The 225,608-nt window shown below is 69.2% G+C and carries 230 protein-coding genes, 3 tRNA genes and 3 pseudogenes (1 of these 236 running past the window's edge); 147 read left to right on the top strand and 89 right to left on the bottom strand.

All coding sequences use genetic code 11. From position 1 onward, the window contains the following. The 30 genes from rplW to truA form a co-directional block, all read left to right on the top strand. Positions 1-106: the 3' end of a 50S ribosomal protein L23 gene (gene rplW / locus ABZV40_RS02795; RefSeq protein ID WP_030473465.1), read on the top strand. It extends 194 nt beyond the left edge of the window; only the last 106 of its 300 coding nucleotides appear in the window; its start codon lies off the left edge, out of view; its stop codon occupies positions 104-106. A 19-nt stretch (positions 107-125) separates the two neighbouring features. Next, on the top strand, positions 126-959 hold the full coding sequence (gene rplB / locus ABZV40_RS02790; RefSeq protein ID WP_109628772.1) for a 50S ribosomal protein L2: 834 nt from the start codon (positions 126-128) through the stop codon (positions 957-959). A gap of 18 nt (positions 960-977) precedes the next feature. Continuing rightward, a complete protein-coding gene (gene rpsS / locus ABZV40_RS02785; RefSeq protein ID WP_015105260.1) occupies positions 978-1,259 on the top strand; it encodes a 30S ribosomal protein S19 in 282 nt (93 codons plus the stop codon). 34 nt (positions 1,260-1,293) lie between these two features. After that, positions 1,294-1,692 (top strand): 50S ribosomal protein L22, encoded by a 399-nt coding sequence (rplV, locus tag ABZV40_RS02780; protein WP_355434706.1) that lies wholly within the window; start codon positions 1,294-1,296, stop codon positions 1,690-1,692. Beyond that, complete coding sequence (rpsC, locus tag ABZV40_RS02775) at positions 1,692-2,522, top strand: 30S ribosomal protein S3 (RefSeq protein WP_355434702.1); 831 nt, start codon at positions 1,692-1,694, stop codon at positions 2,520-2,522. Before rplV ends, rpsC begins: the two co-directional genes overlap by 1 nt. 3 nt (positions 2,523-2,525) lie before the next feature. Next, on the top strand, positions 2,526-2,945 hold the full coding sequence (gene rplP, locus ABZV40_RS02770) for a 50S ribosomal protein L16 (protein WP_030473461.1): 420 nt from the start codon (positions 2,526-2,528) through the stop codon (positions 2,943-2,945). Further along, positions 2,945-3,187, top strand: a complete 243-nt coding sequence (gene rpmC / locus ABZV40_RS02765) for a 50S ribosomal protein L29 (protein ID WP_030473460.1) — start codon at positions 2,945-2,947, stop codon at positions 3,185-3,187. The genes rplP and rpmC overlap by 1 nt, the downstream gene beginning before the upstream one ends. After that, positions 3,184-3,465, top strand: coding sequence for a 30S ribosomal protein S17 (gene rpsQ, locus ABZV40_RS02760; RefSeq protein WP_189259760.1), 282 nt, complete (start codon positions 3,184-3,186; stop codon positions 3,463-3,465). Before rpmC ends, rpsQ begins: the two co-directional genes overlap by 4 nt. A 70-nt stretch (positions 3,466-3,535) precedes the next feature. Then, on the top strand, positions 3,536-3,904 hold the full coding sequence (gene rplN, locus ABZV40_RS02755; protein ID WP_089949053.1) for a 50S ribosomal protein L14: 369 nt from the start codon (positions 3,536-3,538) through the stop codon (positions 3,902-3,904). 2 nt (positions 3,905-3,906) lie between these two features. Next, positions 3,907-4,221 (top strand): 50S ribosomal protein L24, encoded by a 315-nt coding sequence (rplX, locus tag ABZV40_RS02750; RefSeq protein ID WP_030473457.1) that lies wholly within the window; start codon positions 3,907-3,909, stop codon positions 4,219-4,221. A 2-nt stretch (positions 4,222-4,223) separates the two neighbouring features. Continuing rightward, positions 4,224-4,787, top strand: a complete 564-nt coding sequence (rplE, locus tag ABZV40_RS02745; RefSeq protein WP_355434697.1) for a 50S ribosomal protein L5 — start codon at positions 4,224-4,226, stop codon at positions 4,785-4,787. 4 nt (positions 4,788-4,791) lie between these two features. Further along, on the top strand, positions 4,792-4,977 hold the full coding sequence (locus ABZV40_RS02740; RefSeq protein ID WP_030473455.1) for a type Z 30S ribosomal protein S14: 186 nt from the start codon (positions 4,792-4,794) through the stop codon (positions 4,975-4,977). Between the two features lie 121 nt (positions 4,978-5,098). Then, on the top strand, positions 5,099-5,497 hold the full coding sequence (gene rpsH, locus ABZV40_RS02735) for a 30S ribosomal protein S8 (RefSeq protein WP_204763286.1): 399 nt from the start codon (positions 5,099-5,101) through the stop codon (positions 5,495-5,497). A gap of 12 nt (positions 5,498-5,509) precedes the next feature. Then, positions 5,510-6,049 carry a 50S ribosomal protein L6 gene (gene rplF / locus ABZV40_RS02730; protein WP_355434693.1) on the top strand — a complete coding sequence of 180 codons (540 nt, stop codon included), beginning with the start codon at positions 5,510-5,512 and terminating at the stop codon, positions 6,047-6,049. A 1-nt stretch (position 6,050) separates the two neighbouring features. After that, the gene (gene rplR / locus ABZV40_RS02725) at positions 6,051-6,452 is read left to right on the top strand and encodes a 50S ribosomal protein L18 (protein ID WP_355434690.1); all 402 of its coding nucleotides are present in this window, start codon (positions 6,051-6,053) and stop codon (positions 6,450-6,452) included. A gap of 34 nt (positions 6,453-6,486) precedes the next feature. Beyond that, the gene (gene rpsE / locus ABZV40_RS02720; protein WP_030473451.1) at positions 6,487-7,095 is read left to right on the top strand and encodes a 30S ribosomal protein S5; all 609 of its coding nucleotides are present in this window, start codon (positions 6,487-6,489) and stop codon (positions 7,093-7,095) included. A gap of 2 nt (positions 7,096-7,097) precedes the next feature. After that, positions 7,098-7,280: a 50S ribosomal protein L30 gene (rpmD, locus tag ABZV40_RS02715; RefSeq protein WP_109628759.1), complete on the top strand. Its 183-nt coding sequence runs from the start codon at positions 7,098-7,100 to the stop codon at positions 7,278-7,280. Continuing rightward, complete coding sequence (rplO, locus tag ABZV40_RS02710) at positions 7,277-7,717, top strand: 50S ribosomal protein L15 (protein WP_355434687.1); 441 nt, start codon at positions 7,277-7,279, stop codon at positions 7,715-7,717. The genes rpmD and rplO overlap by 4 nt, the downstream gene beginning before the upstream one ends. Before the next feature lie 406 nt (positions 7,718-8,123). Further along, the gene (secY, locus tag ABZV40_RS02705; protein ID WP_355434684.1) at positions 8,124-9,434 is read left to right on the top strand and encodes a preprotein translocase subunit SecY; all 1,311 of its coding nucleotides are present in this window, start codon (positions 8,124-8,126) and stop codon (positions 9,432-9,434) included. Continuing rightward, on the top strand, positions 9,435-9,995 hold the full coding sequence (locus ABZV40_RS02700; protein WP_355434682.1) for an adenylate kinase: 561 nt from the start codon (positions 9,435-9,437) through the stop codon (positions 9,993-9,995). 59 nt (positions 9,996-10,054) lie between these two features. Continuing rightward, positions 10,055-10,831, top strand: coding sequence for a type I methionyl aminopeptidase (gene map / locus ABZV40_RS02695; RefSeq protein ID WP_355434679.1), 777 nt, complete (start codon positions 10,055-10,057; stop codon positions 10,829-10,831). A gap of 109 nt (positions 10,832-10,940) precedes the next feature. Further along, on the top strand, positions 10,941-11,615 hold the full coding sequence (locus ABZV40_RS02690; RefSeq protein ID WP_355434676.1) for a hypothetical protein: 675 nt from the start codon (positions 10,941-10,943) through the stop codon (positions 11,613-11,615). Between the two features lie 122 nt (positions 11,616-11,737). Then, the gene (gene infA / locus ABZV40_RS02685) at positions 11,738-11,959 is read left to right on the top strand and encodes a translation initiation factor IF-1 (RefSeq protein WP_005166804.1); all 222 of its coding nucleotides are present in this window, start codon (positions 11,738-11,740) and stop codon (positions 11,957-11,959) included. A 25-nt stretch (positions 11,960-11,984) separates the two neighbouring features. Continuing rightward, complete coding sequence (gene rpmJ / locus ABZV40_RS02680; RefSeq protein ID WP_010148647.1) at positions 11,985-12,098, top strand: 50S ribosomal protein L36; 114 nt, start codon at positions 11,985-11,987, stop codon at positions 12,096-12,098. A gap of 219 nt (positions 12,099-12,317) precedes the next feature. Beyond that, on the top strand, positions 12,318-12,698 hold the full coding sequence (rpsM, locus tag ABZV40_RS02675) for a 30S ribosomal protein S13 (RefSeq protein WP_086669041.1): 381 nt from the start codon (positions 12,318-12,320) through the stop codon (positions 12,696-12,698). Between the two features lie 37 nt (positions 12,699-12,735). Then, entirely contained in the window at positions 12,736-13,143 is a 408-nt protein-coding gene (gene rpsK / locus ABZV40_RS02670; protein WP_030472036.1) for a 30S ribosomal protein S11, read from the top strand. 23 nt (positions 13,144-13,166) lie between these two features. After that, on the top strand, positions 13,167-13,772 hold the full coding sequence (rpsD, locus tag ABZV40_RS02665) for a 30S ribosomal protein S4 (RefSeq protein ID WP_355434671.1): 606 nt from the start codon (positions 13,167-13,169) through the stop codon (positions 13,770-13,772). A gap of 164 nt (positions 13,773-13,936) precedes the next feature. Further along, positions 13,937-14,995: a DNA-directed RNA polymerase subunit alpha gene (locus ABZV40_RS02660; RefSeq protein WP_030472034.1), complete on the top strand. Its 1,059-nt coding sequence runs from the start codon at positions 13,937-13,939 to the stop codon at positions 14,993-14,995. Between the two features lie 48 nt (positions 14,996-15,043). Beyond that, positions 15,044-15,616: a 50S ribosomal protein L17 gene (gene rplQ / locus ABZV40_RS02655; RefSeq protein WP_355434668.1), complete on the top strand. Its 573-nt coding sequence runs from the start codon at positions 15,044-15,046 to the stop codon at positions 15,614-15,616. Positions 15,617-15,675: 59 nt separating this feature from the next. Next, entirely contained in the window at positions 15,676-16,467 is a 792-nt protein-coding gene (truA, locus tag ABZV40_RS02650) for a tRNA pseudouridine(38-40) synthase TruA (protein ID WP_355434665.1), read from the top strand. Positions 16,468-16,549: 82 nt separating this feature from the next. Here truA and ABZV40_RS02645 read toward each other — a convergent pair whose 3' ends face one another. The 3 genes from ABZV40_RS02645 to eccE form a co-directional block, all read right to left on the bottom strand. Continuing rightward, positions 16,550-18,112: a S8 family serine peptidase gene (locus tag ABZV40_RS02645; RefSeq protein ID WP_355434662.1), complete on the bottom strand. Its 1,563-nt coding sequence runs from the start codon at positions 18,110-18,112 to the stop codon at positions 16,550-16,552. A 220-nt stretch (positions 18,113-18,332) separates the two neighbouring features. After that, complete coding sequence (locus ABZV40_RS02640) at positions 18,333-19,058, bottom strand: hypothetical protein (RefSeq protein WP_355434659.1); 726 nt, start codon at positions 19,056-19,058, stop codon at positions 18,333-18,335. Next, positions 19,055-20,416, bottom strand: coding sequence for a type VII secretion protein EccE (eccE, locus tag ABZV40_RS02635; protein WP_355434656.1), 1,362 nt, complete (start codon positions 20,414-20,416; stop codon positions 19,055-19,057). The genes ABZV40_RS02640 and eccE overlap by 4 nt, the downstream gene beginning before the upstream one ends. Positions 20,417-20,533: 117 nt before the next feature. On the opposite strand from eccE, the gene eccB reads away from it, so the two are divergent. The 3 genes from eccB to ABZV40_RS02620 all read left to right on the top strand — a co-directional run bounded on the left by eccB (position 20,534) and on the right by ABZV40_RS02620 (position 23,608). Beyond that, on the top strand, positions 20,534-22,147 hold the full coding sequence (gene eccB / locus ABZV40_RS02630) for a type VII secretion protein EccB (protein WP_355434653.1): 1,614 nt from the start codon (positions 20,534-20,536) through the stop codon (positions 22,145-22,147). A gap of 71 nt (positions 22,148-22,218) precedes the next feature. Next, complete coding sequence (locus ABZV40_RS02625; protein ID WP_355434650.1) at positions 22,219-22,536, top strand: hypothetical protein; 318 nt, start codon at positions 22,219-22,221, stop codon at positions 22,534-22,536. Positions 22,537-22,543: 7 nt separating this feature from the next. Next, the gene (locus tag ABZV40_RS02620; protein WP_355434647.1) at positions 22,544-23,608 is read left to right on the top strand and encodes a hypothetical protein; all 1,065 of its coding nucleotides are present in this window, start codon (positions 22,544-22,546) and stop codon (positions 23,606-23,608) included. A 74-nt stretch (positions 23,609-23,682) separates the two neighbouring features. Here the strand turns inward: ABZV40_RS02620 and mycP are convergent, their stop codons facing one another. After that, a complete protein-coding gene (gene mycP / locus ABZV40_RS02615; RefSeq protein ID WP_355434645.1) occupies positions 23,683-25,095 on the bottom strand; it encodes a type VII secretion-associated serine protease mycosin in 1,413 nt (470 codons plus the stop codon). Beyond that, the gene (gene eccD / locus ABZV40_RS02610) at positions 25,092-26,495 is read right to left on the bottom strand and encodes a type VII secretion integral membrane protein EccD (RefSeq protein WP_355434642.1); all 1,404 of its coding nucleotides are present in this window, start codon (positions 26,493-26,495) and stop codon (positions 25,092-25,094) included. Before eccD ends, mycP begins: the two co-directional genes overlap by 4 nt. 230 nt (positions 26,496-26,725) lie before the next feature. Here eccD and eccCa point away from each other — a divergent pair, with 230 nt between their 5' ends. From eccCa to ABZV40_RS02515, 19 genes and pseudogenes are all read left to right on the top strand, one after another. After that, on the top strand, positions 26,726-30,739 hold the full coding sequence (gene eccCa, locus ABZV40_RS02605) for a type VII secretion protein EccCa (RefSeq protein ID WP_355434639.1): 4,014 nt from the start codon (positions 26,726-26,728) through the stop codon (positions 30,737-30,739). Between the two features lie 336 nt (positions 30,740-31,075). Further along, positions 31,076-33,778, top strand: a complete 2,703-nt coding sequence (locus ABZV40_RS02600; protein WP_355434636.1) for a BTAD domain-containing putative transcriptional regulator — start codon at positions 31,076-31,078, stop codon at positions 33,776-33,778. Between the two features lie 224 nt (positions 33,779-34,002). Further along, entirely contained in the window at positions 34,003-36,669 is a 2,667-nt protein-coding gene (locus ABZV40_RS02595) for a BTAD domain-containing putative transcriptional regulator (RefSeq protein ID WP_355434634.1), read from the top strand. After that, entirely contained in the window at positions 36,666-39,359 is a 2,694-nt protein-coding gene (locus ABZV40_RS02590) for a BTAD domain-containing putative transcriptional regulator (protein ID WP_355434631.1), read from the top strand. The genes ABZV40_RS02595 and ABZV40_RS02590 overlap by 4 nt, the downstream gene beginning before the upstream one ends. After that, positions 39,356-42,010: a BTAD domain-containing putative transcriptional regulator gene (locus ABZV40_RS02585; protein WP_355434628.1), complete on the top strand. Its 2,655-nt coding sequence runs from the start codon at positions 39,356-39,358 to the stop codon at positions 42,008-42,010. The genes ABZV40_RS02590 and ABZV40_RS02585 overlap by 4 nt, the downstream gene beginning before the upstream one ends. Continuing rightward, positions 42,007-42,600: a BTAD domain-containing putative transcriptional regulator gene (locus tag ABZV40_RS02580; RefSeq protein ID WP_355434624.1), complete on the top strand. Its 594-nt coding sequence runs from the start codon at positions 42,007-42,009 to the stop codon at positions 42,598-42,600. Before ABZV40_RS02585 ends, ABZV40_RS02580 begins: the two co-directional genes overlap by 4 nt. 11 nt (positions 42,601-42,611) lie before the next feature. Then, positions 42,612-42,782 (top strand): annotated as a pseudogene (locus ABZV40_RS02575) (hypothetical protein); the annotation flags it as partial. Between the two features lie 311 nt (positions 42,783-43,093). Next, on the top strand, positions 43,094-43,234 hold the full coding sequence (locus ABZV40_RS02570) for a tetratricopeptide repeat protein (protein ID WP_355434978.1): 141 nt from the start codon (positions 43,094-43,096) through the stop codon (positions 43,232-43,234). A gap of 73 nt (positions 43,235-43,307) precedes the next feature. Beyond that, complete coding sequence (locus tag ABZV40_RS02565; protein WP_355434621.1) at positions 43,308-45,116, top strand: type VII secretion-associated protein; 1,809 nt, start codon at positions 43,308-43,310, stop codon at positions 45,114-45,116. A 20-nt stretch (positions 45,117-45,136) separates the two neighbouring features. Beyond that, positions 45,137-45,505 carry a hypothetical protein gene (locus tag ABZV40_RS02560; protein ID WP_355434619.1) on the top strand — a complete coding sequence of 123 codons (369 nt, stop codon included), beginning with the start codon at positions 45,137-45,139 and terminating at the stop codon, positions 45,503-45,505. 147 nt (positions 45,506-45,652) lie between these two features. Beyond that, complete coding sequence (locus ABZV40_RS02555) at positions 45,653-45,961, top strand: WXG100 family type VII secretion target (RefSeq protein ID WP_355434616.1); 309 nt, start codon at positions 45,653-45,655, stop codon at positions 45,959-45,961. A 63-nt stretch (positions 45,962-46,024) separates the two neighbouring features. Beyond that, positions 46,025-46,315 (top strand): WXG100 family type VII secretion target, encoded by a 291-nt coding sequence (locus ABZV40_RS02550; RefSeq protein WP_355434613.1) that lies wholly within the window; start codon positions 46,025-46,027, stop codon positions 46,313-46,315. Between the two features lie 257 nt (positions 46,316-46,572). Further along, on the top strand, positions 46,573-47,016 hold the full coding sequence (rplM, locus tag ABZV40_RS02545; protein WP_030472013.1) for a 50S ribosomal protein L13: 444 nt from the start codon (positions 46,573-46,575) through the stop codon (positions 47,014-47,016). 26 nt (positions 47,017-47,042) lie between these two features. After that, positions 47,043-47,576 carry a 30S ribosomal protein S9 gene (gene rpsI, locus ABZV40_RS02540; protein WP_355434610.1) on the top strand — a complete coding sequence of 178 codons (534 nt, stop codon included), beginning with the start codon at positions 47,043-47,045 and terminating at the stop codon, positions 47,574-47,576. 190 nt (positions 47,577-47,766) lie between these two features. Continuing rightward, positions 47,767-49,101: a phosphoglucosamine mutase gene (gene glmM, locus ABZV40_RS02535; RefSeq protein WP_355434607.1), complete on the top strand. Its 1,335-nt coding sequence runs from the start codon at positions 47,767-47,769 to the stop codon at positions 49,099-49,101. A gap of 16 nt (positions 49,102-49,117) precedes the next feature. Next, entirely contained in the window at positions 49,118-49,354 is a 237-nt protein-coding gene (locus ABZV40_RS02530) for a hypothetical protein (protein ID WP_355434605.1), read from the top strand. 182 nt (positions 49,355-49,536) lie between these two features. Continuing rightward, complete coding sequence (locus ABZV40_RS02525; protein WP_355434602.1) at positions 49,537-49,830, top strand: hypothetical protein; 294 nt, start codon at positions 49,537-49,539, stop codon at positions 49,828-49,830. Between the two features lie 6 nt (positions 49,831-49,836). Further along, a complete protein-coding gene (locus ABZV40_RS02520) occupies positions 49,837-52,506 on the top strand; it encodes a hypothetical protein (RefSeq protein ID WP_355434599.1) in 2,670 nt (889 codons plus the stop codon). Positions 52,507-52,508: 2 nt separating this feature from the next. Beyond that, on the top strand, positions 52,509-52,946 hold the full coding sequence (locus ABZV40_RS02515) for a hypothetical protein (RefSeq protein WP_355434596.1): 438 nt from the start codon (positions 52,509-52,511) through the stop codon (positions 52,944-52,946). Positions 52,947-52,996: 50 nt separating this feature from the next. On the opposite strand, the gene ABZV40_RS02510 is transcribed toward ABZV40_RS02515, so the two are convergent. Continuing rightward, positions 52,997-53,830 carry a dienelactone hydrolase family protein gene (locus tag ABZV40_RS02510; protein WP_355434594.1) on the bottom strand — a complete coding sequence of 278 codons (834 nt, stop codon included), beginning with the start codon at positions 53,828-53,830 and terminating at the stop codon, positions 52,997-52,999. A 134-nt stretch (positions 53,831-53,964) separates the two neighbouring features. On the opposite strand from ABZV40_RS02510, the gene glmS reads away from it, so the two are divergent. The 6 genes from glmS to ABZV40_RS02480 all read left to right on the top strand — a co-directional run bounded on the left by glmS (position 53,965) and on the right by ABZV40_RS02480 (position 60,407). After that, positions 53,965-55,824: a glutamine--fructose-6-phosphate transaminase (isomerizing) gene (glmS, locus tag ABZV40_RS02505; protein ID WP_355434591.1), complete on the top strand. Its 1,860-nt coding sequence runs from the start codon at positions 53,965-53,967 to the stop codon at positions 55,822-55,824. Then, positions 55,825-57,207, top strand: coding sequence for an NAD(P)H-hydrate dehydratase (locus ABZV40_RS02500; protein ID WP_355434589.1), 1,383 nt, complete (start codon positions 55,825-55,827; stop codon positions 57,205-57,207). Positions 57,208-57,358: 151 nt separating this feature from the next. Further along, positions 57,359-58,444: an alanine racemase gene (alr, locus tag ABZV40_RS02495; protein WP_355434586.1), complete on the top strand. Its 1,086-nt coding sequence runs from the start codon at positions 57,359-57,361 to the stop codon at positions 58,442-58,444. Then, positions 58,441-59,538, top strand: coding sequence for an alpha/beta hydrolase (locus ABZV40_RS02490; protein WP_355434583.1), 1,098 nt, complete (start codon positions 58,441-58,443; stop codon positions 59,536-59,538). The genes alr and ABZV40_RS02490 overlap by 4 nt, the downstream gene beginning before the upstream one ends. Further along, on the top strand, positions 59,535-59,996 hold the full coding sequence (gene tsaE / locus ABZV40_RS02485; protein ID WP_355434580.1) for a tRNA (adenosine(37)-N6)-threonylcarbamoyltransferase complex ATPase subunit type 1 TsaE: 462 nt from the start codon (positions 59,535-59,537) through the stop codon (positions 59,994-59,996). The genes ABZV40_RS02490 and tsaE overlap by 4 nt, the downstream gene beginning before the upstream one ends. A gap of 63 nt (positions 59,997-60,059) precedes the next feature. Further along, complete coding sequence (locus tag ABZV40_RS02480; RefSeq protein WP_355434577.1) at positions 60,060-60,407, top strand: hypothetical protein; 348 nt, start codon at positions 60,060-60,062, stop codon at positions 60,405-60,407. Positions 60,408-60,468: 61 nt separating this feature from the next. On the opposite strand, the gene ABZV40_RS02475 is transcribed toward ABZV40_RS02480, so the two are convergent. Further along, positions 60,469-61,818 carry an acyl-CoA synthetase gene (locus tag ABZV40_RS02475; protein WP_355434574.1) on the bottom strand — a complete coding sequence of 450 codons (1,350 nt, stop codon included), beginning with the start codon at positions 61,816-61,818 and terminating at the stop codon, positions 60,469-60,471. 75 nt (positions 61,819-61,893) lie between these two features. Here ABZV40_RS02475 and tsaB point away from each other — a divergent pair, with 75 nt between their 5' ends. The 3 genes from tsaB to tsaD are packed head-to-tail and all read left to right on the top strand — an operon-like array spanning position 61,894 to position 64,077. Next, entirely contained in the window at positions 61,894-62,574 is a 681-nt protein-coding gene (tsaB, locus tag ABZV40_RS02470; RefSeq protein WP_355434571.1) for a tRNA (adenosine(37)-N6)-threonylcarbamoyltransferase complex dimerization subunit type 1 TsaB, read from the top strand. Continuing rightward, complete coding sequence (gene rimI, locus ABZV40_RS02465; protein ID WP_355434568.1) at positions 62,571-63,029, top strand: ribosomal protein S18-alanine N-acetyltransferase; 459 nt, start codon at positions 62,571-62,573, stop codon at positions 63,027-63,029. The genes tsaB and rimI overlap by 4 nt, the downstream gene beginning before the upstream one ends. Continuing rightward, complete coding sequence (gene tsaD / locus ABZV40_RS02460; RefSeq protein ID WP_355434565.1) at positions 63,022-64,077, top strand: tRNA (adenosine(37)-N6)-threonylcarbamoyltransferase complex transferase subunit TsaD; 1,056 nt, start codon at positions 63,022-63,024, stop codon at positions 64,075-64,077. Before rimI ends, tsaD begins: the two co-directional genes overlap by 8 nt. 142 nt (positions 64,078-64,219) lie before the next feature. On the opposite strand, the gene ABZV40_RS02455 is transcribed toward tsaD, so the two are convergent. After that, positions 64,220-65,725, bottom strand: coding sequence for an alkaline phosphatase D family protein (locus ABZV40_RS02455; RefSeq protein WP_355434562.1), 1,506 nt, complete (start codon positions 65,723-65,725; stop codon positions 64,220-64,222). A 173-nt stretch (positions 65,726-65,898) separates the two neighbouring features. Between ABZV40_RS02455 and groES the strand changes: the two genes are divergently transcribed. Next, positions 65,899-66,192 carry a co-chaperone GroES gene (gene groES, locus ABZV40_RS02450; protein ID WP_030471993.1) on the top strand — a complete coding sequence of 98 codons (294 nt, stop codon included), beginning with the start codon at positions 65,899-65,901 and terminating at the stop codon, positions 66,190-66,192. Positions 66,193-66,275: 83 nt separating this feature from the next. Beyond that, positions 66,276-67,898, top strand: a complete 1,623-nt coding sequence (gene groL / locus ABZV40_RS02445; RefSeq protein WP_355434559.1) for a chaperonin GroEL — start codon at positions 66,276-66,278, stop codon at positions 67,896-67,898. Between the two features lie 68 nt (positions 67,899-67,966). Here the strand turns inward: groL and ABZV40_RS02440 are convergent, their stop codons facing one another. After that, the gene (locus ABZV40_RS02440) at positions 67,967-68,263 is read right to left on the bottom strand and encodes a WhiB family transcriptional regulator (protein WP_089915132.1); all 297 of its coding nucleotides are present in this window, start codon (positions 68,261-68,263) and stop codon (positions 67,967-67,969) included. Between the two features lie 168 nt (positions 68,264-68,431). On the opposite strand from ABZV40_RS02440, the gene ABZV40_RS02435 reads away from it, so the two are divergent. From ABZV40_RS02435 to ABZV40_RS02415, 5 genes are all read left to right on the top strand, one after another. Next, a complete protein-coding gene (locus ABZV40_RS02435; protein ID WP_355434557.1) occupies positions 68,432-69,385 on the top strand; it encodes a MerR family transcriptional regulator in 954 nt (317 codons plus the stop codon). 12 nt (positions 69,386-69,397) lie between these two features. Then, on the top strand, positions 69,398-70,291 hold the full coding sequence (locus ABZV40_RS02430; protein ID WP_355434554.1) for a hypothetical protein: 894 nt from the start codon (positions 69,398-69,400) through the stop codon (positions 70,289-70,291). 80 nt (positions 70,292-70,371) lie between these two features. Beyond that, on the top strand, positions 70,372-70,968 hold the full coding sequence (locus ABZV40_RS02425) for a response regulator transcription factor (protein ID WP_030471988.1): 597 nt from the start codon (positions 70,372-70,374) through the stop codon (positions 70,966-70,968). A gap of 305 nt (positions 70,969-71,273) precedes the next feature. Further along, entirely contained in the window at positions 71,274-71,846 is a 573-nt protein-coding gene (locus ABZV40_RS02420) for a sigma-70 family RNA polymerase sigma factor (protein WP_089915126.1), read from the top strand. Then, positions 71,847-72,746 carry an anti-sigma-D factor RsdA gene (locus ABZV40_RS02415; RefSeq protein WP_355434551.1) on the top strand — a complete coding sequence of 300 codons (900 nt, stop codon included), beginning with the start codon at positions 71,847-71,849 and terminating at the stop codon, positions 72,744-72,746. 116 nt (positions 72,747-72,862) lie between these two features. On the opposite strand, the gene ABZV40_RS02410 is transcribed toward ABZV40_RS02415, so the two are convergent. Further along, positions 72,863-73,246 carry a DUF5319 domain-containing protein gene (locus tag ABZV40_RS02410; protein ID WP_355434549.1) on the bottom strand — a complete coding sequence of 128 codons (384 nt, stop codon included), beginning with the start codon at positions 73,244-73,246 and terminating at the stop codon, positions 72,863-72,865. 127 nt (positions 73,247-73,373) lie between these two features. Here ABZV40_RS02410 and guaB point away from each other — a divergent pair, with 127 nt between their 5' ends. The 7 genes from guaB (at position 73,374) to ABZV40_RS02375 (ending at position 80,646) form a co-directional block, all read left to right on the top strand. Further along, on the top strand, positions 73,374-74,885 hold the full coding sequence (gene guaB / locus ABZV40_RS02405; RefSeq protein ID WP_355434546.1) for an IMP dehydrogenase: 1,512 nt from the start codon (positions 73,374-73,376) through the stop codon (positions 74,883-74,885). Positions 74,886-74,924: 39 nt separating this feature from the next. Then, positions 74,925-76,058, top strand: coding sequence for a GuaB3 family IMP dehydrogenase-related protein (locus tag ABZV40_RS02400; protein WP_355434543.1), 1,134 nt, complete (start codon positions 74,925-74,927; stop codon positions 76,056-76,058). A gap of 59 nt (positions 76,059-76,117) precedes the next feature. Next, on the top strand, positions 76,118-76,465 hold the full coding sequence (locus tag ABZV40_RS02395) for a hypothetical protein (RefSeq protein ID WP_355434540.1): 348 nt from the start codon (positions 76,118-76,120) through the stop codon (positions 76,463-76,465). A 39-nt stretch (positions 76,466-76,504) separates the two neighbouring features. Further along, positions 76,505-76,681 carry a hypothetical protein gene (locus tag ABZV40_RS02390; RefSeq protein WP_355434537.1) on the top strand — a complete coding sequence of 59 codons (177 nt, stop codon included), beginning with the start codon at positions 76,505-76,507 and terminating at the stop codon, positions 76,679-76,681. A 66-nt stretch (positions 76,682-76,747) separates the two neighbouring features. Further along, complete coding sequence (locus tag ABZV40_RS02385; RefSeq protein WP_355434535.1) at positions 76,748-78,424, top strand: GMC family oxidoreductase; 1,677 nt, start codon at positions 76,748-76,750, stop codon at positions 78,422-78,424. Between the two features lie 12 nt (positions 78,425-78,436). After that, positions 78,437-79,396 carry an MBL fold metallo-hydrolase gene (locus tag ABZV40_RS02380; RefSeq protein ID WP_355434532.1) on the top strand — a complete coding sequence of 320 codons (960 nt, stop codon included), beginning with the start codon at positions 78,437-78,439 and terminating at the stop codon, positions 79,394-79,396. Beyond that, the gene (locus tag ABZV40_RS02375) at positions 79,393-80,646 is read left to right on the top strand and encodes an FAD-dependent monooxygenase (protein ID WP_355434529.1); all 1,254 of its coding nucleotides are present in this window, start codon (positions 79,393-79,395) and stop codon (positions 80,644-80,646) included. Before ABZV40_RS02380 ends, ABZV40_RS02375 begins: the two co-directional genes overlap by 4 nt. 62 nt (positions 80,647-80,708) lie before the next feature. On the opposite strand, the gene ABZV40_RS02370 is transcribed toward ABZV40_RS02375, so the two are convergent. The 3 genes and pseudogenes from ABZV40_RS02370 to ABZV40_RS02360 form a co-directional block, all read right to left on the bottom strand. Continuing rightward, the gene (locus ABZV40_RS02370; RefSeq protein WP_355434526.1) at positions 80,709-82,154 is read right to left on the bottom strand and encodes an aldehyde dehydrogenase family protein; all 1,446 of its coding nucleotides are present in this window, start codon (positions 82,152-82,154) and stop codon (positions 80,709-80,711) included. A gap of 10 nt (positions 82,155-82,164) precedes the next feature. Continuing rightward, positions 82,165-82,506 carry a phosphotransferase gene (locus ABZV40_RS02365; RefSeq protein WP_355434523.1) on the bottom strand — a complete coding sequence of 114 codons (342 nt, stop codon included), beginning with the start codon at positions 82,504-82,506 and terminating at the stop codon, positions 82,165-82,167. 40 nt (positions 82,507-82,546) lie between these two features. Then, positions 82,547-82,840, bottom strand: a pseudogene (locus tag ABZV40_RS02360) (phosphotransferase); the annotation flags it as partial. A 10-nt stretch (positions 82,841-82,850) separates the two neighbouring features. On the opposite strand from ABZV40_RS02360, the gene guaA reads away from it, so the two are divergent. Beyond that, entirely contained in the window at positions 82,851-84,410 is a 1,560-nt protein-coding gene (guaA, locus tag ABZV40_RS02355; RefSeq protein ID WP_355434520.1) for a glutamine-hydrolyzing GMP synthase, read from the top strand. A gap of 58 nt (positions 84,411-84,468) precedes the next feature. Here the strand turns inward: guaA and ABZV40_RS02350 are convergent, their stop codons facing one another. Both ABZV40_RS02350 and ABZV40_RS02345 read right to left on the bottom strand, forming a co-directional pair. Further along, positions 84,469-84,663 carry a hypothetical protein gene (locus tag ABZV40_RS02350; protein ID WP_355434517.1) on the bottom strand — a complete coding sequence of 65 codons (195 nt, stop codon included), beginning with the start codon at positions 84,661-84,663 and terminating at the stop codon, positions 84,469-84,471. After that, positions 84,656-85,825 (bottom strand): PspC domain-containing protein, encoded by a 1,170-nt coding sequence (locus ABZV40_RS02345; RefSeq protein WP_355434514.1) that lies wholly within the window; start codon positions 85,823-85,825, stop codon positions 84,656-84,658. The genes ABZV40_RS02350 and ABZV40_RS02345 overlap by 8 nt, the downstream gene beginning before the upstream one ends. 108 nt (positions 85,826-85,933) lie before the next feature. Here ABZV40_RS02345 and ABZV40_RS02340 point away from each other — a divergent pair, with 108 nt between their 5' ends. The 3 genes from ABZV40_RS02340 to ABZV40_RS02330 are packed head-to-tail and all read left to right on the top strand — an operon-like array spanning position 85,934 to position 88,370. Further along, positions 85,934-87,127 (top strand): PspC domain-containing protein, encoded by a 1,194-nt coding sequence (locus tag ABZV40_RS02340; protein ID WP_355434512.1) that lies wholly within the window; start codon positions 85,934-85,936, stop codon positions 87,125-87,127. Continuing rightward, positions 87,124-87,774: a response regulator transcription factor gene (locus ABZV40_RS02335; protein WP_355434510.1), complete on the top strand. Its 651-nt coding sequence runs from the start codon at positions 87,124-87,126 to the stop codon at positions 87,772-87,774. The genes ABZV40_RS02340 and ABZV40_RS02335 overlap by 4 nt, the downstream gene beginning before the upstream one ends. A 5-nt stretch (positions 87,775-87,779) precedes the next feature. Further along, positions 87,780-88,370, top strand: coding sequence for a hypothetical protein (locus ABZV40_RS02330; RefSeq protein ID WP_355434507.1), 591 nt, complete (start codon positions 87,780-87,782; stop codon positions 88,368-88,370). On the opposite strand, the gene ABZV40_RS02325 is transcribed toward ABZV40_RS02330, so the two are convergent. The 3 genes from ABZV40_RS02325 to ABZV40_RS02315 form a co-directional block, all read right to left on the bottom strand. Further along, positions 88,354-89,652, bottom strand: a complete 1,299-nt coding sequence (locus tag ABZV40_RS02325; RefSeq protein WP_355434504.1) for a serine/threonine-protein kinase — start codon at positions 89,650-89,652, stop codon at positions 88,354-88,356. The two genes, ABZV40_RS02330 and ABZV40_RS02325, sit on opposite strands and share 17 nt — an antisense overlap. Positions 89,653-89,826: 174 nt before the next feature. After that, positions 89,827-90,246 (bottom strand): SsgA family sporulation/cell division regulator, encoded by a 420-nt coding sequence (locus tag ABZV40_RS02320; protein ID WP_355434502.1) that lies wholly within the window; start codon positions 90,244-90,246, stop codon positions 89,827-89,829. A 121-nt stretch (positions 90,247-90,367) separates the two neighbouring features. Then, a complete protein-coding gene (locus ABZV40_RS02315) occupies positions 90,368-91,294 on the bottom strand; it encodes an EamA family transporter (RefSeq protein WP_355434500.1) in 927 nt (308 codons plus the stop codon). A gap of 81 nt (positions 91,295-91,375) precedes the next feature. Here ABZV40_RS02315 and ABZV40_RS02310 point away from each other — a divergent pair, with 81 nt between their 5' ends. Next, the gene (locus ABZV40_RS02310) at positions 91,376-92,278 is read left to right on the top strand and encodes a LysR family transcriptional regulator (protein ID WP_355434497.1); all 903 of its coding nucleotides are present in this window, start codon (positions 91,376-91,378) and stop codon (positions 92,276-92,278) included. A gap of 1 nt (position 92,279) precedes the next feature. Here the strand turns inward: ABZV40_RS02310 and ABZV40_RS02305 are convergent, their stop codons facing one another. The 6 genes from ABZV40_RS02305 to ABZV40_RS02280 all read right to left on the bottom strand — a co-directional run bounded on the left by ABZV40_RS02305 (position 92,280) and on the right by ABZV40_RS02280 (position 98,815). Then, positions 92,280-93,893, bottom strand: coding sequence for a protein kinase (locus tag ABZV40_RS02305; RefSeq protein WP_355434494.1), 1,614 nt, complete (start codon positions 93,891-93,893; stop codon positions 92,280-92,282). Between the two features lie 118 nt (positions 93,894-94,011). Beyond that, the gene (locus tag ABZV40_RS02300) at positions 94,012-95,334 is read right to left on the bottom strand and encodes a serine/threonine-protein kinase (RefSeq protein WP_355434491.1); all 1,323 of its coding nucleotides are present in this window, start codon (positions 95,332-95,334) and stop codon (positions 94,012-94,014) included. A gap of 149 nt (positions 95,335-95,483) precedes the next feature. Continuing rightward, a complete protein-coding gene (locus ABZV40_RS02295) occupies positions 95,484-96,371 on the bottom strand; it encodes a hypothetical protein (RefSeq protein WP_355434487.1) in 888 nt (295 codons plus the stop codon). Between the two features lie 166 nt (positions 96,372-96,537). Continuing rightward, positions 96,538-97,353: a hypothetical protein gene (locus ABZV40_RS02290; RefSeq protein ID WP_355434484.1), complete on the bottom strand. Its 816-nt coding sequence runs from the start codon at positions 97,351-97,353 to the stop codon at positions 96,538-96,540. A 180-nt stretch (positions 97,354-97,533) separates the two neighbouring features. Continuing rightward, positions 97,534-98,385, bottom strand: a complete 852-nt coding sequence (locus tag ABZV40_RS02285) for a hypothetical protein (protein ID WP_355434481.1) — start codon at positions 98,383-98,385, stop codon at positions 97,534-97,536. A gap of 103 nt (positions 98,386-98,488) precedes the next feature. Next, positions 98,489-98,815 carry a hypothetical protein gene (locus ABZV40_RS02280; protein WP_355434478.1) on the bottom strand — a complete coding sequence of 109 codons (327 nt, stop codon included), beginning with the start codon at positions 98,813-98,815 and terminating at the stop codon, positions 98,489-98,491. Between the two features lie 70 nt (positions 98,816-98,885). On the opposite strand from ABZV40_RS02280, the gene ABZV40_RS02275 reads away from it, so the two are divergent. Next, entirely contained in the window at positions 98,886-99,938 is a 1,053-nt protein-coding gene (locus tag ABZV40_RS02275) for a histone deacetylase (RefSeq protein WP_355434973.1), read from the top strand. A 20-nt stretch (positions 99,939-99,958) separates the two neighbouring features. On the opposite strand, the pseudogene ABZV40_RS02270 reads toward ABZV40_RS02275, so the two are convergent. Beyond that, positions 99,959-100,231: pseudogene (locus ABZV40_RS02270) on the bottom strand (chorismate mutase); the annotation flags it as partial. Positions 100,232-100,445: 214 nt separating this feature from the next. On the opposite strand from ABZV40_RS02270, the gene ABZV40_RS02265 reads away from it, so the two are divergent. From ABZV40_RS02265 to ABZV40_RS02255, 3 genes are all read left to right on the top strand, one after another. Then, positions 100,446-100,937: a hypothetical protein gene (locus ABZV40_RS02265; RefSeq protein WP_355434475.1), complete on the top strand. Its 492-nt coding sequence runs from the start codon at positions 100,446-100,448 to the stop codon at positions 100,935-100,937. A 73-nt stretch (positions 100,938-101,010) separates the two neighbouring features. Next, positions 101,011-103,323, top strand: a complete 2,313-nt coding sequence (gene pcrA / locus ABZV40_RS02260; RefSeq protein WP_355434472.1) for a DNA helicase PcrA — start codon at positions 101,011-101,013, stop codon at positions 103,321-103,323. 649 nt (positions 103,324-103,972) lie between these two features. After that, complete coding sequence (locus ABZV40_RS02255) at positions 103,973-104,227, top strand: hypothetical protein (protein ID WP_355434469.1); 255 nt, start codon at positions 103,973-103,975, stop codon at positions 104,225-104,227. Positions 104,228-104,376: 149 nt separating this feature from the next. On the opposite strand, the gene ABZV40_RS02250 is transcribed toward ABZV40_RS02255, so the two are convergent. Continuing rightward, complete coding sequence (locus ABZV40_RS02250; protein WP_355434466.1) at positions 104,377-105,165, bottom strand: M23 family metallopeptidase; 789 nt, start codon at positions 105,163-105,165, stop codon at positions 104,377-104,379. Positions 105,166-105,373: 208 nt separating this feature from the next. Further along, a complete protein-coding gene (locus ABZV40_RS02245) occupies positions 105,374-106,354 on the bottom strand; it encodes an alpha/beta fold hydrolase (RefSeq protein WP_355434464.1) in 981 nt (326 codons plus the stop codon). 135 nt (positions 106,355-106,489) lie between these two features. Between ABZV40_RS02245 and ABZV40_RS02240 the strand changes: the two genes are divergently transcribed. The 7 genes from ABZV40_RS02240 (at position 106,490) to purH (ending at position 115,210) form a co-directional block, all read left to right on the top strand. Then, positions 106,490-108,169 carry a hypothetical protein gene (locus ABZV40_RS02240; protein ID WP_355434461.1) on the top strand — a complete coding sequence of 560 codons (1,680 nt, stop codon included), beginning with the start codon at positions 106,490-106,492 and terminating at the stop codon, positions 108,167-108,169. A 196-nt stretch (positions 108,170-108,365) separates the two neighbouring features. Then, entirely contained in the window at positions 108,366-109,532 is a 1,167-nt protein-coding gene (gene sucC, locus ABZV40_RS02235; protein WP_355434458.1) for an ADP-forming succinate--CoA ligase subunit beta, read from the top strand. A gap of 5 nt (positions 109,533-109,537) precedes the next feature. Then, positions 109,538-110,425 (top strand): succinate--CoA ligase subunit alpha, encoded by an 888-nt coding sequence (gene sucD, locus ABZV40_RS02230; protein WP_355434455.1) that lies wholly within the window; start codon positions 109,538-109,540, stop codon positions 110,423-110,425. Between the two features lie 199 nt (positions 110,426-110,624). Next, positions 110,625-111,344: a DUF5336 domain-containing protein gene (locus ABZV40_RS02225; RefSeq protein WP_355434452.1), complete on the top strand. Its 720-nt coding sequence runs from the start codon at positions 110,625-110,627 to the stop codon at positions 111,342-111,344. A 125-nt stretch (positions 111,345-111,469) separates the two neighbouring features. Beyond that, the gene (locus ABZV40_RS02220; RefSeq protein WP_355434450.1) at positions 111,470-112,969 is read left to right on the top strand and encodes a DUF6350 family protein; all 1,500 of its coding nucleotides are present in this window, start codon (positions 111,470-111,472) and stop codon (positions 112,967-112,969) included. 55 nt (positions 112,970-113,024) lie between these two features. Continuing rightward, a complete protein-coding gene (gene purN, locus ABZV40_RS02215; protein WP_355434970.1) occupies positions 113,025-113,642 on the top strand; it encodes a phosphoribosylglycinamide formyltransferase in 618 nt (205 codons plus the stop codon). Continuing rightward, a complete protein-coding gene (gene purH, locus ABZV40_RS02210) occupies positions 113,639-115,210 on the top strand; it encodes a bifunctional phosphoribosylaminoimidazolecarboxamide formyltransferase/IMP cyclohydrolase (RefSeq protein WP_355434447.1) in 1,572 nt (523 codons plus the stop codon). The genes purN and purH overlap by 4 nt, the downstream gene beginning before the upstream one ends. 62 nt (positions 115,211-115,272) lie before the next feature. Here the strand turns inward: purH and ABZV40_RS02205 are convergent, their stop codons facing one another. Beyond that, a complete protein-coding gene (locus tag ABZV40_RS02205) occupies positions 115,273-116,001 on the bottom strand; it encodes a hypothetical protein (protein WP_355434444.1) in 729 nt (242 codons plus the stop codon). Between the two features lie 224 nt (positions 116,002-116,225). On the opposite strand from ABZV40_RS02205, the gene ABZV40_RS02200 reads away from it, so the two are divergent. From ABZV40_RS02200 to ABZV40_RS02190, 3 genes are all read left to right on the top strand, one after another. Then, on the top strand, positions 116,226-116,969 hold the full coding sequence (locus ABZV40_RS02200; protein ID WP_355434442.1) for a hypothetical protein: 744 nt from the start codon (positions 116,226-116,228) through the stop codon (positions 116,967-116,969). After that, positions 116,966-118,468: a DNA polymerase Y family protein gene (locus ABZV40_RS02195; protein ID WP_355434440.1), complete on the top strand. Its 1,503-nt coding sequence runs from the start codon at positions 116,966-116,968 to the stop codon at positions 118,466-118,468. Before ABZV40_RS02200 ends, ABZV40_RS02195 begins: the two co-directional genes overlap by 4 nt. A gap of 63 nt (positions 118,469-118,531) precedes the next feature. Further along, positions 118,532-121,819 carry an error-prone DNA polymerase gene (locus ABZV40_RS02190; RefSeq protein ID WP_355434437.1) on the top strand — a complete coding sequence of 1,096 codons (3,288 nt, stop codon included), beginning with the start codon at positions 118,532-118,534 and terminating at the stop codon, positions 121,817-121,819. Positions 121,820-121,821: 2 nt separating this feature from the next. On the opposite strand, the gene ABZV40_RS02185 is transcribed toward ABZV40_RS02190, so the two are convergent. Beyond that, positions 121,822-122,511, bottom strand: coding sequence for a hypothetical protein (locus tag ABZV40_RS02185; RefSeq protein ID WP_355434434.1), 690 nt, complete (start codon positions 122,509-122,511; stop codon positions 121,822-121,824). 221 nt (positions 122,512-122,732) lie between these two features. Here ABZV40_RS02185 and ABZV40_RS02180 point away from each other — a divergent pair, with 221 nt between their 5' ends. From ABZV40_RS02180 to ABZV40_RS02165, 4 genes are all read left to right on the top strand, one after another. Then, the gene (locus ABZV40_RS02180) at positions 122,733-123,614 is read left to right on the top strand and encodes a Scr1 family TA system antitoxin-like transcriptional regulator (RefSeq protein WP_355434431.1); all 882 of its coding nucleotides are present in this window, start codon (positions 122,733-122,735) and stop codon (positions 123,612-123,614) included. A gap of 17 nt (positions 123,615-123,631) precedes the next feature. Next, complete coding sequence (locus ABZV40_RS02175; RefSeq protein ID WP_355434967.1) at positions 123,632-123,823, top strand: DUF397 domain-containing protein; 192 nt, start codon at positions 123,632-123,634, stop codon at positions 123,821-123,823. A gap of 179 nt (positions 123,824-124,002) precedes the next feature. Next, entirely contained in the window at positions 124,003-124,194 is a 192-nt protein-coding gene (locus ABZV40_RS02170; RefSeq protein ID WP_355434428.1) for a hypothetical protein, read from the top strand. A 5-nt stretch (positions 124,195-124,199) separates the two neighbouring features. Further along, positions 124,200-126,014 carry an HEXXH motif-containing putative peptide modification protein gene (locus tag ABZV40_RS02165; protein WP_355434425.1) on the top strand — a complete coding sequence of 605 codons (1,815 nt, stop codon included), beginning with the start codon at positions 124,200-124,202 and terminating at the stop codon, positions 126,012-126,014. 9 nt (positions 126,015-126,023) lie between these two features. On the opposite strand, the gene fxsT is transcribed toward ABZV40_RS02165, so the two are convergent. The 5 genes from fxsT to ABZV40_RS02140 all read right to left on the bottom strand — a co-directional run bounded on the left by fxsT (position 126,024) and on the right by ABZV40_RS02140 (position 134,379). Next, the gene (fxsT, locus tag ABZV40_RS02160) at positions 126,024-130,448 is read right to left on the bottom strand and encodes an FxSxx-COOH system tetratricopeptide repeat protein (RefSeq protein WP_355434422.1); all 4,425 of its coding nucleotides are present in this window, start codon (positions 130,446-130,448) and stop codon (positions 126,024-126,026) included. Between the two features lie 2 nt (positions 130,449-130,450). Then, a complete protein-coding gene (locus tag ABZV40_RS02155) occupies positions 130,451-131,440 on the bottom strand; it encodes a MoxR family ATPase (protein WP_355434964.1) in 990 nt (329 codons plus the stop codon). Between the two features lie 80 nt (positions 131,441-131,520). After that, complete coding sequence (locus ABZV40_RS02150; protein ID WP_355434419.1) at positions 131,521-133,269, bottom strand: hypothetical protein; 1,749 nt, start codon at positions 133,267-133,269, stop codon at positions 131,521-131,523. A gap of 493 nt (positions 133,270-133,762) precedes the next feature. Further along, entirely contained in the window at positions 133,763-134,089 is a 327-nt protein-coding gene (locus ABZV40_RS02145; RefSeq protein WP_355434416.1) for a DUF3024 domain-containing protein, read from the bottom strand. 218 nt (positions 134,090-134,307) lie between these two features. Beyond that, a tRNA-Arg gene (locus tag ABZV40_RS02140) sits at positions 134,308-134,379 on the bottom strand. Between the two features lie 234 nt (positions 134,380-134,613). Between ABZV40_RS02140 and ABZV40_RS02135 the strand changes: the two genes are divergently transcribed. Next, positions 134,614-134,739, top strand: coding sequence for a hypothetical protein (locus ABZV40_RS02135; RefSeq protein WP_355434413.1), 126 nt, complete (start codon positions 134,614-134,616; stop codon positions 134,737-134,739). Positions 134,740-135,039: 300 nt separating this feature from the next. Here the strand turns inward: ABZV40_RS02135 and ABZV40_RS02130 are convergent, their stop codons facing one another. The 13 genes from ABZV40_RS02130 to ABZV40_RS02070 all read right to left on the bottom strand — a co-directional run bounded on the left by ABZV40_RS02130 (position 135,040) and on the right by ABZV40_RS02070 (position 148,464). After that, positions 135,040-135,990: a hypothetical protein gene (locus tag ABZV40_RS02130; protein WP_355434410.1), complete on the bottom strand. Its 951-nt coding sequence runs from the start codon at positions 135,988-135,990 to the stop codon at positions 135,040-135,042. A gap of 170 nt (positions 135,991-136,160) precedes the next feature. Continuing rightward, positions 136,161-136,850, bottom strand: coding sequence for a Crp/Fnr family transcriptional regulator (locus ABZV40_RS02125; RefSeq protein WP_355434407.1), 690 nt, complete (start codon positions 136,848-136,850; stop codon positions 136,161-136,163). 9 nt (positions 136,851-136,859) lie between these two features. Beyond that, positions 136,860-137,909 (bottom strand): hypothetical protein, encoded by a 1,050-nt coding sequence (locus ABZV40_RS02120; RefSeq protein WP_355434404.1) that lies wholly within the window; start codon positions 137,907-137,909, stop codon positions 136,860-136,862. After that, a complete protein-coding gene (locus tag ABZV40_RS02115; RefSeq protein WP_355434402.1) occupies positions 137,906-140,107 on the bottom strand; it encodes a hypothetical protein in 2,202 nt (733 codons plus the stop codon). The genes ABZV40_RS02120 and ABZV40_RS02115 overlap by 4 nt, the downstream gene beginning before the upstream one ends. Beyond that, complete coding sequence (locus ABZV40_RS02110) at positions 140,104-140,823, bottom strand: hypothetical protein (protein ID WP_355434399.1); 720 nt, start codon at positions 140,821-140,823, stop codon at positions 140,104-140,106. Before ABZV40_RS02110 ends, ABZV40_RS02115 begins: the two co-directional genes overlap by 4 nt. Before the next feature lie 11 nt (positions 140,824-140,834). After that, entirely contained in the window at positions 140,835-141,542 is a 708-nt protein-coding gene (locus ABZV40_RS02105; protein ID WP_355434396.1) for a protein DA1, read from the bottom strand. Next, positions 141,542-142,474 (bottom strand): hypothetical protein, encoded by a 933-nt coding sequence (locus tag ABZV40_RS02100; RefSeq protein WP_355434394.1) that lies wholly within the window; start codon positions 142,472-142,474, stop codon positions 141,542-141,544. Before ABZV40_RS02100 ends, ABZV40_RS02105 begins: the two co-directional genes overlap by 1 nt. Continuing rightward, positions 142,471-143,406: a protein phosphatase 2C domain-containing protein gene (locus ABZV40_RS02095; RefSeq protein ID WP_355434390.1), complete on the bottom strand. Its 936-nt coding sequence runs from the start codon at positions 143,404-143,406 to the stop codon at positions 142,471-142,473. The genes ABZV40_RS02100 and ABZV40_RS02095 overlap by 4 nt, the downstream gene beginning before the upstream one ends. Before the next feature lie 26 nt (positions 143,407-143,432). Continuing rightward, complete coding sequence (locus tag ABZV40_RS02090) at positions 143,433-144,146, bottom strand: VWA domain-containing protein (RefSeq protein WP_355434386.1); 714 nt, start codon at positions 144,144-144,146, stop codon at positions 143,433-143,435. A 14-nt stretch (positions 144,147-144,160) separates the two neighbouring features. Beyond that, positions 144,161-145,549, bottom strand: a complete 1,389-nt coding sequence (locus ABZV40_RS02085) for a DUF4407 domain-containing protein (RefSeq protein WP_355434383.1) — start codon at positions 145,547-145,549, stop codon at positions 144,161-144,163. Next, positions 145,546-146,937: a hypothetical protein gene (locus ABZV40_RS02080; protein WP_355434380.1), complete on the bottom strand. Its 1,392-nt coding sequence runs from the start codon at positions 146,935-146,937 to the stop codon at positions 145,546-145,548. The genes ABZV40_RS02085 and ABZV40_RS02080 overlap by 4 nt, the downstream gene beginning before the upstream one ends. Before the next feature lie 664 nt (positions 146,938-147,601). Continuing rightward, positions 147,602-147,673: transfer RNA gene (locus tag ABZV40_RS02075), tRNA-Arg, on the bottom strand. Positions 147,674-147,900: 227 nt separating this feature from the next. After that, positions 147,901-148,464, bottom strand: coding sequence for a dihydrofolate reductase family protein (locus ABZV40_RS02070; RefSeq protein ID WP_355434377.1), 564 nt, complete (start codon positions 148,462-148,464; stop codon positions 147,901-147,903). Positions 148,465-148,539: 75 nt separating this feature from the next. On the opposite strand from ABZV40_RS02070, the gene ABZV40_RS02065 reads away from it, so the two are divergent. Then, on the top strand, positions 148,540-149,124 hold the full coding sequence (locus tag ABZV40_RS02065) for a TetR family transcriptional regulator (RefSeq protein WP_355434374.1): 585 nt from the start codon (positions 148,540-148,542) through the stop codon (positions 149,122-149,124). On the opposite strand, the gene ABZV40_RS02060 is transcribed toward ABZV40_RS02065, so the two are convergent. From ABZV40_RS02060 to ABZV40_RS02050, 3 genes are read right to left on the bottom strand one after another with little or no spacing between them, the layout of a single operon-like run. Next, the gene (locus ABZV40_RS02060) at positions 149,099-149,392 is read right to left on the bottom strand and encodes a DUF3017 domain-containing protein (RefSeq protein WP_355434961.1); all 294 of its coding nucleotides are present in this window, start codon (positions 149,390-149,392) and stop codon (positions 149,099-149,101) included. The genes ABZV40_RS02065 and ABZV40_RS02060 overlap by 26 nt on opposite strands. 13 nt (positions 149,393-149,405) lie before the next feature. Next, positions 149,406-150,254: a bifunctional methylenetetrahydrofolate dehydrogenase/methenyltetrahydrofolate cyclohydrolase gene (locus ABZV40_RS02055; protein ID WP_355434372.1), complete on the bottom strand. Its 849-nt coding sequence runs from the start codon at positions 150,252-150,254 to the stop codon at positions 149,406-149,408. After that, the gene (locus tag ABZV40_RS02050) at positions 150,251-151,171 is read right to left on the bottom strand and encodes a DMT family transporter (RefSeq protein ID WP_355434369.1); all 921 of its coding nucleotides are present in this window, start codon (positions 151,169-151,171) and stop codon (positions 150,251-150,253) included. Before ABZV40_RS02050 ends, ABZV40_RS02055 begins: the two co-directional genes overlap by 4 nt. A 141-nt stretch (positions 151,172-151,312) precedes the next feature. Here ABZV40_RS02050 and ABZV40_RS02045 point away from each other — a divergent pair, with 141 nt between their 5' ends. Both ABZV40_RS02045 and ABZV40_RS02040 read left to right on the top strand, forming a co-directional pair. Next, the gene (locus ABZV40_RS02045; protein ID WP_355434367.1) at positions 151,313-153,925 is read left to right on the top strand and encodes a TNT domain-containing protein; all 2,613 of its coding nucleotides are present in this window, start codon (positions 151,313-151,315) and stop codon (positions 153,923-153,925) included. Continuing rightward, positions 153,925-154,230: a hypothetical protein gene (locus tag ABZV40_RS02040; RefSeq protein WP_355434365.1), complete on the top strand. Its 306-nt coding sequence runs from the start codon at positions 153,925-153,927 to the stop codon at positions 154,228-154,230. The genes ABZV40_RS02045 and ABZV40_RS02040 overlap by 1 nt, the downstream gene beginning before the upstream one ends. Here ABZV40_RS02040 and ABZV40_RS02035 read toward each other — a convergent pair. After that, positions 154,216-154,815 carry a pentapeptide repeat-containing protein gene (locus tag ABZV40_RS02035; RefSeq protein ID WP_355434362.1) on the bottom strand — a complete coding sequence of 200 codons (600 nt, stop codon included), beginning with the start codon at positions 154,813-154,815 and terminating at the stop codon, positions 154,216-154,218. The genes ABZV40_RS02040 and ABZV40_RS02035 overlap by 15 nt on opposite strands. A 92-nt stretch (positions 154,816-154,907) precedes the next feature. Between ABZV40_RS02035 and ABZV40_RS02030 the strand changes: the two genes are divergently transcribed. Together ABZV40_RS02030 and ABZV40_RS02025 are read left to right on the top strand one after the other, a co-directional pair. Continuing rightward, complete coding sequence (locus tag ABZV40_RS02030) at positions 154,908-155,888, top strand: malate dehydrogenase (protein WP_355434360.1); 981 nt, start codon at positions 154,908-154,910, stop codon at positions 155,886-155,888. Positions 155,889-155,908: 20 nt separating this feature from the next. Continuing rightward, positions 155,909-156,721, top strand: a complete 813-nt coding sequence (locus ABZV40_RS02025; protein ID WP_355434357.1) for an inositol monophosphatase family protein — start codon at positions 155,909-155,911, stop codon at positions 156,719-156,721. Here ABZV40_RS02025 and ABZV40_RS02020 read toward each other — a convergent pair. The 9 genes from ABZV40_RS02020 to ABZV40_RS01980 form a co-directional block, all read right to left on the bottom strand. Continuing rightward, complete coding sequence (locus ABZV40_RS02020) at positions 156,718-156,909, bottom strand: DUF1918 domain-containing protein (RefSeq protein WP_030470815.1); 192 nt, start codon at positions 156,907-156,909, stop codon at positions 156,718-156,720. The two genes, ABZV40_RS02025 and ABZV40_RS02020, sit on opposite strands and share 4 nt — an antisense overlap. Before the next feature lie 96 nt (positions 156,910-157,005). Further along, complete coding sequence (locus ABZV40_RS02015) at positions 157,006-157,353, bottom strand: hypothetical protein (protein ID WP_355434354.1); 348 nt, start codon at positions 157,351-157,353, stop codon at positions 157,006-157,008. Between the two features lie 45 nt (positions 157,354-157,398). Further along, positions 157,399-158,370: an ATP-binding cassette domain-containing protein gene (locus tag ABZV40_RS02010; protein ID WP_355434352.1), complete on the bottom strand. Its 972-nt coding sequence runs from the start codon at positions 158,368-158,370 to the stop codon at positions 157,399-157,401. Next, positions 158,367-159,164, bottom strand: a complete 798-nt coding sequence (locus ABZV40_RS02005; RefSeq protein ID WP_355434350.1) for an ABC-2 family transporter protein — start codon at positions 159,162-159,164, stop codon at positions 158,367-158,369. Before ABZV40_RS02005 ends, ABZV40_RS02010 begins: the two co-directional genes overlap by 4 nt. After that, positions 159,157-159,867, bottom strand: coding sequence for an ABC-2 family transporter protein (locus tag ABZV40_RS02000; RefSeq protein WP_355434348.1), 711 nt, complete (start codon positions 159,865-159,867; stop codon positions 159,157-159,159). The genes ABZV40_RS02005 and ABZV40_RS02000 overlap by 8 nt, the downstream gene beginning before the upstream one ends. A gap of 110 nt (positions 159,868-159,977) precedes the next feature. Further along, positions 159,978-160,481, bottom strand: coding sequence for a hypothetical protein (locus ABZV40_RS01995; RefSeq protein ID WP_355434345.1), 504 nt, complete (start codon positions 160,479-160,481; stop codon positions 159,978-159,980). Between the two features lie 33 nt (positions 160,482-160,514). Then, a complete protein-coding gene (locus ABZV40_RS01990; RefSeq protein WP_355434342.1) occupies positions 160,515-161,888 on the bottom strand; it encodes a serine/threonine-protein kinase in 1,374 nt (457 codons plus the stop codon). Positions 161,889-161,924: 36 nt separating this feature from the next. After that, on the bottom strand, positions 161,925-162,848 hold the full coding sequence (locus tag ABZV40_RS01985) for a hypothetical protein (protein ID WP_355434340.1): 924 nt from the start codon (positions 162,846-162,848) through the stop codon (positions 161,925-161,927). A 90-nt stretch (positions 162,849-162,938) separates the two neighbouring features. Then, positions 162,939-163,508 carry an HhH-GPD-type base excision DNA repair protein gene (locus tag ABZV40_RS01980; RefSeq protein ID WP_355434337.1) on the bottom strand — a complete coding sequence of 190 codons (570 nt, stop codon included), beginning with the start codon at positions 163,506-163,508 and terminating at the stop codon, positions 162,939-162,941. Here ABZV40_RS01980 and ABZV40_RS01975 point away from each other — a divergent pair. Next, positions 163,507-164,130: a rhomboid family intramembrane serine protease gene (locus tag ABZV40_RS01975; protein WP_355434334.1), complete on the top strand. Its 624-nt coding sequence runs from the start codon at positions 163,507-163,509 to the stop codon at positions 164,128-164,130. The genes ABZV40_RS01980 and ABZV40_RS01975 overlap by 2 nt on opposite strands. Here the strand turns inward: ABZV40_RS01975 and ABZV40_RS01970 are convergent. Then, entirely contained in the window at positions 164,111-165,226 is a 1,116-nt protein-coding gene (locus ABZV40_RS01970) for a DnaJ domain-containing protein (protein ID WP_355434331.1), read from the bottom strand. The two genes, ABZV40_RS01975 and ABZV40_RS01970, sit on opposite strands and share 20 nt — an antisense overlap. A gap of 106 nt (positions 165,227-165,332) precedes the next feature. On the opposite strand from ABZV40_RS01970, the gene ABZV40_RS01965 reads away from it, so the two are divergent. Further along, positions 165,333-165,407 (top strand) — tRNA-OTHER (locus ABZV40_RS01965). A gap of 144 nt (positions 165,408-165,551) precedes the next feature. Beyond that, positions 165,552-166,787, top strand: coding sequence for a glycoside hydrolase family 18 protein (locus ABZV40_RS01960; RefSeq protein WP_355434328.1), 1,236 nt, complete (start codon positions 165,552-165,554; stop codon positions 166,785-166,787). Between the two features lie 50 nt (positions 166,788-166,837). Here the strand turns inward: ABZV40_RS01960 and ABZV40_RS01955 are convergent, their stop codons facing one another. Beyond that, positions 166,838-167,305 (bottom strand): DUF2690 domain-containing protein, encoded by a 468-nt coding sequence (locus ABZV40_RS01955; protein ID WP_355434325.1) that lies wholly within the window; start codon positions 167,303-167,305, stop codon positions 166,838-166,840. A gap of 134 nt (positions 167,306-167,439) precedes the next feature. Between ABZV40_RS01955 and ABZV40_RS01950 the strand changes: the two genes are divergently transcribed. Next, complete coding sequence (locus ABZV40_RS01950; protein ID WP_355434322.1) at positions 167,440-167,844, top strand: MmcQ/YjbR family DNA-binding protein; 405 nt, start codon at positions 167,440-167,442, stop codon at positions 167,842-167,844. Continuing rightward, positions 167,831-168,091, top strand: coding sequence for a Prokaryotic metallothionein (locus tag ABZV40_RS01945; RefSeq protein WP_355434319.1), 261 nt, complete (start codon positions 167,831-167,833; stop codon positions 168,089-168,091). Before ABZV40_RS01950 ends, ABZV40_RS01945 begins: the two co-directional genes overlap by 14 nt. Here ABZV40_RS01945 and ABZV40_RS01940 read toward each other — a convergent pair. Then, positions 168,088-168,702 (bottom strand): helix-turn-helix domain-containing protein, encoded by a 615-nt coding sequence (locus ABZV40_RS01940; protein WP_355434316.1) that lies wholly within the window; start codon positions 168,700-168,702, stop codon positions 168,088-168,090. The genes ABZV40_RS01945 and ABZV40_RS01940 overlap by 4 nt on opposite strands. Before the next feature lie 60 nt (positions 168,703-168,762). Here ABZV40_RS01940 and ABZV40_RS01935 point away from each other — a divergent pair, with 60 nt between their 5' ends. Together ABZV40_RS01935 and ABZV40_RS01930 are read left to right on the top strand one after the other, a co-directional pair. After that, positions 168,763-169,098, top strand: a complete 336-nt coding sequence (locus ABZV40_RS01935) for a hypothetical protein (RefSeq protein ID WP_355434313.1) — start codon at positions 168,763-168,765, stop codon at positions 169,096-169,098. Positions 169,099-169,135: 37 nt separating this feature from the next. Further along, on the top strand, positions 169,136-170,479 hold the full coding sequence (locus tag ABZV40_RS01930) for a protein kinase (protein ID WP_355434310.1): 1,344 nt from the start codon (positions 169,136-169,138) through the stop codon (positions 170,477-170,479). Positions 170,480-170,481: 2 nt separating this feature from the next. Here ABZV40_RS01930 and ABZV40_RS01925 read toward each other — a convergent pair whose 3' ends face one another. Then, a complete protein-coding gene (locus ABZV40_RS01925; RefSeq protein WP_355434307.1) occupies positions 170,482-171,519 on the bottom strand; it encodes a medium chain dehydrogenase/reductase family protein in 1,038 nt (345 codons plus the stop codon). 108 nt (positions 171,520-171,627) lie between these two features. On the opposite strand from ABZV40_RS01925, the gene ABZV40_RS01920 reads away from it, so the two are divergent. Next, complete coding sequence (locus ABZV40_RS01920) at positions 171,628-172,254, top strand: TetR/AcrR family transcriptional regulator (protein ID WP_355434304.1); 627 nt, start codon at positions 171,628-171,630, stop codon at positions 172,252-172,254. A 16-nt stretch (positions 172,255-172,270) separates the two neighbouring features. Here the strand turns inward: ABZV40_RS01920 and ABZV40_RS01915 are convergent, their stop codons facing one another. From ABZV40_RS01915 to ABZV40_RS01905, 3 genes are all read right to left on the bottom strand, one after another. After that, a complete protein-coding gene (locus ABZV40_RS01915; RefSeq protein ID WP_355434301.1) occupies positions 172,271-172,753 on the bottom strand; it encodes a hypothetical protein in 483 nt (160 codons plus the stop codon). Continuing rightward, entirely contained in the window at positions 172,750-174,216 is a 1,467-nt protein-coding gene (locus ABZV40_RS01910; RefSeq protein WP_355434959.1) for a PHP domain-containing protein, read from the bottom strand. Before ABZV40_RS01910 ends, ABZV40_RS01915 begins: the two co-directional genes overlap by 4 nt. A gap of 135 nt (positions 174,217-174,351) precedes the next feature. Further along, the gene (locus tag ABZV40_RS01905) at positions 174,352-175,158 is read right to left on the bottom strand and encodes a metal-dependent hydrolase (protein ID WP_355434298.1); all 807 of its coding nucleotides are present in this window, start codon (positions 175,156-175,158) and stop codon (positions 174,352-174,354) included. Between the two features lie 292 nt (positions 175,159-175,450). Between ABZV40_RS01905 and ABZV40_RS01900 the strand changes: the two genes are divergently transcribed. From ABZV40_RS01900 to ABZV40_RS01890, 3 genes are all read left to right on the top strand, one after another. Beyond that, positions 175,451-176,674: an NADP-dependent isocitrate dehydrogenase gene (locus tag ABZV40_RS01900; protein WP_355434295.1), complete on the top strand. Its 1,224-nt coding sequence runs from the start codon at positions 175,451-175,453 to the stop codon at positions 176,672-176,674. A gap of 234 nt (positions 176,675-176,908) precedes the next feature. Continuing rightward, positions 176,909-177,190, top strand: coding sequence for an SH3 domain-containing protein (locus ABZV40_RS01895; RefSeq protein WP_355434292.1), 282 nt, complete (start codon positions 176,909-176,911; stop codon positions 177,188-177,190). A 152-nt stretch (positions 177,191-177,342) separates the two neighbouring features. Continuing rightward, positions 177,343-179,973 carry an AAA family ATPase gene (locus ABZV40_RS01890; RefSeq protein ID WP_355434289.1) on the top strand — a complete coding sequence of 877 codons (2,631 nt, stop codon included), beginning with the start codon at positions 177,343-177,345 and terminating at the stop codon, positions 179,971-179,973. 28 nt (positions 179,974-180,001) lie between these two features. On the opposite strand, the gene ABZV40_RS01885 is transcribed toward ABZV40_RS01890, so the two are convergent. Then, positions 180,002-180,316, bottom strand: coding sequence for a hypothetical protein (locus tag ABZV40_RS01885; RefSeq protein ID WP_355434286.1), 315 nt, complete (start codon positions 180,314-180,316; stop codon positions 180,002-180,004). 165 nt (positions 180,317-180,481) lie between these two features. Between ABZV40_RS01885 and ABZV40_RS01880 the strand changes: the two genes are divergently transcribed. From ABZV40_RS01880 to yhjD, 15 genes are all read left to right on the top strand, one after another. Then, positions 180,482-180,700 carry a hypothetical protein gene (locus tag ABZV40_RS01880; protein ID WP_355434283.1) on the top strand — a complete coding sequence of 73 codons (219 nt, stop codon included), beginning with the start codon at positions 180,482-180,484 and terminating at the stop codon, positions 180,698-180,700. A gap of 11 nt (positions 180,701-180,711) precedes the next feature. Beyond that, positions 180,712-181,506, top strand: a complete 795-nt coding sequence (locus ABZV40_RS01875; protein ID WP_355434280.1) for an exodeoxyribonuclease III — start codon at positions 180,712-180,714, stop codon at positions 181,504-181,506. A 49-nt stretch (positions 181,507-181,555) separates the two neighbouring features. Further along, the gene (locus ABZV40_RS01870; protein ID WP_355434277.1) at positions 181,556-181,801 is read left to right on the top strand and encodes a hypothetical protein; all 246 of its coding nucleotides are present in this window, start codon (positions 181,556-181,558) and stop codon (positions 181,799-181,801) included. Between the two features lie 120 nt (positions 181,802-181,921). Further along, entirely contained in the window at positions 181,922-183,580 is a 1,659-nt protein-coding gene (locus ABZV40_RS01865; RefSeq protein WP_355434275.1) for a TIGR03767 family metallophosphoesterase, read from the top strand. 103 nt (positions 183,581-183,683) lie between these two features. Further along, positions 183,684-183,950 carry a gas vesicle protein GvpO gene (gvpO, locus tag ABZV40_RS01860; RefSeq protein ID WP_355434272.1) on the top strand — a complete coding sequence of 89 codons (267 nt, stop codon included), beginning with the start codon at positions 183,684-183,686 and terminating at the stop codon, positions 183,948-183,950. 15 nt (positions 183,951-183,965) lie between these two features. Then, entirely contained in the window at positions 183,966-184,247 is a 282-nt protein-coding gene (locus ABZV40_RS01855; RefSeq protein WP_355434269.1) for a gas vesicle protein, read from the top strand. Further along, positions 184,237-184,983 carry a GvpL/GvpF family gas vesicle protein gene (locus ABZV40_RS01850; RefSeq protein WP_355434266.1) on the top strand — a complete coding sequence of 249 codons (747 nt, stop codon included), beginning with the start codon at positions 184,237-184,239 and terminating at the stop codon, positions 184,981-184,983. The genes ABZV40_RS01855 and ABZV40_RS01850 overlap by 11 nt, the downstream gene beginning before the upstream one ends. Further along, the gene (gene gvpJ, locus ABZV40_RS01845; protein WP_355434263.1) at positions 184,980-185,132 is read left to right on the top strand and encodes a gas vesicle protein GvpJ; all 153 of its coding nucleotides are present in this window, start codon (positions 184,980-184,982) and stop codon (positions 185,130-185,132) included. The genes ABZV40_RS01850 and gvpJ (ABZV40_RS01845) overlap by 4 nt, the downstream gene beginning before the upstream one ends. Next, complete coding sequence (locus tag ABZV40_RS01840; protein WP_355434260.1) at positions 185,129-185,362, top strand: gas vesicle protein K; 234 nt, start codon at positions 185,129-185,131, stop codon at positions 185,360-185,362. Before gvpJ (ABZV40_RS01845) ends, ABZV40_RS01840 begins: the two co-directional genes overlap by 4 nt. Then, the gene (gene gvpJ / locus ABZV40_RS01835) at positions 185,359-185,730 is read left to right on the top strand and encodes a gas vesicle protein GvpJ (protein WP_355434257.1); all 372 of its coding nucleotides are present in this window, start codon (positions 185,359-185,361) and stop codon (positions 185,728-185,730) included. Before ABZV40_RS01840 ends, gvpJ (ABZV40_RS01835) begins: the two co-directional genes overlap by 4 nt. Further along, on the top strand, positions 185,727-186,266 hold the full coding sequence (locus tag ABZV40_RS01830) for a GvpL/GvpF family gas vesicle protein (RefSeq protein ID WP_355434254.1): 540 nt from the start codon (positions 185,727-185,729) through the stop codon (positions 186,264-186,266). Before gvpJ (ABZV40_RS01835) ends, ABZV40_RS01830 begins: the two co-directional genes overlap by 4 nt. A gap of 72 nt (positions 186,267-186,338) precedes the next feature. After that, the gene (locus ABZV40_RS01825; protein ID WP_355434251.1) at positions 186,339-188,861 is read left to right on the top strand and encodes a bifunctional FO biosynthesis protein CofGH; all 2,523 of its coding nucleotides are present in this window, start codon (positions 186,339-186,341) and stop codon (positions 188,859-188,861) included. A gap of 122 nt (positions 188,862-188,983) precedes the next feature. Further along, a complete protein-coding gene (locus ABZV40_RS01820; protein WP_355434248.1) occupies positions 188,984-189,175 on the top strand; it encodes a hypothetical protein in 192 nt (63 codons plus the stop codon). Positions 189,176-189,201: 26 nt separating this feature from the next. Continuing rightward, entirely contained in the window at positions 189,202-190,218 is a 1,017-nt protein-coding gene (gene trpS / locus ABZV40_RS01815) for a tryptophan--tRNA ligase (protein WP_355434245.1), read from the top strand. A 24-nt stretch (positions 190,219-190,242) separates the two neighbouring features. Next, positions 190,243-191,226, top strand: coding sequence for an inner membrane protein YhjD (yhjD, locus tag ABZV40_RS01810; RefSeq protein WP_355434242.1), 984 nt, complete (start codon positions 190,243-190,245; stop codon positions 191,224-191,226). Here yhjD and ABZV40_RS01805 read toward each other — a convergent pair. Further along, positions 191,210-192,160 carry an Lrp/AsnC family transcriptional regulator gene (locus ABZV40_RS01805; RefSeq protein ID WP_355434239.1) on the bottom strand — a complete coding sequence of 317 codons (951 nt, stop codon included), beginning with the start codon at positions 192,158-192,160 and terminating at the stop codon, positions 191,210-191,212. The genes yhjD and ABZV40_RS01805 overlap by 17 nt on opposite strands. 92 nt (positions 192,161-192,252) lie before the next feature. Between ABZV40_RS01805 and ABZV40_RS01800 the strand changes: the two genes are divergently transcribed. Next, the gene (locus ABZV40_RS01800; protein ID WP_355434236.1) at positions 192,253-193,425 is read left to right on the top strand and encodes an MFS transporter; all 1,173 of its coding nucleotides are present in this window, start codon (positions 192,253-192,255) and stop codon (positions 193,423-193,425) included. On the opposite strand, the gene ABZV40_RS01795 is transcribed toward ABZV40_RS01800, so the two are convergent. Together ABZV40_RS01795 and ABZV40_RS01790 are read right to left on the bottom strand one after the other, a co-directional pair. Then, the gene (locus ABZV40_RS01795; RefSeq protein ID WP_355434233.1) at positions 193,373-194,599 is read right to left on the bottom strand and encodes an FAD-binding oxidoreductase; all 1,227 of its coding nucleotides are present in this window, start codon (positions 194,597-194,599) and stop codon (positions 193,373-193,375) included. The genes ABZV40_RS01800 and ABZV40_RS01795 overlap by 53 nt on opposite strands. Positions 194,600-194,672: 73 nt before the next feature. Continuing rightward, complete coding sequence (locus tag ABZV40_RS01790) at positions 194,673-195,932, bottom strand: D-alanyl-D-alanine carboxypeptidase family protein (RefSeq protein ID WP_355434231.1); 1,260 nt, start codon at positions 195,930-195,932, stop codon at positions 194,673-194,675. A gap of 61 nt (positions 195,933-195,993) precedes the next feature. On the opposite strand from ABZV40_RS01790, the gene ABZV40_RS01785 reads away from it, so the two are divergent. Together ABZV40_RS01785 and ABZV40_RS01780 are read left to right on the top strand one after the other, a co-directional pair. Next, positions 195,994-196,221 carry a hypothetical protein gene (locus tag ABZV40_RS01785; RefSeq protein WP_355434228.1) on the top strand — a complete coding sequence of 76 codons (228 nt, stop codon included), beginning with the start codon at positions 195,994-195,996 and terminating at the stop codon, positions 196,219-196,221. A gap of 10 nt (positions 196,222-196,231) precedes the next feature. Then, complete coding sequence (locus ABZV40_RS01780) at positions 196,232-196,582, top strand: hypothetical protein (protein WP_355434225.1); 351 nt, start codon at positions 196,232-196,234, stop codon at positions 196,580-196,582. Positions 196,583-196,677: 95 nt separating this feature from the next. Here ABZV40_RS01780 and ABZV40_RS01775 read toward each other — a convergent pair whose 3' ends face one another. Beyond that, the gene (locus tag ABZV40_RS01775; protein WP_355434222.1) at positions 196,678-197,079 is read right to left on the bottom strand and encodes a hypothetical protein; all 402 of its coding nucleotides are present in this window, start codon (positions 197,077-197,079) and stop codon (positions 196,678-196,680) included. Here ABZV40_RS01775 and ABZV40_RS01770 point away from each other — a divergent pair. Together ABZV40_RS01770 and ABZV40_RS01765 are read left to right on the top strand one after the other, a co-directional pair. Continuing rightward, complete coding sequence (locus ABZV40_RS01770) at positions 197,057-197,218, top strand: LPXTG cell wall anchor domain-containing protein (protein ID WP_355434219.1); 162 nt, start codon at positions 197,057-197,059, stop codon at positions 197,216-197,218. The two genes, ABZV40_RS01775 and ABZV40_RS01770, sit on opposite strands and share 23 nt — an antisense overlap. Before the next feature lie 39 nt (positions 197,219-197,257). Then, positions 197,258-198,316, top strand: a complete 1,059-nt coding sequence (locus tag ABZV40_RS01765; protein WP_355434217.1) for a hypothetical protein — start codon at positions 197,258-197,260, stop codon at positions 198,314-198,316. Here the strand turns inward: ABZV40_RS01765 and ABZV40_RS01760 are convergent. The 4 genes from ABZV40_RS01760 to sdhC are packed head-to-tail and all read right to left on the bottom strand — an operon-like array spanning position 198,303 to position 201,694. Further along, positions 198,303-199,085, bottom strand: a complete 783-nt coding sequence (locus tag ABZV40_RS01760) for a succinate dehydrogenase iron-sulfur subunit (RefSeq protein WP_355434215.1) — start codon at positions 199,083-199,085, stop codon at positions 198,303-198,305. The genes ABZV40_RS01765 and ABZV40_RS01760 overlap by 14 nt on opposite strands. After that, on the bottom strand, positions 199,085-200,839 hold the full coding sequence (gene sdhA / locus ABZV40_RS01755; protein WP_355434212.1) for a succinate dehydrogenase flavoprotein subunit: 1,755 nt from the start codon (positions 200,837-200,839) through the stop codon (positions 199,085-199,087). The genes ABZV40_RS01760 and sdhA overlap by 1 nt, the downstream gene beginning before the upstream one ends. A 22-nt stretch (positions 200,840-200,861) precedes the next feature. Continuing rightward, positions 200,862-201,275, bottom strand: coding sequence for a succinate dehydrogenase hydrophobic membrane anchor subunit (locus tag ABZV40_RS01750; protein ID WP_355434957.1), 414 nt, complete (start codon positions 201,273-201,275; stop codon positions 200,862-200,864). Further along, on the bottom strand, positions 201,272-201,694 hold the full coding sequence (sdhC, locus tag ABZV40_RS01745) for a succinate dehydrogenase, cytochrome b556 subunit (protein ID WP_355434209.1): 423 nt from the start codon (positions 201,692-201,694) through the stop codon (positions 201,272-201,274). The genes ABZV40_RS01750 and sdhC overlap by 4 nt, the downstream gene beginning before the upstream one ends. A 721-nt stretch (positions 201,695-202,415) precedes the next feature. Here sdhC and ABZV40_RS01740 point away from each other — a divergent pair. The 6 genes from ABZV40_RS01740 to ABZV40_RS01715 all read left to right on the top strand — a co-directional run bounded on the left by ABZV40_RS01740 (position 202,416) and on the right by ABZV40_RS01715 (position 209,179). Next, positions 202,416-203,549 carry a BMP family ABC transporter substrate-binding protein gene (locus tag ABZV40_RS01740; RefSeq protein WP_355434954.1) on the top strand — a complete coding sequence of 378 codons (1,134 nt, stop codon included), beginning with the start codon at positions 202,416-202,418 and terminating at the stop codon, positions 203,547-203,549. Between the two features lie 79 nt (positions 203,550-203,628). Beyond that, a complete protein-coding gene (locus tag ABZV40_RS01735) occupies positions 203,629-205,209 on the top strand; it encodes an ABC transporter ATP-binding protein (RefSeq protein ID WP_355434206.1) in 1,581 nt (526 codons plus the stop codon). After that, positions 205,209-206,282 carry an ABC transporter permease gene (locus ABZV40_RS01730; protein ID WP_355434203.1) on the top strand — a complete coding sequence of 358 codons (1,074 nt, stop codon included), beginning with the start codon at positions 205,209-205,211 and terminating at the stop codon, positions 206,280-206,282. The genes ABZV40_RS01735 and ABZV40_RS01730 overlap by 1 nt, the downstream gene beginning before the upstream one ends. Before the next feature lie 8 nt (positions 206,283-206,290). Beyond that, the gene (locus tag ABZV40_RS01725) at positions 206,291-207,532 is read left to right on the top strand and encodes an ABC transporter permease (protein ID WP_355434951.1); all 1,242 of its coding nucleotides are present in this window, start codon (positions 206,291-206,293) and stop codon (positions 207,530-207,532) included. Next, positions 207,525-207,908, top strand: coding sequence for a cytidine deaminase (locus ABZV40_RS01720; protein WP_355434200.1), 384 nt, complete (start codon positions 207,525-207,527; stop codon positions 207,906-207,908). Before ABZV40_RS01725 ends, ABZV40_RS01720 begins: the two co-directional genes overlap by 8 nt. Beyond that, positions 207,905-209,179: a thymidine phosphorylase gene (locus ABZV40_RS01715; RefSeq protein WP_355434197.1), complete on the top strand. Its 1,275-nt coding sequence runs from the start codon at positions 207,905-207,907 to the stop codon at positions 209,177-209,179. The genes ABZV40_RS01720 and ABZV40_RS01715 overlap by 4 nt, the downstream gene beginning before the upstream one ends. On the opposite strand, the gene ABZV40_RS01710 is transcribed toward ABZV40_RS01715, so the two are convergent. Together ABZV40_RS01710 and ABZV40_RS01705 are read right to left on the bottom strand one after the other, a co-directional pair. Continuing rightward, positions 209,116-209,667: a DUF2716 domain-containing protein gene (locus tag ABZV40_RS01710; protein ID WP_355434194.1), complete on the bottom strand. Its 552-nt coding sequence runs from the start codon at positions 209,665-209,667 to the stop codon at positions 209,116-209,118. The genes ABZV40_RS01715 and ABZV40_RS01710 overlap by 64 nt on opposite strands. A gap of 75 nt (positions 209,668-209,742) precedes the next feature. Then, positions 209,743-211,152 (bottom strand): hypothetical protein, encoded by a 1,410-nt coding sequence (locus tag ABZV40_RS01705; protein WP_355434191.1) that lies wholly within the window; start codon positions 211,150-211,152, stop codon positions 209,743-209,745. Between the two features lie 359 nt (positions 211,153-211,511). On the opposite strand from ABZV40_RS01705, the gene ABZV40_RS01700 reads away from it, so the two are divergent. Beyond that, positions 211,512-212,600, top strand: coding sequence for an adenosine deaminase (locus tag ABZV40_RS01700; protein ID WP_355434189.1), 1,089 nt, complete (start codon positions 211,512-211,514; stop codon positions 212,598-212,600). Here ABZV40_RS01700 and ABZV40_RS01695 read toward each other — a convergent pair. From ABZV40_RS01695 to ABZV40_RS01675, 5 genes are all read right to left on the bottom strand, one after another. Then, entirely contained in the window at positions 212,569-213,564 is a 996-nt protein-coding gene (locus ABZV40_RS01695; protein WP_355434185.1) for a dTDP-glucose 4,6-dehydratase, read from the bottom strand. The two genes, ABZV40_RS01700 and ABZV40_RS01695, sit on opposite strands and share 32 nt — an antisense overlap. Before the next feature lie 2 nt (positions 213,565-213,566). Then, entirely contained in the window at positions 213,567-214,310 is a 744-nt protein-coding gene (locus tag ABZV40_RS01690; RefSeq protein WP_355434182.1) for a GntR family transcriptional regulator, read from the bottom strand. 120 nt (positions 214,311-214,430) lie between these two features. Continuing rightward, positions 214,431-215,660, bottom strand: a complete 1,230-nt coding sequence (locus tag ABZV40_RS01685) for a primosomal protein (protein WP_355434178.1) — start codon at positions 215,658-215,660, stop codon at positions 214,431-214,433. A gap of 54 nt (positions 215,661-215,714) precedes the next feature. Next, the gene (locus ABZV40_RS01680) at positions 215,715-216,152 is read right to left on the bottom strand and encodes a YbaB/EbfC family nucleoid-associated protein (RefSeq protein WP_355434176.1); all 438 of its coding nucleotides are present in this window, start codon (positions 216,150-216,152) and stop codon (positions 215,715-215,717) included. Then, entirely contained in the window at positions 216,149-216,502 is a 354-nt protein-coding gene (locus ABZV40_RS01675) for a hypothetical protein (RefSeq protein WP_355434173.1), read from the bottom strand. Before ABZV40_RS01675 ends, ABZV40_RS01680 begins: the two co-directional genes overlap by 4 nt. A gap of 31 nt (positions 216,503-216,533) precedes the next feature. Between ABZV40_RS01675 and ABZV40_RS01670 the strand changes: the two genes are divergently transcribed. Then, positions 216,534-216,860, top strand: coding sequence for a YnfA family protein (locus ABZV40_RS01670; protein WP_355434170.1), 327 nt, complete (start codon positions 216,534-216,536; stop codon positions 216,858-216,860). Here ABZV40_RS01670 and ABZV40_RS01665 read toward each other — a convergent pair. Next, positions 216,841-217,398 carry a TetR/AcrR family transcriptional regulator gene (locus ABZV40_RS01665; RefSeq protein WP_355434167.1) on the bottom strand — a complete coding sequence of 186 codons (558 nt, stop codon included), beginning with the start codon at positions 217,396-217,398 and terminating at the stop codon, positions 216,841-216,843. The two genes, ABZV40_RS01670 and ABZV40_RS01665, sit on opposite strands and share 20 nt — an antisense overlap. Positions 217,399-217,478: 80 nt before the next feature. Between ABZV40_RS01665 and ABZV40_RS01660 the strand changes: the two genes are divergently transcribed. Beyond that, positions 217,479-217,916: a tautomerase family protein gene (locus ABZV40_RS01660; RefSeq protein ID WP_355434165.1), complete on the top strand. Its 438-nt coding sequence runs from the start codon at positions 217,479-217,481 to the stop codon at positions 217,914-217,916. Here ABZV40_RS01660 and ABZV40_RS01655 read toward each other — a convergent pair. Then, entirely contained in the window at positions 217,898-219,061 is a 1,164-nt protein-coding gene (locus tag ABZV40_RS01655; protein WP_355434163.1) for a C40 family peptidase, read from the bottom strand. The genes ABZV40_RS01660 and ABZV40_RS01655 overlap by 19 nt on opposite strands. Then, complete coding sequence (locus ABZV40_RS01650) at positions 219,058-219,384, bottom strand: hypothetical protein (protein WP_355434161.1); 327 nt, start codon at positions 219,382-219,384, stop codon at positions 219,058-219,060. Before ABZV40_RS01650 ends, ABZV40_RS01655 begins: the two co-directional genes overlap by 4 nt. Positions 219,385-219,479: 95 nt before the next feature. On the opposite strand from ABZV40_RS01650, the gene ABZV40_RS01645 reads away from it, so the two are divergent. Next, entirely contained in the window at positions 219,480-220,010 is a 531-nt protein-coding gene (locus ABZV40_RS01645) for an SMI1/KNR4 family protein (protein WP_355434158.1), read from the top strand. Here the strand turns inward: ABZV40_RS01645 and ABZV40_RS01640 are convergent. The 3 genes from ABZV40_RS01640 to ABZV40_RS01630 form a co-directional block, all read right to left on the bottom strand. Next, positions 220,007-220,597, bottom strand: a complete 591-nt coding sequence (locus tag ABZV40_RS01640) for a MarC family protein (protein ID WP_355434156.1) — start codon at positions 220,595-220,597, stop codon at positions 220,007-220,009. The two genes, ABZV40_RS01645 and ABZV40_RS01640, sit on opposite strands and share 4 nt — an antisense overlap. A 96-nt stretch (positions 220,598-220,693) precedes the next feature. Then, entirely contained in the window at positions 220,694-222,880 is a 2,187-nt protein-coding gene (locus ABZV40_RS01635) for an FtsX-like permease family protein (RefSeq protein WP_355434153.1), read from the bottom strand. Beyond that, positions 222,877-223,563, bottom strand: a complete 687-nt coding sequence (locus ABZV40_RS01630) for an ABC transporter ATP-binding protein (protein ID WP_355434150.1) — start codon at positions 223,561-223,563, stop codon at positions 222,877-222,879. Before ABZV40_RS01630 ends, ABZV40_RS01635 begins: the two co-directional genes overlap by 4 nt. A gap of 109 nt (positions 223,564-223,672) precedes the next feature. Here ABZV40_RS01630 and ABZV40_RS01625 point away from each other — a divergent pair, with 109 nt between their 5' ends. Together ABZV40_RS01625 and ABZV40_RS01620 are read left to right on the top strand one after the other, a co-directional pair. Further along, positions 223,673-224,803: a histidine kinase gene (locus ABZV40_RS01625; protein WP_355434147.1), complete on the top strand. Its 1,131-nt coding sequence runs from the start codon at positions 223,673-223,675 to the stop codon at positions 224,801-224,803. Next, on the top strand, positions 224,800-225,426 hold the full coding sequence (locus ABZV40_RS01620) for a response regulator transcription factor (RefSeq protein WP_355434145.1): 627 nt from the start codon (positions 224,800-224,802) through the stop codon (positions 225,424-225,426). The genes ABZV40_RS01625 and ABZV40_RS01620 overlap by 4 nt, the downstream gene beginning before the upstream one ends. Positions 225,427-225,608 lie beyond the last annotated feature (182 nt).

Below are 225,608 nucleotides of genomic sequence, written 5' to 3'. Positions count from 1 at the left end.
GCGCACCCGCACCGGGTTCGGCAAGCGCAAGGACACGAAGCGCGCGATCGTGACTCTGTCCTCGGACAGCAAGCCGATCGAGATCTTCGGCGGCCCTGCCGCCTGATGACGAGGACTGCGTAGAGATGGGCATTCGCAAGTACAAGCCGACGACCCCCGGTCGTCGCGGTGCGAGCGTCTCCGACTTCGCCGAGATCACTCGGTCGACGCCGGAGAAGTCGCTGATCCGCCCGCTGCACGGCCGTGGTGGCCGCAACGCGTCGGGCAAGATCACCACGCGGCACAAGGGTGGCGGTCACAAGCGGGCGTACCGCTTGATCGACTTCCGTCGCAACGACAAGGACGGCGTGCCGGCCAAGGTCGCTCACATCGAGTACGACCCCAACCGCACCGCGCGCATCGCGCTTCTGCACTACGCGGACGGCGAGAAGCGCTACATCGTCGCACCGGAGAAGCTGAAGCAGGGCGACACGGTTGAGAACGGCCCCAAGGCCGACATCAAGCCGGGCAACAACCTGCCGCTGCGCAACATCCCGGTCGGCACCGTGATCCACGCGATCGAGCTCCGCCCCGGTGGCGGCGCCAAGATCGCCCGCTCGGCGGGCGCCTCGGTGCAGCTCGTGGCGAAGGACGGCCCGTACGCCCAGCTGCGGATGCCTTCGGGCGAAATCCGCAACGTGGACGTCCGCTGCCGCGCCACGATCGGCGAGGTCGGCAACTCCGAGCACCAGAACATCAACTGGGGCAAGGCCGGCCGCATGCGGTGGAAGGGCAAGAAGCCCACCGTGCGTGGTGTCGCCATGAACCCCGTTGACCACCCGCACGGTGGTGGTGAGGGCAAGACCTCCGGTGGTCGCCACCCGGTCAACCCGGCTGGTAAGCCCGAGGGTCGTACCCGCCGCCGCAAGCCAAGCGACAAGCTCATCGTCCGGCGTCGTCGCACCGGTAAGAAGCGCTGAGCAGGGAGGGAGTGAAGGATGCCTCGCAGCCTTAAGAAGGGCCCCTTCGTGGACGACCACCTGCTCAAGAAGGTGGACGTTCTCAACGAGTCGGGCAAGAAGACCGTCATCAAGACGTGGTCCCGCCGGTCCACGATCATCCCGGACATGCTGGGCCACACCATCGCGGTGCACGACGGCCGTAAGCACGTCCCGGTGTTCGTGACCGAGGCCATGGTCGGGCACAAGCTGGGCGAGTTCGCCCCGACCCGCACCTTCAAGGGCCACATCAAGGACGACCGGAAGTCTCGTCGCCGCTAGGCGTCGAACTGAGAAGAGCAAGGGAAAAGCAGCGATGAACGCCCGTAAGGACGCTGAGGCGCAGGAGTTTCCGCGCGCCGTGGCTCGGGCTCGCTACGTCCGCGACACCCCCATGAAGGTCCGTCGCGTCGTCGAGCTCATCAAGGGTCGTAACGCCAGCGAGGCCCTGGCCGTGCTCCAGTTCGCGCCCCAGGCCGCCTCTGAGCCGGTCGCGAAGGTGCTCGCCAGCGCCATGGCCAACGCCGAGAACAACCTGTCCCTGGACCCCGCCACCCTGTGGGTGTCGGCGGCCTACGTGGACGAGGGTCCGACCCTCAAGCGTTTCCGCCCGCGTGCCCAGGGCCGCGCGTACCGGATCCGCAAGCGGACGAGCCACATCACGATCGAGGTGGAGTCTCGTCCGAAGAAGACCAGCGCGAAGGGAACCCGGTAGTGGGCCAGAAGATCAACCCGCACGGCTTCCGGCTGGGGATCACCACCGACTGGAAGTCCCGCTGGTACGCCGACAAGCAGTACGCCGAGTACGTGGCCGAGGACGTCAAGATCCGTCGGCTGCTCTCGCGCGGCATGGAGCGTGCCGGTATCTCCAAGGTGGAGATCGAGCGCACCCGTGACCGGGTTCGCGTCGACATCCACACCGCCCGGCCGGGCATCGTCATCGGCCGTCGCGGTGCCGAGGCGGACCGCATCCGCGGTGAGCTGGAGAAGCTCACCAAGAAGCAGGTCCAGCTGAACATCCTCGAGGTCAAGAGCCCCGAGTCGGACGCGCAGCTCGTGGCACAGGGTGTCGCCGAGCAGCTGTCCAACCGCGTTGCCTTCCGCCGCGCGATGCGCAAGGCCATTCAGTCGGCCATGCGTTCGCCGCAGGTCAAGGGCATCCGCGTGCAGTGCGGCGGTCGCCTGGGCGGCGCCGAGATGTCCCGCTCGGAGCACTACCGCGACGGCCGCGTGCCGCTGCACACGCTCCGCGCCGACATCGACTACGGCTTCTTCGAGGCCCGCACCACCTTCGGCCGCATCGGCGTCAAGGTGTGGATCTACAAGGGTGACGTGGTCGGTGGCATCTCCGCCAAGCGCGAGCGCGACGCGGCCCCCTCGCAGGCCGACCGCGCCCCGCGCCGCGACCGCGGCGAGCGTCCGAACCGGGCCCGTCGCTCGGGTGCCAGCGGCACCACCGCGACGAGCACCGAGGCCGGTCGTGCCGCAGCTGACGCCAACGCGTCCGCCGAGGCCCCGGCTGCTGCAGAGAAGACGGAGAGCTGAGTCATGCTCATCCCGCGCAGGGTCAAGCACCGCAAGCAGCACCACCCCAAGCGGTCGGGTGCTGCCAAGGGCGGCACGAAGGTCACCTTCGGTGAGTACGGCATCCAGGCTCTGGAGCCGGCCTACGTGACGAACCGGCAGATCGAGTCCGCTCGTATCGCCATCACTCGCCACATCCGCCGTGGCGGCAAGGTCTGGATCAACATCTTCCCGGACCGTCCGCTCACGAAGAAGCCGGCCGAGACCCGCATGGGTTCCGGTAAGGGTTCGCCGGAGTGGTGGGTGGCCAACGTCAAGCCGGGTCGCGTCCTCTTCGAGATGGCCTTCCCGAACGAGCAGGTTGCTCGCGAGGCGCTCCGCCGCGCGATCCACAAGCTCCCGATGAAGTGCCGCATCGTTACGCGTGAGGGTGGTGAGTTCTGATGGCAGCGGGTACCACCGCTTCCGAGCTGCGTGAGCTCACCGAGGAAGAGCTCGTGCTGCGTCTGAAGGAGTCGAAGGAAGAGCTCTTCAACCTTCGCTTCCAGATGGCCACGGGCCAGCTCGACAACAACCGGCGGCTGCGCACGGTCCGGCACGACATCGCCCGGATCTACACCGTGATGCGGGAGCGGGAGCTCGGCCTCTCCGCTTCGCCGGAATCCACTGGTGAGGGTGCGGCATGACCGACAGCAACGAAGTTCAGACCGAGAAGCGCAACGACCGCAAGGTCCGCGAGGGCCTCGTCGTGTCCGACAAGATGGACAAGACGATCGTGGTTGCGCTGGAAGACCGCAAGAAGCACCCGCGTTACTCCAAGGTCATGCGCTCCACCACCAAGGTGAAGGCGCACGACGAGGAGAACACGGCGGGCGTGGGCGACCGCGTCCTGCTGATGGAGACCCGTCCGCTGTCGGCCACCAAGCGCTGGCGGCTGGTCGAGGTCCTCGAGAAGGCCAAGTAAGTCCTTTCTAGACAGACCGAGCCCGTCGGGTCGGAAATCCGGCGGGCCAGGAATGGTCAGGAGCAAGTAAGTGATTCAGCAGGAGTCGCGGCTTCGTGTCGCCGACAACACTGGTGCGAAGGAGATCCTTTGCATCCGTGTTCTCGGTGGCTCCGGCCGCCGCTACGCGGGCATCGGCGACATCATCGTCGCGACCGTCAAGGACGCGATCCCCGGTGCCGGCGTGAAGAAGGGTGACGTCGTCAAGGCGGTCGTCGTCCGCACGGTGAAGGAGCGTCGTCGTCCCGACGGTTCCTACATCCGCTTCGACGAGAACGCCGCTGTGCTCATCAAGAACGACAACGAGCCGCGCGGCACCCGCATCTTCGGCCCGGTCGGCCGTGAGCTGCGCGACAAGAAGTTCATGAAGATCATCTCGCTGGCTCCGGAGGTGCTCTGACCATGAAGGTGAAGAAGGGCGACACGGTCGTCGTCATCGCCGGCAAGGACAAGGGCGCGAAGGGCAAGGTCATCCAGGCCTACCCGGAGACCGGCAAGGTCCTGGTCGAGGGCGTCAACCGGATCAAGAAGCACACCCGGATCACGCAGACCCAGCGCGGCGCGCAGTCCGGTGGCATCGTGACCCAGGAAGCCCCGATCAACGTCTCCAACGTGATGGTGGTCGACTCGGACGGCAAGCCGACCCGGGTTGGTTACCGTACGAACGACGAGGGCAAGCGGGTCCGCATTTCCCGTCGTAACGGGAAGGACATCTGAGCATGACTACCGCAGAGAAGATCGTGCCGCGGCTCAAGACGCGCTACCGCGCCGAGATCACCGGCGAGCTGCAGAAGCAGTTCAACTACGCCAACGTGATGCAGATCCCCGGCGTCGTGAAGGTCGTCGTCAACATGGGTGTCGGCGACGCCGCCCGTGACGGCAAGCTGATCGAGGGTGCCGTCAAGGACCTCTCGATCATCACCGGTCAGCGTCCCGAGGTTCGTCGGGCCCGCAAGTCCATCGCGCAGTTCAAGCTGCGCGAGGGCATGCCGATCGGCGCGCGCGTCACGCTGCGCGGCGACCGCATGTGGGAGTTCCTGGACCGCCTGCTGACGATCGCGCTGCCCCGTATCCGCGACTTCCGCGGCCTCTCGGGCAAGCAGTTCGACGGCAACGGCAACTACACGTTCGGTCTGAACGAGCAGTCGATGTTCCACGAGATCGACCCCGACTCGATCGACCGTCCCCGCGGCATGGACATCACCGTCGTCACCACCGCCACGAACGACGAGGAGGGCCGGGCGCTGCTGAAGCACCTGGGCTTCCCGTTCAAGGAGAACTGAGTCGATGGCCAAGAAGGCGTTGATCAACAAGGCCGCGAAGAAGCCGAAGTTCAAGGTCCGGGGCTACACCCGGTGCCAGCGTTGCGGCCGCCCCCACGCGGTGTTCCGCAAGTTCGGCCTCTGCCGGATCTGCCTGCGCGAGATGGCTCACCGCGGTGAGCTGCCTGGCGTGAGCAAGTCCAGCTGGTAAGTCCAGTTTCATTTACTTCGCTGTAGGCCCGCACACGACCGTCCTGTCCCTCCCCCCCCGGGGAGGGCAGGTCTGGACCCTGAGCCGGTGAACCGCAGCGAGAAAGGTTGACCAGGTCACCATGACGATGACCGACCCGATCGCAGACATGCTCACTCGTCTGCGCAACGCGAACTCGGCTTACCACGACAAGGTCGTGATGCCGCACTCGAAGTTGAAGGCCAACATCGCCGAGATCCTCAAGCGCGAGGGCTACATCGCCTCGTACCGCGACGAGGAGGGCGAGGTCGCGAAGAACCTCGTCGTCGAGCTGAAGTACGGCCCGAACCGGGAGCGCAGCATCGCGGGCCTCCGCCGCGTGTCGAAGCCGGGCCTGCGCGTGTACGCGAAGTCCACCAGCCTGCCCCGAGTTCTGGGTGGCCTCGGTGTGGCGATCATTTCGACCTCTGGTGGTCTCATGACCGACCGCCAGGCCAACAAGGCAGGCGTGGGCGGAGAAGTCCTCGCCTACGTTTGGTAAGGGGGAGTAGACATGTCGCGCATCGGTAAGCAGCCGATCATTGTCCCCTCCGGGGTCGACGTGAACATCGCCGGCCAGGACGTCAGCGTGAAGGGCCCCAAGGGCACCCTGACCCTGACGCTCGCTGAGCCGATCAGCCTGGAGAAGGCCGAGGACGGCACTCTCGAGGTCAAGCGCCCGAACGACGAGCGCCGCGTCCGCGCGCTCCACGGCCTGTCGCGCACGCTGGTGCACAACATGGTCGTCGGTGTGACCCAGGGTTACGAAAAGAAGATGGAGATCCACGGCGTCGGTTACCGCGTCGCGCTCAAGGGCTCTGAGCTCGAGTTCGCGCTCGGTTACTCGCACCCGGTGAAGGTCGAGGCCCCCGCGGGCATCACCTTCGCGGTGGAGACCCCGACCCGCTTCTCCGTCTCCGGTATCGACAAGCAGCTCGTCGGTGAGGTCGCCGCCAACATCCGCAAGCTGCGCAAGCCCGACCCGTACAAGGGCAAGGGCGTGCGGTACTCGGGCGAGAAGATCCGCCGCAAGGTCGGAAAGACGGGTAAGTGACATGAGCGAGTCGACTGTTACGAAGCGCAAGCCGGTGGGCAAGGACATCTCCACCAGGCGTCGTGTTGCCAAGGCCCGTCGCCACTTCCGCCTCCGCAAGAAGGTCAGCGGCACCGCCGAGCGTCCGCGCCTGGTCGTGCACCGGTCGTCGAAGCACATCACCGTGCAGATCATCGACGACCTGAAGGGCCACACGCTGGCGTCCGCTTCCTCCATGGAGGCCGACGTGCGTGCGCTGGAAGGCGACAAGAAGGCCCGTGCGGCCAAGGTCGGCCAGCTGGCCGCGGCCCGTGCCAAGGACGCCGGCATCACGGCGGTCGTGTTCGACCGCGGTGGCAACGCGTACCACGGCCGGATCGCTGCTCTGGCGGATGCCGCCCGCGAGGCGGGGCTGGAGTTCTGACAATGATGATCACTGGAATTGAGAGGGACGCCTGATGCCAGGACGTACGCGTCGCGAAGGCGGCGGGGGCGAGCGCGGAGAGCGCCGCGACCGTCGTGACGGCGGCCGCGGCGGCGCGGCCCAGGAGAAGACCCCCCACCTCGAGCGCGTGGTTGCGATCAACCGCGTCTCCAAGGTGGTCAAGGGTGGTCGTCGCTTCAGCTTCACCGCGCTTGTGGTTGTCGGTGACGGCGACGGCATGGTCGGCGTCGGCTACGGCAAGGCCAAGGAAGTTCCCGCGGCCATCGCCAAGGGTGTCGAGGAGGCGAAGAAGAACTTCTTCCGCGTGCCTCGCATCGCCGGCACCATCCCCCACCCGGTCCAGGGTGAGAAGGCCGCTGGTGTGGTTCTGCTGCGTCCGGCCTCGGCCGGTACCGGTGTCATCGCGGGTGGCGCTGTCCGCGCCGTCCTCGAGTGCGCCGGCGTGCACGACGTGCTGTCGAAGTCGCTCGGCTCCGACAACGCGATCAACATCGTGCACGCGACCGTGGCGGCCCTCAAGGGCCTGCAGCGTCCCGAAGAGGTCGCGGCCCGTCGTGGCCTGCCCCTCGAGGACGTCGCTCCCGCCGGCATGATCCGCGCTCGCGCGGGCCAGGGGGTCTGACCATGGCTCTCAAGATCACCCAGGTGAAGAGCACCATCGGCACGAAGCACAACCACCGCGAGTCGATGCGCACCCTCGGGCTGCGCAAGATCCGTCAGTCGGTCGTGCGTGAGGACACCCCCCAGGTCCGCGGCTTGATCCACGCCGTGCGCCACCTGGTGGTTGTTGAGGAGGTCCAGTCGTGACCATCAAGATTCACGACCTGCGTCCGGCCCCTGGTGCCAAGACCGCCAAGACCCGCGTCGGTCGTGGTGAGGGCTCCAAGGGCAAGACCGCCGGCCGCGGTACGAAGGGCACGGGCGCTCGCAAGAACGTCTCGCCGCGCTTCGAAGGTGGCCAGATGCCGCTGCACATGCGGCTGCCGAAGCTCAAGGGCTTCCGCAACCCGTTCCGCACCGAGTACCAGGTTGTCAACGTCGGTGACATCGCGGCCTCCTTCCCCGAGGGTGGCTCCGTGGACGTCGCCGCGCTGATCCTGGCCGGCCTGGTCCGCAAGGGGCAGCCGGTCAAGGTCCTGGGCGACGGTGAGGTTTCGGTCAAGCTGGACGTCGTGGCGAACAAGTTCTCGAAGTCCGCTGTGGACAAGCTGGCTGCTGCCGGTGGCACCACCACCGTGCTGTAGTTCTGCGTTGTGTTGAAGGGCCCTGGGGCGTTGCCTCGGGGCCCTTCGGCGTTGTTCGGGTGTGCCCTCACCGCGGCCCCGGCCGGCGTGCTCCTGGCCGGTTCTGCGGGTAGCTGAACTTTTGCGGGAACACCCAGGCGGGTGCAAACGTTCGCGTGCGGCGAAATCGCTGCTTGTAGCATGGATTCGCCCAGTTCGCTGACCCGTACGGCCTAGTCGGGTGGCGAGAGATCAACCGGTTTGAACCTGTGATTGGCCACTGGGTACGGGCTGGTCGCGGGGGGCTGTTAGTGTTGCGGGCTGAACCCGGATGTCCTCCGGGTTGCTTGGTCGTGGCTGCCTGCTGCGGCCTGCCAACTACCGCATGTGCCGGTCCCTGGGGGTCGGCAACGCTCAGGAGGTTCGCGTGCTCGGCGCATTCCGCTCGGCTCTCGCGACGCCGGATCTACGCAAGAAGATCCTCTTCACGCTCGGGATCATCATTGTGTACCGGCTTGGTGCGACCATGCCCGCGCCGGGCGTGTCCTTCAAGAACGTCAAGGCGTGTGCCGACCAGCTTGAGGGCCAGAACATCTACTCGCTGATCAACCTGTTCAGCGGTGGTGCGCTGCTGCACCTGTCCGTGTTCGCGCTGGGCATCATGCCCTACATCACCGCGAGCATCATCATTCAGCTGCTCACCGTGGTGATTCCGCGGTTCGAGCAGTTGAAGAAGGAAGGGCAGGCCGGGCAGGGCAAGCTGACGCAGTACACGCGGTACCTGACCATCGGGCTCGCGATCCTGCAGTCGACCGGTCTGGTGGCGCTGGCGGTGCGCGGGCAGCTGTTCGGCGAGTGCGACCAGGACGTCATTCCTGGCAAGAACAGCATCTTCACCCTCATCGTGCTGGTCATCACCATGACCGCCGGTACCTCGGTCATCATGTGGCTGGGCGAGCTGATCACCGAGAAGGGCATCGGCAACGGCATGTCGTTGCTGATCTTCACCGGTATCGCCGCCCGCATCCCGACCGAGGGCAAGAACATCCTCGACAAGAACGGTGTCGTCTTCGCGCTCGTTCTCGTCGCGGCACTCGTCATCATCGCGAGCGTCATCTACGTCGAGCAGGCCCAGCGCCGCATCCCGGTGCAGTACGCCAAGCGCATGATCGGCCGCCGCATGTACGGCGGTACGTCGACGTACCTTCCTCTCAAGGTGAACCAGGCCGGCGTCATCCCGGTCATCTTCGCCTCGTCGCTGCTCTACCTGCCGGACCTGATCGTCCGCCTCACCCAGGGGGCGTCCTCCAGCCCGAACTGGTTCTCGACGTTCGTCCAGACGTACCTGGTCAAGCAGTCGAGCTGGGTGCACATCAGCGTCTACTTCCTGCTGATCGTCTTCTTCACGTACTTCTACGTCGGCATCACGTTCAACCCGGACGAGCGTGCGGACGAGATGAAGAAGTTCGGTGGCTTCATCCCCGGCATCCGTCCTGGTCGTCCGACCGCCGAGTACCTCAAGTTCGTGTTGGGCCGCATCACGCTGCCCGGCTCGCTCTACCTCGGCATCGTGGCGATCCTGCCGAACCTGTTCCTGGACCTCACTGGTGACAACCAGAACCAGAACTTCCCGTTCGGCGGCACCGCGGTTCTGATCATGGTCGGTGTCGGTCTCGACACCGTGAAGCAGATCGAGAGCCAGCTCATGCAGCGCAATTACGAAGGGTTCCTCCGCTAGATGCGACTCGTTCTCGTTGGCCCGCCCGGTGCGGGCAAGGGCACCCAGGCTGAGGTTCTGAGCCGCAAGCTCGGCGTGCCGCACATCTCGACGGGCGACCTCTTCCGGTCACACATCAGCAACCAGACCGAGCTCGGGCTCGAGGTGCAGAGCATCCTCGACGAGGGCGCACTGGTGCCGGACTCCATCACGAACGAGATGGTGCGCAAGCGCCTGGCCGAGTCGGATGCGGACCACGGGTTCCTGCTCGACGGGTTCCCGCGCAACGTGGCGCAGGCCGACAAGCTCGGCGAGTTCCTGGCCGTCGGCGGCCACGAGCTCGACGCGGTGCTCGAGTTCCGGGTCGACGAGGACGTCGTGGTGGAGCGGCTGCTCGCGCGTGGGCGCACGGACGACAAGGAAGACGTCATCCGGCACCGGCAGCAGGTGTACCGCAACGAGACCGCGCCGCTGCTCGACTACTACGCGGAGAAGGTCATCTCCATCGACGCGGTCGGGGAGATCGACGAGATCAGCGAGCGGGCTCTCGCGGCGCTGAACTCGCTGCGCGACGAGAAGTGACAGGTGGATTGCTTGACCGGCTCCGCTCTGCTGTTTCGAGTTTCTCCGGCAGTGAACGCATGATCGAGATCAAGACCCGCGGCCAGCTGGAGGCGATGCGCGCCTCCGGCCTGGTCGTGGCGCGCGCCCTCAAGAACGTGGTCGACGCGGTGAAGCCCGGGATTTCCACGTGGGAGCTCGACGAGATCGCCGAGCAGACCATCCGCGACGCGGGCGCCATTCCGTCGTTCAAGGGTTACCACGGGTTCCCGGCGAGCATCTGCGCGTCGGTGAACGACCAGATCGTCCACGGCATCCCCAGCCGCACGCAGGTGCTGGCCGAGGGTGACCTGATCTCGATCGACTGCGGTGCGATCCTCGACGGCTGGCACGGCGACTCGGCCGTCACGGTCGGCTGCGGTGAGCTCTCGCCGGCCGACCACAAGCTGTCCGAGGCCACCAGGCTCTCGATGCTCGCGGGCATCGAGGCGGCGGTGCCCGGTGGACGGCTCACGGACATCTCGTTCGCCATCGAGTCCTCGGCCATCGAGTCGGGGGAGCGCGACGGCATCGAGTACGGGATCGTCGCGGACTACGGCGGCCACGGCATCGGCACCAAGATGCACATGGACCCGTTCCTGCCGAACTACGGCAAGCCCGGCAAGGGGCCGAAGCTCAAGGTCGGCATGGCCATCGCGATCGAGCCGATGCTCACGCTCGGCACGGACGACTCCCAGGAGCTGGAGGACGGCTGGACCGTCATCACGCTCGACGGCACCCGTGCGGCGCACTGGGAGCACAGCGTCGCGATCACCGAGGACGGCCCGTGGGTGCTCACCGCACCTGAAGAGCAGTAGTCCTCGAAGCTTGGACTTAGCCCCGTTCGCCGTGAGGTGAGCGGGGCTATTTCGCTTGTCAAGCCGGATATGGTCGGGGTGACGAGCGAGTCCAATGCTTGGGGGCATTGTGGGGGTAACCCGTTTCGTCCTGTTCGCCCTTCTGATTTCCGCTTCAGGCTGCGCTGCTGCCAAGCCGGCCACCGACTACACCTACCAGGACGTCCCGCCGGAGAAGATCGCCGACCGGATCTTCCTGGCCGACACCATCGCCGAGGTCGAGCACTGCGAGCCGCCGTTCGGCGACGTGCGGGTTCTTCGACCGAACTTCGTCAGTCCGCCGACACCGGTCGACGGCGGCTGTGGAGGGCAGGCCCGAGCGGCTGCCGGGCAGGAGTACATCGAGGCCGTGAGCCGCATCACGGCGTTGCACGACACCGTCGTCCACGAGTGGGACGTGGCGCTGAAATCCGGGCCTGAGGCCGCGTACACGCGGTCGGTCTCGGTGATGTTGCTGCACTGCCTCGACCGTGCGGGGTTCACCCAGCGCGGGCCCGGCGATCCGAGCCTGGAGAGCTACGGCGTCGGATCCGGCGACCTCGCGCTCGACAACGCGGCTCAGAGGTGCTCCGACGAGACCGGCTACGGCAGCTCCGTCGCAGCTCAGCGGGTGCGCACGCTCAAGTCCGTGCTCGGCAGGCACGAGTCGGAGATCAACGAGATCGGCAAGCTCAGGCTCGTGCTGGCGAGGTACGCCCGGCCGGGTGACGGTCCCGACAGGGCCCGATTTGGGTTGCCGGAGTGAACTGCGTACACTGGTCAGGTGGCGCATCCGTCGCGCCGGTTCAGTCATGCCCTCCGAGGTGAGATCGAGCCGGGCTGGAACGCGTCCGAAGGTTATTACCACCGTCACGAAACGCGGAGGACATGGGCAAGAAGGACGGGGCCATTGAGGTCGAGGGCCGCGTAGTCGAACCGCTTCCCAACGCGATGTTCCGCGTCGAGTTGGAGAACGGTCACAAGGTGCTCGCACACATCAGCGGCAAGATGCGACAGCACTACATCCGCATCCTCCCTGAGGACCGGGTTGTCGTGGAGCTCTCGCCCTACGACCTGTCCCGCGGGCGCATCGTCTACCGCTACAAGTGACCTCCAATAGCAGGAGATCTCAGGCGTGAAGGTCCAGCCGAGCGTCAAGAAGATCTGCGACAAGTGCAAGGTGATCCGCCGTCACGGCCGGGTCATGGTGATCTGCGAGAACCTGCGCCACAAGCAGCGCCAGGGCTGAGCAGTCCCACCACGCGCTCGTCGAGATCTTCGATGACGCAGTAACGAGAAACTCCTCGCACCTGCCGCACGCAGGGCTTCAAGCGTGCGGACACCCCCGGATTCCAGGCCGGGGCCGGGACACCGGCTGTGAGAGCAGCCGGAAAACGACACAGCGAGTCAGTCACCGGAACTGGGCGAGGAGCAGACCTGGAAGTAATCGACAGGAGTTAACCGCCACATGGCACGACTCGCTGGCGTCGACCTCCCCCGCGAGAAGCGGATGGAGATCGCGCTCACCTACATCTTCGGCATCGGTCGTACGCGCTCCAAGGAGCTGCTCGCCGCCACCCAGATCTCCCCCGACCTCCGGGTCAAGGATCTGACGGACGACGACCTCGCCAAGCTGCGGGACCACATCGAGACGAACTACAAGGTCGAGGGTGACCTTCGCCGTGAGGTCGCGGCCGACATCCGTCGCAAGATGGAGATCGGTTGCTACGAGGGTCTTCGGCACCGTCGCGGCCTGCCCGTTCGCGGTCAGCGCACGAAGACGAACGCCCGCACCCGCAAGGGTCCGAAGAAGACCGTGGCCGGCAAGAAGAAGGCCGGCAAGAAGTAAGACCTCGCGTCTACTGCCCTCAACTTAGGAGCTCGTTTTGCCACCGAAGTCCCGTCAGGGCGCCGGGGTCAAGAAGATCCGGCGCAAGGAAAAGAAGAACGTCTCGCACGGCCAGGCGCACATCAAGAGCACGTTCAACAACACCATCGTGTCGATCACCGACCCGATGGGCAACGTGATCAGCTGGGCGTCCGCCGGCCACGTGGGTTTCAAGGGCTCGCGCAAGTCCACGCCGTTCGCGGCGCAGATGGCCGCCGAGAACGCCGCCCGCAAGGCCGCCGAGCACGGCATGCGCAAGGTGGACGTGTTCGTCAAGGGTCCCGGCTCCGGCCGTGAGACCGCGATCCGTTCGCTGCAGGCCGCCGGTCTCGAGGTCGGCACCATCCAGGACGTGACCCCGCAGCCCCACAACGGCTGCCGCCCGCCCAAGCGGCGCCGGGTCTGAGGCACGGGGAGGAGTAAGCACAAATGGCTCGTTACACGGGACCTGCGACGCGTATCTCGCGCCGCCTGAAGGTCGACCTCGTTGGTGGGGACCAGGCGTTCGAGCGCCGTCCGTACCCGCCCGGCCAGCACGGCCGCGGCCGGGTCAAGGAGTCCGAGTACCTGCTGCAGCTCCAGGAGAAGCAGAAGGCTCGCTACACCTACGGCGTGCTCGAGAAGCAGTTCGTCCGCTACTACAAGGAAGCGGTTCGTCGCCCGGGCAAGACCGGTGAGAACCTGCTCCAGATCCTCGAGGCCCGCCTCGACAACGTGGTGTACCGCGCGGGCCTCGCCCGCACGCGTCGCCAGGCTCGCCAGCTGGTCAGCCACGGGCACTTCCTGGTCAACGGCCAGAAGGTGAACATCCCGAGCTACCAGGTGTCGAAGTTCGACATCATCGACGTGAAGCCGAAGTCCATGCCGACGCTGCCCTTCGAGGCCGCTCGCGCGTCCTTCGGTGACCGCCCGATCCCGGCTTGGCTGCAGGTCGTTCCGTCGAACCTGCGCATCCTCGTGCACCAGCTGCCCGAGCGCGCGCAGATCGACACGCCTGTCACCGAGCAGCTCATCGTCGAGCTCTACTCGAAGTGATCCTCTCCGAGCGGCCGTCTAGCAGTGTTTGATCATTTGGTGGGCGGTCGCTCGGGTCGGGTCCCGCATCGGCGCGAAGGGTGTGCCGAGTGCGTTTGCCGGTCTCCGCACCGGCGTCGTGACGGCGTCAAATAGCGGGCGTCGTTGTAGAAAGGTTGAACCCAGTGCTGATTTCCCAGCGCCCCTCGCTCGGCGAGGAAGCGGTCTCCGAGACCCGTTCCCGGTTCGTCATCGAACCGCTGGAGCCGGGCTTCGGTTACACGCTCGGCAACTCGATCCGCCGCACGCTGCTCTCGTCGATCCCCGGTGCTGCTGTCACGAGCATCCGCATCGACGGCGTGCTGCACGAGTTCACCACGGTTCCCGGGGTGAAGGAGGACGTCACCGACGTCATCCTGAACCTGAAGGAGCTCGTCGTCTCGTCCGAGGAGGACGAGCCGGTGACCATGTACCTGCGCAAGCAGGGCCCCGGTGTGGTGACCGCGGGCGACATCGTGCCTCCGGCCGGTGTCACCGTGCACAACCCCGACCTGCACATCGCGACCCTGAACGGCAAGGGCAAGCTGGAGATCGAGCTCGTCGTCGAGCGCGGTCGCGGCTACGTCCCCGCGGTTCAGAACAAGCAGGCCGGTGCCGAGATCGGCCGCATCCCGGTCGACTCGATCTACTCGCCGGTTCTCAAGGTGACGTACAAGGTCGAGGCGACTCGTGTCGAGCAGCGCACGGACTTCGACAAGCTGATCCTCGACGTGGAGACCAAGCCCTCGATCACTCCGAGGGACGCGGTTGCCTCCGCGGGTAAGACCCTGGTTGAGCTGTTCGGCCTCGCTCGCGAGCTGAACATCGACGCCGAGGGCATCGAGATCGGCCCGTCGCCGGCCGAGGCCGACACCATCGCCGCGTTCGCGATGCCTATCGAGGACCTGGACCTCACGGTCCGTTCCTACAACTGCTTGAAGCGGGAAGGCATCCACACCGTCGGCGAGCTCGTGTCGCGCAGCGAGGCGGACCTGCTGGACATCCGCAACTTCGGTGCGAAGTCGATCGACGAGGTCAAGATGAAGCTCGTCGGCCTCGGCCTCGCCCTGAAGGACTCGCCTCCTGGGTTCGACCCGTCCGCCGCCGCGTCGGACTACCACCCCGGTGACACGGGCTGGGGTGCCGGTGCCGGCCTGGACCCGCACGACGACGGCCAGGACTACGCGGAGACCGAGCAGCTCTGACGCTCTGATTCAGAGCTAGAGGATCTCTTTCAGTTACAGGAGTAAGCGATGCCCACCCCTACCAAGGGCCCCCGGCTCGGTGGGTCTCCGGCGCACGAGCGGCTGCTGCTCGCCAACCTGGCGACGGCGCTGTTCCAGCACGGCCGGATCAAGACCACTGAGGCGAAGGCGAAGCGGCTGCGTCCGTACGCCGAGAAGCTGATCAGCAAGGCCAAGGTCGGCGACCTGCACAACCGTCGCGAGATCATGAAGGTGATCCGCGACAAGGACGTCGTGCACAAGCTGATCGCCGAGATCGGTCCGTTCTTCAACGACCGTTCCGGTGGCTACACCCGCATCACCAAGACGCTGGCGCGCAAGGGCGACAACGCCCCCATGGCCATCATCGAGCTGGTGCAGCAGAAGCTCGTCTCCACCGAGGCCGAGGCTGCGCGCAAGACCAAGTTCGCCAAGGACGAGAAGCCGGCCGTGGCCGAGGTCGTCGACCAGGACGCCGAGGCGCCCGAGTCCGCGACCGCCGACGCCGCCGACGAGCCCGCTGAGGGCGCTGTCGAGGTCGACGGCGAGCCGTCGGCCGAGGACGTCGCGGCGGAAGAGGCTGCTGAGAAGGACAAGTCCTGAGCAGTACGTCTGCTGACGAGCCCGTCGTTCCCGCTTCTGGGGACGGCGGGCTCGTTCGTGTGCGGTTCGACCTGGGGTACGACGGGACCGAGTTCTCCGGGTGGGCCCGTCAGCCTTCGCGTCGCACGGTGTGCGGGGTGCTTGAGGACACCCTGTCGATGGTGCTGCGCGAGGACGTCGTGCTGACCGTGGCCGGGCGCACCGATGCCGGGGTGCACGCTTCCGGGCAGGTCGCTCACGCCGATCTGCCGTCCACTGTGGACGTTGACGGGCTGCCCAAGCGGCTGGCCCGGGCGTTGCCGACGGACGTGCGGGTGTTCTCGGCTCGGGTGGTGCCGGCTGCCTTCGACGCGCGGTTCTCGGCGTTGCGGCGGCACTACGAGTACCGGGTATCGGATGCTGTGTTCGGGGCGCATCCGTTGCGGCGGCTGGACACCCTGGCCTGGCCTCGGCCGCTGGACGTTTCGGCCATGAATGCCGCGGCCGAGTTGTTGTTGGGGGAGCACGACTTCTGTGCGTTCTGCAAGCGGCGGGACGGGGCTACGACCATTCGCGAGCTGCAGCGGCTTGAGCTGGTCCGGTCTGCTGCTGACGGTGTGATCACCGCGTTCGTGTCTGCTGATGCGTTCTGCCACTCCATGGTTCGGTCGCTCATCGGGGCGCTGCTGGCCGTCGGGGAAGGGCGTAAGGGCGTCGAGTGGCCCTCGTCGTTGTTGACGCTCTCTGGCCGGGCCAGCGGGGTCACCGTGGCTCCTGCCCACGGGCTGTGCTTGGTTCGAGTCGATTTTCCTGGGGATTCCGAGTTGGCGGCTCGCGCTGAGGCCACTCGGAAGGTTCGAACCCTCTCCTGACTTCGCCTTCGCCCTCCCGGAAAGGGAGGAGCCCCCGGCGGGGGGACCGGGGGCTCCGAGGGGTGGGATGGTTGTCCGTGGGCTAGATGTCCAGGGTCCACGAGTCCAGGTAGCCGGTGTCCTGGCGGTAGTAGTCGTGGATGCGGAGTTTCCAGGTGCCGTTTGCGTCCTCGGTGGAGACGTTCACGTTGTAGGTGGCGTTGATGTCGTCTGCGCTGTCGCTGCCGTTGGGGACCTTCAGCATTTTGACGGCGCCTGAGGGGGTGATCAGGGCCAGTTCCAGGTCGCCTCGGTAGGTGTGCTTGATGGCCACCTTCACGGTGCCTGTGGCGCTTGCTTTGCCGTTGCAGTCGGCGATCGTGACGGACGAGGTCACGGTGTCGGCGTCTGGGATGGCGGTGCGGGTGTTGTTCGTGACGGCCGGGCACTGGCCCGGTGGGTTGCCAGGGGCGGTGCCGGTGATGTGCAGGAGCTTGTTCGGGGAGCCGGTGCCCGGGTTGGTGACCACGTCGGAGGTGGCGTTGTTGACGAGGGCGTCGCGGACCTCTTGCGGGGTTGCCGTCGGGGACGAGCCGAGGTAGACCGCTGCCGCGCCCACCACGTGGGGCGTGGCCATTGAGGTGCCGCTGATGGTGTTGGTGGCGTTGTCGTCGGTCAGCCAGGCGCTGGTGATGTCGCGGCCGGGGGCGAAGATGTCCAGGCAGGTGCCGATGTTCGAGTAGGACGAGCGGGCGTCGGTGCGGTCGGTCGAGCCGACGGTGATGGCTTCCGGGGTGCGGGCCGGGGAGGTGTTGCAGGCGTTCCCGCCGCTGTCGTTGCCCGCGGCCAGGCCGTAGGTCACGCCTGCCGCGATGGAACGCTTCACGGCCGCGTCCACGGTGTCGTTGGCGCCGCCGCCCAGGGACATGTTGGCCACCGCGGGCTTGTTGGCCGGGTTGGTGGTGACCTGGTCGGTCACCCAGTCGATGCCGGCGATGACGCCTGCGAAGGTGCCGGAGCCGCTGCAGTTCAGGACTCGGACGCCCACCAGTTTCACGTCCTTGGCGACGCCGTACTTCGTGCCGCCGACGGTGCCGGAGACGTGCGTGCCGTGGCCGTTGCAGTCGGTGGCGTCGTCGTCGTTGTCCACGGTGTCGCGGCCGGAGACGGCACGGCCGCCGAAGTCGCTGTGGGAGAAGCGGATGCCCGTGTCGATGATGTAGGCGGTGACGCCTGCGCCTCGGTTCGGGTAGGTGTAGCTGTTGTCCAGCGGGAGAGCGCTCTGGTCGATGCGGTCCAGGCCCCACGACGGGGTCGGGGACTGCGTGTCGGTGAGGTGGACTTCGCCGTCCTGCTCGACGTAGGCGACGGACGGGTCTGCTGCCAGGCGCTTGGCCTGGGTTTCGGACATCTGCGCGGAGAAGCCGTGCAGCGCGGACTTGTAGGTGTGCGTCACCTTTGCGCTGTACTTGGCGCTGAGGTTCTCCACACTGCTCGCGCTGATGTCCTTCAGCACGACGATGTAGTTGTCCTTGATCGCGTTCGACGCACCGAGGTTACGAATCTCCCCCTCGGGCGCAGCGGTGGCGGAGACGGACGACAGGACGAGCGCGGTGCTCGCCACCAGTCCGATCCCTGCCGCTCGTCTGACCCACGATTCACCCATAGCAGCGTGCTCCCTCGTCGAAGGATCGTGCAGGTGAGAGTTTTCTTAGTGGCGTAGACGGATTTCGCACAAGAAGGTCCACGAAAGTACCTTCGTATGGCGAATCAACAGATTTGCGGGTCCTGTGAATTAGTTGGTTCCGCTGAGCTATGGACAACGCAATTGCGCCCCGAACGGTTCACCGTTCGGGGCGCAAGTTTCGTCTATTTCGCCGAGCGTCTCAATCGCCGCGACGGACTGCGCCGAGGATCTGCTGTTCGGCCGGGGTGGTGTACAGGCGCAGGTGTGCCCACATGTCCTGGCCCATCGCGATCACCTGGTCGTCCTTCAGCTGGGTCAGCTGCTGGAACATCTGCGGGCGCAGGCGCCACATCTGGCCCGCCAGCTGGGCCTGGCCCATCGGGAGGCGTTGCAGCAGCACGAGATCCGCGTTGTTCGCCGTGGACGAGGCCTGCGGGTGCAGGTACGGCAGCACGTACATCGTGGTCTGCCACGGTGCGCGCGGCGGGAACAGCTCCTGCGGGACGTGGCCGCCGTCGTGGATCACGAGCAACGGCATGTCCTCGGTCGGGCGCGGCAGGTCCGCCGGTGAGAGGCGGCGCAGCTGCACCAGCTGAGACGGGCGGCCGTCCGGGCCCTGGCCCGCTGCGCGCACGACCGGCTGCCAGGCCTGGGGGCGGCCCGTGGCGATGATGATCCACGCGCCGGTGGCCATGGCCCTCAACGCGATCTGGCGGGCCAGGTACAGGCCGCCGACGACCACCATGCGGGTCGGGGTGGGGCGCAGCACGGACACGGTGAGCGGTTCGCCCTTGGTGCCCTGGCCGAGCATCATGCCGCCGCGGTCGCCGCTCGGGCTGACCAGGTCGAGCATGTTCGGCGACACCAGGAACTCCGGTGCCACCGAGCCGCGGCCACGCGAGTCGAGCAGACGGGACGAGCTCATGCCACACCTCCCAGCGGCAGCGTCGCGGCCAGGCCGGCGAGCTGCATGCCCCGCAACGGGGTCAGCGTGATGTCGAGTTTGTCGCCGAGCTTCGACAACTGGTCCTCCGCGCGGTCGAGCTCGCTCGGCGTGCGGGCGCTCACCCGGACCAGGCCGCGCAGCGAGACCTGACCGTCCTCACGGGACGGTGAGATCGACATCGCCAGGGTGGAGGACAGCGCGCGCACGCCCGTGAGCGCGTTCAGGTTGCCCTTCAAGCCCTTCGACGGCCAGCCGGTGATCGCGTAGCTCGCGTGACCGACGCCACCCGCGGTGACGCCCGACCACTTTTCGCGCAGCGACACGGGGTTCGTGTTGCCGACGGCGGCGGTGAGCTCGGCGGACGAGATCGCCGCGCGCAGCAGTTCGTCCGAGTCGAGCGGGCGGATCGTGACGCCCGCGGACTCCAAGGCGTTGCGGACGCGGGACAACGCCCCGATCAACGCGCGGTGCGCGCCGACGACGCCGCCGCCGCGCTCCCGGATCGCCTCGCCGCAGCGGCGCGGGTCGAGCCGCACCGTGATCCACGTGGTGCGCCGGGCGGCCGCGGGCAGCGGGCCGAGCACCTCCATGTACGAGCTGATCGCGGGCGAGTTCGGCGGGAGCGCCGCGCTGCCGGGGTAGCAGTGCCAGATCACGGTGATCGCGTCGAGGACGACACCGCGGTCCTCCAGGCACGGCGCCAGCGCACCCAGCGGCAGCGACGGTGCGGTGCCGACGGCGGAGATCAGCGGCGGGGTCGGGTCGACCAGCAGCACGGCCGTCCACACGCCGTCGTGCCACGACAGCGCGAGCGGGCGGCGTTCGTGGTCGACGCCCTTCGCGATCACCAGGTCCGGGATCGCGAGGCGCAGCAGCGCGACGCGCGGGTCCTCCGGGCCGAGCACCTGCATCTCGTCGTCACCGGGCTTGGACTCCTGCGGCTCGACGCGCTTCGCGGTGCGGCTGTGCGAGCGGAAGTTGTAGCGGAGCCGGACACCGATCCACTGGGTCAGCCAACGACCACGCGATCGGGTGAACGCGAGGATCAGTGCGATGAGAAGCACACCGCCGGCGATCGACACCGCCACGACGTTGAGGGCGCCGCCGGAGGTCTTCACGCCCATGAGGGTGAGAACGAGGAGCGCGATGGCGAGACCGATCTCGATCGTGACTACGTTCGAGACGGGCAGAGAGCCGAGGCTGACTCCGGCACCTCTGCGCCGGACACGCCCGACGGGACGCGGAGGCACAGGTGCCTGCTGGCCAGGAACACCAGGTCCCTGCGGCCGTGCCATCCCTGGGTTCGGCCGGGGCGGATGTGGAGTGGTCACGGACATCCGTTGTGGTCTCTTTCCCCTCGATGGTCGGTGGGCTTGGCGAACCGGCCCACGGAGCAACCTGCGTCCGGCTATCCTGCCGAACCGTACCGCGACTGGGAGAGCAGCGAGCCGAGAATGGCATCAACACCCACCACCAAGTCACACGTCGAGGCCTACCAATTCGTCCTGCGGCGGATGCAGTCCGCACTGGTCCGCAGAGACGCGGTGATGCTGCATGACCCCATGCGCAGCCACTCTCGCGCGACAGCGGTCGGTGTGGTCCTGGGCGTCGCCGGTCTGCTCGGCTTCCTCGTGTACGGGGTGTTCAGCCCGGCGCCGCGGCTGGACGACAGCACGCAGATCGCCATCAGCAAGGAGACCGGTCAGGTCTACGTGGTCGACGCCTCGCCGAGGCGCCTGATCCCGATGACGAACCTGGCCTCGGCCCGGCTGCTGTGGTACTCCCGCAACAACCCCGACCAGCAGTCCGGTGGCGGTGACGCGCCGGGTGGCACCGCGAACAGCGGGCAGAACCAGGTCGCGGGCGGTGAGCCGAAGCTCGTGAGCGAGGCGACGCTGGCGGGGCTGCCGCGCGGCAGGCTCACCGGTCTGCCGGACGCGCCGGACGTGCTGCCCAAGGCGGACCTCCGCATCGACGCGCAGTGGTCGGTCTGCGACACCCTCCAGCTGGACAAGTTCCGCGAGAACCAGGCGGCGGACAACCAGATCAAGACGACCGTGATCGCGGGCGTCAGCGGCGGCAACCCGGAACTGGGCGACGAGGCCGTGCTGGTGCAGCAGCGCACGGGCGCGAAGAAGGCGTACCTGATCTACCGCAAGCCCCAGCAGCTCAAGGACATCTCGTCGTCGACGGTCCGCGCCGAGGTGGACCTGAAGAACGACAAGGTGCTGAACGCGCTGAAGATCAAGAACAAGCAGCCGCGGGCCATCAGCACGGCGCTGCTGAACGCGATCCCCGAGGTCGCTCCGCTGATCGCGCCGGTGATCTCCAACCAGGGCAAGCCGGCGACCTACGTCACCGAGACGAAGGTCAACATCGGTGACGTCGTCCGGGTCGAGCGGCAGGCCGGCGACGAGTTCATGGTGGCGCTGGAAGACGGTTTCCAGACCGTCGACGAGACCGTCGGCGACCTGCTGCGCTGGTCGTACGCGAACAACAAGCAGGCGATCGAGCTCTCGCCGAACGCGATCACCGACCACAAGGACCCGAAGAACCCGCTCAAGCTCGAGTCCTACCCGGCCAAGATCCCGACCACGCTCGAGGCGAACGCCAACAACACCGTCGTGTGCCTGGGCTGGAAGGCCGAGAACTACACCGCGGACAACAAGGCCGAGCACATCTCGGTGACGATCGGCTCCAAGCTGCCCGGTCCGAAGGAGATGTCCGGCGTCGAGCTGAACACGCCGGGTTCGGCCGGCGAGATCATCGACGAGTTCATGATGCTGCCCGGCAAGCAGGCGGTCGTGCGGGCCAGCCAGAGCGTCGGCGACTACGGCACGGGACCGGTGCAGATCGTCACCGGCCGCGGCGTCCGCTACGGCGTCCCGGACGCCGGCACCGCGGCGGCGCTGGGGCTGGAGGGGACCTTCCCGCCGGCGCCGAACCAGATCCTGAGCCTGCTGCCGATGGGCCCGCAGCTCAACAAGAACGAGGCGAACCGCAGCTACGACGCGATCACCCCGGCCCAGAAGGGCCAGATCAAGGATCCGCAGGCGACCCAGAAGTAGCGGAACCGTTCCGGGTGCCTCATCGTCGGATTCACGGCAAATGCACTCGGAAGTGTCTTAGGGGGACAGTCGTGGCCGGTCGCATCTCCGTCGATCCGGAGTGGTTGGAGCAGTACGCCGACCGGATCGACGGCACGACGGACGATCTGCGGCGGGTGCGGGACGCCATGAAGGTGTCCCCGCTGCGCCCCCAGTCGTTCGGCGAGATCGGCAGAACACTGGGAACCGCCCAGGGCTACGCGCGTGCGGCCGAGCTGCTCAACTCGCAGCTCGCCCGCGCCTGCGACACGCTCGACGCGGCCGCCAAGGGCCTGCACGCCGTCGCCGCGCAGCACGGCCATCACGACCAGGAAGCCCTGCAGCTCGTCAAGAACGCCGATCGGCGGTAGGGGAGCCGTGGTGGCCAAGGACGGCAGGCAGATCGCGGCCGAGGTCGGTCCCGAGCTCGACTACCTCTCGCGGGTCAGCCGCAAGCTCGGTGTCGTGGACCTCGTGCACGACTTCTTCGACCCGCTCGTGGGCGACTGGAACGACCTGCGCGAGGAAGCCGAACGCTGGCGCAAGGCCGCGAAGGTGACCGAGGCGGTCACCAAGCACGTCGCGGCACCGCTCGGCGGCCTGGACGCGCGGTGGGAGGGCAAGGACGCCGACGCGTTCATGGACCACATGCGCAAGGTCGGGCTCGCGGGCGGCGACATGTCCGACGCGATGAGCGCCATGGCGGACGCGCTGGAGGAGACCGCCGACGCGGTGCACGGCATCGTGCAGGACATGGCGCACGTCCTCGCCGACGCCGCCGACTCGGTGTCCGGCACGGCGGCGCTGCCCGTGGAGGGCGACCAGCGCGCGATCAGGCACATCGAGGACCTCAAGGACCCGGTCCGCGAGCTGCACGACTCGGCACGGCAGGTGCTGGAGGCGTTTCTCAAGCTGTGCGACGGGGTTTCCGGCGACGGCGGCCACTTCGGCGCAGTGCGGATGGAACACCGGTACCCCGACAAGGACTGGACCTGCACCGCTCCGGCCAAGCCGGAGCCGAAGCCCGCACCCGAACCGCCCAAGGCGTCCGACACGGCCACCGCGAGCAAGGGCGGGGTTCCGTCGACGGGTGGTGGCGGCGGTGGTGCGGGTGGCGTCGGCTCAGTCGGTGCCCCTGCCGCGTCCGCCGCGCAGCCGCAGCAGATGCAGTTCGGCGGCGCCACGGGCGTTTCTGAGCAAGCTCCGCCCCCGGAGAGGGGTGCGGGGGCGGCCCCGGCCGCCGCGGCCGCTGCTGGACGTCCTGGGGGCGCGCCCGGCGGCATGGCGGGTGGCATGCCGATGATGGGCGGCATGATGGGCGGGCAGGGCGGCCAGCAGGGCGGCGACAAGGAGCACAAGCCGCGGCAACGGCTCACCGGCTCGATCGACGACCTGCTCGGCAAACCGAAGAAGGCGGCCCCGCAGACGATCGGCGAGGACTAGCTGCGAACGATGAAGGGCTCCTTCATCCACGTGAGGTGGAAGAAGGAGCCCTTCATCGTTCACGGCTTTGCGGGCTACGCCGGGCGGCCGCGCCTGCGGTTCAGCGAGTTGCGCACGAACAACGTCAGCATCAGCAGCGCGCCACCGATGCCGATGCCCGACAGCGCCACGATGATCGGCGGCCAGTCGGTGCCGGGCGGCGGCGTGACGGTCGTGTTCATCTCCTTCGGCTGCGGCTTCTGGAAACCCTTGGCCTCAGCGGGAAGCACCGCGGTCAGCGCGGCCACCGGGTTGATCATGCCGTAGCCGACCTTGTTGTCCCGTCCGGACACGTTGCCGGGGTGCAGTGCGGTGGCCTTCAGGCGGTCCATCACCTGGCGCGCGCTGAGATCGGGGAACCGCTGGCGCACCAGCGCGGTGATGCCCGCCACGTACGGCGAGGCGAAGCTGGTGCCCTTGATGTCGCTCGCAGCCTGCGCGGTGACGTTCGAGTTCGTCAGGCCGGTGCCCTTGGGGTCGACGGAGATGATCTCCTCACCCGGCGCGGCGATGCTGACCCACGGGCCCCAGACGCTGAACGAGGAGACCGCGCCGGAGCGGGCGATCGACGCCACCGACAGCACGTCGTTGGCGAACCACGCCGGCGACGAGATCACGTTGACGTTGCTCGGGTCCAGGTTGTCGTTCTGCTTCGGGCAGCCCGCGCCCTCGGAGTTGAGGTTGCCCGCCGCCGTGACGATCACCACGTCCTGGACGTCGACCGCCCACCTGATCGCGGCCTGCAGCTTCCGGTCGTCGTCGCTGAAGAGCTTGGGGGTGCCGCAGTTCGTCAGCGAGATGTTGATGACCTTGGCGCCCTTGCTCGCCGCGCGGACGATGGCCTGGGCCAGGGTGCCCACCTTGCCGGCGGAGGAGCGTTGCTCGCCCTGGCCCTTGAACTCGTACCGGTCACTGGTCTGGCGGATCGCCAGGATCTCCGCTTCCGGTGCGGCGCCGACGAAGTCGCCCTCGGTCTTGGCCGCCGCGGCGACGCCCGCGACCTCGGTGCCGTGGCCGTCGCAGTCGTCCGTGCCGTTCTTGCCACCGGACTGGTCGACGTACTCGCCGGTGGGGGTCACGCGGTTGCCGAAGCGCGGGTTGCGCGGGTCGACACCGGTGTCGATGATCGCGATCTTGACGCCCTTGCCGGTGGCGAAGCTGTGCGCCTGCTGCAGGTTCAGCGTGACCTGGCCCCACGGCATGTGCTTGATCAGCTCGTTCTTGGTGTCGGACTCCACGCACGCCTTGGAGGTGCGCGTGTAGGCGACGTCCGGCTTGCCGTCGTCCTTGGGCGGATCGGTGTTCGGCGGCAGGTCCGGTGGAACCGAGTTGGGCTTCACCGCGGCCGGTGTGGACGACGGCTGAGCGGAGGCGTGCGGCAGCGCTCCGGTCAGCAGCAGCAGTCCGGCGGTCGCTGCCGCCGTGGTGCGCCTGATGCCGGTCCTCACAGCGTGATCAGCCCCCGGAACACCGAGTACAGGTCCATGACGGCCAGCGCCAGCGGGACGACCGCGGCGATGAGGACCGCCTCGATGATGTCGACGGTGCGGCGCAACGGCGGCGAGAACCGCTGGCCGGGGAAGACCACGCCGAGCACCAGCGCGCCCGCGCCGAGGACCAGCAGCGTGCCGAACACGAAGACGATGCGGTTGAACTCGTCGGAGCTGATCAGCCAGCCGAGCAGGATGCCGGCGCTGGCGAGCATGCCGGTGGACAGCAGTGCCACGGCCTGCGCGCCGTTCGCGTACGCCCGGCCGCGCATCATCAGCACGATCGCGACGACGACACCGTAGATCGGGCCCCAGACCGTGTTGGCGGACGCGGCGACGATCGCGGCCAGCGCGGCCACGACGCCCGTTCCGATGATCATGCCGGTCAGGTACTCGTGCGCGACCGCGGTGCGCCGCTCGATCACGGCGAACTCCGGGAAACCGGTGTCCTCCTTGAGGTCCTCGGCGTTCGTCGGCACGACGGGCGGCGGGATCTTGGCCAGCTGCAGCGTGAGCCTGGGCAGCATCGACAGCGCGGCGAGCGCCACCGCGCCGGTCGCGGCGGCCACACCGGCGAGCGGGTGGTCGACGAACGTCGCGACGAGGAACGCCAGCGCCACGATCGTGCCGCTGGTCGCCGCGGCGATGAACACCGTGATGCCCTGCCCGATCAGCAGGATGCCGCCCCACGCGAAGATCATCATGAGGGCCGACGCGAGCAGCATCTTCGGGTTGAACCCGACGCCGGGCACCGCGTGGAAGCCCGCGACGAACGCCATCGGCAGCGAACCGCACGCGGCGATCAGCACACCCGTCGACGCCGCCCGGTACGCCCGCGCGATGGTCGCGCCGGTGGCCAGCGCGGCGATGGCCGCGACCCCCGCGGTGATGGCGGCGGCGAGCCCGCTGCCCTTGTCGCCGACCGTGATCGGGCCGGACAGGAACAGCGCCACCGCGGCGGCGATCAGCGCGAGCGCGCCGGCCAGGTGACCGAACTTCTGCGCCGTCTCCTTGGTCCACGGCCGGAACGAGTCCGGGTCGGACTCCGCGATCGCGTCGACGACGTCGTCGTACAGCGGCGGCGGCGGGTTCTCGTTGCGGCGCCGCAACTGCAGCAGTTCACCGTCGACGACGCCGAGCGACGCCAGCGTGCGCGCCGGGTCGAGCGGGTTGTCGCCGAGCTTGGCGAGGCACCAGCCGCCGTGCCGGACACCGCCGTCCGGAGTGGCCTCTCTCGCCATGTCCAGCAGCATCGGCAGGAGATCGGCCACCGCCACGTCGGCAGGCAGCGCGACGTCGATACGCGTTCGAGGTGCCACCACCGTGACACGGCTGAACACCGTCGTACCGGTCGCCACCAGGGCCCCCTAAGTCAGATCAGCACTTACAACTCTGGCCCGACCTTATTGGTCCACTCGGACGGTCGCCGGGCGGCCCTAGTATGGCCGTACCGGCACCCTCTGCACGTGTTGTTCGCAGAACACGTTCGACTGGGTTTTTTCCAGACCCACCTTCGTGGCGCGCGCAGATGCGCAATAGTGTCGGTTGCTACTGGTGGCGTAACGAGAGTCGAAGAGGTGCCTGTCAGTTGAGCACGCTGCAGTTCAAGCGAACGGCACGCCTTGCTGCTCCCCGGCCTCCCGGCGGCGAGGTCCACCTCGAGCCGCCACCCGAGGTCCCCCGGATCATCCCCGGCAACATCATGATGAAGGCGATGCCCGTCGTCATGATCCTGGCGTCCGTGGGCATGATGGCAATGATGTTCATGTACTCCAACAAGCAGCCGGCGGCCATGATCATGCCCGGCATGATGATGATCTCGACCATCGGCATGATGGCGGGAGGCATGGGCTCCGGGAAGGGCCAGAAGAAAGCCGAGATGAACGAGGACCGCAAGGACTACCTGCGGTACCTCGGCCAGATGCGCGACCGCGCCCGCGAGGCCGCCGACGAGCAGCGCGCCGAACGCGAGTGGGTGCACCCGGACCCGCAGATGCTGTGGTCGCTCGCCACCACCCGGCGCATGTGGGAACGCCGCCAGAACGACCCCGACTTCTGCCACCTGCGCGCGGGACGGGGCTCGCAGCGCCTCGCCACCCGCCTGGTGCCCCCGCAGACCGGTCCGGTCGAGGAGCTCGAGCCGATCGCGACGCTGGCCCTGCGCCGGTTCGTGCGCGCCCACTCGCTCGTGCCCGACCTGCCGATCTCCATCGCGCTGCGCGGTTTCGCCGCGGTCGGCCTGCTCGGCGACATCGACGACCGCCGCGACCTCGCCCGCGCCCTCATCGCCCAGCTCGTCACGTTCCACGCCCCCGACGACCTGCTGATCGCGATCGTCAGCGCGGGCCGCACGAAGCAGCTGTGGGAGTGGGTGAAGTGGCTGCCGCACGTGCAGCACCCCACCGACATCGACGGCATCGGCCAGCGCCGCATGATGGCGAACTCGCTCGCCGAGATCGAGGCGATGCTGGACGAGAACCTGCGCGACCGGCAGCGGTTCACCCGCAACGCCCCGCCGCCGCCCGACCAGCCGCACATCGTGATCGTCATCGACGACGGCGACATCAGCCGCGAAGAGATGATCATCCTGGAGGAGGGCCTGGTCGGCGTCACGCTGCTCGACCTCTCCGAGTGCCTCGGCAACCTGACCGCCCGCCGCGGCCTGCGCCTGGTCGTCGAGAACAACCAGCTCGGCGCCCGTTCCGCGAGCGGTGTCGAGTGGTTCGGCACGCCGGACCGACTGTCCATCGTGGAGTCCGAGGCGCTGGCCCGCAGGCTTTCGCCGTACCGCATGGGCGCTGCCGGTGACGTCGGTGGCGACGGCGGCGAAGACCCGTTGGCGATGAACAACAACCCGCCGCTGCTCGAGTTCATGGGCATCCCCGGCGACCCGATGACGTTCGACGTGCAGCAGGCGTGGCGGCCGCGGCCCAAGCGCGACCGCTACCGCATCCCGTTCGGCATCGGCGAGCACGGCCAGCAGGTCGAGCTCGACATCAAGGAAGCCGCAGAGGACGGCATGGGCCCGCACGGCCTGTGCATCGGCGCGACCGGTTCCGGCAAGTCGGAGTTCCTCCGCACCCTGGTGCTGGGTCTGCTGGCCTCGCACTCGTCGACGGCGCTCAACATGATCCTCGTCGACTTCAAGGGTGGTGCGACGTTCCTCGGTCTGGACAAGGCGCCGCACGTCGCCGCGACGATCACCAACCTGGCCGGCGACCTCACCCTGGTCGACCGCATGAAGGACGCCATCGCCGGTGAGGTGTCGCGGCGCCAGGAGGTGCTGGCGAAGGGCAACTACAAGAACGTCTGGGACTACGAGAAGGCGCGGGAGAACGGCGCCCAGCTCGACCCGTTGCCCGCGCTGTTCATCTGCATCGACGAGTTCTCCGAGATGCTGACGGCGAAGCCGGACTTCATCGACATCTTCCTCCAGATCGGTCGTGTCGGCCGGTCGCTGCAGATGCACATGCTGCTGGCGTCGCAGCGACTCGAGGAAGGCAAGCTGCGCGGTCTGGACACGTTCCTCTCGTACCGGATCGGTCTGAAGACGTTCAACGCGGCCGAGTCGCGTGCGGCGATCGGCGTGCCGGACGCCTACGAGCTGCCGCCGATCCCCGGCTCGGGCTACCTGAGCGTGCAGGGCATGCCGCTGACCAGGTTCAAGGCGCTCTACGTCTCGGGCACCTACCGGCCGTCGGGCATGCAGTCCGCCGGTGAGTCGGTGGCGGTCCGCAGCGACAAGCGCCCGCGGTTCTTCGTGCCGGACTTCATCGAGATCCCGAAGGAGCCGGAGCGGCCGATCGAGCCGGTCAAGACCGAGGCCGCGCCCAAGGAGGACGCGAACGAGCCGACCCAGCTCGAGCTCATCGTCGACCGCCTCGTCGGCCAGGGTCCACCCGCGCACGAGGTGTGGCTGCCGCCGCTCAACGAGCCGCCGACGATGGACACGATGCTGCCGCCGCTCGACGTGACGCCCGACCGCGGTCTGACGTCGCCCGGCTTCCCCGGCAACAGCACGCTGCAGATCCCGGTCGGCATCGTCGACAAGCCGTTCGAGCAGCGCCGCGACCTGCTGTGGGCGGACTTCTCCGGTGCCGCCGGTCACGGCGCGGTCGTCGGTGGTCCCCAGTCGGGCAAGTCGACGCTGCTCAGGACGATCATCGCGTCGATGGCGCTGACGCACACGCCGCAGGAGGCGCAGTTCTACTGCATCGACCTCGGTGGTGGCACGCTCGCCTCGATGGAGGACCTGCCGCACGTCGGTGGCTTCGCCGGCCGTCTCGACGTCGACAAGGTCCGCCGCATGGTGGCCGAGCTGCAGACCCTGATCACCGAGCGCGAACTGCGCTGGCGCGACCAGCGCATCGACTCGATGTCCGAGTTCCGCAACCGCAGGCGCCGCGGCGAGATCAAGGACGACAACTTCGGGGACGCGTTCCTGATCGTGGACGGCTGGATGAACTTCCGCCAGGAGTTCGAGATGGTCGAGCCGCAGGTCCAGGCGCTGGCGGCGCAGGGTCTGTCCTACGGTGTGCACGTGATCATCGCCGCCAACCGGTGGGCGGAGATCCGGCCCGCGATGAAGGACCTCCTGGGCACGCGGTTCGAGCTGCGGCTCGGTGACCCGAGCGAGTCCGAGATCGACCGCAAGGTCGCGGTCAACGTGCCGCCCGGTCGTCCCGGTCGCGGTCTCACCGGCGACAAGCTGCACTTCCTCACCGGTCTGCCGCGCATCGACACGTTGCAGGACCCGACCACGGTCTCGGCGGGTGTGCAGGACCTCAGCAACAAGCTCAACCAGGCCTGGCAGGGCCCGCGCGCCCCGCAGGTCCGGATGCTGCCCGACGTGCTGGACTACGCGCAGTTCATGGCCCAGGTCCAGCAGCACAACCCGAACCGCGGGCACCTGGTCCCGGTCGGCGTCAACGAGGACGAGCTCGCGCCGGTCTACATGGACTTCGACGCGGACCCGCACTTCTTCGCGCTGGCCGACGGCGAGGCGGGCAAGACGAACATCCTGCGCACGATCGTCCGCGGCATCATGACGAGCTACACCTCCACGGAGGCGTTGATCCTGCTCGCGGACTTCCGCCGCACGATGCTCGGGTTCATCGACACCGACCACCTGCTGAGCTACGCGGTGTCGAGCACCCAGCTCACGCAGAACATCCAGGAGGTCCGCGGCTCGCTCACCAAGCGCATGCCCGGCCCGGACGTCACGCAGGAGCAGCTCAAGAACCGGTCGTGGTGGACGGGTCCCGAGGTGTTCATCGTCGTCGACGACTACGACCTGGTGGCGCCGCAGGGCGGTGCGAACCCCCTGCAGCCGCTGGCCGAGTTCATCCCGCAGGCCAAGGACGTCGGTCTGCACATCGTCCTGGTCCGCCGCATGGGTGGTGCGTCCCGCGCGATGTACGACCCGGTGATGGGCAAGCTGAAGGAGATCTCGGCGCCGATCTTCGTGGGTTCCGGTTCGAAGGAGGAGGGCAACATCGTCGGCAACCTCAAGCCGTCGCCGCAGCCTCCTGGCCGGGGCACGATGGTGACCCGCAAGCACGGTCAGCAGCGCATGCAGTTCGCCTGGATCCAGCCCGACTAGACGAGTTTCCGAGGTAACGCGGGGGCCTTTCGTTTCCTTCTGGGGAACGCGGGGTCCCCGCGTGCGTTTCCGCGCAGAGAAAAAGGGCCCGCAGCCGAAGCCGCGGGCCCACCGAACAGCAGGGGACTGTCCGGTTCCCCCATGACCGGATCTCCGTCCGAACCGCCCACTGGGGAGGGTGGTCCGGCCGGAGGGCCGACGATCGTGACACCCCCCAAACTTCGTTGTCGCTCTCGTCGTCCGGCTGATCACCACTCTGCCCGGTCGCGCTCACACTTCGGTCACACCCACCGCCCATACACTCGACGCTCGGTCAGCGCTGGGGAGAGGTACGGCGTGGGAGTCGAGTACCGCGTGCTGGGGCCGTTGGAGGTGCTGCTCGACGGCGCCCCGGTCGCCGTGCCCGCCGGTCGGTGCCGTGTGCTGCTCGCCACGCTCCTGTTGCGCGCCAACGAGTTCGTGCCGACCGCCGAGATCGTCGAACGGCTCTGGGACGGCGCGCCGCCCAGTCTGGACCGGGCCGGCAAGACGTTGCACATGATCGTCACCCGGCTGCGGCAGGCGCTCGGACCGGCCAACTGCGTGCGCACCGGAACCGGTGGATACGCGGCTTTCGTCGATCCCGTGCAACTGGACCTGCTGAGGTTCCGCGCGCACTTGAACGCCGGCGAGCACGCGGCGGCCACGGCGTTGTGGCGGGGGCCGGTGCTCGCGAACGTGTCGTCGGAGTCGTTGCACCGCGACGCCGTGCCCGCGTTGGTGGAGGAACGGCTGACCGCGCTGGAGCACCGGTTCGACGCCGACCTGGCGCGGGGCGTCGCCGCGGAACTGGTGCCGGAGCTGCGGGTGCTCACGACGCAGCACCCGTTGCGCGAGGTGTTCTGGGCGCAGCTGATGCTCGCGTTGCACCGCAGCGGTCAGCAGGCGGACGCGCTCGCGGCGTACCACGAGGTCGCGGCCGTGCTGGACGACCAGCTGGGGGTCACGCCGGGACCGCGGTTGCGGGACGCGCAGCAGCAGGTGCTGGCCGGTGACGTGCCGGGGACGCCGGTGCGGCACCACGTGCCCAGGCAGCTGCCGACCGCGTTGCCGCACTTCGTCGGCAGGGAGTCCGAACTGGACGGACTCGACGCCGTGCTCAGGTCGGGTCACCTGGTCGTGGTGATCAACGGCAGCGGCGGCATCGGCAAGACCTCGCTCGCGGTGCAGTGGTCGCACCGGATCGCCGACCGGTTCCCCGACGGCCAGCTCTACGCCGACCTGCGCGGGTTCGACCAGACGGGAGCGCCGGTGAACCCGAACAGCGCGGCCCGCGACTTCCTGCTGGCGCTCGGCGTGCCGGCGGACGAGATCCCGCTCGGCACCGAGGCCATGCTGGACAGCTACCGCGAGCTGCTCTCGCGGCGGCGGGTGCTGGTGCTGCTCGACAACGTGCGTGACGTGGCCCAGGTGCGTCCGCTGCTGCCCGGCGGGTCGCGCAGCCTGGCCGTGATCACGAGCCGCAACCGTTTGCGCAGCCTGGTCGCGGAGGGCGGGCACGCGTTCGGCCTGGACGTCCTGGACTCGGACGAGTCGATGGTGCTGTTCGGCGGGCGTGTCGGCGCGGACCGGGTCGCCGCCGAACCGGACGCGGCCACGCGGCTGGTCGAGCTGTGCGCGGGGCTGCCGTTGGCGCTGGCGGTGGTGGCCGCGCGCGCGACGCTCGACCAGCACCCGTTGGACATGCTCGTGGAGGAGCTCGAACACGCGGCGTTGGACGCGTTGGACACCGACGACCCGTTGACCAGCGTGCGCGCGGTGTTCTCGTGGACGTTCGGCTGCCTGAGCCCGGCGGCGGCGCGGCTGTTCGTGCTGCTCGGCCTGCACCCCGGCCCGGACGTGACGGTGCCGGCCGCGACGAGCCTGATGGCCGAACCGGCGGCCGAGGCACTCGACGAGCTCGCCAGGAACAGCCTGATCAACTCGCAGAACGACCGCTATCGGCTGCACGACCTGATGCGGTCCTACGCGGCGGAGGAGGCGGCTCAGCGGCTGTCGGCGGCCGAACGGTCCGAGGCCCGGCAGCGGATCTTCGACCACCTCCTGCACTCGGCACTGGCCGCGGTCGCCAAGTCGGACCCGTTGCGCCAGCCCATCACCACCCCACCCCCGGCACCGGGCACCGTCGTGCTGACGTTCGAGACGACCACCGACGCCGACCACTGGTTCGCCGCGGAACGCGCGGTGTTCGGCCCGGCCGTGGCCGCGGCGGGCGAGGCGGGCCTCGACGGCCACGTGTGGCGCACGGTGTGGGCGATCCGCCACTTCCTGCTCGCGACGGGCCGGTGGCGCGAGGGCGAACGCCTGCAGCGCCTCGCCATCGCCGCCGCCCTCCGCGCCGGCGACCTGGAAGGACAGTGCCGCTCCCGGCGCGGCCTGGTGTCGTTCCTGGTGCCGGAGCAGGAGTTCGAGGAGGCAGAACACCAGCTCAGGACGGCCGTCGCGCTGGACTCGCAGCTGGGCGACCTGATCGGCCTCTCCAACGACCTGCGCGGCGTCGCCTACCTGCTGGGCCGCCAGGGCCGCTACGCCGACGCCCTCGAACCGCTGTCGCGTGCCCTGGAGGTCGCCTCCACGAGCAACGACCGGATCGAGATCGCCAGCGTCGCCGCGTCCCTCGGCTTCGTGCACCACGAGCTCGGCGACCACGAGGAGGCGGTGATCTGGGCGGTCCGAGCACGCGACCTGTTCCTCGAGCTCGTGCCCGACGAGCTCGACACCGCGGTGGCCTCGAACCGCGACACCCTCGGCAGCATCTACCGCGCACTCGGCCGCTACGCCGACGCCGAGGCGAACTACCTCAGGTCCGTGGAACTGCAGGGCGCGCTGTCGTACCGGCACTACCAGGCCGACACCCTGGTCCGGCTGGCCGACATGAAGCGCGAACTGGGCGAGCTGGACGCGGCCCGCGCCCACTACCTCACCGCACTCGACCTGTACGACGACCTCGGTTTCGCGAAGGCGGACGACGTGCGCGAGGTCCTGGCCCGCATGGGCTGAGGAGGCCGGTCCCGCCACAGTGAAGAGGGAGGTGACTGCGGCGGACCGGCCAGTCACCAGGGTGGCCGACCGGGCTCACACTTCGGTCACGTGGCGCTCCCCGAAACTGATGAGCGGTGCTGGTGGCCCCCCAGGTCTTGCGCCACCAGCACCGCTGAGGAGAACTCTGCCGCAGCCTGCTCACACTTCGCTCACACAGCGATCACACCGCGTCTACACTGCTGGTGACCTGGGGGGACGTTGTGCGAGCCGAGTACCGCGTGCTGGGGCCGTTGGAGGTGTTGCTCGACGGCGAGCCCGTCACGGTCCCGGCTGGACGGTCCCAGGTGCTGCTCGCGGCGTTGCTCCTGCGGGCCAACCGCTTCGTGCCGGTCGACGAGCTGATCGACCTCGTCTGGAACGGTACGCCGCCACGGCTCGACCGTGCCAAGGCCACCTTGCAGATGGTGGTGCGGCGGTTGCGGGTCGCGCTGGGCGAGGCGGACTGCGTGCGCTCGGCTCCCGGTGGCTACCTGGCGGTCGTCGAACCCGATCAGCTCGACCTGCTGCGGTGCCGGGCGCTGGCGCATTCCGGTGACTTCGGGGCGGCGGCCGCGTTGTGGCGCGGGCCGGTGCTTGTGGACGTTGCCTCGGACGCCTTGCACCGGACGGAGGTGGAGCGGCTCGCCGACGAACGGCTGGTGGTGCTGGAGCGGCGGATCGAGGCCGATCTCGAACGCGGGCTGGCCGGCGAGCTGGTGGCCGAGCTGCGGTCGCTGGTGGCCGATCATCCGTTGCGGGAACCGTTCTGGCGGCAGCTGATGCTCGCGTTGTACCGGTCGGGGCGGCAGGCCGAGGCGTTGGACGCCTACCAGGACGTGCGGGCCGAGCTGGTCGAACAGCTGGGGGTCGAGCCCGGCGAAGCGTTGCGGGACCTGCACGGACGGATCCTGCGGGCCGACGTGCCGAAGTGCGCGAAGGTGCCGCGGCAGCTGCCGGGCGGGGTGCAGACGTTCGTGGGCCGCGACGAGGAGCTCGGCCTGCTCGGCGGCACGAGCGGTGTGACCGTCGTGCACGGCGTCGGCGGTGTCGGCAAGACGGCGCTCACGCTGCGGTGGGCGCGCGAGGCTCGTGACCGCTTCCCGGACGGCGACCTCTACGTGAACCTGCGCGGATTCGACCAGGAGGCGGCGCCGCTCGATCCCGCCGCGGCCGCGGAGACGTTGCTCGTCGGGCTCGGCGTGACCGCGGTACCGGCGGACGAGGATGCGCGATTCGCCCTGCTGCGCACCGAGTTCGCGGATCGGCGGATGCTGCTCGTGCTCGACAACGCCGCTTCGGTGCGTCAGGTGGTGCCGCTGCTACCCGGTTCGGCCGGGGTGCGGGTGCTGATCACCAGCCGCAACCAGCTCCGCGTGCTCGTCTCGCAGCACGACGCCACGGCGATCGGCCTGCGGCAGCTGGCTTTCGACGAGTCACGGGCGTTGCTCGCGGCCGTGCTCGGAGAGCAGCGGCTGCGGGCCGAACCCGAGGCCGTCCGCGAGATCGCCGATCGCTGTGCCGGGCTGCCGCTCGCGCTGCGGGTCTTCTCGGAACGGGTCGCGCGCTTCCCGGACACCTCGTTGCGGGAGTTCGTGTCCGAGTTGGACAGTGCACGGCTGGACGCGTTGAGCGACTTCGACGACGTGGACGTGCGGTCGGTCTTCAGCTGGTCGTACCGGGCGCTGGACGACGATTCGGCGCGGATGTTCCGGCTGTTGTCCCTGCACCCCGGCCTGGACCTCGACGTGGGCGCGGCCGCCGCCCTCGCGGGGGTCTCCGTCGTCCAGGCGCGCAGAACGCTGGAGCGGCTGGTCGCCGACCACCTCGTGCAGTCGCGCACACCGGGCCGTTACGACCTGCACGACCTGCTGCGCGCGTACGCCGCGGAGCTGTGCGGTGACGACGAGGCGGCGGCGCTGAGGCTGACCGAGTTCTACGTCCACACCCTCGAAAACGCTGCCACGCATGAGGGTGGGCGCATGCTGACACGGGCGGGGGAGATCACGCCCGGGGTGGTGCCGCGGGAGTTCTCGTCGCGGATCGACGCGCTCGCCTGGGTCCGCCAGGAGTGGGACAACTTCCAGGCCGTGGCGCACCAGGCGATCGGCCGCGGCTGGGGACGGCTGGGCATGGTCGTCGCGGCGCACATGCACGGGTACCTGCTGTTCACGAGGACCCGGTGCAATGACGCGATCAGCCTGTTCGAGGCGGCGCGGTCGTACGGCACGCCGCGCGAACAGGGTTTCATGTTGCTCAAGCTGGCCGCGGTCTACGACGAAGTCGGCCGGCTGGAGGAGTCGCTGCGCTGCTTCGACGAGGGGCTCCGGTTCGTGCACGAGGCGGGCGAACGCGTGGCCGAGGCGGCCTCGCTGATCAACATGGCCGGCGTACACCGGCGACTGGGGAATGCGGAAGACGCCGTCGACTGCGCGAGGCGCGGTCTGGAGATCGCCGTCGAACTGGCCGATCCGTACTACGAGAGCGCCGCCCGCGCCAACGTCGCCCTGCAGCTGCGGGTGGCCGGTCGGCTGGAGGAAGCGCTGGCGGAAAGTGAGCGGGCTCTCATCGTGGTGCAGGATCTGGACGACAAGTTCATGCACGCCAACGTGCGCGGGCTGCACGCGAGGATTCTCGGCCAGATCGGCCGGCTCGACGAGGCGGTGTCGGAGCTGAGTTCGGCCATCGAGGTGTCGTTCCAGTTCGGGGACATCGCCGGTGCCGCGGAGGGGTTGCGCGACCTCGGCAAGTTCCTGGTCGAACTCGGCCGTCCCGACGACGCCGCCGAGGTCTGGCGGCGCGCACTCACCACGTGTCGCGACCTGGACGGCCCGCGCGCCGATGAGATCGCCGCCTTGCTGGAGGAGTTGTGACGACCGTCGAGTACCGCGTCCTCGGACCGCTGCAGGTGCTGCGCGACGGTGTACCCGTCGCGGTGCCCGCCGGTCGCGGACGCGTGCTGCTCGCGACGTTGCTGTTGCGGCCCAACCAGTTCGTGTCCGTCGACGAGCTGGTGGACCGCCTGTGGGACGGCGAACCGCCCACTGTGGACCGTGCGCACAAGACTTTGCAGATGGTGGTGCGACGGCTGCGGCTCGCGCTGGGTGACGCCAACTGCGTGCGCACGGCCACCGGCGGCTACCTGGCCGAGGTCGGCCCGGAAAGCCTCGACCTGACCCGCTTCCGCCGCCTGGCCGCCGAGGGCGAGTTCGCGGCCGCGCTCGCGCTGTGGCGTGGCCCGGTGGCGTCCGACGTCGACTCGCGGCACCTGCACCGGCAGGACGTGCCGCCGCTGGCCGAGGAACGGCTCGTCGTGCACGGCCGCCGCATCGACGCCGATCTGGCGCGCGGCCGCGGCGGTGAGCTCGTCGACGAGCTGCGTGAGCTGACCGCCGAGCACCCGTTGCGCGAGGGCTTCTGGGCGCAGCTCGTGCACGCCCTGCACCAGGCGGGCAAGCCCGAAGAGGCTCTGGCGGCGTACGAGGAGATCCGCGAGCACCTCGCGGACGAGCTCGGCGTCGAGCCCGGCCAGCCGTTGCGCGAGCTGCACGACCGTTTGCTCGATCCGGGGTCGCGCACCGATCTGCCCCGGCAGCTGCCCGCACGGGCCGCGCACTTCGCCGGCCGGGAGGCCGAGCTGGCCAGGCTGACCGGGGCCGCCGCGGGCGGCGCGGCCGTGGTGATCACCGCGATCGACGGCACCGCCGGCGTCGGCAAGACCGCCTTGGCCGTCCGCTGGGCGCACGAGGTCGCCGACCGCTTCCCGGACGGTCAGCTCTACGCCGACCTGCGCGGTTTCGACCCGTCCTCCGACCCCGCGGACCCGGCCGACGTGCTGGCCGTGTTCCTCGCCGCGTTCGGGATCTCCGGCGGGAAGGTGCCTGCCGATCTCCCGGAACGGGCGGGCCTCTACCGCAGCGTCGTGGCCGACCGCCGCGTTCTGGTGGTGCTGGACAACGCCCGTGACGTGGAACAGGTGCGCCCGTTGCTGCCGGCGGGCCGCAGGTGCCTGGCCGTGATCACCAGCCGCAACCGCTTCACCGGCCTGGTCGTCCGCGAGGGCGCCGTACCGGTGACGCTGGACGTCCTCGACGAGCAGGAGGCGGCCGCGCTGCTCACTGCTCGTCTCGGCGAGGACCGGGTGGCCGCCGAACCGGACGCCGTCGCGGACCTCGTGGCGTTCTGCGGCGGCCTGCCGCTGGCACTCGCCGTGGCCGCGTCCAGGGCTGCCGGTGATCCTGATCTGCCGTTGCGCGCGCTGGTCAGCGAACTCACCACCGCCGGCGGCCTGATGAGCAGCGTGGAGGCGGTCTTCGCCACGTCGTACCGCTGGCTCGACGACGACACGGCACGGTTGTTCCGCCTGCTCGGACTGCTGTCCGGCCCGGACATCCCGTTGGACGCGGCCATCGCGCTGGACGGCCGGCGCCGCGCCGAGGTCCGCAGGTCGCTGCAGTCGTTGACCCGCATGCACCTGCTCACCGAACGCACTCCCGGCAGGTACGTGTCCCACGACCTGGTGCGCGCCTACTCACGGTTGCTGTCGGAGGAGGATCCGCCGGCCGAACGCGACGCGGCCGTCCGCCGCCTGCTCGACTTCTACCTGCACTCCGTCGACAGCGCGGACCAGCTCCTGCGCCACGGCCGGCCGGAGATAGAGCTCTGCACGCTCTCCGACGGCGTGCACCCGGCCCGTTTCGACGACTCGGCGGTCGCGGCCGCCTGGTGCGAGACCGAGCACCAGAACCTGATGGCGATGGTCCACCTGGCGGGCGCACACGGCCTGCACCAGCACGCCTGGCAGCTCTCGACCGTCATGTTCGGCTACCTCTACCTGCGCCAGAGCCCGTCCGACCGGATCGAGATCTCGCGGATGGCGCTCGCCGCGGCACGTGCGGGCGGCGACCGCTACGCCGAGGGCATCGCCCTGCACGCACTGGGCAACGCGCAGTCCAATCGCGGCGACTACACCGACGCCTGCGCAAGCTTCGCCGCGGCACTGCGGGTTCGCGAGGAGATCGGCCACCTGCACGGCATCGCGGTCACCCTCGACCAGTGGGCCATCAACCACGCCCTCCGCGGTGACCTGGAGGCGGCCAAGGCTCTGCACGAACGTGCTGTGGCGAAGCGCCGCGAGCAGGGTTCCCCCGCCGGTCTCGCCACCGCGCTGAACAACTACTCGATGACCTTGGTGGGGCTGAAGGAGTTCGACGCCGCCCTGGTCGCGAACGACGAGGCGTACACCGCCGTCGTGGAGGCCGGGATGACGGAGCTGGCCGCGTCCACTTTGGACACGCGGGGTCTGCTTCACCGGGAGCGCGGCCATCTCGGTGACGCCGTCGAGACGTTCCACCGAGTGCTCGCGTTGCCCGGTGACCAGCTGCCGAACGCCATCAAGGTCGTGACGCTGGAGAACCTGGCCGACGCGCACGCCCGGCAGGGCAACGCGCAGGACGCCGTGGCCGCGTTGCGCAGCGCGTTGCTCCTCCGCGAGGAGCAGGGCAACGAGGCGGCGGTGGCCAGGCTGCGTGCCAGGATCGCCGAACAGGAGGGGCGATCGTGAACGTCGAGTTCCGCGTCCTCGGCCCCCTGGAGGTGCTGCTGGACGGAGAACCGGTCGAGGTGCCGGCCGGTCGGGGCCGGGTGTTGCTGGCGACGTTGTTGTTGCGCGCCAACCAGCTCGTGCCGGTCGACGAGCTGGTCGAGCGGTTGTGGGACGGCGAACCGCCGACCGCCGACCGCGCCCACAAGACGTTGCAGACGACGGTGCTCCGGCTGCGGAAGGCCCTCGGCGCCGCCAACTGCGTGCACACCCGCGCCGGCGGTTACCTGGCCGTCGTCGAACCGGACCAGCTGGACCTGCTGCGGTTCCGCGCGCTGGTGAGCTCGGGTGACCTCGGTGCCGCATCGGCGTTGTGGCGCGGCCCGGTGCTCGGCAACGTCCAGTCCGACGCCTTGCACCGCGACGACGTGGCCGGGCTGGCCGACGAACGGCTCGACGCACTGGAACTGCGCATCGAGGCGGACCTCGACCGCGGTCTCGGCCGTGAGCTGGTGGCCGAGCTGAGGTCGCTGGTCGCCGACCACCCGCTGCGCGAGTCGTTCTGGCGGCACCTGATGCTCGCCCTGTACCGCGCCGGCCAGCAGGCGGAGGCGCTGTCGGCCTACCAGAAGGTGCGGGAGAAGCTCGCGGACGAGCTCGGCGTCGATCCCGGCAGGCCGCTGCAGGAGCTGCACCAGCAGATCCTGCGCGCGGAGGTGTCGGTCAGCGGGCGTCAGGTGCCGCGTCAGCTGCCCGCCGGTGTGCGCAACTTCGTCGGCCGTGACGAGGAACTCCGGTTGCTCGACAAGACGCACGGTGTGACGGTCGTGCACGGTGTCGGCGGCGTCGGCAAGACCGCGCTGGTGCTGCAGTGGGCACGCCAGGCGCGGGACCGGTTCCCGGACGGCGACCTGTACGTGAACCTGCGCGGGTTCGACCCCGAGGCGCAACCGATCGACCCCGCGACCGCCGCCGAGTCGCTGCTGGTCGGCTTGGGCGTGCAGGACATCCCCGCCGGCGCGGACGCGCGGTTCGCGTTGCTGCGCACCACACTCGTCGGCCGGCGCCTGCTGATGGTCCTCGACAACGCCGCCTCGCAACGCCAGGTGCTTCCGCTGTTGCCGGGAGCCGCCGGGGTGCGGGTGGTGATCACCAGTCGCAACCAGCTGCGCGGGCTCGTGTCGCAGCACGACGCGACCGCGTTCAGCCTGCGGCAGCTGGACTTCGAGGCGGCACGGACGCTGCTCGCCGCCGTGCTCGGTGCCGAGCGGCTCGACGCGGAACCGGAGGCCGCGCGCGAGATCGCCGAGCGGTGCACCGGGCTGCCGTTGGCGTTGCGGGTGTTCGCGGAACGCGTCTCCCGGTTTCCCGGCGTGTCGCTGCGGGAGTTCGTGGCGGAGCTGGAGAACGCCCGCCTCGACGCGCTGACCGACTTCGACGACGTCGACGTGCGCTCGGTGTTCTCGTGGTCCTACCGGGCCCTTGACGAGGAATCCGCGCGGATGTTCCGCCTGCTGTCGGTGCATCCCGGCGCGGACTTCGACGTCAGCGCCGTGGCCGCGCTCGCCGGCGTCACCGTCGCCCAGGCCCGCCGCCTGCTGGAACGACTGGTCGCCGACCACCTGGTGCAGTCGCGCACGCCCGGCCGGTACGACCTGCACGACCTGCTGCGGGCGTACTCGGCCGAGCTCTGCGGCGACGACGAGGAAGCGGCGCTGCGGTTGACCGAGTGGTACGTCCACACGCTCGAGAACGCGACGTCCCGCGATCCCGCGCGGATCATCGTGCGCGCGCCCGCCGTGACGTCCGGTGTGGTGCCGCAGGACTTCTCGTCGTGGTCGGAGGCGCTCAGGTGGCGCCGTCAGGAGTGGGCCGCCCTCAAAGCGATCGCGTTCGCGGCCATCGAGCGGGGCTGGCACCGCCACGCCCTGGTGATCTCGATCCACCTGCACAGCTACCTGGTCGTCGACAACACCCACTGGCACAGCGCGGTCGGTCTCTTCGAGGCGGTGCGCGGCTTCGGCCCGGTGAGCGAGCAGGGCATCCTCCACACCAAGCTGGGCGGGCTCTACGAGTTCGTCGGGCGTCTCGACGACGCGCTGCACAGCTACGGCGTCGGACTGCCGCTGCTGCGAGCGGAGGGCGAACGGATCTCGGTGGCGGGAGCCTTGGGCAACCTCTCCAAGCTCTACAGCAAGCTCGGGCGCCGCGAGGAAGCGGACGCCGTCCTGCGCGAGTCCCTCGCCATCGGGGTCGAGATCGACGACGCCTACGTGCAGGTCGTGGCGCACGCCAACTTCGCCAGCCGGTTCATCCACGACAAGCGGTGGGAGGACGCGCTGCGGGAGATCGACCGGGCGACGGATCTCGCCGCGCGAATCGGTGACGAGTACCTCATCACCAGGATCCGCGGCTTCCGCGCCCAGGCGCTCGTCGGCCTGGGCAGGTACGCCGAGGCCGAACCGGAGCTGCGCGCGGTCGTGGACGTGATGAGGAGGGTCGGCGACACCGAGGGGGTCGCCGACGGGCTGGTCCTGATCGGTGAGGCGTTGCTCGGCCTGGAGCGGCCCAGCGAGGCGGCGGAGGAGTGGCAGCGCGCCCTCGACATCTGGCGTGCCGTGAAGGACCGTCGCGCGGACGGGCTGGCCGCACGGCTGCAGGCCCTGCGATGAGCGTCGAGTTCCGGGTGCTGGGCCCGCTTGAAGTGCTGCTCGACGGCGAGCCGGTCACGCTCCCGGCCGGGCGGAGTCAGGTGCTGCTCGCCACGCTGCTGTTGCGCCCCAACCAGTTCGTGTCAGTCGACGAACTGGTCGACCGGTTGTGGGACGGCGAACCACCCACTGCTGACCGCGCCCACAAGACGTTGCAGATGGTCGTCACCCGGTTGCGGCAGTCGCTCGGAGCCGCCAACTGCGTGCGCAGGGCCGGTGGTGGTTATCTTGCGGACATCGGTCAGGACGAGCTGGACCTGCTGCGGTTCCGTGCGCTGGCGGGTTCCGGCGACTTCGCGGCGGCCATCGCGTTGTGGCGCGGTCCGGTGCTCGGCAACGTCAGGTCGGACGCACTGCACCGCGACGACGTGCCGCCGCTGGTCGATGAACGTCTCGTCGTCCTGGAACGCAGGATCGACGCGGACCTGAACCGGGGTCACGCTTCCGAGCTGGTGGCGGAACTCAGGTCCCTGGTCGCCGAGCATGATTCCGGCTCATCTGGACGGTTCAGGACATCGGCCTCGTCCGTGACCGCGGGCTGCTCAAGCTGAAGCTCGCGTCGATGTACGTCGAAGTCAAGCGGTACGAGGACGCGTTGCGCGGCTTCGAGGCCGGGCTCCCACTCGTACGCGAGGCCGGATACCGCTTCGCTGAGGCTGGAGCCCTGAGCAACATGAGCCTCGCCTACCGGTACACGGGGCGTTTCGAGGAGTCACTCGACTGCCTCAACCGCAGCCTCGCACTTGTGATCGGGACAGAGGCGCCGAGCCCGGAGCGCGTTGTCCGGCTCGACATCATTGGAACGCTCACCGACCTCCGCCGTTGTCAGGAGGCTCTCGAGGAAGGTGAACGGGCGCGAGCGATCATCCGCAGGTCGGGCGACGAGTACCTGGCGACGCGAGCGGACGCGCTGATCGCCGCCGCCTTGGCCGCGATGGGCCGGATCGGGGAGGCGGCCGAGCTGTTCGAGCGCAGCCTTGAGGGATTTCGCAGGTTCTCGGACACGCGCGGGCAGATCACGACACTCGGCGAGGACCTGGCACCGTGCTGTTCCGGCTGGGGCGGCACGACGACGCGGTGCGGGCCTGGGAGCAGGCGCTGGAGCTGGCCAGGGAGGTGGGCGACGACCGTGCGGCGGGACTGGAGACGAAGCTCGCCCTGGTGCTCGGGCCCGGACCGGAGTGAGCCGAGGTTCGCCATCCGTGTCGTCCGGCCGTGCCGCATCGGGTAAGCATGTGCCCGGAAGAGGGGAAGGTGCATGAGCCTGCACGTCGCGGTCGACTTCGGCACGTCCAGCACCTGCGTCGCCGTCTCGGCCCACGGCCGGGAGCCGCAGGTCGTCGTGTTCGACGGCCAGCCGCTGGTGCCGTCCGCCGTGTTCGCCGCCGCCGACGGCACGTTGTTCGTGGGTCAGGAGGCCGAACGTCAGGCCGCGGTGGACCCCGCCCGGTACGAGCCGCACCCGAAGCGCCGCGTCGACGAGGGCGAGTTGCTGCTGGGCAGCACTGTGCTGCCCGTTGTCGACGTTGTGCGCGCGGTGCTGACGCGTGCGGTCGGAGAAGCGCGCCGGGTCGGTGGTGGGGCACCGGTCGACCTTCTCGTGCTGACGCACCCCGCTGACTGGGGCACCGTCCGCACCCGCGTGCTGCTTCAGGCCGCGCGGGGACTCGGTCGTGAGCTGGTGCTCGTGCCGGAACCCGTCGCGGCCGCCGTCTTCCACTCCGCGAGCCACTCCGTGCCGGACGGTGCCGCGCTCGCCGTGCTCGACCTCGGTGGCGGAACGGTGGACGCGAGTGTGGTGGCGCGCACGGGCAAGGGTTTCCGGGTGCTCTCGACCAAGGGCGACCCGAGTTTTGGCGGCGCGGACGTCGACCAGGCGCTGCTGGAACACGTGGGCGGCTTGGTCGCGGCCAAGGACCCGGAGGCGTGGCGTCAGCTCGTCGAGGGCCGTGAGATGGCCGACCGGCGCAAGCGGCGAGTGCTGCGGCAGGACGTGCGGGGAGCCAAGGAGACGCTGTCCCGGCACGCCTACACCGACGTGCCGATGCCGCCGCCGTTCCCCGACGCGCACGTCACCAGGTCAGACCTGGAGCAGCTGATCACCGCGCCGCTGAGCCGGGCGGCCGCGCTGGTGGGTGCGGCCGTGCGTGACGCGGGTCTCGCCCCGCAGCAGCTGGCCGGGGTGTTCCTGGTCGGCGGGTCGAGCCGGATTCCCCTGGTCGCGCGGCTGGTCCACGAGCACACGCGCGTGGTGCCGACGAGCATCGACCAGCCGGAGACCGTCGTGGCCCGCGGCGCGCTGCGAGCGGTCAGCCTCGACCCGGAACGGACCGGCGGCGTCGCCCCGCAGAAGCGGCCGCAGGGCGGTCCGGGTGACGTCACCCACAACCTCCGGGTGACCGACGACGCCACCCGCAAGATCACCCGCCGGATCACGCCGCCACCGGTCGCGCAGTTCCCCTCCGCGTTCCCCGCGCCCCCGCCACCGCCGAAGAAGAGCAAGACGCCGCTGTTCGTCACGATCGGTGTCGTGGTGGTGCTCGCCGCAGCCGGTGTAGGCGGTTATCTCTGGTTGCGCCCGGAGAAGCCGCAGCAGCCGAACCCGCCGGCGAACCAGATCGCCGTGTACGACTACAGCTTCACCCGGCCGGACGGCTGGGAGCAGACGGGCGGCGCGCCGAACGACCGGCAGGTGCTTTTGCGGCCGATTGACCGCAAAACCACCGGCCCGGATTCGCCGGTCGACCGCATTGCTGTGCAGGAGCAAACACTTCTCTACGACAGTGACGTGGATCGCCCGCGAGCGCTCAAAGAACTGAAGGACCAATACGACAAGCGGGTGGGTGACGGGGACAAGGTCTCCGGATTTGCTGATGCGACCACATTCGCGGACAAGTCTGTTGTTCACTATCGCGAAGAAGCGAACGGCGCCGCGGTCGACTGGTACATCCAGTTCGCCCGCAAGGCTCAGGTGAGCGTGGGTTGCCAGGCCACCGAGGCCGGCAGGACGCAGGTCCGCACCGCGTGCGAGCAGATCGTCCGCTCACTGGTCATCAAGCCGCAGTAGCAACGTCAGGGGAGTTGCCGATGTCCGCCACCGAGGCCCTTGGCCGATTCCGCGCCGACGTGGGAGCCGCCGTCACCCGTGCCCGTCGTGCCGCCGGTGAGATCGGTGAACGCAATGCCAAGCTGCGGGAACGCACGCGTGACCTGGCCAGGCAGACTCGGGAGGCCGGTGCTCGGGCCACCTCGGCGGAGGTGCGGGAGGCGGCAGCCGGGTTCCGCGCCGACCGCGGGTTGCCCGTCGTGCAGGTGCCCGACGTGGCCGAGCCGGCTCCAGTTGAGACGCAGCCGCCGGCCACTCTCGGTTCGGTCGCCGTCGCCGGTCCGAGTGGCCAACTTCCCCGTGTGAGTGACGATGACGAGGACTTTTCGCAGTCGCGAATCCTTTACTGACACCTGGTTTCACCCGGACCCGTTTACTAGCGCAACTACTTCGAAAGAAGTCGCGACAGGGTGGAACCGACATGGCAGGGTCCTCGTCGGAAGAGGCGTACCAACCAAGAAGTACGGCCTGAAGTTCTAGACATAGGGGGCTCTCCCATGGGCAGTTTCTCTCTTACGCCTGCCGACCTGGACGCCTTGGCGAAGCACATCTCCGAGGTCAACGACCAGACGCAGGGCACGCTCCGTGGAATTCGCAATGCCGCCGACGGTGTTGCCAACGCCTGGTCGGGTGAGGCTGCCACGGCCTTCCAGAAGCTGATCGAGCGCTTCCAGGACGACGCGAACAAGGTGCAGGAGGCGCTGATGGAGATCTGCTCCCAGATCTCGAGCTCCTCGGACGTCTACAAGCGCAACGAGGAAGAGCAGAAGGGCGCGCTCGGCGGCATCGCCGGCCGTCTCGCCTGATCCGTCCTGGTCGTCAACGCTTCACACCTTCAACTTTTCGACTACTTCTAGGGGAGATTGATCATGGACGGCGGCATCAAGGCTACCTTCGGCGAGATCGAGAGCGCCGGTTCGCAGATCAGCAGTGGCGCTTCGCAGGTCCAGCAGCAGCTGGACGACCTGAAGGCGCAGGTCGACAAGACCCTGGCGGCGTGGGAAGGCTCCGCGCAGGGCGCGTACCAGGCCTCGCAGGCCAAGTGGGCGCAGGCCGCGGGCGACCTGCAGGCCGTGCTCGCTGCCATCGGTACCGCCGTGCAGCAGGCCGCCGAGGCCTACCGCACCGCCGAGCAGCAGAACACGCAGCGCTGGGGCTAGAACCCGCTGCACTGCCGCTAGACCCTCGCGAGCCCCGGAACCACGTGGTCCGGGGCTCGCGTACGTCCGGGGGTGGCAGCTCACAGGGGGCCGTTTTGGTCCCCGCACCACCCATCCGGTATCTTCTTACGTTGTTGTGCGGTAGCTGGCGCCCGTGTGTGCCGCGCCTGTCTCGGAACCTCCGCTTGGCCCGTCCAAGATCGGTCTGGGGCAACCGCCGCAGTGACCCCAGACGCAAGTGACGACGAGGTAGATCCGTGCGCACGTACAGCCCGAAGCCCGGTGAGGTGACCCGCACCTGGCACGTGATCGACGCCCAGGACGTGGTGCTCGGCCGGCTCGCCACCCAGGCCGCGACGCTGCTGCGCGGCAAGCACAAGCCGACCTACGCCCCTCACGTTGACACCGGTGACTTCGTGGTCATCATCAACGCTGACAAGGTCGCCCTGACCGGCTCGAAGCGGGACCAGGAGTTCCAGTACCGCCACTCCGGCTTCCCCGGCGGTCTGCGCAAGCAGTCCTTCGGCGAGGTTCTGGACACGCGTCCGGACCGCCTGGTGGAGAAGGCGATCAAGGGCATGCTGCCCAAGAACCGCCTGGGCCGTCAGATCGCGAACAAGCTGAAGGTCTACAGCGGACCGAACCACCCGCACGCGGCCCAGCAGCCGCAGGCCTTCGAGATCAAGAAGATCGCCCAGTGAGCGACGAGTACACCGAGGAAGTTCCTGTGACCACCCCTGAGAACGAGACCCCTGACGCCGTCGAGGCCGTCGAGGTCGAGGCCGAGGTCGTCGAGGCTCCCGAGGCCGAGGCCGCTGAGGCTGAGGTCGTGGAGACCTCCGCGCCGGTGGTCGCGCCCTCGCTGAACGGCGCCGCGCACCTCGCGCAGACCGTCGGCCGCCGCAAGGAGGCCGTCGTCCGCGTCCGCCTCGTGCCCGGCACCGGCAAGTTCACCCTCAACGGCAAGGCCCTCGAGGACTACTTCCCGAACAAGGTGCACCAGCAGCTCATCAAGGAGCCGCTCGTCACCGCCGAGAAGCCCGAGACCTTCGACGTGATCGCCAACCTGCGTGGCGGCGGCATCACCGGCCAGGCCGGTGCGCTGCGTCTCGCCATCGCGCGTGCGCTGATCGCCGTCGACTCCGAGGACCGCCCGGCGCTCAAGAAGGCCGGCTTCCTCACCCGTGACCCGAGGGTCAAGGAGCGCAAGAAGTACGGTCTCAAGAAGGCCCGCAAGGCGCCTCAGTACTCCAAGCGCTGACGCTCCATCGCTGGGGGAGCTGTGTCTGCGTTCGTCAGACCACTGCTCTTCCGCGGTGACTGCGGGGACACCCCGCACGCCGAGCGCCCAGCTGTACCTGCGGGAGCAGCAGTTCACCTCGAACTGCTGCTCCCGCAGTGTTTTCCGGGTCTTTCCCGCAGCCTCGCAGTGTGTCCATTTCGGAGGATTCATGGCCCGCCTGTTCGGCACCGACGGAGTGCGTGGTCTCGCCAACGCCGATCTCACCCCTGAGCTCGCGATGTCCGTCGCCGCCGCAGCGGCACGTGTGCTCGCCGAGCACGACCGTTCCCACCGTCCGGTCGCGGTCGTCGGCCGCGACCCCAGGGCGAGCAGCGAGATGCTCGACGCCGCGGTCACCGCGGGCCTCACCTCGGCCGGTGCGGACGTGCTGCGGGTCGGTGCGCTGCCCACGCCGGCCGTCGCCCACCTCGTCTCCGCGCTGGGTGCCGACATCGGTGTGATGATCTCCGCGTCGCACAACGCGATGCCGGACAACGGGATCAAGCTCTTCGCCGCGGGCGGCCACAAGCTGCCCGACGAGGTCGAGGACGAGATCGAGCAGCACATGGGCACGAGCTTCGACCGGCCCACCGGTGCCGCGATCGGCCGGGTCCGCGACGTCCTCGACGCCGAGACCCAGTACGTCGAGCACCTGCTCAAGATCACACCGCACCGCCTCGACGGCCTCAAGGTCGTGGTGGACTGCGCGAACGGTGCCGCGTCGGTGGCCGCACCGGACGCGTACCGCCGCGCCGGGGCCGAGGTGATCGCGATCAACGCGACCCCGGACGGCCTCAACATCAACGACGGTTGTGGCTCGACGCACATCGACGTCGTGGCCGCCGCGGTCCGCGAGCACGGTGCCGACCTGGGCATCGCGCACGACGGTGACGCCGACCGCTGTCTCGCCGTGGACGCGGAGGGCGACATCGTCGACGGTGACCAGATCCTCGCGATCCTCGCGCTCGCCATGCGCGACGCGGGCGAGCTGTACGAGGACACGCTCGTCGCCACGGTGATGAGCAACCTCGGCCTGCACATCGCCATGAAGGAAGCGAACATCCGCCTGCGCACCACGGCTGTCGGCGACCGGTACGTGCTGCAGGACCTCAAGGCCGGCGGCTTCTCGCTCGGCGGAGAGCAGTCCGGTCACGTGGTGCTGCCCGCGCACGCCACCACCGGCGACGGCCTGCTGACCGCGTTGCGCCTGATGGCCCGCATGGCCGAGACCGGCAAGTCGCTCGCCGACCTCGCCTCGGTGATGCGCCGCCTGCCGCAGGTCCTGATCAACGTGAAGGTCTCGGACAAGGCCGCCGTGGCCAGGGCCGCGTCGGTCAGCGAGGCCGTGGCCGCCGTCGAGGCCGAGCTGGGCGAGACCGGCCGCGTGCTGCTGCGTCCGTCCGGAACCGAGCAGCTCGTGCGGGTGATGGTCGAGGCCACCAGTCACGAACAGGCCGAGTCCGCCGCGCAGCGCCTCGCGGGTGTGGTTTCCTCGGTGCACTGAGGATCTCGGAGGACCCGTGGCTTTCTTGTTGGTACTGATCTTCCTGCTCGTCCTGGTGGTCGTCGCGGTGGTGCTGGTGATAGTGCTGACCACCAGGAGGAAACCCGCGCAGCCGCCGTATCCCCCGCAGCAGGGTTACCCGTACCAGCAGTTCCCGCCGGGGCAGCAGGGCTACCCGCAGCCCCCGCCTCCTCCCGGTCACCAGCCGTACCCGCCGCAGGGACAGCAGCCTCCGGCGCCGGGCGGCTGGTGACCGCCTGGCCGACAGCAGCGGCCACCCGACCGGTGTGATCATCGGCGAGTGCCGCCGAATGGCTGTTTACTAAGGCAACCGACATCACGGAGCCCCGGTCAGCGAATGATCGGAGCTGGCACTGTATGGCGGAACCCGATGCGGCCGAACTGCGTCAGATCGGGGACTAGGGGAGGCGAGGAATGGCTGGATTCGGCGTTTCATCCGAGGATCTCACCAAGACCGCGGGTCAGTACGAGAGCCACGGGTCAGAGCTGGGCGCGATGAAGGCGCAGATTCTGCCGGTTGTGGGGGAACCGCACGTCGGGCGCAAGTTCAAGGGCTACGAAGGCAAGTTCAAGTCGCACTTCGACCGCCTGGGCGCCAACGTCGAGGCATTCGGCAAGGAAGCCACCGCCATCGCCACGCGTCTGAAGGACGTCGCGAAGACCTACGAGTCGACCGACCAGTCGAACTCGGGCAAGTTCAAGGGATAACGAGTCGTGGCCGACCAGAACGAGATCAAGAAGCTTCTCGACGACCCGACCGTCTCCAAGGAGACCAAGCAGCAGCTCGTGCCCGCGCTCGCGGGTGCCGGCGGGTCCGAGGAGGACGTCAAGCGCTACGCCCAGGCCAACGGCGTCGAGGTACCTGACAACCCCGGCATCGGCAGCCATGTCGGCGGCTTCCTGCTCGCGCCCGTCACCGGTGGTGCCAGTGAGGCCTACGTCCTCAGCAAAGAGGCGAAGTACTCCAACTGGACCAAAGAGGGCGGCGACGCCGACAAGATCGTGAACAAGGCCAAGGAGGAGCAGCAGCTCGGCGCGAGCCAGAAGGTGCTGAACGAGGGCGGCCCCTTCCAGAACTCCAACGTGCTGCTCGACGCGGGCGCCGCGGGCCTCAAGTTCTACGAGAAGTTCGCCCCCCTGTACCAGAAGGCCGCCGAGGCCTGCGGGCATCAGGGCGGTCAGCCGGCGGACTACGGCAAGATCAAAGAGCAGTACGAGCAGGTGCGCGACATCGACCTCGCGAAGTTCCGCGAGGACGCGCACAAGCTCGACGAGTGGACCAAGCAGCTGCAGAACCACGACAACCAGCTCGGTACCGCGTGGAACGGGCTCGGTTCGTGGGAGGGACCCGCCGCGGAGGCGGCGCGGGGCTTCCACGACAAGTTCGCCAGCGCGACGAAGGCGATGGTCACCGACACCGGCCGCGCGGGTGCCACGGTCATCGCCGGCGCCGAGAACATCTCCAAGCACGTCAAGGAGTTCGCGCAGCAGGTCCACGACCAGTACTCCGACAAGTGCGGCGGCATGACCGTCGAGCAGGTCGAGGAAGCCACTCGCCAGGCGGGCGGCGACATCATCGAGAACGACGGCGGCATCCTCGACTGGGTCGCGGGCGTCGCGAACGACATCTCCGGCGCGGTGCTCGGCGCCATCTGCGGTGGCCCGCTCGGTCTTCTGGCGGGCCTCGGCTGGGGCAGCTGGATCGACGACACCCGGCAGAAGATCATCGACGGGGCCAAGCAGAAGCTCAAGGGGTTCTGCGAGGAGTTCGACACGAAGAAGAGCGCGTTCGACGGCTACTGCGCGAACGTGCAGGACGGCATCACCAAGGACTACGAGGCCATCGACAAGGGCCTCGAGGTCGCGATCAAGGCCAACGCGATCGCGTCGGCCGGTGACGCCCCGTCCTTCGTAGACGCCGGCAAGAAGCCGACCGGCGGTGGCCCTCCTCCCGGCGGCGGTGGCCCTCCCGGTGGCGGTGGTCCTCCCGGTGGAGGCGGCGCCCCTCCCGGCGGCATGCCGGAGGTGCCGAAGCCGGAGAACCCGCTCGACAAGGACGGCGACGGCAAGCCGGACGTCCCCGGTGACACCGATGGCGACGGCAAGGTCGACGACCTCGACGGCGACGGCAAGCCGGACCACCCCAAGCCGGAGGAGAAGCTCGAGAGCGTCACGGTCAAGGCGGGCGACAACACGATCAAGGTCACCGAGCCCGACTCGAACGGGCACGTGAAGATGACGATCGACACGCCGAAGGGCGAGCCGAAGACCTACGACCTGGACTTCAGCAAGAACCCGGAGGCCGCCAAGGCGCTGATGGGCCAGAACGGCACGCAGGCCATCACGAACATGGCCAACACGCTCACCGGCACGACGCCGTCGAACCCGACGCAGGCCGGCCAGCCCGGCGCACCCGCCGGTGGCACGCCCACGCCCGGTGGCGGCGCGACGCCCGCCGGCGGCCCGCTGGGTTCGGAGTCGAACCCGATCCCGGTCGAGGTCGGCGCCGACGGCAAGATCCACATCGAGCAGGACGGTGTGAACTTCACCGCCGAGGTCAACGCCGGCACCGGCGAGATCAACCTGACCGCGGACAACGGCGACGGCACGCCTGACAAGGTCGGCGTCGAGTTCGGTGAGGACGAGAACCCCGCAGCGGCCGGCGGTGCCGGTGGCAAGCCCGGCGACCTGCGCATCGACGACCCGTTGACGCTCCCGGAGCAGGACTTCCCGCGGCGGGGCGAGGGCGAGTTCCACACGATGCCCGCGCAGGCAGGCGGTGAGTTCCAGGCCATGCCCGCCCAGGCTGCCGGCGACCAGGTCTGGAACCCGCCCGGTCAGGAGAGCGGACCGAACGTGGGTGAGCGGTTCCAGGAGTCCATGGGCCGCAACTACATCCAGGACAACGGCATCATGCCGAGCGTCGGCGAGCCCAAGATCACGGCCGACGGTCCGCAGTTCGCGCACGCGTCGGACAGCACCTCCACCTCGGGTGTCTCGTTCACCGGTGGTGCCTCCGGCCACAGCGAGTCCGTCCTGGGCGGTTCCTCGGCGGAGAGCGCCTGGAGCACCCCGTCCAGCGGCGACAACGGCTCCGGCTTCGACACCAACGCCTCCGAGGCGGGCCAGGCGGGTTCGGCGAACCTGCCGTCCATGCAGGACGCCCACAGCCAGGGCTCGACCGGTGCACCCGGCGGCATGATGGGCGGCGGGATGATGGGTGGCGGCGGCATGATGGGCGGCGGCGCCGGGGGCGGCCAGCAGGGTGGCGACACCGAGCGCGGCGCCAGCCAGTGGCGCACCACCGGTTCGCTGTTCGACGAGGACCGCGACAACAACAACCCGTTGAGCACCGTCCTGGGTGACGACCGAGGAGGGCGTTGACCATGTCGGCAGTGGGACAGGTGGACCCGAGGATCCAGGCGTTGTTCGACGAGAACCTCGCCCGGACCCGCAGGTCCAACGCCGAGATCACGGCCAAGGTCAGGGCCGACCAGGAACGCCTGGCCGCCGAGGCGAAGGCGCGCGAGGAGAAGCACCAGAAGGACCTCGCAGCGTCACTCGCGTCGGCGAAGGAGGTCGGCAAGCACGGCGACCCGCAGCAGCGCAAGCCGCAGTGGGCGCAGCGCGACCGCTCGGCCGGTGAGATGGCGTTCGGCCCGGAGGACGACGACGCCGGCTACTCGCCCGCGCCCGTCTCCGCACCGCAGCCGCCGCCTCCGCCGCCACCGGTGGCTCCGCCGCCTCCGCCGATGCGGTCGCGGCGTCCGGCCCGGGTGGACGACGACGATGACGACCTGAGCGGCCAGACCTGGCTGAGCTGACGGCTTTTCCGGCGGGCGCCCACCTCGGGTGCCCCGCCGAGGCCGTGCTCTCAGGCGGGACGCTTGCGCAGCGCTTCTCGCTGGAAGACGAGCTCCGCGTTCTTGACGTCGCTGTCGAGCAGCTCGTCGTACATGCGCTCACCGGTCAGCACTCGCAGCAGGAACGCGGTCACGAAGGCACGCCCGAGCTTGTGCGATCCCCGTTCGGCGCGCCCGTCGAGCAGGAGCTCGCTCCAGTGCCGCCCCTCGGTGAACCCGAGGTGCGACGCCTTGGGCAGCAGCCGCAGTTGCACGGGACCGCCCCACGCCTGGGCGATCGCCTCGGCGTGCCCGACCGGTGGTGCGATCCGGTCCTCGCCGGCCGCGAGGTGCAGGCCGGGCACCTGGACCTCCCGTGCGGCGTCCAGTGCGGACGGACGGGTCTCCGTTGCGGCCAAAGTCACAACGGCCCGGACGCGATCGGCTTCCGCCGCCGCCAGCACGGCCGCGCCGCCGCCCATCGAGTGCCCGGCCAGTGCGACGCGGGCCGGGTCGACGCTGATGTCCCCGGTTCCCAGCCGCACGCCGGTGCAGATGTCCAAAGTGGTCAGCAGGTTCGCCGCCAGCACCCGCGACGACAGCAGCGGTCCGCGCTCCACGGCCGGTGCCGCGGCGACGACGCCCCACGACGCCAGGTGCCGCAAAAGCCCGTGGTAGCGGCGAACGGGCTGCATCCAGCCGTGTCCGAACGCGACGGCGGGCAGGCCCAGGCCCGCGGTGGGCGTGAAGATCACTCCGGGCAGGCCGACGAGCGCGAGGTCGCCGCGCAGCACCGGGTGCGGACCGGGCCTGCTGAGCTGCTCGAGGGCCTGTTTCGCGGTCAGCGTGATCACGCGGCGAGCCATGGGGTGAACCGTAGTCGATCCTGTCGCGCGCACCACACCTGAGATTGGTCTACACCATACGGGCTTCTGACCAGCGCAAACGGCGCGTCGCCACTCATTAGGGTTACCGGCGTGGTCTAGCTAGTCTGTTTCCCGTGTGCGGAATCGTGGGATACGTGGGTCACCGGGCAGCGCTCGACGTCGTCCTGGACGGGCTGAGGCGGCTCGAGTACCGGGGTTACGACTCGGCAGGCGTCGCGGTCATCAACGAGGGCGACCTCGCCGTCGAGCGCAAGGCGGGCCGGCTGCAGAACCTGGAGACGAGGCTCGACGAGGTGGGCCGCGACAACTTCGCGGGCACCGTCGGCATGGGGCACACGCGGTGGGCGACTCACGGCGCGCCGATCGACCGCAACAGCCACCCGCACCGCGACGCGACGAACCGCGTCGCCGTGGTGCACAACGGCATCATCGAGAACTTCGCCGCGTTGCGCGCCGAGCTCGAAGGTCTCGGCGTCGAGATGGCGTCCGACACCGACACCGAGACGGTCGCGCACCTCGTGGCGTTCGCCTACACCGAGGGCGACACGAAGGGTGACCTGCCTGCCAGCGTGCGCAAGATCGTGCGCCGCCTCGAAGGCGCGTTCACCCTCGTGTTCACGCACGCCGACGAGCCGGACCAGGTCGTCGCCGCCCGCCGCAACTCCCCGCTGGTCGTGGGTGTCGGCGAGGGCGAGCACTTCGTGGCGAGCGACGTCTCCGCGTTCATCGCGCACACCAAGGAGGCCGTCGAGCTGGGTCAGGACCAGATGGTCGTGATCACCCGCGACGGCTACGAGGTCACCGACTTCGACGGCGAGCCCGCCGACGCCAAGCCGTTCACGGTCAACTGGGACCTCAGCGCCGCCGAGAAGGGCGGTCACGAGTACTTCATGCTCAAGGAGATCGAGGAGCAGCCGGACGCGCTGGCCAACACGCTGCGCGGCCACTTCTCGAACGGCCGGATCGTGCTCGACGAGCAGCGCCTGTCCGACCAGGACCTGCGTGACGTCGACAAGGTCTTCGTCGTCGCCTGCGGTTCCGCCTACCACTCCGGTCTCGTCGCGAAGTACGCGATCGAGCACTGGACCCGCCTGCCCGTCGAGGTCGAGCTCGCCTCCGAGTTCCGCTACCGCGACCCGGTGCTCGACCGCGACACGCTCGTCGTCGCCGTGTCGCAGTCCGGCGAGACCGCCGACACGCTGGAGGCCGTGCGCCACGCCCGTGCGCAGAAGGCCCGCGTACTGGCCGTCTGCAACACCAACGGCGCGCAGATCCCGCGCGAGTCCGACGCCGTCCTCTACACGCACGCCGGTCCGGAGATCGGTGTCGCGTCGACGAAGGCGTTCCTCGCCCAGATCGCCGCGAACTACCTGGTGGGCCTGGCCCTGGCGCAGGCACGCGGCACCAAGTACCCGGACGAGGTCGCTCGCGAGTTCCACGAGCTGGAGGCCATGCCCGAGGCCGTGCAGCGCGTGCTCGGCACCGTCGAGCAGGTCCGTGCCCTCGGTCGTGAGCTGGCCGACTCGAAGGCGGTGCTGTTCCTCGGCCGCCACGTCGGCTACCCGGTCGCACTGGAGGGCGCGCTCAAGCTCAAGGAGCTCGCCTACATGCACGCCGAGGGTTTCGCGGCCGGTGAGCTCAAGCACGGCCCGATCGCGCTGATCGAGGAGAACCTCCCGGTCGTCGTGGTCATGCCGTCGCCGAAGGGCCGTGCCGTCCTGCACTCGAAGCTGGTGTCGAACATCAGCGAGATCCAGGCCCGCGGTGCCCGCACGATCGTGATCGCGGAGGAGGGCGACGAGACCGTCCGCCCGTTCGCCAATCACCTGATCGAGATCCCGGCCGTCCCGACCCTGCTGCAGCCGCTCATCTCGACGGTCCCGCTGCAGGTGCTCGCCGCCGAGATCGCGCGCAGCCGCGGCTACGACGTGGACAAGCCCCGCAACCTGGCGAAGTCCGTTACGGTCGAGTGAGTGAGGGGCGTCTGGCACACCGAACGCGTCAAGTCCGCTGAAGAAGAGCTCATGGCGGTGGTCCCGCCGGGCTCGTTGATGCGCAAGGCCGCGTTCGGTGTGGCCACCCACGCCCTCAGACTGCTTTCCGGACGCCGCCGCGTGACGTTGCTCGTGGGTGCGGGCAACAACGGCGGCGACGCCCTCTGGGCCGGGTATTTCCTGCGCCGTCGCGGTGTCGCGGTGTCCGCAGTCCTGCTCAACCCGGCCAAGGCGCACGCCGAGGGCCTCGCGGCTTTCCGGCGCGCCGGCGGCCGGGTCGTCTCCGAGGTCGGGTCGCCGGACCTGGTGATCGACGGCATCGTGGGGCTCTCCGCGCGCGGCCCGCTGCGCCCCGACGCCGCCGCGCTGGTCGACTCGGTTCGCGCGCCGATCCTGGCCGTCGATCTGCCGAGCGGCATCGACCCGGACACCGGCGAGATCTCCGGGCCCTTCGTGCGAGCCCACACGACGGTGACGTTCGGCTGCCTGAAGCCGGTGCACGCGCTGGCCGAGTGCGGTGACGTGCGGCTGGTCGACATCGGCCTGCGGCCGGTGGACCCCGACTTCGTGCTGCTCGACCGTGCGGACATCACCTGGCCGGTGCCGGGCCCGTCCGACGACAAGTACACCCAGGGCGTCACGGGCGTGGCGGCCGGCAGCGCGACGTATCCGGGCGCCGCGGTCCTGTCCACGGGTGCCGCGGTGCTGGCGACGTCGGGCATGGTCCGCTACGCCGGTCCCGCCGCCGACGCGATCCGCGCGCGCTGGCCCGAGACGATCTGCACCGGCTCGATCACCGACGCCGGACGCGTCCAGGCCTGGGTGGCCGGCCCCGGCATGGGCACCGGGCCGTCGTCGGCCGAGGTGCTCCGGTTCGTGCTGGACGCGGGGGTCCCGGTGATCGCCGACGCGGACGCGATCACGTTGCTGTCGCAGCACCCCGAGCTGTGGGACGCCCGCGACCCGGACACCCCGCTCGTGCTGACCCCGCACGACCGGGAGTTCGAACGACTGGCCGGACCGGTGGGCGCGGACCGCGTCGCGGCGGCGCGGAAGGCCGCTCAGCGCTTCAACGCCGTGGTGCTGCTCAAGGGGCATCGGACCGTGGTGGCGGCGCCGGACGGACGGGCGCTGGTCAACTCGGCGACCTCGTCCTGGCCTGCGACGGCGGGCTCCGGCGACGTGCTGTCCGGGATCATCGGCGCGTTGCTGGCCGCTGGCGTGGACCCGTTCCTGGCGGCGGGACGTGCCGCGTACCTGCACGTCTTGGCCGCCGAGCTGGGTGCGGACGGCGCACCGGTGCCCGCTTCGGGGCTGATGGAGGCGATTCCGGCGGCGATTCGGCTCGTCCGGGGTGGCTGAGCTGCCCGTTCGTCCGCGATCCCGATCTTGTCGGTGTCGGCTGGGATAATTGGATCAGGGGACCCCCTGGGAGGGGACCCCTGCGCGAGCGCGGGCCTGAGCGCTCGCTCACACCTGGTGAGCTGCGGACTCATGGCACGATGAACAGGTTATGGCCCGTTCAGAAGTGGTTGTCGACCTCGGTGCGCTGCGGCACAACGCAGCGCTGCTCGCCGGCCTCGCCCCGCAGTCGGAGACGATGGCCGTCGTCAAGGCGGACGGCTACGGTCACGGCGCGGTGGAGGTCGCCAGGGCGGCGCTGGAAGCCGGCGCGACCTGGCTCGGTTCCTGTTCCACCCAGGAAGCCCTCGCGCTGCGGGCGGCCGGCATCCGCGCCCCGATCCTGGCCTGGCTCGACGCACCGGACGAGGACCTGGCCGCCGGGATCGCGGCCGACGTCGACCTGTCGGTGTCGTCGATCTCCGGCCTGCGCAGGGTCGAGCAGGCCGCGGAGGAGGCCGACGCGCGGCCCCGGATCCACCTGAAGATCGACACCGGCCTGAGCCGCAACGGCTGCCAGCCGCACGACTGGCCGGAACTGGTGGAACAGGCCAGGAAGCACGAGGTCGTGGCCGTCTGGTCGCACCTCGCGTGCGCCGACGAGATCGGTCACCCGTCGATCGACCTGCAGGCCAAGAGGTTCGACGACGCCTACGAGGTGGCGAAGGCCCACGGCCTCGACCCGAAGAGGCACATCGCGAACTCCGCCGCCCTGCTCACGCGCCCGGACCTGCACTTCGACATCGTCCGGCCGGGCATCGCGATGTACGGGCTGAACCCGGTGCCGACCGACCACGACCTGCGCCCGGTGATGAGCTACCGGTCGTACGTGGCACTCACGAAACGTATCCCCGCCGGCGAGTCGGTCTCCTACGGGATGACATGGACCGCGCAGAAGGACACGACGCTGGCACTGGTGCCCGCCGGGTACGCGGACGGTGTCCCGAGGGCGCTCTCCGGCCGGATGGAGGTGCTCCTGGAGGGGAAGCGCCGCCCGGTCGTCGGGCGTGTCTGCATGGACCAGATCGTCGTGGACTGCGGGGACGACGAGATTGCCGAGGGTGCCCAGGCCGTCCTGTTCGGCGACGGGAGCCGGGGGGAGCCGACGGCGACGGAGTGGGCGGAGCTGACCGGGACGATCGACTACGAGATCGTCTGCGGGATGTACCGGCCGCGGGTGCGGAGGATCTACACGTGAAGCCGGTGTGGAAGGTCGTCGGGTGGGTCGGTGGTGCGCTCGGTGCCGCCGTCGCCGGTGCCGCGGTGGCGCAGACGGCGAAGGTGTCGCACCAGCGCAGGACGGCCACCGACTGCCTTGCCGACGAGCCGTTAGGCGCGCTGCGGCCCGATCGCGAGTCGACCGTGGCCGCGGACGACGGCGTGCCGATCTCCGTCGAGGAGGTCGACCCCGGTGACGGTGGCGCCGCCGACCTCACCGTGGTCCTGGTGCACGGGTTCGCGCTGGACCGCCGCTGCTGGCACTTCCAGCGCCGCGACCTCGCGGAGCTGATCGACCCGCGCGTCCACCAGGTGCTCTACGACCAGCGAAGCCACGGCCGCTCCGGGCGTTCCTCCGCCGAGGGCAGCACGATCGAGCAGCTGGCGCTCGACCTCGACGCGGTGATCCGCTCGGTCGTGCCGGAGGGGCCGCTCGTGCTCGTCGGCCACTCGATGGGCGGCATGACGATCATGGCGCTGGCCGAGAGCCGGCCGGAGCTCTTCGCCGAACGGGTGCGCGGTGTCGCGTTGATCGGCACGGCCGCCGGAGCCGTGGGCGGTGCGGGCCTGCCGAAGTCGGTGCTCTCGCGCTACAACCCCGTGACGCTCGGCATCGGCCGCCTCGCCGGGGTGCAGCCCGCGCTCGTCGAGTGGGTCCGTCGCGGCGCGAAGACCCTCACGTGGAGCGGCATCCGGACGCTGGCGTTCGGCGACCGCGAGGTGGCTCCGTCCCTTGTGGACCTGATGGAGAAGATGATCAACGGGACGACGGTGAAGGTGCTCACCGAGTTCCTGGAGACCCTCGGCACGCACGACCGCTACCGGGCGCTGGCGGGCCTGCGGCACTGCGAGGTGCTGATCCTGAGCGGCGACGCGGACAGGCTCACGCCGTTCTCGCACGCCGAGCGGATGGCCGAGGAAATGCCCCACGCCACCCTCGTCCGGGCCCCCGGTGCCGGGCACATGGTGATGATGGAGCAGGCTGATCTCGTCAACGACCACCTGGTCGCGCTGATCGAACGGTGCGCGGCCGATCGCGGAGAGAGTCGGAAGAAGTGGTGGCGCCGAGCGTGAAGACCGTCGAACTGCCCCTGGTGGAAGACACCGAGGAGTTCGGCCGCAAGCTGGGTGAAGTCGTGCGGGCGGGCGACCTGCTGCTGCTCGCCGGGCCGTTGGGTGCGGGGAAGACGGCACTGGTGCGCGGGCTCGCGCGCGGCCTTGGGGTGCAGGGCAGGGTGTCGTCGCCGACGTTCGTCATCGCCCGCGTCCACGAGCCCGCCGAGGATGGCCGGGGCGTGCCGCTGGTGCACGTCGACGCATACCGGCTCGGGGGTCACCTGGACGAGTTGGACGATCTTGATCTGGACACGGACCTGGTCGATGCCGTGGTCGCCGTCGAGTGGGGCGAGGGCGTCGCGGAACGCCTGAGTGAAGATCATCTCCTCATCCGGCTGGAGCGCGGAACCGACGACGTTCGCACAGCTCAGCTGATCCCGCACGGCGAGTGGGCGGCTCGTGACCTCCCTGTGTGACGATGATCAGCGCATGGGGTGAAGTCCATTAAGGACAGAGCGTGACGAGCCGATGACCCTTGCATGATCAAGAAGACGCTTGTTGCGACTGCTGTCATCGGTGGCGCCATGCTGGTCGCCGCGTCCCCCGCCTCCGCCGGCGAGGGCCACGGCCGCTCCGGCCACGGCATCAGCGTCGCGGACAACCTGTGTGCCGCTCCGTGGCAGTGGAACGGCCCGTTCTCGCTGCTGCACGAGGGTCACGCGCCCGGCTACGCCGCGTGCAACGACAACTCGGCCGCTGGTGGCTCGGACATCAGCATCGCCAACAACGCCTGCCTGCTGCCGTGGCAGTGGAACGGCCCGCTGGAGATCTTCACGGTCGACCACGCGCCGTCCTACGTCGCCTGCAACGGCAACTCGGCCGGCTGATCGGCGGACGTCGCGGGGGATGGCCGGACGAGCCCATCGGCCATCCCCCGCGACCGTCCTCTCAGGACAGCTCGCGTTTGAGTACCTTGCCCATCTCGTTGCGCGGCAAGGCTTCCAGATAACGCACCACCCGCGGCCTCTTGTGCGGTGACAACAGCTTCGCCACGTGGTCGCTGAGCACCGACGGTTCGGGCGCCGCACCCGCGGGCACGACCCAGGCCACGATCCGCTCGCCGAGGTCGTCGTCCGGCTCGCCGGTCACCGCCACCTCGGCCACCGCCGGGTGCTCCAGCAGGGCGTTCTCGATCTCGCCCGCGCCGATCTTGTAGCCGCCGCTCTTGATGAGGTCCGTGGCCCTGCGCCCGACGATCCGGATGTACCCGTCGGGATCGCGCACCGCCATGTCGCCGGTCCGGAACCACCCGTCGCGGAACGCCTGCTCCGTCGCGTCCGGACGGTTGAGGTACTCCAGGAACAGGTTCGGCCCGCGCACCTCGATCTCACCGATGTTGCCGATGCCGACGTCGTCACCCCGCTCGTCGACCACGCGCACGTCGACCCCGTCCACCGGCAGCCCGACCGCACCGGGCCTGCGGTCGCCGTCGAACCGCACGCTGACGTTCATCAGCGTCTCGCTCATCCCGTACCGCTCGACGATGCCCTGCCCGGTCGCCCTGGCGATCCGCTCGTGGTCGCTCGCCGGCAGCGCCGCACTTCCGGAGACCAGCAGCCGGGCCGTGCGGAACTGGTCGGCCAAGGCGGCGTTGTTCTCCACCGCTTCCGCGATCCGGTGGTACATCGTCGGGACGCCGAACATCATCGTCGCGCCGGTCGCGAGCTCGTGACCGACGGCCTCCGGCGAGAACTTCACGTGCCGCACCGAGCCGCCGAGCCGCAGCGCGCCGAGGACACCGATGCCCAGCCCGTGCACGTGGAACAACGGCAGCCCGTGCACCAGCACGTCGTCGCCGGTCCACTGCCACGCCTTTGCGAGCGAGTCGATGTTCGAGGTGAGTGCGCGGCGCGGCAGCACCACGCCCTTGGGCGGGCCGGTCGTGCCCGAGGTGTAGATGACCAGCGCGGGCGTCTCGGGGCCGGGCTCGTCGAACGTCCCCGGTTCGCCGAACACGATCGGCTCGTCGCGAAGCACCAGGTCGGGCTCGCTGTCCGACATGATGTGGTCGAGCTCGCGCTCGCCCAGCTTGGGGTTGAGCGGCACGACCGCCACACCGGCGAGCAGCCCGGCGACGACCGCCACGCAGGTTTCCAGCGTCGAGGTCGCCCACACCGCCACCCGAGTCCGGCCTCGGAGCCGCTCCGCCAGAGTGCCCGCGGCCCGGTGCAGCTCGGCGTAGGTCAGGGAGTTCTCACCGAAGCGCAGGGCCTCGCGGTCACTCGGTTCAGCGAACATGGGATCCAGAGTGGTACGCGCCGCTGGAGGACGCATCGGAAGTGTGGTTCTGCACACGTACTACTCTGGACAATCGTGCTAGTGCTCGCCGTCGACACGGCCACCCCCGCAGTCACCGCCGGTGTGGTCGACCTCGCGCCCGATTCGCCGCCGCGCCTGCTCGCGAAGCGGGTGACGCTCAACGCCAAGGCGCACGGCGAGCTGCTCACCCCGCACATCAGCGACGCGCTCGAAGAGGCCGGCCACACCTTCGCCGACCTCGACGCCATCGTCGTCGGCGCGGGTCCCGGCCCGTTCACCGGCCTGCGGGTCGGCCTGGCCACGGCCGCCGCGCTCGGCCAGGCGCTGAACCGCCCCGTCTACCCGGTCGCCACCACGGACGCCATCGCCAAGGACGCCGCCAGCGGCCACCCGCTGCTCGTCGCGACCGACGCGCGGCGCAAGGAGGTCTACTGGGCCGCCTACGACGCCGCCGGTCGCCGCACCGACGGCCCGCACGTGGAACGTCCGCAGGACCTGGCGGAGAAGCTGCCGGCGCTGGGCGTGCACCACGCGACCGGTGAGGGCGCCGAGATCTACCGGGACGTCCTCGGGCTCGACACCCTCGACGCACGGCACCCGTCACCGGAGGGCCTGGTCGCCGCCGCGGCCGCCGAGGTGCTCGCCAAGGCCCGGCCCGCCGCGCTCACCCCGCTCTACCTGCGCCGCCCGGACGCGGTCGAACCGACCGGGCGCAAGCGGGTGACCAAGGCATGACCACCGGCACCGTCACGCTCGCGCCGTTGCAGCACGCCGACGTGCCCAGGTGCCACGAGATCGAGCTGGCGTTGTTCCCCGGCGAGGACCCGTGGAGCGAGAACGCGTTCCACAGCGAGCTCGACAACGGCCACTACTACGTCGGTGCGTACGCGGACAACGAGCTCATCGGGTACGCGGGGCTCGCCGCGAGCGAGTTCGAGGCCAGCGTGCACACGATCGCGGTGGCCGGGCACTGGCAGGGCCGGGGTGTGGGCAAGAAGCTCCTGCGAGACCTCCTCGCCCGCGTGGACGAGCTCGGCGTCCCGGTGTACCTCGAGGTCCGCACGGACAACGAGCCCGCGATCGCCCTGTACCTGGCGCACGGCTTCGAGCACCTCGGCCTGCGCCGCCGCTACTACCAGCCGTCGGGTGCCGACGCGTACACGATGGGAAGGCCTGCTCAAAGTGTCTGATCGCTTGATTCTCGGCATCGAGAGCTCGTGCGACGAGACGGGCGTCGGCATCGTCCGCCTCGGCCCGGACGGCTCGCTCGAACTGCTCGCCGACGAGGTCGCCTCCAGCGTCGAGGAGCACGCCCGCTTCGGCGGCGTCGTGCCGGAGGTCGCCTCGCGCGCCCACCTCGAAGCCATGGTCCCGACCATGCGCCGCGCCCTGGACGCGTCCGGTGTCGAGCTCTCCCAGATCCACTCCATCGCCGTCACCGCGGGCCCAGGCCTGGCCGGTGCGCTGCTGGTCGGCGTGTCCGCCGCGAAGGCCTACGCCGCCGCGCTGGGCAAGCCGCTCTACGGCGTGAACCACCTGGCGGGCCACGTCGCCGCCGACACGCTGCAGCACGGCGCGTTGCCGGACCGCTGCCTCGCGCTGCTGGTCTCCGGTGGCCACTCGCAGCTGCTGCTCGTCGAGGGCGGCCTGGCGAACTCGATCACCGAGATCGGGTCCACCGTGGACGACGCGGCCGGTGAGGCGTACGACAAGGTCGCGAGGCTGCTCGACCTGCCGTACCCCGGCGGTCCGCCCATAGACAAGCTCGCCAAGCAGGGCAACGGGTGCGCGATCGCGTTCCCTCGCGGCCTCACCGGCCCGCGCGACGCGAAGTACGACTTCTCGTTCTCCGGCCTGAAGACCTCCGTCGCCCGCTGGGTCGAGCGCGCCGAACGGGCCGGCGAGGAGATCCCGCTGGCCGACGTCGCCGCGTCGTTCCAGGAAGCCGTCGCGGACGTGCTGACCGCCAAAGCCATCCGTGCCGCGAAGGACTTCAAGGTCGACACGCTGGTGATCTCCGGCGGTGTCGCGGCCAACTCGCGGCTGAGCGGCCTGGCCGCCGAGCGCTGTGCGGAGGCGGGCATCGAACTGCGCGTGCCGAGGCCCCGCCTCTGCACCGACAACGGCGCGATGATCGCCGCACTCGGCGCCCACCTGGTTCACGCGGGCGCCAAGCCGTCCTCGATGGACATCTCGACCACGCCGGGCCTCCCGGTCAGCACGGTCCAAATCCTCTGACCCGGCGGCAACGCGGGGCCCCTCCGTTCCCCTGAGGGAAACGCGGGGCCCCCGCGTTACTTCCAGCATGTGGAATTTCGCTCGGGTACGCGGGGAGCTTTCGTACTCTCCGGGAGGACGGAAGGGCCCCGCGTGCGCTCGGTCAGAGGCGGTGGAGGCCGGGGCGGCGGTCCTCGATTGCGAACGTGGCCTTGGTGCGGATGGGTGAGCCAGGCCGCGTCACGTAGTCGAGCCCGCGGAACTCCGTGCGCAGCTCATCGGGCGTGAACCTGCTCAGCGCGTACCCCCGCCGGTTGTTGAAGTACTTCACGTGCGGGTTCTCGCGCAGCCAGGACGGCGTCTCGGCGTACTCCTCCGAACCGTCGCCGCCCGCGGTGATCGACGTGGTCACCAGCTCGGTCGCGAGCGTCGGCGACGACGGGTCGTCCCAGCGCTGCTTGATCTCCGCGCCCCACGCCGCGTGCACGTCGCCGGTGAGCACGATCGGGTTCCGCACATCGCCGAACCGCGCCACCACCCGGTCGCGGTCCGCGACGTAACCGTCCCACGCGTCGAGCAGGAACTTGGCGTCGTCACCGGGGACGTAGTCGTACTGCGAGAAGAACACCTGCTGCCCGAGGACGTCCCATCGCGCCGTGGACTCGCGGAACCCGTTGAACAGCCACGCTTCCTGTTCGTCGCCGAGCATCGTGCGGTCGGGGGCGAGTCGTTCCGGGCAGAACTGCAACCCGTCACCGCACGCCTGATCGGTCCGGTACTGGCGGGTGTCGAGCATGTGGAACGTGGCGAGCGCACCCCACCGGATCCGTCGGTACAGCCTCGGGGACCTGCGGAGGGGCATGTTCTCGTAGTAAGCCTGGAACGCCGCCGCCCGGCGCTTGGCGAAGTCGGCCTGCGGGGTGTCGGGCTGCAGGCCGGCCCAGTTGTTGGCGATCTCGTGGTCGTCCCACACGACGGCCCACGGCGCGACGGCGTGCGCCTCCTGCAGGTCGGGGTCGGCCCGGTACTGGGCGTACCGCTGCCGGTAGTTCGCGAGCGTCGTCGAGGTCGGGCCCTCGACGTGGCGAGCGATGCCGGTCGGCGAGATGTGGATGCCGGCCTCGTACTCGTAGGTGTAGTCGCCGAGGTGCAGGATCAGGTCCGGCTGGTCTTCCGCCATCCGCCGGTAAGCGGTGAAGTACCCGTGCTCGAACTGCGCGCACGACGCGAACGCCATCGTGAGCGGCACTTCCAGCGTGCCGGGAGCGGGCGCGGTCCGGGTGCGGCCCGCGCGCGACAGGTGGCCGAGCGCGGAGAAGCGGTAGAAGTACTCGCGTCCCGGCTCCAGTCCGGACAGCTCGACGTGGACGCTGTGGCCTTCCTCCGGCCGAGCGGCGGTGGAGCCCTGCTGGACGATCCTGGTGAAGCGCTCGTCGTGCGCGACCTGCCACTGAACCTCGATCGGGCGGTTCGGCATGCCGCCCATCCCGTCCTCGGCGAGCGGTTCGCGGGCCAGGCGCGTCCACAGCACCACTCCGTCGGGTGCCGGGTCGCCCGAGGCCACACCGAGTGTGAAAGGGTCGGTCGGCCGGGCGGAGGCGGCGACCGAGAACGCTGTGACTCCCGCCACGCCGGCGATCAGCAGCCTGCGGCGCGTCAAGGTGGGCATGCCTGGAATACGGCTCCCACCGGGTGAGTGGTTCGGGGGTCTCGTTGAAGCGTTGGCACTCTCATGGGTAGAGTGCCAACTGCACGGCACCAGCACCGCCCCGACCCCCGCGACGGCGGGGTGGCAGGAGCCGTAACAACGAAACCTGCCAACGACCCGTGGAGGTCATCCCGGTGAGCGTGAACATCAAGCCGCTCGAGGACAAGATCGTCGTCCAGGCCTCCGAGGCCGAGACGACCACCGCCTCCGGCCTCGTGATCCCGGACACCGCGAAGGAGAAGCCCCAGGAGGGCAAGGTCCTCGCGGTCGGCCCCGGTCGCATCGACGACAAGGGCAACCGCATCCCGGTCGACGTTGCCGTCGGCGACGTCGTCATCTACTCGAAGTACGGCGGCACCGAGGTCAAGTACAACGGCGAGGAGTACCTGATCCTCTCCGCCCGCGACGTGCTGGCCGTCGTCAACTGACGCTCGGCTGACATGCCTGACGCCCCGGCGCCCCATCCCGGGGCTACCGGGGCGTTTCGCTACTCAGAGAGGCTTTGAGGTAAATGGCCAAGCAGATCAGCTTCGACGAGGACGCTCGTCGGGCGCTCGAGCGCGGCGTGAACAAGCTCGCGGACACGGTCAAGGTCACCCTTGGCCCGCGCGGGCGCCACGTCGTGCTCGACAAGAAGTTCGGTGGCCCCACGGTCACCAACGACGGTGTGACGATCGCTCGTGAGATCGAGCTGGACGACGCGTTCGAGAACCTCGGCGCGCAGCTCGCCAAGTCGGTCGCCACCAAGACCAACGACGTCGCCGGTGACGGCACCACCACCGCCACCGTGCTGGCGCAGGCGCTGGTCAAGGAAGGCCTGCGCAACATCGCCGCGGGTGCGAACCCGACCGCGCTCGGCCGTGGCATCCAGGCCGCCGCCGACGCCGTCGTGGACGCGCTCAAGGGCAAGGCCACCCCGGTCAAGGGCCGCGACAACATCGCGCAGGTCGGCACCGTCTCCTCGCGCGACGAGTCGATCGGCCAGCTGCTCGGCGAGGCCATCGAGCGCGTCGGCGAGGACGGTGTCATCACCGTCGAGGAGTCGTCCACGCTCGCGACCGAGCTGGTGATCACCGAGGGTGTGCAGTTCGACAAGGGTTACGTCTCGACGCACTTCTCGACCGACCTCGAGGCGCAGGAGGCCGTCTACGAAGACGTCCGCATCCTGCTGCACCGCGAGAAGATCTCGGCTCTGGCCGACGTCCTCCCGATCCTCGAGAAGGTCGCGGAGTCCGGCAAGCCGCTGCTGATCATCGCCGAGGACGTCGAGGGCGAGGCCCTGTCCACGCTGGTGGTCAACGCGGTGCGCAAGACGCTGAAGGTCGTCGCCGTGAAGGCGCCGTTCTTCGGTGACCGCCGCAAGGCGTTCCTGGACGACCTCGCGATCGTCACCGGTGGCGAGGTGATCTCCGCGGAGATCGGCCTGAAGCTGTCCGAGACCACGCTCGACCAGCTGGGTTCCGCCCGCCGGGTCGTCGTGACCAAGGACGACACCACGATCGTGGACGGCGGCGGCTCCAAGGCCGACATCGCCGGCCGCGCGGAGCAGCTGCGCCGCGAGATCGAGGCCACGGACTCCGACTGGGACCGCGAGAAGCTGCAGGAGCGCCTCGCGAAGCTCTCCGGCGGCATCGCCGTGATCAAGGTCGGCGCCGCCACCGAGACCGAGCTCAAGGAGCGCAAGCACCGCATCGAGGACGCGGTCGCCGCTACGAAGGCCGCGGTCGAGGAGGGCATCGTGCCCGGCGGTGGTTCCGCGCTGGTCCACGCCTCCAAGGTGCTGGACGACCAGCTCGGCCTCACCGGTGACGAGGCCACGGGTGTCGCGCTGGTCGCGAAGGCCCTGTCCGCGCCGCTGTTCTGGATCGCCGCGAACTCGGGCCTCGAGGGCGCGGTCGTGGTGAACAAGGTCCGCGAGGGCGAGTGGGGCTTCGGCATCAACGCGGCCTCGCTCGAGTACGGCGACCTGCTCGACCAGGGCATCATCGACCCGGTCAAGGTCACCCGCTCGGCCGTCGCGAACGCCGCCTCCATCGCGCGCATGGTGCTCACGACCGAGAGCGCCGTCGTCGAGAAGAAGGTGGAAGAGCCCGCCGCTGCCGGACACGGCCACGGTCACGGGCACGGCCACTGAGTTTTGAACGATGAAGGGTTCCTTCATCCACCTCACGTGGATGAAGGAACCCTTCATCGCATTTGCAGTTAAACGATTGCCAGCTGGCGCTTGCGCGCCTTGATGATGTGGTCGCGCTCCGATTCCGAGAGCCCGCCCCAAATTCCGTACGGTTCCTGCACTGCGAGCGCGTGCTTGCGACACATCTCCAACACCGGGCAGGCGAGGCAGACAGCCTTGGCGCGAGCTTCCCGCCGTGCTCTCGCCGGACCCCGTTCACCGTCAGGGTGGAAGAAGAACGCGCTGTCCATGCCCCGGCACGAACCGCGCATCTGCCAGTCCCAGAGATCTGCGTTGGGACCGGGGAGCCTTCGGGTGTCCGCCATCGAGACCGCCTCCGTGACGACTGCTCCATTCGGCTTAATGATGATCCACCGTAGAACCGCGTCAAAACTTGTTCAAGAGGCTGAAGACCCTTATCAACTGATGGGTGACGGCACGCGTGTTCGATCACTCACCGCCCGGAGTTGCCGCCCGGATGAGGTGAACGGAACATGGCTCTCGTGATGACACAGCCGGAGCACAGATCTGCCGGTAGTCACACGAGTGAGCCCCTTCTCTCAGTGGCCGCGGTGGCCAGGCGACTCGGCGTGGCTCCTGCCACCCTTCGCACCTGGGACCGCCGCTACGGGCTCGGCCCGAGCGGCCACACCACCGGGCGGCACCGCAAATACGGGCCTCGCGACGTCGCTCGTTTGGAATTGATGCAACGCGCTCTTCTTCGTGGCGCGTCGTCGGCCGAGGCGGCCCGTTTCGCGCTCGACTCGAAATCATCGATGACGCACGGCGAGGTTCCCGTCGCACCATCGGGTGGCGGCCGCGGTCTGAAGATGCCGGGAGCGTCTCGGTTGGCGCGTGGGCTCGGCCGGGCGGCGCTCGCGATGGACTCCATCGCGGTGCAGGGCATGCTCGCCGACTCGCTCGCGTCCGACGGGGTGATCGCGACCTGGAACGAGGTCGTGCGACCGGTGCTGACGGCCGTTGCCGCGCGGTGGCAGCTCTCCGGCGTCGGCGTCGAGGTCGAGCACTTGTTGAACGAGTGCGTGCTCGCCGCCTTCGTCCGCGCAACTCCTCTCGTCACTCTCGGACGCAACCATCGGCCAGTGTTGCTGGCGTGCATGCCGGAGGAGAGGCACAACCTTCCGCTCTACCCGTTGGCCGCGGAGCTGGCGCAACGTGGTGTGGTCGCCCGGCAGCTCGGGGCGGCGTTGCCGGTGGACGCGTTGGCGTCCGCGGTGCGCCGTACCGCTCCTTCCGCGGTGGTGCTGTGGGCGCAGCTGCCGCGGTACGCGGATTCGGGGGTGATCTCCGCGTTGCCGCGCACCCGGCAGCAGGTGAGGTTGTTCGTGGGCGGGCCGGGATGGCGGCGCGGAGTGGTCACCGCGCCCGCCGAACGCGTGGAGGACCTCGCCGAGGCCGTCGACGCCGTCGAGGCGGCTGTCACCTGACAGACTTCACCGGTGGAAGTCCAGCTGCGCCGGGCCGCCTTCGGTGACTCACCCGACCTCGACGTCTGGGCCGCGCTCTCGTCGTCCAGCTCACGGGTGCGCTGGCTCGCCGCCGTCGTCCTGGGCGGCCAGGGCCACTACGCCGCCGCGGCCACCGTGCTGGATGCGCTCCGTCACGATCCCGACCCGGTGATCGCGTCCCTTTCCCTCTCCACCCGCGCGTCCCACCACCGCCAGCTCGGCGCGCATCACCTCGCCCGTCCTCTCGACGGGGCCGCTCTCGCCCGCGTCCCGGCGACCGGCGGTGGTGATCCGGACGGGGTCGACGCGGACGGTGCCCGAACGGACGCGTTGCTCGGTCTGGCCGCCGACTCGCTCGGTGCCGGACGGCTGGGTGAGGCCCGCCGGCTGCTCGCGCGAACTGAGACGCGCTCGTGGAGGAGTGAGGTCCGGCGGGGGTGGGTAACCGCCGAGGTTGAGCTCGCGTCCGGTCGGGCGCACGCCGCGGTGGCCCCGGCCGAGGAGGCGTACGGCGCAGCGACGAGCAGAAAGGCGCTGCGGCACGAGCTCAAGTCGGCGCTCGTCCTCGGCACCTCGTTGGTCGTGTGGGGGACACCCGACGGCCTGACAAGAGGGATTGAACTGGTCGAGTGTGAGCTAAATCACAGCGTCACAAAACGGCTTCATCCGTTGATCTGGCCGAGCGCTCTTGTCCTGGTGGGTCGTCCCACCACGGTGGGCGCAGTCGCCATCGACCGGGCGACGGAGGCTCTGAGCTGCGTGTTACGCAGAGCTGATCCCGTCAGCCGTCAGGTCGCTCTTGATTCCCCGTGGGTGCCGAGTGGGCTGCTCCGTTCCGGGGAACCCCCGAACGCAGACCCTCAGACGAACTTCTTGACGGATTAAGCACCGGATCGTGTCAAGGTTGGGCCGCGAGCGTCCGATAGGGGAGATGGAACGTCACTCGGCTGCAGGAAGGAGTCCCCGTGACCACGGTCCTTATTTGCGACGACCGGCGCAGTGTGCGGGAGGGTCTCACCCGCGTGATGTCGGCTGTCCCCGGGGTTAGCCGCATCGACTGCGTAGCGCACGGTGACGAGTTGTTGGCTCGCTTTTCCAGGCAGCCGGTTGACGTCGTTCTGGTGGGAACCCAGCGCGCCGTCCCGACTGGGGTAGAGGCCACCCGGCGACTCGTCTCCGCCAATCCGCAGGCAAACGTCATCGTGTTCGGAGCACCCGACGACGCGGGCAGCATCGCCGCCGCGATCGCCGGTGGCGCCCGCGGCTACCTGAGGTGGGACGCGTCGCGTCCCGAGCTTGTGGCAGCCCTCGCGCACACGCTCGCCAGCACCTCGGTACCGGCGCCGCGCCAGCCCTCCGACCCCGGCGTGCAGCTCACGGAGCGCGAGCTCCAGGTGCTGCGCGGCATGAGCCAGGGCAAGAGCAACGGCCAGATCGGCCGCGAGCTCTACCTGTCGGAGGACACGGTGAAGACGCACGCGCGTCGCCTGTTCCGCAAACTCGGTGTCCGTGACCGCGCTCAGGCGGTCGCGCACGGCTTCCGGCGCGGTCTCGTCCAGTAGTTCTCGCCGCACCGGCCCCGCGTCCCCATATGCCGCATGTGGGGACGCGGGGCCGGTGGCGTGAGACGCCTCACCTGCTGCACCAGGTGATCCTTCGGGTCGCGCAGTTAGCCCAGCCCGGTGACAATGTCGCCGGGCTGTTGCCGTTCGGCGTGTCGGCTGGTCACACGGGGTGTCCATACCCCACTGATGAACAGAAGGCGTTAAGACCGGTACGGTGAGTGCTGCTGCAACGAGTCGCCGTGAGTGACTCGTGCTGTTTCATGTCGGTACGCCAACAAGTAACACCAGGGCTGTTGTCTGCGATGACCAACTTGGGGGACGGACTGGACGCCGAAGTGGGCGCGGCCGTCGACGGCGACCGCCAGGCGATCGAACGCCTGTTGGCCTCCATTCGTCCTCTGGTGGTGCGGTACTGCCGCGCCAGAGTTGGCAGGCAGGAGCGAAGCTTCGCTTCGGCGGACGATGTGGCCCAGGAGGTGTGTCTCGCGGTGCTCACGGCATTGCCCAGCTACCGCGACCAAGGTCGGCCCTTCCTCGCGTTCGTGTACGGGATCGCGGCGCACAAGGTTGCCGATGCACATCGGTCTGCCGCCAGGAACCGCTCCGAGCCCGTTCCTGAAGTCCCCGACGCACCGGAGACCGACGCTGGTCCGGAGCAGCGGGCGATGCAGGGCGAACTCTCCGATCGGATGGCTGTACTACTGCGCGTCCTGCCGGAGAAGCAGCGGGAGATCCTGCTGTTGAGGGTGGTGGTCGGACTTTCCGCCGAGGAAACTGCCGAGGCGGTCGGTTCGACGCCGGGTGCGGTCCGGGTGGCGCAACACCGTGCGCTGGCTCGGCTCCGCAAGTCGCTGGCAGCGGAGGAGGTGGTCTGAGTGGCCGACGAACACGGGAAGGACGACGAGCAAGTGCGCGGACCGGACGACAGAGCCCCGCACGAACCCGTTGTGGCGGATGATCTTTCGGCTGTGCAGGCCGATGACAGGCTGCTGGACGCACTGGGGTCCGCGACGCCAGGTGCGGCCGGCTCTCTGGTCGACGACGAGCTGAACGCGTTGCTGCTCGCGTGGCGCAACGAGGTGGAGACCGCGCCCTTCGGTGAACTGGTCGACACCGAGACCGCCATCGCCACGATCCAGGCTGCCCGCCCGCAGCCGGTGAGCAGGCACCGCTTCCTGATCCCCCTGGCAAGCGCGGCCGCGGTGCTGGCCATCGCCTTCACCGGCGTGAGCCTGGTCGCCCGCGACGCTCAGCCGGGCGACGCGCTCTGGGGCCTCACCAGGGTCCTGTACTCCGAGCACGCCAAGTCGATCGAAGCCGCGGCCATCATCAACACCGACCTCGAGTCCGCCCGCCTGGCCCTGCGCGAGGGCAAGGTCAACGAGGCCCGCGAGAAGCTCAACAAGGTCGAGGCCAGCCTCGGTTCCGTCTCCACCGCGGACGGCAAGGCCCAGCTGCAGGAGAAGCACGCCGAGCTCGAGAAGCAGCTCAACACGAACACCTCGGCCACCGCGCCCTCGCCGACCACCTCGTCGGCGCCGCAGTCGACCGCGTCCTCCAGCAAGCCCTCCACGTCGTCCTCGACGCCGTCGAGCGCGCCGACCACCACCACGGTGCCGCCCACGACGACCACGACGGTCGCCCCTCCGCCGACGTCGAACGGCGAGAACCCGCCTCCGCCCCCTCCGCCGGGCACGGGCACGGGTACGGCGGAGTCGCCCGGTTCCAGTGGGGCTGCCAAGGGGCAGGAACACGGAGAACCCGGCTCCAAGTGAGACGCTGTGTGAACGGCTCCTGATCTTTCGAGGTCAGGAGCCGTTCACATGCTGTCGGTGGTCGTGCGTCGGCCACGTGCGGCCTTCAGTGGCCAACGCCACGCCGGCCGCCGCGTTCAGCGCGCCGACTCCGTGGCCGTCACCCCGTCCGCGTACCCCCGGCAGTACTCCCAGCTCACGTAAGCACCGGGATCCGGGTCGAAGGCGGGCTCGTGCGGGCGCATCCGCCCGTCGGAGAGCAGCTGTTCGAGTGAGGCTCGCAACAGCGCCCAGTCGTGGTAGTGGGGTTCCTGGCACTCGCCGCAGTCGACGACGATGCCGCGCACCCCTCGGTGTTCGAGCAGCGCCTGGTAGACGGCGAGGTCGCTCAGGTCGCTGACCAGCTCAGCTCGTTCGTCCTCGTCCATCGGGGGATGGTCGTGGTCCGGCTCACCGAGGGTGAGCGCGGGGTCCTCTGGGTCGCCCTCGAAGGGGTCTGGTGGCAACGCGTCGTGCGGCACGACCCCGCACGGTACCCGCCGTACCCCCACAGCCGTCCAGATACCATGGGCAGGACCGCCTCCGCCTGCGGAAACCTGACCTGTGGGCCGAGGGGCAGACCGCACGACGGAAGGCATGTCACCCGCTATGACCAGCGAGCTCAACGCTGATGGAGTCCCGAGCAAGTTCGCCATGCTGGGGCTGACCTTCGACGACGTGCTCCTGCTGCCTGCCGAGTCGGACGTCGTCCCGAGCGCCGTCGACACGAGCACCAGGATCTCGCGCAACATCACCCTGAAGATTCCGCTGGCCAGCGCCGCGATGGACACGGTCACCGAGGCGCGGATGGCGATCTCCATGGCGCGTCAGGGCGGCATCGGCGTGCTGCACCGCAACCTGAGCGTCGAGGACCAGGCCCGGCAGGCGGAGACCGTCAAGCGGTCGGAGGCCGGCATGGTCACCGACCCGGTCACCTGCTCGCCGGACGACACGCTGGCGCAGGTCGACGCGCTGTGCGCCCGCTACCGCATCTCCGGTGTGCCGGTGACGGACGCGAACAACAAGCTGGTGGGCATCATCACGAACCGCGACATGCGGTTCGAGCTCGACCACTCCAAGAAGGTCAGCGAGGTCATGACCAAGGGGCCGCTGGTCACCGCGCAGGTCGGCGTGTCCGCCGACGCCGCGCTGGGGCTGCTGCGCCGGCACAAGGTCGAGAAGCTGCCGATCGTCGACGGTGACGGCAAGCTGCAGGGCCTGATCACGGTCAAGGACTTCGTCAAGACCGAGCAGTACCCGAACGCCACCAAGGACCCGGACGGCCGCCTGCTGTGCGCCGCCGCCGTGGGTGTGGGCGAGGACTCGTTCGTGCGCGCCATGACGCTCGCGGACGCCGGTGTGGACGTGCTGATGGTCGACACGGCGCACGGTCACTCGCGCGGCGTGCTGGAGATGGTCGCCCGCATCAAGAAGGAGCTCGGCGACTCGGTCGACGTCGTCGGCGGCAACATCGCGACGCGGGCCGGTGCCCAGGCGCTGGTGGACGCGGGCGCGGACGGTGTGAAGGTCGGTGTCGGGCCCGGCTCGATCTGCACCACCCGTGTCGTCGCCGGTGTCGGCGTGCCGCAGATCTCCGCGATCTACGAGGCCTCGCTCGCCTGCCGTCCCGCCGGTGTGCCGGTGATCGGTGACGGTGGCATCCAGTACTCCGGCGACATCGCCAAGGCCATCGCGGCCGGCGCGTCCGCCGTGATGCTCGGCTCGCTGCTCGCGGGCACGCAGGAGGCGCCCGGCGACCTGATCCTGGTCAACGGCAAGCAGTTCAAGACCTACCGCGGCATGGGCTCGCTGGCCGCGATGCAGTCCCGCGGCGACGCCAAGTCGTACTCCAAGGACCGCTACTTCCAGGACGACGTGCTCAACGAGGACAAGCTCGTCCCCGAGGGCATCGAGGGCCGCACGCCGTTCCGCGGCCCGTTGTCGCAGGTGGTGCACCAGCTCATCGGCGGCCTGCGCGCGGCGATGGGCTACACGGGTTCCCGCACGATCGCCGAGCTGCAGAACCAGCAGCTGGTGCGCATCACGGCGGCGGGCCTGAAGGAGAGCCACCCGCACGACATCACGATGACCGTCGAAGCCCCGAACTACACGACACGTTAGTGTCGGCGGGTTCTTAAGCGCTTGGGAGAGGAAAAACAGGTGCGCGATCTGGTCGAGATCGGCATGGGCCGGACCGCGAGGCGGGCCTACGAGCTGGACGACATCGAGATCATCCCGTCCCGTCGCACGAGGTCGTCGAAGGACGTCTCCACGACGTGGCAGATCGATGCCTACCGCTTCGACATCCCGCTGATCACCCACCCGACCGACGCGATCGTGTCGCCGGGCGTCGCGGTCGCGGTCGGCGAGCTGGGCGGCCTCGGCGTGCTCAACGCCGAGGGCCTCTGGGCGCGGCACGGCGACGTCGACGAGGCGCTGTTCCGCCTGGTCCAGGCCACGGAGGACAGCGACGACCCGGCGGCGGCGGTGAAGGTGCTGCAGGAGCTGCACGCCGCCCCGCTGCGGATGGACCTGATCGCCGAGGCGATCAAGCAGATCCGCGAGTCGGGCGTCACCGTGGCGGCCCGCGTCAGCCCGCAGCGCGCCGCGGAGCTCACCCCGGACCTGCTGGCCGCGGGCGTCGAGATCCTGGTCGTGCAGGGCACGATCATCTCGGCCGAGCACGTGTCGCGCGACGGTGAGCCGCTGAACCTGAAGTCGTTCATCGCGGACCTCGACGTCCCGGTGATCGCCGGCGGTGTCGGCGACTACCGCACGGCCATGCACCTGATGCGCACCGGCGCGGCGGGCGTGATCGTCGGCTACGGCTACACGCCGGGCGTCACCACCACCGACACCGTGCTGGGCATCGGCGTGCCGATGGCCACCGCGATCGCCGACGCCGCGGCCGCGCGCCGCGACTACCTGGACGAGACCGGCGGCCGCTACGTGCACGTCATCGCCGACGGCGGCATCACGACCTCCGGCGACGTGGCGAAGTCCATCGCCTGCGGTGCCGACGCCGTGATGCTCGGCGAGCCGCTGGCCGCCGCGACCGAGGCACCGGGCCAGGGCCTGTACTGGACGGCCTCGTCCGCGCACCCGTCGGTGCCGCGCAGCCTCGTCGCCGAGGCCGTGGACCAGGAGCTCGACCTGCGCAAGCTGCTGTTCGGCCCGTCGTCGGACCCGCGCGGCGTGACGAACCTGTTCGGCGCGCTCAAGCGGGCCATGGCCAAGACCGGCTACTCCGACCTCAAGGAGTTCCAGAAGGTCGGCCTGACGATCCGCGGCTGACCGCAACGGCACGGAAGGGCGCGCTCGGACCGGGCGCGCCCTTCTGCTTTGCTGGACCCGTGCCGCTCGTCGACATCACGTACGCACCCGACCTCCCCCACGAAGTGCTGAGGAAGCTCGCCGAGATGCTCCCGCACGCCGTTTCGGTGGCGGTGGAGTGCCCGGAGGAGCCGTACGACGGCGACCTGCGGCCCGGCGACGTGGAGCTGCGCTTCCGGGCTCGCGGACCGTTCGACATCAGCGAGATGGACGTGGTGGTCGAGGTGCGGTCCAAGTGGACCGAGAGCCGCGCCGAGAACCGTCAGGAGCGGGTCGACGACCTGTGCGGGGCCGTCGAGGAGGTCACCGGGCCGGCGCAGGTCGGCGTCTACCTCAGCCTCCCGGTCGCCGCCTGGTCGCAAAGCTGATCTTGCAACCGATCCGCCCTCCCGTGCGTCCTGTGGAGCGTGGAATTGGATGCCTTGTTCGGTGACAGCGACGTCGACACTGTGGAGGAAGCACCCGCGGAGGAGCCGGAAGGCATCGGCTGGAAGGCACTCGCCCTGTTCATCTGCGGTGGCCTGGTGATCACGGCGCTGGCCGTGGCCTTCATGGTCTGGGTCATCGAGGGCCTGGTCCTCTAGATCCCGGGGACGTCTGAACCGATCGGGGACTAGGCGTTACCGGAAGTAACGCCTACTCTCCGGTTCATGGGTGAACTCGCCGGTAACTTCGATGTGGTCATCGTCGGCTCCGGGTTCGGTGGCAGCGTGGCCGCGCTCCGCCTGACCGAGAAGGGCTACCGCGTCGCCGTCCTGGAGGCCGGGCGCAGGTTCGCCGACGACGAGTTCGCCAAGACCAGCTGGAACCTGCGGAAGTACCTCTGGGCGCCACAGCTCAAGTGCTTCGGCATCCAGCGCATTCACCTCCTCCGCAACGTCATGGTGCTGGCCGGTGCGGGCGTCGGCGGCGGGTCTCTCGTGTACGCCAACACGCTGTACCGACCCCTCAAGCCGTTCTACGAGGACCGGCAGTGGGCGCACATCACCGACTGGCAGGACGAGCTGGAGCCGTTCTACGACCAGGCGAGCCGGATGCTGGGCGTGGTCACGAACCCCACGACGACCCCGAGCGACGTCGTCATGCGGAAGGTCGCGAAGGACATGGGCGTCGAGGACAGCTATCACGCGACACCCGTCGGTGTGTTCTTCGGCGAACCCGGAAAGCCCGCCGACGACCCGTACTTCGGCGGTGCCGGGCCGCGGCGGACCGGGTGCACCGAGTGCGGCGGCTGCATGTCCGGTTGCCGGGTCGGCGCCAAGAACACGCTGGTCAAGAACTACCTGTACCTGGCGGAGAAGCTCGGCGCACAGGTCTTCCCGCTGACCACGGTCACGCAGCTGAGCGAGCGCGACGGCCGGTGGACCGTCGAGACCCGCAGGACCGGCGGACGGTCGAGGAAGACCTTCACCGCCGACCAGGTCGTCGTGGCCGCCGGCACGTGGGGTACGCAGCAGCTCCTGCACAGGGCCAAGGCGAGCACCCTGCCGAAGATCTCCGCCAGGCTGGGCGAGCTCACCCGCACCAACTCCGAGTCGATCATCGGGGCCGCCAGGTACTCGGTCGACCCGGACAACGACTTCACCAGGGGTGTCGCGATCACGAGCTCGATCCACCCCGATGAGATCACGCACATCGAGCCGGTCCGGTACGGCAAGGGCAGCAACGCCATGGGACTGCTGCAAACCCTCGCCACCGACGGTGCGGCGAGCACGCCGAGGTGGCTGCAGTTCGTCAAGGAAGCGGTCAAGCACCCGTTGAAGCTGCTGAGGATGCTCAGCGTGCACCGGTGGAGCGAGCGGACCGTGATCCTGCTGGTGATGCAGAGCCTGGACAACTCCATCACCACGTTCCTCAAGCGCGGCAAGCTCACCAGCAAGCAGGGCCACGGCGAACCCAACCCGGCGTTCATCCCGGCCGGGCACGAGGCGAACCTGTTGGCCGCCAAGCACATCGACGGCATCGCGGGCGGCACCTGGGGTGAGCTGTTCAACATCCCGTTGACCGCGCACTTCATCGGCGGCTGCGCGATCGCGGCCGACGAGGAGCGGGGTGTCATCGACCCGTACCACCGGGTCTTCAACTATCCCGGGCTGTCCGTTGTGGATGGTGCGGCGATCAGTGCGAACCTCGGCGTGAACCCCAGCCTCACGATCACCGCGCAGGCCGAGCGGGCGTTCTCGCTGTGGCCGAACAAGGGTGAGCAGGACCAGCGGCCGCAGCAGGGGCAGCCCTACCGGCGGATCAACCCGACGAAGCCGAAGAACCCGGCGGTGCCCGATCAAGCTCCAGCCGCATTGCGGTTGCCGATCGTGAAGGCCTCCTGACACGGTGTAGGCATGGCCAAGAAGCCGTTCGCCTCCAGCGCCGATCTCGCCCCGAAGGACGAGGTGTTCCTCCAGCTCGCCGAGGGCGTCTACACCCTGACCGCGGAGGGCGACCCCAACGTCGGGGCGATCGAGGCCGAGGACTTCCTGATCTGCTTCGAAGCGCGCGCCACCCCCGCGGCCGCGCGCCGCTGGCTCGCACAGCTGCGCAAGCACACGAAGAAGCCCGTCCGGTACCTCGTGCTCAGCCACTACCACGCGGTCCGCACGCTCGGTGCCAGCGCGTTCGACGCCCAGGAGATCGTCGCGCACGAGATGACGCGGGTGCTGATCGCCGAACGGGGGCAGCAGGACTGGCAGAGCGAGTACGGCCGCATGCCGCGGCTGTTCGAGAAGCCGGAGGAGATCCCCGGACTGACGTGGCCGACCCTCACGTTCTCCGACCGCATGTCCATCCCGCTCGGCGACGACCGCGGTGACCTCGTGCTGCAGCACCTCGGGCGTGGGCACACGGCGGGCGACATCGTGGCGTGGCTGCCGCAGCAACGGATCCTCTTCGCCGGCGACCTGGTCGAGTCGCAGGCCGCGCTCTACACCGGTGACGCCTTCCACGACGAGTGGGCGACTTCCACTTTGGACGAGATCGAGGATCTGGGCGTGGAGGTGCTCGTCGGAGGGCGCGGCAAGGTCGCCCGCGACCGCATCGAGGTCGAGGCCGCGATCAACCAGAGCAGGCACTTCCTCGACGAGCTGCGCCGCACGGTCGGCGGGGTGCACGCCGAGGGCGGCACGCTCAAGCAGGCCTTCGAACTGGCGCACCGGACGCTGGCGCCCCGCTACGGACGCTGGCCGATCTTCGAGCACTGCCTGCCGTTCGACGTGCAGCGCTACTGGGACGAGTGCGACGGCAAGGACTGGCCGGAGATCTGGACCGCCGAGCGCGACCGCGCGGTCTGGGACGCCCTGCAATGACGCCGGTGCTGGTCGTCGGTGCTGGACCGGTCGGCCTCACGGCCGCGCTGTTCCTCGCCAGGGCCGGCGTGCCGAGCGTCGTGCTGGAGAGGTCGCCGCGGCGTCAGCAGGCGGGCAGCCGCTCGATCTGCGTCCAGCGCGACGTCCTGGAGATCCTGGAACGGATCGGCGTCGGCCAGGCCGTCGCCGACGCGGGCGTCACCTGGTACACCGGCCGCACCTACCACCGCGACCGCGAGGTGCTGACCCTGACCTTCCCGGAGGCCACGGGTTTCCCGCCGTTCGTGAACACCCCGCAGACCGTCGTCGAGCAACTGCTGGAGGAACGCGTCCGCGACGAGCCGCTGATCGACCTCCGGTACGGGCACGCGCTCGACCGCCTGACCCAGGACGACGAAGGAGTATCCACAAAGGACATCAGGGCGAGTCACTGCATCGCGGCGGACGGCGTGCACTCGACCGTGAGACAGCTCCTGAACATCCCGTTCGAGGGCTTCTCGTTCGACGACCGGTTCATCATCGCCGACGTGCGCGTCGATCTGGACTTCGAGACACCGGAGCGCCGCTTCTACTTCGACCCGCCGTGGAATCCCGGCCGTCAGGTTCTCCTGCACCCGCAACCGGAGGGCGTCTGGCGGATCGACTGGCAGGTCGCGGAGGACGTCCAGCTCACCGACGACCACATCCGCGCGATCGTCGGCGACAAGCCGTACGAGGTGATCTGGCAGTCCACCTACCGCTTCCACCAGCGTCGCGCGCAATCCCTGCGCAGCGGCCGGGTTCTGCTCGCGGGTGACGCCGCGCACGTGATGAGCCCGTTCGGCGCCCGCGGCCTGAACTCGGGCATCTGCGACGCCGACAACGCCGCGTGGAAGATCGCCGCCGATCGCGCAGGCGGAGCAGGGCCGCATCTTCTGGCCTCCTACGACGTCGAACGCGGTGCCGCCGCCGACGAGAACCTCCGCATCACCGGCGAGACCATGCGATTCCTGGTGCCGGGGAACGAAGAAGAGCGCGCACACAGGCAGAAGGCGCTCGAAACGGGTGAAGGCATCGACTCCGGCAAGCTCTTCACGCCGTTCTCCTACGAGACCTCCCCGCTCACGACCGACGGCGGGGAGCTGGTTCCTGGCTCCCGTACCGCCGGTCCGGGGTTCACGACCAGGAACGGTTGGTTGATCAGGCCGGACGGGCACGTCGCCGCACACCGTTGCGATGATCAGGTGCAGCGGCGCGCGCTCGGCTGGTAGGGAGCAACCCACCGCCGGGCTCGGCGACCGGCTCGTCCTGCCGCAGGACGCCTCCGCAGGCCCTACAGCTGGATGCCGGTCAGGACCGTCACGCGCTCCTCGGTGAAGTCCTCCATCGCCGACCGGACGCCCTCGCGCCCGGTGCCCGAGCCCTTCACGCCGCCGTAGGGCATCTGGTCGGCGCGGTAGGACGGCACGTCGCCGATGATCACGCCACCGACCTCCAGCTCGGCGGCCGCCTCGAACGCCACCTGCACGTCCCTGGTGAAGACCCCGGCCTGCAGCCCGTACTTGGTGTCGTTGGCCTGCGCGAACGCGTCCTCGACACCGTCGGCCACCGACACCACGAGCACCGGCCCGAAGATCTCCTCCGTCCACACCTTGGCGGTCTTCGGCACGTCGGCCAGCACGGTCGGCTCGACCGTCGTCCCGGTCCGCTTGCCGCCGAGCAGCACGCGGGCGCCCGCGTCGACGGCCATGTTGACCCACTCCTCGACGCGCCGCGCGTTGTCCTCGTCGATCAACGGGCCGACCTCGACCTCGGGGTCGTGCGGGTCACCGGTCTTCAACGCGCTGACGGCGGCCACGAGCTTCGGCACGAACTCTTCAGCGAGGGACCGGTCCACGATCACCCGCTGCACGGCGATGCACGACTGCCCGGCCTGGTAGTTGCCGAACGTCGCGACGCGTTGTGCCGCGTGGTCCAGGTCCGTCCAATCGGGACAGATGAGGGCCGCCGCGTTGGACCCCAGTTCCATCACGACGTGCTTGCGCGGTGCGGCGTCCATCAATGACCAGCCGACCTTCGTGGAGCCGGTGAACGAGATGACCGGCAGGCGTTCGTCCTGCACGAGCGCCTGCATGTCCTTGCCGCGCACGGGAAGGATCGAGAACGCGCCCTCCGGCAGGTCGGTCTCGGCCAGGATCTCGCCCAGCAGCAACGACGACAACGGCGTGGCGGAAGCGGGCTTCACGATCACCGGCGCACCCACCGCGAGCGCCGGCGCGACCTTGTGCGCCACCAGGTTCAGCGGGAAGTTGAACGGCGCCACGGCCAGCACCGGCCCGCGCGGCACGTGGCGCACGACCGCCATCCGCCCCGCGCCGTTCGCCTCGGTGTCGAGCCGCTGCAGGCCACCGGTGAACCGGCGGGCCTCCTCCGCGGCGAACCGGAACGTGTTGACCGCGCGCGAGACCTCGATCTCGGCCCACCTGAGCGGCTTGCCGTTCTCCGCGGTGATCGTCTCGGCGATCTCCTCGGCGCGTTCGGCCAGCGTCCGCGACACCTGCAGCAGCGCCTCGGCCCGCACGTGCGCGGGTGTTCGCCGGAACTGTTTCGCCACGGCAGCGGCCGCGGCGACCGCGCGTTCGACCTGGTCCGGCCCCGGTACGGCGACCGAGGCGACCTCGGTGCCGTCGAACGGGTGGAAGACCTCCAACGCCTGCTCGCCCTGCTCGGGGCGGCCGGCGATCCAGCACGGCCTGGGTTGCGGCGTGAACGCGTCCATGGGGATCACGTTAGGCCCTGTTGGCCAACACATACTTGATGAGTTCCGAGTAGTGGTCATCGTGCCGTTCCGCGCGCTGCTTCACGAACGCCGGATGCTCCCGAATGGTGCGGATCGCGTCCTCCAGTCGCGCGAGGACGTGTTCGTCTTTGTAGACGCACCCGTAGGCCTCGCAGAACAGCAGCGCACGCCGTTTGCGCTCGTGGGGCAGCCCCAGCACGAACTGGATGATCGCCCAGCTGACGTCCCACCAGCGCGGACCGGGGTGAGCGGTGTCGAAGTCGAACACGCCGACCGGCAGGCCGTCCCGATAGACCGTGTTGTACGGCGCGAAGTCGCCGTGGAGCACCACCTCGACGGGCTCCCTGGCGGCGAAACTGCCACCCGTCGAGCTCGCCGTACCCCTCCGTCGCGTCGTGCAGCCTGCGCAGCAGCAGGGCCGACTCGACCAGCGACTCGTCGTCGTCCGGGAACACGTGGCCAACGTCACCGGGCAGATAGCTGAGCAGTTCGTGCGACTCGTCGAGCCCGAGCGGCACCGGCGCGATCCCCAGAGGAGCCAAGTGGCGCAACAAGTCGTGCACCCGAGGCGTCCACGGACCCGCCGGTCTGCGCACCGCGTCACCCACCCTGAACACCTGGTTCAGCCCGCCACCGGTCAGCAGCTCCCCGTCCACGCATGACATCCTTGGCGGCGTGTCCGACACCAGCAACCGCCCTGTTCTCGTCGTCGACTTCGGCGCCCAGTACGCGCAGCTGATCGCCCGCCGCGTGCGCGAGGCCCAGGTCTACTCCGAGGTGGTCCCGCACACCGCGACGGTGAGCGAGATCCTCGACAAGAACCCGCTGGCCATCGTGTTGTCCGGTGGCCCGTCGAGCGTCTACGAGGAGGGCGCGCCGCAGGTCGACCCGAAGCTGTTCGAGACCGGCGTGCCGGTCTTCGGCATCTGCTACGGGTTCCAGGCCATGGCGCGCGCGCTCGGCGGCGCAGTTGAACAGACCGGCACCCGCGAGTACGGCCGCACCGAGCTCGGTGTCACCGGAGCGGGTGGTTCGCTGCACGAGGAGCTGCCCGGCAGCCACCCGGTGTGGATGAGCCACGGCGACGCCGTCACGAAGGCGCCGGAGGGCTTCACGGTCACCGCGACCAGCGAGGGCGCGCCGGTCGCCGCGTTCGAGGACACCGAGCGCCGCTTCGCCGGCGTGCAGTACCACCCCGAGGTGCACCACTCGCCGCACGGCCAGGAGGTGCTGCGCCGGTTCCTGCACGACATCGCGGGCATCCGTCCGCAGTGGACGACGTCGTCCATCGTGGACGAGCAGGTCGCGCGGATCCGTGAGCAGATCGGTGACGGCAAGGCGATCTGCGCCCTGTCCGGCGGTGTCGACTCCGCCGTGGCCGCCGCGCTGGTCCAGCGTGCCATCGGCGACCGCCTCACCTGCGTCTTCGTCGACCACGGCCTGCTGCGCGCCGGTGAGCGCGCCCAGGTCGAGCGCGACTACGTGGCCGCCACCGGCGTCAACCTGATCACGGTCGACGCCCGCGAACGCTTCCTCAACGCACTCGCCGGCGTCACGGACCCGGAGGAGAAGCGCAAGATCATCGGCCGCGAGTTCATCCGCGTGTTCGAGCAGGCCGAGCGCGACCTCAAGGCCGAGGGCGACTACCGGTTCCTGGTGCAGGGCACGCTCTACCCGGACGTCGTCGAGTCCGGCGGCGGTGCGGGCACCGCGAACATCAAGTCGCACCACAACGTCGGCGGTCTGCCGGACGACCTGCAGTTCGAGCTGGTCGAGCCGCTGCGCGCGCTGTTCAAGGACGAGGTGCGCCGCGTCGGCACCGAGCTCGGCCTGCCGGAGACGATCGTGCAGCGCCAGCCGTTCCCCGGCCCCGGTCTCGGCATCCGGATCATCGGCGAGGTCACCCAGGACCGCCTCGACACGCTGCGCCAGGCCGACGCCATCGCGCGCGAGGAGCTCACCGCCGCCGGACTCGACCGGCAGATCTGGCAGTGCCCCGTCGTGCTGCTGGCGGACGTCCGCAGCGTCGGTGTGCAGGGCGACGGCCGCACCTACGGCCACCCGATCGTGCTGCGCCCGGTCTCGTCCGAGGACGCGATGACCGCCGACTGGACGCGTCTGCCGTACGAGGTGCTGGAGCGGATCTCGACCCGGATCACCAACGAGGTGGCCGAGGTCAACCGCGTGGTCCTCGACGTGACCTCCAAGCCCCCGGGCACCATCGAGTGGGAGTGAAAACGATGAACGGCGCATTTGTCCATCTCACGTGGACAAATGCGCCGTTCATCGTTTACTAGGGGCGGGACTTCCGTCTCAGGGAGTTGGTCAGCAGGACCAGGCCGACCACGATGGCCGTTCCCCCCAGCGCCCACCGGAAGTCGAACCAGAACGTCCCGTTGCTGAGGATGTACGCGGCCATCAGGCCACCGCCGATCCCGAACATCAGCCCCAGCGGGTCGATCCGCCTGCGCATCACCGGCTCAGTCACGGAGCACCCTCACCTCTCCGACGTTCGTCCGAACGTCCAGGTCGATCTTCAAGCCGCCTTCGCCGTTGTCACCCAGGTCGGTGCCGTCGACCTGCACGGAACCGCCGTCCGCCTTCTTGCCGAGGCAGTTGAGCTCGCCGATGGACGTGGCCTCGCAGCGGAACGTCACGTCGGCGTTCTTCGGCACGTGCACGACCAGTTCGCCGAGGTTCGCCTCCAGCGAGGTCTTCACCGAACCGGAGTCCGGCAGCTCCCGCAGGTCGACGTTCACGCTGCCGACGCTGATCTCGTACCTGTCCTTGACCTCGGCGACGGTCTTCGGCGTCACCTTGATGTCACCGAGGTCGGTGGGACCGTCGAACTTGACCGTCGTCATCGCGAAGCCCACCACGGACAGCGGGACCAGCAGCCAGATCAGGCCGCGCCCGCCACCGGTGAACGAACCGACCAGCAGACCCGCCGACAGGACCGCGACCAGCAGCCCGATGACGTGCGGGACCGTGAGCCACGGCAGCCAGTTCCAGGCGATCGCGGAGCCGGCGATCACCAGTGACGTCACGCCCAGGGTCATCAGCCCGATGCGCGGCCTGCGCGGGCGGGGAGCCGGCGGTTGCGGCTTCGGTGCCGGTTCCGGCAGGTCCCAGGCGAACGGGGCGGCGCCGAGCGGGTCCCAGGCAGGCGCGCCCGGCACCGGAGGCACGGGGGCCGGCTCGGCGAGCGTGGCGGGGGCCAGGTGCCCGCGGTTCTTCTGCAGCAGGTAGATGGCCGCGACCGCGGCGGCCAGCGTCACGACGACCTGGAACCCGCCGTTGTCGAACGTCAGCGCGAGCGCGGGGAACATCAGCAAGCCCAGCAGCACCGTCTGCGCCTGCGACATCGAGCTGTGGCCCTTGTTGACCAGCGCCTCCATCGGCGAGACCGCGTCGCCCTCCTCCGGCAGCAGCAACCAGCCCGCCAGGTACAGCGGCACGCCCACGCCGCCCGACAACGCGAGCGCCACGAACGCGATCCGCACGATCACCGGGTCGATCTGGAAGCGCAGGGCGATGCCGGTGGCGACGCCGCCGAGCTTGCGTCCTGCGCGGGGCCGCACCGGACGGTGGGCCCAGAACTCCCTGAGCGTGTCCGCCACGCCCTGCATTGCCTTCTCAGTCCCGCTCACGGTGACAAGGTTGCGCTGTCACGCCTGGAACCACATCAGGGACCAGCCCTGATTCGCGGAACCGGGGTCATCCCTGATGAACGACAGCCCGGGACGTGTGACGATCTGATGGTGAGTGCACGGATTGAGCCGATGCGCCGTCGACGCACCGGCCGGGTGGTCGCGGGCGTCGCGAGCGGGCTGGCGGACCACCTCGGCGCACCCGTCTTCTGGGTGCGCGCGGTCTTCGCCGTGCTCGCCGCGCTGAGCGGGGTCGGCATCGTCGCCTACGCGTTGCTCTGGATGTTCGTCCCGCAGTCGACCGTGGCCGAGCCGGAGACCGACAAGGACCGCAAGGAGTGGCAGCAGGCCGTCGGCCTCGCCGCTCTCGGGCTCGGCGTCGCGGTGTTCACCGGGCTGATCGGCGGCACGGCGAGCGGCTGGATCACCGGTCCGATCGCCGTGGCACTCGTGGGCGCCGCGGTCGTGTGGCGCGAGGCGGACGAGGCGCAACGGCGTCGCTGGAAAGACGGCGCGCTGGGGCAGGGGAAGACGGGGATCGTGCGGACGGTGGCGGGAGGGGCGCTGGTGCTGGCGGGTGTGGCCGCCTTCCTCGTCGCGAACGACTCCGTCCAGAACCTCTCGACCGTCGTGCTGTCCGTGCTCGCCACGTTGATCGGCGTCGCGGTCCTCACCGTGCCGCTGTGGATGCGGCTGGTGCGCGATCTGGACGCGGAACGCCGGGCGCGCATCCGCACCGACGAACGTGCGGAGATCGCCGCCCACCTGCACGACTCCGTGCTGCAAACGCTTGCCCTGATCCAGAAGCAGTCCGAGTCGCCCCGTGAGGTGAAGCGCCTGGCCCGCAGCCAGGAACGCGAGCTGCGCAGCTGGCTCTACGGCCGTGAGGTGGGCGAGCAACCGGCGACGATGAGCGTCGCCATCGCCCAGACGTGTGCCGAGGTCGAGGACCAGTTCGCCATCGCCGTGTCCCAGGTCGTGGTCGGCGACTGCGAGCTGGAGGACGGGATGTTCGCGCTCATCCAGGCCTCGAAGGAGGCGATGGTCAACGCCGCGAAGCACGCGGGCGTCGGCGAGGTCAGCGTGTACGCGGAGATCGAACCGGACAAGGTGACGGTCTTCGTGCGCGACCGCGGCAAGGGCTTCGACCCGGACACCGTTCCGGAGGACCGGCATGGCCTGGCCGGCAGCATCCGGGGGAGGATGGACAGGCACGGCGGTCAGGTCCGGTTGCGCACCGCGCCCGGTGAGGGGACCGAGGTGCAGCTCGAGATGCCGAGGAAGACGGAGGCCAGGACGTGAGCGTGAGGGTGTTCCTGGTGGACGACCACGCGTTGTTCCGCGCGGGGGTGCGGGCGGAGCTCGACAACATCACCGACGAGGTGGAGGTGGTCGGCGAGGCCGGCAGCGTCGGCGAGGCGGTGGCGGGGATCGCGCACCACAAGCCGGACGTGGTGCTGCTCGACGTGCACATGCCCGACGGCGGCGGTGCGGAGGTGCTGCGGCAGATCCGGACCAAGATCCCCGAGGTCACGTTCCTCGCGCTGTCGGTGTCGGACGCGGCGGAGGACGTCATCAACGTCATCCGCGCCGGTGCCCGCGGCTACGTCACGAAGACGATCTCCAGCCAGGAGCTGGTTAAGGCCATCGTGCGGGTCAGCGAGGGCGACGCGGTGTTCTCCCCGCGGCTGGCCGGGTTCGTGCTGGACGCGTTCGCCGACCGGCCGGGCGCCGCGCCGATCAGCGACCCCGAGCTCGACCTGCTGACCCCGCGCGAACGCGACGTCCTGCGGCTGCTGGCCCGCGGCTACGCGTACAAGGAGATCGCGTCCGAGCTGTTCATCAGCGTGAAGACGGTGGAGACGCACGTGTCGAGCGTCCTGCGGAAGACCCAGCTCTCCAACCGGTACGAGCTGTCCCGCTGGGCCACTGATCGCAGACTGGTCTGAGTGATTTGATCGAAAAGGTCGCCCGCGGCGCCACCGAGGTGCTCGCGCCGTGGGTCTGGGTGATCTTGCTGCCGTTCGCGGTGGCCGCTGCTTCCGAAGGTCTGTGGAAGACGCTGCTCTGGGGGTTCGTGGTCGCCTTGACGGCGTCCGTCATACCGATGGCCGTCATCGTCCGTGGCGCACGCAAAGGCAAGTGGGACGGCCACCACGTCACGAACCGGGAAGGCCGACTCGTTCCGCTGGTCACGGCCGGTGCCTCGCTGGCCGCCGGCACGGTGATCATGGTTCTGGGCGATGCGCCGCGCAGCATGCTGGCTCTGGCGGGCAGCATGTTCGCCTCGCTGATCGTGAGCATGGCGATCACGTTCGGGCTGAAGTGGAAGATCTCGCTGCACGCCGGGGTGGCGTGGGCCGCCGTGGTGACCATGGCGATCGTCTACGGGCCGTGGATGTTGCTGATCGCGTTGCCGGCAACCCTGGTGGCCTGGTCGCGGGTCGAGCTGGGCGACCACACGACGGCGCAGGTGCTGGCCGGGACGGCGATGGGCGTGCTCGTCGGCGGCGGCAGCTTCTGGCTGCTCAGCCAATCTCTTTGAGGCTGACGATCTTCATCTCGTTGTTGACCGCGGCGATCGCGACCTCGACGGTGATGTTCCGCTTCTGGCCCACGTCCGTGACGAGGGACAGGTCCACGGTGACGACCCAGTTGGGGCCGTCCGAGCGGACGGGCCTGTCCGGCGTCTGCAGGCACCGCACGGAGGTGTAGATCTTCCACCGCTTCTGGAAGTCGGCCAGCGGTTCTCTCGCCCGGTCCGCGAAGTGCGCCCACGCCGCTGTCGGGTTGCCCGGCAGGTCGGCGTAGTGCTGCAGAACGAACGCGAGGGCTTCCTCCGCCGTGAAGTAGCGGGCCTTCTCGCCGACGGGGACGTTGTTCTGGCTGGTCGGCGCGTAGCTGCCACCGGGGTCGGAGTGGTTCCAGTACGCGGCGGCCGCGCCACCGCCGACGGCCAGCAGCCCGATGATCGAGACGATCACCAGGATCCGGCGGTTCGGGGCCTTGAGCCTGCGCGGTCCGGGCACCGGCAACGGCTGGGACGGCTGCGGTGCGGCGGCCAGCAGGTCCGCGGCCTCCTGCGCGCTCGGCCGGTCCTTCGGGTCCACCGCGAGCAGCCGCGTCAGCAACGGGGTGAGCTCACCGGCGTTCTTCGGGTCCCTGAGCTGGCCGCTGGCCGCGCGGTAGATGAGGCCGAAGCTGTTGTCGCTCGGCCCGAAGACCGACTCGCCCTCGACGGCCGTGTAGATGGTGGCACCGAGCGAGAACACGTCGGACGCCTCGCCGGGCTGCTCGCCGCGCGCCACCTCGGGAGCGAGGTACGCGGGGGTGCCCGAGATCATGCCGGTGTCGGTCATCGTGCCGTCGCCGCTGGCCTTCGAGATGCCGAAGTCGGTGATCTTGACCGTGCCGTCGTGGCCGATCAGGACGTTGCCGGGCTTGATGTCGCGGTGGACGATGCCCGCCGCGTGCGCCGCGGCCAGCGCCGAGGCGACGAACCCGCCGATGCGTGCCGCCTGGGCCGGCTTGAGCGGACCGTTCTGGGCGATGAGCGCCGAGAGGCTCTGGGACGGCAGGTACTCCATGACGATCCACGGCTCTTCGTCGTTGTTGCCGACGACGTCGAACACCGCGATCGCGTGCGGGTGGTGCAGCCGGGCGGCGTTGCGGGCCTCGCGCATCGCCCGCTGGTGGTCACCGGTGATGAGCTGCTTGACCGCGACCTCGCGGGCCAGCACCTCGTCCCGTGCCCGCCAGACCACCCCCATCGCCCCGCTGCCGATGCGCTCGAGCAGCGTGTAGCGGCCCCCGATGGTGGTTGTCACACCACGAGACTAATCAATCACCCGGACCCGCATCCCCGGGATCACGGTCACGGGTTGGTGCGAATCGTTCACATCATGCCTACCAGTGGGGACCGTGTCTCGACGTCGCTGCCCACGGCGCCGAACACCGCTGGTGGTCTCCCGCGCCCGTCAGACCACCTCAGGACACGAGAACTAGTCGATCGTCGAGACCAGCTTCTGCAGCTCGCGGTCGAAGTCGATCCACAGGTCCTCTTCGCCCGGCTGCACGACGTCGTAGGAGCTGTCCAGGAACGCCGCCACGTCCTCGGCGACCGCGCTGAGGATGGCGAACCCCGTCGGAGCGTTCAGCTCGACCAGGACGCGCTCGGGGTCGTCGGACGCGGGGCGGACCAGGATGTCGCCCTCACCGGACGGGGTCAGCAGACCGTCGGCCAGCAGGTCACGGGCGAACATCCACTCGACGCGGCCGGTGCCCGTGTGGAACACGATGGCGACCGCGTACGGGTCCTCGGGGTCGTACACCAGCTCGGCCTCGACCGGCGCGGGAGCCGCGCCGGGGGCCAGCAGCTGGAAAGTCGTCCGGGTGGTGACCTTCAGGTTCTCGTTGTTCATGTCGATGTCCTTCCCAGGCTGGTCTCCATGTCCGCTCACAAAGAGGAGACGGCTAACCGGCGGGATAAGGACGCGGTTCGTCTCGGAACCATCCTATTGGGGGAGACGTGCGTCTCACCGTTCAGCGTTTGACCAGGTCGCGCGTCTCGTTTGGTGAGACGTTCCGACCTGCCGCGACCGGCTGCCTGCGGGTCAGCGCGACGCCCAGGAGCACGACGAGCATGCCCGCCACGACCCTTGCGTTGAGCTGCTCGCCGAGGAAGATCGCTCCGAGGAGTACCGAAACCACCGGCAACAGGTAACCGACCGTAGTCGCCGTGGTGGCACCCTCGTCCGCGATGACGCGGTAGTTGAGGATGAACGCGACGCCGGTGCCGAAGACGCCCAGGATCGTCACGGCGGCGATGCCGATCCAGTGCAGGTGCAGCGGCTGCAGGCCGCCGAACGGCAGCGCGAGCACGAGTAGTCCCATCGCGGTGGTCAGCTGCATGGCGGCGAGCTGCGTCGAGGTGGCGCCGGTGTTGACCAGGTGGCGGCCGGCGTAGGTGTAGCCGACGGCGTAGCTCGCGGCGCCCGCGAGGCAGAGCACCGCACCCCAGCTCGCGATGCTGTTGGCCTGCTGCCACGGCGCGAAGATCAGCAGCACGCCCGCGAAGCCGAGCCCGAGACCGAGCATGCGGACCACGTTGCTGACCTTCTCGGTGCCGAGGAAGAGCCCGATGGTCAGCGCGAACAGCGGCGTCGTGGAGTTGAGCACCCCGGAGACGCCCGAGTCGACCGTCTGGCCGCCGATCGCGAAGAGCGTGAACGGGATGGCGCTGCCGAACGCCGCCACGAACAGCATGTGGCCCCAGGTTCCGCGGTCACGGGGCAGCGTCATCTTCGCCGTGGCGAGCACGACGAACAGCACGACCGCTCCGAAGAACGTCCGCACGAGCGAGATCTGCAGGGGCGCGAGACTCCCCAGTGCGAGCTTCATCCAGAGGAAGCTGGATCCCCACAGCAGGGCGAGCACGCCCATCCTGATCAACGTTCCACGCTGGTTCACGGATCAACGATGCGCGCCCGAACCCGTAAACACAATTTAATTGTTGTGTATAACCTTTAAGCAGCGCTGTAAGGTTGGCGCATGCTGGACGTGCGACGCATGCAGGTGCTCAGGGCGGTCGTGACCACGGGTTCCATCACGGCGGCCGCGACGAACCTCGGCTACACCCCGTCCGCGGTGTCGCAGCAGGTCGCCGGCTTGGAGAAGCAGGCGGGCCTGCCGCTGCTGGAGCGGGTGGGCAGGGGCGTCCGGCCCACCGCCGCGGGGAGGCTCCTCACCGAGCACGCCGGCCGCCTGTCCGAGCAGCTCGCCGAGGCCGAGAGCGCCCTGAGCGCGTTGCGCAACGGCTGCGCCGGCACTCTGCGCGTCCGCTACTTCGCCACGGCCGGTGCCGCGCTGGTGCCGCCCGCAGTGGCCGCCTTCCGCGCCGAACGTCCCGGCGTCGAGCTCGACCTGAAGCTCACCGAGCCCACCGACCCGTTCGAGGAGCTCGCCGCAGGCCGCGCCGACGTCGCCATCACCGTCCTGGAACCGGACCAGCCCGCCCCCGAAGGCGTGGTCGCGCGCCACCTGCTCGCCGATCCGTTCTTCGCCGTCCTGCCCCGCGGTCACGCGCTGTCGCGCAAGCGCGTGATCGACCTCGGTGAGCTGGCCGACGAGCCGTGGATCAGCGCGGACTGCGGGTCCACGTGGCCGTGCAAGGACCTGGTGTCGAACGCGTGCGCGGGCGCGGGATTCGCCCCGAAGATCGCCGTGGAAAGCGACGACTACGCGACCGCACAGGGTTTCGTGGTGGCAGGGCTCGGCATCACGCTCATTCCGCGGCTCGGCCTCGGATATGCGCACCCCGGCGTGGTGCTGCGCAAGGTGCGAAATCCCGAACCGGTGCGGCACATTCACGTCGTGTACCGCGAAGAGGCCGCGTGGAACCCCGCCGTGCTGGCGCTGGCGGAAGAGCTGGAGAAAGCCGCACGGGCCGGCTGAGCTATGCCCCGCCGAGCGGTTTGTCGTAGCTCAAAAGGAAGTTCGGCGACCGCCACTCCAGCGAGACCTGGCGCTGGATCGACGACTTCGTCCCGTCCTTCTTCGTGACGTCCAACGAGACCACGAAGTAATAGGGCTGCCGTTCCTCGACGCCGGTGACCTTGACCTGCTTGACGCCGCTCCAGAAGCTCTTGAACCCGTCGTACCCGCCGGGGTACTGGCCCTGGAAGGCGGCGTTGCCCATCTGCCACGCCTCGTCCGGCTTGCCGGGCGCCGTCTGGAAGTAGTCCTCCAGCAGTGCCCGCTTGTCTTCGTCGCTCGGCGTGTCGGTCCACTGGCCGGCCTTGCCCGACGACTTGGAGGGCGTCGACGGCTTGGTGCTCTCCTGCGTCTGCTGGACCTGCGTGTTGCCGCCGGCGTTGTTGTCGGAGCCGTTGTCCTTCTTGTTCGAGATCATGCTCGCGAACATGATGCCGATCACCGCCGCCGCCACGATCGCGAGTGCGGTGAAGATGGTCGACTTCTTGCTCTTCGCCACCGAGGACAGCGGCGTGGGTTTCGGGCGCTGCGAGTACTGGGGTGCCGCGGCCGGACGGTGGTTCGAGGGCGGCTGCTGCGTCGGCAGGGCGCGTGGCGGCGTGTGCACGTCGACGCGCGTGGCAGCGGGAGGCGGCGGCACCTGCGGCGTGAGGGCGCGCGTGGCGGCCTGCTGTTGCGGTTGCTGCTGAACCGGGGCGCCGCGCCACGACGGCGGGTGCGTCGGGGCGACGACGGCGGGAGTGAAGGCGGCGGCCTGGCCGTTCGCGACGGCCGCGAGGGCGTCACGGGCCTCGGCCATGGTCGGGCGGTCTTCCGGCTCCGCGCGCAGCAGGCGCATCAGCAGCGCGGTCAGCGGGCCCGCGTTGCGCGGCGGGTTGACCTTGCCGGACGCGACCTTGTGCAGCAGCGCGATGGTGTTCTCGCTCAGGCCGAACGGCGGTTCGCCCTCGATCGCGGCGTACAGCGTGGAGCCCAGGGAGAACACGTCGGACGGCGAACCGGGGTCGTAGCCCTTGGCCACCTCGGGGGCGAGGTACGCGGGAGTGCCGGCGAGCATGCCCGTGGCGGTGACGGTGACGTCACCGGTCGCGCGGGAGATGCCGAAGTCGGTGATCTTGACGGTGCCGTCGTCGCCGAGCAGCACGTTGCCGGGCTTGATGTCGCGGTGCACGATGCCCGCGTTGTGCGCGGCGGCCAGTGCGGAGGCGACCTGCATGCCGATCGACGCCACGTCGCGCGGCGGGAGCGTGCCGCGTTCGGACAGGACCGCCGAGAGGCTCTTGGACGGCAGGTACTCCATCACGAGCCACGGCTGGCCGTCGTCCTCGGCGACGTCGTAGACGGCGACCGCGTGCGGGTGCTGAAGCCGCGCCGCGATGCGGCCCTCCCGCATCGCCCGTCTCTTCGCCTCGTCCGTGTCGGCTTCGGCGAGTCCGGGCTGCAAGAGCAGTTGCTTGACCGCGACGGTGCGGTGAAGACGTTCGTCGTGTGCCGTCCAGACGACGCCCATGGCGCCACTACCGATGCGCTGGCTCAATCGGTAGCGACCAGCGACCAATCGGCCATCGTCGGTCACAGTTGCTCCCCGCTGTGCGGTCAATTGCTCTCTGTTCAACGGCTCATCACACCTACGGGTTCAGATCACCCATCGGTGCGGGTACCCACCTTACGAGATTTCTACGACGTAACGGCGATTAGGTCGTTTGCTTGACGGCCGTCGTCGTAGTGGTCGTCGTCGTGCTCGACGGCGGCGGCGGAGTCGTGGTCGTAGTGGTCGTCGTAGTCGTCGTTGTGGTGGTCGTAGTTGTAGTCGTCGTAGTGGTAGACGTCGTTTCGCGCGTCGTCGTTGCCTCGGGGGTGGTCGTCGTCACCTCGGTGCTCGGCGTCGTGGTCGGCACCACGGCCGAGGACGACACCGGCGGCGCGGAAGGCGTCTGACGGTCCTTGTCGAACACGCCCAATGCGACCAGCAGACCGCCGATGACCAGCAACAACGCCAGAACGACCGCGGCGATCACCAACGGCCGGTTGTCCTGCTGGCCGTTCGCGGGCACCATCGGCGGCGCCGTGCGCGGAGGCGCGGTGGGCCGCGCCACCGGACGGACCACGCGGGTCCGGTCGGGTTCGATCATCGCCGTCGGCTCGGGTCCCGCGGGTACGGGAAGCCCGCTGAACGACGGCGACCTGCCGTGCGCGACGGCGTTGAGCAGCTCGCGCGCCTGCGACATCGTCGGCCGGTCGGCCGGCTCGTAGTTCAGCAGGTACAGCAGCGTGTCGGCGAGCGGGTGGTCGACGGTCGGCGGGTTGATCCGCCCGGCCGCGACGGCGTGCAGAACACCGAGAGTGTTGTCGCTCACTCCATAGGGCGGTTCGCCCTCCATCGCGGCGAACAGCGTCGAACCGAGCGAGTAGACGTCGGAGGCCGCCGTCGGGTCCTGGCCCCGCGCGATCTCCGGCGCGAGGTACGCGGGCGTGCCGGCGATCAGGCCGGTCTTGGTGACCGTGATGTCGTCGGAGGCCCGCGAGATGCCGAAGTCGGTGATCTTGACGACGCCGTTCTCGGCGATCAGCACGTTGCCGGGCTTGATGTCGCGGTGCACGATGCCCGCCGCGTGGGCCGCGGCCAGTGCCGCCGCGCACTGGGCACCGATGTGGGCGACCTCGATCGGGTCCATCGGGCCGCCCTCGGCCAGGGCGTCGGCGAGGCTGTAGGACGGCAGGTACTCCATGACCAGGCACGGGACGCCGTCTTCCTCGACGACGTCGTACACGGCGATGGCGTTCGGGTGGTGCAGCTTGGCGGCGATGCGGCCCTCGCGCATGGCGCGCTGGATGGCCTCGTCCTGCTCGGCCTCGTCCAGGCCGGGGGCCAGGAGCAGCTGCTTGATGGCCACCTCGCGGCCGAGGCGTTCGTCGTGGGCACGCCAGACGATGCCCATCGCGCCGGAGCCGATGCGGTCGAGGAAGCGGTAGCGGTCGGCGATCAGACGGCCGTCCGAGGTGTCGGACGTCGTCACAAGACCACCTCTGGGGTGCAACACAGCGAGACTGCGGCTGCGGCAGCAGATCCCACGCTCGTGCTCCTCGTGCGGTAGTCAGCGGTCGTCCGGAATGCCCGCACAGGGTACCCCTGTCGTGGGCAGCTGCTGAGCTACCGGGTTGTGCGTCACTTCACGGGCGCGAAGAAGTCGAACCCTCCGACGGTGTCACCGACGGTGTTGAGGACCGGGTCGAGAAGGCCGAGGTTCACGCTGACGTCCACCGGGTTGGACTGCGTGGGCAGCGGGTTCTTCGTGCTGGGCGCGGTGCTGCTGCTCGGCGCGGTGGTGGACGAGCTCGCCGGCGGCGGCGGGGGCGGAGTCGTCGTGCTGCTCGACGGCGGCGTGCTCGACTGGCTCGTCTGCGAAGACGGGGACGGCGTGCTCGCCGACGGCGTCGCGGAGGAGGAGGTGGGCTGCTGCGTCGGCTGCTGCGTCTGCGGCGCCGGGCGCTGCGGCTGCTGGGTCTGGACGTACGGGGCGACGCGCGTCTGCGTCTGCTGCGTCGTCGGGTCGGCCGACTGGGTCTCGGTGGTGTCTTCCTGCTGCGTCTTGTTCGACGGCAGCTTCACGACGCCCTCGGTGCCGGCGCTCGCGCCGCGGGCCTGGGCGCGCTCGTCGAACCGCACCTCGGCGAGCGGGCGCTCGTTCGGCGAGGACAGCCAGGAGGAGGCGGCGAAGGCCACCGAACCGCAGAGGACCACGCCACCGCTGGCCGCGACGGCCAGCTTGCCGACGGTGAAACCGCTGCGCTGCGTGTCGTCGGCGCGGCCCTCACGGCGCAGCAGCTCCGTGATGTGCAGCTCCTTCATGGGCTGCTTTCTCGGCTTGCTGCCCGGTGCCTTGACCGGCTTGAACTTGACCGTCGGCTCGAACGCCTCGGGGGTGATGTCGTCGGTGATCACCGGGATCTCCACGGTTTCCGCCTCGCGGCGGGCGATCAGCTCGGCGACGGACAGCTGGCCGGTCGACTCCGCGGACCCGTTCAGCCGCCGACGATGGTCCTCAATCGACACCGCTCGTTCACCCTTCCAAGTTCGCTGCTGCGCACTGGCGGGAACATGGATACCGAATCGTGACCCGAGATGTAACCCCTTCGGGGGAATTTTCACGTCGGAAACTAGGTTTTCGCGACGAGCGGTCACCGTTCGACTGCGAACGGCGAGACCGGTTGGGTGCGGCCTAACTCCTCTGCGCCGAAAGGACCTCGGTGCCGACGATCCGCGGCTGGGTCGTGTCGGTGAGCCGGAAGAGCTGTTCGATGCGCAGCCAGCTGCCGTCCAGCTCCTGCATCGAGACGACCGCGAGCACCGAACCGTCCGGCCGGACGGAGGTCTGGTCGACGTTGACCGTCTTGATGATCGACCAGGACCGGACGAACTCGTCGGCGTTCGCGCCGACGAGGTCCGGAGACAGCAGCTTGGCCGCCGAGCCGGGCTTGGTGGTGAGCAGCTCGTAGAACCGCTTCACCACGTCCACCTGCGGCTGGGGGCCGATCGAGACCTCGGGCGTGGTCGGTTCCGGCGTCTCCAGCAGCAACGCGGACGGCTGGGGCAGCGGGGTGTCGGCCGCCGTCTGCCGAGGCTTGTTCTCGTTCGGCAGCTGGGCCGACAGGACGTCGGGGCGCAACGCGCTCGCGCCGGACAACGCGATGGGGCGTTCGGTGGCGGGGACGCCGGTGTTCGCCGGCCGCTTGCCGGCCAGGACCGCGGCGCCCGCGACGGCGGAGACCAGCACGATCGCGCCGGTCAGCAACCCGGCGGCCTTGGCCAGGCGGTTCCTCCGCAGGCGACGGCGGCGGCCGGAGACGACCGGGATCACGGCCGTGGTCGCGGCCATGTTCTCGGTGGGACCGAGCAGCGAGGTGACGAGAGCGTCGGTGGCGGCTTCCTCGTTCGACGGGATGCGCATCGGGCTGGGCTGCTGGTTGATCAGCTCTGCCACGCTGATCGAGCCGGCGCGGGTGTGCCTCCGCCCGGTCGTCGCGGGACGCTGCACTGGCCTGGTCCTCCGTACTGTCCGTGGTCACCAGAAGACGTACCGTGGCTACCGGTGATGACGCCAGCATCTGGACGGACTTCAGCCGTTCGTGGCGTTCGGCGGTGCTCGGATTCGCTTGATGGTGCTACTTACTACGGTCGGTAACTCGGGCTGCGACCTTTAGCCACCTTCGGGTTTTCAGCCGCCGAGCTTCAACCGTTCACCGTTGATCAACGGCAGGTCGCCGAGCGTGAAGCTCAGCTCGCGCTTCTCCGTGCTGACCGAGCCGTCCTTCTTCGTCACCTGCAGCAGGCTGACGGTGAGGCCCTTGCTCGGGTCGACCGCGATCTCCTTGACCTCGATCAGCGAGATGTCCGCGAGCCTGCCCTCCAGCAGCGCACCGGCGTTCGACCGCACGGTGTCCGTGGTCATGGAGAGCGCGGTGTCGGCGTTGGTCGCCATCTCGCGGTAGAAGCGCTCGGTCTGCTGGGCGATCTTCGTGCCGTCGACGACCGGGGCCTGCGTGACCGGCACCGTCGTGATCACGGGCGGTGCGGACCCGCTCGGCTTGGTGGTGGTGGCCTGCCCCTGACCGCTGGTGCCCGGCGCGCTGGACCCCGCGCCCGGCACGGGAGCGCCCTGGCCGGTGTTCGCGGCGGACGGCCTCGTGCCGCCCGTGGCCGACGGGCTGGTGCCGCCGGTGGGCAGCGCGGAGATCAGCGGGACGTCCGACGGGTAGCCGGGCAGGCCGACCGTCTCGACCGCGCCGCCACCGCCGACCAGCTTGGCCGCGGCGAAGCTCAGGCCGACCAGCACGAGCACCGACGAGATGACGGCGAACCAGGCCGCGCGCTTCCAGGTGCGCGGCGGCGTGACCGAGGCGGGCACCAGGCCGATGTTGAACTTCCGCAGTCCGTCGGTGTCCTGCAGCGGGTCGATCCGGCGGCGGCGGGGCAGCGGGATGCGGTCGCCCCCGACGACCGGGCGCGACTGTTGATGTGGCTGCGCGACACCGTCGTCGACACGATGTTTGCCCGGCAGTTCGTCCATCCCGACACCCCTCTGCGACGCAGTCAGGGTAGGGCCGTCCGGAGGTACCGAACCAACCAAAAGGGGGCGTTCAGGACGAGTGACACACGATTGTGTGGTTTTCCTAGCGAGGAGGCAGTTGCGCTTGACCGCTGTTCAGCTGCTTGTGCGTCTTCTGCACGCCGTTGATGGCGGCCAGACCGCTGCCGCCCGCGATCAGCGCGCCGATCACGTCGGCGGCGGTGCTGTCGCCGTTGGTGATCAACAGGCCGATCACCGCGCCCGCGGTCGTGATGATGGCGGTCCTCCAGCGGGACCGGACGAACTGCGAGACCGGTGCGCCGGCCAGGCCCTTCTTGTTCGCGGCCGAACCGAGCAAGGCCAGGTACGCGTCATGCGCCAAGGCGGCGAGCAGGCCTGCGATGGCGATCAGTGCGGCGATGATGCCCATGCGTCCAGTGTGCCCCCAGAATTTTTCGGTGGACCATCCGTGATCGCCCTGATATCCGGTTCGGGTGGACATGTTCTGGCACGACGACTGCCTCGAGCACGACGCCGGCGAGGGCCTGTGGGAGCTGCCGGGCTCCTGGCCGTGGCTCGACGTCGCCGAACCGCACCCGGAGAACGCCGCGCGGCTGCGCACGTTCCGGCACGCGCTGACGCACGGTCCGGTGTCCTCGCACTTGAAGTGGCACGAGGGACGTCATGCGTCCGTTGAGGAGCTTCTGCGCGTGCACACGGCCGGATACCTGGATTCGTTGCGGGTGTCCACGCGTGTGGCGCTGGAAGTGAACACGATCGTGGGCCCCGAGACGTGGCGTGCGGCGTGCGCGGCGGCGGGAACCTCGTTGGCCGCACTGGAGTCCGGCGCGCCACTGGCCTACGCGCTCGTACGTCCGCCCGGTCACCACGCGCAGCCGGACCTGGCGGACGGCTACTGCTTCGTGAACAACGCGGCGCTGGTCGCGGAAACCGCGCGACGGCAAGGAATGCGGGTCGCCGTGCTGGACTGGGACGTGCACCACGGCAACGGCACTCAGGAGGTGTTCTACGACCGTACGGACGTGCTGACCATCTCGGTGCACCTGCGGCACGGCTCGTGGGGCACCAACCACCCGCAGACCGGTGCGCCGTCGGAGGTGGGCGCCAACGGTCGGAACGTGAACATCGAGCTGTCACTGGGCGCGGGCGACACGGCGTACTTGCGCGCGTTGGACGAGATCGCCTTCCCACTGCTGCGCGAGTTCGCGCCGGACCTGCTGGTGTGCGCGTCCGGATTCGACGGTTCCGCGTTCGACCCCAACGGCCGCCACAACCTGACCGCGGCCGGTTACCGCGAGATCGGGCGACGGGTGGCGTCGTTCGGCCCGCGGGTCGTGCTCACGCAGGAGGGCGGCTATCTGCGCGGTTACTCCGCACTGTGCCTGCACGCGCTGGTGGAGGGGCTGCTGCGGCTGCCGGAACCGTTGCTCGAAGATCCGCTGGCCTACGTGCCGGACGACACCCAGCTCGTGGACGCGGACTTCGCTCACGTTCGCGCGGCCCTGGAGCCTTTTTGGCCCGGCGTGCTGTGACGCCGGGCCCATGGCCCCGCCTACCTGCCGAGCGGGCCGCGGCCCATCTTGAGCAGGATCAGCGCGAGGTCCTTGCCCTCCGGGCCGAGCGGCCGGTAGCGGTTGAGGACGTCGATCTCGCGGTTGTGCACGATCTTGGTGCCGCCGGCGGCCATGCGGGCGGCACCGATGATCTTGGAGACCTCGACGCGGCGTTGCACGAGGCGCAGTATCTCGGCGTCCAGGTGGTCGATCTCCTGGCGCAGCTCGTTGATGTCCGGCTCGGTGGTGGTGTCCATCTTTTCGACGACCTCTCGACTCTGCGAGTCCTTGGCCCGGAAGCGACGAAGCCCCGGGGTCCGAGGACTCCGGGGCTTCGTGGTGGCTTGTTGAGCGCTAGACGACCACGGGAGCCGGAGTCCGGATCCCGTAGAAAAACTCGAAGAACGTCGCGCGCACGTACCTAGTCTGCCACAGACCGCGCATTTAGGCTGCCGGGTGTCTCACACCGTGACACCGGGAGTCGTCTTGAAGTACGTGTTGGGAGCGGCTGCTGCCCTCGTGCTGGCCGCCACTGCTGCTCCTGCGGCCATCGCGGGCTCCGGCTGGGCCGGGGTCGAGCTGAACACCGTCAGCGGCTGGTACCCGCTGCAGCCGAACGGCCGCTGGTACATCCGGGGCGGCATGCCCGGTTCGTTCAGCGTCGACGTGACCAACCGGTCGGACCACGACGTCAGCGACCTGTACCTGCGCATCTCGTTCCCGCCGAGCAAGCTCGAGGTCGTCGGCTACGAGGGCGACCACTGGGACTGCTGGGACGTCGAGGGCGGCCCCGGCGTCGAGGGCGTGCACTGCAGGACCGCCGGCTTCCTGGCCGGGCCCGGCAAGAGCTTCCCGACGCTCCTGGTCCGCACGATGGGCCGCGAGCACCACACCGACACCCTCGACGTCTACGCCGAGACCGCCGGTGAGGTCGACGCCCACGCCGGAGTTCCGTACAGCGTCGACCTGAGCACCTGATCGAACCCGCTCGTCGAACACATGGTCGGGCGGTACGGGTTTTGTCGGTGCCGCCCGGTACCGTGGATGGACGATGAGCGCCTTGTTCGACTTGCCCTCAAGTCCCCCCGTTTCCCGCGCGGGCCACCTGCTCGACGACCTGAACCCCGCGCAGCGCCGTGCCGTCGAGCACGCCGGTTCGCCGCTGCTCGTGGTGGCGGGCGCCGGCTCCGGCAAGACGCGCGTCCTCACCCGGCGGATCGCGTACCTGCTCGCGGAACGCGACGTGCACCCCGGCCAGATCATGGCCATCACGTTCACGAACAAGGCCGCCGCGGAGATGAAGGAGCGCGTCGCCGACATGGTGGGCGCCCGCGCCCGCTCGATGTGGGTGTCGACGTTCCACTCGATGTGCGTCCGCGTCATGCGCCGCGAGGCGAAGACCCTGGGCATGTCGTCGAACTTCTCGATCTACGACAGCGACGACACGCGCCGCCTCATCACGCTCGTCTCGCGCGACCTCGATCTCGACCCGAAGAAGTACCCGGCCCGCACCCTGGCCGTGCACGTCTCGAACCTGAAGAACGAGCTCGTCGACCCGGAGACCGCCACCGCCCAGGCCACCAACGACCTGGAACGCCGCGTGGCCGAGGTCTACACGGTCTACCAGCGCCGCCTGGGCGAGTCGAACTCGCTCGACTTCGACGACCTCATCATGCGCACGGTCGAGCTCCTGCAGACCTTCCCGGACGTGGCCGAGCACTACCGCCGCCGCTTCCGCCACGTCCTGGTCGACGAGTACCAGGACACCAACCACGCGCAGTACACCCTGGTGCGCGAACTCGTCGGCAGGGCGGGCGGCGAGATCCCCCCGGCGGAGCTGTGCGTGGTCGGCGACGCGGACCAGTCCATCTACGCCTTCCGCGGCGCCACGATCCGCAACATCGTGGAGTTCGAGCGCGACTACCCGGACGCCACCACGATCCTGCTGGAGCAGAACTACCGCTCCACCCAGAACATCCTGACCGCCGCGAACGCGGTCATCTCCCGCAACCCCAACCGCCGCGACAAGACCCTGTGGTCCGACCTCGGCGAGGGCGAGAAGATCGTCGGCTACGTCGCCGACAACGAACACGACGAGGCCGCCTTCGTCGCCAACGAGATCGACCGCCTGGTCGACGGCGGCGAGGTCAACAACTCCGAGATCGCCGTCTTCTACCGCACCAACAACCAGTCGCGCGTTTTCGAGGAGATCTTCATCCGCCTCGGCCTGCCGTACCGGGTGGTCGGCGGCGTCCGCTTCTACGAGCGCCGCGAGGTCCGTGACGCCCTGGCCTACCTGCGCACGCTGGCCAACCCGGAAGACACCGTCTCGCTCCGCAGAATCCTGAACGTCCCGAAGCGAGGCATCGGCGACCGAGCGGAAGCCTGCGTCTCGGCCTACGCGGAACGCGAGCGCATCAGCTTCGCCGCCGCCCTCCGCGAAGCCGTCGACGACCGCGTCCCGATGCTGAACCCGCGCTCCCGCAACGCGATCGCGGGCTTCGTCGAGCTGATGGACCAACTCGGCGAGATGGTCGAGCGCGAGGACGACGTCGCCGACATCCTCGAAGCCGTCCTGGAGAAGACGGGCTACCGGGCCGAGCTCGAAGCGAGCGAGGACCCCCAGGACCACACGAGGATCGAGAACCTCAACGAACTGGTCACCGTGGCCCGTGAGTTCACCGAACTGGAACTCCCGGAAGGCGCGGAGCCGGTCCCGTCCCTCCCCGCGTTCCTGGAACGCGTCTCCCTGGTGGCGGATGCCGACTCGATCCCGGACGCGGAATCCGACGGCGTGGTCACCCTGATGACCGTCCACACGGCCAAGGGCCTCGAATACCCGGTCGTCTTCTGCACGGGTTGGGAAGACGGCGTCTTCCCGCACATGCGAGCCCTGGGCGACCCAGCCGAACTGGCAGAAGAACGCCGCCTCGCCTACGTGGGCATCACCCGAGCCCAGAACCGCCTCTACCTCTCCAGGGCCTTGGTCCGCTCGGCCTGGGGCCAGCCCTCAGCCAACCCGGCCTCCCGCTTCCTCTCCGAAATCCCGCAGGACCTGATCGACTGGCGCCGAGTGGAACCGTCCCGCGCAGCCCCAGCCGCGGCCACGACCTGGGGCCGCTCAGCCTCAGGCGGCATAGCCTCGCGAGGCCTCTCCCGCCCGGCCCCGGGCAAGCCGGGCTGGAAGGACGCCCCAGCCATGAAGCTGGAAGTGGGCGACCGCGTGACCCACGACAAGTACGGCCTGGGGCGAGTGGTGGCAGTGGACGGCGCGGGCCTGCGAGCCACGGCCACCATCGACTTCGGCGGCTCCGGCACGGTCCGCCTGATGCTGATCGGCAGCGTCCCGATGACGAAGCTCTGACCCACCACCCGGAACCCGCCACGCGAGGCGCCCACGCCGAAACCGGAGGCGGGCCCGGGATGGCGGCACGCAAGCGGCGCCCCGCCCGCGAGGCGGGACGCATGGCGAAGTGGGTGGCGCACAACGCAACCGCGGACGATCTGCGGATCCCGCTGCGAACCGGTCCCCCAGAGCCCTCAAACCCCACCTGACCAGCACTTTCACCCAACCCCGAGAAATCTCCCAGAAAGTCAGAAAACCAGCGCAACGAACCCCGACCTCGTACGTCTATGTGGGTGTCGCAAGCAGCACAGCCACGGGCCGTTCGGGGCGATCCGGGCAACGGGAGCCGCCTGCAGACAAGGGGAGCGAAGTGATGGCGGGGGCCGAACTTCGCGGCGAGGTGCGGCCGGACCGAACGGGAGAGCGGTCCGGCCGCACACAACCGCCCGTACTCGCCGGCCATCCCGGCCACTGATCCCGGCCACAGCTCAGCCCAGATCCCGGCCACAGCTCAGCCCAGATCCCGGCCAAGACGTGCTCAGCCCGCGCTGTGCCCAGCGCAAAGCCGGCCGAGGAGCGCAGGCCAGGGCTCAAGCGCCGAAAATTGTCAGACCCACCGAGCATCATCAACCGCGTGAGGACCCAACTCCCCGCGGGAGCGCCAAAAGTGGATCACGTACTGGCCCAGCTGCTGCACGAACGCGTGTTCGCGACCCTGAGCGTCCTGGAGACGGAGAACCGAGCCGAACCCCCGGCCACAGCAAGGCTGACCGCCGCCTGGCGCACCCTGCTGAACCTCCACGAACCAACCGACACCGGCGCCTGCAAGGCCTGCGGCCCGCGGTGGCGCAAACACATGTGCTCAGTCTGGCGAGTGGCAACGGCCTACTTCATGACACCGAACCTCAGCACCCCGCCGTAACCCGAACGCGGCAGCGGAACTCGAACCCCGCTCAAGCCCCGCTGCTGAGCCCGCAGAAGGCGCCAAACCCAACCTGGCACGCGAGGACAGCGCCCGAACGCCCAAACCCCGCGAGAAAGCTACTGAGCCGTAGTTCAGGAAGGATCGAATCAGATCGTGACGCCGCGAGCGTTGAACCACGGCAGCGGGTTGATCTTCTGGCCGGCCGGGTTCCAGATCTCGCAGTGCAGGTGGGGGCCGGTCGAGAAGCCGCGGTTGCCCATGCGGGCGATCTGCTCGCCTGCCTTGACCTGCTGGCCTTCGCGGACGTTGAAGCTGTCGACGTGGCCGTAGACGGAGATGTAGCCGTCGGCGTGCTGCACGCGCACCCAGAGGCCGAAGCCGGAGGCCGGGCCCGCCTCGATGACGACGCCGTCGGCGACGGAGTAGATCGGGGTGCCGATGGGGCCCGCGATGTCGATGCCGAGGTGCATGGTGCCCCAGCGGCCGCCGTAGCCGGAGGTGAACTCGCCGGCGGCGGGACGGACGAACTTCGGGCGGCGCTTCTCGGCCTCTTCGGCCTCGCGCTGGGTGGTGAGCTGCTGGCTGCGGAGCAGCTTCTGGGCTTCGGCCGAGCCTTCGGAGGTGGTCTTGGAGACCGCGAGGATCTGCGGAGCGCCGACGGTGTCGCCACCCTGGCCGGTGAACGCCGCGGCGCCGTCGGCGTGGTTCGCGAGCTGGACGTCCTTGCTGTCCTTCGCGCCGGCCTGCAGGGCCTGGCCCGCGCCTGCGGCGGCGAACGCGCCTACTGCGACGGCGGCGACGACGATGCGTCCGCGGAGCGCCGACGGTGGCGGGGGGAGCCGGTGGGAGCTGATGGTGCGCGTGGAGGCACGGTCGACTGCCTCGTCGAGCGCAGCACTGCGTTCATGGCCGCCGGGGGAGCGGTGGTGACTCAAAGCTTGCCCTTCCGCCTTCGGGGAGCCTGATCGGTGGACTGCCGGGCGGGGGATTCCCGGTGAGCCAGATTTCGGGGTTCTGACTCGGTGTCCTTCTGTGATCAGACCGTGACAACGGACCGGGGGACAGTAACGGCGGGGAGCCTCAGAGGGCAAACCCCAGTTCGTTATGTCGCCCGAAGAGGCGGCAACCAGGAGGTTTCAACTGTCAACTGTGACCGTCGGTCACTTCGGGCGGTCGACACGCCTCGCCGCCAGCGGCGATGGGGTGACTCAAAGAGTCGTCCGATCGAGTGATGGCCGTCACAACTACGTGAAGAGTCCTCGTGTCAACCGGCAAAGAAAGGTGACCTGAATCACGTATCTGGTGCTCCTCGACGAGTAATGAGGAGTGCTCCAGCCGGGCGTTGCGCTGCGGCACGATGATCTGATCCATCTCCGACCACACCACGACGAAGCGCGTGCGGCACGGGCGGCAGGGTTCTTCGAGCTCCGACAGCAGCTCCGACCCCGGACGCAGCTGCCGGGTCAACGGCGTCGGCAGCAGGTACGAGAGCAAGGTGCCGCGGTGTGGCGTCCCCAGGGTCACGAGCGTGCGAACGCGTGCGTCGCCGTGCAGCCGTTGCACGTAATACCTGGCGATGAGGCCACCGAGCGAATGGCCGACGACGTGCACCTGATCGGCGCCGGTCTGCTCGCAGATCCGCTCGATGTGCGCACCGAGCAGGGCGGCCGAGCGGCGGACGTCCCCCGTCAACGCCGTCAGCACGCTGTAGTTGATGGCGTGCACCACCCCGAAGCCCCGCCTCCGCAGCGCCCCCGACAGCACCGCGAAGGCGGAGCGGTTGTCCCCGATGCCGTGCACCAACACGATCGGGGTGCCCGCCGCGTCCATCGCCGAAACCATCAGCCCGCGCTGCAGGGGTGACAGGCCGTCGGTGCGGTAGTGCCGGAACTGGCCGTCCTGGCGCAGCTGCTCGGTGATCGCGCCCCACGGGTAGAGCACCGCGTGGGCTGTCAGCCAAGCCGCTTCCATCGCGACTCCACGCAGACCGCCAGGCGTGGCCATGGCGCGCAACGCGACCTTCACCTCTTCTGCGACATCGCGCGCGGTGTGCACACCCCACCCGGCACGATCGAGGACGGCGTCAGTCAGACGCGTCACCCACGACCGGCTGTTATCGCTCACATGAGCGACGGTAAGTGATGAAGTCACCGGCTAGGAGTACCCGGCGCGTCTTTTCCACATGCGAACGAACTTCGTCTCATTACGTCCAACACGCTGACGCGGAAACCACCAGGTGACTTGCTAGGTTCGCCCGCGATGACTCGAACCGAGCTCGAGAACCAGACCCCGGCCGCCGCTCGGCTGCGCATCTCGTGGGCGCTCGCCTCGGCGGGCGGTCTCCTCCTCGCCGCCGGCCCGCTGCTGGGGGTGGTCAACGGTGCGGAACCCGACTTCACGTCGTGGCCGCTGCTCGCGCTGCTGGCGCTGGCGCCGCCGGTCGTCGCGGGCGTGCTGCTCTTCCGCGGCAGGCCGTTCGTGGCGGCGGGACTGATCGCGGCGGTCGGTGTCCTCTCGGTCGGACGGCTGCTGAGCGACCTGCAGATCGCGTTCGCCCCGATGGCCGTGGCGCGCCCGGAGCTGTTCCGGCCGACCACCCTGCTCGCGGTCACCCCGTCCGCCGGGTTGTGGCTGTTGATCGCCGGGCACGCGCTGGTGATCGCGGGTGGTGTGCCGGCAGCCGGTCGGGCGGGCATGCCGGCGGACGAGTCGGAACCCCCGACGCTCGTGGCGCTTCCGGTGATCATCGCCGCGGTGGCGGCCGTCGGGCTGCTCGGCAAGCCGTTCACCTCGACGGACCCGTTCCAGCTCGACCGCGGGCCGTGGGACCTGCCGGTGCTCGGTCTGACCGGTGGGCTGCTCGTGGCCCTCGCCGCGCCGCTCGCCACCGCGCTCGCGGCCAGCTCGCCCGACCCGGACACCCGCGAGGGCGGGGCGTTCGGCGTGTCGCTCGCGCTGCTGGCCGTGGTGCTCCCGCCGCTGGTGGCGGGCACCGTCGCGACCGGTCTTGGCATCACGGCGGGGTCGGTGCTCGTGCTGCTCGCCGCACTGACGCTGCCCGCGGTGCCGCTGCTGTCCAGGCTGGCGCGGTTGCTCAGCGGCAAGCGCGACGAGACCCGCGACCCCGCCCTGCCGACGGTGCGGCGCATGCACGTGGCCGCGGGGGTGCTCACTGTTCTTTCCTCTCTGATGGTGCTCATCGGCGCGGTTCTGCCGCAGCTCGTCCTCTCGACGGGCGGGGACGCGCCGGAACTCGCGTCCGCGAAGCTGCTCTGGCCGGCCGGGCTCGCGTTCGGCGTGCTGGGTCTCGCGTCGCTCGTGCCGTCCGTCGCCGCCGCGGTGCGCCCGGCGCTGCTGTTCGGCTTCCTCGCGGTGCAGCTCGCCGCGGCGGGCGCGGCCGAACCCGTGCTGACCGCGAGCCAGGCGGGCATCGCGCAGCCGGGCGCCGGCTTCTGGCTGATGGTCGTCGAGCTCCCGCTCGGCCTGCTCGCACTGGTCTGCGCGGGCCTCGCCGGTGCGGTCGAGCGCGAGAACGCCGAACCCGGCCGCAAGCACGAGGTCCCGATGACAGAGCTGGGCGCGGCACTGCTCGCCGGGCTCTTCGCGGTGGGTGCCTTCGCGTTGCCGGCCGTGCGCGCGGCCGACTACAAGGCGCCGACGCTGGGGCCCGACACCGACGTGGCGATCTGGGTGGCGTTGTTCGTCTCTCTCACGCTGCTGATCCTCGGCCTGGTGGTCGCGCTGCGGTCGAGGCCGGCTCGTGGCGCCGCGGTGCTCGCCGGCGCGGTGCTGTTGATGGGTGTGCGTGCGCTGGAACTGCCGCTGACGGGCGACAAGGTCGTGGGCGCGACGGCGGGGCCCGGCACGTGGCTCGCGCTGGCGTCCTGCGCGGCACTGCTGGTCGCGGCGGGCCTGATGGGCGCTCGCGCGACCCGTTGAACGCGCTCTTTCCTGTATTCGCGCGCGTGCGCGTGATCGACCTCACCGCCGTTGAGACCGACCTCACCAGTGGTGGCGTGCGAGCGGTAGCCGCAGCTCGATAGTGTCTTGGCCCAGCCGCGTCAAGTGGGTTCGCACGGCCCCTTGAGGACCACCCAGGCGCGGTGTTCCGACACCGACGTCGCAGGAGACCCGAGTGGACCTGTACGAGTACCAGGCGAAGGACCTCTTCGCCGCCCACGGCGTCCCGGTACTGCCGGGCGATGTGGCCACCAACCCCGCCGACGCCAAGGCCATCGCCGCGAAGTTCGGCCAGCCCGTCGTCGTCAAGGCCCAGGTCAAGACCGGCGGCCGCGGCAAGGCCGGTGGTGTGAAGCTCGCTTCCACCGCCGAGGAGACCGAGGAGAAGGCGACCGCCATCCTCGGCCTGGACATCAAGGGGCACATCGTTCACCGCGTGCTGGTGACGCCCGCCTCCGACATCGCGGAGGAGTACTACTTCTCCTTCCTCCTCGACCGTGCCAACCGCACGTTCCTCGCCATGGCGAGCGTCGAGGGCGGTATGGACATCGAGGAGGTCGCGGCCACCAAGCCCGAGGCCCTCGCGAAGATCCACATCGACGCCATCGAGGGTGTCGACGCGGCCAAGGCGAAGGAGATCGCCGACGCGGCGAACTTCCCGGCCGAGGTCAAGGACCAGGTCATCGACACGATCGTCAAGCTGTGGGAGACCTTCGTCGCGGAGGACGCCACGCTCGTCGAGGTCAACCCGCTGGTCCGCGACCCGCAGGACAAGATCGTCGCGCTCGACGGCAAGGTCACGCTCGACGAGAACGCCTCCTTCCGCCACCCGGCGCACGCCGAGCTGGTCGACAAGGCCGCCGAGAACCCGCTCGAGGCCAAGGCCAAGGAGAAGGGCCTCAACTACGTCAAGCTCGACGGCGAGGTCGGCATCATCGGCAACGGCGCCGGTCTCGTGATGTCCACTCTGGACGTCGTGGCGTACGCCGGTGAGCAGTACGGCGTGAAGCCCGCGAACTTCCTCGACATCGGCGGCGGCGCGTCCGCCGAGGTCATGGCGAACGGCCTGGACGTCATCCTCGGCGACGAGGCCGTGCGTTCGGTGTTCGTCAACGTCTTCGGTGGCATCACCGCCTGCGACGCCGTGGCCAACGGCATCGTGAAGGCGCTGGAAATCCTCGGCGACGAGGCCACCAAGCCGCTCGTCGTCCGCCTCGACGGCAACAACGTGGAGGAGGGCCGCCGGATTCTCGCCGAGGCCAACCACCCGCTGGTGACCGTTGTCGACACGATGGACAACGCGGCCGCCAAGGCCGCCGAGCTCGCGGCTGCGGGGGTCTGAGAACGATGGCTATCTTCCTCAACGAGAACAGCAAGGTCATCGTCCAGGGCATGACCGGTGCCGAGGGCACCAAGCACACCAAGCGCATGCTCGCGTCCGGCACGAACATCGTCGGTGGCGTGAACCCGCGCAAGGCCGGCGAGAAGGTCGACTTCGACGGCACCGTCCTCCCGGTCTTCGGTTCGGTCAAGGAGGCCATGGAGGCCACCGGCGCGAACGTGACCGTGATCTTCGTGCCGCCGGCCTTCGCGAAGGCCGCCGTGATCGAGGCCATCGACGCCGAGATCGAGCTGGCCGTCGTCATCACCGAGGGCATCCCGGTGCACGACACCGCCTACTTCTGGGCGCACGCCGTCGCGACCGGCAACAAGACCCGCATCATCGGCCCGAACTGCCCCGGCATCATCAGCCCCGGCAAGTCGAACGCCGGCATCATCCCCGCGAACATCGCGGGCAGCGGCAAGATCGGTCTGGTGTCGAAGTCCGGCACCCTGACCTACCAGATGATGTACGAGCTGCGGGACTTCGGCTTCTCCACCGCGATCGGCATCGGTGGCGACCCGATCATCGGCACCACGCACATCGACGCCCTCGAGGCCTTCCAGGCCGACGACGAGACCGTCGCGATCGTGATGATCGGTGAGATCGGCGGCGACGCCGAGGAGCGCGCGGCCGCGTACATCAAGGAGAACGTGACCAAGCCGGTCGTCGGCTACGTCGCGGGCTTCACCGCCCCCGAGGGCAAGACCATGGGCCACGCCGGCGCCATCGTCTCCGGCTCGGCGGGCACCGCGCAGGCCAAGAAGGAGGCCCTCGAGGCCGCCGGCGTCAAGGTCGGCAAGACGCCGTCCGAGACCGCCGCCCTGATGCGCGAGATCATGAACGCTCTCTGAGCCGAGCTCTTGAACGGCACGCGGGGACCTTTCGTACCTTCCGAGAGTACGAAAGGTCCCCGCGTGCGTTCGGCAGCGGAGTACTTTCGGAGTCCGGCCCTCGCTCGTGTGGCGGAACCGGCATGATCCGGTCATCGTCTGAGCATGTGCGTCAAGTAGCGTTTTGAAGCATCACTCGGCTGGAGGAGGAGACCTCGACATGTCCGTGCCTTACGGCGCACCCCAACAGCAGCCGCCGGGTCCGGCACAGCACCAGGCACCGCCTCAGGCCCACGGCGCCCCCGGCGCTCCCGGCGCCAACAACATCAACCTCGGCCTGATCCTCCCGCTGGTCGCGGCAGGTCTCGGCCTCGTGGCCTACCTCATCGCGTTCGCGGACGACGTCAGCAGCGGCAACGTCACGTACCTGCTCGCCGCCGGCATGCTCGCGGGGCTCTCGGTGCTGCCGAGCATCCCGAGGGGCTTCGTCCCGGTCGCCGCGATCCTCGCGGCCGTGCAGACGTTGCTGCAGCTGCAGGTCATCATCAAGTCGCCGTCGGTGCAGGGCCTCGACATCGTCCTGCTCATCGTCGCGCTGCTGGAGACCGCGGCCATCGTGCTCGCCTTCCTGCTCGCCGAGGGCATCGTGAAGTTCGAGCCGAAGCCCGCGAACCCCTACGGCGGCCAGCCCGGTCAGCCCGGCGGCTGGAACCCGCAGTCCGGCGCCTTCCCGCAGCAGGGTCAGCACCCGCAGCACGGTGCGCCCCAGCAGCAGCAGGCTCCGCAGCAGCCGTCGTTCGGCCAGCAGCAGTTCGGTCAGCAGCCGCAGCAGCCCGCGCAGCCGGGTCAGCCGCCGCAGCAGACCAGCTTCATGCCGCAGCCCGGCCAGTTCGGTGCTCCCGGCACGCCGCCCGGTGGCTTCGGCGGACCGCAGCAGTAAGCGTTCGACCTCTGTGCTGGTTTTCTTCTGGGGTGGTGCCGGGATCTCCGGCACCACCCCTGTCGTATGACCCGGCGTGCCTCACTCGAACGGCCCAGCCGGCCTGACACAGTGGAGAAGTGCCCGTGCTGCAACGCGATGTGACCCGTGAGGTCGCCACCGTGCGTCCGCCCGAGTTCTCGCGCTCCGAACGCATGCGCGTGCTCGTGGCGGCCGCGGTCGGCTCGGTGGTCGTCGGGTACGCCGCCGTCGCCGCAGTGCTCGCTCTCATCTCCGCCACGGCCACCTACGCCACCTTCTCCACCGCCGGTGTGCTCAGCGCGGCCGCGCCCGCCTGGCTGGCCGCGCACCACGTGCCGTTGCGCTTCGACGCGGGACAGCTCGGCGTGCTGCCGTTGCTGCCCACCGCGTTGCTGATGCTGCTCGTCGGCCGCACCGCCGCGGGCACGGCCGACCGGCTCGGCCTCTACGAACCGCTGCAGGCGCGCGGTGTCGTGCTGAGCATCGCCGGCGCTCACGCGGTCGTGGGCGGCACGATCGCGTTGCTGATGGGCGACGGCGTCGTGCGCGCCACGCCCGCCGTCGCGTTCTTCGGGTGCGCCGCCGTGTCCGGTCTCGCCGCCACGCTCGGTGTCGCCCGTCGCTGCGGTCTGGTCGAGATGGTGTTCGACAAGCTCGACCCGGTGGCGCTGCACGGTCTGCGCTCGGGCTTCATGGCGTTGTTCGCACTGGTCAGCGTGGGTGCGTTGGCGGTGGCGGGCGGCCTTGCGGCCTCGTGGTCGAGGACCGGAGAGCTGTTCGCGGGCGCGGGTCCGTCGGTCGGCGTCGGGCTCGGTGTGTTCCTGCTGTGCCTGGCCTACCTGCCGAACGCGGTCATCGCGGGCTTCTCGTACGTGGTGGGCGCCGGTTTCTCGCTCGGCGGGGTCGAGGTCTCGCCGATGCGGTTCGTCGGCGGGCCGGTGCCCCCGGTGCCGCTGCTCGCGGCGATGCCCGAGGACAAGTCCGCGTTCAGCCCGGCCGTGCTGGCCGGCGCGGCGCTGATCGGCGCGTTCGTCGGCTGGACCTGCCGCAAGGTCTCCGACCGGCCGAGTTCGCGGTTGCGCGCGGTGCTGGTCGCCGCGGTCACCGCCGCCGTGGGCAGCCTGGTGCTCGCCGCGACCGCCGGTGGACGGCTGGCGTCCGGCGCGTTCGACCCCGTGACGGTGCCCGCGGGTCTGTTGGCCCTGATGGTGGCGCTGTGGGTGCTGGTGCCGGGTGCGCTGGTGGCCTGGCTCGCCGGGGCGCGGGTGAAGCCCGCGGTGGTGGCCGACGACGCCGAGTTCGTCGAGCCGGACTTCGACGAGGACGAAGCCGCCGACTCCGACGTCGTGTTCGAGGACGACGAGCTCACCGACCAGTTCGAGCAGCTCGAAGTGGTCGACGAGGACGAGTTCGAGGTCGAGGAAGACCTCGAAGAAGACGACTACTACGACGAGTACGACGAGGAAGAGCCGGAAGACGTCGTCGAGGAAGACGAAGAACCCGAGGAAGACGTTGAGGCAGAAGAAGAGGACCTCGACGCGGAGTTCGACGAGATGCTCGGCATGGAGCCCGAGGAGGACCTGGACGGCAAGCCGGAACGGTGACGTCATAGGCTGCCCCTGAGCTGCTGCAACACCGCCGCACGACCAGGAGTAGACGCTGAGCACCGAACTTCGGCTTCCCACACCGGCGCGCGTCGTCGTACTCGTCTCCGGTTCCGGAACCCTCATGCAGGCGTTGCTGGACGCCGACCTCCCGATCGAGGTGGTCGCGGTCGGCGCCGACCGCGAGAACATCGAAGGCCTCAAGCGCGCCGAACGCGCCGGGGTGCCGCACTTCGCCGTGAAGCTGCGCGACCACGCCGACCGGGCCGCGTGGGACGTCGCGCTGACCGAGGCGGTCGTGTCGTACGAGCCGGACCTGGTGGTGTCCGCCGGCTTCATGAAGATCATCGGCCCGGCGTTCCTCGCCCGCTTCGGCGGCCGGATGATCAACACCCACCCCGCGCTGCTGCCCGCGTTCCCCGGCGCCCACGGCGTGCGGGACGCCCTGGCCTACGGCGTGCACGTCACCGGATCGACGGTGCACCTGGTCGACGCGGGCGTGGACACCGGGCCGATCCTCGCGCAGGAGGCCGTGGTCGTCGAACCCGACGACACCGAAGAGACCCTGCACGAACGCATCAAGGTCGTCGAACGCCGGCTGCTCGTCGAGACGGTCGGCCGACTGGCCCGTGAGGGCTGCACCGTGAACGGACGAAAGGTGAGCATCCCGTGACCACTCCTGCCGAGAGGCGACCGGTCCGCCGGGCCCTGATCGGGGTCTCCGACAAGGCCGGCCTGCTGGAACTGGCCACCGGCCTGCACGCGGCCGGAGTCGAGATCGTGTCCACCGGCGGCACCGCGAAGGTCCTCGCCGACGCGGGCGTCCCCGTGACGCCGGTCGAGCAGGTGACCGGGTTCCCCGAGTGCCTCGACGGCCGCGTCAAGACGCTGCACCCGCGCGTGCACGCCGGTCTGCTCGCGGACCTGCGCAAGGAGACGCACGTCCAGCAGCTGCGCGAGATGGACATCGCGCCGTTCGACCTGCTGGTCGTGAACCTGTACCCGTTCACGCAGACCGTCGCGTCCGGTGCTTCGCCCGACGACTGCGTCGAGCAGATCGACATCGGCGGGCCCGCGATGGTCCGCGCGTCGGCGAAGAACCACGCGAACGTCGCGGTCGTCGTCGACCCGGCGCGCTACGAGTGGGTGCTGGAGAACGTCCGCGAGGGCGGCTTCACCCTGGCCGACCGGCAGAAGCTGGCCGCGGACGCGTTCCGGCACACCGCGACCTACGACGTGGCCGTGGCGTCCTGGATCGGCAACGTGCTGGCGCCCGACGACGAGGGTTCGGGCTTCCCCGGCTGGGTCGGCGCGACCTGGAACCGGTCGAACGTGCTGCGCTACGGCGAGAACCCGCACCAGCACGCCGCGATCTACACGCAGGGCGACGGCCGCGTGGGCCTGGCGTCGGCGAAGCAGTTGCACGGCAAGGAGATGTCGTACAACAACTACCTCGACGGCGACGCCGCCTGGCGTGCCGCGTGGGACCACGAGCGTCCGTGCGTCGCGATCATCAAGCACGCCAACCCGTGCGGCATCGCGGTGTCCGACGTGAGCATCGCGGACGCGCACCGCAAGGCGCACGAGTGCGACCCGGTCAGCGCGTTCGGCGGCATCATCGCGGCCAACCGCGAGGTCACCGTGGAGATGGCCGAGTTCGTCTCGGAGATCTTCACCGAGGTGATCATCGCTCCGTCCTACGCGGACGGTGCGGTGGAGGTGTTGCAGCGCAAGAAGAACGTGCGCATCCTCGTGGCCGAACCGCCGGCCCGCGGTGGTGCGGAGATGCGTCCGGTGTCCGGTGGCCTGCTGCTGCAACAGCGCGACGCCATCGACGCCGAAGGCGACTCGCCCGCGAACTGGACGCTCGCGTGCGGCAAGCCCGCGGACGAGAAGACGCTGGCGGACCTGGAGTTCGCGTGGCGCGCCATCCGTGCCGTGAAGTCGAACGCGATCCTGCTGGCGAACGACGGCGCGACCGTCGGTGTCGGCATGGGGCAGGTCAACCGGGTCGACTCGTCGCACCTCGCGGTGAAGCGCGCGGGCGAGCGGGCCAAGGGTGCCGTCGCGGCGTCCGACGCCTTCTTCCCGTTCCCGGACGGTCTCGAGGTGCTGCTGGAGGCCGGTGTGCGCGCGGTCGTGCAGCCCGGTGGCTCGGTCCGCGACCCCGAGGTGATCGCGAAGGCCGAGGAGCACGGCATCACCCTGTACCTCACCGGTACGCGCCACTTCGCGCACTGAACAACGATGAACGGCGCATTTGTCCACCTCAGGTGGACAAATGCGCCGTTCATCGTTTCCCGTCAGAGCTTCGCGACCATCGCCTCGGCCAGGCCTCTCGCGGCGGCTTCGAACTCCGGGACGTCCGGCTTGGTGTTGGTGAAGATGCCCGCGTCCCAGCCGGTGTAGTCGACCTGGACGACGGTGTTGCCCTTGCGCACGATGATCCAGATGTCCGTGATCGCGGAGTCGTCCTCCCGCACCAGCACCGCCGCGGCCTTGTCGCCGAGCCCGTCGAGCGACTTCTGCTGCGGCACGCCCCTGGTCTTCATGTGGTCCGCCACCATCTCGTTGACGTCGGTGTCGTTCGAGTTGGTCGTGACGTACACGGTTGCGCGGCGGTAACCGGTGCCGTCGACGCCCTTGGTCTGGCTCCACTCGCAGATCGTGCGCTTGCTGTTCTCACCCACGTCGAGTTCGGACGAACCGAGCCCGTCCGGGTTCGTGACGCGCGCTCTGGCCAGAGCGGCCTCGGAGATGTTGCCGCACAGCGCCGGCAGCTTGTCGGCGCGCTTCGGATCGCCGCCGTCCTTGTTCACGTCGAGGTAGAGGACGAGCGCGACGGCGCCGCCACCTCCGAGCACCAGCAGGCCGATGATCAGCAGGATGATCAGCGGTGCCTTGCTCTTCTTCGGTGGTGACGGTGGCGGCGGTGGCGGATAGCCGTAGCCCGGCGGAGGCTGCTGCCATCCGGGCGGAGGCTGCTGCCATCCGGGTGGTGGCTGCTGCCACCCGTGTGGTGGTTGGTTCACAGTTTCCCCAGTGAGTCCCGGTGATCCGGACACCGTAGATGACCTCGTCCGGCCGCGTGCACCTGTCCCCCGAAAGAGTGACGCTCTGGCATTGACACAGGGGTGCGGAGGCGCGCTACGATCATCCCGTTCGTTCGAACAGGAGTTCGAATAAGCAAGTCGCCGAACTTCCCGCGGCGGCCGTGCACAGGGGTGCGCACGGTCCGAGACGGGAGGTGGGTGGAGTGTCCAGGTCGGCAACGGCGTCGTTGGCCGCGCTCGGGGTGAACCCGGCCAGCGAGCTGACCAGCACCACCACCGACCACGCCACGGGGCGGGTGCTGCCGGTTCGCGGGGAACTGGCGGGCCTGCTGCCGTGGGGCGGCTTGCGGCGAGGCAGCACGGTGTCGGTGGGCGGATCGACATCGCTGCTGCTCGCCCTGCTCGCGGGCGCGACCGCGGACGGCTGCTGGGCCGCCGTGGTCGGTCTGCCGCAGGTGGGCGTGCTGGCCGCGGCCGAGCTCGGGGTCTCGGTGCAGCGGCTGGTACTCGTCCCGCGGCCCGGTGCCGATCCGGGGCCTGTCATCGCGGCCCTGCTGGACGGCATCGACCTCGTGGCCGTCGCCTGTCCACTGCCTCCCTCACTCGCGCGCCGCCTCACCGCACGCGCCCGCCAACGCCGAGCCGTCCTGATCGCCTTCGGGGCCTGGCCCTCACCCGACGTGGTGCTCACCGCGGAGTCCGTGCACTGGAACCCGCTCTACGACGGCGCGGAAACGTTGCGGCGTCAGCAGATCAGCGTGCGCAGCGGTGGCCGCGGCGAGGCGGGCAAGCCCAAGCACGTGGTGCTGACGTTCGGCGAAGAAGAGATCGAGCTCCCGCTGGTGGCCGGTGACCCGCCTGCGTCCGACGAGCCGGCTGATGCCGGTCCGGACCGGGTCGACGAGCTGGCCTCCAGGCGGGCTACAACCAGGGGTCGTCCTGCGTGAAGGACACCCGTCTCCTCGCGGTCTGGTGCCCCGACTGGCCGGTCGTCGCCGCCTGCACCGCCACCGGCACCAGCCAGCACGTGCCGGTGGCGGTTCTCGACGGCAACGAGATCGTGTCCACCTCGGCGGTGGCACGGGCCGAGGGCATCCGCAGAGCCATGCGCAAACGCCTGGCCGAGTCGATGTGCCCGGAGCTCGTGACCTTCGAGCACGACCCGCAGCGCGACGCCAGGTTCTTCGAACCGGTCGCGGCGGCGGTCGAGGAGCTCGCACCCGGCATCGAGGTCGTGCAACCGGGCCTGGTCGCGGTGCCGGCGCGGGGACCGGTCGGCTACTTCTCCTCCGCCGAGCAGGCAGCCGAACGCATCGTCGACCACATCGCGGCCCGGACCGGCACGGAAGCCCAGGTGGGGATGGCCGACAGCCTCTTCGCGGCCACGAAAGCCGCGCACCGCAACGTGATCGTCCCGCCGAACCGGACCGCGGAGTTCCTCAGACCGTTGGGCGTGCACGAGCTCGACGCACCGGAACTGGTCGACCTGTTGCGGAGACTCGGCCTCAAAACGCTCGGCGCGTTCGCGGACGTGCCGGAGAACGCGGTGGCGTCGAGGTTCGGCGGCCCGGCCACGCGCCAGCACCGCCTGGCCCGCGGCCTGCCGGAACGCCCGCTCGACAAGCGCAGACCCGCGCCGGAGCTGGCCGTGACGGAGACCTTCGACGAACCGGTCGAGCGCATCGACTCGGCCGCGTTCGCCGCGAAGATCCTCTCCGAGCGGCTGCACGAGCACCTCGCGAACCGCGGTCTCGCGTGCACCAGGCTCGGCATCCACGCCCGCACCGAGCACGACGAGGAGCTGCACCGGGTGTGGCGGGCCGCGGAACCGTTGACACCGCGGGGAATCGCGGACCGCGTGCGCTGGCAGCTCGACGGCTGGCTCACCCGCGAACGCCTCACCTCCGGCATCAGGACGCTCACCCTCGAACCGGTCGAGGTCGTCAACGGCACCGCGCTTCAGCTCGGGTTGTGGGGTCACGACGACGAACGCGCGGTGCGCGCCCTGCTGCACGTCCAGGGTCTGCTCGGCCCGGACGGCGTGCTCATGCCGGTGCTCGACGGCGGCAGGGGGCCGAAGGAGCAGGTCAGGCTCGTGCCGTGGGGCGACGAACGGGTGCCGGTGCACAACCCGGACCACCCGTGGCCCGGCCGGTTGACCAGGGCGCCCGCGACGCTCGCGGACGACCCGGCCGAGCTGAAGGACGCGAACGGCGACGAGGTCGGCGTGACCGGTCGTCTCGAACTCACCACACGGCCCAAAAGCATTGTGGTGAAAGGAAAAGCGCAAGAGGTGACCGCGTGGGCCGGGCCGTGGCCGGTCGACGAGCGGTGGTGGGCGCCGGACCCGCACCGGGCAGCGCGCGTCCAGGTGCAGACGCGGGACGAGGCGTTCCTGCTGATCCGCAGGGACCAGAGGTGGTTCTTGGAAGGGGTGTACGACTGATGCACGACGACCAGTGCCGGGAGCTGCTGGAGCTGCTGATCCCGTTGCCGCGCAAGGCTTGCGATGGGGTGGAATAACCCGCCGGTCCGCTGGAAGGAGCTGGAACGCGCTCTTTCCGGCAAACCCGTCGAGCAGAAACCCGACGGCGGCGACGGTCCGGGGTGGTCACGGCACCGCGACCGGTACACCGCGCCGCCGGGGTTCCAGCTGCGCGTGGACGAGCTCGCGGTCACCCGCAAGCGCGTGCCGTACGCGGAGCTGCACTGCCACTCCAACTTCAGCTGGCTCGACGGCGCGAGCCACCCGGAGGAGCTCGTCGAGGAGGCGCAACGGCTCAAGCTCGACGCCATCGCGATCACCGACCACGACGGCATGTACGGCGTGGTGCGGTTCGCCGAGGCCGCGAAGGAGCTCGGGATGCACACGGTGTTCGGCGCCGAGCTGAGCATCGGGCTCTCGAAGCCCGCCAACGGTGAACCGGACCCTGAAGGTGATCACCTCCTTCTCCTTGCGCGCCAACAGGAGGGCTACCACCGGTTGTGCCGCACGCTCACCACCGGGCACCTCCACGACGATGCGGAGAAGGGCAAGCCCGTCTACGACCTCGACCAGGTCGTGGAGGACACCCGCGGTGAGGTCGTGGTGCTGACGGGCTGCCGCAAGGGAACCGTCCGCAGGGCGTTGACCAGGGAGGGGCCGGAGGCGGCGTACCGGGAGATCGTCCGGCTCACCGACCTGTTCGGCACGGGACGCGTCTACGTCGAGCTGACCGACCACGGCCTGCCCGAGGACAGCCGGCGCAACGACCTCCTCTTCGCGATGGCGCAGGATCTCAAACTTCCCGTGGTGGCAACGAATGCCGTGCACTACGCCACCGCGAGCCGCGGCAGGCTCGCCGCCGCGATGGCCGCCGTCCGCGCTCGGAGCAGCCTCGACGACATGGCGGGCTGGCTGCCACCGGCACCCGCCGCGTTCCTGCGCAGCGGCGAGGAGATGTGGCACCGGTTCCGCCGTTATCCCGGTGCCGTGCACAACGCGGCGTTGCTCGGCATGCAACTGGCGTTCGACCTCCGCCTCGTCGCACCGCAGCTGCCGCCGTTCGACGTGCCGCCCGGCCACACCGAGAGCAGCTGGCTGCGCAAGCTCACCCACGAGGGCGCGCGGCGCAGGTACGGCGACCACGACGAGAAGGCGTTCCGGCAGATCGAGCACGAGCTGAAGATCATCGAGCAGCTCGGCTTCCCGGGCTACTTCCTGGTCGTGCAGGACATCGTGAACTTCTGCAAGCGCAACGACATCCTCTGCCAGGGCCGGGGTTCCGCGGCGAACTCCGCGGTGTGCTTCGCGCTCGGCATCACCAACGTGGACGCGGTCCGCTTCGACCTGCTCTTCGAACGCTTCCTCGCCCCCGCCCGCGACGGCCCTCCCGACATCGACGTCGACATCGAGTCCGACCGGCGCGAGGAGGTGATCCAGTACGTCTACTCCAGGTACGGCCGGCGCCACGCCGCCCAGGTCGCGAACGTCATCACCTACCGCGCCCGTTCCGCCGTGCGCGACATGGCCCGCGCCCTCGGCCACTCGCCGGGCCAGCAGGACGCGTGGAGCAAGCAGATAGACCGGTGGGGACCGCTGCGCACCACCACCGACGACTGCGACATCCCGCGTCCGGTGCTGGAGCTGTCCGCGCAGCTGGAGAACTTCCCGCGCCACCTGGGCATCCACTCGGGCGGCATGGTGATCTGCCACCGCCCGGTCAGCGAGGTGTGCCCGGTGGAGAAGGCGCGCATGCCGGACCGCACGGTGCTGCAGTGGGACAAGGACGACTGCGCGTCCATCGGCCTGGTGAAGTTCGACCTGCTCGGCCTCGGCATGCTCTCCGCCCTGCACTACGCCATCGCCCTCGTGCGCGACCACGAGGGCGTCGAGGTCGACATGGGCAAGATCGATCTGGAGGACGAGCGCGTCTACGAAATGCTGCAGAAAGCCGATTCCGTCGGGGTTTTCCAGGTGGAGAGCCGTGCGCAGATGGCGACGTTGCCGCGATTGAAGCCACGCGAGTTCTACGACCTCGTCGTCGAGGTGGCGCTGATCCGGCCGGGCCCGATCCAGGGCGGTTCGGTGCACCCGTACATCCGGCGTCGCAACGGGGCCGAGAAGTGGGACTATGACCACCCGTTGCTAGAGAACGCGCTTCACAAGACCTACGGCGTCCCGCTGTTCCAGGAACAGCTCATGCAGATCGCGGTCGACGTGGCCGGGTTCACCGCCGCCGAGGCCGACGAGCTGCGCCGCGCGATGGGCGCCAAGCGTTCGACGGCCCGCATGGAACGCCTGCGCGACCGCTTCTACGAGGGCTGCGCCGCGAACGACATCGGCGAGGAACTGGCGGGCCGCATCTACGCGAAACTGCTGGCGTTCGCGAACTTCGGCTTCCCCGAGTCGCACGCGCTGTCGTTCGCGCACCTGGTGTTCGTGAGCGCGTGGTTCAAGCTCTACCACCCGGCGGCGTTCTGCGCGGCCCTGCTCCGCGCGCAGCCGATGGGCTTCTACTCGCCGCAGTCCCTGGTGGCCGACGCCCGCCGCCACGGCGTGACCGTGCACGGCCCGTGCGTGAACGCGTCACTTCCCTGGGCAGGTCTGGAACGCTTCGGTGGTGAGAACGCCGTCCGCATCGGGCTGGCGGCGGTCCGGGGGATCGGAGCGGCTGATGCCGCGCGAATCGTTGCGGCACAACCGTTCCGCGACATGGAGGACTTCGGTTCCCGCGTGCAGCTGACCACGGCCCAGGTGGAAGCCCTGGCCACCGCGGGCGCTTTTTCCTGCTTCGGTCTGGAGCGCAGGGAGGCCCTGTGGGCGGCGGGCGCGGTGGCCGCGATCCGGCCGGACCGCCTGCCCGGCACCGCGGTCGGGGTGGACGCGCCGTCGTTGCCCGGCATGGACGAGGTCGAGCTGGCCGTGGCGGACGTCTGGGCCACGGGCCTGTCACCGGACAGCTTCCCGACCCAGTTCGTGCGGTCGCGGCTGGACTCGATGGGAGCCCTGCCAGTCACCGCCCTCGCCTCGGTGAAACCGGGGACGCGCGTGTTGATCGGTGGCGCGGTGACACATCGGCAGCGTCCGGCGACGGCGGGCGGGGTGACGTTCCTCAACATCGAGGACGAGACCGGGATGGTGAACGTCGTGTGCTCACCGGGATTGTGGGCGCGGTATCGGCGAGTGGCGCGCAGCAGTGGCGCGATGCTCGTGCGGGGCGTGGTGGAGTCCGCCGAGGGCGTGGTCAGCTTGATGGCGGACCGGTTGCAACACCTCGACCTGCGGATCCCGTCGAAGTCGCGGGACTTCCGCTGATCTCACGGGTTCGGCGGGGCGTGCAGACGGCGCATGACGGGTGGCCGAAGCAGGCGAACCCAGGCATGGGTCGTCGTCTCCTTGTTCGACACCTCCACCCGCCGGTACGCCTTGGCCTGGCTGAGCTCGCTGTGCCGGATGACCTCGTCGAAAAACCACGCCGAACCGATGACGGCCAGGACGGCCGAGGAGTTCTTCTTCAGCGCGCTTCTGGTGGCATCGGCGTCGAGGAGCCGGAACGTGTGGTTGATCGCGTATCCGGTCACACCGTGCTGGTCGTAGTTGATCTCCCCTGCGTGGAGAGCCAACCGCAGCCGTATCCGCTCGCGCGGCGGGTGTATTCGGTTGTGCCGCACCAACGCCTCGACGAGCGCGTTCGGCAGGTGGTCGGCGAGCAGCGTCTTGCGCACGTCTGCGGGGACGAGCACCAGCACGCCATCCCCTCTGTCCTCGTGGCGGCACGACGACCAGGGAATGCCGGCGGCGTCGAAGGCGGCTTGCATCGCCTTGTACATGCCGTGCCGGATCCGCACCTGGTTGATGTTGTTGCGGCTGTGCTGCCCGAAATCGACGATGTCCGCGGCCACGATGGTGCGGTGCGCCGTGGTCAGCATGAGAGCTTCGTCGCCGGCCACGACCAGCAGTTCGCTGCCCACGTTCGGGCCGCGCGGTTCGGGTATGGGACTGCTCATCATCGCTCCTCCCCCTACGGCCTCGGGCGTGCTGCGGCAGTGTCGTTCCGTCGACAGGCAACCCCGTGGCGCACGGTTTGACTCGAGCAGGCGTAGAAGGGGGCTTCACCCCGGCGCTAGGGAACCTTGTGATGGTCTGGTTACTGTAACCAGAAAGGTTACCGGTTCAACAGCCAGTGCTGTCAACCGCGTGATATACCTGTGCAAGTTCGTTCGATCAGATGCCGCCGAAGGGGGTCGTGCCGGTGTCGACGTCACCTGTCGTCGCAGCCTGGGAACTCGCACTCCGGCTGCGGCAGCGCCGTGACGAACTGGGCGTCGAGGTCAAGACCATCACTCAGAGGCTTGGCTTCACGCGCAACTACTGGTCCGCCGTCGAGAACGAGCGCAAGATCCTCTCCGAGGAGAATCTGATCAAGCTCGTCGAGTTGCTCGAGTACGACGCGGAGGAACAGCAGGAACTGCTCGACCTCCGGGCGGCGGCCAAGGGGCGCGCCTGGTGGATGGGGTACAGCGGGGTGCTCAGCAGTGAGCTCCAGCGCCTGATCGGTCTGGAGGCCGGTGCCAACCGGGTTCGGTACTACGAGAGCCTCCTCATTCCGGGGCTCCTGCAGACCCCCGAGTACGCGAAGGCGATCATGATCCCCTCGGTCACCGAATTACGTGCGGAGGTCGACCCCCGAGCGGAAGTTCGCATTCAGAGGCAGCAACGCCTCGTCGGTGACGATCCCATGCACATGACAGCGATCATCAGCGAGGCAGCGCTTCGGCAGGAAATCGGCGGCCCAGAGGTTCATCGAGGGCAACTCTCGTACCTGGCGCGAACAATCGAAGAGCATTCGGACAACATCGAAGTGAGGATCGTCCCGTTCACGGCGACATCATGCGGGTTGTTCGGGGCGGCGACCACGCACCTGATCGATTTTCCGAACCCTCGGCTGCCGACTGTGGCCTGGCAGGAGAGCATTACAAGCCGGGTGATAATCGACGATCCCGATCGGGTCCGAGAGTTCGCCGCCACTTTTGACGATGCGCTCAGGCACACACTGAGCAAACAGAACTCGCTGGCTCTGATTCGCCAGCGCATCAAGGAGTTGGATTGACCAGCAAGAATGCCTCCGTGTCCCGCTGTGGAGGCAAAGGGTGGTTCAAGAGCAGCTACAGCAACTCCGGGGGAAGCTGTGTCGAGGTCAATCTCGGTGCTGACGCAATCTTGGTCCGCGACAGCAAGGATCGGCGTGCCGGTCAACCCGTGCTCTCTGTTTCCGGCGAAGGGTGGAGGGCATTCCTGAACGCTGTCGGCTGCTCTTAACCGTCGAGCGGCCGGGGCAAGCACACCTCGAAACGAATATTTCGTGCTGCTGCCGGTGATCTTCGTGTCTGTCATATCCAGGTCGAGGAGTGTCGGCGTCAGTCTTCCGCAAGCACTTGAGGTTGCGTCATCATGGTGCTGCCTGCTCTTGCGGGTTGCGGCATGAGGGGACCAACACCATGGCTTCATCGGGTAGCGAACCAGGCGTCGAATCCGAACTGCTCGACCTCGAGAGGGTTCCGTTCACCAAACTGCGTGAGCTGGACGGCGAAATCCTGCGCAATGCGTTGCGCCATGTGGTCGAAAGGGCTTGCCTCGTCCGGTCTCCCTATCGAAGCAGTAACGCATCCGGTGGTGAGCGGATCGACTGATCGTGATGGTCGGCGCGGTGTTCCACCACATACCCTGGGACGACTTCGACGCGTTCGCTCGTCTTGAGGGTGATGCGTCGATGGTGCGCAGGCTCTGGCGGGCTGAGCGCAGCAGGCGGAAGCTGTTGCTGCACGCCCTGCTGGACGCATCCGCGAAGGCGCCGGAGTCGTACGGGCCGTTGCCACCGATCGAGGCCGTGTGGGACTTGTTGGGTAGGGTTGAACACGCGTGTCCGGCGGCATTCGAACGGTTGCTCACGCATCCCTACACCGGAAGCTGGGCCGGTTACACGACTCGCCTGCTCCGAGACGGCATCGACGGAACATGTCCGCTGTGGGTGCATCTCGGCCACGTGCACGCGATCGCCGCGGCTGCGGCGATCAGGGCTGGTCTGGATTTCGAGCTCGCGGTGCCCCTGTGGGAAGGGAACGCCTCCTTGCCATCGCTCGGCACTGCTCAGCTGTCTTCCTCGGAGCCTTTCGCGGTGGCGACGGTGCGAGGCGGCCGCGGTGCATACGTGGTCGCCAACGAGGCCGCCGAAGTGCTCGTGCCGTATTCCTCCACTGTGGATTCACCTGGTTGGCAGCACGTCCGGCGACACCGGTGCGGATCTGGGCGACCCAGGTTCGCAGTTCGTCTCGACGACGCCGACCCGTATCGCGGGTTGTACGAACCTCTGTTGCCGCAGAGATTGGACGCCGTCGAGTTCGACGCGTGGAGCCGGCTGCTCGATGAGGCTTGGCAGCTCGTGGTTTCGACGATGCCGGACTTCGCTCTTGTGCTGTCGGCCGGCTTGAGCTCGCTGGTACCCAAGCCTCATGTGCCCTTCCAGAATCCGAGCGCGTCGACCGGCGAGGCTTTCGGCAGCGCTGTTGTCGGGCGACCGACCGATGGACCGGCGCTGGCCGCGACCCTGGTCCACGAGCTGCAGCACATCGTGCTCGGTGGAATTCTGCATCTGACCCAGTTGTACGAGAGCGATCCGCGCGAACGGATCTACGTGCCCTGGCGGGACGATCCCCGCCCGGTCCGGGGAGCCTTGCAGGGCGTCTACGCGTTCTTCGGCGTTACCGCGTTCTGGCGAGCCCTCGCCAGAACCGGGACCGGTACGGTCACTCGACGGGCGTGGTTCGAGTTCGCTTTCTGGCGCGGCCAAACGTGGCGCACGCTGCTGGCGCTCCGTGAGGACGCGACATTCACCGATGCCGGACGGCGGTTTCTGGCCGGTATGGGCGAGGTCCTCGGTCCATGGCAACAGGAACCAGTTCCGGAAGACATCTCCGCGTTGGCTGCCGCGGTCGCTGCGGACCACCGAGCCGGATGGCGGCTACGACATCTGCGGCCGGACACCGCAGTGGTTGCGTCTGTAGTGGATGCTTGGCGGAGAGGTCACGCTCTGCCACCTGTCGTACCGCCCCGGGCTGATCTGGCGCCGACACCCGTGCCGGACGGTGCGTGGCCACGCAGCCGCGCCACGTTGGTCAGGCTGAGCCTGACCGCGGTCGGGCGGGCTGGGTTGCACGCTGTGTGGCTGACCGTTCCCGATGCCACGCCTGCCGATTTCGCTTATGCGGCCGGTCGGTTCGCGGACGCGGCCCGAAACTACCGCGCCGAACTGCGGGCGGATCCTGACCGGCCGGCGTCCCTGGTGGGGCTTGGGCTCTCGTTGGCAGCGGTCGGATCCGGGCCCGCCGCCCGCGCACTGCTTCACTGTCCCGAACTGGTGCGCGCGGTGCACCGGGAGTTGCGGTGCACCGCGGCTGCCGTGCCGACACCGGAGGAAGTGGCGTCGTGGATCGGTCAGCTCGTCTCCGATTGAGGTGGGGAACTACATCAGAATCGGGTCGATGTCACAGTCCGCGCGCGCTCCCTTGATGGCGGCGATGGTTCCGGGGTGAGCCTCTCCCAGGATCTTGCGGTACCTGTCCAGGACCGGGCCCCGGTAGGGCTCGGCGTCCTCCGTTCGTCCTATCGCACGCAGGTCGAGACCGAGGTTGATCGCCGCCGCCAGTGTCGTGGGATGGTTGACGCTCAGGACTCGTTCGGCACGCTCGACCGCGTCCTGGCCGAGAGTCACCGCCGAAGAGGTGTCACCGACGGCTGCGAGGTCGCTGGCCACGTTGATGGTCGCGATGACCGAGTAAGGATGGTTCGGACCGATACCTGTGCGGAAGAACTCGAGCGCTCGTTCGTCCAAGACACGCGCGTCGGCCGCTTCGCCTTGCAATCGCAACGTGACCGCGAGGTCGACTGTCGCGGCGAGTGTGTGCGGATGGTGCTCTCCGAGGCTGCGGCGGTACCGCTCGAACGTCTGTTCTCCCAAGGCCTTCGCGGCAGTCAGATCACCTGAGTGGCGAAGATCGATCGAATGCGCGAGTGCACACGCCATCGTGGTGGGGTGGTCGGCGCCGTACATCACCGTGAACCGTTTGAGGGCTGCCATCGACAGCTCGAGTGCGGTGGTGTGCTCACCGTCCTTGCGCCTGGCGACCGACAGGAGGAAACCCATCACCAAGGTGTCAGCATGGTCCTCGCCCAAGCGGGCTTGGAAGAGAACGCGGAGCTTCTCCTGATCGATTCGGGCTCGCATGTACTCGCCCGCTTCTCGACGGTCGACGATGAGGGCCGCGTTGGTGCTGAGCGTCTTGGGGTGATCAGGACCCAGAACCTCGATCCGTCGCTGAAAGGTGCTCTCGTCGAGGTCGGCTGCCGCCCGGTACTCCCCGGAGAGCCGAAGGCTGAGAGCGTGCTGGTAAGCGGCGTTGAGAGCTTCCGGGTCCTCTTCACCGAACAGTCGCTTGGACTTGGTGTAGATCTCCTCGCTCAGCTTCGACGCTTGGGCGAAGTCTCCCTTGGCGCGCAGGTCGATCACGATGTTCGTCTGCAGGGCGAGCGTTTCCTCGCTGTCCTCGCCGGACACCTGGATGCGTCGCTGCAGAGTGAGCTGGTTGATCCTGGAGGCCTCCTCGTACCGGCCCAGGCCCCACAGGTACAGGCCGAGCCGTTGGGCGACGTCGAGGGTTTGCGGATCGGTCGGGCCAAGCTGTCGCTCGAACTTCTCCAGCGCGAACTCGGCGAACCTCGCGGCTTCCTCGTGGTCACCCCATGCGAACAGGAAGCGCATCAGGTTGATCGCGAGCTGCCTGACCCAGCCGTCCTCGCAGTCGACGATGTCGGCCGCGTAGGCGTGGGGAAGCAGTTCGCGGTAGCGCGGCCAGTGGCGGGCCGACTCTGGGTCGTTCGGATCGCGGCCGGAGAGCAGCTGGTGTGCGCCGTGCTTCATCTGAGCCTGCAGCTGCGGTGCCATCACGCGGTTGCGCAACACCAACTGGACCAGTCGGTGGAGCTGGATGGTGTTGTTGCCGTGGTCGATCTTCGCGAGGCCGTAGCGGTTGATGTCGCGGATGGCTTTTGCCAGCTTGATCGGATCGCGCAGTGCCGCGTCCAGTTCCGGGGAGATCGACACGCCGCGGCTGACACCGGTGAACAGGTCGCGGGAGATCGGTTCCGGTGAGAAGAAGGCGCAGATGTGCAGGATCTGGTGGGCTGCGGGATTGCGGGTTTTCAACTCGTCGAACGAGACGTTCCACGCCGCGGCGACCGAGACCTCGTAGGCCGGTGGCGCCGAGGTGTCGAGGATCTCCGCCACGGACTCGTCGAACAGGCGCAGGTACTCGGCCACCGGCATGCCGGTCATCGCTCGCCAGGCCGCCGCTTGTTCGACCGCCAGAGGGAGGTCGCCCAGCTTCTCGGCCAGTCGGTTCGCGTCGTCGACGTCGATGTCCGGGCCGCGTTTGCCGAGCAGTTCGATGCTCTCCTCGCGTTCGAACACCGCGAGTTCGAGGGGCCTGGCCACGCCGGCCCAGTCAGGGTTGCGCGACGTGATGAGCACTTCGCCGGGACCGTTCGTGGGGATGAACGGCAGCACTTCCTCGGGGCTTTCCGCCGCGTCGAAGACGAGCAGCCAGCGCCGGAACGGCCTGCCGAGGCGCAGCGCCTCGCGGACAGCCGGTACCGCCGTGTTCGACTCGGACGCTCCTGGCAGGCCCAGTTGCCTGGCCAAATCCGTCAGACTAGCGCGGATCTGGGTCACGCGGGCGGCCTCGATCCACCAAATGAGGTCGTAGTCCTGTGAATGGCGGTAGATGTACTCGGTCGCCATCTGGGTCTTGCCGATACCGCCCATACCATGCAGCGCTGACGGAAGTACTGCGGTGGTGCCACCTGCGTTCAGGCGTTTACCCAGTTGTTCTAGAAGTCCCTTCCTTCCGGTGAAGTTGGGATTCCGAGGCGGCACATTCCCCCAAACGGGTGGCGGATCGTCCTTCTGTCGTTTGTGGAAGGTGCGAGAGCCTGGGGATGTGTGATACGCAGAAGGGTCGACCGGCGAGTCAGAAATGACGGCGTTGACGGGCCGAGCCGGGAGAGGTTCCAGCGTTGAGGTTGCTGCAGGATCGCTGGGCCGCTCGGCCAGTTCAGCCATTTCCTCGCTCGCAGTCCTGGTCAGGCTGCCCTTGATTGATTCAGGGGCTAGCACAGTCGAGCGCCCCTGCATCGCGACTTTCCATAGTCGATCCGCGCGGGACAAGTAGGGTCCCGACAAGGCTCTCATAACTGTGCGCTCCAGCACCACGTCGGCATGCGAAGTGTTGGTTGGCTCTGGGTCAGGGGTGTTATGCGGATCTGCTATGGCGTCTCGGAGACGTGCGAGGACAGGGAGGCGGTCAGAGAACTCCGCGGCGGCGGCCTGAACCACGCTGGCGGTCTCAGACCGCCGCGCGGCCGTCAGCAGCAGTTCGCGAACTGCTGCGGGGAAGGCGAAGGCTTTGGCGTCCTGGGCGAACTCCTCGTCCTCCGGACCGATCGAGTGCATGAGTCCACTCAGGAGCAATTCGGCCAGATGGTCGTTTCCTGCTTCCGGTACGAATCGTTGCCGAATTAATTGGGCAACGTCCAAGTGCGCGGGAACGGCGGCGAGCAGCGTGGCCAGTCGCAACGCGGGTGGTGAGGCCTGGCTCCTGAATTGGCGGATGTGGTCCTGGGCAGGCAGGGACGCCGCCTCGGAGGCCGGCGCGTCAGGAGTGGCCAGCAGGACCGTACCGGAGACCGGGCCGCGGCTCTCGCCCGTGATCAGGCTGCTCCACCAGCGCAGCCACCGCGGCCGCATCTCGATGACCGGGACCGGCACGGTGCCGGGGCGGGTCAGCGATGCGGGGTCGGGCTCGAGCCAGGCGTCGGGCAGGTCGAAGGTCCAGCGGCTGTTGGGCTTCATCGGTCCGTGGGCACTGAGTTCGACCCGGTGCGTTCGTACCCGGCCGCGCTCCCACAGCCACTGGGGCAGCAGGTGCACGACGCTCACCGGCATCGTGCGGCCCCACGTCGCCAGCATCGGCAGCAGGACGTCAGGCCTCCAGGTGTCGCCCACGCCGTCGGTCAGCAGCAGGACGACCCGTCTGCCGGACGCGTCCACGATCTCGGCTGGATCCCGCGCGGGTGTCTCGGCGGTGCCGCCCCGCAGCACCGGGGCCGCCGAACCGTCGGGGTTCGCGACGACTTCGAGCAGGCGGGTCTGGATCGTGCGGAAGGCCCCGAGCCGGGTCAGCATCTCGGTGAACGCGGCTACCTGTGACTGCCACAGCGTCATCAGCGGGCTTTGGTCGACGACGAGCGTCAGGTCGAGCCATCGTTCCGTTTGTGGCCGGGTCACCGGCCACCAGCGGCCTGTCTGCGCCACGTGGTCCGCCGTCGTCTGCTCGTCCAGGACCATCGCGTCGTCGCGCCATGAGCGCACCTCGCGTTTGAGCGTCCGCAAAGCACGGAAGCACTCGAGCGAGTCGATCAACGGGGTGCTGCTGCCGGTCTGATCGCCGTTGCCGGACGGGGAGAGGAACTCCGGCACCGTCGCGAACTCCGCCTGTGCCGGTTCGTCGTGCGGTGCCGGGACGGTCGGCTCCGGTGTCTCGGCCGGGAGAGCTTCACGATCGGGTGGATCCGGGGCCAGGTCGGGTTCGACGACGTCGGCGGGCGGCTGCCGAACGTCCGCGGACTCGGCTTGCTCTGGCTCGGTCTGCTCAGGCGCCGCGCGTTCCTGGCCGGCGGACTGGACGGCGGAGGCCAGCCAGACGATGTCTCCCAGCTCGGCCCAGTCGAGGTCGTCGATCACGAGTTCGGCGTTGTCGGGCTGCGCTGTCTCGGCGGTGTGGGTCCTGCGCCGGTCACCGGGCGGACCGGGAGCGCCGCTGGGCGTGCCCATGATCATCTGCCCGTCGCCAGTCGATGCCACAACGACTCGATCAGACGCGGCCAGGCGACACCGTCCGGTTTGTAGGCGCCCGAAGTCGCCAGGTAAACGGCGTCGAGCAGCCGATCCGCGGGAATTCCGCCTTCTGCGCGGCTTTTCTCCACGAATTCCCGCACCAGGGCGTCACGGTGCAGGCCGTCCGGATCCAGAAGGTGGTTGGCCACCATCGCGGCCAGTTGTTCGACGTTGGGATCCTTGATTTCCAGCTGCAGGGCACGACGAAGGAAAGCGGGCGGGAATTCGCGTTCACCGTTGCTCGTCATGATGACGATCGGGAACGCATGGCACCTGACCCGGCCGTCTGTCACGGTCGCCGTCTCGTTCGGGTCGGCGGTGTGCACCGTCATCTCGCGAGTGGAATTGCGCACGCGAGCCAGCTCGTCGATGACGAACTCGCCGTCCTCGAAGATGCTGAGAAGATTGTTGGGCAGGTCCGACTCGCTTTTGTCCAGCTCGTCGATCAGCAGGACGCGCGGCAGTTTTCGAGGGAGGAAAGCAGTTCCCAGCGGGCCCAATCGGATGAAATCCCCGATCGGGGGATCCTCCACCGCTCCGGATCGCTGCTGGCTGGTCGCGGTCGCCTGCAACCGGCCGATGGCGTCGTAGCGGTACAAACCCGACGTCAGGGTCGTATGCGTCGAAATCGACCACTTGAGCACCCGGCCGAGCCGCAGCTCGCGCGCAATGCGGTACGCGAGGGCGGATTTGCCGACACCCGGTTTTCCCGTCAGCAGCAGCGGTCGCCGGAGGTACAGGCTCGCGTTGACCATGTCGAGCTCGCGGGGATCGATGTGCTGCTCGGTCAGGTGGAACTCCGAGCCGAGTCTGCGGCTCGCCTCGCCGTCGTCCTCCGGTGGATGCCCGTCCGACGCGGGCAGAGGTCCTCCGAAGTCCCGCCACGGCGGAGGGGGCGGAAGGAGCTGGGTCAGGTCTATGTCGTACATGGGACGGCCGGTTCCCCGGTAGATCCACCAGTCGGGCGCCTCGCCGGGCTGGTGGGCGTCCACTCTCGGCTCGTTCGCGCTCATCCGTGCTGCCCTTTCATCGTCCCGGCCGGGTGCGACGACGGTTGATCGAGAACGAAGATCCTGTTCGGGTCGTCCCAGAGCACCACCAGGTCCCGCACGAGGTCGTCGGCGCCTGCGGACAGATGGGCTGCCCTGCGCTGTTCCGGCAGATCGAGCACGCCACCAGGCCCGCCGGCCAGGCGGTCGACGAGCGGGCGCAAGTCCTCGGAGGCGGCGCTCGGATGCCACAGGATCACCGGCAGGCCGGCTCTCAGAGCCGCCGTCAGGGTGTCCGGTGCGGCACGCGACTCAGGGCGAGCGGATGGTGGTTCGTCCATTACCAGCCCAATCCATCTGGAATCACTCAGCACGGCGTCGATCGGATTGTCCCCCGTCCGTGATGCTCCGACAGAGTGAATTCGCTCCACGGCAGGGTTCTCCAGCATAGAGTCCCACCGCATGCGCCAGGGGCGATGCCAGCGTTTTGCCTGTATTCGATCGAGTGATCTTATGACTACGGTGTAGTCGAGCACGAGTGGCCTTGGCTCCCCGGAACTGTGCTCTTTCCGCCAGGTGTAGATCGGCAATTGAAGCAGCTGGCGTGCCATCAGGAATTCCAGGGTCACGGGTACGGCCTGATCGGACCACGCGTCCTCCGCCTGGATGATCATCTCGTCGACCCGATATTCCAAGTCGTCGATGCTCAACTCGTGAACTCCGCCGCTCTGCGGTGGCCAGTCGAGAGGATCGTCCTGACGCCAGAACGAGAGGATGCACTTGTCTGAATCGATCGAGTCGAGCTTGATCGCGAACAACAGGTGCAGGTGCGGTTCCAGCTGAAGCGACAAACGGGTTTCACGTTGTTCTTCCAGGGCACTGGTGCGGCGCAACTTGCGCACGTTCTGCTCGACCCACTCGGTCAGCCGGGCGCCGATCTCACCGCCGACCTCCCTGGCCACGAGTTCGACGAACAGGATCGCGGGCGGAACGCCGTCGGGACCGGCGTTGAAATCCGCGAGGTGCTGGTACGCCTCCCACGCGGAGCTGAACCGTTGCGTCGGCACGGCCGATCTGGTGGCACGACTCACGAGCATCGGCAGATGTGGCGTCTCGATCTCGATCAGCCAGCCGTGCAGGTCCTTGAGCTCTTCCTCCGGGTTGAGCGGCAGCACCACCGGCTCGTCGTGCTCCGGCATCGGTGGATGGCGGCTCACCTCGGAGTTCTCGCCGTGCAGGCGCAACCAGGCGTGGCCCTTGAAGCTCTTGACCAGCACTTCGATCTGGCGGTAGGACTCCGGTGCCGTACCAGGGTCCTGCATGATCACTTCGGTGTAGAAGTGGTGTGAAGCGATCATGGCCACCAGGCCGTCGGAGTGGCGCAACGCCAGTTTCGCCTCCGGGGCGTCCAAGATCCGGAACGCCAGGTTGACGGGAGGGCCGATCCAGCCGTGGGTGTCCTTGCGGATGTCACCGGCGTGCACCGCCACCCGCAGTTTCATCCTGGCCTCTGCGACCCTGGTCGAGTTGAAGCGGCGGATCTCGGTGACCAGCCGGTCGGGCAGTTTGTCGGCGAGCTCGCTCTTGGGGAAGGTGGCGGGGATGAGGATCAGCGCACCGTCACCGCGGTCTTCGGTCTCGCACAAGTCGTAGTCGATGCCCACGCCGGCGAGTGCTCGCCTCAGCACGCCGTAGAGGCCGTCGTGGACATCGGTCATGTGAATGGCTTGCCTGCTGTCATTGGTGAAGTCCGCGATGTCGACGGTCACGATAGTTCGGTGCGTTGACGGCGCCAGCGACACGAGCCAGTCCTCTCCCACGACACGACCTGTCGGTGCGTCGAGTACCAGATCACCAGTTTCCTCACCGCGTCATCTGACACACCATGCACGACGGTAAGAGGATCGTGACGTCAGGTGAACCATTCGCAAGGTTCTGGCGTTGTCGGCTGGAATATCCGCTCGAGCTGGTGGCGGTGCGTCGCGCAACCTGCGTGTTCCAACGACTTGGCATGGCCACAGTCTTGCTCTGCGGTCAAGCCCTGGTGGTGTTCGCTCGGCAGTTGGCCAGAAAATGGCAATGAAGTCTGACGTGCCCCTGTGCGGACTGGGTGTGCAACACAAACCTGCGGGGTCGTCAAACCTGCAAGAGCGTGAATCTCGACGAGTTCGTCGGCGGAAAGGCGTCAGGATTCTTCCGAGTGACCGCGTGTTCGTTGTCGAGTTCCCCTGCCTCAATGTCGAGCTGGGTCGGCGAGGTCGGTCACCAGAACGCGCGGCCGGGCTCGTCGATCACATCCAGCAGTGCGGCTGGGGAGGTTCGCGCGGGTACGTCCTGCAACAGGTGCCAGCGGGTGTTGCGGTCGGGCCAGTACAGCCGCCAGTGGCTGCCGTCGTGCCGCAGCTGTGCCACCGGTCGCTTGGTCCACTCAGGCCCGAGGTCTGCACGCCATGGTGCGCGGGCTTCCACGATGGTGACGTTCGAGCCGCGCACGGTGTGCTCGACGCGGACCTGGTGACGAAGACGCTCGGGGACGCACTGCTCGCACCAGCGGGCGATCTGACGCAGGTGGGTGTCCGGGACGGCCATGACGCCGATGGTCGCAGAGCGCGGCGGGCGGCCCGCAGTCGACCGTGGCCGACCTGCGGGCACCGGGCACGGATGGACCACGAGGGTGTGGCGGAGGATGCAGGATTCGAACCTGCGCCCCGGAAGAGGGCGCCTTGCGAAGTCGGATGCCCGCGAGTCGAACGCGGTGTGTCCTCATCCCAAATGAGGCGGGTTGCCGTCTCCCTCGCATCCGCGAGTACCCCTGCCAGGAGTCGAACCTGAATCTCGGCGTTCGTAGCGCCGCGCCTTTTCCATTGGGCTACAAGGGTGAGAAAATGTGCAGAACAAAGAGCCGCCCTGCTCGGTTTCCCGGGGGCGGCTCCCTGAACATGACGTCCTACCGGGTCATGATGGGGAGCTTGTGCTGCTCACCTGCGAAAACGGTCGTGAGAACGGTCGAGCTGAGCTGACTCGGCGGCTCATGGCGTTCTCCTTCCGTCTCGGTGTTGCCCCAAGTATTATGGGCGCACTCGACGCCCGTCAATCATTTATCGGGCACGCTCGTGGTCCAGTTCGTCCGTGGCGCGCAGCAGCGGGGCGATGCTCTGCGCGGGGTGTTGAGCCTGATGGCGGACCGGTTGCAGCACCTCGATCTGCGGATCCCGTCGAGGTCGCGCAGCTTCCGCTGAGCGGGCAGGCACGGCTCAGCATCTGACGGACTCGAGTGCAGACAACGAAACCAACGCCTGCCGGCTGGTTCCGGAGTCTCCCACCAGGGAGAGCAGGAAACCTGCCGCAAGTCCGATGATGAACGAGAGAAGAACGATCCGGGTCACCGTTGAAACCTTGCACAGAACAACCACGAGTTCACCTCTCCGGTTGAGACAAGGGGCTGGTGCGTCAAATTTTCTGGCGCTCGTCCATAATGGTGTCCAGATCCGATGCCCACCATGCCAGGTGACACACGAACTCTGTGCCGTGCTTCTCCGTCAGCGCCACTGGACGCCGTAGCTCAGACCTTGCTGAAGGTCGTGGAACTCGAGCGCGACATCGCCGAGCCGGTCCACGAGCAGCGGGTCGTCGTGTGGGACGAAGTCCTCGTAGGCCTTCGCGGGCAGGCCGTTGATCCGCCACACCTCCTCGGGAGGCGTGCGTGCGTCGAACCGGACCCGCAACGAGAATTCCTCGCACCGGCGCAACGGTGTGAACACGTAGTAGGGCCGCATCCATTGCCGCGGATACGACGTGAACTGAATTCGGTAGTCGTGCTGCTCGCCGAGCACGAGTGGTGAGGGCAGTCGCACGATGAACCGCGAGTGCGACGACGAGACGCGTTCCTCTTCGACGATCTCGCCTCCGTAGATCATCTCCGCGCGAATCGCGTGCTCCTCCTTCAGCTCCGGATCGCGTGGAGCACTCAGCGAGAGCACCAGTTCGTCCAGGTCGTCGACCGCCGCGATGATCCGCCGTTCCTCGGTCAGCGTCGGCAGGTCGAGGTCCATCCGCAGGAACACCCTCAGTGTCTCGACGTACCAGCCGTCCGGTGAGTACGAGCCGGCTTGCCGGTCCCGCGTGCCCGCGTCGTACAGCAGCTCGGCGAGCATCTTGAACGCGTTGTCCACGCGCCTGCGCGCGGTGCGCGGATCGCGGTCGAACGCGTTGGCCAGCCAGGCGACGCGCTGGTCGAGGAACCCGCCCTCGGCCTGGCTGTGCAGGCCGAGGGCGACTGTGGCCGCGAGCTGCAGGTCGGGCGGCAGTTTGGCGCTGAGGCTGGTCAACCGCAGGATCAGCTTGCGCCGAGCGAGTGCGGGGTGGTCGACGTCCGTCACGCCGCACGCCTGCCGCAACGCCGTGCCAACGCGCTCCACCACGTCGTCCGCGCGCAGCCCGCGGCCCCGGCGGATCTCCTTGAGCTCGTTGAACACCTGCGCGATCTGCACGCGACCACCCCTCGATCGACTCAACGGCCGACCACGATCAACACAGCGATCACCAGTTCGACGATGATGTGGCTTTCCATCTCCGCACCTCCTCCGGTACCGGGTTTCGGTTCCCGAGAAGGAAAATGCCCTGGTCTCACCGCCGGGGAGAACGACAGATGACGGTGCCGCTACCTGCCATTTGGCTGGTCACCGGCGAACCTGCGCAGCATGCCGGGTTCTCTGATCAGCACCCGTGCCCGTTCGCTGATCACGATCCCCCTGGCACGCAGCACTCCGAACGCTCTGGCGACCGAGCGCAGCGAGGCGTCGACCTGACTCGCCACGTCCTGCTGGCTGACCCGGATCCGCAGCACGACACCGTTCTCCGCCGGCACGCCGTGCTGGTCCATCAACCGGACGAGGCACGCGGCGACGCGTTGCGTCGTGTCGAGCGTCGCGAACGCCGCGCGCAGATGCGTCGCCCCGACCACCCGCGCGGCCAGCTGGTTGATCATTCCCATCGCCACGGCCGGCCGCGTCGACAGCAGGCCGACGAACTGCTCCCGCCGCAGCTGCACCGCGGTCACCTCCTCCACGGTGCGCACGCTCGCGACGCGTTCGATGTCCTGCACGGCGGCCAGCTCACCGACCGCGTCACCGGGTCCGCGGAACGCGAGCAGCAGGTCGCCGCCTCCCTTGGCGACGGCTGACACCCGCACCCAGCCGCTCAGCAGCACGAACACGTGCGTGCTCGGATCTCCCTGCTGGAAGAGGAGCTGGTCCGCGGGGAACTCGCGTCTCCGTCCCGCGGCCAGCACGGCCTCCCGGTCCTCTTCGCGCAGATGGGCGAACAGCGAACCGGCAACCGGTTGGCTCATGAGCGGCACCTAGAGGTCGTCGTCAGCGTCGTCGTCTTCGAGTTCGGGTGGCTCGGGCAGTCGCCTGGCACCTGTCAGGGTCGGCATGTCGCCGCCGAACCCGAGAGGGCTCTGCGCCAGCCGGTCGGCGATCACCGCGGTGGAGCGCGCCATGATGTCCGCGACGTTGCTGCGGTTGACCAAACCGTTTTCCAGCAACGAGTTCAACATCCCGCGCGCGGCCTCGAAGTCCAGCTTGTACTGCTGCATGAACATCGCGATGACCTCGTTGACGTCCTCCGGCCGGTTCGCCAGCCGCAACGCGACGAGCGCCATCGGTCCGTCCGTCAACGCCTTGCTGTAGTGCTCCATCCGCAGCTTCTCGAGGTGCATGCGGTGTTCTTCCTCCAGCTGCTTGCGCTGCAGCTCGAAGTCGGCGCGGTTGGCTTCCAGCTGCATCTCCATCTTCTGCTCGATCGCGAGAAGCTGCGAGTCGCGGGTTCGCGCGTCGTGCTCGCGCTTGCGCGTCTGCGTCGCCCACTCGTGCCGCTTGCGCCCCTGGAGGATCGTCTTGGTGTCCGCGTCCAGTGACAACGTGACCGTGCACTCCCGCAGCAGCAGCCCCTGCGGCAGCTGGGTCGGCACGGAGAGCTGCCTGCTCGCGGCGACCTCGGCGTTGGCGCGATCCTCGATGGAGAAGCCGCGGCTCAGGTCCCGCAACGTCTTCACGAGATGGCCGCGCACCACCGGGTCCGCGTCGGCGAGGCTGGTTCGCACCGCCTCGCACGGATCCTCGACCTGCCAGTGCGCGAGCACCTCCCCGATGAACGAGAAGGTGTCCTCCTGGGTCGGAAGATCGATCCGGTACGGCGACACGTGCACGGACGTGTCGACCAGGTACACCGCGCGCATCGTCGACGCCTCGGCCCAGTTGACCGGGCGGTGCAGCAGCTCGCTGCGGCGGGACAGGTAGACGGACGCGAACTCGCCGCCGGAGATGGGGCGGTTGAACGCGCCGGTCGGCGACATCTCCTGGCGGTGGACCAGGGGCCGGATCTGTGCCGGCTGGGGGTGGATCACGGTCGGTTCTCCTCACGGTCCATGACGGCGAGCAAGTCGGGCACGGCGGCGGCTGGACCGCGCCGTTCGCCCGCCCAGGCGATCAGGTGCTCACGCAGGCTCGCGGTGTCGCCGGTGGCTCGCCCCAGCTCGGCGAGCAGCAGCCCGAGGGCCTCGCGCTGGGTGGCGTCGCGGTCGGCGATCCGGGTCCACCGCCTGATCAGGTCGTACGTGTCCTGCATGAAGTGCGGTGCCTCGATCGTGCGGGCGAGCAGCTCGACGATCGCGGCCCGTTGGGTGAACTTGCCGCGGACGAGTGCCCTGCCCGGCTCTCGGCGGTCGAGATCGGCGATCCACAGCAGACCCGGCCACGGCCTGGAGCTGCCCTCCTCGGACACCTCCAGGAAGGTGCAGAGCTGAACCACGCAGTGGAATCCGGAGCCGCGCACCTGGAGCGTCTCCGAGCCGGTCCACCGCATCAGCTCACCGAGGACCGCCGGCAACCGGTCGGCGTCCAGAGCCAGGTTCGTCACCGCGCCGGCCAGCGCGATGATCATCCGGGCCGAGTCCGTGTCGGCCGCCTTGCGCAGCAGTTTCAACGCCCGGTCCGCCGTCATGATCGGCAACGCGCCGAGCGCGGTGACCGCGGCGACGTGGAAGTCGGTGACCTCCTCGCCCTCCAGCCAATGCGTGATCATGCGGCTGATCAACGGTTGCAGTTCCGGTTGCAGCACGGGCACTCGCAGCGCGGCGATGGCCGCCTGCCGTCCCCACTCGCCGTGGTCGTCGACCCACGGTTCGATGACCTGCAGCCGTGCTCGGTCGAACTCGGTCAGGCTGAGCAGGCCTGCGGCCACACCCGCACGGGCGCGCACCTGCCGATCCGGTGAGGTGCCGAGCCTGCGCAGCCAGTTGCGCACGACCTCCTGCGCCTCCGGGTACTCGTGCCAGACGTGTTCCAGCACCCTCCGCGGCCTGTGCGGGTCGCGGTAACGCACGACCTGCACGGTGAGGCTGCCGTAGTCGGTGTCTTCGACAGACGCCGCGATCTCCGCCTCCGCCTTCTCGACGAGGCTGACGTTGCGCACGCGGAACACCTGTCGCCTGCGGTCCCTGCGGTCCGGCAACTCCGCCGCCTGCATGGCTCTCGCGAGCTTGGTGGCCGCATCCGTGACGGTGTGCAGCGGCATGCCGTCGAACGCGCCCAGCGCGATCGCGAACGCGCGGTGGTCGTTGTCCGCCAGCGTCTCGTCGAACCACTCGCGGAACGCGCCGTCGGCACTGCTGGTGAACCCGCGCCGCACGTCCTCCAGGTCGCATTCGCCGAGCACCACCCGGCACAGCCCGCGCCCGAAGTCCGCGAGGTCCTGTGCTCGGCGCGCGTTCGTGACGACTTCCTCGACCAGCGGCGCGAACTCGGTGAAGTCCGCCAGCTCCTGGTCCGGCTTGCCCGCGGCGGCGAGCCGCGCCCTGAAGTGCGCCCGCACGAGAGCGAGTGCGTCCGGTCGCTCGTCGGTCTCCACGAGGTAGTCGGCGAGATCCCTGTCCCGGACCGGAGTCGCGGCGTCGACCAGCACGATCATCTTGGCCTGTGCGGCGGTGAGAGCGGCGCGCCACACGTCCAGGGAGAACTCGGTGAGCACGGCCGCCTGGTCGGCCTCCAGCGACTCCAGCAGGTAACCGCGGTTCGCGCGCAGACCGAGCGCGGCCGACGGACCGCGCATGCTGGTGTCCGGGTTGAGCTTGTCCACACCGTCCGCGCACTCGCGGCCGAGCAGGTGCAACGCGGCGGTCGTGCGGCCCCAGCCGGCCGGGCAGCGCAGCAGCACCACGGACCGTTCCCGCAGCGTGCGACGCAGCTCGTGGTAGCAGGACGGCTGGACGAACGTCGCCGTGACGGCCTTGATCACCTCGGCGGCGACCGGGCCGCTCGGCACCGAGCCGTAGGACGCACTCCGGCTCTGTGCGCCGGAGTCGACGAGCCCGATGGTGTTGGCGACGATCACGTTGCCGATCGGTCCGCGTTCACCGAGCAGGGCGGCGAGGGCCTTCTCCTGCGCGCGGTTGTCCTGGCCGAGTTTGCGGGCGTTGCGCGGGTCGGAGGTGACGGACTTCGGGTCGACCGTCTCCTCCGGTTGCTCGTCCGCCTGCTCCGGCTGCTCCTCACCGTCCGATGTGGACTCAGGCTCCTCGTCCGGCCGGTCCTCCTCGTCGCTCACCTGCGTACCTCCGACTGCCCGAAGTACGACCGCGCGTCGACCCTGTCCACTCTCTCGGCGGTGTGCACGCTGCCGATCTGGCTGCCGTTGATGGTGATCGCCTGACCTCGTGCGACAGGCTCCGCCGCGGCGGGACCGGTGGCGACGCCGGGCGGCGCGGCGTACCCCGGCACACGGACCCACGCGGTGCGCTCGTCGTCGGCCACCTCGCGGTAGGTGCCCGGCTGAAGGCCGCGGTAGCCCTGGCAGACCACGTCGCGGTAGACCGCGTCCGACACGACCAGCACTGACTGCGCCCTGTCCGCGGATCGCAGGACGTCCTTGACCGGCTTCATGTTGTTGATCCGGAACGTCGTGGTGAGCGCGTCGCCGGTCCAGCCGTGCGCATCGCGGTGGACGAGACCGTGGTGCACCGCGATCCGCAGTCGCATCCAGTCCGGCGGCGCGACGGTGGCGTTGCGGCGAGCGAGCGCCTCCACGACCACCTCGGCCACCGGGTCGAGCACGTCGAGCACGCCGGTGTCGGCGACGACCATCACGCCGTCGCCGCGGTCCTCGACGGCGTACTGGTTCACGGCAAGTCCCGCGGTCCCCAGTGCCTCGTCGACCATCGCATACAGGTCGGCGCGCAGCACGGTCTGTGCGGAGTTCGCTCTGTCACTCGACTTCTCGACGTCGATGACCAGGAAGGACCGGTTCAGGGGCTGTTCGGTCACGGTTTCTCCTTTCACGGCAACGTTCCTCGGCGGCACACGGCGCTGAGCACGGCTTCGATGCCGTGGCGCACCACGGCTTCGCGCACGCGCCGGTAGCCGGCGCCGTAGACGGGATCCGGGTTGTCCAGCGCCGACTGGCGCAGGGTGTCGGCGAACGCGGTGCGCTGCCGCTTGAGCCACGCGCCCGCGAACAGCTCGCAGACGCCTTCCTCGACGACCAGGTCGAGGTGTCGCGCGCCTTGTTGCGCGAGCCACGCGTGCCCGATCTCGTGCGCGACGGTCGAGCCGAAATGCGTGGCGGTGAGCCCGCGCGCGATGTGGATGCCGACCACCTCGGTGACCGGACTGCCCTCCCACGTGCGCCCGATCGTCCGGCCGAGGCACAGGCCGCGACCGTCGAGGTTGAGGTCGTCGGGTTCGACCAGCGTGACCCGAACCCGTTGACCGAGCCGGATGCCCAGGGCGGCCATCTCCTCGCGCACGCGGGGGATGTGCTGCCTGGCCTGGTCCTGCGTCTCCACCGCGACGGCGGTGCAGGTCGGGCAGCGCACGGTCGTCGCGGTGAACCGGTACCAGCCCGGCTCACCCGCGTGTCTCGGCCGTGAGCACAACGCGCAGCGTGCCTCGGCCGGGTGTGCCACGCAGGTCGCTTCGCCGTGCATCGACAGTTCGTAGCTGTCAACCGGCGGATGCCCGCACACCGTGCATGTGGTCGTCATCAGCTCACCGGCACCCAACGCCTCGTCACCGGGTCACGTTTCCAGCCCGCGGTGGTCGTTCCGCACGAGCCGGCACCGGTGAGCTGTCCGTCGAAGTAGCGCACCCAGGCCGCGGCCGTCGTGCGTCGGCCCGGGGCGGTGTGCACCGCGTCGCGCAGCAGCTCGCGGCCCTCGCCGGGCAACGCCGCGTACGCACGGCTCGGGTCGCGCGCGAGCGACGCCATGGCGCCGGGGGAGAGGCAGCGCAGCACGAAGAGGCCGAGCTTGTAGAGGTCCGTCGCCTGGCTGAGGGTGTCCTCCGGCGGCTGCCAGTCCGGCGCGTTCAGCTGTCGCACGACCGCCATCTCGCCCTTGACCCGGATCGCGTCGCAGTCGACCAGCATCACCAGCGGATCGCCGGTGAGCCGGAAGACGGCGTTCTTCGCGTTCACGTCACCGATGACCAGGTCGTTGCGGTGCAACAGGTCCATCACACCCGCCAGGTCACGACACACCCGGAGGCGTTGCTTCGCGGTCAGCGCGGGCATGCCGAGCCGGTTGGCGCGCGCCGGGTCGATGAACAGGTGCTGCACCTCGCGCAACGTCCTGGTCGGAGTGCCGCTCGGCAGCACCCGTTCCTCGAAGTAGCTGTCCGGGATGAGCGGCATGAGCACCCCGCACACCGCGCCGCCGTGCTCGACCACGCGCACGGGCCACGCTGCGGACCGGTCCAGCCGCTCCCGTGTCGCCGGATCGAGCCGCAGCCTGCGGGTGACCACCTTGCCCAGCCCGTGCGGCGGGGCGTGGCCGGGCTTGTACTCCTTGTACACCAACGGTCCCGGCACGTCGGGCAACGTCACGTCCGGGGCGCGGTGGACCTTCGCCTGGCCGCCCTGGCCGAGCAGCTCACCGAGCCGCCCCACCTCGCCGAGGCCGATCACGTGTGCGTTCATGCCTCGGCGACCGGCCACACCGCCACCGCCGTGCGGTCGTCGTCGAAGGTCTTGCGCGCGAAGCCCACGTGCGCCGCGAACTCCAGCCCGGACACCGGCGGTGTCGCCCAGACCTCCGCGAGGAACTTGCCCACCTCGCCGGTGCCGTGTCCGAGCGGGTCGCCGATGCCGTCGGTCATCAGCACCAGCGCCTCGCCGGCCCGCACGGTGGTGCGCACGGTCACCGGATCGGCCGCGGGCACCATCGGCAACGCCTGCACCGACGACGAGTAGACGGCGGCGCCGTCGTTCTTCACCGCAGCCTGCGGTTCCCACGAGCCGTTCCGCAGCACCCATGCCGAAGTGTCGCCGACCGACACCAGGTGGACCGGGTGCGCGCCGTCCACCGCGTGCAGGTCGAACACCGCGTACAGGACCGTGGTCGCCATCACCTCCGCGACCTCGCGCAGTTCCTTGCCCTCGGCCTCCGCGCCGAGCAACCGGCGTGCGCGTTGCTCCAACCGCATCGCGACCTTCCGCACGAAGTCGGCCCAGTCGATCTCGTGCGGTGCCATCGTGACGAGCAGGTCCGCCAGCCACTTGACACCCCAGCTCGCGACGAAGTGGGCGGCCTTGTGCGACAGCCTGCCCGACCCGACGCCGTCGGCCACGCAGATCACCAGGTAGCGGTCGTCTGCGGTGCGCCGGTAGCCGTACTCGTCCTGCCTGACCTTGCCGAACGACCGGTGCGACAGGCCGCGCAGGCTCGCCGCGCGCAGCTCGGCGATGCGCCGCTTGCCCTCCGTCAGCGCCACCGCGTCCAGCACGGTGTCGCGCTGCTCCCACTCCGTCGGGTCCGGCACCGGGACGACCCTGCTCGCCGCCCTGCCCGCCTCACCGACCACATAGGACTCGAACGAGCCGTGCCACGCCGGGGCCGCGACAGCAGGCACCGGCATCACTTCGGTTCCGTTGTCCATCAGACGAAGTCGTCCGCCGAGTGCGCGGAGATGCCTGCGGGCAGGTCGTGCTTCGCGGGCAGCAGCAGGCCGGAGCCGCCCTGCGCCATGCTCTGGCCCGACGCGAGCATGCTGGAGATGAGGATCTCGGCGATCATCGCGATGGCGTCCGCCGGGTTCTGCCCCTTGTCCATCAGGTACATCTGCATCGCCTTCGGCCCCGTCGAGGGGTGGATCAGCGTCTTCAGCACCTGTGGGTTCGCCTGGTCCACGCCGCACGGCACGAGGTTCGGATAGGTCGGGAACCCCTGGGTCAGGTCGCGGAACGCGGCCTCCCACTCGCCGTTGCCGTCGGTCGGTTCGCCATCGCTGATGAAGAACACCGCAGGCCGGTGCACCATGAACCCGTCGGCCTTGAGCTGCTTGACGTTCATCTCGATCTCCGACCGCAGCAGCCGGAACGCGGCCGCGTACGACGTCGCGCCCCGCACGCTCAACGACGGGATGCGCACGTTCTCGTCGAGCAGGTCGCACAGCGGAAGCCGGACCTGCGCGTCCGTGCCGAAGTCGATGAGCCCGAACCGGACCTTGTCGGCCAGGATCGGTGAGTCGGCCAGCGCGTCCAGCACGGCCGGCAGGATGTTGTTGGCCTGCGCCAGCTTCGGTCCGCTCATCGACACGGACACGTCGACGACCAGGTAGAAAGGCAGCAGTTTCGCTTTCTCGCTCTCCAAGGTTTCCTCTCCTGTCAGGGGTTGCGCGGCTTGACGCCGTTGTTCGGATGCGGAATGCGGATGGGACGGGTCACGTCGTCGTACCGGTCGCGGGTGTCGACCTGCGAGCGGTACCACTGGTCGAGCTCGGCGTCGCTCTTGAGCTGAGCCAGCTCGCCCCACACGTCGATGGCCTTCATCGCGATCTTGAGCTTGCGGTCGGCGACCGCGCGCAGCGTCTGTTCGTGCGCGTCCTGCTGCACGTCGATCCGCTGCTGCTGGAGGTCGAACTCGTTGTCCGCGCGCAGCTTGGCGAGGTCGCGGTCGCGCTTCGCCCACACCTCGTCGTCGGTGTCGGTGCCCTCGTCCTTCCGCCTGGACAGCCGGTCGTAGAGGGTCTCGCGGCCGAACAGCGACAGCAGTTTCACGATCACCGGCAGCAGTTCGATCGCCAGGAACAGCAGGAAGATCGCCCGCTGCGCGAGTGCACCGCTGGCCCTCCCCTCGGTGATCCGGTCGAGCGCCTCCAGCCTGGCCAGCAGGCCGGTGTCCTGGTCGGCGGCCTCACGCCCCGCCTTGCCGAGGCGGTCACGTTCCTGGCGCAGGTCGCTCAGACTCCGCTCCACCTCCGGCAACCGGCGCTGGGCGGCGTCCTTGTCCGTCGCGGAACCGTCCTGCAACCGCTTGGCGACCCGGTCCTCGACCGTCTTCAGCTCCTGCTGCGCCTTGTCCCACGTGGCCTTGGCCTCGTCCGCGACCCGCTTCTTCGCCCGGTACTGCGGTCCGTCGCCCACCTTGCCGGTGCCGCACGTGCCGTCGAACTCGCACTGCGCGGCCTGGTCGGCCGTCCGGTAGGCCTTTTCCGCCTCGTCCACCTTGGACTTCGCGGCCTTGACGTCACCGTCGTCCGCGACGGTCGGAGCGGAACGTCCGGACACGACGCTGCGGAGCTTCTCCTCTTCCTGCTCCAGCTGCTGGATCTTGGCGAAGGCCTCGTCGCTCTTCTGCTGGTTCTGCTTGATCGCCTCGGCGCGCATCACGAGCAGTTCGCCGGTGATCTCCCGGTCGAAGATCTGCAGCTCCATCGGGACCGAGATGACCGTGCCGATGACCAGCGCGAGCGCCAGCCGGGGAATCGCCATGGCCAGGTTGATCAGCTTGCCGTTGCTCCTGGTCATCGTCACGACGAGCATGCGGTCGAGGTTGAAGACGATGACGCCCCAGACGAGGCCGACGGCCAGCGCGGCCGCCAGTGGCAGCCGTAGTTGGGAGTAGAGGGCGAAGAACGCGGAACCGGCGGCGACCGCGGCGGTGCTCAGCAGCACACCGCCCATCGCCGCCAGCTTGCCGACATCGCCCGGTGCCTTGTGCAGCACGTCCTTCCTGGCCCCGGACAGCAGGGCCAGGCGCATGGTCAGGCTCATGGCCTTCCGTCACTCCTGAGATCGAGGTCCAGCTCGGGACCGTCGGCGAACATCGCGGTGAGATCGAGTGGGAACTGCGCGGCTGACAGGCGCGGTAGGTCCGGCCACGTGAACGCGGGTGGCCGGGCCGGCTCGGACAGGTCGAGCTCCTGCTGGAACGACGGAAGTCCCGGCAGCGGCACCAGATCGACCTGCGGGATCTCCTGCGCCGGGACGGCAGGCCACGGCACGTCGGGCACCGCGACCGGCAACTGCTGGTGCGCGGGCGGTTCGACGACCGTCACCGGTCCGGCCGTGCACGAGTCGGCACCGAGCGCGTTGGTCGCGGTGACCTCGACGAACCCGGACTCGTCCAACACGATCGGCGTGACGCCGCGGCCGGGTCCTCCGTCGATCCTGACCTCGTGCCCCTTGGTCTTGAGCACGATCTCGGACGCGTCCAGCGCCTCCCAGGACACCCCGACCGATCCACCGCTGAGCAGGAACCTGCGGTCCAGCGCGACATCGCCCAGCCGAGGCGGTGCGACCGCCTCGCCGAGCAGCCTGCGCAGGCACGACAACCACTCGCGGGCCGACGGGCGGTCGTTCGGCGTGGCGCCCAGCGCGCGTCGCAGCATCGCGAGCCCGGTGGGGTCGAGCCTGCCTCCGACCGCGGCCGGATCGACGCGGATCGAGCCGAACCGGCCGGGCGTCAGACAGCGCAGGATGAACAGACCGAGCTTGTAGAGGTCGGTCGCCCTGGTCAGCGGACCGCCCTCCGGCGGCTCCCAGTCCGGCGCGTTGAGCTGCTTCACCAGCGGCGCGACACCGCGCGGCCGAACGCCGTCGCAGTCGAGGAACATCACCATCGGGACGGCGTCCAGCCGGAAGAGCTCGTTCTTCGCGTTGAGGTCACCGAACACGACACCCAGCTCGTCGTGCATGAACGCGAGCCCGGCCGCGAGGTCCCGGCACAGCCGCAACCGTTCCTCGTCGGTCGGGACCGGCCTGCCGAGCCTGCGGGCGAGAGCCTCGTCGATGAAGAGGTTCTGCACCTCCCGCAGCGACCGCTTGGTCCCCTGCGTTCCCGGCAACGTGAGGGTGTCGAAGAAGACGCCGGGCACCCTGCGCATCACGATGCCGAAGACGTCGTCTCCCTCCAGCACGACGCGCAGCGGCCACGCCGCGATCCCGTCGAGCCGCTGCCTCTCCGGCTCGTCGAGGCCGCGTCGCACGGCAGCGATCTTGATCAGGTTGTTCTTCTGCTCGTACGGCACGTGGTAGCGCTTGAGCACCAGCGGTTCAGGCAGGTCGGGCAGCCGGAAGTCCGGCAGCTCGTACACGCTGGCCTCGCCACCTCTGCCCAGTTGTCTGCCGATGTCGCCCAGGTCTTTCCTGGCAACGGTCATGACGGCACCGGACGAGGATTCATCCACGTTTGCGTTCCCCTCGGCGGATGACATTCGATCGGGATAGCGATAGAGGTGAAGGTAAACCGATGGGAGTTCGCCGCCGATACCGGGGGCACAGTTGACCAGATTCTGTCCAGCGTGCCCGGTCGTCACTTGACGGACGTGCGCACTCTCATTACGTCGCGCTATGCGTGGTCAATCGGTGCAGCCGCGCACGGCGTTACCCGCCGCTCGAGGTGTGTTACTGGCCAAAAAGGGGACAAAAGCTGGACACGATGTGACGTTGCCTCGCATCCATGCGCGCTGACCGCGAATAACTGTGGGCACACTTGAAGAATGTTGCGGGTGGGTGAAACGGGTTGCCGGCGTTCTGCGGTCGTGGTAGAGCCCCGAACGCCTGTTTTGGTGACGAAAGCGTGGCGGAGGATGCAGGATTCGAACCTGCGCGGCGTTCGCGCGCCGACCACGACGCCAGGGGAGTCGTCGATGAAGGGCGCCTTCATCGACGTCAGGTGGATGAAGGAGCCCTTCATCCACGCAAAAGTCACGCTTGGCCGGGCATGCCGGACGCAAGTCTGCAGACACCACCAACAAGCCGGACACGACTTTGCTGCGGCCCTGCCAAATGAGGCGGATCGGCCGTCTCCCTCGCATCCGCGAGTACCCCTGCCAGGAATCGAACCTGAATCTCGGCGTTCGTAGCGCCGCACTCTCTCCATTGAGCTACAAGGGCGAAATAAAGTGCACTGAACAGGGAGAGCCGCCCTGCTCGGCTTCCCGAGGGGCGGCTCCCTGAGCATGACGTCCTACCGGATCATGAAGGGGAACCTGTGTCGCTCACCTGCGAGAACGGTCGCGGGAACGGTCGAGCTGAGCTGAATCGGCGGCTCATGGTGTTCCCCTTCCTTCTCGGTGTTGACCAAAGTATTACGGGCGGACTGACCGCCCGTCAATCATTTGTCAGGCACGCTCGTAAGTCATGAACGAAACCCCGCTCTCGAACAGCTGCGCGTTGGTGCGCGCGAACTTGGTGATGTCGGCCTTCCCGTCGAACAAGGGGATGCCGCGCCCGAACACCACCGGGTGGATCTTCAACAGCAGCTTGTCGATCTGGGGCAGCAGTTCGGCGGCCAGTTTGCCGCCGCCGCACAGCCAGATGTCGAGGCCGTCCTCCTCCTTCAGCCCACGCACGCGGCCTGCGACGTCCTGGCGGATCACCTCGACGTCGTCCGGGGTGCCGGTCAGCGACGACGACACCACGAACTGCCGCAGGTGGGCGTAGGGCGAGGCGAGTCCGCCCGGTACCTGGTAGGTGTGGCGGCCCATCAGCACGGTGTCGAAGTTCCGGTTCGGCGCGTCCTCCAGGCCCAGGGCCGCGCGGAACTGGGTGGGCAGCGTGTCCGGGTACTCGGCGTTGATTCCGGCCATGTGGTCGCCTTCGAAGATGAACCCGTCGAAGGTGCCGTCCTCGGCCGCGATGAACCCGTCCAGCGTCACTGCCACGTAGTAGACGAGCTTTCGCATACAGATCATCCCCTCGGAGTGGTTTAACCACGACAACTGTAGTACTATGGCTGTAGTGGTTGTCAAGGAGGATTCGTGGTCCGGAACGAAGCACGGCGAACCGCCCTGTTGGACGCTGCGATCGACGTCCTGGCGGAAGAGGGGGCGCGGGGACTGACCTACCGCGCGGTCGACGCGAAGGCGGAGGTTCCTGCGGGCACGGCGTCGAACTACTTCGCCACCCGCGACGACCTGATGTCCGAGGTGGCGATCAGGGTGACGCAACGGTTGGCGCCGTCCGACGAGTCGATCGCGGAGTCGCTGGCGTTGCCCCGCGACAGGTCGCTGAGCATCAAGTTCATGCACGACATCATCAAGCGAGCGGACGCGGACAAGGCGTGCTACCTGGCGTTGATGGAGTTGCGGCTGGAGGCGACGCGCAGGTCGGACCTCCGCACGGCACTCACCAGGACGATGGCTGACAACCTCGAGTTCAACATCGCGTTCAACGAGGAGTCGAAGCTGCCGGGTGACCGGATGACCGTCATCCTGCTGTACTTCGCGATGACGGGGTTCATCTACGAACGGCTGACCTTGCCGGACATCACCGAGCCGATGGACCTCGACGAGTTCATCGAGGTCCTCGTCGACAGGGCTATCGGCTCAGCGGGCCACCGGTGATCGTCAGCGACACGGCGATCACCACGATGCCCAGAGTGGAGTAGAGGAACGCGTCCATGCCGCGGCCGCGGATCTTGATCAGACCGGCCTGCTCGTCGGTCACCAGGACCCTCAGCACGGCCGCCACCAGCAGCGACAGGCCGAGCAGCACGGCGCCCTGCCGCCAGTGGTACTGGAAGATCCGCACCAGCCCGAACACGCCGATCCCGAGCACCAGCGCGAACGGCAGGTGCTTGCCGGGGCCCGACCGCCAGCGCTGTTCCGGCATGAGCGCTTCCGCGTCAGACCGCCGCATGGGCGCGCTCGGCGGCTTCGACGGTGTTGGTCAGCAGCATCGCGACGGTCATCGGGCCGGCGCCGCCGGGGATCGGGGCGAGCCAGCCCGCGACCTCGCGGACCTCGGGGGCCACGTCGCCGACCAGGCCGGCCTCGGTGCGCGTGATGCCGACGTCGATCACGGCCGCGCCCGGCTTCACCATGTCGGCGGTGATCAGGCCCGCGCTGCCGGCGCCCGCGATCACGATGTCCGCGCGGCGCACCTCGGCGGCGAGGTCCTTGGTGCCGGTGTGGCACAGCGTCACGGTGGCGTTCTCGGTGCGGCGGGTCAGCAGCAGGCCGATCGGGCGGCCGACGGTGACGCCGCGGCCGACCACGGTGACGTTCGCGCCCGCGAGCGGCACGTCGTAGCGGCGCAGCAGCTCCACGATGCCGCGCGGGGTCGCGGGCAGCGGCGCGTCCACGCCGAGCACCAGCTTGCCCAGGTTGACCGGGTGCAGGCCGTCGCCGTCCTTGCGCGGGTCGATCCGCTCCAGGATCGCGTTGGCGTCGAGGTGCTTGGGCAGCGGCAGCTGCACGATGTAGGCGGTGACCTCGGGGTTGGCGTTCAGCTCGTCGATGACGGCTTCCAGCTCCTCCTGCGTGGTCGACTCGGGCAGGTCGCGGCGGATCGACTTGATGCCGACCTTCTCGCACGCCTTGTGCTTGCCCTTCACGTACGAGTGCGAGCCGGGGTCGTCGCCGACCAGCACGGTGGCCAGACCGACCGAGCCGGGCAGCGCGGCGACCCGCGCCTTGAGGTCCTCGAACAGCGCGTTCCGGGTTTCGTTGCCGTTGAGCAGCGTCGCAGTCACGTCCTCATCCTCCCACTGGGCAGCGCGGCGACGCCCACCGACACCAGCGTCAGCACGACACCGATGACCGTCGGCAACGCCAGGTGCCCGCTCGCCGCGTCGAGCAGCACGGCACCGATGAGCTGCCCGCACACCGCGCACAGCCCGACCATCAGCACCCCGATGAACCGCACGGACACGATCGCGCCGCCCACGCCGACGATGCCGAGCAACCCGCCGATGTAGAGCCACCAGTCCGACGGGAAAACGCCGGGCACATCCCGCGCGGCGACCAGGTTGACGAGCAGCAACGCCGTCGTGCCGGTGGTGAAGTTCACGAGAATCGTCGTCACCGAGTGTCCGGCGGCCTCGCGCACCAGCCCGTTCACCGCCTGCTGCCAGCCCAGCAGCAGCCCGCCGACCAGTGGCAGCACCGCGAGCCACAACGCGCCCGGCGAGGTGAACCGGTCCGACACGGCGACCACCACCGCGACGACACCGACGGCCGCGCCGAGCACTCGGGTGAGCGTCAACGGCTTCGGCTCGCCCGGCCCGAGGCCCCGCCGGTCCACGACCAGGCTGCTCACCACCTGCCCGACGACCACGGCGACGGTGAACACCGCCACGCCGATCGTCGCGATCGCGATTCCCTGCGAGGCCACCAGAAACGCGCCGGCGATCCCTCCGACGCACTCCCACCAGCGGATCCGCCGCCCGGCCAGCGCGGCCCGCAACCGCGCCAGCCCGTCGCGTCCGGACTGTCGCGACAGGACTGCCACCACCAGCACGAGCCACCCGCCGCCGAACGAGATCAACGCGGCGAGGAAACCGTTGTGCAACGACTCCGCCAGCGACCCGTTCACCCTGCCCTGGACCGCGACGGCCACACCGCCGATCGCGGCCAGCAGACCACCGGTCACCTGCGCGGACCGCGACACGAGCTCCTCCAGCCGAGACGGGGGTGTGTTCTTGATCAGCTTTAACCTGGCAGGTCCACCGCGTTAAGGTCGGGCCTCCACCGTTCGGCGCAGCGGCGGGGGACGTGTGCGATCCGGCGATTTGCAGGGGAAGATGTTGGCGTGTCCGAGCCGAAGCCGTTGAACCCTACCGAGCAGGACGCTCTGGTTAAGCAGATCGGCCTGACTCTCATGCGGGCCGCACCAGAGGACTGGCGCAGTGTGATCGCGCAGTACCGAGCCACCGGCCGGTACTTCGAGCTGGAGGCCGAAATGCGGCTTCAGGACGGCACCTCGCACGCGTGGGCGCCGCCGCAGGAGGTCGCGTCGCTGTTCGCCCGGCTGCGGGCCGGCATGCACCGGGAGGGCCGGGGCAGCTGGACGAACGCCCGCTACCAGCTCGATCACCCGTCGAGCTACAACCTCGACTTCGACCGCGCCGAGCCGGTCTGGCAGACGCCACCGCCGCAGCAGGCGTACTTCGACGAGATGCGGTTCTTCCCGCGTGCCGACGAGAACGTCCCCGAGTGGCTGCGCCGCAGGCTGAACCCGCCGACGCCGGTGTTCCGCACGGTCCGCGTGTTCGACGGTGCCGGTCCGGGTGGCCGTCCGTCGGTCAACCGGCCGCCGGTGCCCGAGGCCGAGGTCGTGCCGCTGCTGGCGTACCTGTCGAACGCGCCGGTCGCTGTCGCGGGCCGCGGTTTCGACGCCGACGTCCTGCACCCGGACTCGCCGCAGGTCGTGCCCTCCGGGTTCCAGACCGACGGTGCCTGGATCTGGCCCGTCGGCGTCTCCTACTACCTGCGCAAGTACGGCGTGCCGCCGGAGCCGGAGCTGGTCGAACGCGCGCGGGCCGCCGGTTTCAGCCTGCCGGAGGTGTCCGAGGAGTCGAGGCTCGCCGCCGCCGCGAACCTCGGCGCGCCCGCCGCGCCGCCCGGAACCGTCGTGCCGGTGCCTCCGGAGCCCGTGCAGCCGGTGCAGCAGCAGCCCGAACCCGAGCCCGAACCGGAACCGGAGCCGGACGCGACGCAGTACGTGGCCCCGCCGTCCTTCGACGACGAAGAGCCGGAGGAGTACGACTTCGAGCCGATGTACCCGGAGCCGCAGGCTGCCGAGGTCAGGACCGGGCAACCGCAGGTCGAGGCCGAACCGCAGCACGCGGACCTCGGTGCCACGGTCGCGGTGCCGGTGCCGCCGCCGGTCGGTGACGGTCCGCCCTATCGGGTGGTCTTCGACTCCGACGGCGTGCCCGACCACGTCGACGACCGGCGCCTGCGCGACACCTACGGCGCGGGCATGGACCTCTTCGCCCCGCACCCGAGCGAGCCCGAGGAGCCGGAGCCCGTGGCGGAGGTCGCGCCCCCGGTCGTCGCCGAGGCCGTGGCCGAGGAGCCGAACGAAACGGACGTCCGGCACGAAGACGATGTCGTGGACGCCGTCGACGAACCCCAGATCCCGACCGCCGGACCGGACGAGCCCGAGCTCTTCACGCACCACCGCGAGGAGGAGAGCACGGCGAGCCTCGTCCCGGAGGCAGAAGAACGCCCGCGCGACGTCATGCAGGACACGATGGCGTGGAACCCGGTCCTCGACGAGCCGGCGGAGAGCCCGGCGGAGGTCACCGAGGAGCACCCGGTCGTCGCGGTCGCGGAGGACGAGCCCGACCTGGCCGAGAACGAGATCGAGTCCACGACCGCGTTCGAGGCCCAGAAGTTCGAACCGCAGCCGTTCGAACCGCAGGCCTTCGAGCCGGAACCCGTCCCCGAGCCCTTGCCGGTGGCGCCTCCGGTCGTGCCGGTCTCGGTACCACCTCCGCCCGCGCCTGCCGAGGAGACGACCCAGTTCGACGCGGCGCTGTTCAACGAGCCGGAGGCCGAGCCGGAACCGGAACCGGAGCCGGTGAAGCCGCCCCGCACGGTCACCCCGGAGGAGGACCGCGAGCTGGCGGGCACCCGCCGCGCGCTGGACGACCTGAGCGTCCCGCACGGCGTGTACCGGATCGGCGAGCCCGCCGACCGCACCTGGACGCTGCGCCTCGACGGCGACAGCTGGGAGGTGTGCTGGTTCGACCACGGCCCGAAGAGCCCGGTGCGGTTCGACAAGGTCGAGGACGCGTCGGCGTACCTGGTCGGCAAGCTCGTCCTCGGCAACTTCCGCACGATCGTGCGCACGCCGCCGCCCCCGCCTCCGCCGCCACGGCCGGTGGGCAACGGTTTCCGCGAGGAGCCGCGCCGCCCGGTGCCGCCGCAGCGCCCGCCGATGCCCCAACCGCAGGCGGCCCCGCCGCCGCCTCCTCTGCCGGCACCGGCACCGGCACCGGCACCCGCGCCGGCTCCCGCACCGGCACCGGTGGCCGCCGCGGTCGCGCAGGAGGAGCCGTCGAAGCGGAAGTTCCCGATCGCACCGCTCGCGGGCGAGCCGCCGCTGACGTTGTTCCGCCACAAGCAGATGTTCGAGCTGCCGGCGGGCACCGAGGTCGACCGCTACGGCGACCAGAACGGCAACCTCGTCTACGTGGCGGGCACCCCGTTCCCCGAACGCAGCCTCGTGCCGTCGTGGATCAACCGCCCGTACCGCGTGTACCGGTTGCGCCGCCCGCTCGAGGTGCTGACGGGCGTCGCCGTGCCGTGGTTCGAGCAGCCCGGTGGCGGAACCGCCTACCTGCTGCCGAAGTCGATCGAGGAGATGGTCGCCGACGGTGTCCTCGTGGAGATCACGGGATCAGCTGACAACTGATGTTGGTGCCATCCGATGCCGAGTTCATCGACGCGTTCGGTGTCGGTACGCAGGCCGAGGACGAGCCGTGGGTGAGGGTCGTCCAGGTGCAGGACGTGCGCGTTTCGTTCGACGCGCACGCCTCGTCGGTGCGAGTGCGGTGGTTCCAGGGCGACGATCCGGTGGTCGACCTCTACCGCGAACGCGCGACTCGGATGCTCGTGTGGTCCGGCAAAGGCGAGTCGCACGTCGCCGTGGAGTTCGAGGACGGCGAGATGCACGTGCGCATCCACCCGTCCGTGCGAATCACCTCACGAGACGACTAGCCCGTAGGCCGCGGCGAACGCGATCGCCTGGTCGACGTCGATGAGGGCTCCGGCGAGCTTGGCCTGCCGGAGCCCGTTCGCGTCGATCAGCGCCCCGCGCAGGTCCGCGCCCTCCAGCTTGGCGTCGAGCAGCCGTGCGCCCATCAGGTCCGCCTTGCTCAGGTCGGTGTTGCGCAGGTCGGCCTCCATGAGGTTCGTCTCGCGGAACCGCTGCCCTCCCAGCTTCAGCTCGTACAGCGGCGCCTTCACCAACGACGCCAGCGTGAAGTCGACCTCGGTGAAGGCGATCGGCCGCAGCACGCAGTCGACGAAGTTCGAGCCCATGAGGCTGCACGAGGTGAACGACGACCGCGTCAGCACCGTGCGGTCGAAGGTGCACTGCCGGAACGCCGTCGCGTGGTGCTTCGACTCGCCGAGATCCGTCCGGGTGAAGTCGCACCGGGTGAACGTGCACCCCGTCGTGACGAGCTCGCGGAGATCGGCTTCGGTGAAGTCGCAGTCGGTGAAAGACCGCTTCTCCCAGTGCTGTCCGGGCAGAACCGCGTCGGCGTAGTCCTCGCCGATCTCTTCGTCGGGGTTGTCCACTCTCACACTCTGCCACTGTCCACGTGTTGGTAACGTGCGGGACGCCGGGCGACCTGCCCGACGTCAACGAGGACCGTCATTCGGGAAGGCTCATGACCCGCACGCCCGTGAACGTCACTGTCACCGGTGCAGCCGGCCAGATCGGCTACGCACTGCTCTTCCGCATCGCCTCCGGCCACCTGCTGGGCCCGGACACCCCGGTCAACCTGCGGCTGTTGGAGATCACCCCGGCGCTGAAGGCCGCCGAGGGCACCGCGATGGAGCTCGACGACTGCGCCTTCCCGCTGCTCAAGGGCATCACGATCACCGACGACGCGAAGACCGCGTTCGACGGCGTGAACGTGGCCCTGCTCGTCGGCGCCCGCCCCCGCACCAAGGGCATGGAGCGCGGCGACCTGCTCGAGGCCAACGGCGGCATCTTCAAGCCGCAGGGCGAGGCGATCAACGCCGGCGCCGCGGACGACGTGAAGGTGCTCGTGGTCGGCAACCCGGCCAACACCAACGCCCTCATCGCCCAGCAGCACGCGCCGGACGTCCCGCGCGAGCGCTTCACCGCGATGACCCGCCTGGACCACAACCGCGCCCTGTCGCAGCTCGCCAAGAAGCTGGGCGTCGCGGTCACCGACATCCAGAACATGACGATCTGGGGCAACCACTCGGCCACCCAGTACCCGGACCTGTTCCACGCCAAGGTGGGCGACAAGACCGCCGCCGAGGCCGTGAACGACCAGGCGTGGCTGGAGAACGACTTCATCCCGACCGTCGCCAAGCGCGGTGCGGCGATCATCGAGGCCCGTGGCGCTTCTTCCGCCGCCTCGGCCGCGAACGCCGCCATCGACCACATCTACGACTGGGTCAACGGCACCGAGTGGACCTCGATGGCCGTCCCGTCGGACGGTTCGTACGGCGTGCCCGAGGGCATCATCTCGTCGTTCCCCGTCAAGTGCTCCGGTGGCTCGTACGAGATCATCCAGGGCCTGGAGATCGACGAGTTCTCCCGCGCCCGCATCGACGCCTCCGTGGCCGAGCTGGTCGAGGAGCGCGACGCGGTCAAGGGCCTCGGCCTGATCTGATTTCGTGGCACTGTGGGCACGTGCGCATTCCATGGGACGTGCCCCAGCCTCAGCTCTCCGATGACGTGCACCCTGCGCTCGCTGATGCCGCCCGCGCGGCGTCAGCGGCGTACGGGCGCGCGCGATCACTGCACACACGCGTCGAACTCCGCGAAGAAGTCGCGGACGGCGCCGATGGAACGCCGACGATGCGCGTCGACCGCATCGTCGAGGACGCGGTGCTGGAGTCCATCCACCGCAACCGCGTGAACCTCCTCTCCGAGGAAGCCGGGTTCGTCGACAACGGTTCCTCGATCACGCTGGTCATCGACCCGGTCGACGGGTCAGCGAACGCCGCGTTCGGCGTTCCTCTCTCGTGCTTCGCCGGTGCTCTCGTTGAGGACGGCACGGCCAAAGAAGCTTTGACGACGTGGTTCGACACGGGCCGTGCGTGGCATGCGCGCGCAGGAGTTCCGACGTCGTTCCACACGACCGGACGCACCACTTTGGACGGCGCGTCCGTGTGTCTGATGCGCCCCAAGACCGGCACTCAGGACGCGTGGCTGCGCATCGCGAACCGCGCCGACCGCATCCGGGTGCTCTGCACGACCTGCCTGGAGACCATGCTGGTCGCGGAGGGCACCGTCGACGCGTTCATCGATCCGGGCAGCGACACGCACCGGATCATGGACCTGGCGACGGCGCTGGTCACCGTGCCCGCCGCGGGTGGGGTGCTGGTCGACCTGCGCGGGCGGCCGTTCACCTTCGACCCCGACCTCAGCAGGCGGTGGTCAGGCGTGGCGGCAGCGACTCCTCAGCTCGCCGAGGAGTTGATCACGACGGTGCTCGGTTAGATCTCGCCCCGCGGCTCGACGATGCAGTCGGGGCCGGGGAACACCAGGCCCTCGTGGCCGTCGTTGAACCGGACCAGGTACGGCGGCTGGCCGTCGGTCCCGCGCACTTCGAGGATCTCGCCCAGACGCTCTTCGAGGCCGACCGATCGGCTGTGAACGTGGAGCCTGTCACCAACGGTTGCTTGCATGATGCTGCGACACCTCCGGTGTGCGGCGTGAGGCATGGCGCGCTGAACGCGTAAAGCCTAGGCCGACACCGGAGGAACGCAACAGGGCTCAAGGCCTCATCCGCCGCAGGCTGAGGAGACCTTCGCGACGAGATCGGCCTTCTGCTGCACCCAGTCCGCGGCGGAACCGACGTTCTGCATGCCGTTGGCCGCGTCCTGCAGAGCCTTCTTCACCTGCTCGTCGGGGGAGGAGTTCGCGAGGTTCTGGAGCTCCTTCGCCTTGGCCTGGGTGTCCTCCAGCGCCTTCTGCGGGTTGCTCAGGTCCGGCGAGAAGCCCAGCAGCTGGATCGCGTCGGCGCACAGCTTCACCTTGTCCGCGGTGTTGCTGACTCCCTGGATCGTGTCGCAGGCCGTCAGGCCACCCAACGCGATGACGGCTGCTGCCAGCGGTCCGACTAGGCGCATTCGCTCTCCTTGTGCCCGATGTGTCCGTTTGTGTTGCTTCCGACTCTACCGATGCGCGTCCTGCTCGACCTGGCGCTGGTACAGCTTCCGAATCACGTCGTCGATCTCCGGCTCCACCACGGCCAGGTCGTGCACCTCCACCTGCCGCACCACCTGGGTGATCAACTGAGCCGCCGTCATCTCCGCCCTCCTGAACGTGAGGTGGTGCCGCAACCCGTTGGCCTCACTGCGCACCGCGGTCACTCCGGGGACGTCCGGGGCCGGCCCGGGTTCCCTGAGGTCGATGACCAGCTCACGTTCCGGGGTCACCTCGGCGCGCAGCTCGTCCAGCGGCCCGTCGGCGAGCACCCGGCCGTGGTCGATCACCATCAACCGCGGGCAGAGGCGTTCGATGTCGTCCAGGTCGTGCGTGGTGAGCAGGAGCGTCGTGCCGCGGCGGGTGTTGATGTCCGCGAGGAACTCCCGCAGGCGCTCCTTCGACTCCAGGTCCAGGCCGATCGTCGGTTCGTCGAGCACCAGGAGCTCCGGCGCGTGCAGGAGCGCGGCGGTGATCTCACCGCGCATCCGCTGGCCCAGCGAGAGCTGCCGCACCGGGGTGATCAGCAGCTCCTGCAGGCCGAGAAGTTCGACGCACTCGTCGAGCCGCCGCCGGTAGTCCTCGTGGCTCACCCGGTAGATCGACCGCAGCAGGTCGAAGCTGTCCTTCAGCGGAAGGTCCCACCAGAGCTGGCTGCGCTGGCCGAACACGACACCGATGCGCTTCGCGAGATCGCGGCGCTGCTTCGCCGGGTCCACGCCGTCGACCAGGAGGTGGCCGCTGGTCGGGACCAGGATCCCGGTCAGCATCTTGATCGTCGTGGACTTGCCGGCGCCGTTCGGACCGACGTACCCGACGGCCTCTCCCGCCCCGACGTCGAACGTGACGCCGTCGACCGCCGTGACGGTCTTGTAGTTGCGCCGCAGGCCTTTCGACGTGGCGACCTTGAACTCCCTGCGGAGCTCCCTGACCTCGATCATGATCCCGTTCCCCGGTAGTGCCTGACCGCGAACCGCCACACCAGCCCGGCAGCCGTCGCCGCCAGGACCGCGACGAGCGGTGATGTCCAGCCGACCCAGCCCGGCAGCCCGAGCGGGTCCTGTTTCCCGAGCAGCGCGAGGCTCGGGTAGTACGCGACGAACGCTCCCGGCACCACGAACGCCATCAGCCAGCGCAACGGCCGGGCGTAGACGTTGATCGGGTACGACGTGAAGGCGTTGCTGCCGTAGGTGACCGCGTTGGCGAACTCCCGCCCCTCGACGATCCAGAAGCAGATCGAGCAGGCGACCACCCAGACCGAACCGTAGATCACCGCGCCCGCCACCGGCGTCGCGACGGTCAGCAGGATCTTCGCCGGCGACCAGTCGACCGCGACGTGCGAGAGCGCGTAGGCCATGACGGCGAGGGCGCCGGTGATCCGCCCGATCCGGCGCAACCGGATGTCGGAGCACATGATCTGCGGCAACGTCCCGAGCGGTCGCATCAGCAGCACGTCGAAGTTGCCGGTGCGGATGTACGTCGGCAGGTTGTCGAGCTGCCCGGCGAAGAGGTCGGCGACGCCGAACGCCGCGCCCGCGAAGGCGTACATCAGCAGCACCTCGTCCCTGCTGAACCCGCCCAGCGCGGTGACCTGGCCGAAGAGCACCAGAATCACGATCAGCTCGTAGGACTGCGCCATCACCTGCGACACGAAGTCGATCGCGAACGAGCCGCGGTAGGCGAGCTGGCTCCTGATCCGCGCGCCGATGAGCCGGGTGTAGATGACGTCAGCCACCCTGGACCACCACCCTGCGCACCGCGCGTTGCAGCATGAAGTGGCCGAGCGCGAGGACGACCACGGCCCAGATGGCTTGGTACAGCAGGAGTTTCGCGGCGCTGCCGTGTCCGAGGAACACGTCGATCGGCGCCTGCAGCAACGCGGGGAAGGGTGACGCCCACAGCGCGTTCCTGGCCCACTCCGGGAAGAACGCGATGGGCACCGTCAGTCCGCACAGCAGGCCGGAGGTCACGTTCCAGAACCCGTACACCCCGCGGTTGTCGAGCAGCCAGAACGCGCTGGCCTCCACCAGGAACCGCACCCCGAAGCTGATGACCAGCGCGATCGTGGCACTGAGCAGGAACAGCGGCCACCGCAGCGGGTTCTCGGGGAACTGGAACGGGAACAGCAGCATGCCGAACACCATCGGCGGCGCCAGCCTCACCAGCAGCGCGAAACCGCCGCGTCCGACGTCCTCGGCGAGGAGGGCGCCCTGGAGATGCCACGGCCGATAGAGGTCTACTACCACGTCACCGGATCGCACGCGCTCGGCGAGCTCGTTGTTCCCCCACAGCAGGACGAACCCGAGCAGCCCCTGCCCGATCCAGACGTACGTGTTGGTGGCAGCGATGTCGTAGTTCGCGATCTCGCCGTGCGCCGCCTTGACCGCGGCGGTGATGATGGAGAGTCGCAGCAGGCCGAACACCACGTTCGTGGTCATTCCGGCCAGCATCGCTTGTCGGTAGGTCGAGTACCTTCGAAATCCAGCAATGATCAAATCGGCGTGGACACGCACGTCGGTCTACGTTAGTGACCGTCGCAAGTGGATTTTCAGTTGATCGAGACGTTGGACTCGTGGTCGGGACCCGAGAGGTCGAAGCGCGTGCCACCCCTCGGCTGGTCGCCCGGGTAATTCGCGGTCTCCCCGAAGCCGCCGGGGCAGATGCCGAGCCCCGGCACCGGCTCCCAGTTCCCGCCCGCCGAGAAGTGTGCGGCGTTGACCCAGCCCCAGTACCCGTTGTCGCCGAGCGTGTAGGCGAACCAGTCGTTCTTGATCGGCCCGTACTCCAGCTTGACGACCCACTTGCGCTGACAGACGAACCAGCTGTTGCCCGCACCGAGCACGCCGGTCGTGTTGTCACGCCCGGTGAACGTCGCCGAGCCGTACATCGACCACAGGTGGTTGGAACGCCAGATGGCACAGGTGTACGTCGGCGAGTACCCGGCGTGCGCGCCGGACTGGTAGCAGGCCCCTGCGGCCTGTGCTGTCGGGGCGCTCACCACCAGAGATCCCGCGACAGCAAGACATGCGGCGAACGCGCGAAGCTTCTTCATGATCCCCCCAGGACGTTTGCCGGGGAATCATAGTCAGCTGCCGAATGCGCTGGTGACGACCTCTCCAGCTCCTGGCTCAGACCCCAGGCAGAGGAAGTAGTTGCGCGACCCGTCCGCGTACCCGACAGCAGTGATGTTCCAGCCAGTCGTGTCGACGGTCGGCCGCGTGTTCGCCTTCATCGCCGCGGGCGTGCAGACGTTCTTCACCTCGGCGGAGGCCAGCAGCTCGTCGGAGTCGACCGCCGGGATGTCTCCGGAGAGCCAGCCACCCGCGAACGCCTCCCAGAAGTGCTCGTCCGCGCAGCTGCCGACCTTGCGCGCGGTCGCTGCCTTGCCTCCCACGGCGTTGATCCCCCGGAAGCAGGTCGACTTGTCCACGCAGTACCCGCTGTCGCACTTCTTTAGGAACGGCGGAACGTCCTCCTGCCCGCCCTGCCGCGTCGTGGCCGGTCCGGGCCCCTGGGCGCCGACCTTGTCTCCGTTGAACAGGTTCCACGTGAGCACACCGCCAACGACGAGCACGACGAGTCCGGCCGCGGCGGCGACCAACGGCCACGTCTTGCGCTTGGGCCGCGGAGGCACCGGCACGGTGGGCTGCCGCATCGGGTCGAGCAGCTCGTCGCGCAGCTGCGCGGCACTGGCGGTACGCAGGTTGGCGTCGGGGTGCAGCGCCCGCGCCAACGTCTCGTGCAGTGCCGCCGGCACGCCCGCCACCGCGGGCACCGGCCGGCGCAGGATCTCGCCGAGCTGGTCGAACGACGTGATCGGCCACGGCACCGGACGCGGCGGCTTGCCCGCGAGCAACGTGTAGAGCGTCGCGGCGAGCGAGTAGACGTCGGCCTGCGGCGTGGGTTCGGCCAGCGCGAACGCTTCCGGCGGCGCGTAGCTGGGGCTCAGGGCGTCCCTGGTGACCGTGCTGCCGCCCTGCGCGTCGAGCAGCGCCGCGAGCCCGAAGTCCGCGAGCTTCGGCGTGCCGTAGCGGTCGACGAGGATGTTGCCGGGCTTGATGTCCCGGTGCAGCACGCCTTCCGCGTGCGCCGCCGCGAGCGCGTCCGCGAGCTTGATCCCGAGATCGCGCACCTGCTCCGGGTGCAGCGGCCCGTGCCGGTCCAGCCGATCGGCGAGCGACCCGCCCGTGCACAGCTCCATGACCAGGTACGGCGTGCCCTGCGCGGTGATGTCGGCGTCGTGCACCCCGACGACGTGCGGGTGCCCGGACAACTTGGCCGCGGCCTGCGCCTCCCGGAGGAACCGCCTGCGGTCGCGCTCGGCGGCGAGCACCCGGTTGTCGATCTTGACCGCGACGTCGCGGCCCAGCTGTGCCTGATGGGCGCGGTAGACGGTGGCGAATCCACCGGCGCCCAACGGTCTCAGGTCGGTCAGGCCGGGGATGCGGGGTGCGGTCACGCGCGGCAGCCTAGCTCCGCACCCCGACAGTTCCGCTCAGCCCGAGCAGTTCAACGAACCGCTGCGCAACGCGTGACCGTCCTTGTTGTCGTCGTCCGACCACAACACGAGCTTCTTGCCGTTGACGCAGCTCGGCGAGATCGCGAACCCTTCGAGGTTCGTGTTCGGCAGCGTCGACGGCCGGTTGTACTTCGCCGTGACCCTGAACTTGCCGCTGCTGATGGCCAACGTCGTCGTCTGCCCGTTGCAGTTGTTGTCGCAGATGGCCCACAGCTTGCTGCCGTCGAACTCCAGGTCCATCACCTGCGCGTGCCCGCTCGCGAACTTCGCCAGCAGCTTCGCTTCGCCCTGCAAGGCGTAGACGTAGACCTCGCCGGTCGCCTCCAGCCCGACGAAGAACAACCCGCTGCCGTGGCCGGGGTAGTCCGCGGGGTCGTAGGTCCTGCCGGAGTCGTCCGTGAAGCCGTTCCTCGTGAGGTACGAGTCCGGCACCCAGGAGATGGCCTCAGGCCCGTCGTTGGGGTCGACCTCCGGCATGCCGCCGAGCTCCCACTCGGCCACCGCGTTGCTGCCGGTGCCGTACTTGAGGATCTTCGGCGCACTCACGTCGCCGTCGTCGTTGTCGCGCTCAACGGCGACGAAGAGCCCCTCCGGCGTGCTCACGACCCCTTCGGCATCGGGGTCGCCCTGCCCGTCCTGGTAGTGGAGCGACCGCTTCTGGTCGACCTTCCAGGTGCTGCCGCTCGGCACCAGCCGGTAGAGCGTGGACGGGCTGTTCTTCACCGCCCACACGACGTTCGCGCTCTCGAACGAGAGTCCGCTGAGGTTCTTGCCGAAGACGTTCGACCCGTCGGCCGTCCTGGTGGCCGAGTCGCCCGGCCACGTCGTGGCCGCCTGCGCCGGACTCGCCACCAGACTCAGCGCGAGGACCGCGAAAACGCCAATCACCTTGATGCGCAACGGAAACCGCCCTTCTCTCCCCGAGGCAAGATCGCACCTCGTTCGGGCTGGCGGCGGACGTCCAGTGGACCAGACGGTGAACAGCGGGCGCTACTTCGCCTTCGCCGCCGCCTTGGCCGCCTTCTTGAAGTCCCGAACCTCCAGCAACGACTTCTGGTCGGTCACATCCGCGACGCTGCGCCGACTTCCGTCCTCACCGTAGTGCCCGGCGGCCTCCCGCCACCCGTCCGGCGTGATGCCGAACTGTTTGCCCAAAAGGGCCAGGAAGATCTTCGCCTTCTGCTCCCCGAACCCCGGCAGCGCCTTGAGCCGCTTCAGCACCGCGGCCCCGTCCCCGTCGGCCCAGATCCGCGTGACGTCCCCGTCGTAGGCCTCGACGACGAACTGCGACAACGCCTGCACCCGCTTGGCCATGCTGCCGGGGAACCGGTGCACGGCGGGCGGGGTGGCCATGATCGCGGCGAACTCCTCGGGGTCGGCCTCGGCGATGCGGTGGACGTCCAGGCCGCCCATGCGGTCGGCGAGCACCTTGGGGCCGGAGAACGCCTTCTCCATCGGAATCTGCTGGTCCAGCATCATGCCGAGCAACAGCGCGAACCGGTCGTTCGCCAGCAGGGCGTCCGCGGCGGGGTTCTGCGCGAGGCAAAGCGTGCGGGTCATGGCGGCAATCCTGGCACGATCGGCCCAAGCTCACGACTTCGGTATTTATCATCGAGAGATGGGGGAAATGGCTCTTCCGGCGCTGCCGGGTGTACGAAGTCGTGTCCCGATCGGCACGATTGTCGTTCTGGCCTGCTGGGCGGTTTGCACCGCGCTTTACCACCTGGGTGCTACCGGTTTGTTCCCGGCGGTGCGCCGGGACCCGGAATCGCTGATGGCGGGTCAGGTCTGGCGGTTGGTCTCGCCGGTGCTGGTGCAGCCTGACCCGTGGTCCGTGGTGATCGGCTTGGGGGTGACCGCCGCGCTGGTGGGGACCGTGGCGGAGCGGACGTTCGGCACGGGCCGGTTTCTCGGGTTGTTCGCGTTGGGCGCTCTCGCCGGGCACGGCATCGGGGAGTTGTGGCAGCCGTATTCCGGTGGCATCTCGGTGGCGTTCTGCGGGCCGCTCGGCGCATTGGCCGTGTACGTGTTGATGGCGCGAATTCGGCGGTTCTACCTCACGGCTGCGATCGTGCTCGTGGGTGCTGTTGTGCTGAGTGCGATCACCGACATTCACGGGCCGCCGATTCTGGCCGGTGCGGTCGTCGGGTTCTTCCTGCGCCCTAGGCCCCGGCGACCCTGACCTCGGAGACGACCTGGCGCACCAGCACGCGCAGCGCCTCGCGGTCGACGGTGGCCGGGTCGTCGGCCAGCCAGTCGCCGATCTCGCGCACGAACTGTTCCGGCGTCATCGGCGGGACCTCGAAGTCGAGGTCGTCGTCGCAGGTGACCTCGCCGGCCCGGCTCGGGTAGACGATCAGGGCGCCGCGGATCTCCAGCCACGGCAGGAGCTCGGCGAAGCGTTCCACGCCGTCGAGGAGCTGGGAGCCGCCGCCGCGGAACGGGTGGCCGTTGCGCCAGAGCTCGCCGTCCTCGTCGCAGTAGTAGTGGCCCGGCAGCCACGACTTCGACTCGATCAGGACCAGACGCCTGCCGCACAGCAGGGCGTGGTCGATGTCGGTGAAGACGGAGCCGGGCCAGGCGAGGCCGTGGAAGATGCGCACGCCCGGTAGCTGCGTGAGGTACTCGGTCAGCAGTCCGGCGGTCAGCCTTTCGCGTCTGTTTTCACCCGGACGGCCGAAAATCGTGTTCCCGTCGTACTCCCCGGCGAACGCCCGTTCGGCCCGTGCCAACGCCGAATAGCGGCGCACCAGTCGGAACGCCCCGTAACCGGCGCCCGCCACGAGGGGGAGCCAGACGGCCAGCAGCAGTGGGGACAGGGGCATCGCCAACGGGATGAGCAGGACGAACCACCCGCCGATCGCGGCGGCCGCCGGGGCGTGGCCGAGGCCCGTGGCGGGGACGTAGCGGACCCGTGCGCCCAGGTCGATGCGGTGCCACCAGTCCATCGCGCCGAGGTCGACGCGGGGGCGTGGTGCCATGTAGTTCGGGTCGTCGCCGAAGTCGCGCAGCCTGCCTGTGCGGCCCGTTCGGCGAGGTCGCGGGCGTGCCTGCGGGCGCACGACGGGAGGTGGCGGGGCGGCCGGGCGGTCGTAGTCGGCCCGGCGGACCGGGTCCTTCAGCGTCTCGTAGGCCTCCTGGAGCAGGCGGAAGCTGCCTGACGTCCCACCCGCGTCCGGGTGCATGACCTTGGCGAGAGAGCGGTAGGCCGACTTGATCTCCGCGGCGCTGGCGCCCCGGCTCACACCGAGCAACTCGTAGTAGTCGATCCCTGGCACGACACCGTCCAGTTCGAGGTTGGTGCATGAACCTTATTGGGTCCAACACTTTCGCCGGGCATACGGCCCGCGATTACCGGTCTAGTGTGTTGCTACGCAGTGCGAAGGGGCCTGTAGCGCAGTGGTCGTCGCGCCCTCCTGCACGGGAGGGAACACGCCGGTTCGAATCCGGCCGGTCCCGCGGAGCACCCACCCTCCTCGGCTTTCGCCTTTCCTCCTCCTCGTACGGTTCCGGCGCGCTCCCGGTTCACCATTGACGACAGTGGTCTAGTCCACTTAGCGTGAAGGCAGCGCCGCCGCGCCGTCACCCATCGAGGAGACCGCTATGTTCAGGCGCAGACTCGTCGCGGTCGCGACAGCCCTCCTGACGGCAGCCGCCGTCGCGGCACCGGCCTCGCAGGCCGCACCGCAGTCGGACATCGGCGCGCGGGCGATCACCAACCGCGTCGTCGGCTACTTCGTGCAGTGGGGTGTCTACCAGCGCAATTACCACGTCAAGAACATCCGCACCTCCGGTTCGGCCGGCAAGCTGACGCACATCAACTACGCGTTCGGCAACGTCTCCGGCGGACGTTGCGTCCTCGGTGACACCTACGCCGACTACGACAGGTTCTACGACGCGGCGTCCTCTGTGGACGGTACGTCGGACAGCTGGGACACGGGCGCCCTGCGCGGCAACTTCAACCAGTTGCGCAAGCTCAAGAAGCTCAACCCCGGTCTCAAGGTGCTGTTCTCGTTCGGCGGCTGGACCTGGTCAGGAGGCTTCCCGGCGGCAGCGGCGAGCCCGAGCGCGGCGGCGGCGTTCGCGGACTCCTGCTACAAGCTCGTCGAGGACCCGCGCTGGGCGGACGTGTTCGACGGCATCGACATCGACTGGGAGTACCCCAACGCGTGCGGGCTCTCCTGCGACACCAGCGGTTTCAACTCGTTCAAGACGCTGATGCAGGCCGTGCGCAACCGCTTCGGCGGCAACAACCTCGTGACCGCGGCGATCACCGCGGACGCCTCGACCGGCGGCAAGATCGACAAGGCGGACTACGCCGGTGCCGCGCAGTACGTGAACTGGTACAACCCGATGACGTACGACTTCTTCGGCGCCTGGGCCGCGCAGGGTCCGACCGCCCCGCACTCGCCGCTGACCAGCTACACCGGCATCCCGCAGCAGGGCTTCAACACCGACGCGGCGATCCAGAAGCTCAAGAGCAAGGGCATCCCCGCCAACAAGCTGCTGCTGGGCCTCGGTTTCTACGGCCGCGGCTGGACGGGCGTCACCCAGTCGGCACCCGGCGGTACGGCGACAGGCCCCGCGCCCGGCACCTACGAGCAGGGCATCGAGGACTACAAGGTGCTCAAGGGCCGTTGCCCGGCCAACGGCACCGTCGCCGGCACCGCGTACGCCAAGTGCGGCAGCCAGTGGTGGAGCTACGACACCCCGGCCACGGTCCGCGGCAAGGTCTCGTGGGCCGGCGGGCAGAACCTGGGTGGCGTGTTCTTCTGGGAGCTCTCCGGTGACACGGCCAACGGCGAGCTGATCAGCGCGATCCGTTCCGGTATCGGTTGAGCAGACTGAAACCCGTGGCCGGACGCCGTCCGGTCACGGGTTTCACGAGATCAGCAGCCGCTCGACTCGATGATCACTTCCCAGGAGCCGCCGCCCCAGTCGGCGAAGCCCACGGCGCAGTTGTCGCCCGGCGAGTAGACCATGTTGCCGTAGTGCCGGCCGGGGGCGGTCGACGAAGCGAAGCGGACGAGCTTGTCCCGGTCCCTGTCCTGCACCGTCATCTCCAGGTTGGGAGTGCCGCCCGCGAAGTTCGGGGTCTCGATCCAGTTCGTCTTGCACGTGCTGGAGTAGTACAGGATGAACGTGCCCTTCGAGGTCGACTTCCGGCCGGCCTCCGACCGGCCCCCGCAGCCGCTGTCGTACGGGTCCTTGCCGTCGCAGCCGGTGCCGCTGCAGGTCGCCGCGGCGGAGAGCGGAGCCTGCGCCGGAGCGGCGTTCGCGACGGCCGTGACACCACCGAGCAGCGCAATGGACAGGCCGGCGGTCGCGGCCGCACTGGCCAGCAACTTCTTCCCCATTTGGTATCTCCCTCAGAGGTGGACATCCCCGTGCGACCCGAGTTCCGGTCGCGGGCAAGATGCTGGCCACGCCGCCTTGCACGATCCTTGTCGAAAGCTAGGACAACCTGCTCATCCGCGCGGACGATGTGCGGGTGGACGCACTCGAACACCTGCGCCGCCTCTGTCTCGCACTCCCAGAGGTGACGGAACGCCCGAGCCACGGCGAGCCGACGTGGTTCGTCCGCGGCAAGAAGACCTTCGTGATGTTCGCCGACCACCACCACGACGACCGCAGGGCGTTCTGGTGCGCAGCGGGCCCGGACGTTCAGCAGACACTCGTCGCCCAGGCGCCGGAGAGCTACTTCCGGCCGCCCTACGTCGGTCACCGCGGCTGGCTCGGCGTCTACCTCGACGTCCCCGTCGACTGGGGCGTCATCGCGGACCTCGTCGAGGACGCCTATCGGGTGACTGCCCCGAAGGCGCTGGTCGTGCAACTCGACGATCGAGTTGCCGACCTGCCTGACCTGTCGCAGTCTTCCGCGCATGGCGACCTGTGACGTCTGTGGCAACGAGTACTGGATGGCCTTCGAGGTGCGCACCGTCGGCGGCGGGGTGCACACGTTCGACAGCTTCGAGTGCGCGATCCAGCGCCTCGCCCCGCGCTGCGAGCACTGCGACTGCCGCGTGATCGGGCACGGCGTCGAGGTGGAGGGCCGCTTCTTCTGCTGTGCCCACTGCGCGCGCTCGGCGTCCGCCGACCTGGGCGCGATGATCCGGGACACGGTCGGGGCCCACCCCGGTTAACGGAGCACCAGCTCGAGGCTGAGCGGCACGGGCGGCGGCAGCGCGTCCGTGCCGGTTCGGAACGACTCCAGCAGGTAGGCGACCAGGCGCCGGGATGCGGCCGTCGCCACGTCCACCGGCGCTGCGGCCAGCCCGTTGTTGGCCAGGAGCACCAACGTCAGGTCGTGCGGTGAGAAGTCCGGCCGCAGGTGCCCGCTGTCCTTCGCCCGCTGCACCAAAGCGGCGAACGCGCTCCACGTCCGGTTCCGCACCTCGGAGTGCAGCTCGGGAAACGTCGAGACGAACGCCGCCATGAACCCGCGGTCGGACGCCTGCAGCAGACACACCTTTTCGATCACCGTGCAGAAGCCTCGCCACGGATCAGGATCCGCCAGCGCCTCTTCGACGACGGCCTGGCAGTGCGCGAACTGCTCGGTGAACGCCTCCACGACCAGCGACTCCTTGGTGGGGAAGCGCCGGTACAGGGTGGCGACCCCGACGCCCGCCTTCCGCGCGATCGCGGCCATCGGCACGTCCAGCCCTCGTTCGGCGAACAGCTCCCGCGCGACGGCCAGCACCCGCGCGCGGTTCTCCCGTGCGTCGGCACGCATCTGAGAGGTTTCGGCGGTCATTTCTTCTCATTTCGAAGCCAAGTGGACGGTGCCCTCCACTTACGAGGCTACGTTGGTGCCATGAACTTCAAGGGACCGTTGGCCCGCAACGTGAACAAGGCGATGGTCGGGCTGCGCAACGCGCCGCTCGTGGGCAAGCTGGTGCGCAAGGGGATCACCGTCGTGTCCTACACGGGACGGCGTTCCGGCAAGACCTTCAGCACTCCGGTCGGTTACCAGCGCAAGGGCGAGGTCGTCGACATCCAGGTGATGATGCCGGACGACAAGACGTGGTGGCGCAACTTCAGTGGTGAGGGCGGTCCGCTCACTCTTGAGCTCGATGGTGTGCAACGGACCGGACATGCGACATCGCACCGTGACGAGCGAGGTCGCGTCACGGTGCGAGTGCAACTTTAGGTGGCTGATGGGCGGCTTGGCGACGTAGCGTCGGCATGTGCCGGAAGAAGGAGAGATCATCGCCGGGCGCTACCGGCTGCTGTCGCTGATCGGGCAAGGGTCCATGGGGGTGGTCTGGCAGGCACGCGACGAGGAGCTCGACCGCGTGATCGCGGTGAAGCTGCTCAAGGCGGACCGGCGGTCCCATGACGCGGTGGCGCGGATGCTGCGTGAGGGCCGGCTTGCGGCGCGGCTGCGGCACCCGCACGCGATCAGGGTGTTCGACGTCGTCGAGCACCACGGCGAGCCCTGCCTGGTGCAGGAGTACCTCCCTTCCCGCAGCCTCGCGGCGCTGATCGCCGAACGCGGCGCGCTCCCCGCGAACGTGGTCGCGGACGTGGGCAGGCAGATCGCCGCTGCTCTGGCGGCCGCGCACGCCGAGGGCATCGTGCACCGGGACATCTCGACGTCCAACGTCCTGATCGCCGAGGACGGCATCGCGAAGATCACCGACTTCGGCATCGCCCGCGCGGTCGGCGAGGGCACGGTGACCGATGCCCGCGTGATCGTCGGTACACCGGCTTTCCTCGCACCAGAGGTGGCCGCGGGTGAAACGGCGACGTTCGCCTCGGACGTGTTCTCCCTCGGTGCGACCCTCTACACGGCGCTGGAGGGCACACCACCGTTCGGGGTGGACGAGAACCCCTACGCACTGCTGCAGCGCGTGGTTCGCGCGGAGGTCGCGCCGCCGCGATCGGGTGGCCCGCTCGGCGAGGTCCTGCTGCGCATCCTGCGTCGTGACGTGGCCGAACGCCCGACGATGGAAGAGGCCCACCGGCTGCTCAGCGCGACCGCGGAGGGACTGCCTCTGCCCGCGCCTCGCTCGGTGCCGGAAGAAGTGCCGGAGAAGGTGGCCGAGAAGAGCGGGACGCTGCTGCTTCCGCTGCGCCGGCGGAGGGCACGCCGCGTGATCGCGTTGGCGGTCGGCGCGGCCGTCCTCGTCGGCGGCGGCGTGGTGATCGGCACCATCGCGCAGGGCGACCGGAACGGCAACGCCCAGGCCGCCTCCACCACGATCACGACCACCTCAGCGCCCAAGACCGTCTGCGATGCCCGTTACGAGGTGACCAACTCGTGGCCAGGCGGCTACCAGGCTGAGGTGACGGTGCGCAACACCAGCTCGCGCGACCTCAGCGGCTGGACCGTCACGGGGCAGCTGCCCGCGGGACACGCCATCGGCAACCTGTGGAACGGCGTCCTGACGCAGAAAGCGACCGCGGTGACCGTCACCAACGCCGGCTACAACGCCGTGCTGCCCGCCGGCGGAACCACCACGTTCGGGTTCGTCGCCACCGGCCCGGAACCCGCCCGACCGGCCATGAGCTGCTCCACCGCCAACTGAGCTCACGGCTCGGGAACGATGACGACTTTGCCCAGCACGGTCCGCGACTCGGCCAGCGCCAGCGCGGCGGCCGCTTCCGACAGCGGGATCCGTGCGGCGATCTGCGGCGTCAGGACTCCGGAGGCGACGAGGCGCAGCACCTGCGTGAGGTCGTCGCGCAGACGTGCCCGGAACGCGGCGGGGCGGAACCGCTTGCCTGCCCAGAAGTTGTAGAAGCCCGCGCGCTTGCCGTTGGGCAGCAGGTTCCACAGCAGCAGGCGCCCGAACAGCTTCAGGACCGGCAGCATCGCGTTGCCCGGCTCGTCCTTCGTGGCCGCCGTGCCGTAGTTGACCAGCACACCGCCGCGGCGCAGCAGCTTCCACGACTCCCGCAGACCGTCGCCGCCGACGTGGTCGAACACCGCGTCGACACCGCCGGGCGCCAGTGAGCGGATCCGGTCGTACAGCTGCGGGTCGCGGTAGTCGACGGGGATCGCGCCGAGCTCGCGCACCGCGTCGTGGTGGCGCGCAGAGGCCGTGCCGATCACCGTCATGCCCGCGTGCCTCGCCAGCTGCACCAACGTCGAGCCGACGCCGCCGTTGGCGCCCAGCACGACGATCGTGTCGCCGCGCTCGACCTTCGCGGTGCGGTACATCATCTGCCATGCCGTGACCCCGTTGACCAGAACGGTTTCCGCGGCGGCGGCCTCGACCCCGTCCGGCACCGGCACCAGGTCGGCCGCCGCGACGATCAGGTGGCTGGCCCATCCGCCGACCTTGGTGACCGCGGCGAACCGCTGCTGCATCAGCGCGGCGTCCACGCCGGGCCCGACCGCGACGACCGTGCCCACCACGTCGTAGCCGGGCACGAACGGGAACGGCGGCTGGTCGAAGTACTTGCCCCGGCGCATCTGCTGCTCGGCGAACGAGACGCCGGTGGCGTCCATGCGCAGGACGACCTGGCCCTCGCCCGGCGCGGGCAGGTCGCGGACCTGCACCCGCAGGCCCTCCGGCTCGACGACACCCGGCAGGACGACCTCGGTGGCGATGGTGGCGTTCATCTGCTTGCTCCTCAGGCCTCGCTCGTGCTGACAGCCGTAAGCTAACGCCCGTAAGTCTACGAACGCAAGACCTAACACCGGTAAGCTTTCAGGTGTATGTTTACGCTCGTGACGACCGCAGAACCGCGCAAGCGCAACCGCCGGGGCGAAGGCGGCAAGCTGCGGGAAGAGATCATCGCCGCGGCCGTGGCGCTCCTGGACGAGGGCGGCGACGAACGCGCGGTCACGCTGCGCGCGGTCGCACGCAAGGCGGGCATCGCCGCGCCGTCGATCTACGCGCACTTCCCGGACCAGCCGTCCATCATGCTTGCGGTCGTCCAGCGGGAGATGGACCGGCTCGCGGTCGTCCTGGGCAAGGCCGACGAGAACGCCGGCACGGACGCGCGCACGCGACTCTTCGCCGTGTGCAACGCCTACCTGGACCTCGCCCGGGAACACCCGCAGCGCTACCGGATCATGTTCGGCGGCCTCTGGACACCGTCGGTGGACGACACCTCGATCTCCGACGCCGACCTGGAGTCACTGGGCGCAGAGGCGCTCACGCTGCTCGCCGACGTGCTCGGGGCCTGCGTGGCGCAAGGGATCGCACACGGCAGCGACGACCTCTACGGCGACGCGGTCGCGTTGTGGCTCGGGCTGCACGGCCTTGCGCACCAACGGGCCGTGGTGCGCAAGATGCCGGGACCGGCCGATGTCGCGGAACGGCTGATCACCGCACTGGCTCACCTGAAGTGAGCGTTGAACCCCGGACCTACTCGACGACCAGCACCAGCTTGCCGTCCCGGAAGAACGGGGTGAGGTTCCCGCGCGTGTCGACGGTGTGCACCCCTCGCGGTAAAACGGCCTCTATGGCCGTGAACGCGAGGATGTCCGACACACCGTGACGGCCGCGCAACGACCGTTGGCCCTGGAACCGCAGAGCGCGCCCCTCACGGCGGTACTGGTGAGCCTCAGCGGCAACGGAAGCGCCTGCGCGAAGCGCCTCCGGTCCTACGAGACGCCCGGACGAGGCGCCGCGCACCGCAACCCCGAAACCCTGTTCCACCAGCGTGTTCACCACTGCGTCCGACGGGGGCACGGGGACCTGGAAGGACATCGCGTGGTGCGACTCGACCTCGTGCACCACGACCGTCCTGGCCGTGGTCAGCAGCGTGTCGTGCAGCTCCAGTGCGATCTTCTCCGCTTCCCAGCGGTTCTCGTGCCCGGCGTCGACGCCGATGAAGGTGCTGGTCACCTGACCTCCACGAAGATCGGGTTGGTGTAGCACCACAGGTCCTCCCACGGGTTCGCGGCTCCCGGAGTGTCCGCCTGCGGTTCGAACGCGCCGCGGTTGCCGTCGGTTCCGCGCAATCGGAGGTAAAAAGGCTCTCGGACGTTGCGGAACGTGTGCGTGAAGACCGCATAGTGCCAGCGCGGCTCGTAGGATTGCTCGACCTTCACATGTGGCGTGGACAACGTTTCGGATGACGCCCGGCCGGTTACCGCACCCCTGATGAGGTCCAGACGGCGCAACCGCGGGATGAAGCCCGCGCTGTTCGGGCGGGTCGCCAAACGTGCCTTGACCAGCACCGTCACGTCGGATCCGCGTCGTACGCGCAGCCTTTCGCCCAGGGTCGCGCATCCGCCGGATGCGTAAACGTTGAACTGCAGGTCGTCGACCAGGCCGCCGTGCGACACCCAGGCCCGGCCCGCCCGCAGGCCCTCCATCACCCCGCCGCGCGTCCGGCGGGTCGCGCCCACGACGGTTCGCGAGAACTCGCACGGGAAGAAGTCGACGTACGGCGGCGACACCTGCGCGGGACCGACGTCGATCGGGTCGAGGTGCTTGCCGGTGAGGGTGAACTGGTCGCCGGGTTCGGGCACGCGGACGATCGTGTCGCGCGAGTTGAAGTGCGAGTCGGAGTTCGACGTGATCCACCAACCGAGACCCTCGGCGAGCAGCGAGTCCCAGACGCCGCCGAGCTTCGCCGTCATCCAGTCGAAGCCGCCGTAGGTCAGGTAGCCCTCGGGCGGGTACGGCGCGTAGGAGTTCGAACCGGGGCTGTTCGCGTAACCGCCGCGGTGGCCGCCGGGGCCGCGCAACGGGTCGCCGTCGCCCTGCGCACCGGGCGCGCCCTCCATGCCGACAACGATGTCCGGAGCCAGGTCGCGCATGTTCCGCAGCTCGTGGGGAGCCACGCGGCCGTTGCGCATCGGGTGGTTCACGAACACCAGCGCGGACTTCATGGTGCCGTTGCGGATCTTGGTCTGGAGCCAGCGGATCGCGTCGAGCGCCTTCTGCTCGTTGGCGGGGCTGGAGGCCTCCTGGCCGTTCAACCGCCAGTCGAACTGCCGCTCGAAGTCCCGCAGCACGCCGGCCTCGTCGCGGCAGTCCTCGAAGAAGAGGGTCGCGTGCTCGGCGCCGGGGACGTTCCACTCCATGCCGTGCCACAGCAGCAGGTGCGGGAACTTCCGCTGTGCCCGCTGGATGTCCGCGGCCGTCGCCTCGACGGAGTGCGCCTCGTGCGACGCGTGGCCGTGGTCGGTGATCACGAGCCAGTCCGTGCCGTGCCGCAACGCGCCGCGGATCTGCTGCTCGATCGTGTACATGCCGTCGTACGAGTACTGCGTGTGCGTGTGGTGGTCGCCGGAAAGCCAGTGGTAGCGCGAGGACGCCGACGCACGACCGGTGCCGAGCACTCCAGCCACACCCAGCACACTCGCGCCTTGCAGAAACCGCCTGCGGGCAACTTCGGACACGGCTGATCCTCCACGCGACTCGTCGGGTCCGTGGAGGCTAGGCCGATCGGGTGATACACAGGTGGCCGTGGCATGGCCGGTGGGCGAACAACGTCAGAGCGGGAGCAGGTGGAGCCAGTCGAGGAACGGCAGCGCTCCCGTGGCCTGCAAAGCCGCAAGTCCGAGCCACACCGACAGAATCGTCACGATCGGTCCGACGATGGCCATCTCGACCACACCGCCGGTCTTCATCCGCATGATCTTCGGTGGCGCCACCGGGAACCAGGTCTTGCCCATGATCGGCACCGGCCACAGCATCGGGCAGCCCTGCTCGGTGATCGCGTCACCGACGTAGTGCGCCACGCACCCGACACCGACCGCGATTCCGCACGCCGCTGCCGAAGCGTTCGTCTGCGCGGTCCACGCGATCATCGCCCACGTCACGCCCGCGGACACGACGGTGATCATCAGTGCGTCCTGCTTCGGGTTCCAGTCGTTCATGATCCCGCGCACCGCGAGGCCCGCGAACACGAACATGAGCACCGGCAGCGCCCACTTCTGGCTGTTCTGCACGACCGCGGTGGTGAACACGGCCGCGAACGCCGCGAAGACGAGGGTGTGCGTCAGTCCGCGATGTCCGCCGTCCCGCTTGGAATCCTTCTTCGTCTTCGTCGTCCGGTAGACGAAGCTGCTGACCGCGTTGATGCCCGCGGACAGGCCGCCGCTCAGTGCTCCGAACGTGCGGGAGATGGTCGAGCCGGGGTGGTCGAGGTCCGGCAGAAGTGCCGCCCCGGTGGCGAGAACCGCGCCAACGGCCCAGCTCTGCGGCGAAAGGTGGCCGATCGGGTGACTCGACGCGAGGGCGGTGACGGCGCTCCAGGCGAGCAGCCCGCTCATCGCATGTGTTGGCCCAGTTGACACTTACGCCCCTTCTGGTGATCACCCGACAGTGAAAACAGTAGTCGTTTGATGAACGTGCTCGGGGCGGAACCGGTTGAGTGTGCGCGCGGACCCGGCACGCTCTCGTGGTGGGCGAACTGGGGGAGGGTTACGGTTCGGGCAAACCAAGACGCAGAATCCGGCAGGCGGGAGCACGGGAGCCGCTCGACGGACTTCGACCCTGAATCGGTGTAACCAGGGTCGCAGGCACACCCGAGCGATTTACCAGTACGCTTGTCTTGCTTGCATCGTCGCGAGAGGAGCGCCCGGAGTTATGGGCAAGATCAAGGTTCAGGGCACCGTCGTCGAGCTCGACGGCGACGAGATGACCCGGATCATCTGGCAGTTCATCAAGGACAAGCTGATCCACCCGTACCTGGACGTCACTCTGGAGTACTACGACCTGGGCATCGAGCACCGGGACGCCACGGACGACCAGGTCACGATCGACGCCGCCAACGCCATCAAGAAGCACGGCGTCGGCGTCAAGTGCGCCACCATCACCCCCGACGAGGCGCGCGTCGAGGAGTTCGGCCTGAAGAAGATGTGGGTCTCGCCGAACGGCACGATCCGCAACATCCTCGGCGGTGTCGTCTTCCGCGAGCCGATCATCATCTCGAACGTCCCGCGTCTGGTCCCCGGCTGGACCAAGCCGATCATCATCGGCCGTCACGCGCACGGCGACCAGTACAAGGCCACCAACTTCAAGGTGCCGGGCGCCGGCAAGCTGACGATCACCTTCCAGCCCGAGGACGGCTCGGAGCCGATCGAGCACGTCGTCACCGAGTTCCCGGCGGAGGGCGGTGTGGCGATGGGCATGTACAACTACAACAAGTCCATCGAGGACTTCGCCCGCGCCTCGTTCTCCTACGGCCTGCAGCGGGGCTACCCCGTCTACATGTCCACGAAGAACACGATCCTGAAGGCCTACGACGGTGCCTTCAAGGACATCTTCCAGCGCGTGTTCGACGAGGAGTTCAAGGCGGAGTTCGACGCCAAGGGCCTCACCTACGAGCACCGCCTGATCGACGACATGGTCGCCGCGGCCATGAAGTGGGAGGGCGGCTACGTCTGGGCGTGCAAGAACTACGACGGTGACGTCCAGTCCGACACGGTCGCGCAGGGCTTCGGCTCGCTCGGCCTGATGACGTCGGTCCTGATGACGCCGGACGGCAAGACCGTCGAGGCCGAGGCCGCGCACGGCACCGTGACGCGTCACTTCCGCCAGCACCAGGCCGGCAAGCCGACCTCCACGAACCCCATCGCGTCGATCTTCGCGTGGACCCGCGGCCTCATGCACCGCGGCAAGCTGGACAACACCCCCGAGGTGATCCGCTTCGCCGAGGCGCTGGAGCAGGTCGTCATCGAGACGGTCGAGGCCGGTCAGATGACCAAGGACCTGGCGCTGCTGATCAGCCCGGACCAGGAGTGGCTGACCACCGAGGACTTCCTCGCCGCGCTGGACGAGAACCTCAAGAAGAAGATGGCGTCGTTCTGATCGCCTGATTTTTTGCGATGAAGGGCTCCTTCATCCACCTCACGTGGATGAAGGAGCCCTTCATCGTTTCCGCCGGTCACGCTGTGCTGGGTTGGGTCACCCGACCGGTTCCTCTTGCGGGTGGTTGCCGCGCCGAGGCGTCCTTTTGCGCCTTGCAGCCGCTATATCTGCTGGTCCAGGGCAGTGCGGTGTTCGGAGGCGGCGATGTTGGGTGTTCCGGTCAGGGGATTGATCGTGATTGGCGTGCTCGGGGTCGCCGGGGTGATGTACTTCGCGAACGGCGGCAAGCCGATGGGCAGCGACAAGGGCGGGCAGATCTGCAAGGTCACGGTGACCGCGGACATCCTCAACGTCCGGTCCGGTCCTGGCGACATGCAGCCGATCGTCTCGACGATGCAGCGCGACGCCGTCGCGGACGCCCAGCCGCGGGTCGAGAACGGGTACCGGATGCTGAGCGACCGCCGGTGGGTGAGCACCCAGTTCGTCGCGTTGACCAGCGATTCCAACTGCACCTGAGGCCTCGCCGGAAGTTCGAGGTGTTTCCCGGCAGGGGAAGCCCTTCCCCGGCCGCGTGGCCCTCCATAGGATTGAGCTGGCTGGAGTAGGCAGGACGGCCCAGAACGCGCCGCCACGTGTTCGAACTGCGTTGCGGCGAAGGGGCGTATCAGGTGGCGGTCACGAGTTCCGCGGTGTCCGACCGCAAGCGCGAGCTGACGGCTCTGCGGCGCGTGCTGGAGGAGGCCGCCGCCGGTGTGCCCTCGGTGGTGTGCGTCGAGGGCCGCGTGGGCCTGGGCAAGACGTCCGTGCTGGCCGAGACCGTGCGGATGGCCCGCGAGCTCGGCTTCGCGGTCTTCCGGGCGCAGTGCTCTGCCTCGGAGTCGGCGTTCCGGTTCGGCGTGGTCGCGCAGCTCTTCGAGAGCGAGGCCGACGAGATCCTCGGCACCGACGCCGACCAGCCGGTGATGCACCGGCTGCACCGCCTGGTCCGCGAGGTGTCGGCGGGGTCACCGGTGCTGCTGGCGGTGGACGACGTCGAGCAGGCCGATCTGCCGTCGTTGAACTTCCTCGCCTACCTGCGCAGACGGTTGGGCGAGCTGCCCGTGGTCGTGGTCGTCACGCGCGGGCTCGCCCTCGACGCGACGCCGTTGCTGCGCGAGGTGGTCGGTGACGCGCGCCGGGTCCGGCTCACCGGCCTCGACCAGCAGGCGTGCGGGCGGTTCCTGCGAGCGCTCTTCGCCGGCGGCGTCACCGACGAGGTGGTCGCCGACTGGCGGGTGGCGACCTGCGGCAACCCGTACCTCCTCGGGCTGCGTGCTCGCGACCTGGGCGAACGGGCCGGCGAGCTGGTCGCACGGCTCGCGCAGGCCGGGCCGCAGGTGGTGGCGCTGGCGCGGGCGTTCGCGGTGCTCGGCGAGGCGGACCTGGCACTGGCCGGTGCGGCGGCCGGGCTGGACCCGCGTGAGGCCGTGGACGCGTCACGGGCGTTGAGCGCCTTGGGTTTCGCGGGCGTGCCGATGGTGCTGACGACGTTGGCGCAGAGCACCACCGCATTGGACCGGGCGGCGATCCACGCCCGTGCCGCGCGGTTCCGGTACGACGACCAGGCGCCGGTCGACGACGTGGCGGGGCACCTGCTGGAGTCCGCGCCGATCGGCGCGGACTGGGTGCGGAACGTGCTGCGCGCCGCCGCTCGGCAGTCCACTTCGGACAGAGCGATCGCCTGTCTGCGCAGGCTTCTGCGCGAACCGCTGCCGGACGACCTGCGCGGCGAGGTGCTGGTCGAGCTGAGCGAGGCGCAGTCCCTGGTCGACCCCGGTGCGGCCCTGGCGTCGTTGACCAAGGCGGCTTCCGCGTCGATGGACGTGCTGGCCGAGGGACGGATGGCGTTGCTGCTCGCCTGCGACCTGGCCGGGCGGCGGAGGTACCGCGACGCGGTGGCGAAGATCGAGTCGGTGATCGCGCGGGTGTCCGGTGTGGACGCGGACCTGGCTCAACGGCTGGACCTGTACGCGTTGTCGCTCGGCATGGAGGAGTCGTTCTTCTCCGGTGAGGTCGAGACGCGGATCGCCCGGTTGAGCGGCGCGCGGATGACCTCGGCGCGCAACGAGCGGTTCCTCAACGCGGTGCTGGCGTTCCGGGGCGCCACGATCGGCGCGAACCCCGGCGAGACGAGGCGGCGGGTGCAGTCGTCGTTGCCGTTGCACATCGGGCGCGACCTGATCGACCAGTTCTCGTTCGCGCACCTGATCGTGGCGTTGATCGGCATCGACGAGTACGAGCAGGCGGACCGGCAGTGCGAGGAGGCGCTGCGCGTGACGGCCGAGCGCGATCTGGCCGTGTGCGCGGCGTTGGCGCAGGCGCTGCGGTGTCACGTGGCGCGCCGGCTGGGGTCGTTGCCGGACGCGGAACGGCTCGGCATGACGTCGCTGGAGAAGCTCGACGCGTTGGGTGCCAACCAGGACGGCAACGCCGTGATAGCGGTGGCCGGCCTCGTCGGCGCGTGGGTGGACACCGGTGACGTGGGGTCGGCGCTGCGGCTCGTGCGGGAACGCGAACTGGACGGCGACCTGCCCGAATACACCCATTACCACGCGCTTCTGCACCAGCGCGGCCGTCTGCACCTGGCTCTCGGTGACCCGGCTTCCGCGCTGCGCGACCACCTCGACTGCGGCCGCCGCATGGAACGTCGTGGTGCCCGCAACCCGTCCTTGCAGCCGTGGCGTACGCACGCGGCGTTGGCGCACATGGCATTGGGGGAGAGGGATCACGCCGTGCGCCTCGCCGCGCAGGAGCTGGAGCTGGCTCGCGACTGGGGACTCGCCGTGCCGATCGGGGTGGCCCTGCGGGCTTCCGGTGTCGTGACGGGGAGTGCGGACCTGCTGGAGGAGGCCGTCTCGACGTTGCGGTCCACTTCGGCACGGCTGGAGCTCGCGCGGGCGTTGGTCGACCTGGGTGTCGCGCTGCGGGCGGGCGGGCGTGGCCCGGAGGCGCTGGCGGCGTTGCGGCAGGGTCACGACCTGGCGAAGAGGTGCGGTGCGATCCCGTTGATGGGCGTCGCGGCACGAGAGCTGCGCGCGGCGGGAGGCCGTCCGTCCCGCACGCCGTCCGGTTCGGTGCTGACCGCGCAGGAGGACCACATCGTGCGCAGGGCGGTGCTCGGCCTGACCAACCGGCAAATCGCGGCGGAGTTGTTCGTGACGCCACGAGCCGTTGAACTGCATCTGACGCGTGCGTATCGAAAACTGGGAATTTCCGGCCGCCGCGACCTGGCGGCGGCATTGGAAAAGGCCGGCGCGTGAGGGCGACGCCGGCCATTCCGGTGAAGTGCTACTTGAGGACGATGATGCCCGACGCGACGATCTTGCCGTCGACCTTCCTGCCGTTGACGTTCACCGACGCGCCGGCCTTCAGCTCGCCCGACACGACGGTCTTCTTGAGGTCGTAGTCCACGTCCACGGTCGTCGAGGCGTCGACGCGAACCTTGACGGACTTGCCCTTGACGACCGCGACGACCTCGCCGGTCACGTTCGCCGACGCCTCGGCCGACTGCGACGTCGCCGGCGCGGCCGTGGCCTGGGCGGCCCCGCCGAAGAGCGCGGCGGTGGCGGCGAGACCGACGAGAACACCCTTGATCGCGTTCATTTCTTCTCCTTGCTGCTTCCGTGCTCGGGGAGATTTCCTGGGCCCGTGGAAAATCTCGCAAATGGTGCTCCGCGTGCTCAAGGGTCCGGTGCGAAGAATTCGTGTTCGCCGAAGCCGCGGTTTGCGTTGGTCAACGACTTCGGTGGCGTGTGGCAAACTGGTGGCATGCTGCGGAACATGTTTCGGTGGGGCCGGGCCAAGGCCGTCACCCAGTGCTCCTGCGAGCCGGAGTGGCAGGGCCTCTACACCGAGCTGGACGGCCAGCGCCAGCTCGCGCTGCCCCGCGACGAGATGGCGACGATCGTCGGCTACCTGGACCTGACCGCGCACTGCGCCGGCTGCGGCGCGGAGTACCCGAAGCCCTGGGGCCTGGCCTCTCGGTAGGCTCCTCCGTCGTGCTCACGGTCTCCACGATCAACGTCAACGGTCTGCGCGCCGCCGCCAAGAAGGGCTACCTGGCCTGGCTGGCGTCTTCGTCCGCCGACGTGGTGTGCCTGCAGGAAGTCCGCGCGGAACCGGACGAGCTGCCTCTTGACGTCCACTCGCCTGCCGGCTGGCACGGCGTGTACGCCCCGTCGACGTTGAAGGGCCGCGCGGGCGTGGGCATTCTCTCGCGCGTTGAGCCGACCTCTGTCCGTGTGGGCTTCGGCGCCTCCGAGTTCGAGAGCAGCGGCCGGTACGTGGAGATCGAGCTGCCGGGCGTCGTCGTGGCGTCCCTGTACCTGCCGTCCGGCGACGTCGGCACCGAGAAGCAGGACGAGAAGGACCGCTTCATGGCGGCCTTCCTGCCGTACCTGGTGTCGCTGCGGGAGAAGGCGGCCGTGTCGGGCCGTGAGGTGCTCGTGTGTGGTGACTGGAACATCGCGCACCGTCCCGAAGACCTGAAGGCCTGGAAGACCAACCAGAAGTCGTCCGGGTTCCTGCCGTACGAGCGGGAGTGGATGTCGTCGGTGTTCTCGTCCGGGTACACCGACGTGATGCGGTCGCTGCACCCGGACGCGGTCGGGCCGTACTCGTGGTGGTCGTACCGCGGCAAGGCGTTCGACAACGACTCGGGCTGGCGGATCGACTACCAGGTGGCCACGGACGGGCTGGCCGCGCGGGCTCGGAGCGCCGTGGTGGAACGCGCCGCGACGTACGCCGAGCGCTGGTCGGACCACGCCCCGGTCACCGTCGTCTACTCCGACTGACCCAGCCCGACCACTGGCACCTTTGACTGGCCCGGCTGTGTTGATCTTGATGAAGGGCTCCTTCATCCACCCCAGGTTCAGGAAGGGTCCCTTCATCGACAACGCTCGCCGCGTGGGCACGCTCTCATCGGGCATATCGGGCGGGCTGGACTTTGCCGGGGCCCTGCACGTGGGGTCGATGAAGGAGCCCTTCATCCCGAACTTGCACACCGCGCAGGCTCGGAGCGCTGTGGTCGAGAGGGCCGCGACGTACGCCGAGCGCTGGTCGGACCATGCCCCGGTCACCGTCGTCTAGTCCGACTGAACCAGCCCGACCAGCCTTTATCGCTCCCGTCCCCCGCCTGACCGCTCGATTTCACCTGCCGGCTCCCCGAATCTGAACATGATTCACCATCGATGAGATCGGGGGCGGCTCATGGCGGGCTTCAGCAGGCGTTCGTTCCTCCTGGCGATGGGCGTGGGCGCGGCAGGCGTGCCGCTCCTGGACCCGCAAGCGATTGCGTCCACCGCCGGCACCACCCTCGAAACGGCGGCCGCACCCGTCGGCACCAGCGGTTACCGCAGGCTCGCCGCCGGACCCGGCTGGCCCACCGTCGTGCGCGGCGACCTCGTCCAGGCCAAGGCGGGCCGGGAGGCGCGGCGCCGGACGTTGACGAGCTTCGTGCAGTTCAGCGACATGCACATCTGCGACGCCCAGAGCCCGCTGCGGTTCGAGTACCTGCATCCGATCATGGGCTCCAGCGCGCACCGGCCGCAGGAGGCGCTCACGGCGCAGGGGTCGACGTCGCTCGTCAAGCGGGTCAACGCGGTCAAGAACGGTCCGTTGACCGGCAGGCCCTTCGACTTCCTCATGACGACCGGCGACAACACGGACAACCACGAGAACATCGAGCTGGACTGGTTCCTCACGATCCTCAACGGCGGCCGCATCACGCCGAACACCGGCGACAGCCGCTACGAGGGCGTGCAGAACTCGGGCATCAGGACGTTCTGGCAGCCGGACATGGCAGGCAGCGACGACTACAAGGCCGCGGGATTCCCGCAGCTCAGCGGATTGCTCGACGCGGCGGTCGGGGAGTTCACCAGCCCCGGCCTGAACATCCCGTGGTACTCGACGATCGGCAACCACGACGACAGCGTCGTGGGCGCCCTGCCGGACGGGCTGCTCGACAGCTGGTACACCGGCCGCAAGAAGATCGTCGGGTTCGGCGACCCCGTGCAGAACGCCAAGGTCGCGCAGGCGTTCAACGACCCCAACGCCGTTCCGGAAGCGATGACCATCCTGGCGAGCGGCGGCGTCGTCCGGACCGTCACGCCCGACGACAGGCGACGGCTGTTCGACACCGGTGAGTTCGTGCGCAAGCACTTGCCGACGGGCGGGCACGGGTACACGGACGCCAACGCGGACGGCAAAGACGTCTTCTACACGTTCCGGATGGCACCCGGCGTCACCGGCATCAGCATGGACACCACGAACCTCGCCGGGTTCTCGACGGGCTCGATCGGCCTGCACCAGCTCAACTGGATCGAGAAGATCCTCAAGCGCAACAGTTCGCTCTACTACGACTGGCTCGGCCTGCCGCAGCGGCAGAACGTCACCGACGAGCTGTTCGTCCTGTTCAGTCATCACACGAGCACGACGATGGGCAACTTGCTGCCGGACAAGCGCCGCCCGCTGGACCCGCGCATGAACGGCGATGCGCTCGTCGGCCTGCTGCACCGGTTCCCCAACGTGCTGGCGTGGGTGAACGGGCACACGCACCGCAACGTGATCACACCGCACCGGCACGACACGCCGGGCAGAAGCTTCTGGGAGATCAACACCGCCGCCCACGTCGACTACCCGCAGCACGCCCGTGTGATCGAGGTGGCGGACAACGGGGACGGCACGTTGTCGTTGTTCACTACGCTGTTGGAGGCAGACGCTCCGTACCAGGTGGACTACGACGACAGGTCTGACACGGCGCTGGCGAGCCTGTGCCGGGAGTTCACCTACAACGACATTCACATGCGGACGAACCCTCTGGGCACGCCGTTGGATCGGAACACGGAGCTGCTCGTCGCGGTGAGGTGAACCCGAATTCGCAGGTGCACCAAGGCGACTGGACCGATGGTTGGTCGCGTGACCGACTGTTTGACCGTTTAACTACCTGGCGCCAGCTGCGATCATGGTGGGGATGAACGAGTCTCGCGGACCTGCTGATGCGATTCGCGCAGCCGTGCAGCAGTTCGGGGAGATCGCCGGGCGACAGCCGGACGGTGTCACCGGCGTACGCGCCGCCGAAGGTGGCGGTTGGTCCATTTTGGTCGATGTCGTCGAGCTGGAACGCGTGCCCGCCAGCACAAGCGTGCTCGCCACCTACCGGGTCGACGTCGATCGCGATGGCGTCCTGCAGTCCTACGAACGGCTGCGGCGATACACCAGAGGTGCCACCGACCACTGACCCCAGGGGGCTGCTGTGGAGAGCACATCGAGCTCGCTCGCCGACGTGCTGGAGCGCGTGCTCGACAAGGGTGTCGTGATCGTCGGCGACATCGCGGTGAACGTCGTCGACATCGAGCTGCTCACCCTCAGGGTCAGGCTCTTCATCGCGTCCGCCCAGACGGCGCGCGAGATGGGCATGGACTGGTGGACCGGCGACCCGTTCTTCGCGCCCCACAGCGCACGTGCGGAGCTCGACAGACGGACAACCGGGTTGGAGGCCGCAGCGAAGGCGCCGGAGGCGGTCCATGAGCGGTGAGCGTGGCCTCTGCGCCTACGCGATCACCCGTGGCACGCGGTGGGACCTGGTCGGTCTCCCGGAGCTGCGTGCGGCCGGACCGCCCGAACTGATCAGGCACGACGGACTGGCGCTCGTCGTGACCGAGGTGGACACGGCGTTGTTCGGTGGGCTGGACGCCGAGGAACCGGCGGAGGACGGCCTGCTGGCCAAGCTCGTGCGCGACCACGACGCCATCGTCCGCGCCGTGTTCGAGCACGAACCCGTGCTGCCGCTGCGGTTCGGCACGGTCGTCGCGGACGAACCGGCGGCGCGCAGGCTGTTGTCCTCCTCGTGCGACGAGGTCACCCGCTGGCTGGACCGCGTCGCCGGGCACCGCGAGTGGGGCGTGCGGGTGGATCACGGGGCGCAGCCGGTGGAGGAGACGCCGCTGACCGGGCTGTCCGGCGCGGACTACCTGCGCAGGCGCCGGCAGAGCCGCCTGGACGGGCGGCAGCTGAAGGACCACCAGGCCGAGGCCGCACAGGCGCTGCACTCGGCGTTGGCCGGCCTCGCGACCGATGCCGTCCACCGGACCCAACGGCCACAGACGCTGCTCGACGCCGCTTACCTCGTGCAGGAGGCGAACGAGGACGCCTTCCGGCGCGCGGCCGCCGAGCTGGGCGAGGAGGCACGCGGCCGGGGTGCGACCGTGCACGCCACCGGTCCGTGGCCGCCCTACTCGTTCACGCGCCTGGAGCTGGGAGTCGCCGGATGACCGAGAACACCTTGGTCGATCTGCTGGACCGGATCGTCGACAGCGGTGCGGTCGTCACCGGTGACGTGATCATCACGCTGGCCGGCATCGACCTGATCCGGCTCGACCTGCGCCTGCTGCTGGTCGGCATCGACGAGTCGCTGCGATGACCGGTGCCAGGGTTCCCGCCGACGCGGGCAAGGGCCTCGGCCGGATCGTGCTGGCCGTGCTGGAGATCCTCGAGGAGTTGCTGGAACGCCAGGCGATCAGGCGGATGGACGCCGGGTCGCTCACCGAAGACGAGATCGAACGGCTCGGCCAGGCGTTGATCGCGTTGCGCCGCCAGTTCGCCGAGCTGCGTGCCGTGCTCGAAGTCCATCCGGAAAGGACCGAACTGTGACCGCTCCAGCCATCCCGGCGTCCGGTGGCCTCGCCGAAGCGCTGAACATCCTGCTGGACAAGGGACTCGTCATCGACGCGACGATCAGGGTCTCCGTGATCGGAATCGAGATCCTGACCATCGAGGCCAAGATCGTGATCGCCAGCGTCGACACCTACATCCGCTACCTCGAGGCCATGCAACGCCTGGACGCCACCCGGCGTGCGATTTCCGGCGCCGTACCGCCACCCGGTACGCAGGGCATCCTCGGCACGCACGGCATCCTGCCGCTCACCGCGCCCGTGGCGGCCGCGGTCATGCCGGCTGCGGCCGTGCCGGCCGACACCGTGGAACGGGTCGAGGTGGGGGCACCGGAACGGCAGCCGTGAGCCTGCATCTGTTCGGCGTCGTGCGCGCGACGCACGAGGTGCCTGCCGACCGGAACGTCCGGCTCGTCGTGCTGGACGATCTCGCCGCCGCGGTCCGCGAGGCGCCGGTGGCGGCGATGCCCCACTTCGAGGCGCTGTCCGCGCTGGTCACCACGGGCCCCGTGGTGCCGGTGGTGTTCGGCACGCTGGCCGAGAACGAGGACGCGGTTCGGTCGGACGTGCTGGCACCGAGGGCGGACGACCTGCGCGCTCAGCTCGATCGGCTGGCCGACGTCGTCGAGGTGCACGTCTACCTGCGGCTCGGTGCGTGGACCAGCGCGGACACCGCGTTGGAGCCGGTCAGCGCACTGGCGGAGCAGGCCGTCGAGCTGCCTTCGGAGCGGCAGGAGGTCCGCAGGGCGTTCCTGGTGCCACGCCGGCAGCTGGCCACGGCGCGGCAGGCAGCCGAGAAGGCGGGCGGGAGGTTCGCAGGCCCGCTGCCCGCGTTCAGCTTCCTGGACACCCGGCAGGCGCCGGCGTCGCGCTGGGGCTGGTGAGCGGCCCAACTGGGAACTTGGTCACACCGCTGGAGGGGCGAACAGGAATTTTCGCCGCCTAAGGTCGTTGACGTGGCAGTGGACATCTCGCTAACCCCACCGCAGCCCCGTCCGAGCGCAGCGGCCATGCGGCGTGCGCTGCGCCGTGCCGCCGACGGTGCGGTGCTCGACGCGACCGAGGCCGCGGTGCTGCTGCACGCGCGCGGCGAGGACCTGGACGCGCTGCTGACTGCAGCCGGCAAGGTGCGGGACGCGCACCTGCTCGCCGAAGGGCGTCCCGGGGTCGTCACGTACAGCAGGTCGGTGTTCATCCCGCTGACCAGACTGTGCCGCGACCGGTGTCACTACTGCACCTTCGCGACCGTGCCGCACAAGCTGCCCGCCGCGTTCCTCGAACGCGACGAGGTGCTGGCGATTGCCCGCGCGGGTGCCGAACAGGGCTGCAAGGAGGCGCTGTTCACGCTGGGAGACCGGCCGGAGGACCGCTGGCCGGCCGCCAAGGAGTGGCTGGACGCGCGCGGCTACGAGTCCACTTTGGACTACGTGCGGGCGAGTGCCATCGCGGTGCTCGAGGAGACGGGACTGCTGCCGCACCTCAACCCCGGCGTGCTGAGCTGGGAGGAGCTCACCCGGCTCAGGCCGGTCGCGTCCAGCATGGGCATGATGCTGGAGACCACGGCGGAACGGCTGTGGAGCGAGAAGGGCGGGCCGCACTACGGCAGCCCGGACAAGGATCCCGCGGTCCGGCTGCGGGTGCTGACCGACGCCGGACGCGTCAACGTCCCGTTCACCACCGGCATCCTGATCGGCATCGGCGAGACCCTGACCGAGCGTGCCGAGTCGTTGCTCGCGATGCGCCAGGTCGCCAAGCAGTACGGGCACATCCAGGAAGTCATCATCCAGAACTTCCGCGCCAAGCCGGACACGGCGATGCGCGGCATGCCCGACGCCGACCTGACCGAGCTCGCGGCGACGATCGCCGTGGCACGCCTGGTGATGCCGTCGACCGTGAGCGTGCAGGCACCGCCGAACCTGGTCGGCGAGGAGTTCGGCCTGATGCTGCGCGCGGGCGTGGACGACTGGGGCGGCGTCTCGCCGATCACGCCCGACCACGTGAACCCCGAGAAGCCGTGGCCGCAGGTCGACCGGCTCGCGGACATCACCCGCGAGGCCGGTTTCTCGTTGCGGGAACGGCTGAACGTCTACCCGCGCTACGTCCGCGCGGCGGCCGGGCAGTGGATCGACACCCGGCTCACCGCGCACGTTTCCGCGCTGGCACTGGAGAACGGCCTCGCGAACCCGTCGGCCGAAGTGGTCGGCCGCGAGTGGCAGGAGCCCGACGGCGGGCTCGACACGTTCGGGCGCGCGGACCTCAACACCGCGATCGACACCGAAGGTCGCACGAGCGACCGCCGCGGTGACTTCGACGAAGTCTACGGCGACTGGAACGAGCTGAAGGTTCCCGTTGCCCCGCAACGCCTTTCCGAAGACGTCCAACGTGGACTGAAGATCGCCGCCAACGACCCGGCGGCGTTGCTCGAAGACACCGACGCCGCGATGGCGCTCCTCACCGCCGACGGCGACGCGCTGGAGGAGATGGTGAAGCTGGCCGACGACCTGCGGCGCGAGGTGGTGGGCGACGACGTCACGTACGTGGTCAACCGGAACATCAACTTCTCGAACGTCTGCTACGTCGGCTGCCGGTTCTGCGCCTTCGCTCAACGTGAACGAGACGCGGATGCGTTCAGGTTGAGCGCGGAGGAGGTCGCCGACCGCGCCCAGGAAGCGTGGGACGAGGGCGCGACCGAGGTCTGCATGCAAGGCGGCATCGACCCCAAGCTGCCGGTGACCTACTACGCGGACGTCGTGCGCGCGATCAAGAAGCGTCTGCCCGGGATGCACGTCCACGCGTTCAGCCCGATGGAGATCGTGTCGGCCGCGGCGAAGGCGGGCGTGAGCGTCCGCGAGTGGCTGACCGAGCTGAAGGAGGCCGGGCTCGACACGATCCCCGGCACGGCGGCCGAGATCCTCGACGACGACGTCCGGTGGGTGCTGACCAAGGGCAAGCTGCCGACCGCGACCTGGCTGGAGGTCGTCGGCACGGCTCATGAGGTGGGCATTCGTTCTTCGAGCACGATGATGTACGGCCACGTGGACCACCCCGGCCACTGGCTCACCCACCTCAGGGTGCTGGCGAAGCTGCAGGACCGGACCGGCGGGCTCACCGAGTTCGTCGCGCTGCCGTTCGTGCACCGCAACGCCCCGATCTACCTGGCGGGAGTCGCTCGGCCCGGCCCCAGCCGCCGCGACAACCGCGCCGTGCACGCGTTCGCGCGGTTGGCGTTGCACGGGCGCATCGACAACATCCAGTGCTCCTGGGTCAAGCTGGGCGACGAGGGCACCGCGGAGATCCTCAACGGCGGTGCGAACGACATCGGCGGAACGTTGATGGAGGAGACCATCAGCCGCATGGCAGGGTCCGAACACGGGTCGGCGCGTACTGTGCGTGAGCTTGAGACCCTGGCTTCGCTCGCAGGGCGTAACGCCCGTCAGCGGACTACGACATATGGGCGAGTGCGATCCGATCGCGAGTGACCGATAGTCTGATTCGGCGCATCGACGCTACCGGTCATCGGTAGCTTGGCGGCCAATCAGTCAGCAAGGTTCACCCTTCCGGGGTGAGTCTGTGCCTTGGGGAGGCTCGGCAAGTGCACGGCATGAGTCTGGTACTGAGCGCTGCGGTTGAGAGCAGCATGACCGGTACCGCTGCTGGTCCCGTGGGTCTGATCGCGGTCACGGCGGGCGTCGGTGGTCTGGTGTACGGCCTGGTGAAGCGGCGCAAGCCCGCCACGATCCCGGCGGCGAACCAGCGCATCGACCTGGTCCAGCAGGACACCGCGCAGAACTGACTCGCCCGGTCTGAGAAGATTCGTTCGTGTCCACGGAGAGCGCGCCCACCAGTCGTCCCCGAGTGCTGTCCGGCATCCAGCCGACGGCAGGCTCGTTCCACCTCGGCAACTACCTGGGTGCGGTGCGGCAGTGGGTCGCCCTGCAGGAGGACCACGACGCGTTCTACTGCGTCGTCGACCTGCACGCGATCACCGTGGAGCAGAACCCGAAGGAACTGCGCCAGAACACGCGCGTCTCGGCGGCTCAGCTGCTCGCGCTGGGCATCGATCCGGACCGCGCGACGTTGTTCGTGCAGTCGCACGTCCCGGAGCACGCCCAGCTCGGCTGGGTGATGCAGTGCCTCACCGGCTTCGGCGAGGCGTCGCGGATGACGCAGTTCAAGGACAAGTCGTCGCGCTCGGAGGCCGCCGTCGGCGTCGGTCTCTTCACCTACCCGATCCTGCAGGCCGCGGACATCCTGCTGTACCAGGCGCACTACGTGCCGGTCGGCGAGGACCAGCGCCAGCACCTGGAGCTGACCCGCGACCTCGCGACGCGGTTCAACTCGCGCTACGGCAAGACGTTCCGCCTGCCCGAGGCGTACATCGTCAAGGACACGGCCAAGATCTTCGACCTGCAGGACCCGACGGCGAAGATGAGCAAGTCGGTGCCCGGCGGTGTCGTCGAGCTGCTGGAGGACCCGAAGCGCTCGGCCAAGAAGATCCGCTCCGCGGTCACCGACACCGGTCGCGAGATCATCTTCGACCCCGAGAACAAGCCGGGCGTGTCGAACCTGCTGACGATCTACTCGGCCCTGACCGGCCGTTCGATCGATTCGCTGGTCGCGGACTACGACGGCAAGGGCTACGGCGACCTGAAGAAGGACCTGGGCGAGGTCTTCACCGAGTGGGTCACGCCGGTCCAGGAACGCGTCCGCACGTACCTCGACGACGTGGCCTCGCTGGACAAGATCCTGGCCCGCGGTGCCGAGCGCGCCCGCGAGGTGGCGTCGGTCACGTTGCGCCGCTCGTACGAGAAGATCGGGTTCGTTCTGCCCGAGTAGTGCGCTTGCACTAGCGTCTCGACCGTGGACAAGTGGCGGCGGAAGTACGCGTGGCTCGACCACATCCTGCTGGCCTACGAGCGCTACACGGAGCGCTACGGCACCCACTACGCGGCCGCGGTCACGTACTTCAGCGTGCTGTCGCTCGTGCCGATCCTGATGATCGGCTTCGCGGTGGCCGGTTTCGTGCTGCAGTCCCAGCCGGACCTGCTGGCGCAGCTGCGCGAGAGCATCGCCGAGGCCGTGCCGGACAAGCACTTGGTCGACCAGATCAACGACGCCGTGAACAACGCCCTGGACTCCAAGGGCACGGTCGGCATCATCGGCCTGCTCGGTGCCGCCTACTCCGGCCTGGGCTGGATGAGCAACCTCCGTGACGCGCTGACCGCGCAATGGGGTCACGCCAGGGAGAACCTCCCGTTCTTCGGCACGTTGTGGCGCGACCTGCTGGCGCTGGTCGGCCTCGGCCTCGCGATCGTGCTGTCGTTCGGCATCACGGCCGCGGGTACCGGGTTCGCGAAGGACCTGCTCGGCTGGCTGGGCTTCGAGGACGCGGGGTGGGCGCGCGCCCTGGTGCGCATCGCCGCGATCATCCTGTCGTTGCTCGCGAACTGGCTGGTGTTCCTGTGGGTGCTCGCCCGGTTGCCGCGCAAGCCGGTCGGGCTGCGCAGCGCGTTGCGCGGGGCGCTGGCGGCCGCGATCGGGTTCGAGGTGCTCAAGCAGGCGGCGACGATCTTCCTGTCGTTCGTGACCCGGTCGCCGACCGCGGCGGCGTTCGGGTCGGTCATCGGTGTGCTGGTGTTCGCGAACCTGGTGGCGCAGTTCCTGCTGTTCATCACGGCCTGGACGGCCACCGCGCGGGAGAACCGGGAGCCGGAGGTCGTCGCGGCGCCGCCTCCTGCCGTGATCCAGCCGGTGATCTCGGTCCGGCGCGGTCCTTCGCCGTCGTTGCTGCTCGGGGCCGGTGCGGTGGTCGGTGCGTTGCTCGGGATCAGGTGGCGCCGGTGAGGGCCGCGCGCTTCAGCGTGTGGATCACCGGGGCGGTCTCCATCCGTTCGATGCCCTCGATGGTCGCGACCCGTTCGGTCAGGTACGCGTAGAGCGCGTCGATGTCGCGGCACACGACCTTCGCGAGCAGGTCGGCCGGTCCGGTCGTGATCGCCGCGAGCGCGACTTCCGGCTGCCGGGCGAGGGCCTGCGCGGCGGTCACCAGGTGCTTGGGGCGCGCGGACATCCACAGGATCGCCTGGGCGTGGAACCCGAGCACCGCCGGGTCCATGTCGACGTCGAAGTAGAGAAGCCCGTTGGCGCGCAGCTGGTTCACCCGGCGCCGCACGGTCGGTTCGGACCACCCGGTGGCCGCGGCCAGGTCGGTGAACGACGCACGGCCGTCCTCGCGCAGCAACGCCACCAGGCGTTCGTCGACCTCGGGCTCCTGGGCCGCGTCGGTGTCGAAGGACGGCGTGAGCTGGGTGACCTGGTCCGCGGTGAGCGCGCCCGCGCGGCCGTGCCAGCCGACCGGACCGCCGACGAACGACCGCAGCAGGCAGTGCGCGGACACCGACAGGACCTTCGGGGTGCGCGGAAGTTGTTGCAGCAGCAGGGCTTCCGGGGCGTTGTCCGCGCGGATGACGCACGAGATCTCGGTGCCGCCGGACGTGAGCTGCACCCACGTCGTGTCCGGCCGGCCCGCCAGAGCTCGCGCGACCGGCACGGCGGTGTCCGGGGCGCAGCTCAGCCGCAGGAACCACTCCACCTGCCCGGCCTTGCGGGCGTCGATCATGCCGACCACCCGCAGCGCGCCGCTCTCGCGCAGCTTCCGGTAGCGCCTGGCCACGGTCTGCTGGGACGTGCCGAGGACCTTCGCGACGTGGTTGAACTGGGCGCGGCCGTCGATGTGCAGCGCGTGCAGCACGGCGCGGTCGAGATCATCGAGTGTCACTTTTTTCATGGTAGGCGTGTCTTGGTGGAAGTATTCGTCGTCTGTTGTGTTGTTTGCGGTAGTTCTGATCGCAGAAATCTAGCTTCGCGGACATGACACAGCCTTACCGCTGGCGGTGGCCGGCGCTCGCCGCGTTGCTGCTCGCCGAAGCCATGAACCTGTTCGACTCCACGGTGATGCCGATCGCGGCGCCCGCGGTTCGCACCGACCTCGCGCTGAGCGACACCGTGCTGCAGTGGCTCACCAACGGCTACACGCTCCCGTTCGGCCTGCTGCTGATCGTCGGAGGACGGCTCGGTGACGTCCTCGGGCGTCGGCGGGTGTTCGTGCTCGGCATGCTCGTTTTCGTGCTGTGCTCCGTGTTGTGCGCGTGGGCGCCGCACGCCGTGGTGCTGCTGACGGCCCGCGTGGTCCAGGGCGCGAGCGCGGCGATGATCATCCCGCAGACGTTCGGCCTGATCCGCGCGATGTTCGACGGCGACGAGGTGCCCAAGGCGCTGGGCACGATCGGGCCGGTCATGGCGTTGTCGGCGTTGTGCGGGCCGGTGGTCGGCGGCCTGCTGACCGACTCGATCGGCTGGCGCGCGGTGTTCTTGGTGAACGTGCCGCTCGGGCTCGCCGTCCTGGCCGCCGCGCCGTTGATCCGCGAGGATCGCTCGGCCACCCCGCCGAAGCTGGGCGGGCTGCTGCGCGGCCGGGTGTTCCCGGCGTCGCTGGCCGGTTCGCTGCTGTTCTTCGCGGTGATGAACGGCCTGGTGTTCGTGCTGGTGCTGTTCCTGCAGCTGCGTTCCGGCCAGACGCCCACCGGTGCCGCGCTCACGCTGCTGCCGTGGTCTGCGGGGCTCGCGCTGGGTTCGTGGGTCGCGGGGTCCGTGCTCGTGCCGAGGTTCGGGACGGGGGTGATGCGCGCCGGTCTCGTGCTGGTGCTGGTCGGCCTGGCGGGGATCGCGGTGTCGTTCACGGCGGTGCCGTTGCTGGTCGCCGGAATCGGGCTCGGGGTGTTCACCGTGCCGTTCTTCGGCAACGCGCTGTCGGTCGCGGCCCCGCACGAGACCGGCTGGGCCTCCGGCCTGCTGAACGCGGTGCAGCAGCTCGGCGCGACGGTCGGGGTGGCCCTGCTGGGCGCGGTGTTCTTCCGGTTCGGCACGACCGCCGCGGTGCTCACGTCGATGGTGCTGATCGCCGGTGTGCTGGCGCTGACCGCCGTGATGATCAGAGGGACTGCGGGAAGTTCAGCAGCCTTGTCGGGTCGTAGTGCGCCTTGAAGTCCTTCAACCGGGCGAGGTTCTCGCCGTGGTAGGCGGTCAGCGGGTCGTCCAGGTGCGGGTCGGGGAAGTTCGGGTAGACGCGGCCGGACGCGTGGTGGTGCACGCCCGCCCACGACCTGTGCACCCAGTCCGCGTCGGCGCTCACGTGCTCGATCATGAACCGCTCGGCGCGGTGGGCGAACGCGGTCGCGGTGGCCGGGACTCGGTTGTAGGCACCGCCCATCGGGGTGAAGTTGAGCTCCCGGCCCGGTGCCAGGCCGGCGAGCAGCGTCGTGACCGCCTGGTCCGGCAGCGAGCGGCGGAAGAACTCGGACCTGCTGGTCACCGGCCCCGGTCCGAGGTCACCGAGGTCGTCGAAGGACTGCTTCAGCTCGTGGTACGGCATGGTGCTGATGTCGCTGGTCGCCGGAGCGAGATCGACGAGATCGCCGGGCTCTCCGGCTCCGAACACGATCACCCGCTGCGCGTCGATCTTGAGGTTCGCGCTCAGCTCGTCCGGTGCGTCGGGTGCGATCTCCTGCCAGGCGCGCAGCACGTCCCGCGCTCCGGTGCCGGGCCAGGTCAGCACGAACCTCGTCGTCCGCTCGGCCGGAACCGGGTCGAAGACGAGTTTCGTGACCACACCGAACTGGCCACCGCCCGCGCCGCGCAACGCCCAGAAGAGGCCGGGCTCCCGGTCAGCCGCGCAGTCGACGACCGCGCCGTCCGGGAGCACGACCTGGGCCGCGCGCAACCGGTCCGAGGTCAGGCCGTGGCGACGGCCGAGCAGGCCGAGCCCGCCGCCGAGGGTGAGGCCGGCGATGCCGACCGCCGGACCGCACCCCGCAGGCAGGGTCAGGCCGTGCCGGTCCAGCCCGGCGTACACCTCGGCCAGCCGGGCACCGGCGCCGATCACGGCCATCCCGTCCTGGACCGACACGTCGTTCATCGGCGTGAGATCGATGACGATGCCGTTGGTGGAGGAGCGGCCGGCGAAGCAGTGCCCGCCACCGCGCGGGGTGATGTGCGTGCCCGACTCTCTTGCGTGCGCCAGAGCCTGCGTGACGTCGTCGGTGTTGAAGCACCGCACGATCGCACGGGGGCGGATGTGGTGGTAGTTGGGCAGCGCGGGCAGGCGGAGGCGTTCGTAGTCGGGATGGCCCGGTGCCACGACTTCCCCTGAGTCGGTCATCGCAACCCCCTTGGAAAGCAGAACGGCTCCCAGCGTGCGCCGGGAGCCGTTCCGGTGTGCCTTTGCCGTGCGCTCAGACGCCCTGTGCCGCCTGGCGGCGTGCCCGTGCCGCCTTGGCCCTCTTGTTGCGGATGTAGAGGAACACGGCGGCCAGCAGGCCGACGCCCGCGATGGCCGTGATCGGCAGGCCGACGGTGCCGAACGCGGTGGGCGTCGGGCGGCTGGAACCGGAGTCGGAGCCTGCGGCCGTGTCGGTGGTGTTGCTGTTGCTGGTCTGGGTGGAGGTGACGTTCGGCTTGGGCTGCGGGGCGCCGTCGACCAGCTTGCCGACGCCGCCGGGGCCCATCGCGAAGCCGTAGTCGAGGAGCTTCGCGGCCTGGTTGGTGATGTGCGTGGGCTGCTGCTGGCCGCGCAGCAGGACGACGACGAGGCGGCGGCCGTTGCGTTCGGCGGCGCCCACGTAGGTGTGCTGGGCGTCGTCGGTGAAGCCGGTCTTGCCGCCGATGGCGCCTTCGTAGCTCGTCATCAGGCGGTTGTCGTTCGTCAGCATGATCGTGCCGCCGTTACGGCCGGGGAACTGCGCCTGCTGCAGCTTGATGGCCTGCGCGAACTCGTCGTACTTCATCGCGCCGCGGAAGATCAGGGCGACGTCGTAGGCGGAGGTGCTGGTGCCGGGGCCGTCGAGGCCGGACGGCGTCACGGCGCGGGTGTCGAGGGCGCCGAGCTCCTTCGCCATGGCGTTCATCTTGCGCAGGGCGTTCGGAACGCCGCCGAGCTGGCGGGCCAGCGTGTGCGCCACGTCGTTGCCCGACGTGAGCAGCAGGCCCTGCAGCAGCTGGCGGATCGTGTACTGGCCGCCGTCCTTGAGCCCCACGCAGGTGCACTCCTGCTCAGTGTCCTCGGCGGAGGCGGTGACGACGAGGTCGCCGCGCAGCTCCTTGGCGACGACCATCGCGAGCAGCACCTTGATGACGCTCGCCGGACGCTGACGACCGTGCGGGTCGTACGCGGCGATGACGGCGCCGCTGTCCATGTCCGCGAGCAGCCACGACGCGGCGGTGATGCCGCTCGGGGGCTGCGCCTGGTTCGGCGGCAGGATCAAGCCGCACTCGCCCAGCCGGTCGCCACCGATCGGCTTCTCCGGCACCTCGAGCGGGGCGGGGGCCTTCTGGCCGGGCGTCGGTTGCTCGGACGTGTCCACCGGTGGGGGCGGGGTCTCGCGGTTCGCGCACTGCGCCGAGGCGGCCTGCTGTGCGGTGCCGGTCGGTGCGGCGAACGCGGCTGTGGCCGTTGCTAGGACCAGGGCGACGATGAGCCGTTTCGTGAAGGGCACGGCTCCAGGCTATCCACCCCCGTTTAGCGCCTTGCACGCACCACGTCCGATACTGGTCGTCGTGAAGCTCTCGCGCCCGATGTCACTCTTCCTGGTGGCTTTCGGAGTGTGGTCGTGGGTGATCTGGCCCACGTTCCTGAAGAACATCTGGAAAGACTCGCGTTCGTTCAGCGACGGACCTACCCCGTTCTTCACGGTGCACCTGGTGCTCGTGATCGCCTCGCTCGTGTTCGGCACCGTCATCGGCGTGCTGGGTGTGCGGGGCTTCCTGGCCACTCGACGTCGATAGGAAAAACGCTGTGGAGTTCGTACGCCTGCTGCTGGTGTTCCTGCACCTGCTGGGCATGGGCCTGCTCGTCGCGATGATCATGTTGCAGGCCAGGGCCGGCAAGGACGCTCCGGTCAACAAGGGCTGGCTGCACGGTGCGGCTCTGCAGCTTCTGACCGGTGTGGCGCTGGTCGCCATCGACCCGTTGGTCGACTCGGTGAAGTACGACCACATCAAGATCGGCGTCAAGCTGCTGGTCCTCGTGGCCATCGCCGCCGTCGTGGCCGTCAACCTCAACAAGCCGAAGGCCCCGTCCTGGCTGCTGCCGACGGCGGCGTCCCTTGTCGTGCTGAACGTGGGTGTGGCGGTCTTCTGGACCTGATCGAGCGATGTCGGGTGCACGGGTGGGTGACGTGCGCTCGCTGCCCGTGCGACGCGGCGTGTCCCGGCCAACCATCGTGGCATGTCACGTATCGCCTACATCGGTCTGCTCACCGCCGGTGCAGTGCTGACGATCGTCGCGCTGCACGGTGCCGCTCCCGAGGCCGAGGCCTCGGGGGATGGCCGGGTGTGCGTCAAGGCGTGGTGCCCGAAAGACCGTCCAGCGCGGGGAGTGCCGGTGCCGAGAGGTGGCGACACCTCGACGACCACGACCGCGTACACCACCACGACGACGACGCCGTGCACCACCACGACCACCAGCACCGGGACGACCACTTCGACAACCACGTCGTACACGACTTCGTCGACGACGACCTCGTCCACGACCACTCCACCGGCGTCGACCACGACACCTCCGGTCACGACCACGTCTTCGGTCACGACGACGCCTCCGGTCACGACGACCAAACCGCCGGTGACCACGTCGCCACCGGTCACGACGCCTCCACGCCACCAGGACAACCGCCTGGCGAGCACAGGCGCCGACGTCGGCTGGCTGCTGGTGCTGGGCGTGCTGCTCGGCATCGCGGGCGTGCTCCTGCTGCTGATCGACCGCAGGAGGCTGTTCCGGCGCTGACCGTCAAAAATTGTCGGTGTCGCTCGTCACACTGACTCCATGCTCATCGAACACCTGCGCGACCGCAGCGATCTCGGAGTCATCAGCGCCACCGCCCTGAGGTCGCCGGGGGTCTCGGACCCCTGGCGGCGCTGCGGGCCGGGCGGGCCGTGGCAGCGCATGCACCCAGGCGTGGTGCTGCTGCACAACGGCCCGCCGACACGCGACCAACAGGTCACCGCGGCCCTGCTGCGCGCGGGCCCGGAGGCCGTTCTGACGGGCGCCGAAGCCGGCCTTCCCGCCACCGGGCCCGAGATCCACGTCCTCGTGCCGGGCCGCTCCGCGGGCTCCGGCCGGCTGATCGTCGAACGCGCCTCACCGATGCCCGCTTCTCGCGAGGTGGGCGGATTCCCCGTCGTGTCCGTGGAGCGGGCCGTGGTCGACGCCTGCCGTCGGCTGCGTTCTGTCGACGCCGTCACCGCCCTGATCGCCGCCGTCCGACGCGGCCGCTGCACGCCTTCGAGCCCCGCCGCCGAGTCCCGCACCAACCGCTACGGCACCAAGCTGGTCCGCGAGGCCCTCAAGGAACTGGGCCGCGCGGAATCGGTGTCCGAACGCGACGCCCGCCGCCTCTCCCGCAGGATCCGCCTCACCACGCCGCACTGGAACGTCACGATCGCGGACTCCGACGGCCTGATCATCGGCAGACCCGGCGCCTGGTTCGACGACGTGGGCCTGGCCTGGGAGATCGACTCGAGGGCGTTCCACTTCGGACCGCGCGACTACGAACGCACGCTCGCCCGCAACAGCCGTTGTGCCGCGGCGGGAATCCTGGTCGTGCAGATGCTCCCGACCCGGTCTGCGAGACAGTCCGGAGGCGGTGGCGCGGGAGTTGCGGAAGGCGCACGAGGCGGCTGCGGCACGGCCCAGGCCGCCGGTGCGGATCGTGGAGCCGCGATGACCGTGGGCCGGAGACGGGCGCCGCCTGCGGCAACGGTGTGCTGCCGGGTGAGCGTGGTGCGCCGAGACCGAGCGGCTGCGGCCGGAAACCCGAAAGCGCCGCGTCCCCACCGGGAACGCGGCGCCTCGAAAGGAGAGCCGAAACTCAGACGCGCTTGAACAGCAGCGCCCGCTTCACTTCCTGGATCGCCTTCGTCACCTGGATGCCACGCGGGCAGGCGTCGGTGCAGTTGAAGGTGGTCCGGCACCGCCACACGCCGTCGATGTCGTTGAGGATGTCGAGCCGCTCCTCAGCGCCCTCGTCGCGTGAGTCGAAGATGAACCGGTGCGCGTTCACGATGGCCGCCGGGCCGAAGTACGAGCCCTCGGTCCAGTACACCGGGCACGACGTAGTGCAGCACGCGCACAGGATGCACTTCGTGGTGTCGTCGAAGCGCTCGCGGTCGGCCACGGACTGGATGCGCTCGCGCGTCGGCTCGTTGCCGTAGGTCACCAGGTACGGCTTGACGGCACGGAACGCCTCGAAGAACGGTTCCATGTCGACGAGCAGGTCCTTGTTCACCGGCAGGCCCTTGATGGGCTCGATGGTGATCGTGGTGGGCTTGCCGGAAGCAGCCAGCAGGTCCTTCAGCAGGACCTTGCACGCCAGGCGGTTGACGCCGTTGATGCGCATCGCGTCCGAGCCGCAGATGCCGTGGGCGCAGGAACGCCGGAACGTCAGGGTGCCGTCCACGTACCACTTGATGTAGTGGAGGAGGTTGAGCACGCGGTCCGACGGCAGCGCGGGGATGTCGAACGAGTCCCAGCGGGGCTCGTCGTCGAACTCCGGGTTGAACCGGCGGATCTTCACGGTGACCGTGACAGCGCCGTCCGGAACCGGCGGCTGGGAGCCGCGCGAGCCAGCAGTGGTTTCAGCGGTGGCGGTCATCAGTACTTGCGCTCCATCGGCTTGTACCGGGTAAAGGTGACGGGCTTGTAGTCGAGGCGGATGTCCGCGGTCAGACCGTCGCCCTGCTTGTAGAACATGCTGTGGCGCATGAAGTTCGTGTCGTCGCGGTTCGGGTAGTCCTCGCGGGCGTGGCCGCCGCGGGACTCCTTGCGCGCCAACGCGCCTACGACCAGCACCTCGGCCAGCTCCAGCAGGAAGCCGAGCTCGACGGCCTCCAGCAGGTCGGTGTTGAAGCGCTTGCCCTTGTCCTGCACCTGGATGTGGGCGTACCGCTCCTTCAGCGCCTGCACGTCGTGCAGCGCCTGCTTCAGCGTGTCCTCGGTGCGGTACACGGACGCGTTGGCGTCCATGGTGGCCTGCAGCTCGGTGCGGATGTCCGCGACGCGCTCCTGGCCGTGCTCGGACAACACCAGCGCGACCTGCGCCTCGACGGCCGCGGCCGGGTTCTCCGGCAGGTCGACGTGCTCGGGGCGCGACAGCGCGTACTCGGCGGCGGCGATGCCCGCGCGACGGCCGAAGACGTTGATGTCCAGCAACGAGTTGGTGCCCAGGCGGTTCGCGCCGTGCACCGACACGCAGGCGCACTCACCGGCGGCGTACAGGCCGGGGACGATGTTGTCGTTGTCCCGCAACACTTCGCCGTGCACGTTCGTCGGGATGCCACCCATCGCGTAGTGCGCGGTCGGGTACACCGGGACGGGCTCGACGACCGGGTCGACGGCCAGGTACGTGCGGGCGAACTCGGTGATGTCGGGCAGCTTGGTCTCCAGCACCTCGGCACCGAGGTGCGTGCAGTCCAGCAGCACGTAGTCCTTGTTCGGGCCGGCGCCGCGGCCTTCCAGCACCTCGAGAGCCATCGAGCGGGCCACGATGTCGCGCGGCGCCAGGTCCTTGATGGTCGGGGCGTAGCGCTCCATGAACCGCTCACCCGAGGCGTTGCGCAGGATCGCGCCCTCGCCGCGGGCGCCCTCGGTCAGCAGGATGCCGAGACCCGCGAGGCCCGTCGGGTGGAACTGGTAGAACTCCATGTCCTCCAGGGGAAGGCCCTTGCGGAAGACGATGCCCATGCCGTCACCGGTCAGCGTGTGGGCGTTCGACGTGGTCTTGAAGACCTTGCCGAAACCACCGGTCGCGAACACGACGGACTTGGCCTGGAAGACGTGGATCTCGCCGGTCGCGAGCTCGTACGCGACGGCGCCGGTGCAGACCGGGCCGTTCTCCGTCTCGGTGAGACAGATGTCGAGCACGTAGAACTCGTTGAAGAACTCGATGCCGTGCTTGACGCAGTTCTGGTAGAGCGTCTGGAGGATCATGTGACCGGTGCGGTCCGCGGCGTAGCAGGCGCGGCGCACGGCGGCTTCACCGTGGTTGCGCGTGTGGCCGCCGAACCGGCGCTGGTCGATCTTGCCCTCGGGCGTGCGGTTGAACGGCAGGCCCATCTTCTCGAGGTCGAGAACGGCGTCGATGGCCTCCTTCGCCATGATCTCGGCGGCGTCCTGGTCGACCAGGTAGTCGCCGCCCTTGATCGTGTCGAAGGTGTGCCACTCCCAGTTGTCCTCCTCGACGTTGGCGAGGGCGGCGCACATGCCGCCCTGGGCCGCGCCGGTGTGCGAACGCGTGGGGTAGAGCTTGGTGAGCACCGCGGTGCGGGCGCGCTGGCCGGACTCGATCGCCGCGCGCATGCCGGCACCACCAGCGCCGATGATGACTACGTCGTACTTGTGGAACTGCATTGTGGTGGGCTCCCCGCGCGGGTCAGTTCGAGATGTTCGGGTCGAAGGTGAAGATCACGAACGTGCCGAGCGAGACGATCAGCACCATCGAGACGTAGAGCAGCATCTTCAACCAGAACCGGGTGGCGTCCTTGCGGGCGTAGTCGTTGATGACCGTCCGCACGCCGTTGCCGCCGTGGATCTGCGCGAGCCAGAGCATCGCGAGGTCCCAGAACTGCCAGAACGGGGACGCCCAGCGGCCGGCCACGAAGCCGAAGTTGATCTTGTGGACGCCGCCGTCGAGGATGTTCATGATGAACAGGTGACCCAGGACCAGGACCACGAGCAGCAGACCGGACAGGCGCATGAACAGCCAGCTGTAGAGCTCGCCGTTGCTGCGGCGGGCCGCGGGACGGCGCGGCTGGCGGGGCTTGTCGAGTGCGAGGGACATGGTCAGTGACCTCCAACCAGGTCGGAGATCGTGCGCTGCATCATGAAGTAGAAGCCGGGGATCATCACGACGACCCAGACGGCCAGCACGGTCCAGAGCATGACCCGCTGGTACTTGGCGCCCTTCTCCCAGAAGTCGACCAGCATGACCCGGATGCCGTTCAGCGCGTGGTAGAGCACCGCGCCGACGAGGCCGACCTCGAAGAGGTTCACGACCGGGTTCTTGTAGGTCTCGATCACCGAGTCGTACGCGTTCGGTGACACTCGGACGAGTGCCGTGTCGAGCACGTGGGTGAAGAGGAAGAAGAACGTGAGGACACCGGTGATCCGGTGGGCGACCCAGGACCACATGCCCAGATCACCGCGGTAGAGCGTCCCACCCCCTCGGGTGGTGCCCGACCGCTCGGGTGCGCCTGCGCTGGTCATGCGCCGAGGCCTCCAACGTCAGTGGTGGTGGTCGGTGAACAGTTCCTTCCGACCATGACCGGGAAATGCTAGTCCCGCACGTCGGACGCGACCCAGCAGGCGCACCCGCTCTGTGATCGATGAGACACGCTGTCGATCGGCCAACCGGTCTTGATCGATCCCGAAATGCGGTCCACGCCACAGTGGAAGTGCACGCGGGGAGCTTTCGTGTCCCAGGAGAGAACGCGGGGGCCCCGCGTGCCGTCCGGAAACGAGGACGGCGGCCTGGACCTCCGCCTTGGTCCGGGCCGCCGTCGGTGGCAAGGGCACTTGCCACCCCCTACACGACGAGCGGCCGCGAACGGTTCAGCTCCGGCGGACATTCGCACGTCAGCGTGGCGACAGCAGGCCGGCTCATCCTGGGGTCATGGGGAGGGGACTTCCGCCGGGCGGACCCGTCGCGGGCCTGTCGTCGGCGCTGGAGCGGTGGGCTTGGCGCGCGGAACTGGGCCGTTTGGACGACGATCAGAGCGGTGAAGCGGCCGAAGAGGACGTTTCGCCACGCGCCGAACACGATTGATCACCGCAGGTGCGGCCAATGCGTCGAATGAGTAACCGATAGGGGTCTTTGTAGGTGCTGGCCGCAACGAGGTTGGTTACTAAGAGGTACGGTGCGCCGTCTAGAACCCAACAACGTCGTTGGGGAGGAACCTCAGGGAGGAGACGAGCCGTGCGTCGTCGTATGCGTGGCGTCGCGGTCGCCGCGATCGCGTTGACCAGCGTGATGACTATGGCCGCCTGCGCGAAGGACTCGGGTGGCGGGAGCAACAACTCGAACACCGGCAGTGGTGCCGCTTGCGAGTTCGCCACGCCTCCCCCCGCGCCCACCACCTCGAACACCAGCGCCGCCGCCGGTGAGAAGGTGGACGGCAGCGCGCTGAAGGTCGGTCTGGCCTACGACATCGGTGGTCGTGGCGACGCGTCGTTCAACGACTCCGCCGCCGCCGGTCTCGACAAGGCGCTCACCGACTTCGGCATCAAGAAGGAGAACGTCAAGGAGCTCTCCGCCGCGCCGAACGAGGACGAGGCCGCGAAGCAGACCCGGCTGCGCCAGCTGGCCACCGAGGGCTTCAACCCGGTCGTCGCCGTCGGCTTCGCCTACGCCGAGTCGCTGAAGGTCGTCGCGCCGCAGTTCCCGAACATCAAGTTCGGTCTCGTCGACTCCGCTGTGGACGGTGCCACCAACGTCACGCCGCTGCTGTTCGCCGAGCAGGAGGGGTCCTTCCTGGCCGGCGTCATCGCCGCGTACCAGAGCAAGAAGTGCCACGTGGGCTTCGTCGGCGGCGTCGAGATCCCGCTGATCCAGAAGTTCGAGGCCGGCTACTTCCAGGGTGCCAAGACCGCCGCGCCGAAGATCCAGATCGACAAGAAGTACATCACCCCGGCCGGTGACTTCTCGGGCTTCCAGGACGCGCCGAAGGGCTCCGAGGCCGCGAAGGGCCTGATCGACAAGGGCGCCGACGTGATCTACCAGGCCGCGGGTGCGTCCGGCAAGGGCATCTTCTCGGCGGCCAAGCAGGGTGGCGTGCTGGCGATCGGTGTCGACTCCGACCAGTACAACCAGGCGACCGTCGCGGACACCAAGGACGTCATCGTCTCGTCGATGCTCAAGCGCGTCGACGTCGCGGTCTACGACTTCATCCGGGCCGCCGCGAAGAACGACCTCGCGTCGCTGCCGAAGGTCTTCGACCTGAAGGTCGGCGGTGTCGGCTACGCCACGTCCGGTGGCAAGATCGACGCGAAGCTGCAGGGCGTCCTCGAGGGCTACAAGGCCCAGATCATCGAGGGCAAGATCAAGGTCGCGGACAAGCCGTAGTCCCGCGTAACCGCAGCAACCGGGCCCTGTGAGGTTTCGCCCTCACAGGGCCTGGTGCGTGGTAGGAGGAGCCTCGACGATGAGCAGTTCCACGTCCGTCCGGACGGACGATCCCCCCGCCGTGGTGCTCACCGGCATCACCAAGCGATTCCCCGGTGTGGTCGCCAACAGCGACGTCCACCTGACCGTCCGCCGCGGCGAGGTGCACGCGCTCTGCGGTGAGAACGGCGCGGGCAAGTCGACCCTGATGAAGATCCTCTACGGCATGCAGGCGCCGGACGAGGGCACCATCGAGGTGAACGGCGAGCAGGTGCGGTTCCGCACGCCGTCCGACGCCATCAAGGCCGGCATCGGCATGGTGCACCAGCACTTCATGCTCGCCGACAACCTCACCGTCCAGGAGAACGTGGTCCTGGGCGCCGAGTCGTTGCACGGCATCGGCCAGAAGGCCCGCAAGCGCATCATCGAGCTGTCAGGCAGGACCGGGCTCAACGTCGACCCCGGCGTGCTCGTCGAGCAGCTCGGTGTCGCCGACCGGCAGCGCGTCGAGATCCTCAAGGTGCTCTACCGCGGCGCCAAGGTGATCATCCTGGACGAGCCGACCGCCGTGCTCGTGCCGCAGGAGGTCAACGAGCTCTTCGACACCGTCCGCGGCATGCAGGAGCAGGGCTACACCTTCCTGTTCATCTCGCACAAGCTCGACGAGGTCCGCGCGATCGCGGACTCGGTCACGGTGATCCGCCGCGGCACGACCGTCGGCAGCGCGGACCCGAAGACCGTGTCGTCGCGGCAGCTCGCCGAGATGATGGTCGGCAGCGAGCTGCCCAGCCCGGAGACCCGCGAGTCCACCGTCACCGACAAGGTCGTGCTGGACGTCAAGGGCCTCAAGCTGATGACCCCCGACGGCTCGCGGCCAATTCTCGACGACGTCGATCTGGTGGTCCGCTCCGGCGAGGTCGTCGGCATCGCCGGTGTCGAGGGCAACGGCCAGACCGAGCTGGTCGAGACGATCATGGGCATGCGCAAGGCGGGCAGCGGCACGATCACGTTGCTGGACAAGGACCTCACCAAGCTGGGCACGCTCGCGCGGCGCGAGGCGGGCATCGGCTACATCCCCGAGGACCGCCACCGGCACGGCCTGCTGCTCACGCAACCTCTTTGGTACAACCGGATTCTCGGCTACCAGACCCGCAAGCCGACGTCCAAGGGCATCTGGCTCGACACCGACGGCGCCAAGCGGGACACCGAGCGGATCGTCAGCGAGTTCGACGTCCGCACGCCGGGCATCGACGTTCCGGCGGCCGCTCTTTCCGGTGGTAACCAGCAGAAGCTCGTCGTCGGCAGGGAACTGTCCGGCGACCCGGTGCTGCTGATCGCCTCGCACCCGACTCGCGGTGTCGACGTCGGCGCGCAGGCGTTGATCTGGGACGAGATCAAGCGCGCCCGTGCCGCAGGTCTGGCCGTGCTGCTGATCTCCGCCGACCTGGACGAGCTGATCGGCCTCTCGGACACGATCAAGGTCATGCTGCGCGGCCGCCTGGTGGCCGACGCCGATCCGAGCACCGTCACGCCCGAGGACCTCGGCAGCGCCATGACGGGTGCCGGCAGCACCAGCGCCGCGGTCCAGGAGACCGCCGCGGTCGAGGAAGGCGAGAACTGATGGGGCACCTGCGCGGCAAACTCCTGCCGCCCGCGTTGGCGATCGTCTTCTCGATGCTGCTGTGCGGCGTGGCGCTCGTGATCTCGGGCGCGAACCCGCTCCGCGCGTTCGGTGTGATGGTGACGCAGGTCGGCAAGGGCTCGACGTTCGTCGACATCATCAACTCGACGGGCATCTACTACATCGCGGCGCTCGCGGTGGCGATCGGGTTCCAGATGAACCTGTTCAACATCGGTGTCGAGGGCCAGTACCGCGTCGCGGCCGTCGTCGCCGCGGTGGTCGGTGGCTCGATCGCGCTGCCTCCGGGCATCCACACGCTGGCGATCATCATCGTCGGCGCGCTCGCCGGTGCCGCCTGGGCCGCGATCCCCGCGATCCTCAAGGTGACCCGCGGCGTGAACGAGGTCATCTCGACGATCATGATGAACGGCCTGGCGATCGGCCTGTCGGCCTACCTGATCCGCCGCGACGTCTTCGGTGAGCTGCGGGGCAACAACATCCGCACGCCGGAGATCCCGGAGAGCGGCTGGATGCCCGGCATCTCGTTCGGCGGCTCCGGCACGATGTTCGGCTTCCTGTTCGTGGCCATCGCGCTCGGCGTCGGTTACTGGATCATGATGAACCGCACCCGGTTCGGCTTCGAGCTGCGCGCCTCCGGTGAGTCGTCGACCGCCGCGTCGGCCGGTGGCGTCAACGCCAAGAAGATGGTGCTGGTGTCGATGCTGCTCTCCGGCGCCATCGCGGGCCTGATCGGCCTGCCGGAGATGCTCGGCCGCGACCACACGTTCAGCCTGAACTTCACCGCGGGCATCGGGTTCTCGGGCATCGCGATCGCGCTGCTCGGCCGCAACCACCCCGGTGGCATCGCGTTCGGCGCGCTGCTGTGGGCGTTCCTCGACAAGTCGGGTCTCGCGCTCGACAACGTCGGTGTGCCAAGGGAGATCGTCACCATCATGCAGGGCTCGATCGTCCTGTCGGTCGTCGTCGCGTACGAGGTGGTGCGCCGCGTCGAGCTCGCCGCGGAACAGCGCCGCGTCGGCCGTGAGCTCGGAACTGTCGGAGGTGCCGCGTGATCACGACGATGGAGGAGAAGCCCCGCGTCCCGGCGGCGCCGCGCAAGCGCAAGCTCCCCGGCTGGGCCGTCGGCCTGCTCGGGGTCGCGGGCGCGATCGTGCTGCTTTCGGTCACCTCGTACCAGACCGGCTTCCTGCAGCTGACGTCGTCCGGCACCACGCAGACCGCGGTCCGGCTGGCGCTGCCGATCCTGCTGGCCGGTCTCGGCGGCCTGTGGTCGGAACGCGCCGGTGTGGTCAACATCGGCCTCGAAGGCATGATGATCATGGGTACCTGGGGTGCGGCGTGGGCCGGCTACCAGTGGGGCCCGTGGGCGGCGGTCGTCGCGGCCGTCGTGTTCGGCGCGCTGGGCGGACTGCTGCACGCGATCGCCACGGTCTCGTTCGGCGTCAACCACATCGTCTCCGGTGTGGCGATCAACCTGCTCGGCGCCGGCGTGACGAAGTACCTGTCGACGCTGATCTTCCAGCCGCTGTCGCACAACCCGCGGCAGTCGCCGCCGGTCCAGCCGTTCGACACGTACTCGGCGGCCGGTCTCGCGGACTGGCTCGGTGACCTGGAGCAGGGCAAGCGGCTGATCATCTCGGACGTCGCGGGCATCCTGCGCGGCCTGGTCACCGGTGTCTCGCCGCTGACGATGCTGACCATCCTGCTCGTGCCGCTGTCGTACTACCTGTTGTGGCGCACCAGGTTCGGTCTGCGCCTGCGCTCGGTCGGCGAGAACCCGCACGCCGCGGACTCGCTGGGTGTGAAGGTGTACTTCCACAAGTACGTCGCCGTGATCGTCTCCGGTGGTCTCGCCGGTCTCGGTGGCGCGGCCCTGGTGCTGAACCCCGGCCAGCTGTCCTATTTGGAGGGTCAGACCGGTGGTCGCGGCTTCATCGGCCTCGCCGCCATGATCTTCGGCAACTGGCGGCCCGGCGGCCTGCTGGGGGGTGCGGCGCTGTTCGGCTACGCCGACGGCCTGCAGCTGCGTTCGGGCGGCGAGACCGTGCTGGCGCTCGTCTACGGCGTGGTGCTGCTGCTCGGCGTGATCGTCGTCTGGCAGCTGATTCGCCGGCGCTGGTTCTCCGCCGCCGCGGCGATCATCGTGGCCGTGCTGCTGTACCTGCTGTACATCAGCCTCGACGAGATCCCGAGCGAGTTCGTGGCCTACGCCCCGCACATGGTGACGCTGGCCGTGCTGGCCGTGGCGTCGCAGCGGTTGCGGATGCCGGCCGCCGACGGTCTGGTGTACCGCCGTGGTTGATTGGGATCTCCTCAGGGCACGGGCGGTGGAAGCGGCGTCGTTCGCCCACTGCCCGTACTCCGGGCTTCAGGTGGGCGCGGCGGCGTTGTGCGACGACGGCCGCATCGTGACCGGGTGCAACGTCGAGAACGCCTCGTACGGCCTCGGCCTGTGCGCCGAGTGCACCATGGTCGGCCAGCTGCGGTTGACGGGCGGCGGCCGGTTGGTCGCGGTCGCCTGCCGCAGCGGCTCGGGTGAGCTGCTGATGCCGTGCGGGCGTTGCCGCCAGGTGATCTACGAGTTCGGTGGGCGTGAGTGCCTCGTCGACACCGCGCGCGGGCCGCTGCCGATGACCGAGGTGCTGCTCGACGCGTTCGGACCGGAGGACCTGCCATGAGTTTCTCTGCTGTGGACGTCATCCGCGCCAAGCGCGACGGCCTCGTCCTCTCGGACGCTCAGATCGACTGGGTCATCGACGCCTACACACGCGGCGTCGTCGCGGACGAGCAGATGTCCGCGCTGGCCATGGCGATCTTCTTCAACGGCATGACCTCCGCCGAGACCGCGCGCTGGACGCAGGCGATGATCTCGTCGGGCGAGCGGTTGTCGTTGCACGTGGACCGCCCGACCGTGGACAAGCACTCGACCGGCGGCGTCGGCGACAAGATCACGCTGCCGCTGGCTCCCCTGGTCGCCGCCTGCGGTGCCGCGGTGCCGCAGCTGTCCGGTCGCGGGCTCGGCCACACCGGCGGGACGCTGGACAAGCTGGAGTCGATCCCGGGGTGGCGAGCCGCACTGTCCACTTCGGAGATTCTCGCGCAGCTCTCCTCGGTCGGCGCGGTGGTTTGTGCTGCGACGGAAGGTCTTGCGCCCGCTGACCGCAAGCTCTACGCGTTGCGCGACGTCACCGGGACCGTCGAGGCGATTCCGCTGATCGCGTCCTCGATCATGTCGAAGAAGATCGCCGAGGGTGCCGAGTCCCTGGTCCTGGACGTGAAGGTCGGTTCCGGTGCGTTCATGAAGGACCTGGCGTCCGCTCGCGCTCTGGCCGAGGCTCTGGTGGCCATCGGCGTCGAGCACGGCGTGCGGATCTCGGCTCTGCTGACCGACATGTCGGTGCCTCTCGGCCGTGCCGTCGGCAACGCGGTCGAGGTGGCCGAGTCCGTTGACGTGTTGCGCGGTGGCGGGCCTGCCGACGTGGTGGAGCTGACCGTGGCACTGGCCGCGGAAATGCTGTCGCTGGCCGGGATCTCCGCTGATCCGGCGAAGGTGCTGGCTTCCGGCGAGGCTTACGAGACGTGGGCGCGGATGATCCGGGCCCAGGGCGGCGATCCCGAGGCTGACCTGCCCGTCGCGTCGCACAAGCACGTCGTGACGGCGCCTGCTGCCGGTGTTTTGTCCACTTTGGACGCGTATGGCGTCGGGGTGGCGGCGTGGCGGCTCGGGGCCGGCCGGGCGCGCAAGGAGGACCCGGTGCAGGCCGGTGCCGGGGTGCTGTGCCTGGCCAAGCCCGGTGACGTCGTTGCCGAGGGGCAGCCGTTGCTGGAGCTGTACACCGACACCCCGGACGCGGTCGAGGGCGCGTTGCAGGCTCTCGAAGGTGCCTACTCGGTCTCGGAGTCCGCGCCGGAACGTTCACCGCTGGTGATCGACACGATCCGCGGCTGACGTCGCCTGATCGGGAACGGCAGCGTCGGCACCAGGTCGTCGACGAGGTCGTTCCCGAACACGCACAGCGTTTGCTCCCACGGATGACCGAAGGTGCCCTGGGACATGTCCTCGGTGAGGAAGATGTAGTAGTCCCCGTCGGGAAACGGCGTCACGGGCGACGGCGGCCAGCGCGTCGCATCGGCGATCGCGTGCGGCCGGAACCAGTACGACGAGTGTTGCCAGTCCAGCACCAGCAGCCTCGTGGTGTCGTCGAACACCCGTTGGAAGGACTCCAGGACCAGCTGGTCCACCCGCTTCGCACCCGTCTCGAACTCGGCGGTGCCGCTTGCGTCGAAGATCGGCGACAGGTCGACGGTGACCGAGCCGGGTGGTTCGTCGATGGCGGGTCCCGCGGGGCGGTAGTTCGGTGTGAACCCGAACTTCCGCTCGAACTCGTCCCACAGGTGCCGGTCCTCCGGGATGTACTCGAACGCCTCGTGAGTCACAGGTGGAGCCTAACGACAAACGGCCCCGGAGCTCATCGAGCTCCGGGGCCGTCCCAAGTGGTCAGACGGGGACGATCAGGCGCCCTCGGCCGCCAAGTCGTCGTCGTCCATGTCCTTGCCGCCGTTGACCGGCTTGGCACCGTTCTTGCGCGTGCGGCGCTGCGGGCGCGGCAGGGCGGTGGGCGGCGGGGGAGGCGTGGGCGAACCGCCGCCGAGGATGAGCTCGGCGAAGGTGGCCATGGCCTCGTCCAGCTGGCCGCCGATGCGCAGTTCGGACTCCTGGTTCGACTTGCGGACCAGGGACTGCAGCGCGTCGGTGTCCGGGCGGGCGCCGACGGTCTCGGCGACCTTGGACAGGCCCGCGTCCACGGAACCGCCGAGCTCGGCGATGCGGGTCGCGAAGTCGTCCTCGACCTTGTCCAGGCGGTCGGTCATGGTGTCGAGCTTCGAGGTGACCTGCTCCAGGCGGCCGGCGAGGGCCTCCAGGCGGTCGGCCGCGTCGACCTGGTCGCGGGACTGCTCGATCGCCGCGTACAGGGCGGTGCGGGCCTCGTCCAGCTTGCCGTTGACGACGTCGCGGGTGTCGGCGACGGCGGCGGCCAGCTCGGTGCGGGTCTCCGCGAGGGAGGAGGCCAGCGCGTCGCGGGTCTCGGTGACGGCTCCGGACAGCTCGCCGCGGGTCTCGGCCAGCGTGCCGGCCAGTTCGCCGCGGGTGTCGGCGAGGGCGCCGGACAGCTGGTTGTGGCGGTCGGTGACGGTGGACGTCAGCTTCTCGCGGCTGTCCGCGATCGCGCCCGCCAGCTCCCCACGGCTGTCGGCGATCGCGGCGATCAGCTCGGCACGGGCGGCGGCCAGCGAGTCGCGGGACTCGTCGGCGCGGCCGTGCAGGCTGGAGAAGGAGTCGTTCAGGATCTTCTGCAGCGCCTCGCGGGTGCCGTCGAGGTGCTCGTGCACGCCCTCGTCGACCTCGTCGAGGCGGCCGCGCAGCGCGGCTTCGAGGGCCTCGATGCGCTCGCGCAGCGGGTTGGTGACGGCGCCCGGGATCGCGTCGACCTTGCCGTCCTGCTTGTCCAGGTGGCCGTCGAGGTCGTCGATGCGCTTGTGGATGCTCGCGAGCTTGTCCTCGAGACCGTCCATGCGGCCCGCGACGCCCTCGAAGCGGCCGGCGACGCCGTCGAGGCGGCCGTCCAGCTGCGCGAACGGCTTGGCCAGCTTGTCCACCAGGGCGTCGACCGCGCGACCGATGTCGGCGACGGCGTTGTCCTGGGCCTCCAGCTTGGCGAGGGCCTCGTCCAGCCGCTCCGCGAGCACGCTGACCTCGGTGCGGTCCGGCAGCTCCGACAGGCGCTTGCGGACCGAACCCAGCGACTCCAGAGGTGACATTCGGGCGTGGATCTCGTCCAGCGCGTCGAAGATCTGCTGCTGCTCGCTCTCACGGATCTCCGCGGCGCGCGTGAGCATGTTGCGCATCCGATCGAAGGACATCGTGGAGTTGTTGTTCTCTGTCACGGCTGAGTGCCTTCGTCCAGGGGAGGGGGAGACCACGGGAGCCTATCCGCGTCACGGGACGTGTCTGTACCACCCCCGCCAGAAAACGGCCGGGTGCGGACGGGCGACTGACCCGATCAGGCTACCCGATTGGGCCGAATGCCAAGTTACCGGCGGGAAGCACGCGACAGCGGCGGGTGAAGTTCCTACCTTGGGGTGACTCAAGCCCCATTCGTGGTTGCACAAAGTTGTGATCACGGATCGGCAACATCCGTGAGCCAGCAAACGATCATAGTGGCTGCAAGATCATTTTGGCCAGCGCTGAAGCGGCGTGTCGCCTGAAGTAACGTGTAGCAATGTCCACCCCGCTTACCTCGGAGACCATCCGCAGCGCGCCGAAGGTGCTGCTGCACGACCACCTCGACGGTGGCCTCCGCCCGCAAACGGTGATCGAACTCGCCGATGCCTCCGGCTACCAGGTCCTGCCCACCACGGACGCGGGCGTGCTGGGCGACTGGTTCCGCGACAACGCCAACTCCGGGTCGCTCGTGCGTTACCTGGAAGGTTTTGCCCACACGTGCGGAGTCATGCAGGACGAGGCCGCTCTGGTCCGCGTCGCGGCCGAGGCCGTCGAGGACCTCGCCGCCGACGGCGTCGTCTACGCGGAGATCCGCTACGCGCCGGAGCTGTTCGTGGTGAAGGGCCTGTCGCTGGAGCAGATCGTCGAGGCCGTGCAGGAGGGCTTCCGCCTCGGCACGGCCCGCGTCGCCGAGACCGGCCGCAAGATCCGCGTCGGCACGCTGCTGTGCGCGATGCGCCAGAACGAGGGCTGGCTGCGCATCGCCGAGCTCGCCGTCCGCTACCGCGACCTCGGCGTCGTCGGCTTCGACATCGCGGGCCCCGAGGCCGGTTTCCCTCCCACCAGGGGGCTCGACACCTTCGAGTACCTGCGCCAGCAGAACGCGCACTTCACCATCCACGCCGGTGAGGCGTTCGGCCTGCCGTCCATCTGGGAGGCCATCCAGCACTGCGGTGCCGAACGCCTCGGCCACGGTGTGCGGATCGTCGACGACATCAAGGTCTCCGGCGACGGCACCGTCCAGTTGGGACGCCTGGCCGCGTACGTCCGCGACCGCCGCATCCCGCTGGAGATGTGCCCGACCTCGAACCTGCAGACCGGCGCCGCCCCGTCGCTCGCCGAGCACCCGATCGGCCTGCTCGCCAAGCTGCGGTTCCGCGTCACCGTCAACACCGACAACCGCCTGATGAGCGACTGCACGCTCACCAGCGAGTTCGCCGCGCTGGCCGACACGTTCGGCTACGGCTGGGCGGACCTGCAGTGGTTCACGATCAACGCCATGAAGTCGGCGTTCATCGGCTTCGACGAGCGGCTCTCGATCATCAACGAGCTGATCAAGCCGGGCTACGCGGCCCTGACGGCGTAGGCCAGGCGTTCTCGTCGATCGGGCTGAGCCCGCGCAACGGCTCCCACCACGCGCGATTGGCCGCGTACCAGCGGATGGTGTCCCGGACACCGGCCTCGAAGCCGATCTCCGGGCGCCAGCCCAGCTCGCGGCCGATCCGCGTGGAGTCCAGCAGGTACCGCCGGTCGTGGCCCGGCCGGTCCGGCACGATGGACTTCCGCGACTGCGGCAGTCCCAGCTCGTCCAGCACCAGGTCCGCGATCTGGTCGACGCTCGCCTCCACGCCCGTGCCGACGTGGTAGGTCCGGCCGATCTCGCCCTCCCGCAGCACGGCGTCGATCGCCCGGCAGTGGTCCAGCACGTGGATCCACTCGCGCCGGTTGCCGCTCGCCGCGTAGACCGGCAGCTGCGCGCCGTCCAGGGCTCGGGTGGTGAACAGCGGGAGCACGTTCTCGGGGAACTGGTTCGGCCCGTAGTTGTTGGCGCAGTTGGTGATCGTCACGGGCAGCTCGAACGTCTCGAAGTACGAGCGCACCGCGTGGTCCGCGCCGGCCTTCGACGCGTTGTAGGGCGTGCGCGGCCGGTACGGCGAGTCCTCGTGGAACGCCTCGGTGGCGTCCAGTGCGAGATCGCCGTAGACCTCGCACGTCGACACGTGGTGGAACCGCCGCACACCCGCGCGACGGCACGATTCCAGCAGCGCTTGCGTGCCGAGGACGTTCGTGCGGAAGAACCGCGCCGGGTCCAGCACGGCGAGGCTGTTGTGCGACTCGGCCGCGAAGTTCACGACGACGTCGACGCCCTCGACATCGGCCTCGGCGATGTCGGCGTGCACGAACGGCACGTCGGCGGGCAGGTTCGTGCGCGTGCCGCGGTAGGTCAGCGCGTCGAGCGCGATGACCTCGTCCGACGGGTGCTCGCGCAGCCAGTGGCGGGTGAAGTGCGAGCCGATGAACCCGGCCGCGCCGGTGACGAGCACGCGCATTCTCAGTCCTCCGAACGGATCGGTGCGACGCCGGGCGGTTCCGCACCGGGCCAGCCGCGGAACTCGACCTCCAGCTGGAACCGGTGGCCCAGGTAGTGATGCTCGGACAGGGCGATCGGCCGTTCCGCGGCATCGAAAGCGATGCGGCGCACCAACAACACGGGCGTGCTCGCGGCCACGCCGAGCAACGGTCCGATGTCGCCCGCGGCGACGGCGGCGATGCTCTGCCGGACCACGGCGATCTGGTTTCCGTTGCGCCGCAACGTCTCCCACGTGCCGGGCGACTCGGCATCGGCGCGGCTGACCGGTGCCGCGAGCGCCAGTGGCACCCACTCGGTCACGACGTCCAGTGGCGCGTCGCCGGTGCGGCGCAACGACCGCACGCGCAGCATCTCGCCTGCGCCGAGCGTCTGCGCGACGCTGGACGGGGCCTCGCGGTAGCCGTACTCGAGCACCGCGCGGACCAGCGAGACACCGGCGTCGGCGACGGCGGACCGCGCGTGCTGGAACGTGCCGAGTGCGAGCGGCTGGGCGAACGACGCGACGTACCAGCCGGCGCCTTTCCGTGACGCCAGCAGTCCTTCTTCGCGCAACTGCTCCAGCGCGCGGCGGACGGTGACACGGCTGACCTCGTACCGGCGGCCGAGCTCCGCCTCGCTCTCGATGGCGCCGGCCGGGCCGTAGTCGCCGAGGGTGATGCGTTCCCGCAGCTCAGCGGCAAGGCGCTGCGACCGAGAACCTGTCATAAACCTGTATCATACAGGCACACGGAACCAACCCCGCTCCAACGGAACGCGGGGGCCCCGCGTTCCCCAGAGGGAAACGCGGGGCCCCCGCGTGGCTTCCGGTAAGCGGAAGTGGGTGGATCAGTTGGTGTTGAGGCGGTCCTCGAACTTCGCCTGCAGCGCGCGGAACGCGGCCACCTCGGCGTCGTACGGGGCGGACGGCGCGAGGCGCGTCGGGTCCGGCGCGACCACGAACGACACCAGCCAGCCGAGCGACTCGGACGAGGCCAGCGCTTCCTTCACGGACTCGTCCTCGGCCCACTCGCCCGCGTCCTCGAACAGTTCGACGGCGAGGTCGAGCTGCTGCGGGTCGAGGGCGTCGGGGCCCTCCTCCATGTCCTCGGCGATGCCGGTCAGCACGTAGACGTTGTCCTCGTCCACGTCGACGTCGAGCTCACCGGCGGTGGCCTTGACCTTGACGTCGTTCCACGTCTCGACCTCGGCGAGGTCGTGGTCGTCGTTCTCCGCCACGAACCGGCTCAGGCCGCGCGCCGAGGTGAAGACCTCGATCTTGCCGCGGCGGCCCAGGAACACCGGGTCGTCGCCGAGGTAGCAGCGCAGCGTGTAGAACTCGCCGGCGGACGTGATGATCTTGATGGGGTCGATGCCGACCTCGGCCCAGAAGCCGGTGGGCTCTTCGGACTCCTCGTCGGACTCCTCGTCGTCCGCGTCGGAGGTGGCGGCAGCGGCGGCGGCAGCGGCGTTGGCCTCCTCCAGGGCGGCGAGCTCCTCCTGGGCGACGGCGAGCTCCTTCTCCGGGACCTCCGGCGTGCTCACGACGCTGTCGATCGCGTCGAGGACCTCGTCCCACTTCTCGGAGACGACCTCGGACATCGCGTCCCACAGCTTCGCGCCGTCACGGCCGCTGAACGGCAGCGTGCCCTGCGGCAGCAGCGAGAAGCCGTCCGCCGAGTCGAGCACCTCGTGAACCTTCTCCAGGTCGCAGACGTCCGCGAGCGCGCGCACGATCGCGATGACGTCGGCGAGCTCACCGATCGTCCAGGTGTCCGGGTCCTCGGCGATCAGCTCGGGCACGCCGACGAGGTCGAACTGGTGGTTGTCGTCCGGCGAGAGGTCCGCGACGCTCAGCGACGGCACGATCTGCCACGCGGGGTGATCGGTGAGGTCGTGCTCCTCGGCGGTGCGGACGAAGGCGGCGAGGTGCGCGGCGTCGGGGAAGACGAACAGGTCTTCCTCGTCACCGAGGAACGCCTCCCACTCCTCGCCCTTCTCGCGCCAGCGGGGTGCCCACAGCGTGACCACGTCACCCTGCGTCAGCCCCAGCTCGATGGGGACGATGTCCTGCGCCATCCTGACCTCCCGGTCACGCCTGCCTGATGCCGTGGGCGAGCCTAACGGTGCTGATCACCGGCGCCCAAAGGGGTTCTCGAAGAACGCGTCCTCGTCGGGGTCCTCGACGATCGGCGTCCTGGGCCGCCGCTGCGGAGTTGCCTTCCCAGCTGCGGATTTCTGGGGGGCGACGGGGTTCCACGTCGACCGGAAGGGTGAATCGCCGGCGATCGATTCGACGTCGATCGCCATTCCGTCACCCAACGCCAGCGCCATCTTGTTGAAGCTCGTCTGCACGGCCGCGTTGGCCGCGAGCCGCACGGTCTCGGTGACGACGTCGCCGACCGCCTTCGCGCCCTGCTGCAGCAGCGCGGGGTGCAGGTGCAGCGCCCTGATCTCGCCCTTCGCGGATGCCGTGACCATGCACAGCCCGTTCGGGTGCTCGACCGTCTCGGCGGTCACCGCGAGGTCGCGCTGGAGCTGCTCGACGGCCTGCAGACGTTCCTCGTTCACCGTCGCCACCCGGACTCGTCCTCGTCCTGCTCGCGCACGAACCCCAGCTCCGCGAGCTCCCGCGGGTCGACGACCCGTTCCAGCGCGTGGTGCAGCCGGGACGCTGCGGTGCGCTGCGCCTTCTCGGCGATCCGCATGATCTCGGCGGCCAGCCCGTGCGGCCCCATTCGCAGCGCCGCGGCGCTCACCGTGATCTGCTGCGGCGGACCACCGGGCGTGGCGACCACCGTCACCGCACCGTCCGGTGAGGACGCTCGTCCCGTGATGGGACCGGTGCGCGCGACGTGCTGCGACACGGCCTGCTCGACATCGCGCACCTTCCGCGCGGCGCGCTCGACGTCGTCGTCCACCTGATCACCCCCTACTGCCACAGTGTGCCGCATGATCCTGCGTTCGGTCGTGCTGTTCGCCCCCGCCGCCCTCATGGAGATCGGCGGCGCCTGGCTCGTGTGGCAGGGCGTGCGGGAGGGCCGCGGCTGGCTGTGGATCGGTGGCGGCGTGATCGCGCTGGGCATCTACGGCTTCGTCGCCACGTTGCAGCCCGACGCGAACTTCGGCCGGATCCTCGCCGCGTACGGCGGTGTGTTCGTGGCCGGTTCGCTGGCCTGGGGAATGGTCGTCGACGGGTTCCGGCCCGACCGCTACGACGTGGTCGGCGCCCTGGTGTGCCTGGCCGGGGTGGCCGTGATCATGTACGCACCGCGCTAGCGAGCAGCGCGGTCAGTTCGGCGGCCACGTCGTCGAGGGGCTGGAGGCTGCGCTGCGCCCGGCACATCGCCACGGCACCTTCCGCGGCGGTCACGACGAGCGCGGCCAGCCGGTCGGCGCGGTCCGGGGTGACGCCGTGCGTGCGCAGCGAGTCGGCGAGTTGATCCGACCAGGTCGTGAACGCCTCGGCCGCGGCCGCGAGCGCCTCACGGCCGGAGGTCTCCTCGACGGACACGGCGAGCACGGGGCAGCCGGCCTGGAAGTCGTTCTCGCTCACGACTTCTCGCCACAGCGTGAAGAACGCCTTCATCCCGTCGACGGGTCCTTTGCGGAGCTTCGCGGTGAGCACACCGGACACCGCGTCGCTTGCCCAGCGGACCGCCTCGGTCGCGAGCTGGTCCTTGCCGCCGGGGAAGTAGTGGTAGGTCGAACCGAGCGGGGTGCCCGCGTGCTTCGCGACCTCGCGGATGCTGGTCGCGTTGAGACCGCGGCGGCGGATCATGTCCGCCGCGCCGGCGACGATCTGCTGGCGGGACATCGGCACCTCTCTGGTTATGACGCTCGTCATAGGATAGCGTCCGCGTCTGGTTATAACAGTCGTCATAGACGGAGGTCGCCATGCCGATGATCGAGCTGACCGCGCCTGCCGGTGCGCTCACCGACGCGGGCCGCAAGACCGTGCAGAAGGACCTGGCCGCGTTGCTGCTGAAGTGGGAGGGCGCGCCCGACAACGCGTTCTTCCGCTCGGTCGCGTGGACCTACCTGCACGAGCTCCCCGAGGGCGCGCAGACGACGGCGGAGGACGACGCACCGCGGTTCCGCGTGGACGTCCGGGTGCCCACCGGTGTGCTGTCCGACCGGCGCAAGGCCGGTCTGGTGAAGGAGGCGACCGCGCTGGTGCTCGAAGCCGCCGGGCTCGGCGAGTCCGACGCGATGCGGGTGTGGGTGCTCATCCACGAGCAGCCGGAGGGGACCTGGGCCGCGGGTGGGCAGATCGTGCAGTTCGCCGAGCTGAAGGCGGCCGCCGCGGGCGGAACTCAGCCCGTCGGCCGGTAGAAGCCGTAGAACGACATCCCGCTGTTCGTCGTGCGGATCTTGCTGACCTGCACGGGATCACCGGCCTCGACCATCTGCCCGTTGCCGATCACCATCGCCACGTGCCCCTCCCACACGACCAGGTCGCCGGGCAGGACCTGGCCCGGCGGCACGGACGCGCCCATCGCCTGCGACGAGGCCGGGCGCGGGAGGTCGAAGCCCGCGTTCTTGTAGGCCCACTGGGTGAGGCCCGAGCAGTCGGTGCCCTGGGGCGGGTTCGCGCCGCCCCAGACGTACGGGGTGCCGAGCGCGGACAGCGCGTTGCGGACGGCCTTGGCCGCCGTCTCGTTCGGTGCCTCGGCACTGCTGCCGTCGGGCAGGTTCACGCCGACGCCGGTGCCGGGCTGCGGCGGGATCGCGACCCGCAGCCGGGGACCGGAACCGCCGCCGCCACCACCTCCGCCGCCACCGCCGCCCCCACCGCCGCCGCCTCCACTCGAGCCGCCGCCCCCACCGCGGGAGATGGACCCGGTCGAGTCGTGTTTCGGGGTGTCGGAGGCGCCGGCGGTCGACGTGGTGCCCTCGTCGCCGCCCAACGGCTCGCCGAGCTTGCCCAGCGTGCCGAGATCGGGCTTCTGCAACCCGTTCAGCTGCCCGACCAGCTGCGTGAGCTGGTCACGCACCTTCTGCACCTCGGCGGACGTCTTGGCCTGGTAACCGGAAGCCATCCCGGCGAGGTCGGCGAGCGCCGCCAGCACCACACCGGGTCCGGCCACGAACGACGCGGCCACGGCGGCGGCGAGCTTCGGCGTCGCCTTCGACGTGAACTCGTCGATCAGGCCCTGGATCGCCGTGCGCCCACCGGTCACCGCGGACACACCGGAGGACGCCACCGTCTTGAACACCGAAGCGTTGGAGGACAACGTGTTCGCGGCCGAGGTGAACGTGGCCACGCGGCCGGAGAAGGCGTTGGCCTTGTCGCCGGACCACGTGTTCAGCACGGCGGTGGCCGCCGAGGAGTGCCGCGATCCCAGGTCCGTCAACGCGGTCTGCGCGCGGCCGAAGGCGTCGCCGGCCTGCGTCGCGCCACCGGTGTCGCCGTCGAGCTTGGCCAGGTCTTCCTTCATGGGCGCGATGAACGTGCTCAGCAGCCCCTCGACGCTCATGCCCGCGCCGCCTTGTCCAGCGATGCCTTGTGCGCCTCTTCCTGGGCGATGTACGCCTCACGGGCCTTCGCCACGGCCGTGCCGAGACCGGACAACCCCGACGAGGCGGCCTTCAGCGCGTCCAGCTGCGCCTGCGCGGCGGTCTGGAACGCCGCGTTGAGCCCCACCTCGTTGCCGATCTTGCCGAAGCAGTCGCCCGGCAGCGCGGTGGTGCCGTTCAACGTGCCGGTGCCGACCGCGCCGACCTCGCTCGCCAGACCGCTCGCCGCCGACGCGTATCCGGTCAAGGCGTCGAGGTCGACCCGGAGACCCTGTTCCGCCATCTGAAATTCCCCCAGTGGATGACCTGTTCGCCTAGATCCTGCCCCGATGGGCGGTACCTCGCCCGGCGTTCCGCCAAGATCATGGAACAGTGGGTGTGATCGAGCACTGGAACCGGATCCTGGCATGGCTGGCGGAGCACGCTCCGGCCACCCGCGCCGTGCTGCGTCCGAGGTACGACGCGCTGCCGGAGCTTCGGGTTCCGCTCGACCTCCAGCTGTGGTGGAGCGTCTACGGCGGCACGGAGGACGACCTCTACGCCGAGATCCTGCCGCCCTTCTACACGCCGATGGGCGCCGATCGCGCGTTCGTGCTGCGGGACACCCACACGAGCAAGCCCGCGGACGCCTCCGAGGCCGGTTCGCCGACGACCGGTTTCCACCCCGAGTGGCTGCCGATCGCGTTCGACGGCACGGGCGACGTGCTCGCGGTGGACCTGAGGCCCGGTGTGCTGCGCGGCTGCGTGGTCGAGTGGGACCAGGAGCGCAACGAGATGGTCAAGCCCGAGTGGACGTCGATCGTCGAGATGTTCGACCAGGTCGCGACGGCGCTGGAGACGCGCAGCGCGGTCGGGCACTGCTTCCCCGAGGTCAACACCGCCGGTGAGCTGGGCTGGCGGACCTGCTAGACCTTGCCGATGATGTGCAGGTCCTCCAGGCCGTTGATGATCAGGTCGACGCCCAGTGCCGCGAGCAGCACGCCGAGGACCCGCGCCAGCACCCACGTGTAGGTCATCTGCACGTAGCGCATCAGGATGCCGAGCACCGCGATCGCGGCCAGGTCCAGCGCGATCACCGCGGTGAACGCGGCGGCCAGCACGAACGTCGACGCGACCGTGCTGGCGTCGGACATCAGGAACAGGTACGCGATCGACACGGGGTTCGCGTAGTACGAGGTGGCCAGCTCGTGCGTGCCGCCGGTCGGGTCGTGGTGCGGCTCCTGCTTGCGTCCGAGCACGAGGTCCAGCGCGTGCACGAACAGGATCACGCCGCCGGCGAGCATCAACGCCCCGCCGCTGATGTGGAACAGCTGGATCAGCAGCCGCCCGGCCCCGACCACGAAGAGACCGGTCACGAGTGCGATGCCGGTGGTGGTGAGCGCCACCCGCCAGCGCTGGCCCGCGTCCTCGCCCTCCGTGTCGAGCATGAAGGCCACCAGGATCTTCGGCGGACCGACGACGGCCACGAGGATGCTGAAGGCCTCGACGAAGCTCATGCGGTCATGATCGAGCTGGGGCCGTGACGTCGCGACTCGACCAGCACAATTCACCCGGTGTGGGCGAGGGCCGCCGCTCCCCTCACCCTCCGAGTGCTACTCCGCCGCGTAGTCCCGCGGGCTGATGCCCCGCAGCACCGGACCGCACGCCAGGGCCGCGACCAGCGCGACCACCATGCCGACACCCACCGGGGCGACCACCCACGGCGTCAGCGGCATTTCGCCGTGTCCCACGAGACCGCGGGCGAGGACGAGCAGTCCGAGGCCCACGGCGACTCCCGCACCGCACGCCGCGATCGTGACCGCGAACACCGGCAGCATCACTTCCCGGCGCAACGCGTGGCCCAGCACCCGAGTCGGGGTTCCGGCCGCGATCAACGCGCCGAAGGTGCGCCTGCGGTCGATCACCGAGCCGGCCGCGGCCACCGCCGCGCCGATGCCGCCGAGCACCGCCGCGATGGACAGCCCGATCACCGTGGCGCGTTCCAGGTCGGCCATCAGCGTGTCGCCGTAGAGGCCTCTCAGCTCGCCGTCCACCAGCTGCACGCCGGGCAGTGTGCCGACCAGCGCGGTGTGCACGGCGTCGCGGTTCTCCGGTGTCGTCGGCACACCGACCATCGACACGCGACCTTCGACGCCCGGCAGCAGCTCGGGATCGATCACCGCGTTGATCCGCCTGTTGCCGTTGAACGGCCGTGTCTCGTACTGCGCGGGCAGTTTCGCCGTCACGGCGTCGTGCGGGTCGCTCGACCGGAACGCGTCGCCGTTCAACTTCGTCGGCGCGTACACGGCAGGTCCCGGCTGACACGACAGACCGTTCAGCACCTTGGCGACGTCCGCGCATTTGCCGACGATCACGTACGTGCCGTGGTCGGATTCCTTGCCCGTGCTCACGGTCCCTTCGAGCATCGTGACGATCGGTGCGGAGGTCGCGAGACGCAACGGTGTGACGTCGTGGGTCACCTGCTCGGCGACGATCGCGTCCGCCTTCCACGTGTCGTCGCGGTACGGCACCTGGCTTTCCAGGCCCGGCAACATGGTCAGCGCCATCGACCCGGTGAAGACCGCGATCACCACGCCCGCCGAGCCGCGGAACGCCGCCACCGGGTCACCGGAGAGCCGCCGTCCCGCGAGCAACGTCGACGGTCTGCGCCACCGTCCGACGAAGAACCTGCCGACCTGCGCCGTCACCACCGGGCCCGCCAGCACCAGCGCGAGCGCCACCGCGCCGAGACCGAGCAGCACCACGGTGAACTGGTTGCCGCCCCTGGCCTCCCGCGCGTAGACGATGCCGAGGAAGAACACGCCGAGCGCGCCGGCGATCATCAGCAGCCGCCACGACCGCACCCCGCGCTTCTCCTCGGCCGCGAGCGGCCGGTTCACGACCCGCCGCAGTCCCGTGATCGCCGCCGCGATCACCAGCACCGGCGCGAGCACCGCCACCGCCGCCACGACCGCGGGTTCCGGCACGAAGTCGCCCGGATACCAGGTGCCGCCCTCCCACGGGATCTCGGCGGTGAGGTGGCTGAACGGCTGGGCCAGCAGCACGCCGAGCACGCTGCCCGCGATCGCGCCGATCGCGGTCTCGACGGCGGTCATGACCACGACCTGCCGCGGGCTGGCGCCGGCGAGCCGCAACGCCGCGAGCCGCCGTTCCCGTTTCGCCGCGGTCAACCGGGCGGCGGACGCCACGAGCACGAGGCACGGCACGACGAGCACCACGAGCCCCACGCGGGTGAGCAGGTAGAGCATGCCGTGGTAGTCGTCGCGGTACGAGCCGGCGCCGCCCTGCAGGCCCGCGGCCGGGGAGCCGTTCTCGACCCGGTCGTGACCGATGATCGCGACGAGCTCGCCGGGGAACTTCAGCGCCTCCGGCCCGAGCTCGCCGATCAGCCTGCCGGGGAAGCGGTTGCCGAGCTTCTCCGCGGGGGTGCCGCGCACGAGGTCGGCGAGCGCGGGGGAGAGCAGCACCTCGTTCGCCTCGGGGAACTTGGCGATGCCCTCGGCCACCGGCACGTCGCCCTGCTCGTTGCGGGCGACGTCGAACCGCTCGATGAGCTTGCCGTCGAAGGTGTCCCGGTTCACCGCGATCGAGATCAGGCTCTTCTCGCCGTGGCCGCGGATCTCGCGCCACGCCGTGCGGTCCGCCCGCGCCTGCAGGGCGTTCGGTGCCGCGACGAGCCACAGCACCAGCGACACCGCGATCATCACGCCGAGTGCGACCAGCACGGTGGCGACCTGGCTGCGGCGGTCCCTGCGCAGCACTGCGAGAGCGATCCTCACGCGGACACCCCCGTGCCGGCTTTCTGGGCGATCCTGCCGTCCTGGATTTCCACGACGCGCAGCGCCCGGTCCGCGATCGCCTTGTCGTGCGTGACGATCACGATGGCCGCGCCGGTCTCCTCGGCCGCCCGCAGCAGGGCGGTCATCATCTCCTGACCGGTGCGGGTGTCGAGGGCGCCGGTCGGCTCGTCCGCGAAGATCACCCGCGGCTTGTGGGCCAACGCCCGCGCGATCGCCACCCGTTGCGCCTGCCCGCCGGAGAGCTCGCCGGGACGCCGTTTCTCCAGGCCCTGCAGGCCGAGGCGGCCGAGCCACAGCCGCGCCGCGCCCAGCGACTCCTCCCGGGAGCGGCCGGCGAGCAGCATCGGCAGCGCGGCGTTCTCCTCCGCGGTGAGCTCGGCGACGAGCATGCCGGACTGGAACACGAACCCGAACGCGGTGCGCCGCAGCTCGCTGCGTCCCGTCTCGTTCAGCTCGCCGATCGCGCGCCCGTCGAGGAACACCTCGCCGCCGTCGGCGCGCAGGATGCCGGACAGCACGTGCAGCAGCGTCGTCTTGCCGGAACCGGACGGCCCGACGACCGCCAGCACGTCCCCGGCGGAGATGTCGATGTCCACCCCGGCGAGCGCGTGCACGTCGCCGTAGGTCTTGACCAGGCCACGAGCGGCCAGAACGGAATTCATGCCGTCGACGGTGCCCGGTGCGGACCTGCGAAACCTCAGCCTTCACGACACACCGGATCAGCCGGATGACCGAGGCCGGAGAGGTGGGGTGGTCCTACCGTTGTCCATCGTGGACAACCATCGGGGCCAATGGCCGATCGCCGCGGTGCTCGCCCTGCTGATGCTCGGCGAGCTGATCCTGATGCGAGGACCGCGCAGCGCCGAGGCGCTCGTGTGGCTGCTCAGCGTGCCTCCGTGCATCGCCGCCGTGGTGTCGTTCAAGTCACGTGCCTTCACCATTCCGGTGACCGTGGCGTCGATCTTCACGGCGTCGTTCGTCATCCGGTTGTTCCACGTCAACCTGCCCACGATCCTGAGCCCGCTCACGGTCGCCGAGACCGCCGCGTGCCTCGTGCTGACGGCTGTGATCGTGCGCGAGGAGCCGCGGCGGGGCGCCACGTGGTCGGTGGGCTCGTTGATGGCCGTGAGCTTCTTCGCCGCCATCGTGCGCGACAACTGGCTCTCGTCCAGCAACTACAACGAGATGCTCGGCTCGCTCGTGCTGGGCTCGCTCGCGGTCGGCACCGGTCTCTACTTCCGCGCCCGTGACACCGAGAGCGGCCGGTTGATCGCCGCCGCCGTCACCGACGCCCAGAAGGAGGAACGGATCGCGCTGGCCCGCGAGCTGCACGACGTGGTTGCGCACCACGTCACGGGCATGCTCGTGCAGGCCCAGGCCGCGCTGGAGGTCTCCGACGACGACCCGCGCGCCGCCCACCGGTTGCTGCCCGGCATCGTCCGATCGGGCACGGAAGCACTGGGCGCGATGCGACGCCTCGTCGGCACGTTGCGCCAGGGCGAGAGCGACGTGGCGACGACCGACCTCGCGGCCGACGTGATCTCGGCCGTCGAGCGCACCCGCGAGCTGGGCTTCGAGACCCGGCTGCGGATCGACCTGCCCGAGGAGGTGCCGCCCGAGCTCGGCCGCTCGGTGTTGCGCCTGGTCCAGGAGTCGCTCACCAACGTGCACAAACACGCGCAGAGCCCCACCATGATCGACGTGGAGATCTCCAGGACCCCTCGGGGCGCCCTGCGCGTGATCGTCGCGGACGACGGCCGCCCGCACGAGCTGAACCAGGGTGGCTACGGTCTCGTAGGCATGCGTGAGCGGGTCGACCTGCTCGGCGGCCTGTTCTCCGCGGGTCCGCGCGAGAACGGCTGGCAGGTGCTCGCCGAGCTACCCCTGGAAGGGACGAAGTGATCTCGGTTCTCATCGCCGACGACCAGGAGATGGTCCGCGTCGGGTTTCGGATGATCCTGGAGAAGCAGCCGGACATCACGGTCGTCGCGGACGTCGCGGACGGGATCTCGGCGGTCACCGCTGCCCGTGAGCACAAGCCGGACGTGGCGCTGCTCGACATCCGCATGCCGGGCCTGGACGGCCTGGAGGTCACGAAGAAGCTCTCCGGATCGACCAAGGTGGTCGTGGTGACAACGTTCGACCTGGACGAATACGTGCACACGGCGCTGGAGAACGGGGCTTCCGGGTTTCTGACCAAGGACGCCGGTCCGGCGCTGCTGGTCGAGGCCGTGCGGGCGGCGGCGCAGGGCAACGCGCTGATCTCGCCGCAGGTGACCGTCCGGATGCTGGAGCACTTCTCCCGGCCCGCGGGCAAACCGGACCTCGGGCTGCTGACCGCACGCGAGCAGGACGTGGTGCGGGAGGTGGCGCGCGGGCTCACGAACCAGGAGATCGCGTCGGCGCTCTTCCTGTCGTTGTCCACGGTCAAGACGCACCTGGCGTCCGTGCAGACGAAGCTGAACGTGCGCAACCGCGTGGAGATCGCCTCGTGGGCGTGGCGAGCGGGCCTGGTCAACTCCTGACCGCACACGATGAACGGCGCTTTTGTCCACCTCAGGTGGACCTGGTGTTTTAACCAGGATGCTCTTGACCTTTGACATGGGTACGGTCACCGCTTGATCATCTTTGGGTTCCTCTCACAGAGCTCAAAGACAAAGGCGGTGGCCGTGTCTCGTAGTGTGCCGGATCAAGGTCTGGCTGCTCA

The organism is Lentzea sp. NPDC004782 (genome assembly GCF_040609115.1).
Classification (GTDB): Bacteria; Actinomycetota; Actinomycetes; order Mycobacteriales; family Pseudonocardiaceae; genus Lentzea.
This window is presented reverse-complemented; position numbering and strand designations above follow the sequence as displayed.

Bases quoted from the DNA above. Each gene is read 5' to 3' on its own strand.
- ABZV40_RS02015 (WP_355434354.1), bottom strand. From the start codon at position 157,353: ATGCGCCTAGTCGGACCGCTGGCAGCAGCCGTCATCGCGTTGGGTGGC.
- ABZV40_RS01880 (WP_355434283.1), top strand. From the start codon at position 180,482: ATGCTGCGGAACATGTTTCGGTGGGGCCGGGCCAAGGCCGTCACCCAG.
- pcrA (WP_355434472.1), top strand. From the start codon at position 101,011: ATGAGCGCCTTGTTCGACTTGCCCTCAAGTCCCCCCGTTTCCCGCGCG.
- ABZV40_RS02285 (WP_355434481.1), bottom strand. From the start codon at position 98,385: ATGGACGAACTGCCGGGCAAACATCGTGTCGACGACGGTGTCGCGCAG.
- ABZV40_RS02385 (WP_355434535.1), top strand. From the start codon at position 76,748: ATGGGTGAACTCGCCGGTAACTTCGATGTGGTCATCGTCGGCTCCGGG.
- ABZV40_RS02640 (WP_355434659.1), bottom strand. From the start codon at position 19,058: ATGAGCTCGTCCCGTCTGCTCGACTCGCGTGGCCGCGGCTCGGTGGCA.
- ABZV40_RS02550 (WP_355434613.1), top strand. From the start codon at position 46,025: ATGGACGGCGGCATCAAGGCTACCTTCGGCGAGATCGAGAGCGCCGGT.
- map (WP_355434679.1), top strand. From the start codon at position 10,055: ATGATCGAGATCAAGACCCGCGGCCAGCTGGAGGCGATGCGCGCCTCC.
- ABZV40_RS01980 (WP_355434337.1), bottom strand. From the start codon at position 163,508: ATGACCCGCACGCTTTGCCTCGCGCAGAACCCCGCCGCGGACGCCCTG.
- ABZV40_RS02165 (WP_355434425.1), top strand. From the start codon at position 124,200: ATGGTCGGCGCGGTGTTCCACCACATACCCTGGGACGACTTCGACGCG.
- ABZV40_RS02155 (WP_355434964.1), bottom strand. From the start codon at position 131,440: ATGTACGACATAGACCTGACCCAGCTCCTTCCGCCCCCTCCGCCGTGG.
- ABZV40_RS01630 (WP_355434150.1), bottom strand. From the start codon at position 223,563: ATGAATTCCGTTCTGGCCGCTCGTGGCCTGGTCAAGACCTACGGCGAC.
- ABZV40_RS02170 (WP_355434428.1), top strand. From the start codon at position 124,003: ATGGCTTCATCGGGTAGCGAACCAGGCGTCGAATCCGAACTGCTCGAC.
- ABZV40_RS02100 (WP_355434394.1), bottom strand. From the start codon at position 142,474: ATGAACGCACACGTGATCGGCCTCGGCGAGGTGGGGCGGCTCGGTGAG.
- sdhC (WP_355434209.1), bottom strand. From the start codon at position 201,694: ATGACCAGCGCAGGCGCACCCGAGCGGTCGGGCACCACCCGAGGGGGT.
- guaB (WP_355434546.1), top strand. From the start codon at position 73,374: ATGACCAGCGAGCTCAACGCTGATGGAGTCCCGAGCAAGTTCGCCATG.
- ABZV40_RS02125 (WP_355434407.1), bottom strand. From the start codon at position 136,850: ATGAGCCAACCGGTTGCCGGTTCGCTGTTCGCCCATCTGCGCGAAGAG.
- rpsQ (WP_189259760.1), top strand. From the start codon at position 3,184: ATGACCGACAGCAACGAAGTTCAGACCGAGAAGCGCAACGACCGCAAG.
- ABZV40_RS01975 (WP_355434334.1), top strand. From the start codon at position 163,507: ATGGCGGCAATCCTGGCACGATCGGCCCAAGCTCACGACTTCGGTATT.
- ABZV40_RS02420 (WP_089915126.1), top strand. From the start codon at position 71,274: ATGACCAACTTGGGGGACGGACTGGACGCCGAAGTGGGCGCGGCCGTC.
- ABZV40_RS01655 (WP_355434163.1), bottom strand. From the start codon at position 219,061: ATGAGCGTCGAGGGGCTGCTGAGCACGTTCATCGCGCCCATGAAGGAA.
- rplR (WP_355434690.1), top strand. From the start codon at position 6,051: ATGAGCGAGTCGACTGTTACGAAGCGCAAGCCGGTGGGCAAGGACATC.
- rplF (WP_355434693.1), top strand. From the start codon at position 5,510: ATGTCGCGCATCGGTAAGCAGCCGATCATTGTCCCCTCCGGGGTCGAC.
- ABZV40_RS01800 (WP_355434236.1), top strand. From the start codon at position 192,253: ATGACACAGCCTTACCGCTGGCGGTGGCCGGCGCTCGCCGCGTTGCTG.
- ABZV40_RS02030 (WP_355434360.1), top strand. From the start codon at position 154,908: ATGACCCGCACGCCCGTGAACGTCACTGTCACCGGTGCAGCCGGCCAG.
- ABZV40_RS01760 (WP_355434215.1), bottom strand. From the start codon at position 199,085: ATGACCGCCACCGCTGAAACCACTGCTGGCTCGCGCGGCTCCCAGCCG.
- eccE (WP_355434656.1), bottom strand. From the start codon at position 20,416: ATGTCCGTGACCACTCCACATCCGCCCCGGCCGAACCCAGGGATGGCA.
- ABZV40_RS01960 (WP_355434328.1), top strand. From the start codon at position 165,552: ATGTTCAGGCGCAGACTCGTCGCGGTCGCGACAGCCCTCCTGACGGCA.
- ABZV40_RS01650 (WP_355434161.1), bottom strand. From the start codon at position 219,384: ATGGCGGAACAGGGTCTCCGGGTCGACCTCGACGCCTTGACCGGATAC.
- rpmD (WP_109628759.1), top strand. From the start codon at position 7,098: ATGGCTCTCAAGATCACCCAGGTGAAGAGCACCATCGGCACGAAGCAC.
- ABZV40_RS02105 (WP_355434396.1), bottom strand. From the start codon at position 141,542: ATGACGACCACATGCACGGTGTGCGGGCATCCGCCGGTTGACAGCTAC.
- ABZV40_RS02275 (WP_355434973.1), top strand. From the start codon at position 98,886: ATGTTCTGGCACGACGACTGCCTCGAGCACGACGCCGGCGAGGGCCTG.
- ABZV40_RS02040 (WP_355434365.1), top strand. From the start codon at position 153,925: ATGTTGGTGCCATCCGATGCCGAGTTCATCGACGCGTTCGGTGTCGGT.
- sucD (WP_355434455.1), top strand. From the start codon at position 109,538: ATGGCTATCTTCCTCAACGAGAACAGCAAGGTCATCGTCCAGGGCATG.
- sdhA (WP_355434212.1), bottom strand. From the start codon at position 200,839: ATGCAGTTCCACAAGTACGACGTAGTCATCATCGGCGCTGGTGGTGCC.
- ABZV40_RS02370 (WP_355434526.1), bottom strand. From the start codon at position 82,154: ATGGACGCGTTCACGCCGCAACCCAGGCCGTGCTGGATCGCCGGCCGC.
- eccB (WP_355434653.1), top strand. From the start codon at position 20,534: ATGGCATCAACACCCACCACCAAGTCACACGTCGAGGCCTACCAATTC.
- ABZV40_RS02070 (WP_355434377.1), bottom strand. From the start codon at position 148,464: ATGCGAAAGCTCGTCTACTACGTGGCAGTGACGCTGGACGGGTTCATC.
- ABZV40_RS02645 (WP_355434662.1), bottom strand. From the start codon at position 18,112: ATGGGTGAATCGTGGGTCAGACGAGCGGCAGGGATCGGACTGGTGGCG.
- ABZV40_RS02240 (WP_355434461.1), top strand. From the start codon at position 106,490: ATGACTCGAACCGAGCTCGAGAACCAGACCCCGGCCGCCGCTCGGCTG.
- ABZV40_RS02085 (WP_355434383.1), bottom strand. From the start codon at position 145,549: ATGAGCCTGACCATGCGCCTGGCCCTGCTGTCCGGGGCCAGGAAGGAC.
- ABZV40_RS01640 (WP_355434156.1), bottom strand. From the start codon at position 220,597: ATGAGCTTCGTCGAGGCCTTCAGCATCCTCGTGGCCGTCGTCGGTCCG.
- ABZV40_RS02740 (WP_030473455.1), top strand. From the start codon at position 4,792: ATGGCCAAGAAGGCGTTGATCAACAAGGCCGCGAAGAAGCCGAAGTTC.
- ABZV40_RS02560 (WP_355434619.1), top strand. From the start codon at position 45,137: ATGTCCGCCACCGAGGCCCTTGGCCGATTCCGCGCCGACGTGGGAGCC.
- ABZV40_RS02145 (WP_355434416.1), bottom strand. From the start codon at position 134,089: ATGGCCGTCCCGGACACCCACCTGCGTCAGATCGCCCGCTGGTGCGAG.
- ABZV40_RS02480 (WP_355434577.1), top strand. From the start codon at position 60,060: ATGATCAAGAAGACGCTTGTTGCGACTGCTGTCATCGGTGGCGCCATG.
- ABZV40_RS02475 (WP_355434574.1), bottom strand. From the start codon at position 61,818: ATGTTCGCTGAACCGAGTGACCGCGAGGCCCTGCGCTTCGGTGAGAAC.
- ABZV40_RS02080 (WP_355434380.1), bottom strand. From the start codon at position 146,937: ATGACCGTTGCCAGGAAAGACCTGGGCGACATCGGCAGACAACTGGGC.
- ABZV40_RS01670 (WP_355434170.1), top strand. From the start codon at position 216,534: ATGATCCTGCGTTCGGTCGTGCTGTTCGCCCCCGCCGCCCTCATGGAG.
- ABZV40_RS01925 (WP_355434307.1), bottom strand. From the start codon at position 171,519: ATGAACGCCACCATCGCCACCGAGGTCGTCCTGCCGGGTGTCGTCGAG.
- ABZV40_RS02190 (WP_355434437.1), top strand. From the start codon at position 118,532: ATGGGGTGGAATAACCCGCCGGTCCGCTGGAAGGAGCTGGAACGCGCT.
- ABZV40_RS01840 (WP_355434260.1), top strand. From the start codon at position 185,129: ATGACCGGTGCCAGGGTTCCCGCCGACGCGGGCAAGGGCCTCGGCCGG.
- ABZV40_RS02440 (WP_089915132.1), bottom strand. From the start codon at position 68,263: ATGGCGGACACCCGAAGGCTCCCCGGTCCCAACGCAGATCTCTGGGAC.
- ABZV40_RS01725 (WP_355434951.1), top strand. From the start codon at position 206,291: ATGGAGGAGAAGCCCCGCGTCCCGGCGGCGCCGCGCAAGCGCAAGCTC.
- ABZV40_RS02580 (WP_355434624.1), top strand. From the start codon at position 42,007: ATGAGCGTCGAGTTCCGGGTGCTGGGCCCGCTTGAAGTGCTGCTCGAC.
- ABZV40_RS02280 (WP_355434478.1), bottom strand. From the start codon at position 98,815: ATGGGCATCATCGCCGCACTGATCGCCATCGCAGGCCTGCTCGCCGCC.
- gvpO (WP_355434272.1), top strand. From the start codon at position 183,684: ATGAACGAGTCTCGCGGACCTGCTGATGCGATTCGCGCAGCCGTGCAG.
- rplX (WP_030473457.1), top strand. From the start codon at position 3,907: ATGAAGGTGAAGAAGGGCGACACGGTCGTCGTCATCGCCGGCAAGGAC.
- rplQ (WP_355434668.1), top strand. From the start codon at position 15,044: ATGCCCACCCCTACCAAGGGCCCCCGGCTCGGTGGGTCTCCGGCGCAC.
- ABZV40_RS02000 (WP_355434348.1), bottom strand. From the start codon at position 159,867: ATGACCACGAACGTGGTGTTCGGCCTGCTGCGACTCTCCATCATCACC.
- ABZV40_RS02225 (WP_355434452.1), top strand. From the start codon at position 110,625: ATGTCCGTGCCTTACGGCGCACCCCAACAGCAGCCGCCGGGTCCGGCA.
- rpsD (WP_355434671.1), top strand. From the start codon at position 13,167: ATGGCTCGTTACACGGGACCTGCGACGCGTATCTCGCGCCGCCTGAAG.
- ABZV40_RS02180 (WP_355434431.1), top strand. From the start codon at position 122,733: ATGCCGCCGAAGGGGGTCGTGCCGGTGTCGACGTCACCTGTCGTCGCA.
- ABZV40_RS01945 (WP_355434319.1), top strand. From the start codon at position 167,831: ATGGCGACCTGTGACGTCTGTGGCAACGAGTACTGGATGGCCTTCGAG.
- fxsT (WP_355434422.1), bottom strand. From the start codon at position 130,448: ATGGGCACGCCCAGCGGCGCTCCCGGTCCGCCCGGTGACCGGCGCAGG.
- glmM (WP_355434607.1), top strand. From the start codon at position 47,767: ATGGCCCGCCTGTTCGGCACCGACGGAGTGCGTGGTCTCGCCAACGCC.
- ABZV40_RS01685 (WP_355434178.1), bottom strand. From the start codon at position 215,660: ATGGCGCAGGACATCGTCCCCATCGAGCTGGGGCTGACGCAGGGTGAC.
- rpsE (WP_030473451.1), top strand. From the start codon at position 6,487: ATGCCAGGACGTACGCGTCGCGAAGGCGGCGGGGGCGAGCGCGGAGAG.
- ABZV40_RS01870 (WP_355434277.1), top strand. From the start codon at position 181,556: ATGAAGGGCTCCTTCATCCACCCCAGGTTCAGGAAGGGTCCCTTCATC.
- ABZV40_RS02310 (WP_355434497.1), top strand. From the start codon at position 91,376: ATGCTGGACGTGCGACGCATGCAGGTGCTCAGGGCGGTCGTGACCACG.
- ABZV40_RS01865 (WP_355434275.1), top strand. From the start codon at position 181,922: ATGGCGGGCTTCAGCAGGCGTTCGTTCCTCCTGGCGATGGGCGTGGGC.
- ABZV40_RS01995 (WP_355434345.1), bottom strand. From the start codon at position 160,481: ATGAAGAAGCTTCGCGCGTTCGCCGCATGTCTTGCTGTCGCGGGATCT.
- infA (WP_005166804.1), top strand. From the start codon at position 11,738: ATGGGCAAGAAGGACGGGGCCATTGAGGTCGAGGGCCGCGTAGTCGAA.
- ABZV40_RS02375 (WP_355434529.1), top strand. From the start codon at position 79,393: ATGACGCCGGTGCTGGTCGTCGGTGCTGGACCGGTCGGCCTCACGGCC.
- gvpJ (WP_355434263.1), top strand. From the start codon at position 184,980: ATGACCGAGAACACCTTGGTCGATCTGCTGGACCGGATCGTCGACAGC.
- ABZV40_RS01660 (WP_355434165.1), top strand. From the start codon at position 217,479: ATGCCGATGATCGAGCTGACCGCGCCTGCCGGTGCGCTCACCGACGCG.
- ABZV40_RS01795 (WP_355434233.1), bottom strand. From the start codon at position 194,599: ATGACCGACTCAGGGGAAGTCGTGGCACCGGGCCATCCCGACTACGAA.
- ABZV40_RS01705 (WP_355434191.1), bottom strand. From the start codon at position 211,152: ATGTCCTTCGATCGGATGCGCAACATGCTCACGCGCGCCGCGGAGATC.
- ABZV40_RS02020 (WP_030470815.1), bottom strand. From the start codon at position 156,909: ATGCAAGCAACCGTTGGTGACAGGCTCCACGTTCACAGCCGATCGGTC.
- ABZV40_RS02700 (WP_355434682.1), top strand. From the start codon at position 9,435: ATGCGACTCGTTCTCGTTGGCCCGCCCGGTGCGGGCAAGGGCACCCAG.
- rpsM (WP_086669041.1), top strand. From the start codon at position 12,318: ATGGCACGACTCGCTGGCGTCGACCTCCCCCGCGAGAAGCGGATGGAG.
- groL (WP_355434559.1), top strand. From the start codon at position 66,276: ATGGCCAAGCAGATCAGCTTCGACGAGGACGCTCGTCGGGCGCTCGAG.
- ABZV40_RS01700 (WP_355434189.1), top strand. From the start codon at position 211,512: ATGTCCACCCCGCTTACCTCGGAGACCATCCGCAGCGCGCCGAAGGTG.
- ABZV40_RS01820 (WP_355434248.1), top strand. From the start codon at position 188,984: ATGAGTCTGGTACTGAGCGCTGCGGTTGAGAGCAGCATGACCGGTACC.
- ABZV40_RS02510 (WP_355434594.1), bottom strand. From the start codon at position 53,830: ATGGCTCGCCGCGTGATCACGCTGACCGCGAAACAGGCCCTCGAGCAG.
- ABZV40_RS01940 (WP_355434316.1), bottom strand. From the start codon at position 168,702: ATGACCGCCGAAACCTCTCAGATGCGTGCCGACGCACGGGAGAACCGC.
- rimI (WP_355434568.1), top strand. From the start codon at position 62,571: ATGACCACCGGCACCGTCACGCTCGCGCCGTTGCAGCACGCCGACGTG.
- rplP (WP_030473461.1), top strand. From the start codon at position 2,526: ATGCTCATCCCGCGCAGGGTCAAGCACCGCAAGCAGCACCACCCCAAG.
- ABZV40_RS01850 (WP_355434266.1), top strand. From the start codon at position 184,237: ATGAGCGGTGAGCGTGGCCTCTGCGCCTACGCGATCACCCGTGGCACG.
- ABZV40_RS01730 (WP_355434203.1), top strand. From the start codon at position 205,209: ATGGGGCACCTGCGCGGCAAACTCCTGCCGCCCGCGTTGGCGATCGTC.
- ABZV40_RS02435 (WP_355434557.1), top strand. From the start codon at position 68,432: ATGGCTCTCGTGATGACACAGCCGGAGCACAGATCTGCCGGTAGTCAC.
- ABZV40_RS02565 (WP_355434621.1), top strand. From the start codon at position 43,308: ATGAGCCTGCACGTCGCGGTCGACTTCGGCACGTCCAGCACCTGCGTC.
- ABZV40_RS02455 (WP_355434562.1), bottom strand. From the start codon at position 65,725: ATGCCCACCTTGACGCGCCGCAGGCTGCTGATCGCCGGCGTGGCGGGA.
- rpmC (WP_030473460.1), top strand. From the start codon at position 2,945: ATGGCAGCGGGTACCACCGCTTCCGAGCTGCGTGAGCTCACCGAGGAA.
- ABZV40_RS02340 (WP_355434512.1), top strand. From the start codon at position 85,934: ATGGTGAGTGCACGGATTGAGCCGATGCGCCGTCGACGCACCGGCCGG.
- ABZV40_RS01715 (WP_355434197.1), top strand. From the start codon at position 207,905: ATGAGTTTCTCTGCTGTGGACGTCATCCGCGCCAAGCGCGACGGCCTC.
- ABZV40_RS02525 (WP_355434602.1), top strand. From the start codon at position 49,537: ATGGCTGGATTCGGCGTTTCATCCGAGGATCTCACCAAGACCGCGGGT.
- rplE (WP_355434697.1), top strand. From the start codon at position 4,224: ATGACTACCGCAGAGAAGATCGTGCCGCGGCTCAAGACGCGCTACCGC.
- ABZV40_RS01665 (WP_355434167.1), bottom strand. From the start codon at position 217,398: ATGTCCCGCCAGCAGATCGTCGCCGGCGCGGCGGACATGATCCGCCGC.
- ABZV40_RS01900 (WP_355434295.1), top strand. From the start codon at position 175,451: ATGGGCAAGATCAAGGTTCAGGGCACCGTCGTCGAGCTCGACGGCGAC.
- ABZV40_RS01695 (WP_355434185.1), bottom strand. From the start codon at position 213,564: ATGCGCGTGCTCGTCACCGGCGCGGCCGGGTTCATCGGCTCGCACTTC.
- ABZV40_RS01955 (WP_355434325.1), bottom strand. From the start codon at position 167,305: ATGGGGAAGAAGTTGCTGGCCAGTGCGGCCGCGACCGCCGGCCTGTCC.
- ABZV40_RS01740 (WP_355434954.1), top strand. From the start codon at position 202,416: ATGCGTGGCGTCGCGGTCGCCGCGATCGCGTTGACCAGCGTGATGACT.
- ABZV40_RS01735 (WP_355434206.1), top strand. From the start codon at position 203,629: ATGAGCAGTTCCACGTCCGTCCGGACGGACGATCCCCCCGCCGTGGTG.
- ABZV40_RS02515 (WP_355434596.1), top strand. From the start codon at position 52,509: ATGTCGGCAGTGGGACAGGTGGACCCGAGGATCCAGGCGTTGTTCGAC.
- ABZV40_RS01935 (WP_355434313.1), top strand. From the start codon at position 168,763: ATGAACTTCAAGGGACCGTTGGCCCGCAACGTGAACAAGGCGATGGTC.
- ABZV40_RS02185 (WP_355434434.1), bottom strand. From the start codon at position 122,511: ATGAGCAGTCCCATACCCGAACCGCGCGGCCCGAACGTGGGCAGCGAA.
- ABZV40_RS02010 (WP_355434352.1), bottom strand. From the start codon at position 158,370: ATGATCGAGGTCAGGGAGCTCCGCAGGGAGTTCAAGGTCGCCACGTCG.
- ABZV40_RS01885 (WP_355434286.1), bottom strand. From the start codon at position 180,316: ATGAACGCGATCAAGGGTGTTCTCGTCGGTCTCGCCGCCACCGCCGCG.
- ABZV40_RS02060 (WP_355434961.1), bottom strand. From the start codon at position 149,392: ATGCCGGAACAGCGCTGGCGGTCGGGCCCCGGCAAGCACCTGCCGTTC.
- ABZV40_RS02320 (WP_355434502.1), bottom strand. From the start codon at position 90,246: ATGAACAACGAGAACCTGAAGGTCACCACCCGGACGACTTTCCAGCTG.
- ABZV40_RS02555 (WP_355434616.1), top strand. From the start codon at position 45,653: ATGGGCAGTTTCTCTCTTACGCCTGCCGACCTGGACGCCTTGGCGAAG.
- ABZV40_RS01765 (WP_355434217.1), top strand. From the start codon at position 197,258: ATGCTCATCGAACACCTGCGCGACCGCAGCGATCTCGGAGTCATCAGC.
- rpsH (WP_204763286.1), top strand. From the start codon at position 5,099: ATGACGATGACCGACCCGATCGCAGACATGCTCACTCGTCTGCGCAAC.
- rplB (WP_109628772.1), top strand. From the start codon at position 126: ATGGGCATTCGCAAGTACAAGCCGACGACCCCCGGTCGTCGCGGTGCG.
- rpsS (WP_015105260.1), top strand. From the start codon at position 978: ATGCCTCGCAGCCTTAAGAAGGGCCCCTTCGTGGACGACCACCTGCTC.
- rplV (WP_355434706.1), top strand. From the start codon at position 1,294: ATGAACGCCCGTAAGGACGCTGAGGCGCAGGAGTTTCCGCGCGCCGTG.
- ABZV40_RS01690 (WP_355434182.1), bottom strand. From the start codon at position 214,310: ATGACAGGTTCTCGGTCGCAGCGCCTTGCCGCTGAGCTGCGGGAACGC.
- alr (WP_355434586.1), top strand. From the start codon at position 57,359: ATGGCCCGTTCAGAAGTGGTTGTCGACCTCGGTGCGCTGCGGCACAAC.
- ABZV40_RS02380 (WP_355434532.1), top strand. From the start codon at position 78,437: ATGGCCAAGAAGCCGTTCGCCTCCAGCGCCGATCTCGCCCCGAAGGAC.